Source organism: Exiguobacterium sp. EA-TM-5, from assembly GCF_053878415.1.
Genome location: NZ_CM132670.1, coordinates 1,769,211 through 1,993,286 on the forward strand (window position 1 = coordinate 1,769,211; position 224,076 = coordinate 1,993,286).

Genomic DNA, 224,076 nt, shown 5'->3' on the forward strand with positions numbered 1-224,076 from the left:
CCAAGTGAACTATCTGGGGGACAACAACAACGTGTCGGCGTCATGCGCGCACTCGCAGCAGAACAGGACGTCATCTTGATGGATGAACCATTTTCTGCACTTGATCCCATTTCACGGGAACAATTGCAGAATGATTTGTTGCATCTAAACGAAGAGCTTGGAAAAACCATTTTGTTCGTCACGCACGATATGAACGAAGCATTAAAACTGGGCAGTCGCATTTGTCTAATGAATGCTGGAGAGATTGCTTTCATTGGTACGAAAGAAGAAGTACTAGCCAGCAACGATCCATTCGTTCAAGAGTTCATGCGTCAAGTCAGGGGGAGTGTCGAATGAATGGATTGATCGAAACATATCAGGACCGAAAGACGGAATTGCTTCAAGCACTAATTGAGCATATTCAGTTATCCGTTATATCTCTGCTGATCGCATGTGTCATCGCTATTCCACTGGGGATTTACTTATCACGCAACAAACCTCTGAGTGAGTGGTCGATTGGTGTAACCTCTGTCATCCAGACGATTCCATCACTCGCCCTACTCGGTCTGATGATACCACTTGTCGGAATCGGTACAGTTCCGTCCATTATTGCACTTGTCCTATATTCTTTATTACCAATCGTTCGTAATACCTACACGGGTCTTGCCGAAGTCGACCCTTCGATCAAGGAAGCAGCACGAGCTTGTGGGATGACCCCGATGCAAAGTCTTTGGAAAGTCGAACTCCCGTTAGCTTTGCCTGTCATGATGGCGGGCATTCGAACAGCCATGGTATTGATCATTGGTACGGCAACAATTGCTGCCTTGATTGGTGCTGGGGGCTTAGGATCGATCATTCTTCTAGGAATCGATCGAAATGATAACTATCTACTGTTGCTGGGTGCGATTCCAGCAGCACTCCTCGCGCTATTATTTGATGGATTGTTACGTCAAACGGAAGTAGCGACCCGGAAACGGCAAACAGCACGCCTCGTGACGGCAGTCGTCTTGATGGTCGCAATCGTCGCAGCACCATTCGCGTTCGGACGTAGTGAACGACCGGATCTCGTTGTGGCCGGTAAACTTGGTGTAGAACCGGAAATTTTAATGAATATGTATAAGATTGTCATTGAAGATGAAACTGATTTAACCGTTCAAGTCAAACCAAACTTCGGTAAGACGACGTTTGTTTACAAGGCACTTGAGTCAGGAGACATCGATGCATACCCAGAGTTTACAGGAACTGTACTCGCTAGTTTGACGAACGAAAAACCGAAATCAAACGATGCAAAAGAAGTTTATGAACAAGCTAAAGCAGGACTAGAGAAACAACAATTGGCGCTTTTACCGCCAATGAACTATAACAATACGTATGCAGTGGCTGTTCCACGAAAATTAGCAGAACGATATGATTTGAAATCGATTTCTGACTTGAAGCAGGTCGCTAATCAGTTGACGGCTGGATTTACACTAGAGTTCAAAGATCGTCAAGATGGCTATAAAGGAATTCAAGATAAATATGATGTCAATTTCAAGAAAGTCGTCACGATGGAACCGAAATTACGCTATAAAGCAATCGAGTCGGGGGAAATTGATGTCATTGATGCCTACTCGACGGATCCTGAAATCGCTAAATACGATATGGTCGTTTTAAAGGACGATCAACAATTATTCCCGCCATACGAAGGAGCTCCCCTTCTGCGTCAAGAAACGATCGATGAGTATCCAGAAGTAGAACAAGCACTCGAGCAATTATCGGGTAAAATCTCTGATGAAGAAATGTCGAAGATGAATGAAGCTGTCGCATACGGTGGGAAGACGGCGAATGAAGTCGCTCGCGATTATCTGAAGAAAGAAGGCATCATCCAATGAAATTATTACTGATCAGTAATCCGACAGCCGGAACAAATGGTACGGGGTTACTCGGAGAAGTTATCGAACCGTTAAGTACGTTATTCGACGAGATTGTTATTAAAAATACGAGGCAAGCAGGAGATGCGATGCAATTTGCGGAAGAGTCATCCGCGTTTGATGCTGTTGTCGTTATCGGTGGAGATGGAACAGTTTTTGAGACGATTAACGGTGTCGCAAAACTAGACGATCGTCCGATTCTTGGTATCATTCCTGGAGGAACGTGTAACGATTTTGCGCGAACACTTGGCTTACCGATGGCTCCACGGCTTGCTGCAGAAGCGATTGCGATGCAACATGTCGTTCAAGTCGATCTCGGACAAGTCGAAGATAGCTATTTCTTGAACTTCCTTGGTGTTGGTCTTGTCGCAGAAGCATCGATAGGCATTGATACAGAAGAAAAAGCACGTCTTGGTAAGATGGGGTATTATTTATCGACTATCCGATCGAGTTTAGAAGCAAAACCATTCGAATATGAATTGATCTTAGATGAAGGTCGTCATATGACTGGCCAAGCGGTACTGATTCTTGCGGCAAATGGAGAATCACTTGGCGGAATTGAAACGAATTTATCAGATGGAGCGTATAATGACGGGAAGCTTGATTTAGTCATCGTTGATGAAGTAAATCTAACGACGATTCGCGATGTCATCCTTCAAAAAATTGGTCTTGCTAATGATCCGTCCTTTACGCACATTTTGACAAGCGGTTTTCAGTTAAAGACGAAAAATGCAAAAGTAATTGATACAGATGGTGAAAAAGCGATTCATACACCAATTACTGTTAAAGTGCTACCGGAATACCTTCGAATGTACGGAGGCATACAATAATAAAATATGAATGAAGAGAAGGTCGTTGTAAAAAATGATCTTCTTTTTATATGTTTTATTACATATATGCGGTTATGCTTTGACGCTTTAAAGAAAATATCCGATAAAGGATGACTTTCACAGATTCTTTCTGTACAATGAAAAAGTATTTTGAAAAGGAGGTGGAGCACCATGAAAGGAAACGCATGGGCTTCAAAAGTTGGATTTATTTTAGCAGCAGCGGGATCCGCCATTGGTCTGGGGGCCATCTGGAAATTTCCGTACACGACTGGGACAAACGGAGGCGGCGCCTTTTTACTCTTGTTCCTCGTGTTTACCTTACTACTTGGACTGCCTGTCTTGATTGCCGAATTTTTAATCGGTCGAACGAGCGGGAAAACGGCGCTTCGAGCATTCTCGGCGCTTGGTCATAAGAAATTCACGTTTATTGGTGTCCTTGGTGTCATCGCATGTTTCTTGTTGCTCTCTTTCTACAGCGTAATCGGTGGATGGGTCTTGATTTACACGATCCTTGGCTTTACTGGTCGCTTAACAACGATGGACAGTGGTGCGCTTGGTGAACTGTTTGGTACGATTTCAGCCTCGCCGATGTATGTCATTTCAGGACAATTGATTTTCCTCGCATTGACATGTTGGATCGTATTACGTGGGGTTCAATCTGGTATTGAAAAAATGAGTAAAATCATGATGCCCTTATTATTCGTTTGTTTCATTGTTCTCGTTGTCCGCTCTTTGACACTCGATGGGGCAATGGAAGGTGTTAAATTCTTCATACAGCCTGATTTCTCGGTCTTGAATCGAACATCAGTGCTTAGTGCGCTCGGTCAAGCATTCTTCTCACTATCGCTCGGTGTTTCAGCGATGCTAACGTATGCTTCCTATATGAAAGAACGTGGAGAGATCAATCGTTCTGCAGCTTGGATCGTTACAATGAACGTTGCTGTCTCGTTACTTGCAGGATTTGCGATTTTCCCAGCTGTTTTTGCTTCAGGTCTTGATCCAGCAGAAGGACCGGCGTTACTCTTTATCGTCTTACCAACCGTCTTCAGTCAAATTCAGTTTGGCTCGGTCTTCTTGACGTTGTTCTTCCTTTTATTCGCTTTCGCTTCGATTACTTCATCGATTGCGATGCTTGAAGTCGTTGTTGCTTCCTTAACGGATCGTAAAGAAAACGCGACGATGCGTGATAAAAAGCGGACAACATGGCTTGCAACGCTAGCTATCGCCATTGTCGGCATTCCGTCTGCACTCTCATTCGGAATCTTAGGTGATACTCAATTCATGGGAAAAACGTTCTTTGACAGCGTCGATTTCCTTGTCTCGAATATTTTGATGCCAATCGGTGCATTATTAATTTCTATTTTTGCCGGTTATAAGTTAGACCGTGCACTTGTCGAGCAAGAATTGGTGACTAGTCCAATGATGAAGAAAATGGTCCCAATCTGGCGAGTTAGTGTCTGTTACTTGAGTCCAATCGCGATTCTCATTATTCTTGTTTGGCCATTGTTTGGATAACAAATGTATTCTTCTCCATAAGGTAGTCGACCAATACAGTCGACTACCTTATTTGTTATGAAGTAATACAAAGAAGGAAAGAACGAATAGTTCATTCTTCGGTCGGATGTCATTCCTAAAAAAGTATGGTGAAATATAAATACATGAGGCATAACATTTCGCAAAAACGGGAAACTTTTTGTTAGACCGTACGTAATGTTAAAATAAAGACACGTAAACCTGATAGAAGAATCAGCAAGAAGGAAGAGGGGATGACATGAAGTCTTCATGGTGGATATTTGGTTCCATCGGTATGATGTTCGTATTTCTACAATTAGCCGATACGTTCAACTTCTCGGGAATCTTCATCGCTCTTGGTTTGTGGTTCATTTGGAGCGGTTACCGGACAAAACCAGGTCGACGATATCGGACAGAACGGAAGTCGACTGAAATCAAGCGAAAAAATGTGAAAAAGAAATTACTTCTTGACGATGAAGAGGAGTTCGTCGGAAGTGTCATTTTAAAACCAGAACGGGCGACGCGCCGATTTGAAGAGACGGATGATTTGGAGCTTCAAGTATTACAACGGACGATCGAAGAAGGTTTTGTGAAAATCCAGACGTACGATCAAATCGTTCCATCCATTCGAGATAGTGAAATTAGAAGTGAGATGCGAATCGTTTCGCGTGAAGCGCATGTGCTGTTCGAGGAGTTGTATGAGAGTCCACGCGATGTCAAAAAAGTTCGTGACTTCTTTACATTCTACCTAGATTCCTTATTGTCGATTTCAGAAAAATATGCCGATTTGGAACGCCGTGGTGCACAAGTTCAATTGGATACAAAAAATCAATTGATTTCGAACTTGAAAATGATTGGTCAAAAGTTGAAACAGCAACAAACCTTATTGCTTGAAGGAGATACCGTTGATTTAGAACGGGAACTTTTGACAATTGAAAAGGTGCTTACGCAAGAGAATGAACAACGAAAACAGGAGGAGAGTTACCGACATGACCCATTCTGATAAAGATACGTGGCAACAATGGCCTGATGAGCAAGACCAACCGACGATTTCTGATCCGTCGGTCGATCTGAATGTAGCAGAGGCACCACCGAAAATGCCGGTGCAACCTGTAGAAGAGATGATTCCTTCAGATGTTCCGTCAGAACAACGACAAAAGATTGAACGTCTACTGCAGGTGATTGATCTTCAAAAAACGGATGCCGTCATGCAATTTGGCGCGCCTGTCCAACGTGAGTTATCCCAATTTTCCGATCAAGTCTTAAGTGAAGTGAAGATGAAGGATGGTGGCGATGCGGGGAAATTGTTAAGTGATTTAATGCAACGTGTCCGCCAAATGGACCCAGATACACTCCAAGAAAAAAAGAGTTTCTGGTCGAACGTACCGGTCATTGGTCGGGCGAAGAAAAAAGCGGAGACGTACTTCTTACAATACGAGAAAATGAGTGCGTATCTGGAAGAAGTCGTACACAATCTAGATCGTTCGAAGTTCGGATTGATGAAGGACATCACATTACTTGATCAAATGTACCAAAAGAATAAGCGTTATTTCGAAGAATTGAACGTTTATATTGCTGCTGGGGAAACAAAAATTGCTCACGTTCGTCAACATGAGATCGAACCTTTACGAACGGAAGTTGAAGTATCGCGGGATCAGACAAAATTACAAGAATTGAATGACTTGATTCAATTAACCGATCGTTTTGAAAAGAAAATCCATGACCTAAAATTGTCACGCACGATCAGTCTTCAAATGGCGCCGCAAATTCGAGTCATTCAGCAAAATAATCAAATTTTAGCAGAAAAGATCGAATCAGCGGTCGTCAATACGATTCCACTGTGGAAGAACCAAGTGGTCCTATCCTTAAGCTTGTCACGTCAAAAGGCAGCTCTTGAAATGCAAAAGGATGTCACCAATACAACGAATCAATTACTTGAGCAAAATTCGAAGTTGCTAAAGGAATCGTCTATCGAGATTGCTGAAGAAAACGAAAAAGGCATCGTATCTGTTGAGTCATTAAAGGTTGCACATCAAAACTTGATCGAGACACTTGATGAGACATTACGTATCCAACAAGAAGGAAAACAGAAGCGTCGTGACGCAGAGCATGAACTTGAGCGAATGGAGAACGAATTGAAACAAAAAGTCATCGAAGTCGCTTCAAAAAGTAGAGAACTACCGAATCGACCATACTAAGGAACACGAGTTTTCGTGTTCCTTTCCTTCATGAAAGGAAGGATTAGGAATGAAAAGCGAAGAGAAGCAGTTGAAGTGGGATACGACGTGGTTATTATTTGCACGGATGATGGCAGATCGTCATTCTAAATGTGCATCCAAGTCTGTTGCTTGTGTCATCGTCAAAGATGAGAAACCGATTTCGATTGGGATAAACGGAACACCCAGTCAACATGTGAATTGTAATGAAATCTACTTAAAGCAAGATGGTATTCTCTATACATCACGACCTGATCACCCGATTAGTGAAGAGTCGATGGAACGAGATGGTGTTCAGTTTTATCGTTGTGAAAATCAAGAGGAACATCATGAATGGTCGAAACAGCATGAAATTCATGCCGAAATCAATGCACTCGGCAAACTAGCAGCCGACTCGACGAGTGCGCGACATGCGACAGCTTACGTCACACATAGTCCATGTCACGCGTGCAGTTTAGCGCTGATTGCCTCGAAAATCGATCGTGTCGTCTATTCAACAGGATATGAATATGGGGACGGATTGAACCTGATGCGTCAAAGTGGAATCGAAGTCATCCACTTGCCAATCGCAAACGAATATTTTCTTGAAAAAATTTAACGAAAAAGGGTTGTAAACGCTTCCATTGCATTGTATGATGAAATCAAGCATTGCCATGGTAATTATTCACTCTTCCATTCGGACTGATTTTCAATCGAAAATCGGTCCACTTTTTTTTTAGAAAAGAATTGACAGCGCTTGAATAGTTTGTCATGATGACTATAGAATATGACGAAGCGGAACGCCGCATTTTCATACAAAACCAATCAAGGAGCTGGAATGCCAGGTCGTTGAATAAAAAATCCTGACTCATGCGAGTCAGGATTTTTTTGTTATGGATGTACAAGTGTCGCTTCCTTAAGACGCTTAGCACGGATTGCACATTTTGTGGCGACCGCGCCTGCGAGAATCGTCAAGAACCGTTGACAGAGAATGTCTGGTTGCGACTGATGTAAAAACAATTGATGCAAAACTCGATTAAAAGCAGCATCAAGAGAAGACAAATGCCGTTTAATGGCAGTCGGCGACATATCTTGAATCTCTTCTGCCTGATAGCCCGCATCACTTTGAAACGCAGAGAGGATGAGTAATTCTGTTTGTACATCAGCCAGCGTTAGTCCTTGCTCTTGCACAAGGTGACAAGCTTCACGTAATTCATGGATCAACAATTGCTCGAGTGCATATGACGTTTGCATTTGATACGGATCGTACAATTGAACAGCTTGCCGAATTTGATCGCGTGTCACGATTTCTGTTGCATCCCATTGATCGAGTGTGGCGACAGCTTCACTGTATAAATGAGTAAGTGGTCGAATCATCTTTTCTCCTCCTTTAGGCAATAAAGTAGACTTCCAATTTCATCATAATTCATTTAGAAAACGCTTACAATATCTGTTTAATAGTAGTCGTGATGAAATCGTGTCTGCTATGATATGAATGAAGAAAAAGGAGTGAGACGATGTGATTCAATTATTTAAGGCACTTCCAGAAGTGACAATGCCTCCTTATGAAAATGATGCTTTTTCTATCCACCATTCGGATCAACCGATTGGGCTTTCGATGGATACACTTGCACCCGGTGAACGAGTTGAAGAGGTCTTACTTGTTGCCTCTGGTGAAATCCGTACTGGTCAAACTGGGCGAGAATGGTTACAATTCACGTTCAACTCACCAGCAGGATCTTGCAAGGGAAAACAATGGATCAATCAAGGAACAGCAGAAGAAGCACTCCGTCCGTATCTCGAGACACGAATCGTTCGAGTCGAGGCGAAGGTAGAGGAATATCCACCGCAATCGGGCAATAAATCGTTGACGGTTCAGCGCGTCACACCAATCCACGATGCATCACCGACACAGTTCTTGCCCCAGTTACCGGCAGATGAGTCGCTTGAAACATACCGCGATCAATTGCTTGGATTAGTCGGTCAGCTTGATTCTCCTTATCAAGAGATTGCGCTTTCGATATTGCGGCAGTACTGGACGGACTTCTCAACACGACCGGCTGCTCTTTTTCATCACCATGCCTATATTGGTGGACTACTCAAACATACAGCTTGTATGATGACGATCGGTCGAGGTATTTGCGACAGTGAACAACCCTACTTGACGCTTCTCAAATGTATCCAAGAAGCAGAAGCTGATCATAAAAATGAACTATTCCAAGCGGGCGAACGTGAGATACGCCAATTTTCTTGGGATGACAGTTTTGATGCGCTCTATCAAGCTGCAAAAGGTATTGCCCTGTTAGACCAACGTCCAAACCCAAATGAATTATTACTCGGTATTTTACTGCATGACATCGGAAAACTATGGGAGTATACACATGCAGGGGCTTCGGAAGATCGTTTTTCAAGACTATTGCAGGTGACGGAAGAAGAAGAAGAAGTGGCAGGCATTGCACTTGATCCAGATGGTGTATTGATCGGCCATATGCCATACGGATGCTTCGTGCTCGAGCAAACGCTTCGACTAGAAGATATTCGATTAACGCGTGCGGTCTATCATCGTCTCATGCATATGGTATTATCACATCATGGTAAACGCGAGTGGGGATCAAGTGTTACACCACAAACGACAGACGCTTGGTATCTCCATGCGATTGATCTGCTCGATGCACGAAAAGAAAAATGGCGTCAGCAACAAGGACGCTAAGGAGTGAAATCATGCAAGACAAAATACGTACGACCGTCATCACTGGTTTTTTAGGTGCCGGTAAAACCACGTTACTCAATCATCTCGTCTCTCAACCAACTGAAAAGTTTGCCTTACTCGTTAACGAAGTAGGTTCCGTTCATATTGATGAAGCGTTGATCGAGCGTAGTGATGAAGAGATGATTGAACTGACGAATGGTTGCATTTGTTGTTCGATTCGAGGCGATTTACGGGATGCTTTACTTCGGATTGCCAAACGCCGTCGAGATGGCGAACTATCGTTTGATCGCTTATTGATTGAGACGACAGGTGTTGCTGATCCAGGACCGATTCTGCAGACATTCTATTTTGAACCAGCCGTTGAACAGTTTTATCAAATTTCAAGTGTCGTTACGGTCATTGATGCGTACCATTTGGAACGTCAATTGAGGTTCCAGGAAAACGTGAAACAAATCGGATTTGCAGATGTCCTTCTTTTGAACAAAATCGATTTAGTCAATGCGTCGGATCGCGAAACATTGATTGCTTTGCTACGCGAACGCAATCCTTCAGCAGCTATTATCGAGACGGAACTAGGACAAGTTGAATCTAGTCAATTGTTTGAAACGTTCCACTTTCCAAAAGAAGAACAAGTACGGCTCAGTCAGCAAACGGATCAGCTCCATCAGTCAGTCGAAGATTTCACGGCACTGACGATTGTCGAAGAACGACCGTTGAATCGAAATCGATTTGGGATGGTCCTGCGTGAAGTTTTAGAAGCGTATGCAGAAGATCTCTATCGGTATAAAGGGATCATCCATTTTTCAGATACGGAACGAAAAGTTATTCTTCAAGGAACGGGAATGATTTACGGAACAGCCATCCGAGAACCGTTCAGCGAACAACCAAAGACGACGCTCGTCTTCATTGGTAAAGGACTGGATGAACAGGCGATACGAAAAGGAATCGAGGCGGCAATTGAACATGGTTGAACTTTATTTTGACGGCACGGTCCGTCCCTCAAACGACGAAGCGGCGGTGGGGCTCTTTAGTAAAAATTCCGAGGGCGAAGTCACGGAGAAAATGTATCAAATCCAAGCAATCAATAATCATGAAGCAGAATTCATCGCTTTTGCAAAAGCAGTTGAGTGGGCACATGAACTCATCACACAAGGAGAAAGCGTCATCTCGTTTCGGACCGATTCAGAAGCGGTTGCACTTGCAGTCGAACGCGAATTCGTCAAGAACAAACGAACACAGACGATCTTTGATCCTGCCTTTGAGCGCTATCAACTTTTACCGCTTGCATTCGTGAAGTGGATTCCGCGATCCGAGAATAAGGCAGATCGTGTAGCACGCGAGGCGTTACGCTTGTATGAAGTCTAATGCACACTGAAACACCCCTATCATCACGGTAGGGGTGTTTGTTCATGTTCAATTCGTTCAATAAGGATTTGATCGACGCGACGTCCATCTAAGTCAACAACTTCAAATCGATACGGACCAATCTCGACAGTGCTACCGCGAGAAGGTACATCGCCTAGCGTATACAAAATTAAGCCGGCAACCGTATGATAAGCATTCAACTGTTCACCTGGTAGATCCTCTGTATAACCAAGCGTTCGCTTTAAATCATCGATATGCAATAATCCATCCGCAAGAAAGGATCCATCCTTACGCATGACGAGTTCCGGTTCTTCTTCGACGCTCGAAATCTCACCGACGAATGCTTCGAGGATGTCGAATAAAGTGATCATACCGAGAAAACCACCGTACTCATCTAAAACGAAAGCAATCGATACCGTCTCTTTTCGCATCCGCTCAAGCAAAACCGTTGCTTTCAATTGACGCGGCACGATGAGTGGGGATTGAATCAGTCGTTCAAGTTCTTGAACAGGTTGTTCCGTCGATAGGACTTCTTTCGCATCGATGAAGCCGACGAAGTGATCCAAGTCGCTATGACCAACAGGTAAGTTACGATGTCGCGCTTCCTTTAGTTCGCGTAAAATCGTATCAGGATCATCGGCTAAATCAATCCATTCGGTAACCGTCCGTGGCTCCATCAGTTCGTAAGCGTATAAATCATGGAAATCAAAGACACGAGAGACTTGCTCGGCTTCCGAGCGATTAAACGTGCCTTCTTGAGTACCACGGATCAGTAATTGGCGGACTTCATCTTCTGTTTCGTCCTCCGTTTGCAATCGATCGAGACCAATCAAGCGGAAGATCGAGCTGGTTGATTTACTGAGGACCCAGATGAATGGCCGGAGAATGATTGAGAAAAAGCGCATCGGTGGGGCAAGCCACATCGTTACTCGTTCAGGACTGACGAGCGCAATCCGTTTTGGAACAAGTTCACCAATGACGAGGGATATATAAGTGATGACCGTCACAACAAGAATATAACCAATCGTACTAGCGTAAGGGGCAATCCAACCAAATTGGGCGAGCCAATTGATGACCGGACCTGAGAGAGCAGCACCACCAAAGGCACCGTTAATGATTCCGATCAATGTGATGCCGACTTGTACAGCCGATAGCAGATCAGTTGGTCGATCGAGTAGTTCTAACGCAACATGGGCTGACTTTTTACCATCATTCGCTGCTTTTTCTAATTTTGACCGTTTTGAAGACAGCAAAGCGAGTTCGGTCATCGCAAACACTCCGTTTGCTAGAATTAATAGTAAGACAATCATTAAATTGATCAACCACATGAAATCTTCACTCCTTTTTTCGATAATAAACTATTCCCCAAAACTGTCTCTCTCATTCCCATTCTATCTGCTTTTGCGGTAAACTATAGGAGAAGTAATCAAAAGGGGGAATTTGTTTATGGAATACCGTCTAGAACGTGACACGATGGGGGAAATTCGTGTACCGGAAGCGCAAGAATGGGGCGCTCAAACACAACGTAGTTTGGAAAACTTTAAAATCGGAACCGAAAAAATGCCGATTGAAGTCATTCGTGCCTTCGCAGTCCTGAAAAAGGGAGCAGCACTCGCGAATCGTGACTTAGGCGTACTCGAGGCGGAAAAGGCTGGTGTCATTGCTGAAGTTTGTGACGAAATCATCGCGGGGAAATTTGATGATGAGTTTCCACTTGTCGTTTGGCAAACAGGTTCAGGAACACAATCTAATATGAACGTCAATGAAGTGATCGCTCGGGTCGCGACACGAAAACTAAAAGAACAAGGTAGTGAAACGACGATCCATCCGAATGATGACGTTAACAAATCACAAAGTTCAAACGATACATATCCGACAGCGATGCATTTAGCAGCGAAGACGGTATTACTGGAATCATTGTTCCCAGCGATCGATGCGCTTCACGCGACACTGGATGAAAAAACAAAGGCCTTTGCTGATATTGTCAAGATTGGACGGACGCATTTACAAGATGCAACTCCAATTACACTCGGTCAAGAAATCAGTGGATGGGTACGGATGCTTGAGCTCTCAAAGCAGATGGTCGAACGGACGCTTGATCCCTTAACGGAACTCGCAATCGGTGGTACAGCAGTTGGAACTGGCATCAATGCTCATCCCGAGTTTGGTGATTTGGCAGCGAAAAAGATGAGCGAAGAAACTGGCTTTGCGTTTACGAGTGCGGAAAATAAATTCCACGCCTTAACGAGCCACGATCAACTCGTCTTTACGCACGGTGCCGTCAAAGCACTAGCAATGGATGCGATGAAGATTGCGAATGACGTTCGTTGGCTTGCGTCAGGTCCGCGAGCGGGAATTGGTGAGATCACGATTCCAGAAAACGAACCAGGTAGTTCAATCATGCCAGGGAAAGTCAACCCGACTCAAAGTGAAGCGTTGACAATGGTGGCAGCACAAGTTCTTGGTAATGATGCAACGATTGGTTTCGCTGCGAGCCAAGGAAACTTTGAACTAAACGTCTTCAAACCGGTAATTATGTATAACTTCATTCAGTCTGTTCGTTTACTGACAGATGCCTTGCATTCCTTTAATGACCATTGTGCGATCGGAATTGAGCCAGAGCAATCGGTCATCGCTGAGAACGTCGAACGTTCGCTTATGCTCGTGACAGCACTCAATCCGCACATCGGATATGAGAATGCAGCGAAAATTGCGAAAGCAGCGCATAAGTCGGGCTCTACATTAAAAGAGGCGGCACTTGCTACAGGTCTTTTAACAGAAGAACAATATGATCAATGGATCGTACCAGCAGATATGGTCCGTCCAAATCTAAAAGCGTGAGTTGAAAAAGCGGGGGAATGCCCTCGCTTTCTCTTTATCCGAGGAATGTTCTTCGGATGTATAGAAAGAGAGGGGATTTTCATGGAACGGGGTCGAAAGCGGACAGAAAAACAACTTCAACAAACCATTATCATGGTGGAGACGTTACTTCGGATGTCAACCGTACCGCGGACAGAATTACTAGCATTAGCAAGCTGGATGGAAGGACTCGGTAGAGACGAACTCTTCAAAGGACTTGCCGATCAAGTGAGTCGAGAAAAAGTTACTTGGGAGCAAATGAATGCGGTCATTTCGCAGCCGGTCGTCAAAGAATTACTACAACCCATCGTCGATCAGTTATCGGAACGCTCACGTGCGAATCGAATTCGGAAGGAATTAGTCGTCACCGTGACGAAACGATTCCTTGAGAATATCAAATGGAAAAAGTCGCTCGAACAGGCACGCTATATGTCACGGTTTTTCAGTTCGATCGAAGACACCTTATCGATTTCTCATGATATTGCGATGGATGCTGTCATTATCGACCATGCATGTATCGTGGATTCGTTAGAACTGTTCCAAAAGTTCATCAAGCAAATGGAATCTGCATTCGTTCCAGTCATCATCGTCGGTCCGAATCGGTCGGAAATTCGTCAGATCAGTTATGAGATGGGGGCAGATGACTACTGGGACGAAACAGTGACGAACGAAGAACGACATGTTCGCTTGGCAAGACTTTTACGAAAACTGCGAATTGTATCGTCGACGATCTTAGTGGATGAGTTGACGGGTGCTTATAACCGGAAATACCTTCAAAATGCTTTTGACCGTCGCCTAGCACGTCTAGAGCGTGAACAGCGGACATTTGGGCTAGCGATTTTTGACATCGATCATTTTAAGCGTATCAATGATTTACATGGACATCCGACGGGGGATGTGGTCCTTTCAGAACTAGCTACCGTCGTTCAACAAGCTGCTCGACTGGATGACGAATTCATTCGTTTTGGTGGTGAGGAGTTCATCTTGTTGTTTTCAGCAGAAACATTATCTCAAGCCGTTGCGAGTATGAATAAAATACGCGAGCGTGTCGAGCGCCATATCTTTGCGAATGGATTAAAAGTGACTGTTTCGATTGGTCTATCCTTTTCTTTTGATGTTCATACATCACTTGCTCAGTCAACTGCAGAGGCAGATGAAGCTTTATATCAAGCGAAACGTAACGGACGTAATCAGGTGATTTCCTATTCTACTGCAATATCTATCGAAAAATCATCGGTTTATATTCGAGTGGAGGAGAGGCTACTCAAACAGTTACATACACTTGATATGCCAAATCATCCGAAATACCACATTGAAGTGATTCCGTTAGCTGATCAACGGAAGACACCATTACAATTAGTGATTCTTTCGCTCGCTGAGTTAGCAACAGAGAACTTTTGTCGTTTAGAAGAGTGGAAACAGCAACGTGAGTCGATCATTGACGTTTTAGTCGTTACGGATCAAGAAGACGATTGTCTAGCAGATGCATTATCTCGCGGTGCTACAGACTATATTATGACTGCTAACTTAGAGTCCGATATGGAGGAATGGATTGTAGAATGGATCATGCAAATTCCGTAAAAAACCAGCCACGCAGTTCCGGTATTCGGAACAATGTGGCTGGTTTTTTAGTTACTGATCGTATCGACGAATGATGAACGGGTAATCGTTTCCCTCGACGGCGTCATAACGTGTTTCAGAAGTGATCTGAAAGGAAGACGGGATCTCAGGATAATGAACGTCTCCAGAAAGAACCGCATCAATTTCGGTTACGTACAGACGTCGAATAAGAGGAAGTGTTTGAGCGAACAATTCTCCTCCACCAATCAAAAAGACTTCTTCTTCTGAATCGACATACGGTTGTAAAGCGGATAGATCATGCCAAATCGTGACGCCTTCTGCTACAAACGTTTGATCGCGCGTTATGACAATGTTCTCTCGACCGGGCAACGGACGTCCAATTGATTCGAACGTCTTTCGTCCCATGATGATCGGTTTGCCAATCGTCGTACGCTTGAAGTGTGCCAAATCAGCTGGAAGATGCCAAGGCATCGCATTGTCACGACCGATGACACGGTTTTTTGTATACGCTACGATATGTGTAATCATACAGCTACCACACCTTTGATATGCGGATCTGGATCATAGCCTTCAATGATGATGTCTTCGAAGCGGAAGTCTTCGATTCGCTCGACTGTTCGAGCGAAACGTAAAGTCGGTAATTTTTTTGGTGTACGCGTCAACTGAAGATTGACTTGTTCAATATGATTTGAATAGATATGAGCATCACCAAGCGTATGAACGAAGTCACCGACTTCAAGACCGCAGACATGAGCAATCATATGTGTCAGTAAGGCATAAGATGCAATATTAAATGGTACACCAAGGAAAACGTCAGCTGAGCGTTGATACAGCTGGCACGATAGTTTTCCATCAGCTACATAAAACTGGAATAAGAGATGACATGGAGGTAAAGCCATCTCATCGACTTGACCAGGATTCCAAGCGCTGACAACCAAGCGACGGGAATCTGGGTTTGTTTTAATTTGTTCGATGACTTGTGCGAGTTGATCGACCGTCGTACCGTCAGGACGTGGGAAAGAGCGCCACTGTGCCCCGTAAACAGGACCCAAGTCTCCATTCTCATCCGCCCATTCGTTCCAAATACGCACACCATTTTCTTGTAAATAACGAATATTCGTATCGCCAGAGATGAACCAGATCAACTCATGGATGATCGACTTCATATGTAACTTTTTCGTCGTAATGAGCGGAAAGCCATCTTGAAGGGAGAAGCGCATTTGATGACCAAATACGCTGAGTGTTCCCGTTCCCGTCCGGTCTTCTTTTTTTGTTCCGTGTTCCAAAATGTGTTCGCAAAGTGCATGATATTGTTCCATCGGATGACAGCTCCTTTTAAAAAAATCCAAACTTCATTGTACCATAAATTAAGATTTCGAGGATGCCGGCAAATGTTTTGCAAATAGGTAACGGAATAAGCCGAAGAGAGGAATTACGTCCTGCCATTGCAACGTTTGTGCATTGCGCAGACGTATTCTTCTTAACAGATAGACTTGAAGAATATAGAACAATAATAGATCGACGGTCATCGTCCGGACGAATTGATTGGTTTTAAAATACGTAAGGAAAATACTCCAATCGGACCGAGCGAGGGCAATCCAAAGCAATAAAGTCGTCACGACACTGAGTAATGCTACGACGGTCGGAATCCAGCCTCGACGACGAAAAGGGAGAAATGTTTTTCTTGGAATAGCGAGTGCAACGTAAGGCATTAATACGAAAGCACCTAAAAAGAACGACCCGATGCTTGCAACGAGCGGGCCAGGACGCATGAATCGCTTTTCATCTAAGAATAATAAAAAGAAAGCGAATGGGTAGACACCGAGTAAGGAAAATAAACTTAAAACGGATGTATCAAACTGACTTTGGTCAAATCGTAAAAAAGAAATCAAAAACCCTTCCGGAAAAACACGGTTATTTCCAAATAACAAAATGAATACAATAGCAACTGCCCACACTAGGAAAAGTAAATACCGACGATACATTCGTCCACACTCCTTTCTCATACTTTTCTTTCCCGTCAACATGACGTTCATAAACACAGGTAGTTTATATTTCATGATACCAAATAAGTTTCAGTTCTCGCTTGAGCGCCTCTGAGGGACGTGTTAAGATGACGTTGTGAGAATTGAAAGCGCTTTTAAATTTTTGATGCAATCGTTTGCTCAAATTGTGGCACGATAAGGTACATAAAAAGGAGAGTGTGTAGAGGATGGAACGAAAATGGTGGCATGATAGTGTCGTTTATCAAATTTACCCACGTAGTTATAACGATTCGAATGGGGATGGGATCGGTGACTTAAACGGAATCATTGAAAAGTTGGATTATTTAAAAAAACTTGGTATCGACGTCATATGGTTGAGCCCTGTCTATGATTCACCGAATGACGATAATGGATACGATATCCGGGATTACGAAGCAATCATGAAGGAATTTGGAACGATGGATGATTTTGATCGTCTTTTAGATGAAGCACATGCACGAGACATCAAAATCGTCATGGATCTCGTCATTAATCACTCGTCGGATGAACACCAATGGTTCGCTGAATCACGTCAAAGTAAAGACAATCCATATCGAGATTATTACATGTGGCGCCCAGCCAACCCGGACGGTTCTCTGCCGAACAATTGGGGCTCGATTTTCTCAGGTCCAGCGTGGGAATATGATGAAGCAACGAATGAATATTACTTACATTTGTTCTCGAAGAAACAACCAGATTTGAACTGGGAAAATGAGCAGATGCGTCACGATGTATATGGCATGATTCGCCGTTGGTTGGATCGAGGGATTGATGGATTCCGAATGGATGTCATCAACTTGATTTCGAAGACACCAGGATTACCAGATGCAACCGTTCATCCAGGAGCATTGTATGGAGATGGTGGAGAACATTATATCAACGGACCACGTGTCCATGAGTTTTTACAGGAGATGAATGAAGCATCGTTCGGAAAGTATGATGTCCTGACAGTCGGTGAGATGCCAGGAGCAACAACGGATGATGCAATTCTTTATACGGACCCGGCACGTCAAGAGGTCAACATGGTCTTTACGTTCGAACATATGGATCTTGATTCAGGTCCGAATGGGAAATGGGATGTCATTCCGTTTGATTTGCTTAAACTAAAGCAAAACTTCACCAAATGGCAGACGGCGTTACATGAGACGGGCTGGAATTCACTTTATTGGAACAACCATGACCAACCACGTGTCGTCAGTCGATTTGGTAATGACTCGACGTATCGCGTCGAGTCAGCGAAAATGCTTGCTACACTGTTGCACTTATTAAAAGGGACACCATATATCTATCAAGGCGAAGAAATCGGGATGACGAACGTCGCTTTTGAGGATATCGCTGACTATGAAGATATCGAAATTCGAAACATGTGGAAAGAACGAACAGAACAAGGAGCTTCACCAGCTGAATTGTTACGATCGATCCACATTAAAGGACGTGACAACGCTCGGACACCGATGCAGTGGAATGCGTCGGAAAATGCTGGTTTCTCGACTGGAACACCATGGTTGAAGGTAAATCCGAATTATCCAGAAATCAACGTCGAACAAGCACTAGCAAATGAGCAATCCATTTTCTATTACTATCAACAGTTGATTCGTCTACGACACGATCATGAACTCGTCGTATACGGACGATATGAACTAATACTCGAAGAACATCGGGAAGTATACGCGTATTCGCGAACACTCGAAGGCGAAACATGGTACGTTTATTGCTCGTTTGCAGATCACGATGTAACCATTCCAGTTGCGCATGATACGTCAGACCGTGTCATCGGGAATTACGATGAGGTTGAGGTGTCAGGAGAACTCATACTTCGACCGTACGAAGCAGTCGTCTTCCGAACGTTTGAGGGGTAATTCTACTAACAAAAAAAGAGACACTGCTCATGAACGAGCAGTGTCTCTTTTGATCATTGTGTTATTATCGCTCCAGTTGAGCAACTTGTTTAACTTGAGCGATGATCGTCTCACGATCTGTCGTTGAAGGATTAAGGCGGATGCCGTACAAACTCTCGGGACCGACCGGTTTTTCGTGTAAGAGATACCCTTCAATGCAGAGTGGCTCTTGACCCTCGATCAATGAGAACTCCACGACGATTTTCATTGATTTTTGAAGTGGGAGTTTCAGTGCGGTACTAATAGCTAAACCATTTGGTGAGATGTTATGAATTTTCATTAGTCCGTTCGGTGTACGTTGTTCGTTTTTTAATAAATAAAATTCGCCTGTTATTGGCGTTTTTAACGTATAGCGAAACGGTTCATTTCGTTTGATTTTCATGCAGGCACCTCCACCTCTATTATCCGACAATTTCGTCAAGTCATCTAGTTCTTTTTTACGTTACGCTGCAGCATCTGTCGACTGTTTCGTCGGATGAATTCGTTTTGCCCAATACATGAATGGTGTTGCAAACCAAGCCACGACGAATTTTGCAAGATATGTCGTCAAGAAGATTTGCCACCAAATGGAGAAGGGCATATCGTGAAAGGCAATCGCACAAAACGTCAACGTATCGAGTAACTGGCTTAATACGGTTGAACCAGTTGTTCGTAACCAAAGTTTCCGTTCGCCTGTCTTCTGACGGATCTTCGAATAGATGAAGACATCAAATAGTTGCGAGACGAGATAAGCCGCAAGACTACCAACAGCAATCCATGGTAAGAGTCCGAACAATAAATGTAAGGAATCAGATGTTTCAAGTGCTGCCTTATCCGCAAGCGGTGTATAGAAGAGACTAAATTGCATGAGGACGGTCGTCGTGATCAGGGAGAAGAAACCCATATAGACCCCTTTACGAGCGACTTTCTTTCCGTATTTTTCATTTAGAATATCTGTCGCAAGATAACAACTACCATACACGACGTTTCCTAACGTAAAGACGAAGCCAAAAATATCGACGGTTTGAGTAACTTGGATGTTTGCGATGATTGTTGCGATGGCAATCCACATCAACAATCCGGTTTTTCCAAAAAGATAATAACTGAAGACCAATAATCCCATCGTCAAGAAGATAGAAGGGATCCATAACCATTCGTTCATGAGGTGTACTCCTTTCTGTTCATACAAATGAAAATTTTACGCTGAAAATGATCACCTGTCAAAGGCGATGGTATGTTAGAAGCCGACAAAAAAAAGACCATGAGCTCATGGTCTTTCAAACGTTCTTTATCCGAGTCGTTGCAAAGAATACCGACGACGTCTTCCTTTGACGTAATAGTTCTCTGTCCATGTAAAATCGTTCAATTCTAGAATCCGTTTCGCATAAAGAGCGTGTGGTGACTGATCGAGTACGCGTGCGCGTACTTCGTGGCGATCTAGTACCTGCGAATGTGATAAAGCTTCTGCGACGGCCTGCGTAGCTAGACCTCTATGAGTGTAAGAATCAAACACCATAAAATCAAGTTGGAAATAGTGACCCATTTTTAAAAGCAGAACCCGTCCAACGATCGTATCTGCTTCAACGATATCAAAGTAATAATCTTCAGGATAACTGTGCTCGACGGAATCAAAAGCCCGCTCTTCTCCAAGCTCATGGTCATACCCTTTGATTTCTTGCGGAGTCAGTCCATATGCTTGCTCGCCATACTTCAAGAAATGTTCATACTCAGCTTGATCGACATGACGTAATGCTCGACGTCTTAATTCCATCACAAAATCCTCCTTCAACGATTGATGCCTCGTTTACATTATAGCGATACCCTCCTTGCAATTGCAAAAATTAACTGGAACCAATCCGCAGGAAGAAATTTAAAAAAAGTCAATTTGTAATCATCTTGTGATTGTTTTAATTGCCTCGGAATATGGTAAAGTAATGATGTAGACAACTGCATACTGGAAGGGGCTGGAAAACGTGTTCACAGAACGTGACGGAATCAAATTGCGTCTAGAGCAAATCGAACGATTGTATTCGGACTTGAATCGTGAAGCGAAACAATTGACGGAACGCTTACGCCAATTAGATGAACAAGGGGACGAAGTTCAACATGATCTTTCCCTTAACAAAGAAGACCGCGATCATTTGAAATCAAGCATCGATGAGACACTTCAAGCACTCATGAAGCGGACGACGGTGGATGCAAAAGTCGAACAGGAAAAGCAAGAAGACCTGATTTCGAAAAAGGCATTGATTGAAGACATCGAAGGATTATTAAAGAAAAAGAAATGAGCTAGCTCCGGCTGGCTTATTTTTTATGGAGGAAAGAATTATGAAACCAACGATTGGACTGACGACGTGTCTTCGTCCGACCGAAGACGTCCGCCATCGTGTGAAGCAGCTATTAGCGGATGAGATGATTCATTTCGTTTACATCACGCGTAAGAAGAAAGGGATTGAACAATTACAGCAAGAAACAGGATTACCTGTACTTGTCGTCGATAAACAACGACTAGAGCTTTATCCACTCGGAGAGAAGATATCATTCTTTTTTCATCCATCAAGTGCCGTCTTTCGCATTAAACAAATCGACGCAGGTGGAGGAGATCCACTAGTTACGATCGGTCGTTTATCTGAAGGAATGCGTGTGCTTGACTGTACACTAGGTCTTGGTGCAGATGCGATCGTCATGAGTCATGCCGTTGGTGAGACGGGACAACTCATAGGACTCGAGAGTCGAACTGAGACCGCTTTCGTTGTCAAACAGGGGTTACAGCGCTGGGAAGAGTCCTATTCGCCAATCAATCAAGCGATGCGACGAATCGAGGTTCGAATGGAACATCATTTGGAGTTTTTAAAGCAATGTCCTGACGATAGTTTTGATGTCATCTATTTTGATCCGATGTTTGAACGGACGGTATCGGAATCGACGCATCTCGATCCGCTTCGAACGCTTGCAAACTATGAAACGTTATCAGTTGAAACGATCATGGAAGCAAAACGTGTGGCGAGCCAGCGTATCGTCCTTAAAGCGCATTATGAGAGTCCACTATTTGAACGCTATGGGTTTGGACGAACAAAGCGTAAGACGTCAAAGTTACATTATGGTGTCATCGAATTGTAAGACCAAAAAAGACCTCTGCCGTTTGAACGGCAGAGGTCTTACTAGTTGTTGCTAATTATTGAACTGCGTCTTTTAATTCGTCTTCCATCTCTTCGAACGTTTCCTGAACAGCATTGACTGGTTGTTTCGTCATTAAGCTGACGACAACTGTGAAGATCAAGCTTGTGAAGAATCCAGGAACCATTTCGTAAAGTGTCGTGCTAAGTCCGAGTTGGACCCAGATGATGACGGTCAAGGCACCTGAGATGATACCAGCTAACGCACCTTGTTTCGTCATGCGTTTCCAGTAAAGGGAAAGTAAGATGATCGGACCAAAGGCAGAACCGAATCCAGCCCATGCATAACCGACAAGTGCAAGAATCGTTGCTGACGGATTCCAAGCGAGTACACTTGCGATGATGGCAACGACAAGAACAGCAATTCGACCTGTTAGAACGAGTTCTTTATCTGATGCATCTTTTTTCAAGAACGTTTTATAAAAGTCTTCTGTCAACGCACTTGATGTGACAAGCAATTGTGACGAAATCGTCGACATGATTGCAGCGAGAATCGCAGCCATCAAGAATCCTGTGATATACGGATGGAACAGAACATCTGAGAAACGGATGAAGACTGTCTCTGGATCGCCGAGTCCATTGCCTTGTCCTTCAAAGTAAGCAATACCGACAAGTCCTGTCATCATCGCACCTATGATTGAGACGAACATCCAACCGATACCGATACGGCGGGCACTTTTTAAGTCCTTGACAGAGCGAATTGCCATAAAGCGGACAATGATGTGTGGTTGACCAAAGTAACCAAGTCCCCAGGCAAGGAATCCAATGATTCCGAGAATCGTTGTCCCTTTAAATGGATCAAACAGCGAAGGGTCTAGGTTTTCAGCGTAATTGTACGCACCATCAACTCCACCAACGTCTGTTAATGCGACGATCGGTACAAGAACGAGTGCGACAAACATGATACAGCCCTGGACGAAATCGGTCCAACTAACTGCGAGAAAACCGCCGAAAAGGGTGTAGGCGATTACGACCGCAATCGTCAAGAGCATACCATAGTGGTAATCAAATCCAAATGAGCTGACGAATAATTTTCCGCCAGATACGATTCCAGCTGATGTGTAGAACGTAAAGAAAATGATAATGACGAGTGCTGATACGGTACGAAGCACACGTGATTTGTCTTCAAAACGATTCTCTAAGAAATCAGGGATCGTAATGGAGTCGTTTGCCATTTCCGTATAGAGACGAAAACGTGGAGCGAGTACAATATAGTTCACGTAACATCCAATCAATAATCCGAGTGCTAGCCAAAGTGCTGAAACACCTGTTGCATACATGGCGCCGGGAAGTCCCATGAGCATCCATCCACTCATATCCGATGCACCAGCAGATAGTGCTGTAACACCAGGACCGAGATCGCGTCCGCCTAACATGTAATCTTCTGTATTCGTCGTTCGCTTGTAGGCAAAATAACCGATTGCCAACATGAGAACAAGATACAGGATGATCGAAATCCATTCTTGCGTCATAAAGTTAAATCCTCCAAATGCAATAGTTTTTTTAGCGAAAAAGCATGTAACACCTCGTTCGCCAAATGATATGTTCCCCACCTTACAGGGGATAAAACGACTTTGCAAGTCACGTCAAATTCATGAAAAGTGCCGCCACGCCTAGTGCCTTAAGGGGTCGGGACGCTTTTAGTCCCTATTAAAGTTCATCAATTTCGAAAATTATGAATACTTAAATAAAAAAGAATGACCCTAAGAAATTAGGATCATTCGTATCATGTTAATGGATCCAAAACCGTTGATATGCGGTGCTTAAACGGTCTAATGCTTGATCTAATTGCGCACGAGGGCATCCGATGTTTAAGCGCTCAAATGTTTCGCCACCTGATCCGAACGAAGAACCGTGTGTCAAAGCGAGTTTTGCTTCTTTGACAAGCCAGTCGGCGCGCGTTTTATTATCGAGTTCAAGAGCCTTGAAGTCGATCCATAAAAGGAAAGTCGCTTCTGGAACAACGACTTCTAATTTCGGCATTTCTTGACGAATACGTTGAACCGCATGGTCACGATTGCCTTCTAAATAAACAAGTAATTGTGAGAGCCACTGTTCACTCATAGCATCACCGTATGCTGCTGTGATAGCAGTTGAAGCCAATGCATTGGGATGAACGAAATGGCGTTGCTGGACTTTCTCGATTCGTTGACGAATCGAAAGATCGGGTACGATCAGATAAGAGGCATATAACCCAGGAATGTTAAACGTTTTAGAGGGAGCGCTGACTAAAATCAGTTTTTCATAATCAAAGGCAAGTATAGGTGTATGCGCGGAACCTTTATAAACAAGATCGGCATGGATTTCATCAGATACAAGATAGACATCGTGTTGCTTCGCTAACTCCACGATTTGAGATAACTCTTCTTTCGAAAAGACTTTACCACTTGGATTGTGAGGACTACAAAGAATCATCATCTGTGCTGATTGCATTTGTTGCGCAAGGAGAGCAAAGTCAGTTCGATATGTTTCGCCTTCTAGTTCGCCTTCTAGAAGGAGCGGGTTTTCAACAATCTGTCGTTGATTGGACTCGATGATCTGGTGAAATGGAGGATAGACAGGTGTCTGGATGATGATTTGATCATCTGGTTCAGTCAATGCAAGTAAAGTATGTGCAAGTCCAGGAACGACTCCGCTTGAGTAAAGAATCGATTCGGCTTTGACGGGAATATCATATCGTTTTTGAAACCAGTGAAGAATAGCTTGCTTTGCTTCATCTTCGAACATTGAATAGCCGAAATGACCAGTGGCAGCACGTCTAGTCAATCGTTCTGTCAGATGATGTGGCGGACGGACATCCATATCAGCGACCCACATTGGAATCAATTCATCTGATCCATAAAGCGAAGGGAGTCCGTCCCATTTAACGGATCCCGTATTTCGTTTCTCAATTTGTTCATCGAAATTGGTCTGTTCCATCAGACTTCACTTCCTGTTCTTTTTAAGTTTTTCTACTCTATTTCACCATAGCGGATGAAGAGAGTGTCGGGCAAGTCGGAAAAATAAAGGTTTAACTTTTATTCGATAAGGAAATTACTAACTTCGAACCTACCATAACGGAACGGAGTGATGATCATGTTGCATTCTAAAGTAGTCGTCGGGCGATCGCCTGAAGAATTAGAGGAAAGACTAAACGAATTTTTTGAGAATAATGGTGTTGGGTCAAACGCCATCATTACATTAAAGTTTTCAACATTCGTCGCGTCTAAAGCGGATGAACATTATTCAGTTTTAGTCGTCTATGATAACTCGTTAACGAAAACAACACTGTAAAAAAGTGACAAGAAGTTGAGCGGTAAACGTATCAACTTCTTGTTTTGTTTTTCTTTGTAAGTTATACTAGAATCAGATTTTCTAGGCTTCCGTAGGTTAATGGCAGACCTCAGCAATGGTAATGCTGCAGTGCGAGTTCGATTCTCGCCGGAAGCATACACGCGTCTTTCGTCTCAAGTGATATATACTTGAAACGGAAGACTTTTTTTGTGAGTTCGTTATTTTTGATTTGAGGAGTGACCCACATGCATCCAGTCATTCATTCCGTTGGCGATAAAATTAAGCAAGAAAGAAAAAAACAGAGAATGACACAAAAAGATCTTTGTGAAGGAATTTGTAGTCAAGCTGAGATCAGTAAAATTGAAAACGGTCGGAATTCTCCGACGATCGATTTGCTCCAGCAGATTTGTCGAAGACTACGTATACCGATGTCGTTATTTTTTGAAGATGAAATCGTCTCACAAAAATTGAATGAGATTGATCAAAAGATGATTCGTCATTTACGAGAAAAGACTTACTCAAATATGGCAAATGATTTAGAGTTATATAAAAAATCAAATAGCGCTATCGAAATTCAAATTTTAATTCGATATCATCAAGAATTACTAGAGTATGAGAGAGGGAATGTTGATTTTCGGACATGTATCGCCTCATTGTTGCAAGTGGTGAGACTGCAGGGAGTTGAAGAAAAGTCATTTCTTCTGTATACAAGAATTCAAATGGTAATTGCTGTTCTCTATACGAATCATGAAGAATACACACATGCTCATCAAATTTATAAAGAACTGCTAACGTTATCTTATCAAACACGAGAATATAAAAAGATTCGAATGAAAATCATGTATAATTTCATAAGAAATTTAGTTGATTCTGAACGCTTCGAAGAAGGATTACAGGAAGTTCAGCAAGTGATCGAAGAGACGAAACAACTACAAGATTTAACGTACCTCGGGCAGTTCTACTTTCAAAAAGGTATTCTTTTAGAAGCGTTAAACTTATCGGAAGTTTCTGTGAGAGAAGCTTATACGACTGCCTATTCTTTTTTTATTGCGACAAAGAACTATTCGTACCTAAAAATTCTTAATACGTATTTTTTTGAGAATATCTTATTCCCGATAGATGAAAGTGAGTGAACAAACGATGATAGATTTGACAACTTCATCGATTGGCAAAAAAATTAAGATGTTACGATTAGAAAAAGGGATGACTCAAAAGGAACTATGCAAAGGCATTTGTAGTCAAGCTGAAATTAGTAAAATCGAGAATGGAAGAAACACTCCAACAATTGATTTATTACAACAGATTTGTAGAAAACTACGAATATCCATTTCTTTATTTTTTTCGGATGAACAAGTTTCTCAAAAGTTGAACGAAATTGACCAGCAAATGTTACGTCATTTTCGAGAAAAAACATATGGAGAAATGTCAGCGGAGTTAACTCATTATTCCAAATCAACAACTATATTTGAAATTAAAATTTTTCTTCACTATTATCAAGTCCTGCTTGAATATGAAAGAGGAAATATTGATTTCCGTTCATGTATTACATCATTGCTTCAATTAGTCGCGCAGAAGGAAATCATGAAAAAGTCATTTCTGCTTTATATTCGAATTCAAATGGCAATTGCAGTTCTATATACGAATCACGAAGAATATACGCATTCTCATCAAATTTATGAAGGCATATTGAAAATGCCTTATCAGACTCGTGAATATAAAAAAATTAAAATGAAAATCATGTACAATTATTTAAGGAACTTATATAGACTAAAGCGATTCGAAGAAGGATTACGGGAAGTAGAGCAAGTGATTGAAGAGACAAAAAACTTGCAAGATCTCACGTATCTTGGTCACTTTTATTATCAAAAAGGTTTCTTTTTGGAATCCTTACATGCCGCTAAGAATGATATTAGAGAAGCATATACGATTGCCTATTCCTTTTTCATTGCAACAAACAATCATGCTTACCAAAAAATCCTTGAAGTACATTTATCAGAACTGTTGTTATTCCCAATAGATGAAAGCGAGTGAGAAATGATGAATATGAATTCACTAACTTCATCGATTGGTACAAAAATAAAACAGATACGTATCGAAAAACAGATAACACAAAGCGAACTGTGTAATGGCATTTGTAGCCAAGCTGAAATTAGTAAAATTGAGAATGGTTTAAATTCACCTACTGTAGATTTGATACAGCAAATTGCCATTCGACTAAAAGTTCCGATTGCACTTTTATTCGAAGAGCTTCAAGCGAACGAAGAAATGGAATACTTTGATCAGACTGTTTCAGAGTTACTTCGAGAAGAAGCGTATGAGCAAATCAAGCAATACATTTCTAAGTACGACGATAAGGAAAATATAGAAATCATCATACTAAGTGAATATTTTCAAATCATTGTCGGCTTAAAGCAAGATCTGTTTGATTTTAGAACTGCGGCTTCCTTATTAAGTAACCTTCTAATTGAATGGGATGTTCAAAGCGAATCAATTCCCCTATTTATTCGAATTAAGACAGCGATTGCCAATTTGTATGCAGAACATGATCTATTTCACTTAACGAAGAGTGCTTATTTAGATATTGAAGTTTTATTAGAGAACCTTAATAGTTCGTTATATGTTACTTCTTTAATCAAGATTTATTTTAATCATGCTCAAATTCTTTTGTATCAAGATCTGTTTGAAGAATCTAAAGTATATATTCAAAAAGGAATCGAATTATGTTTAAGCCATCAACAAACCTTTCTTTTAGGGCACTTGTATTTTCAATTAGGTAACTATCAAGAGGCGGTTGGAATAGATTCGTTTCAAAAAACCTATACAGTTGCCTACACCTTGCTGCACGCATTTGAGTTTAAATCGACCAAACAAAAGGTTGTTGAATTAAAAGAGGAACACTTATTATTCACTTTTGAGTCGACGTAATGCACTTCTTTACATGATTATCCGCTTAAATTCAATGTATAGAATACAATACTGTTATTCTCCAAATGAAGTACTCTACTCTATATATTGTCCTCTTTGTGAATGTAAAGAATGTGCTAACCTTCTTGCCTGTCAAGAAGGTTTTTTTCAAAAAATATAAAATTGATTTATTTCAGTTAGATGGCTGAATGAGTCGCATATGCTATAAAGATAGCTTAATTTTTTTCGTTAATCGAATGATTTATCACAGAAAAAATAGTACGAGCATCTGAAATCAATCTGGATTTTTCTAAAATGAGAATATTATTTTCACAATAAAGCAATTTCTAAATATTAACAAAAAGATATTAGAGCGGACTTATATTTTTAATGAAATATTAAGTACGTTGCTGATTGAACACAAAAATGGAGAAAAGGAGTAGAAAATGTGGAAATCGAAGCATTCGGTCAACATATCAAAAAACTACGTATTGATAGAAATTTAACGCAAACAGAATTAGCAAAGGATGTATGTAGCCAAGCAGAGTTGAGTAAAATTGAAAATGGAAAGATTATGCCGACGATAGATATTGTTCAACGGTTATCTCAAAATCTCCATATTTCAACGGCTCAGCTCTTCATTGATCTGAATGAGACAAGTCTATTTCAACAATATGATATACAATTGTCTGATTTTTCTAGAAGACACCGTTATGATGACATGCTTGATTTCATCAAACAAACACCGAATGATTTACCTTCATCTGTTCAATTATTGGTTCGTTATTTTGAGTGGATAGCTCGTGAAGGCAAAAAAGATATCGATTATCGAACTTGTATTTCTCAACTACTCTACTTATCAGATCAAAAACAAATGGAAATCGAATATCCTTCCATTTTCTTAAGAATCAAAATGTCTGTCGCAAACTATTATTATTTAAATCATCATTATCAATATGCAAGAAAAGTATACGAAGAATTATTAGAGTACGATTATTTGACATATGATTTGATGAAACTAAAATCTAAAATCATGTATAATTTTGCGCAGCAGCTATATTTTCAATCTGATTTTAAAAAGGGACTACAAATAACAGAAGAAGGTATCCAATCATCTCTTGAGAGAAAAGATACGTCATTGTTAGGTCATTTTTTTTATCAACGAGGTTGTTTTTATGAAGAGTTAGAATACTCACGTAAAGACATTCAAGAAGCATTTACTCACGCGTACACCATATTTCACGCATTAGACAATCATAATCACGCTGAAATAGTATTAAATGGTAAAGGCGATTTTTTATACTTTGAATTTTAAAAATAAGTGAAGGAGAAAAACAGATGAGTCATTTATCTTCATCAATCGGATATGAAATCAAACGGATTCGAAGAGAAAAAAACATGACTCAAGCAGAGTTATGTGAGGGGATATGTAGTCAAGCTGAAATTAGTAAGGTGGAAAATGGTAAAAATTCACCAACAATTGATTGGTTACAACAAGTTGCGAAACGTCTTAAGGTACCACTGTCCATGTTGTTTGAAGATCATCTTCGGAGTGATATGTATACATCTTATGATCAACAATTATTGAGATTGTTACAAGGTCATCAATTTGAAGAAGCCTGCATCATTATTGATGATATAAAAAACAAAATAGACTATGATGAGATAAAATTTTTAGCAATGTATTATGAAATTATCATTCATGAAAAACGAAATTTTAGAACTTATCTCGAAACCATTAGTGAATTTAAACAATTATTGATGAATACGTCATTACAATTCAAATCTCCAACGCTTTATTTAAGAATTAAAATGGCAATCGCGATTTCTTTTATTGAGCATGAGAAATTTGATTCAGCAGAAAAAAACTTTCAAGAATTGCTTCAATTTAATTTTGATACGATTGAACTGAAAAAGGTTCGAATTAAGATTCTCTACAATTATGCGAAGCAACTATCCGAACAAAATCGAAATCAAATTGGTTTAGAGGTTACTGAACAAGGTATTCAAGAGAGCTTGCAAATTGAGGATGGTCAACTGTTAGGTCAATTGTATTATCAAAGAGGTTACTTTAAAAAAAAATTGAATGGTAACCCCTTTGACATACAACGTGACTTTACAATGGCGTATTCATTATTCCGTACATTCAATCTATCTGTTCATGAGAAAATCTTACTTGAAAAAAATGGATCCTTTGTTTTATTTCGTGTTTAGAACTGTTCTCCCATTTTTTTACATGAGATAAGTGCCTGATCAATTAATTCAGATGCACGTTCCGGATATTGCTGATGTCCTTCTAAAATGACAGTCGATACATCATTAATTCCAAAGAATGCTAACAAGTCTAGCATATAGCGAACTGCATGTTCGCTTGGTGCTTTGTCTTGAGTCGAGTAATCGCCGCCGCGTGAATGAATCAATAATACTTGTTTATTTTCTACTAAACCAATCGATCCTTCCGCTGTATACCGGAATGTTTGCCCAGCTTGAGCGAGATAATCCATATAGTTGTGAAGCGGTGCCGGAACCGTTAAGTTCCACATCGGAAATGAAAAGACGACCTTATCGGCGTCTAAGAATCCATTTAGGTATTCTTGAAGTCGTTGCGCATGTGTGGCATACTCCCCGGTTAATTCTTCTCCTTTAAATAGTCGACTTGCCGCGTTCGCAAGTTTCAAGTCAAAAAAGGGAAGTCGTTCCTCGAATAAATTCAAAACCGTAATCTTGTCATCAGGATGAGTTTCACGATAAGCATTCAAGAAGGCAGCGTTCAATTCAGAACTAATGCCTTTTTTTTGATGCGTACTATCGTTTGCTTCGATGAATAGTAAGTGTGACATCTTAATCGCTCCTTTCTATGTCTTTCTATTCCCGTTCTACTCAAAATCATGACTTCCCATTATTTTATTATTTTTAGAAAATTCAGGTTTTAATTTGATTCCGATAAGGAAAATAAACGTCAGGAACTAGAAAGAGGGGATGGCGGTGAATACACAGCGACGTTCTTCCAACAGTCTGCAATATCATCGAGAAATTCGGGCAAACTATCAGTTGTTCGGGATGATCATTTTTGTATTGACGAGTTGTGGTGCCATTTTATACATTATCGCAAATGTCTTCAGTCGCTCTGGTTTAAATGGAGATGATTGGCTACGGGCAATCATTATAGCGAGCGCTGGACTAGTTCAATATTTTATCGGTAAAAGTACGTTGTCGGATCGATTAAAGCCACATATGATGTCGAGCGTTTTTTTATTGATTCCATACATTTATTATCCGTTTATTGATCGCGGTGTTCAAACAGTTTGGGCATGCGCGCTTCTTTTCATTTTAGCGTCTCTTGTCGTCATCAACCGAACGATGCTAATGTATGCAACGAGTATCACGACGGTTTCACTTCTTTATATTTGGTATCAAACTCCGTCACTTGAAAATACCACGATGTTTGCATCTGATCATATCGCGCGAATCGGACTCATCTTGATTGCAACGATCATTAGTTTATTGATCCATAATCAATACGTTACTCGCCTCGAAAGAAATATCGACTACTTAGCTCGTTTACAAGAACAAGCTTTCACTGATCCTGTGACAGGATTATCAAATCGCTCTTCTTTTGTCATCGAAGTGGAGAAGAAGAAACAAGAAGGCGACTTGATTTGCCTTGTTGATCTTGACGATTTTAAAACGGTTAATGATGCATTCGGTTATCGAACAGGTGACCGTACCTTACACATCATTGGTAGGAGATTGATGAATCGTTTTGCAGATTGCACGATTGCAAAAGCGAGTGGAAGTGCCTTTTTAATGCATGCACCAAAACATTACGATGCAAGAACTCTTTGTGACGAGATTTTATCGAGTGTATCAGAACGCGTTCAAATTGATTTTAAGCAAATTAATGTCACCGCGAGCATCGGTGTTTCGTATATGAATGAAGAAACAACGGACCATGTCATCAATGATGCTGAAATTGCCTTATTTACTGCTAAATCAAATCGGAAAAACACCTTTGCAATTACAGATTTAGCAACTCAGAACGAACGAAAACGAGCACTTCAGCTAACGCGCGACTTATATGATGCAGAGTTGGATCGTGACTTTTTTGTTTTATTTCAACCTCAAGTCAATGCAAAAACGAGACAAATTACTGGAGTAGAGGCTTTAATCCGTTGGAATCATCCAGAATACGGTCTTGTTCCACCTATTGAGTTCATCCCACTCGCCGAACGGACTCGTTTCATTGAGACACTAGGTAATTGGGTCATGCGTCAAGCGTGTTTCCAAGGAAAAGTATGGTTGGAAGAGGGGAAGGAACCTTTAACGATTTCAGTGAATGTTTCGCCATGGGAATTGCGTCAACCAGATTTTACGGATCGCGTATTAGCGATCTTAAAACAGTCAGGTTTTCCTCCATCATTACTCGAAATCGAGATGACGGAGCATATTTTTATTGAAGGAACGGATCAAATTACCGAGACGCTGAATGCATTACATTTGTATGGTATTCGGATTGCCTTGGATGATTTCGGGACGGGCTTCTCATCGATGCAACCGTTAGTTGAGCTACCGTTCGATCAGTTAAAGATTCCAAAAGAAATCGTCCAAGAAGCCATTCAGTCTGAGAAGAAGCGGGCGATGATCGAGACGATCATTCAGTTAGGAAAACGATTAGAGATGACAATCGTAGCCGAAGGTATTGAATTAGAAGAAGAGGCGGCATTGCTCGAACAATTAGGATGCCATACGTTGCAAGGGTATCTCTTTCATCGACCATTACAACCGCGCCAATTAGAAGATTATTTAGTGATGTACCGGGAAGGATAACGATGTCTTGAAAAAAATAAAATGTAAATAGGCGGTGGACGTGGTCCAGCGCCTATTTACATGAGACGTGTCATAAATACCGGGCGAAACGTCGTTCCAGTATCTCTTGGATGACGGCGATACAGGAACAAATGCCCCAGTAGATAAAAGCCACGACAAAGTAAACGGTCATGTAGTCGAATTCACGTCCACCGACAATTTTAGCCTTTTGAAAAATTTCAGGGACAGTGATCATAGCAGCAAGCGATGACGCTTTGACAAGATCAAGTAATACATTTGAAAGTGGCGGGATGGCAATTCGAATCGCTTGCGGCAAAATGATTCCAACAAACGTCCGATACTTGGATAAACCAAGTGATGCTGCGGCCTCTTCCTGTCCACTGTCAATCGATAGTAAGGAAGAACGAATAATCTCTGCCATGTACGCGGCACTATTCAAACTAAAACCAGTAATTGCAGCCGTTAACGCGTCCAGTTGAATGTTAATGACTGGCAGTCCGAAATATAACATGAACAGCAATACAAGAATCGGAACACCGCGCATAAATGAGATGTAGGCACTGGCTCCAATGCGTAATAGTCGAAGGTGAGATAGACGACAAAGAGCAAGAATTAAACCAATTCCGAGACCAATAGCCATGCTGAGCAAAGAAATCCATAGCGTCTGACCCAGTCCACTCAAAATATAAGGAAATGATTCGACCGCTAATTCCGGGTTAAAGACGGACCGCCAATCAATCGATGACATCGTCAGTTCACATCGACGATCGTCGTTTTGACGTCAGGCATTTGGGAGACATCTTTTCCGGCATAAAACTGCTTCGAAATGTCTTTTAAGGTACCGTCTTCCTTCATTTTATCAAGTTGCTCGTTAATGTTGGATTGGAGTTCCTTGTTATCCAAGTCCATGATCAACCCGACTTGACTCGGATTGTAAGCAATATCAGGATGGATCGTAATATCGAAGTCCTTGAAGAAATCGACAGCAAGTGTTTGCAAGTAATAGTCATTTAAGATAACATCTGTCCGCCCATTTGAGACATCACGTAGATATTGATCGTTCGTCGCATTATCGTATGTGACTTCTTTCGCACCATATTTTTTAGCGATTTGCATATACGTCGTAGTGGCTTCGCCAGCAGCTTTTTTACCTTTCAAGTCTTCCAGTGACTTGATTCCTGATAAATCACTTTTTCGAACGATTGCCGTTCCATACGTATATTTGTATGGTTTTGAGAAAGCGAATTTTTCTTTTCGATCATCAGTGATCGTAATATCGTTAGCAGCAAGATCCACTTGACCTGTATTCACGCTAGTTAACATGCCATCAAATGACATCTCTTTGAATTTCACTTTTAAATCCAAACGATTTGCTACTTCCTTGACGACTTCAACATCAAAGCCCGTCAATTTATTACTTTTTTCATCATGATAAGATGTCGGGTAAAGTGTACCAGCCGTCGCGACGACGATTGTCCCTTCTTTTTGGATCTTATCAAATGCGGTTGTCTTCTCTTCTTGCTGACCGCATGCACTTAATAGGATTGAGCTACCTGCGATCAAGAGCCCCGTCCATTGCATTGTTTTTTTCATCGTATTATTCCTCTCTTTTTTTCGTGATCAGTATCGCTGTTCCTACTTAAAAATACCACGGAATCACATGTTCGGGCAAAGTAATACGCGTGCAAAGTGTCGAATTCAAACAAAAAAAATAATGAATGAATATCCAATTGTATGTAAGCGTTATCAATGTTGATATATGCCAATTCTGTATCGAGATGATGAATCGGATGGTGATTATGCATAGTAGCGAATAAACATAAAAGAGTGTAAAGTATAATTTAACTGAATATACAGAAAATTAAGAAGGCAAGGAGAGTGCTACTATGACATTTCATCAATACCCTGAACAGCAGGGGTTATACGACCCTCGAATGGAACATGATGCGTGCGGGATTGGGGTTTACGCACATCAAACAGGACGAGCGAGTCATGAAATCGTTGAACATGCATTGGCCATGCTTTGTCAAATGGAGCACCGTGGTGGGCAAGGGAGCGATGCGAAGACCGGAGACGGGGCGGGTATCTTGACACAATTACCAGATCGACTGTTTCGTGAAACAGTTCGTCACATTTCATTCCCGAAAAAAGGAGATTATGGCGTATTCATGGTGTTCCTACCACGTGAAGAACGGGAACGGATGCGACTCGAACGAACTTTAGAGTCAATCATCTTGACGGAAGGGCAAGACGTTTTAGGATGGCGGACCGTACCTGTGCAGTCCGAAGTGCTAGGATCGGGTGCACGCCGGACAGAGCCAGTCATTCGTCAATGCTTCATTGGCGCACAGGCGATGGAAGGATTGACATTCGAACGAACACTCTTTTTAATTCGTCGAGCGTTTGAACGTGAATCAGAGCAACTTGGTCTTGAACAGTACGTCCTTAGTAGCTCGAGTGAGACGATCGTTTATAAGGGGCTCGTGACGACAGATCAACTGCGCGCATACTTCGATGATTTACGGGACGAACGCTATCAGTCAGGGTTTGGTATCGTACATTCGCGCTTTAGTACGAATACGTTCCCGAGTTGGAAACGTGCTCATCCGAACCGTTATTTGATTCACAATGGCGAGATCAATACGTTGCAAGGAAACATTCGAGCAATGCGAGGTCGAGAACGTCGATTAGCTGAGACGACTTACGGCAATCGGGCAGAGGAAGTGTTACCGATTCTAGATGAGACGGGTAGCGATTCATCGATGCTTGATAATGCCTTTGAATTTCTTCATCTGTCAGGTCTATCGCTCGCTGAGACAGCACTGATGCTCGTACCGGAACCATTTGAACACGCCGAAATTAGACCGGCAAAGCGCGCCTACTATGAGTACCACAGTAGCATGATCGAACCGTGGGATGGTCCTTCTGCCATCGTCTTTACGAACGGGAAACAAATTGGTGCGACGCTTGACCGAAATGGTCTACGTCCGGCGCGATATGTTCTGTTACGCGATGGACACTTCATGTTGTCGTCTGAAGCAGGGGTACTCCCTCTTCGTGAACAAGACATTTTATACAAAAAACGCTTAGCACCAGGTGAACTGCTTTTACTCGATTTTGCGTCTGGTCAGTTAATCGCAGACGAAGAAATTAAACGGGAGCTTGCGACACGGCATCCATATGCGGAGTGGCTCGCGCAAGAAGTCGTTTCCCTTTCAAGTAACGACTTCAAAGAAACGCTCGTCGAACTTGGTACGAAACAACGACACTTTGGATATACCCGTGAAGATATCGATCAATACTTGATTCCACTCGTCGAAGAACAAAAAGATCCGTTAGGTGCGATGGGGACGGACATCCCTTTAGCTGTCCTAAGCGAACGTCCTCAATCCTTATTCCGCTATTTTAAACAACTATTCGCACAAGTGACGAACCCACCAATCGATGCGTTACGAGAAGACATCGTCACCTCGACGCTGACATGGCTTGGTCGACAAGGGGAGCTACTGACGCCGAACCGCGCGAACTGTCGTCGTGTTCGGTTGGAGACGCCGATTCTAAGACCGGACGAAGCCCATGCACTTAAACAATGTGGATTTAAGCAAAAAACGATTTCGACGACGTTTACTGATTCGCTTGAGGAAGCGCTCGAGATGGTCGTTGATGAGGCTGTGACCGCTGCACGGAACGGGTATGAGTTATTGATGTTATCGGATCGTCTCGTCCGACCAGGAACATTGCCGATGCCGATTCTGCTTGCGACCAGCGCAATTCATCATGCGTTGATCCGAAAGGGATTACGCACAAACCTCAGCTTGATTGTCGAGGGAGGAGAAGTACGTGAAGTCCACCATATCGCCACGTTGATCGGATACGGCGCAGATGCAATCTATCCGTATCTTGCCTATGCGACGATTGATGACGCCATCGGGGATCGATTACCGGATGTAGAAAAACGTTATCAAAAAGCAGTCACGGAAGGCGTCGTTAAAGTCATGTCGAAAATGGGTATTTCGACGGTCTTTAGTTATCGAGGGGCACAAATTTTTGAAGCGGTCGGGATTGATCGAACGGTCATCGAGCAACACTTCACAGGTACGGTATCTCAACTGAGCGGGATGACGATCGAATTGATGGAAGAAGAAGTCCGACGGGCACAACGGATTGCTGACGAGCGGATTCATTTAGAATCCGGTAGTGTCTTCCGGTACCGTCAAGCAGGAGAACATCATGCGTTTAACCCAGCGACGATTCATTTGCTGCAACATGCGTGCCGCACAAATGATTACCGGCTCTATCAAAAGTATGTACAACGCATTCAGGAGGAACCGGCAACGGTGTTACGACACCTGTTGACGTTCAAAGAAACAACAGCGATCTCGATTGACGAAGTTGAGCCTGTCAGCGAAATCGTCAAGTATTTTAAAACGGGTGCGATGTCATACGGATCACTTTCAAAAGAAGCGCACGAGACGCTTGCAATCGCGATGAACCGCTTGGGCGGTAAGAGCAATAGCGGTGAAGGCGGCGAAGAAGAGGAACGATACGAACGCGACGAGAATGGTGACTTCCGGATGAGTCGGATCAAGCAGATTGCCTCTGGTCGTTTCGGAGTGACGAGTCATTACCTTGTTCATGCGGACGAATTACAAATAAAGGTGGCTCAAGGTGCAAAACCAGGAGAGGGAGGGCAATTGCCAGGTGAAAAAGTCTACCCGTGGATTGCGCGTGTGCGTGCATCGACACCTGGTGTTGGATTAATTTCTCCACCACCCCATCATGATATCTATTCGATTGAAGATTTAGCCCAGTTGATTCATGACTTGAAGCGCGCAAACGATCAAGCGCGGATTAGCGTCAAACTCGTCGCAAAAGGTGGCGTTGGAACGATTGCTGCCGGAGTAGCGAAAGGACTTGCGGATGTCATCGTAATCAGTGGGCATGATGGCGGCACGGGTGCTTCGCCAAAGACAAGCATTCAACATGCGGGTCTACCGTGGGAACTTGGACTTGCAGAGACGCATCAAACGTTGACATTAAACGGCTTACGAGAACGTGTCGTACTCGAGACAGACGGAAAACTGTTGACAGGACGGGATGTCATCTTAGCAGCGATGTTAGGTGCAAACGAATATGGTTTCGCGACAGCACCACTCATCGCTGTCGGATGTATCATGATGCGTGCTTGTCATCTTGATACGTGTCCGGTTGGTGTTGCGACACAAGACCCGGAGCTCCGAAAAAAATTTACGGGATCTGCTGATGACGTCGTCCACTTCATGACGTTCATAGCGGAGGAAGTACGCGAACATTTAGCGCAGCTTGGTGTGCGGCGTCTACAGGATCTTGTTGGTCGGACGGATTTACTCGAACCGTCAGAACGACAACGGACGCACTGGAAAGCGAAGAGTCTTGACTTCTCACGCCTCCTCGTTCATGTCTCGCATGGTCCGGCAGAACAACAGCATCATCATGTCGACCGTTCCTTCGACGCACGTGAAGTTGCACCTTATTTAGAAGCAGCAGATTTTACTCATCCACAGACGATTCGATTAGCTGTTCAAAATACGGATCGTGCAATCGGAACACAAACCGGTGCGATGCTAACCCGACGTTTTGGCGCACTCGGTCTGCCGACGGATCGTCTGAAGCTCGAATTGACTGGTTCTGCCGGTCAGAGTCTTGGGGCGTATGTACCGCGTGGAATGACGATTGATGTCACAGGAGAAGCGAACGATTACGTTGGAAAAGGATTGTCCGGCGGGATCGTAGCCGTTCATCCACCACGAACGATTCCATTCGTCTCGTCCGATCAGTCTATTATCGGGAACGTTGCCCTCTACGGGGCGACAAGTGGTGAGCTGTATGTCAATGGACAGGCGGGTGAGCGCTTTGCTGTTCGAAACAGTGGAGCCGTCGCCGTTGTTGAAGGAATCGGAAACCATGGACTTGAGTATATGACAGGTGGTTCGGTCGTCGTCCTTGGCGATGTCGGAAAAAACTTTGCAGCCGGGATGTCTGGTGGTGTCGCGTATGTGTTACCGCGCAATCCCGAACAATTTTTGCAACGCGTCAACCGTGAACTTGTCACGACAGGACCTGTTACGAATGTCGAAGAGATTACACGACTGAAGACGTTCATTGAGCGTCATGTCGCACGAACCGGAAGTGAACAAGGCGATGCGATTCTTGCGAACTGGGATCATGTCATTCATTCGTTCATCCGTGTCATCCCATCGACATATGAAAAAGTCACGACACTGATGGCTGATTTCGCAAAACAGGGACACAACACCGAAGAAGCAATGTTGCTCGCATTCGAGACACATCTTGGACGAAGAACAGGAGGGGTACGATGAAACGACGCGATCAATTCATGACAGTCGCTCGTTCGAGCGGTACGGAACGACATCCAAGCGAACGAGTGAGTGACTTTAACGAATACAAGACAGCTTTGACGGAAGCGGAAGCGAGTCAACAAGCCAGTCGGTGTATGGACTGCGGCACACCGTTTTGCCATGTAGGAGAAGTGTTTGATCAAGTGAAGATTGGTTGTCCAGTCTATAACCTGATTCCGGAATGGAACTTACTTGTAGAGGAAGGACGTTTTCAAGAAGCACTCGATCGATTGCTTGAGACAAACAATTTTCCTGAATTCACAGGTCGCGTCTGCCCGGCACCATGCGAAGGGTCGTGTACGTTATCGATTCATGAACCTGCAGTTGCAATCAAGGATATCGAACGGTCGATCATTGACATCGGGTTTGAAAAAGGATGGGTCGTGCCTCGAATCCCAACGATACGTTCGACACATTCCGTTGCCATTGTCGGCTCGGGTCCTGCTGGTCTTGCAGCTGCTGATCAGCTGAATCAAGCCGGGCACCAGGTCACTGTCTTTGAACGGGAAGACCGTGTCGGTGGATTATTAACGTATGGAATACCAGCGATGAAACTTGATAAAAAAGTCGTACAACGACGTGTTGATTTATTAGAAGCTGAAGGGATTCGCTTTCGGACGAATGTCACGATTGGCACAGACATTACGTTAGCGACACTTGAAGCAGAATATGACGCTGTCATCTTGTGTGTCGGTGCGACGGAACCTCGCAAATTAACAGAAGCACCAACGCGAGGAGTCGGTTATGCGATGGATTATCTGACTGGCGTGACGCGTCACGTGCTCTCGCAAGAACCGTTGTCTCCTGATCATGACGCAAGAGATAAAGATATTCTCGTCATTGGTGGGGGCGATACAGGAGCAGACTGTGTAGCAACAGCGCTTCGACAACGGTGTCGCTCCGTTGTCCAATTCGGTAAACATGAACAACCGGGCACGACACGTGCAACCGGAAACATGTGGCCGGACACACCGTTACTCTATTCGATTGATTATGGCTATGCGGAGGCATTGCAACAGTTCGGTCGGGATCCACGTGAATACTTGATCGCCATCAAGCGGTTTACGACGAGTGAATCTGGTCAAGTCACCGGTGTCTGGACGATTCAGACAACGAAAACAACAAATGAATCGGGTGAGGTGATTTTTGGGGAAGTCGAAGGGAGCGATCGTTACTTCCCAGTCGATCAAGTCTGGATTGCTATCGGGTTCAGTGGGGTGGAAGAAAACGTGCTCGAGCATTTAGCGGTTGCATCGGAGCGCGGGAAAATCAAGACGACGCGTTACGCGACGAACCGTCCAGGCGTATTTGCTGCAGGTGATGCAAGACGTGGGCAATCACTCATCGTTTGGGCGATTCGCGAGGGTCGTGAAGTCGCAGAAGCGGTCGGGCAATATTTAAGAACGATGCAACAAACTGGCTGAATTATATAGTCTGGATTTTCTGGTAACTTCAGAAATCCAGGCTTTTTTGTATTTGTCTAACTTAAATGTCAATTCAAAAATAACTATTGACGTCGTTTAGGGATGAAACACCGAAAATATTTCTGCTATTCTTATAAAATGAAGAGGAGGAGTGACAGATGGATTCAGAAATCATCTATTTCGTATGCGAGAGTGGTATGGCGAGTAGTATCATGGGGGCTGCAATTTTGAGAAAGCGTTTATGTGAGCGTGGTATCTCAGCGTACGTCAAAACATGTCGAATCAATGAACTCCCTGACCAGGCATGTTTTATTGTTGGAGAAACACAGCTCATTCATCGTCACGTCTGGAAAGTCCAATGTCACGTCCATCCAGTTGACCAGATTCTTGACCCGGTTGCATACGATGTCGTCCTCGAATCTTGGCAGAAAAGAGTGAGGCAAAATGACTGAGTTCACACCACGAGAACACGATATCTTATTTTTCCTCCTAACACGTGAGGAACCCGTTCAAATACAAGAAATTGCTGAAACGCTCGAGACCTCGGAACGAACGGTTCAGCGGGAACGAGATCGTCTTGCCCAGTCTTTGGAAGGGCACGACTTACGTCTGACATACGTCCGTGGCAGAGGATTATTGATTGAAGGAACGGATGAAGCCAAACATGAATTGCGGGAACAATTATTGTTGTCACATAAACAATTACCAACTGCAGAGGATCGCCAAGTCGAACTGGCATATCGGCTACTGCAAGAGAACGAAATGGTCAAATTACAAGCGATTGCACATGCGATGTATGTAGCACCGAGCACAGTCAGTCAGGATTTGGAACGAATCGATGATTGGTTCCTCCAATACAATCTTGAAATCAAGCGTAAAAAAGGTATTGGTGCCGAAGTTATCGGAGAAGAGATCAACAAACGCCGCTTATTAATCTCATTGATCTTTACACAATGGGATGTCCTCGCTTTCTATCGGTTGTTGCAGGGAGACGCTGGTCAGTTACCTCACTTGTTACGAATGAACCGAACTTCATGGCTCGAGATGATCAATCAAGCTTACGCAGTCATTGCACCGTTGACAAAAGAGGGACGATTGAATGACCGGCAAATCATGCGCGCGACACTCAGCCTGGCCTTACAAGCGTTGCGGAAAGATCAATTTCCGATGACTTACGAATTGAAGGCTTATCCGGTCGAGATTCTCAATTGGGTAGAACGGGTCGAACAGCGATTGCCTGATCCGTTATCAATTGCTGAACGCCAATGGTTATCGGAAGAGTTACGAACGTTCTTTCAATCAGATGAGGGAGATACAGAAGAACTCGTCACTCGACTGCGTGTCAAACGATTGATTGAGCAGGTATCTCTTTTGTATGGAACAAACTTTACGAAGGATCATGCGTTAGAGCGGGGACTTGTATCGCATATTCAATCCTATACACGTCAAAATAGCGTGAATCCGTCGTATGTCATCAAACAAATCGAACGAGAATATCCCCGTCTGTTTGATGCGGTCAAACAGGCAGCGCTCTCGATCTTCACCGATGCTACATTCGAAGACGTGGATTTAGCGTTTTGGGTCATGCACTTTGGTGCTGTTCTGAGTAAACCAACTCCTAAGTTACCTTATCGTGTCTTAGTTGTCTGTTCTGCTGGACTCGGTTCTTCAAAATTATTAATGAATCGCTTACGGCAAGAGTTCGCTGAACTTGAGCATATCGATAATTCATCCTTATTTGGGATTGAACGATTACCTATTGAATCGTATGATTTCGTCTTATCGACTGTACCGTTACCTGATATTCGTCCACCACATCTACTCGTCAATCCGTTACTTCCACAAGACGAGGTTGAACGGATTCGTAAGTTGATTCTCGCTTTACCAAAATCCTTTCAACCAGCACCACGGCAACATAAATCGGAATGGCTCGACCTTGAGCAATTGCAACGTCTCGTTACGTCAGCCATTCAAGTGACGAACGGATTCAAGATGGACCGTTTGGAACGCGTGGACGAAGGGATTGAATCCTTATTGTTTGAGATCAGTACGCGCATGGTCGAACAAGGGTTGGCGAAGTCTGCAGTAGCGCTATCCGCACAATTGTTACGCCGTCATGAGATGTCGGGTCTCGGTATTCCAGGTACGCGGCTTGCCTTATTCCATGGACGGGATACGACGATACAACAGGGCGGCTTCCTGATCTTTGAACTGCCTGAGCCGATCGATTTACTTGGGATGGATCAACAGTTGCAGTCCGTCGAACGGCTTCTCGTTCTCGTCGCACCAGAAGAGACATCAAACGAGTTACTCGAATTACTCAGTTCAATCAGTGCCGCGATCATCGAAAGTCCTGAGCAAATGGATCAATTCGAATTCGGTGAAGAACAAACGATTCGCTCGCTTCTGAATCAAACGTTTCGAACGGTCATCGACCAAGTTCTTGGTCATTCTTAACAGATATCCTTGTCACTCGATTGCTGAAGTGACAGGGATTTTTTTTAGGTGTAGCAAGCTTCTTTTCCATCTGTCCAACTTCTTGGACAAAGACTGAACTAGGAAAGATTGAGTAAGCGCTTGCAGTGCTCTTACAATAAGGGCATAGCAATGCAATCATCTTATCAACTCATACATGAAACGGAGGCTAACGCAATGGCGACAGCTCAAAATGGAGCACGGGGGATCCGTGTTCAAGTACAACGGTTCGGAAGCTTTTTAAGTGGTATGGTCATGCCGAACATCGGTGCATTCATCGCTTGGGGGATCATCACGGCACTCTTCATCCCAACCGGATGGGCACCAAATAAGGATCTCGGTGAACTCGTCGGTCCGACGATTACCTATCTATTACCGTTACTGATCGGGTACACAGGTGGGAAACTAATGCATGACGTCAGAGGCGGCGTCGTCGGTGCCCTCGCAACAATGGGGGTCATCGTTGGAACAGAGATTCCGATGTTCCTCGGTGCCATGATCATGGGACCACTTGGCGGATATGTCATTAAAAAGTTTGATCAACTGATTGAAGGAAAAATCAAACCAGGTCTTGAGATGCTCGTCAATAACTTCTCTGTCGGGATCATCGGTGGATTATTGATGCTCGGCGGTTTCAAAGTATTCGGTCCACTCATGACAAGTCTTGACGATATCATGGCAGCAGCAGTTGGTGCAATCGTCAGCGCGAACTTATTACCGCTTGCTAGTTTATTTATCGAACCCGCAAAAATTTTATTCTTAAATAACGCTATTAACCACGGTATCCTCAGCCCACTTGGTCTTGATCAGGCAAATGAAGTTGGTAAATCGGTGCTCTTCTTACTCGAAGCAAACCCGGGTCCAGGTCTTGGTCTATTGCTTGCTTATTCGTTCTTCGGATCGGGTGCAGCAAAGAAAACAGCACCAGGTGCAGCATTCATTCAATTCATCGGTGGAATTCACGAGATCTACTTCCCATATGTCTTGATGAAACCAGTCTTACTACTTGCAATGATTGCTGGTGGAATGAGCGGTATTCTCACATTCGTTCTATTTGATGTTGGATTAGTTGCACCGGCTTCTCCAGGTAGTATCATTGCTGTTTTCCTTATGGCATCACGTGGTTCTTACCTCGGATTGATTGCTGGAGTTCTTGTCTCTGCAACCGTGACATTCTTGGTCTCGACTATTCTTCTGAAAACGAGTAAAGCAAAAGAAACATCGCTTGAAGAAGCAAGCGCGAACGTCAGTGCGATGAAAGGAAAACAATCGATCGCTTCGACGCTCGTATCAGCTGAAGCGAAACCGCTCGCGGAAGTCGAACATATCATTTTCGCTTGTGACGCGGGTATGGGTTCGAGTGCGATGGGAGCATCCGTCCTTCGTAATAAAATCAATAAGGCGGGGTTACCCATCAAGGTGACGAATACGTCAATCAGTCAATTGCCAGAAAACGCGGAACTGATCATCACGCATCGTGATTTGACGGAGCGGGCGATGGAGCAAGTACCAACGGCAGAACATCGGTCAGTCGATAACTTCTTAAATGCCGGATATTATGATCAACTTGTGCATGAAATCGAAACAGCACGCAACAAAATTTCTTAAAAAAAGATAGAGATACTCAAGGAGGAATAAACATGACAACGACTATGAACCTTTCACCGGAACTTGTATTACTCGATCAACAATTTGCAGACGAGACAGCAGCCATTACGGCTGCCGGTCAACTTCTCGTCGATTACGGATATGTCGAAGCTGGATACATCGAATCGATGCATGAGCGTCATGCGTTATCAACGGTCTACATCGGCAACGATGTTGCGATTCCCCACGGAACAGAGGCGGCAAAATCACAAGTCAAAAAAACTGGTCTATCGATTTTGCAAGTACCGCAAGGCGTAACATTTGGAACGGAACAAGCACGACTTGTCATCGGGATAGCCGGTGTTGGTGATGAGCATCTTGAGTTACTATCAAATATCGCAGTCATCTGTTCTGACGAAGAAAACGTAAATCGCATTGTGGCAGCGACATCAAAAGAAGAAATCATCGCTTTGTTAACAGCGGAGGTGTAAGCATGAAAGCCATCCATTTTGGTGCCGGAAACATTGGACGCGGATTCATCGGCTTACAACTCGTCAAAACAGGCTACGAAGTCTGTTTCGTTGATGTCAATACGACGGTCGTAGATGCGTTAAAAGCAAGAAACACCTATGAGGTCGGATATGCCTCAGAGCAAGGTGGGCGTGAACATGTCAAGGGTGTCACAGCGCTTAATAGCATTACTGAACCTGAACAGGTCATCGCGGCGATTCGCGAGGCGGACGTGATTACGACAGCAGTTGGACCTAGCCTGTTATCAAAAGTAGCTCCTTTGATTGCGGAAGGGTTACGGCAACGTGATAATCAAACACCCGTCTATGTCATTGCTTGCGAGAACATGATTGGTGGATCAAAACATCTACAAGCAGAAGTCGCAAAACACCATCCGATTGCTGAGAATCGGTATTTCCCGAATGCAGCGGTGGACCGGATCGTACCACTTCAGCATCATGAAGATCCGTTGTACGTCGAAGTCGAAGAGTTCTTCGAATGGGTGATTGAGACGAGAGGACTTCCGGAAGGGTACCCACGGATTGAAGGCGTAACCTATGTCGAGAACATCGAACCGTTCATCGAGCGGAAGCTCTTCACTGTCAATACGGGACATGCAATTGCTTCGTATCTCGGGGCACTGTTCCAGAAAGAGACGATTGCCGAAAGTCTAACGGATCCCCGCATTCGTCGTGGTGTCCAGACAGCACTATACGAAACAGGTTGGTTGTTACTTGAAAAGTATGGTTTCAACCCAGTCGATCATAGCGCTTATATCCAAAAGAATATGAAACGCTTTGAGAATCCACGGATTCACGATGAAATCATTCGTGTTGCCCGCTCACCGATTCGTAAACTGAGCCCAAGTGACCGACTCGTCAAACCTGCGAAGGAATTGATGGAGCGAGGAATCGAAGCGGACGGATTAGCACGAGGAATTGCAGCTGCATTGACCTATTTCGATCCAAATGATTCAGAATCTTCAGAATTAAATGCGTATATCTCGAAAAATGGAATTGAAGACGCCTTAAACGCATATCTCCAATTATCAGCAACGGATCCACTTGGCTCTCGAATCGTCGAACATTATGAAGCAATGCAACAACAAGTTAATTCGATTGCGTAAGTCTCTCGTATAATTAACACCTTTCACGTCGTGTGGGAAGGTGTTTTTTTATTATTGAATAGAACGGAACAAAGACATCTATCACAAATTAAATGCTATGTGTATATTCAATTTGGAATATTCGTTTTCGAATATTTAATGATTGAAATACATTGTACGCTATATAAACGGAACATCTCTATTCCGATTTTTCAGGTAAGAGAAGGTGAGCATATGTTAAATTATAAAGTCAACGTATATAGATTAAATGGAGCACGACCGAAAGTAACAAAAGGAACAGGACCAAAACACTTGATTTATTCCAGTCAATTTTTATCTCAAACGCCAGTCCACTTATTACATCAACTTATATTGAATCGCTTATTAGTGGAACAGGAAAAAAATCTGGATTTGACGTATACGATTGAAGTAAATACGGTACTTGATCAATTTGTAATTGATGTTCGTGTCTTTTCGACAGGTACTGTTAGTATCCAAGTCGAACGTGACTTAATTGAAATCATTGAGCGCGAAGAAGTCCGTCATATCCCAGCGCTTGAGATCGGTAAACCGGATTTTGCAGAATTCGCACATATCGTATTGAAGGTTAAAGACGGTGGAACACGTCTTTCTCAAGAAGATACACAACGTATCTTTAATGAGTCAGGTGTTCGAGGACGGATTATCCTTCATAAGGAAAGGATCGATAGCCATGAACCGTCTCATTCGATTCAGTTACTAATCGGTGGGGCGGAGAAGTGCTTGTACAGTCTTTCTCAGTATCAACTTGATCCATTGTTTCGTAAACATGGATTGTCGATTCAGTCCTTAAATTTATTGCCGTTTGATTTATTTTTGATTCGCGACAAAATCGCCATGTTGTCTTCAGCAGATGCTTCACAACTATGGATTGACGATATCTCGACATCCAAAAACGGACGATCGCACCAGATTTGTTTTAATGACGGAAATGAATGTATGACGGTCATCTGTGATTTGCATGGGTCGATTCGTTCGTACAAATGTTCATAATGGTTTAACTCTTCTCTGAATAGGCTACATTCTTAACAGAGGTGCTAATAAAGGGGAGTCGAATAATCATGTTATCAAAACAACAGACGGAAGAATTCAAACAACGTTTATTAAAAGAAAAAGAGAAAACAACATCAAATATTGAACAACGCGATACGGATTACGATGAAGGCGAATTGTCGAGTTACGATAATCATCCTGCCGATTCAGGTGACGAGTTGTTCTTACGCGAACGCGATCAAGCGATTACGGAAATGCAAGAAGATATGCTGTCGGATGTCGATCGCGCTCTCAAAGCAATTGAAGATGGAACATACGGTACTTGTAAAATTTGTGGAAAAGAGATTGAAATCGAACGTCTTGATATCATTCCGGAAACGTTATTATGTATCGAGCATGCGAAAGAAGAAGCGGAACAAAACGAAAACGATCCCAATTCGCGACCAAGCGAAGAAGACGTGCTCGACCCATCTGTGACAGCACGTGGAAAAGACATCGATGGCGATACGGACGGTTTCTCGAAGGTAAGTGACTTTGGTAGTTCCGATACGCCATCTGACCAAGAAGATGGGATTGACCCAACGCGGTCTTGACCATAAGACATCTCCTGAAAACGGAGATGTTTTTTTTCGAAAAAAACATAAATAGTTACCGGAATTTTTTGACTTTTCATATAATTTTGGTACGATGGTATCGAGAGGGCTGTTTTAGCCTGTTTTAAAATGTAAGCGCATACAAACAACCGTCTCACTGCTTGACCATTTTAGTTAAGGGAGGAAATAACGCATGATTTACGACATTCCGAACAAGCAAGGGTCAAAAGTACAGTACAAGGAACGGTATGAAAACTACATTAATGGAAAGTGGACGGCACCTGTCGGGGGAGAATATTTTGATAATGTGACACCTGTTACCGGTAAGGTTTTGTGCCAAGTCGCTCGTTCTACTAAGGAAGACATCGAACTCGCTCTTGACGCAGCGCATGCTGCGAAAGAAGCATGGGGAAAAACATCTGTAACGGAACGTTCAAATATTTTAAATAAGATCGCCAATCGAATGGAAGAAAATCTCGAGATGCTCGCTTATGCGGAAACACTCGAAAACGGGAAAGCAGTCCGTGAGACACTCAACGCGGACTTACCACTCGCGATTGACCACTTCCGCTATTTCGCTGGAGTCATTCGTGCCCAAGAAGGTTCAGTCGGGGAACTCGACCAAGATACGGTGGCGTATCACTTCCACGAGCCACTTGGCGTCGTCGGTCAAATCATTCCGTGGAACTTCCCACTCTTGATGGCTGTCTGGAAACTAGCACCAGCACTCGCAGCAGGAAACTGCGTCGTCTTAAAACCGGCAGAACAAACACCAGCGAGCATCATGGTACTCGTTGAGCTCATTGAGGATTTACTACCAGCGGGTGTTCTTAACATCGTCAACGGCTTTGGTCTCGAAGCTGGGAAACCGCTCGCCTCGAGCAAACGAATCGCCAAAATCGCCTTTACGGGTGAGACGACAACAGGTCGCTTGATCATGCAGTATGCTTCGCAAAACTTGATTCCGGTCACACTCGAGCTCGGTGGAAAATCTCCGAATATCTTCTTTGAGGATATCATGCAGGCAGATGATGCCTTCTTCGATAAAGCAATCGAAGGATTACTGATGTTCGCATTAAACCAAGGCGAAGTTTGTACATGTCCTTCGCGTGCCTTGATTCAAGAATCAATCTATGAGCCGTTCATGGAACGTGTTCTTGAGCGCGTCAAAGCCATAAAAATCGGAAATCCACTTGATGCGGATGTCATGATGGGTGCTCAAGCATCGAACGAGCAGATGGAGAAAATTCTTTCGTATCTCGAAATCGGTAAGTCTGAAGGCGCCGAATGTCTCGTCGGTGGAGAACGCAACATGTTAGAAGGGGATCTTGCGGAAGGTTATTACATCCAACCAACGATCTTCAAAGGGCACAATAAAATGCGAATCTTCCAAGAAGAAATTTTCGGACCGGTCTTGTCGGTCACGACATTCAAGACGGAAGAAGAAGCGCTTGAGATTGCGAATGATACGCTGTACGGTCTTGGAGCCGGCGTTTGGACGCGTGATATGAACCGTGCTTACCGGTTTGGTCGTGCGATCGAAGCTGGGCGCGTCTGGACGAACTGTTATCACCAATACCCAGCTCACGCAGCATTTGGCGGTTACAAAATGTCAGGTATCGGACGTGAAAACCACAAAATGATGCTCAACCATTACCAACGGACGAAAAATCTACTCGTTAGCTACAACCCGAATAAACTCGGTTTCTTCTAAGTCAGAAAGGACGTGGATGCAAATGGTGGAACGTGTTCAGGCGACGGCAGCTTGTCTTGAATTGATCGACCAGTTGAGAGAAAAACACGGTCCGTTGATGTTTCATCAATCTGGTGGTTGTTGCGATGGCAGTTCCCCGATGTGTTTTGCGCAGGGCGATCTTTTCCTTGGAGATCAGGATAAAAAACTCGGAGAGATTGGTGGCTGTCCGTTTTACATTCACGAAGATCAGTATGAATACTGGAAACATACCCAGCTCATCATTGATGTCGTGAATGGTCGGGGTGGAATGTTCTCACTTGAAGGTGTCGAAGGAAAACGTTTTTTGACACGTTCCCGTGCGTTCACGAAAGAGGAATACGCTGAGCTGTCAGCTTCAAACTAATAAATAGATAAAGTACGGTTTCGTCTATGCGACATGCAAGATCTCGTCGCTCAGATAGAATCGTACTTTTTTGTTCGGGTCGCAATATGCTAGCGGGATAAAAGTTGGTAATGGAGAACAATAACGGTATAATAAACACATATTTGGACGGAAACATATATTAAAAATACGAACTATAGGAGGTCACCATGAAATATCCATTTTTAGGTTGGACAGGTCAAACGATCGGAGTGACGGCGCCCTCCTCTGGATTACGCGAACAACAACATAAATGGGTCGAACGAGCAGTAGAACAGGTACAAGCACGACAAATGACCGTCCGTTTAGGCGAAACGATTTGGTCGCATCAATACGCTGAAAGTGCGCCGGTCAAGCAAAGAGCTGAAGAATTAAATCGCATGATGACGGATAAGACGATTGATGCCGTCATCCCGCCATTTGGCGGAGAACGTGCGATTGACATTTTACCTGAATTGACGCCATCTGCTTATCAAGTGAAATGGCTGCTTGGTTATTCAGACATCAGTACATTATTACTCAGTCTGACGCTTCAGACAGGGATCGCGACAGCACATGGTCCGAATTTCATTGAACTTCGGAGTGAAGAATGGGATGAGACGACAAGTGCATGGCGACGGGTATTAGCAACGGTATCGGGAGGAAGCGTCACACAATGGGCTTCCGATCGTTATCAAGCTGATTGGGTAAGCGATGAACATGCGGAGCGTTCTATCTTTCAACTGACGGAACAGACAGAATGGAAAGCACTCGATGAGCGAACAGAAGTGACAGGACGATTGCTTGGCGGTTGTCTTGAGACGATTCGTCATTTGATTGGAACACCATATGGAGATGTTGATCGGTTCCAGCGAGACGAGTTAAACGGGGAAGCAATTCTTTGGTATTTCGAGGTGTCAGAAGCAAATTCAGCAGAGGTACATCGGACATTACGACAAATGGCATACGCCGGCTGGTTCAATCATGCGTCTGGCTTTTTATTTGGTCGCACGTCTGCGCAGATTGTTGAAGATCTGACATGGCTACACGTGTATCAAAATCTATCAGATGAAACGGGCTTACCGGTCTTATATGACCTTGATATCGGTCATCAACCACCGCAATTGACCTTAGTCAATGGGGCGACAGGTACAATACGCATTCAAGGAAAAGACTCACGAATTGATATTACGTTTAATTAAAAGGAGAGCACTCAATGGCACGTCGTAAGTTTCAAGCATTAGGCGTTTATAAACGAGTCCACATCAACCCGGAGACACGTCGGATGACGTTACCGGAACCTTTTTATGATGCACTACGATTAGAAGATGAGTTGTTGGTCGCGCAAGTAGGAGATGTTCTCGTCATGAGACGTCCCGGTGAGGTCGTCGAGACAGAGACCGAACTCTTAAGCGAACTCGTAGAAGACGGTTTTACAGGAGCAGAGCTCGTACAAGAGTTTGCTTACCGGCGCCAGCAACAGGAACAACGATTACGTCAACAAGTCTTGCAGGATGAAGAAGACGACCATACTGCTCAATTGAAAATCGAGTTATAACTGAAAGAGGGAGTGAAGCAGATGCGTCGGAGAACAAAAATTGGTTTAGGGGTCATCGGATCCGGACTAGTGGCAGCAAGTTATTATTTTTATGAAATGGCGATTGCTACGAATCCAAAACCCTTCTTATCGAATAATCGAGACTTAAGTGACGAGATGGTCCGATTGATGCAACCTGGTCAGACATGGATCAAGGAACAACCGCTTGAGCGAATCGAGATTCAAGCTAAGGATGGTTTAACATTACGTGGACATTTTCTTCCGGCAGTAGTGCCGTCTGATCGAATTGTCATCCTTGTGCATGGATATGGAGGCGTCGGTACGGATTTAGCTGGCTTCGCCTATTTATACCATCAAGCTGGTTTTCACGTTATGATGCCTGACAACCGCGGACACGGGATGAGCGACGGTCATTATATTGGATTCGGATGGCATGATCGTGAAGACTGCCTTAGCTGGTCGAACTATCTGATCGAACGAATCGGACAAGATGCGAAGTTGTTCTTACATGGCGTTTCGATGGGAGGCGCAACCGTCTTAATGACAAGCGGCGAACAACTTCCACCACAAATTAAAGGGATCATTTCGGATTGTGCCTATACGTCCGTCAATGCAGTCCTTGCATATCAGATGAAACGAATGTATCGATTGCCACATTTCCCGTTTTTAGGCATGACAAGTCTGTTGACGAAACTGAAAGCTGGTTACTCCTTCCGAGAAGCATCTGCTTTAAAACAAGTTAAAAAAGCACAGGTGCCAATCCTCTTCATTCATGGTGGAGCGGATACGTTCGTTCCAACGGAGATGGTGTATGAGTTATACGAAGCATGTCCGACGGAAAAAGAACTTGTCGTCATTCCGAACGCTGCGCATGCTATGGCCTATTTTGAAGACCCCGCATTATATGACGAGGTCGTTGAGAAGTTCGTGCGGAGCATCTTGCGAAATGATTGACAACTCAGTTCATTACCCGCTATATTAATATCATAAATCAACGTCGTCGTGGCGGAACTGGTAGACGCGCTAGACTCAGAATCTAGTGGTGGCAACACCGTGGAGGTTCAAGTCCTCTCGGCGGCATAAATGGTTGAAGTAGGCAATCCAATGATGGATTGCCTACTTTTTTTGTTTGAATAGAAAACGGCTGTATCGAATAAACATTCAGAAAAGTTTATCTTTTTAGAATTTTTCTGGTAAAATACGTTTTAAAGAGGGTACTCTTCAGGGAAAGTACTAAGTGGAGACAACATTCTTTAAGACATAGGAGAGGGGAAGCAAACATGAAAAAAGGGAGTATCTTGCTAGCGCTCTTGATGAGCTGTATTCTCGTGCTTGGTGCATGTAGTATCGGTTCAAAAGAAGAAGAGTCGTCAGAAGGAAAGACGTATAAGGTAGGTATCGACGTTACGTATCCACCGTTCGAGTATAAAGACGGAGATACGTACAAAGGAATTGATATTGATCTCATGAAAGCAATCGCCAAAGATCAGAACTTTAAGATTCAATTCGAAGCAATGGACTTTAGCGGTATCATTCCGGCTCTACAAGCGAATCAATTGGACGTTGCGATTGCTGGGATGAGTATTACACCAGAACGGAAAAAAGTCGTTACATTCTCAGATCCATACTTCAAAGCTGGTCTTATTCTAGTCGTCAAAGAAGATGAAAATGGTATCAAATCTGTCAACGATCTTAAAGGGAAAAAAGTAGCCGTCAAAAAAGGAACGACTGGCGCAAAATATGCTACGGATAACGCAGATAAACTTGGTTTCACAGTCACGCAGTTCAATGATAGTCCAGCAATGTTCCAAGAAGTGAAGAACGGTAACGCAGCAGCCTTGATTGAAGATTATCCAGTCATCTCGTATGCAAACAAACAACAAAATCTTGGATTAAAACTGGTCGGAGATCGTCTCAACGGAGATAATTATGGAATCGCTGTCTTAAAAGGTGAGAACGAAGATCTGATGAAGAAAATCAACAAAGGACTTGCGAACCTGAAAGAAAACGGTGAATACGACAAAATCGTCGACACGTATTTAAAATAAGTCGCAAGGCGATAAGGGAGTGGGATAGCCAATGGAAGTGGTCAAAACCGCATTTCCATTTTTCTTGGAAGGGCTTCAAGTCACGTTGTATATTTTCATCATTGCTGTCATCGTCGGTTTTCTGATCGGATTAGTCGTTGCCTTGATGCGTTTGTCTCCATCAAAGATTTTAAACGGAATTGCGATTATCTATATTGATGTCATTCGCGGAACACCGTTCATCGTCCAGTTATTCTTCATCTATTTTGGACTTAATTCGCTCGAATGGTTATCAATGGACCGAATGTATGCAGGGATACTGACGGTCGCAATCAATGCCGGCGCGTATTTTGCGGAAATCATTCGAGCAGGTATCCAGTCGATTGATAAAGGACAAACAGAAGCAGCCCGTTCACTCGGGATGACAGGGCGTCAAACGATGGTACAAATTATCCTGCCACAAGCATTTCGGCGGATGTTACCAACGATTACGAACCAATCGATCATTAGCTTAAAGGATACGTCGTTGCTGTCGATCATCGGAATTGCTGACTTGACACAACAAGGACAAGTCCAGCAGTCAACGACGTTTGAACCATTCATCGTCTGGTCCGTTGTCGGATTGATGTACTTCGTCATCATTTATCTGTTGTCCTTAGTGGCGAAGTTCTTGGAACGGAGGTTTACATTACGATGAGTATCATTGAAGTGAAGAATCTAAAGAAATCATTTGGTTCGAACGAGGTCCTAAAAGATATTAACGTTTCGATTGCCGAAAAAGAAGTCGTTTGTGTCATTGGTCCGTCTGGATCTGGTAAAAGCACGTTCCTTCGCTGCTTGAATCGTCTAGAGGAGATTACGGGTGGTACGGTCATCATCGATAATCATGATATTACGAGTTCAAAAGTTGATATTAACAAAGTCCGAGAAGAAGTCGGGATGGTTTTTCAACACTTTAATCTTTTCCCGCATAAAACTGTACTTGAGAACGTCACCCTTGCACCAATTAAAGTCCGTAAATCGGATAAAGAACAGGCGAAAAAACGAGCACTTGAACTCCTTGATAAAGTCGGATTACGTGAAAAAGCTGACAATTATCCGGGAGAGTTGTCTGGGGGTCAAAAGCAACGAGTTGCGATTGCTCGAGCGCTCGCGATGAATCCAAAAATCATGTTATTTGACGAGCCGACGTCTGCACTTGACCCAGAAATGGTCGGTGACGTGCTTGCCGTCATGAAACAACTCGCTCTTGAAGGGATGACGATGGTCGTCGTGACTCATGAGATGGGATTTGCTCGTGAAGTTGGCGATCGCGTTCTGTTCATGGATGGTGGATACATCGTCGAAGAGAATGTGCCACAAGCATTGTTTGATGCTCCGCAACATGAACGGACTCAATCGTTTCTCAGTAAGGTATTATGATCAAACCGACGTATCTCGGTGCAGATACGTCGGTTTTTACTTGTTCATAAATTACTGATCAAGGGGTCATAAGAAAAACTTATACATTTGAGCGCAAGAATTTGGGAATTCGAAATGCACACACAAGAAAAGAGTAGTAATATAGTAACGAAGGCACTTTCATGAAAGAATGACGCAAACATTCCGTATCATGACGTTCAGCGCTTCATCAATGCAAGTCCTTTTGAAAGCGCTAACAGGTAGAGGGCTGGAAACACATCTTACAACCATTAGGTGTGTGGGGAGAAATATAGAAACGGGGGGAACCGTACATGGCAGGCCACGAGCAAGATCAACAAGCATTCTATGGACCAAACCTTGGCTACATCATTGAATTGTACGAGCGTTTTTTAGAAGACAAAACATCTGTTGATGAGGAGACGCGTGCTTATTTCGAAGAGCACGGCGCACCAGTGACGGAACCAGTCACACCGATGCAAGTCGAGACAGGAGATTTCGAAAAATATCTTGCGGCGAATCGTTTAGCGGAACAAATTCGTGCAAAAGGACATCTTGCGGCGGATATCTATCCGCTGAAGGACCATCCGCGAGAAACAGGTTTATTCGAATTAAATCAATACGGTTTGACTGAAGCAGATCTTCGCAAAATGCCGGTCTCACTCGTTTGTCCAGAGCCACAACCTGGTATACAGGACGCGTTCGAAGGGATCGAGCATTTAAAAGCACAGTATACAGGTGCCGCAGCTGTTGAATTCCAACATGTCGATGATTTGGATGAAAAGAAATGGCTTCGTCAGAAAATCGAACAAGGGGCTTTGACAGCGACACTTGACGCTGAACAAAAGAAACAATTGTTCAAACGTTTGGCTGAGACAGATCTATTTGAAAAATACCTGCATAAAACATATGTCGGTCAAAAGCGATTCTCCATCGAAGGACTTGACGCGATGGTACCATTGCTTGATACGATCGTCGGACACCTTATTTCGAACGGGTCGGAGACGATCAATATTGGAATGGCACACCGTGGACGGTTGAACGTTTTGGCTCACGTCCTCGGCAAACCATATGAAATGATCTTTGCTGAGTTCCAACATGCACCGAACCACGACCTCGTGCCGTCTGAAGGCTCAATCGGCATCACGTACGGTTGGACGGGAGACGTCAAGTATCACCTCGGATTAAACCGTAAACTTGAGCAAAAGACACGCGACGTTCGGATGACACTTGCGAACAACCCATCGCACCTTGAGTTCGTCGACCCAGTCGTTGAAGGCTTCACGCGTGCAGCGCAAGATGATCGGACGCAAAAAGGTGCACCACGCCAAGAGCAAGCAGCCGCTGCTGCAATCCTGATTCACGGGGATGCTGCGTTCCCTGGACAGGGAATCGTTGCTGAGACACTGAACTTAGCGAACCTCAAAGGATACAACACGGGCGGAACGATTCACATCATTGCGAACAATACGATCGGCTTTACGACAGAACCAACGGATTCGCGTTCGACGCGCTACTCAAGTGACCTGGCTAAGGGTTACGAGATTCCAGTCTTCCATGTTAATGCGGATGAGCCGGAGAGCTGTCTCGCTGTTGCGTTACTCGCGAGTGAGTACCGGGCGACGTTTAAGAAGGATGTCATGATCGATTTGATTGGATACCGTCGTTTTGGTCATAACGAAATGGATGAACCAATGAACACAAATCCGGTCTTATACGATTTGATTCATAAACATGATCCGATTCGTGTCTTATATGGAAAAACGCTTGTTGCGAACGGGGATGCGACAGCTGAGGAAATCCAAACGATTGAGACATCGATCAATGATCATATGAAAGCGGCTCGTGAAAAAGTACCGAATGCGGAGAAAGAGTATGGTGGGGTCATGCCGGACGTCGTCTTTAAAGGCGTACCGACAATCGAGACAGGTGTCTCGATCGAAACACTAACAGCGTACAACGAAGAATTATTACAATGGCCGGATGGCTTCCAAGTGTTCCATAAACTTGAGAAGGTTCTGAAGCGCCGGACGGATGCGTTCTCAACGAAGAACGGGATTGACTGGGGTCACGCTGAAACCTTGGCGTTCGCTTCGATTCTCTCGGATGGAACACCAATTCGCTTGAGCGGGCAAGATTCTGAACGGGGAACGTTCGCACAACGGAATATCAATCTTCATGATGTGAAAACGGGAGAAGGATTCTCGCCACTTCATGCTTTATCAACGGCAACAGCTTCGTTCTCGGTCTATAACAGTCCACTCTCTGAGGCGGGTGTTCTTGGCTTTGAATACGGCTATAATGTCTTTGCACCAGAAACGCTTGTCTTATGGGAAGCACAGTATGGCGACTTTGCGAACTCAGGTCAAGTCATTTTCGACCAGTTCATCTCAGCAAGCCGCGCAAAATGGGGACAAACGTCAGGTCTTGTTATGTTGCTTCCTCACGGATATGAAGGACAAGGACCGGAACACTCGAGTGGTCGTCTCGAACGTTTCTTGACATTATCGGGTGAGAAGAACTGGACGGTCGCAAACGTATCGAGTGCGGCTCAGTACTTCCACTTGTTACGTCGACAAGCAGCGATTCTCGGAAAAGAGGAAGTTCGCCCGCTCGTCGTCATGACACCGAAGAGTCTCTTGCGCCATCCACTTGCAACATCTGACGTCTCTGAATTGACGGAAGGTAGCTTCCGCCGTGTCATCGAGCAAGCAGGTCTTGGTGAGGCACCAGAGCGTGTCAAGCGCCTTGTGTTCTGTTCTGGTAAGATGGCAATCGATTTGGCAGAAGCTGTTTCAAAATCAGACGAGAATCTGGATTGGCTACAGATCGTTCGTGTCGAGGAACTGTATCCATTCCCGGCTAAAGCTCTAAAAGAAGTCATCGCGCGATATGAATCCGTCGAAGAGATGGTCTGGGTGCAAGAAGAACCGAAAAATATGGGTGCGTGGTCATTTATAGAACCACGTCTTGAGACGGTTGCACCGAACGACATTCAAACGGTTCGTTACATCGGTCGTCGTCGTCGCTCAAGTACAGCTGAAGGTGACCCATCAGGTCATAAAGTAGAGCAGGCACGTATCATCAATGATGCGTTGACAGCTTCTACTGCTACACCAACAGCACCATCACACGTATCGAATCACACATCATAACTTAAGATAGAATCGAGTCATAGGGGGAGAATACGATGGAAATCAAAGTACCAGAACTTGCCGAATCAATTACAGAAGGAACGGTGGCGTCTTGGTTAAAACAACCAGGTGATCACGTTGAAAAAGGGGAAGCCATCGTTGAGCTTGAGACAGATAAGGTTAACATCGAAGTACCGTCAGATGAAGCGGGTACGTTGACGGAAGTGATGGCTGCTGAGGGAGATACAGTCCGCGTTGGGGAAACGATTGCTGTCATCTCTGCTGGAGGCGAAGCTCCAAAACCAGCAACGACGCAAACGTCACAAGAAGCGCCAAAAGAGACACCGAAAGCAGAAGAAAAAGCGGAGCAACCCGTTGCTGCTGCAGCGACGGAAAGTACATCTGTTGCGGATCGTCCGATTGCTTCACCAGCTGCTCGTAAATTGGCTCGTGAAAAAGGAATTGATTTAGCACAAGTCGCGACACAAGATCCACTCGGTCGGATTCGTGTCCAAGACGTTGCGACGTTTGAAGTAGCACCACGTGAGCAAGCAAAACCGGCGGCTGCGAAGCCAGCTGCACCGACACCAGCTCCAGCAGCCGCTCCTGGTAAACCAGAAGAGCGAATCAAGATGTCACGCCGACGGAAGACGATTGCGAATCGTCTTGTTGAAGTTCAACAAACGGCAGCGATGTTGACGACATTCAATGAAATCGATATGTCTGCTGTCATGGCACTCCGTAAACGTCGTCAAGAAAAGTTCGTTAAAGAAAATGAAGTTAAACTTGGCTTCATGTCATTCTTTACGAAAGCAGCAGTAGCAGCACTTAAAAAGATGCCATACTTAAATGCTGAGATTCAAGGTGATGAAATCGTCCTGAAAAAATTCTACGATATCGGCATTGCCGTTTCAGCACCAGATGGTCTTGTCGTTCCTGTTGTTCGTGATGCGGACAAGAAGAACTTCGCTGAGATTGAAAAAGACATCATTCAATTAGCTGTCAAAGCACGTGACAATAAACTCGGTCTATCTGATTTGACAGGTGGTACATTTACGATCACGAATGGTGGTACGTTCGGTTCACTCATGTCGACGCCAATCTTAAACGGTCCACAAGTAGCAATTCTCGGTATGCACGCGATCAACTTGCGCCCTGTTGCGATTGATGCAGAACGCATGGAAAACCGTCCGATGATGTATGTTGCACTCTCATATGATCACCGGATCGTTGATGGAAAAGAAGCTGTTACATTCCTGAAGCATATTAAAGACTTGCTCGAAGATCCAGAATCATTGATTTTTGAGGCGTAATCATAATCAATTAGAAAAGACCCGTTTTTTGGCGGGTCTTTTTCTATGGCGTGATAACACTTTGTCATCAAATTACGAAATGAAGTTTACATCTTCTCTATATCAGCTTCATACATACGATTTAGGATTAGTCTTGTAAGAATATTTCAAGGGGGAATCAATTATGTTGAAACAATTCGGACTGACGATGGTTGCAGGAGCTATATTAAGTACAGGTCTTGCAACAGAAGATGCAGGAGCACAATCAAAAGGAAAATCCTTGCTGGACCCAAATCGGATCATTAATGTTGCTCATCGTGGTGCTTCAGGATATGCACCAGAGCATACAATGCCGGCTTACGAAATGGGACATAAGAAATTCAAAGCGGATTACATCGAGATTGATCTACAGATGACGAAGGATGGTCAATTGATTGCGATGCATGACGAAACCGTCGATCGAACGACGAACGGAACAGGTGCCGTCAAAGAGATGACGTTATCAGAAATTAAACAACTAGACGCAGGAAGTTGGTTCAATGAAGCAAATCCATCACTGGCAAACAAATCATACGTTGGTTTGAAAGTCCCTACACTTGAAGAAATTTTCTCGATTTATGGTAAACATGCGAACTATTATATCGAAACGAAATCACCAGATGTTTATCCTGGTATGGAGCAGAAGCTACTCGATACCTTAAAAGCTTATGATTTATCGAGTGATCGTGTAAAACCAGGTCAAGTCTTAATTCAATCGTTTAGTGAAGAAAGTCTTCAAAAAGTCAGAGCTCTAGATTCGAATGTACCGCTTATTCAGTTGATGGAAGCAGGTGAAGTTAAAACATTAACGGATGAACGATTAAAAGCGATTCGACAATATGCTGTTGGTGTCGGTCCTTCATTTAAGGCTTTGACACGCGAAAATGTTACCGCGATCCGTAAACATGATTTATTACTACATCCATATACAGTGAATAAAAAAGCAGATATGGTTCGTATGCTTGACTACGGAGCTACAGGTGTCTTTACAAACTATGCGGATCGGTTTAATGCAGTTACTAAAGCATTTCAAAAAATCTGATAACGTTATTTAAGAAGTACTTTTCTGTTTCTATTTTGAAATGGAAAAGTATTTTTTTGAGTAAAAAATCTGGTATTTTAAATCTAATATTTCATCTCTTTCGTAAACTACATAGAGTATCATCATATATAAAAATTATGAGATAAAAGAATGTAGCGATTTTATTGTTTCATGATACGATAATAGTGCAGTTTTGGGAAAGAATGGAGTGAAAATCGTGAGAATTACACAGTATACGGATTATGGTTTACGTGTGTTGATGTATCTCGGAGTGCACCGGGATGTCATCACACCAATGCCGCAGATTGCACAGCATTATGGCATCTCATCCAACCATTTAATGAAAGTGACTCAACAGTTAGCGAAACTTGGATATGTTGAATCAACAAGAGGTCGCTCAGGAGGGCTTCGTTTAATACGTGACCCAAAAGACATTAACATTGGGAAAGTTGTTCGCGAGATGGAACCGATGGATATCGTCGAGTGTTTTGGGAGCAACGGCCATTGTATCATTGAGCCTGGATGTCGTTTAAAAGGTGTACTTGGGCGAGCACTGCGAGCATTTATCCGAGAACTGGAACAGCATACGCTAGAAGAGTTGCTTGATAATCGTGATGAGTTGGCGCTCTTATTTGATTCTTCACCCTTACAGCGTTCCTAATCAAAAACCCTCGTTTCCGTCAATGGAAGCGAGGGTTTTGTCATATCGATACACTCATACGTCATCTTGGCGTTTTTTTGGTTCTACATGTTCTTTATTCTTGGATAAGTCGTCTCGAACGGACGATTTCCACAAGGGGACATTGCTGTAATACGCAGCACGAGCGATTAAATGCCCCCCAATCGGTGCTGTGATGAGCACGAATAGAATACCGAGCACGACACGAGAGGAGAAAAATCCGTCTTCTGTGACGAAATAGATGATGACGCCGATCAAAATCGACATGACGCCTAATGTTGCACTTTTAGATGCTGCGTGAGCACGCGTATAAACATCGGGTAGGCGGATCAGCCCAAGCGCAGTGACGAGACTAAATCCCATACCGAGCAAGGCGAAGACCGCGACGATCAATTCATTGATTGCGATCACGTTCGATGATCTCTCCTTTCTCGATATATTTTGAAAAGGCAACCGTACCGATGAAGGCGAGTATACCAATCAAAAGAATGACTTCGAGGTAGTCGCTCGTCCGTAAGATGATCGAGACAAGACCAACGATTGAAATCAAGCTGATACCAATCGAATCTAAGGCGATAACACGATCCGCAACACTTGGACCTTTAATGACACGGTAAAACAGGCCAAGCATTGAAAGGAAGACGCCTCCGAGTGCGACATAGATTAAAATATCGAACATCACCGACTCACCTCCAGAATGGCTTTCTCAAAACTATCGCGAATCGATGCGACGGCTTCGTCGACTTCTGGCATATGAAGCGCATGAATATAAAGTGTCTTATTATCGTCCGAGATATCGACGACAAGTGTTCCAGGTGTCAAGGTAATCAGCATCGATAACAATGTGACTTGCCACGGTTGATCGAGTTCTGTCTCATAGGCGAAGATACCGGGCTGAATATCTAATTTCGGCTTTAAGATGATCTTTAGAACATCGATGTTCGCTACGACCAGTTCGTAGAGAAAGCGGAAAAACAACAAAACGAGCGCGACGACGGGTCCGAGATAAAAACGACCTTTAAAGCCGCGGCGGAAAGCGAACATCGCAATCAGACCTAGTGCATAGCCGATGACGAAACCGGAGGCCGAGAAATTATTCGCAAGAAACATCCATAAGAATGCAAGAAATAAGTTGAGCAAGACTTGAAATGCCATGAATTAACGACCTCCTTTTAATACGGCATCGATATAAAGCGTTGGATTCGTTAACGGTTCAACGGCTTGTTGAATGAGTGGACGCATCGCCTCAGCGCCTACGCCATAGAGGACGCTAAGCGCAACTAAGGCAATCGTAGGAGCCAGCAGTCGTGGAACAAGCGCTTGTTTTTCACCTGAGTATGTCTTTGGTGTTCCCCAAAAGGCACGCATGAACAATTGGACGACGGAATACAAGACAAGCAAACTCGATAGTAAAACGATGATTGGTCCAACCAACTCACCGGCTTCAATGCCGCCACGAACAATCAGGAATTTCCCGATGAATCCACTAAGTGGTGGAATTCCGGCAAGTGATAATGCTGCGATGAAGAATGTCCAACCGAGTACAGGATAGGCTTTGATCATACCACCCATATCCTTCAGCTTACTCGAACCAGCGATTCCGACCATGATACCGACGAGTAAGAACAATGCGGCCTTGATCACCATATCGTGAAGAAGGTAGAAAATCGCCCCTTCTAGGGCTTGTGGTGTCATGAGGGAAACCCCATACAAGATGACCCCAACAGCCACGATGATGTTGTAAATGATGATTTGTTTCGCATCCCGTGTCGCTAACGCACCAATGACACCGATGATGATTGTACTAAGGGCAAGGACGCTTAAGATTTGATGAATCGTTCCGATCTCGTTTGAGAAGAACAAACTATACGTCCGTAAAATCCCGTATACCCCAACCTTCGTCAATAAGGCACCGAATAGGGCAAGAACAGGGGTCGGTGGCACTTGATAAGAGCCTGGTAACCAGAAGTAGAGCGGGAAAATCGCACCTTTTAACCCGAAAACGACAAGGAATAACAAGGCGATGACGTTTAGGATCGCTGGCTGTTCGATCTCTGTGATTTTCTGACTGATATCCGCCATGCTGAGTGAACCAATGATGCCGTACAAGAAGGCAACCGTCATGACGAACAAGGCGGACGAGATGACGTTAATCAAGAGATACTTGAGTGATTCTCGTAATTGTGCCGGCTTTCCGCCGAGAACGATTAAGACATAAGACGAAATCAGGAAGACTTCGAAGAAGACAAACATGTTAAAGATATCGCCAGTCGTAAAGGCACCGTTGACACCAACAAGCAGGAACTGAACGGCAATGAAATAGTAATACCGTTGATAAGCATCGCTCAAATAAACGATCGCATACCAGATGATACTTAGGACAAGTATGCTCGTCGTTGTGACGAGTAAAGCAGACAACATGTCAGAGACGAGCGTGATACCAAAAGGCGCTGGCCAGCTACCTAGTGTGACAGTCAAAATGCCATTTGAGCGGACAGTCAAAACCAGGTAAATGGATGCACAGACAGTCAAAATCGTCGAAAAGATGGAAACGATTCGTTGTCCTTTGAGGTGTCGCGGGAAAAACATTAAGATGACACCAGTCAACAAAGGGATGATGATCGGTAATAGCGGTAAGTTAATCATTCGAATCGGTTCCTTTCATCTCTTCGATATTATCGGTTCCGAGCTCTTGGTAAGCGCGATACGCAAGCACCAAGAAAAAGGCGGTGACACCAAAGCTAATGACGATGGCAGTCAAAACGAGTGCTTGTGGTAGTGGATCCGTATAGGAAGTCACGCCATCCTTTAAAACGGGAGCTGCACCACGTTTTAATCCACCCATTGTCATGACGAGTAGATGAGCAGCGTGACTGAGTAATCCTGTTCCGATGATAATACGAAGAATGCTTTTCGAAAGAATGAGATAAATGGCACACATCGTTAGGATGCCTGCGGCGATCGCCATGATGATTTCCATATTAATCACTCTCCCCAATCGTTTGAATAATTGTCATCGTCACACCGACGACGACAAGGTATACACCGAGGTCGAACAACATCGCTGTGTGAAGCGATGTCTTGCCGAACAACGGCAGATTAAAATAATCATGCGCATGCGTGAAGAACGGCACGTTGAACACGAGCGCTCCTGAAGCCGTTAGTACGGCAATCAACATGCCAAGCGCTGTGATCCATTTATAATCAAATGGCAAAATCCGGCGCAATGTCTTGATATCATAAGCTAGTAAGATCAAGACGAGAGCAGAAGATGTTACGAGACCGCCAATGAAACCGCCACCTGGTGTATAGTGTCCGGCAAAGAACAAGTAGACAGCAAACAGGAAGATGATGAACGTAATGAAGGAAGTCGCGGACTCTAAGATGACATCATTCGTATGCTTTTTTGCCTGCTTTTTCATTTATCCATCCCTCCTGTTCGTCTGAATTTAATCATCGTGAAAATTCCGATTCCGGCAAGTGCGAGAACCGCAATCTCAAACAACGTATCAAATCCACGGAAGTCGACGAGAATGACGTTGACCATGTTCCCACCAGCAGCAAGATCAGCGACGTTGTCAATGTAATATTTAGCAATCGAAGCAAATGAACGCTGACTGAGCGAAGCAAGTGCGACAAGTGTCACCGTCAATCCGACGAGTGCTGAGATTAAAGCATTTCCGAGCTTAAACGGAATTCGTTCTTCTTTCCGACTGATTTCCGGCAAACGATAAAAGACGAGTAAGAACAAGGCGACCGATACCGTCTCGATGACGAGTTGCGTCAAAGCAAGGTCTGGTGCCCGGAACAAGACGAAGAACAGAGCGACCGTATAACCTGTTACACCAAGTAAGATGATTGATGTCAGACGCGAGCGTGCAAAGGTGATCGAGAGGGCACTCGAGACAAGGACGAGTGCTAAGATGATCTCGTAAGCATGAATCGAGCTAATTGGATCAACCGCGAAGCGGAAGGCGTCGAACCCGTATAATGCTGTTAAGATCAAGATGACGATGAAACCAAAGATATAGACAAGGTATGACCGCATATACCCGGTCATGACCGTATCATGGATCCGTGTCGATGTTTGCTCTCCACGACGTAGCAGAGCGTCATATTGATGGTTGAGTGAGATGGCACGTGGCATCCGGTTATAAAGCGATTGCCAACGTGGCAGTGTCTTGTACAAGATAAACCCGACTGTAAAAATGAGTAACGTCAGGAAAAATTCTAGTTTAAATCCGTGCCACATCGTAATGTGAACATCAATCTTGCCACCGGCATCAACGACTTGAGGTAATATCGCTTCGACTGCTGGTCGAATCAATGTATTCGACAAAAGATTCGGGAAGAGTCCGATGATGACGACGAGCGATACAAGGACGAGTGGTGGAATCAACATACCAATCGGTGCCTCGTGTGGTGTTTTCGGCAACTGGTCGTCTTGGCGTTTACCGAAGAACGTTTTCCGGACGATCAAGATGCTGTAGACGAATGTAAAGATGCTTCCGACGACGGCAAGGACAGGAATGATCCATCCGTAAGACGGCAAGTTAAACAAGTCTGATCCGGAGACTTCAAGAACTCCCGTCAAGAACATCTCTTTACTTAAGAAACCATTGAACGGTGGAATCCCTGCCATTGATAGTGTCCCGATCATCGCAATCGTCATCGAGATCGGCATCAATTGTGCAAGTCCACCGAGTTTACGGATATCGCGCGTGCCGGTCTCGTGATCGACGATTCCTGCCATCATGAACAGACTACCTTTGAATGTCGCGTGGTTGATCAAATGGAAGATTGCAGCGACTGTTGCAATTGTGTACAGTCCATCGTCTAACACGTCGACGTGCAGGGCGGCTGCTCCGAGTCCGAGTAAGGACATGATCAATCCAAGCTGAGAAATCGTTGAGTAGGCGAGAATACCTTTTAAATCATGTTGTTTCACTGCATTCAATGAACCCCAGAATAAGGTGAATATTCCGACAGATGAGACGAGATAAAACCAAAGTGACTCATCTGCGAAGATTGGGCTAAAACGAGCAACGAGATATAAGCCTGCTTTGACCATCGTTGCCGAGTGCAAGTAGGCACTGACAGGGGTCGGTGCTTCCATCGCATCCGGTAACCAGATATGGAACGGAAACTGTGCGGATTTCGTGAACGCTGCTAGCAGGAACAAGACAAGTGCAACCTTAAAGAATGGCTCGCCTTGAATCGATGCAAGCGATGCATACGTCTCCCGGATACTGAGTGAGCCGCTTAATGTGGAGAGGATCGCGATTCCACCAAGCATTGCCAGTCCACCGAAGACAGTGATCAGCATTGATTTTTGAGCGCCATAGCGAGAGCTTTCACGCTCGTACCAGTAGGCAATCAATAAGAAAGACGAGATTGATGTCAATTCCCAGAATAGATAGAGAACGACCATGTTGTCTGACAGCACGACACCAAGCATTGCAGTCATGAACATTAATAAATAGACATAAAACGTTCCGAGTGACTCTTTTTTCGCATCAAGATAAAAAATGGAATAAAGAACGACGAGTGAACCAATTCCGGTAATCAACAATGCGAATAACAAGCCAAGTCCGTCAAGATACGTAACGAAATCGATACCGAGCGATGGTAACCATGGCATGCGTGCCGTAAACGTCTCACCCGACATCGTACCAGGGAGAAAGCGGCTAAAATACGAAACGAGCAGTACAGGTACGACAAGTACAAACCAACCGGTATGAATAGTCGGAATTCGTTTCGCTAGAAGCGGAATGAAAAGACTGATCAATATGGGCAGTAAGATAGCCCCGTGCATCACGGACACGAAATTCCCTCCTTTGTGACATCGACGACCAAAAATGAAAAAGGGACGCGAACGCAAGCCATTGAAGCTCGGAACTGTCCAGTAGAAGACATGATTCATTTTGTTCGTCGAAGATGTTTCTGAATCAAGTATAGCGTACTTTTTTCCTTCTTGCATGACGTGAAGCGTTGAAGCATAAGGGATAGAGCCATTTTTCCTCGTAATTATTAAATATGTAGGAACACGGCAGAAAAGACTAAATTTTTTTTTTGATTTTTTTAAAAAAACGGTTGATAACTCATGGAAAGGATTCAAATTCAGTCAACACGGGTACAGTTATCAAGAGTCAATGTATCGATCATAGAGGGGGAAATCTCATGCGTGCCACATTTAAGACAGGTGTCATTTTAGGTGGATTAGCAGCGATTGGAACAATCGCATATCAACAATATCAACAACGGAAAACATCATCTGACGATATTGACCATCGACCAAGTGTTGATGCGAAGCGCGATCCGGCAGAAGTTGGTTTAACGCAACTGGACTCCATTCATCGCGCTGACTGGCAAGCGAATGGATTTCCACAAACACATGCGGAACTCGAACGTCTAGAGCAAGAAGAAGACTAAAAAACACGTCTCTCGAATGAGAGGCGTGTTTTTTGAATCAAGCACTCGTTGTGACAAGGGCATGTGTCCGTTCACTGTGTGCCGTAATTGTTCGTCCGTCTGTTGTCTGCATATAAATGTCGTAACCTCCGAAATCAACGCGCTTAAAGCGGGTTGCCTCGCTTACGATGTGTTTGAATGTTTCGATTAAAGAATATGTCATCGTTCGTTCCTCCCTTTATTTCTTCAAAACAAAATAAGTTATAATCAACTCCGAATATTACTATTCCCATTAACTTGAAGAAATAAACATTAGAAATGAATCTTTTTTTCTTCTTGTTATGAAACGCGTTTCATACATTATGATGAGTGCAGACGGTGCGTTACCGAGTTTGGGCGTTAACCGATATAGGGATTCTACAATAAAAAAGACAAGGAGCTGGTCGTGACCAGCTCCTTGTCTTTTTTAATTATAGCTCTACGTTATGATAAACCTGTTGAACATCTTCCAAGTCTTCAAGTGCATCAATCATTTTCTCGAATTGTGCAACGTCGTCTTCAGACAAAGCGACTTCATTTTGCGCCAGCATGACGAGTTCAGCAAGTGAGAACTCTGTAATACCTGCAGCTTTTAACGCTTCTTGAACAGCATGGAACTGTTCCGGCTCGGCATAGATGATGACAGACTCGTCTTCTTCGAGGATATCGCGGACATCAATATCCGCTTCCATCATCAATTCTAATACGTCATCTGCCGATTTTCCTTCAAACGCAAAGATAGCAGTCGCATCGAACATGTAAGCGACGGATCCACTAACGCCCATGTTTCCGCCATTTTTGCCAAACGCAGCGCGGACGTCTGAAGCTGTCCGGTTGACGTTGTTCGTCAATGTTTCAACAATTACCATTGAACCGCTTGGTCCGAATCCCTCATACCGAAGCACATCGTAGTTTTCTTCCGCTCCACCTTTTGCTTTTTCGATTGCGCGATCGACGATTGCACGGGGAACGTTATATGTCTTCGCTCGTTCTAAAACGACCTTCAATGCTTGGTTAGATTCAGGATCTGGTTCTCCTTGTTTTGCCGCTACGTAAATCTCACGACCGAACTTTGCGTAGATCCGACTCGTATTTTTGTCTTTTGATGCCTTTTTTTCTTTAATGTTATTCCATTTACGACCCATTTCGTATCCACTCTCTTTCCGTAATGTCAGAAATCCGTGATTTCCTATGCGTTATCAGTATACCTTAAACTACCTGACAGACTGAACTAAAATGTCGGTGGAACAGTTGAATTTCCTTTAAAAACGTTTAGGTGAAGCTGAAGAAAGGAACTTTACCGTTAGAGATATATCAATTTAAGGGAGAGTGGCAGAATTTGAATCAAGCTGGGGTAGTTCATCGCGCATTATCACCATTCGTTTATGCCTATGATCAAAGGACCGTCCATATTCGACTTATGACGGCTAAGGATGATGTTCGTGAAGTAAATTTAATTCATGGTGATCCCTATGAATGGGAAGCAGAGAAGGAAGAAGATCGCGATTGGAATTTTGATCCGGAGAAAGAGAAGTCATGGAAAGTACAGCGAACACCGATGCAATACAATGGAAGTGACGCAACGTATGACTACTGGTTCGTTGCAATCCGTCCAGTACGAAAACGTGTACGATATGGGTTTGAAGTGCATGGTGATACGACAGCTGTGTTAACGGAGCGTGGCTGGTATGGCGAAGCACCACTTGATCATCCGGGCTACTATTTTTCCGTCCCGTACGTTCATGCGACGGATGTCTTTGATACACCGGACTGGGTCAAAGACACGGTCTGGTATCAAATTTTCCCAGAACGATTCGCAAATGGAGATCCAACGAATGATCCTGCGGGAACGAAAAAATGGGGGAGTGAAGCGCCAGCTTTTCAAAATTTCTTTGGTGGAGACTTTCAAGGGGTCATCGATCATGTCGATCACTTAAAACGACTCGGTGTCACTGGTGTCTATTTCTGCCCTGTTTTTGAAGCGCCATCGAATCATAAGTACGACACACTCGATTATTTGAAGCTCGACCCGGCATTCGGAGACGAGGAAACGTTTCGTAAAATGATTGGGATGTTGCATGAGAACGGTATCCGTGTGTTACTTGATGCCGTCTTCAATCATATTAGTGAAGAGCATCCAGCATTCCAAGACGTCTTAAAAAATGGACAAGACTCGAAGTACGCCAATTGGTTCACTATTGATTCGTTCCCAGTCGATCCGTCGCTTCCGAATTACGAAGTGTTTGCCTTTGAACGGAACATGCCTAAGTTGAATACTGCTCATCCGGACGTAAAACAATACTTGCTCCATGTCGGACGCTACTGGGTTGAAGAATTCGGAATCGACGGTTGGCGTCTTGATGTTGCTAGTGAAGTCGATCATGCGTTTTGGCGTGAATTTCGTAAGGAAGTTCGGGCTGCGAACGGCACGTGCTATATCGTCGGCGAATGCTGGACGGATTCACAACCGTGGTTACTTGGCGATCAATTCGATGCTGTCATGAATTACGGATTAACAGAGAGTTTTCTCACTTGTTTTGCGACGGGCGAGACAACTGTCCGTGATTTCTCATACGCGGTCAGCCGGAATCTAAACTGGCACTCTCAAAACGTCAACGAAGTGATGTTTAACTTAATCGACTCACACGACACACCACGTGCATTAACACGGGCGAAAGGCAACGTCGACCGGATGAAATTACTTTTCGCTACATTATTGACGTTTCCTGGTACACCGGTCATTTATTACGGTGATGAGATTGGAATGACCGGAGGGCAAGATCCTTCCAATCGTGCCTGTATGGAGTGGGATGAGACGAAGCAGAATCATGAATTATTTGACTATGTGACACGATTAATTGCACTTCGAAAAGAGCACCCGATTTTAGCAAATGACGGAACGTATCATTTTCAGTTAGCTGACGAGTCCAAACAACTTATGGTGGTCGAACGACGTCAGGGCGACCATGTTTATTTGCTTGCAGTCAATGTAAGCGAAGAAGTACAGATTTTTTCGCTTGAAGGAACATTTAAGAATCTATTTGACGAGACAACGGCGTCAGAAGCTGTTCAAATACCGGCTTTGTCGGCCGTTATTTTGCGACAACTTTAAGGGGAAGTACATGCTTTAAAAAAGCAAGACATGGACAAGTTGTCCACGTCTTGCTTTTTTAAAGCATGATTTTTCAAGAACGAAACGGATGAATCAACAATCCACTTCGTAGTTTTGGTTCGAACCAAGTCGATTTTGGTGGCATGACTTCTCCCGCATCAGCTACTGTCATCAAGTCTTCAATCGAGGTCGGATGCAAGTGAAAGGCAACTGCCGCACGCCCGGCATCGACAAGCTGTTCGAGTCCGTCATAGCCTTTATGACCACCGACGAATTGAATACGCGCATCTGTCCGTGGATCTTCAATGCCAAGTAACGGTGTGAGGAGCTCTTCTTGAAGAATCGAGACGTCTAGGTTCGCCTTTGTCCCTGTTCGCTCAGAAACGTACGTGAGCGTATACCATTGTCGATTGAGGTACATTTCGATTTGATGTTGCTTTGTTTGTTCAGCACGTCCTTTTGCGATTGTAAACCGATGTGCTAAGCGTTCAAGGAAGTCAACGACAGATTGACCATATAGATCTTCAATGACACGATGGTACCCGAGGATTCGTAATTCATCTTGTGGGAACGAGACACCGAGAAAGCGCTGTGCCTCCTCTTGATTAGTTTGGCTAGCAGCGATGGCAGCAGCTGCAGCGCGATGGTGACCATCGGCGATGTAGAGAGCATCGTGTCGTGCAAACTGGCTACCAATTGTCAACAGATGATTTCGGTCGACCACTTTGAAAACCCGGTGCGTGATCCCGTCAACTGTAAAATCATATAGTGGATCACCGGCAGTAATCGTCGTGACGATCTCTTGCAGTTGGGTATCCGTTTGATGGGCGAGCAAAATTGGACCTGTGTGAGCCTCTAGATGTTCGACGTGACGGACACGATCGCGTTCTTTATCCGGACGCGTGAATTCATGTTTACGAATTTGATTCGTCTCGTAATCATCGACGGCAACACAACCGACGAAACCAGATTGCGTATGTGTCCCATCTGATAATTGATAAATATAATACGTCTCGTCCGGATCGAGTTGTAAGATACCATTCGTCTGACTCTCTTCAAAAGCAAGAGTTGCTTGTTGATAAACGCGTGGATCGTCTTCGGCAATGAGCGAAGGAAGTGTTGCTTCTGCTTTATCAATCCGTAAAAAAGACAGTGGACGTCGACGAATCTCAGCGCGTGCTTCCTCGCGGGAATAGACATCATAAGGTAAGGCAGAAAAGTCTGCTGCATACTTTGAATCCGGTCGTAACGCCGCAAAGGGTTCGAATGTTGGCATGGGATCACTCCTTTTAAAGTAGGCGTGTTTTCAAGACGCCAGGAATTTGATTTAGACGGTCGAGCGAGATCGTCTCTTCCGCATGATTATCGATATCGATGATTGTATAAGCAATCGCATCTTTACTTCCGTTGATCATATTCGCGATATTGATGGATTCTTGTGCTAATACGGATGCGATTTGACCGACCATGTTCGGAATATTGTGGTGAGCAATCGTGATCCGTCGTTTTCCAGTGTACGGTAACTCAACTGCAGGGAAGTTGACAGCATTACGAATGTTTCCTGTCTCAAGAAATAGCCGGAGCTGATCGACAGCCATGATGGCACAATTCTCTTCCGCCTCACTCGTTGATGCGCCGATATGCGGTAACGGAATCACCCGTGGAAGAGATAAAATAAAGGCATTTGGGAAATCGGTCACATAGTTGGCAAGGCGACCGGATCGAAGAACATCGGCTAACGCCTGTTCATCGACGAGTTCTCCACGCGAGAAATTGAGTAACGTCGCACCGTGCTTCATTTTCGAGAAGAGTGCAGCATCTAATAAACCAGTCGTTGCGTCAACGAGCGGGAGATGTAGCGTGATGTAGTCGCTTGTCGCGAGTAACTCTTCTAGTTGCGTCGCGCGGTGAATTTGATTCGAGACACGCCACGCCGATTCGACCGACATGTGTGGGTCGTAACCGGTAACCGTCATACCAAGCTCGTGAAGGGTGTTAGCTAAGCTCGCACCAATCGCTCCAAGTCCAACGATTCCGATTCGTTTCCCCAGTAATTCTGTTCCGACGAACTGCTTTTTGTTCGCTTCGATTCGTTCCGGAATATCCGGTCCGCGTAGATTATTCGTCCAAAGTAGACTCGGGACGAGTTTTCGTGCGGTCAGGAATAAGCTTCCGATAACAAGTTCCTTGACGGCATTGGCATTGGCGCCAGGTGTCGAAAAGACTGGAATTCCACGATTAGCGAGTTGATCGAGCGGAATCGTATTGACACCGACGCCAGCACGGGCGACAGCTTTTAGACTGTCGGGAAAACGCATATCATGCAAATCCTTACTGCGGACGAGAAAAGCATCTGGATTTTCTGACTCGCGCTGAACGTGATAGTCTTCTGTAAATCGTTTTAATCCTTTATCTGATACGTCGTTCCATAATTGCACTTGATACATTTAACGTTCCCCCTGTTCAAAACGGTGCATGATGTGAATAAGTGCTTCGACCCCTTCAGTCGGCATGGCGTTATAGAGACTCGCACGCATTCCGCCAATCGAGCGATGTCCAGCAAGGTTAATAAGATTGTGGCGTTCGGCGAAAGCTAAGAAGGTAGCGTCTTCCGTCTCGCTTCCGGTCGAGAATGGGAGGTTCATTCGACTTCGATCCTTTACGGCAACATGATTATGAAAGACAGTCGACTGATCGATTGCTTCATATAAGAGTTGTGCTTGTGAGGCATTTCGCGCTGTGATCGTCTCAAGTCCTGTCTCCTCAATCCACTCGAGCACCAATTTCGTCATATAAAGACTAAACGTTGGCGGCGTATTGTAAAGAGAACGCTGTTTCGCATGGATATCATACCGTAAGTAGGCACCGATCGTATCAGGGACACGATCAAGTAAGTCATTCTTAATGATGACAACTGTCAAGCCGGCGACACCTAAATTTTTTTGAGCACCCGCATATAAGACATCAAAGGCTTCGATTGGTATCGGTTCAGACAAAATAGAGGACGAGACGTCGGCAACGAGTGGTACATCGACTTTGGGTGGTGTCTGATATGTCGTTCCTTCTAAAGTGTTGTTCCAAGTAATATGCAGATAGTCGCTTGAAGACGTAAATGGTCCATCCGGAATAAAGCGATAACCATCATTTGCGGAAGAGGCGAGGACTTGGACCGTCGCATACTGTTTGGCATCCGCAATTGCTTTTGTCGACCAGCCGCCGGTATCAATAAAATCAATCCGTCCCGTCCTAGTCGCCAAATTTTGCGGTAACATTGAAAATTGAAGTGTCGCTCCACCTTGAATAAACAGCACGGAGTACGTATCGGGAATCGACATCAACCTTCGCAATGATTGTTCAGCTGCATCTCGAATCGATTCGAAAATTGGCGAACGATGACTCATTTCAAGAACGGATTGTCCTGAGTTTTCATAATTGAGTAGTTCAGATTGTGCCTTCAATAAGACCGGTGCAGGGAGGACTGCCGGACCGGCAGAGAAGTTATAAACCGTCATGATGGACACTCCTTCTTGAATTTTCAGAAAATATGTACCACTCAAGTGTAACGGAATGAAAAATGAGAAGCAATTCCAACTGTCGATGAATGGAAAAATGAAAATAAAAAGACACCTCTCAATCCGTTACGACGGATCAAGAGATGTCAGTTGACCAAAGTGCCATTTCCAGCCCTCAGTTGTCGCTCGATAGACCGAAACGACACGGAAACGACCGACGTACTGCGTCGTGCCGTATTCAAACCGATCCTCTGTCAAACTATATTGAATCGCTGTATCTTCGAAGTGGTCGATGTATGAAAAATCATCAGTTCGTGACAACCAGCGAATGTTTTCTGGATCGACATAATGATCGAGATACGTCTCAGCATCAAACGACCGACCTAAAGCATCGATAAATGTAAATTCAGGCGACAACAGGTGAGAGACTTGTGTCAAATCTCCTTTTAGCATCGATTCTTGCAACTGATGCATGGTATTCTCGAGCGTCATAAAAAAACTCCTCTCTTCTTGAATCGTCAGTGTAGCACATTTAGACACAAAAAAAGACCCTGCCAAAGCAGGGTCTAAAGGAAATTAAAGTTTTACAACGTTAGTTGCTTGTGGTCCACGTTGGCCTTCTTCAACTTCGAAAGAAACCTCTTGACCTTCGTCAAGTGATTTGAAACCTTCAGATTGGATTGCTGAGAAGTGTACGAATACGTCGTCTCCGCTTTCGCGCTCGATGAAGCCGAATCCTTTTTCTGCGTTAAACCATTTTACTTTACCTTGTTCCATGTGTATTGCCTCCTGCGTGTGACTGGCACACTGATTATTACTACCGTGATCAATTTCATCGAATATAAAGTGAAACACTTCGTATCTCCACCGAACAACAATAATTACTTAATAATATAGCATGCCTGTATCGAAAAAGAAAGGACAAAACAAAAAAAGAACAAACTAAGCTGTTCTTCTCTAAATAAATCATTGATTTAAAGGGTTCATTCTACCCGTGTCGAAAAAATATAACGTGTTCTTTCACCGTGTCGGAGTAGCTTCTCTTTTGTTACTTAGTTGCCGTAATGTATGCAAAATAAATCCTTGGAAATTTGGATATCGGGCTGGTTGTTCCCAAACGGTGCGGAATAATTCGGTCATTGCAGAATGGATGAGTGCTTCATCGACTTGTGTACGACGAAATAAAAGAAAGAGTGTTTTTTCATAACGATCATATAATCGTTCAAGCGCGACAGGATCACGCCGTTTGATTTGATGAAGCAAATCAGTGTCTGAATACATAGGTCACTCCTTCTTCGACAGTTTTCTCTATAGTATGCTGTCACTGTAATGTAATGAACTATTATGTAGATTCCCGCTAGAAAAATTATGAAACACCCAAACTTCTTGAACTAAAGATAATGACCTAAAGGAGGAATAATGATGTTACCGATTTACATTCGTCCGTATATTCTCGAGGACGCAGCAACTATTCTTGAAATGAACTTGCGAAACCGCGAACACTTCGAACACTGGATGCCGGTTAAACCGTTGCCTGAACAGTATACAGTCGAAGGACAGCGGGAACGGATACAGCGCCATCAAGAGTTGATGAAACAAGATGCGTATTATGCTTACGGTGTTTTTTTATCAGAAACGGATCAATTGATTGGGGATGTCTCAGCGATGTTCATCCAGCGGGGACCGGCAGAAACGTGCATGATCGGCTATCAGTTGGATGCTTCCTTCTCAAGACGAGGGTACATGGCTCAAGCGGTCGGATTGTTCGTGGATCACTTATTTGATGTTCATCAGTTCCACCGGATTCGTGCTGAAGTCATGCCAGCAAACATCGGATCGATCCGTGTTCTTGAAAAAGTCGGATTTCGTCAAGAAGGAATAGCAAAGCAAAATCTCTTCATCAATGAAGCATGGGAAGATTTTATTCTGTTTGCTCTATTAAAAGAAGACCGGGAGGAGTTACGTCATGCCAATCTCTGATTATTATGCTAATCTACGGCAACATGTCGGAACACAACGTCTGTTTACACCATGCGTCGCAGCAATCATCCGTAACGAAGCGGGTCACATCCTATTCCAAGATCCAGGTGGTCCATTTTGGAGTTTGCCTGCCGGGGCGATTGAACTAGGGGAATCTCATGCACAAGCCGTCATTCGCGAAGTTTATGAAGAAACGGGTCTATTCGTTCGACCCGTCCGCCTGATCGCGACATTCGGTGGGGAGTCGTTTCGCTTTACATATCCAGACGGAAACGAAGTTGAATATGTAGCAACGGTATTCGAGTGTGAAGTAGTCGGTGGAACGCTTGAAGCAATCGATGGGGAGTCCGAGCAACTGGCTTATTTTCCGAAAAATGAGCGTCCGCCACTTGCGTTGCCTTATCCCGATCAAGTGTTTGAGAAATCAGAGGCAACAAGTTATTTCGAGTGGGAAGAGCGCTGGTTGATTGATTTACAACAACAAAACCTTTAAAAACCGAACGTTATTTTATTTATGACTAAAAAAGTTCATGAAAAACCTTAAAAACACGAAAATTTCTTTGACAGCGTAATAGCAGTTCGATATAGTAGTCAAGGGGCGAATGATTATCGCCATTATTTAAAAAATATTCGTAATTAGAGGTGTTTTTCATGGATGTAGTATTCGATTATGAAGATATTCAATTAATTCCAGCGAAATCAATCGTTGGTAGCCGTTCGGAATGTGATACGTCAGTGGAATTCGGTGGCCGTCGTTTTAAGCTTCCGGTCGTACCGGCAAACATGCAAACGATCATTGATGAATCAATTGCGATATTCTTAGCAGAAGGCGATTATTTCTATATCATGCACCGGTTCGAACCGGCACGTCGTCTCGCATTCGTTCGCATGATGCAAGAGCGTGAACTGTTCGCTTCGATTAGTGTTGGCGTCAAAGAAGAAGAATATCAGCTGATTGAACAGCTCGCAGCAGAAGGATTGGTTCCTGAATACATTACAATCGATATCGCGCACGGTCATTCAGAAGCCGTCATTCAGATGATTCGTCACATCAAGTCACTTCTACCGGCAAGTTTTGTCATCGCTGGTAATGTCGGTACACCGGAAGCGGTTCGCGAATTAGAAAACGCGGGAGCAGACGCAACAAAAGTAGGCATCGGACCGGGGAAGGTCTGTATCACGAAGATTAAGACAGGATTCGGTACGGGCGGTTGGCAGCTAGCGGCACTTCGTTGGTGTGCGAAAGCGGCAAGTAAACCAATCATCGCTGATGGTGGTATTCGGACGCATGGGGATATCGCAAAGTCAGTTCGATTCGGTGCTTCGATGGTCATGATTGGTTCCCTCTTTGCAGGACATGAAGAATCACCAGGTGAGACACATGAAGTGGACGGAGTGCTCGTCAAGGAATACTTCGGCTCGGCGTCTGAGTTCCAAAAAGGGGAACGTAAGAACGTTGAAGGAAAGAAAATGTTCGTCGAACATAAAGGTAGTCTGACAGATACGTTGATCGAGATGGAGCAAGATCTGCAATCAGCGATTTCGTACGCTGGTGGGAACAAACTGCAAGCGATTCGTACGGTCGATTATGTCGTCGTCAAGAACTCAATCTTTAATGGTGATAAAGTATTTTAATAAAATGAGTCTGCTCTTAATGGAGCGGACTTTTTTTATTTCCTTAGCATAACTCTTCCATAGGAGGGGTATACATCATATGGACCTAAAGATTCGGAATATTTTGGATAGGGAGTGATTGACATGTTATTTGAAACGACATCGTACTTAATCGAAAAATTCGCCACCGTTCGGAATCAAACGATTGCCTTGATTGAACCGCTTGAAGCAGAAGATTTTGTCATTCAAGCCAGTTCGGACGTTAGTCCACCAAAGTGGCACATTGCACATACGACATGGTTTTTTGAACGGATGATTTTACAAGAATATAGTGAAGGTTATCAAGTCTACCATCCAAAATACAATTATTTATTTAACTCGTACTACAACTCAATCGGTCCTTATCAACCCCGACAGCAACGAGGGATGTTATCGCGTCCGACGGTCGAGGACATCATCGCTTACCGGGCATATGTCGATGAACAGATGGTCGAGTTCTTGAAGCAAGAACGGACACCGGAAGACCAACAGAAAGTGGAGGCGCTAGTTGAGATGGGGCTCCAACATGAACAACAGCATCAGGAACTGATTTTGATGGACGTGAAGTATAACTTTTTCACAAATCCTCTTTTACCTGCCTATCAGTCAAAGACGATGACAAAAGACGCACCTGCAACAGCGGTTAAAGAAACATCTTTTATTCCATTCGAGGAAGGACTCGTTGAGATTGGTCACACAGGAGACGGTTTTGCATTTGACAACGAAAGTCCGCGCCATAAAACATGGCTTCATCCGTTTGAATTAGCGACGCGTCCCGTCACAAACGGGGAATATTTGGCGTTCATTGAAGCAGGTGGTTATGAAAAATCGGAGTATTGGTTGTCGGATGGCTACGCGACTGTCCAAAAAGAAGGCTGGAAAGCACCTTTATATTGGATGAAGGATGAAGCGGGGGATTGGACGATCTTTACGATGAATGGCGTCGCACCACTTCGACTTGACGAACCGGTCTGTCATGTCAGCTTTTATGAAGCGGACGCTTATAGTCGTTACCAAGGGAAACGGTTGCCGACAGAAGCGGAGTGGGAATGGGCTTCTCGCCAAGTCGATTCCGTAACAAAACGAAATATGATGGGAAATGGAACGTTCCATCCCGTAGCAGTCGAAGAATCAGAGACGACGCTTGCGAGTATGTTCGGAAACGTCTGGGAATGGACGTCTAGTCCGTATAGTTCTTACCCTGGCAGCAAACCGCTTGAAGGGGCACTTGGCGAGTACAACGCGAAGTTCATGTGTAATCAGATGGTATTACGTGGTGGTGCTTGCGTGACGCCGGATGATCATATTCGCGAGACGTATCGTAACTTCTTCCCACCCGATAAACGCTGGTTATTTGGCGGCTTCCGATTGGCGGGTGACATGTGATGCGAGAGACAGTCATTGGCTACGATTTATATACGCCGCAACAAAACATGCGCTTAGAGGTCATCGACGGTCTGATGCGCGAGCAGAAGGTCTTACCAGCAAAATATTTTTATGATCACATCGGATCTCAGTTGTTTGAACAGATTACGCATCAACCGGAATATTATCCGACACGAACGGAAATCGCTATTTTAGAAAACTATCGAACAGAAATCGCTCGCAGTATTGGCGATGTGCATACGTTAATTGAGTACGGTAGTGGGAGTAGCCGTAAAATCCAGATGTTACTGGAGACATTCACACATCTCGATACCTATATGCCCATCGATATCTCAAAAGACTTTTTAATGGAGTCCGCGCGCCAACTCTCTGAACGATATCCTGCTTTACACATCAAGGCCGTTTGCGGTGATTACTCGCAATCAATTTCTTTACCAGTCGAGGAATCACAAAAACGTGTCATCTTTTTCCCAGGTTCGACGATCGGAAACTTTGAGCCAGAGGAAGCGATGCGCTTTTTACGTCATTCGTCGCGGATACTCGAAAGTGGCGATGGATTTTTGATTGGCGTCGATCTGAAAAAATCGACTGATGTCCTTGAACGTGCCTATAACGATGCAGCAGGTGTTACGGCAGCGTTTAACTTGAATATGTTGACGCATTTGAACCAGATGCTCGATGGAACGTTCGATATCACTCGTTTTGAACACCATGCGTTCTATAATGAGGAAAAAGGACGTATTGAGATGCACCTTCGGAGTCAGTTGGACCAGCTCGTACAAGTGGGCGACGTGACGGTTCCATTTAAACAAGGAGAAACGATCCATACGGAAAACTCCTACAAATATAGTAAAGAAGAGTTTGAGATACTTGCCCGTCAAAGTGGGTTCCATCCGGTCAACTGCTGGATGGATGCCGATGAACGATTCAGCGTACACTATCTAGAAAAAATGTAATAGACTGATGTTTTACTAAGTAAAACACTCCCATATGTAAGCTTCCATTTAGAAGTGACATAAGGGAGTGTTTTTTCAAAAATTGAATTGGCATTACTCGACACGAGCACCTTCCGGAATCGGGTGTTCTGGTACGACGAGAATCGGCATCCATTGTTCCGCTCGCCCGATCTCAAGTAACCGACCAGATTCTTCAGGGATACGACCAGGTATATTTAACACGGCGATTGCTTGTTTTCCAAGTAATTCATGGACATCTGGGCGAAGTGATTCCCAAGCAAGCGAAAAACGACGCGTGAATCCGTCGAATTGTAGTTCAAGCTGAACCATTCCGTCTGCGTAGTCTGAGATGGAAAGGATCGTCCCGACACGTAGATCTAAAGCATTGAATAAATCAAGAGAAACGACTGGTTTCATAGACAATGGTGTACTTCCTTTCAGAGACATGTAGTCAGGATTCGATTGGTACGTAAGTTGGTTCATAAGTCGACCATTCAATATCAGGCGTTTGGTGGCTCGCAAGCTTCGCTAGTTGGCTACCGAGATACGGTCCGATCGTCAAACCGGATGCCCCAAGACCGTTCGCTAAAAACACATTCGGATGGTCTTGAAGAGGACCGATCACGGGCAATGAATTTTTCGTATACGGGCGCAAGCCGATGCGAAGTTCGTCGATCGTTGTTTCTTCGAGACTCGGTAAGACGGGTAAAGCCCGATTCAATAAGGCGTACATCCCCTTGACGGTCGGTTTCAAGTCATAGTCGATCTGTTTTTCATGCGTTGAACCGACAATCAGTTTTCCTTCATGGATTGAGACGAGATACAAGCCGCGCTGACCCATGATGACGGGCCAAGTCGTAGATGTCGAATCGGTCAAGTCGAGCTGAAGGATCTGTCCCTTTTCCGGATGTAAATCAATTTTAAGATCAAGCGGACGAAGGAGGTCGTTTAACCAGACGCCGGCCGTTAATATGAATTGATCAGCTGTGTATTGCTTGTCGTCGATTTCAATCCCTGTAACGACCCCGTTGTCTATGACAAGAGACGCATCTCCGTTCATTATGGTTGCACCATGCTCAACAGCGCCACGGATCAAAGCAGCACATAAGGCACGACCGTCAACACGAGCGCCACCGGAAACGAACAAGGCATCTTCAATCTGTTCGACGAGCGGGAAGAGCGCTTTGACGCGGTCTTGGTCGAGTCGCTCGATGCGTTCGATGGCAGGAGCTTCTGGTAAACGATTATGTGCAATCGTCTCCATCTTCTCGATTTTTGATGTTTCATGCAGGGCAATCGTTCCAACTTGTTGATACCCTGTACTCGTTTCACCGAGTGCTTCGAGTTCCGGAATCAGTGTCTTATAAAAATGGGCACCGTTATTCGCTAATTTGTACCATGCCTTATTCCGTCGTTGTGTCATCCATGGACAGATGATGCCTGCTGCAGCATGAGAGGCACGACCGGGTTCCTTTCGATCGACGAGTAAGACGCGTTCACCAGCCTTCGATAAGTGATACGCTGTCGAGGCACCGAGAATTCCGGCACCGATGATAATATGGGTGTACATGAAAAATTCAACTCGATTCTGTTCAATTGGAATATCTTATATTGTAGCAGTAGAAGTTCAAGGCGACTAGCAAGAGCAGGCTTACAATTAGGAGCACATCGAATGATGGGAAATGATGGGGAAAGTGAACCATTTGACGGATCCTGACGTATACTAAACATACAGTTTTTTAAAACTGTGATTTAGATGATTAAAAACAGTTGAATTCGGAAACATACCCTTATAGGCATCATGTCCTGTCATCATCGACTTTGAAACGGTCCATCATGAAGGAGGGGAAGGCAATGAATATGAGTCAAGCCATCGTACGCAAACGCTACACGGATCATACTTTATTTTATTCCGCCATCCTAATCTGGAAATTGCTATTCTTCCTGCCACTGCTCATGTTCGTCAACAGCGGCACGGACCATGTGTTTCAAATGTATTTCGTACCGTACCTCACGATTATCTTCCTGTTTCGCGTGATGACTTACTTTGCGACCTATAAAGCATCTTTCATGGAGATGACGGAAATGGGTCTCTCGTTATCACTGATCATCGCAGATGTATATTTGATTGCTTTGTTCGATATTCCACTTCCTTTTGCTTTGATCATCTTAGCACTCGCCTTACTCCACTTCAGTGCAGCATTTAGTCGTTTTCGTTGGTTCCGCCGTCGCCTTTGGTTGAATCGGCATCTTGAGATTCTGAACTATTTGACGGACCATGGAGAAGTACCAATTAAAATCGCTGTCATGGCAGAAGATGAGATGCTTGTGACGACAAAAAGTGGGAAAGAGTTTACGTATCGTCAAGTCTATTGGAGTGGCTTTTATATTGAACATGGTTGATTGTCCATAAGAAAAAGGATTCCGTTTCTGGAATCCTTTTTTGTTGTATACGTAAAAATATAGTACGCTTACATAGCAAAAGGAGGAGGAAAAGTTGATTCGTTGTATTCTGATCAATGCCGACGATGAGCTTATTTTGACTGATGACGTCTTTTGGACACAAGAGCCGGGCATAAAAAGTTATTTCGTTGATTTCGACCAACCGACAGCTACTGAAAAACAAATGTTGATTGATGCTTTTGATTTCCATCCGCTGGCGATTGAAGATTGTTTCCACTACTTACAACGTCCGAAGCTCGAGTATTATACGGACCATAGTTTTTTTGTTCTCCATGCGCTCGATGAGGGAACCTTGACGAATCGCGAAATCAATTTGTTCGCAAGCGATCGACATCTCGTCAGCTACCATGAGCAACCTTCACCAGAAATCGATGTTGTATTTGAGCAATATAGTCAGCGTCTCGTCAAACAAGAGACGGTCGATCTCGTACATAAAATCATGGATAAGATCGTTGACGGTTATTTTCCGATTGTTCATGCGACAGAAGATGAACTGTTTACGCTCGAGGAACGTTACCGGACGCGAGGCAACGATCGTCGCTTGATGGAAGAAATCTTTGAGCTACGAGCCCGTTTACTGCGGATCTCGCGAACTGTCATGCCGATGCGGGACTTACTATATCGCGTCATCGAATCAAAACGACTATCGATTCATCCGAAGAAGCAGGCATTCTTTCGCGATTTATACGATCACTTACTGAAGTTATCGGAAATGATTGAATACAACCGATTGATGACGTCTGAATTTCGAGATAATTTCATTTCCCTTAACTCGTACCGAATGAATAGCATCATGAAGACGTTGACGATTTTTACGACGATTTTCATGCCACTGACGTTTATCGCCGGAATATACGGTATGAACTTCGAGCACATGCCAGAACTAACAACTCGGTATGGTTATTTTGTGACATTAGGGGCAATGGCGCTTCTCGCTTTAGGCATGATTCTATTTTTCAAAAAAAATCGCTGGTTCGATGAGTAAGGGGAGATGTAGATGGATATTCGACAGTTACTCTTTTTTACGACGATTGTCGAGCACGGGTATAACTTAACACGTGCCTCGAAGCACTTGTCGATTTCCCAACCGGCGCTGAGTCAGATGATACGCGATTTCGAACAGATCGAACAAGTTGAACTGTTCATTCGTAAACATGGACGGTTGACAGGATTATCCGAAACAGGACGTCAATTGTATGAGGATGCGAAAATCGTTCTAGCACGACATCAAGCGTTAATGGGACATCTACGTGAACGATCAAGCGTCGTTCGAGGAAAAGTCCGACTTGGGATCCCACCGGTTATCTTACCAGTCTTGTTTTCACAGTTGATTCCGAAGTTCATGGCGGAACATCCTGGAATTGAGCTTGAAATCATTGAAGAAGGAGCATTTGAACTGAAGCGACGGCTGTTGCTCGAAGAACTTGATTTAGCGGTATTAATCGAACCAGGTGAATCATACGGCATTGAACGTTTTCGATTGATTGAAGATGAGGTTGTCGTGGCGGTTCGTCCGAACCATCCTTTTCAAGCAAAAGCCGCTATTTCGTATCTCGACATCGGAGACGAACCACTCGTCATCTTGAACGACCGATTCATGTTGCATCATCAAATACTTTCAGAGTTTCGAAAGGTACAGCAAGAACCGAATATCTTCTTCATGTCAGGGGCGTGGGACTTATTGATCGGGATGGTTCAAGAACTCGATGTCATCTCGATCCTCCCGGAACCGATTCTCCGTTTCCATCATGCGGATGATGTTAGGATTATCCCGTTTGATCCGCCAATGTTATGGGATGTCTCATTAAATCGACTTGTTGGCACAGACTTGAGACCCGTCGTCCGACACGTCCACCAATACATCGTTCACTATTTTCAATCGTACTGGCCGACTCCCGCTCGATGATGAAAAATACAACAAAAAGACCGGAGCACATCGCGCTTCGGTCTTTATTGATTGAACTATTTAGGATGATGTGACGTGTTGAGTCTGACGACGGATCTGATCGGCTGCTTGTTTATAAGGCGTCAGCGTCTCTTGTTCCTGTAACGTCGCGCGTTCACTCTCGAGTTGTTCAAGTGCTTGGCGTAACAGATTCTCTGAAAGAGACGTCAAGGAAACATCTAGATGTGCCATTGCGACTGCAAGCAATCGTTCTTCTTGAACAGCGGTATACGTGAGTGCATCCTGTTTCGTTAACGTCGCAAGTTCCTCTTTAAGCTGTTCCTTCTCGTTTTTCTCGAAAAAGGCTTTTGCATTCCGGAAGTGGCGTTTTACGCTGACGTAAGGTGTCGCATCCTGGAAGGGACCATCGAAGGTCATCTCGCCCAATGGAGATACTGTAACTGGCGCGAGCTGGAACGATTCGTTCCATTGTTCAAGGAGTTGTTGCTCTTCTTGTTGTCGACGGATCAACGCTGCTTCAAGCCATTGATCGATACGGAAATGCGTGACCCGTAGCTCCTGTTCAAAATCAAACCGAAGAAACGTTAATAATTCTGTCAATGCATCTTGTAGTGCCGCCGCTTTAGCTGCTTGTGCGAAGCGGACTGGATTGTACGCTTCTTTGAAAAAGTCAGGGAAACGATAGTAAATGCGCTGTACGACATGGTGCAACAATTCGTGGATTTCCGCTTTCAGCGCAGGCTCGATCAAAGCGGCGCGATTCTCTTGGAACCGATCCGTCACTTGTTGTTCTAACGCAGACAGCTCAATCAATCGTTCTTCTTTTCGTAAGAGGTTCGCTTCTGTTGCAGCAATGAACCGTTCGAGTCGTTGGACGGTCTTTTCCGTCTGCTCCGATAAGGAAACTTTAGCGAGTCCGGTCAAGTCTTCTGCTAAGAAGTGATGGAATGCCTCCTCGAATACAGGTAAACCGGATGTCGCTTCGGTTAGTCCTTGTTGTTTTTCAGCGAGTCCTTGTAGACTCGAGACCCCGTAAAGCCGCGGCGACCGAATCCCGAAGCGTTGGAGTTCCGTTGCGACATAATTCAAGACATCTTGACGTTCACTGTCTGAGGAAGCGAGATCGATCGCATTAACGAGGAAGAACATCTTATCGAGTTCAAACGCGTCTTTAACACGACCGAGTTGAATCAAGAATTCACGATCTGCCCGAGCGAAGGCATGATTAAAATAGGTGACGAATAAAATCGCATCGGCATTTTTGATGTAATCAAAAGCAACATCCGTATGACGAGCATTGATTGAATCGGCTCCTGGTGTATCGACGAGCGTGACCCCGAGTCGTGTTAACGGACTATCGTAGTAGAAATCGATGACATCAACGAAACAGCTTCGCTCTTCTTTTGCGACATAGGATCTAAATGCTTCCTCGTCAACGGTCTGTACGGTTCCGATGAAGGCATGGACGTCAGGGAATCCCTTCAAGAAGGCGCGGAGGAATGGATCCGTCAACGTGGCAGCACGTGGCAAGAGCGTCTCGTATGCTTGTTTGGTTGACTCAAACGTCATCGTGTTCATCATCGCTTCATTTAAATCCTCAACCATTGCAGCTTCCGACTTGAACGTGACTTCTGCAGTACCATGAGCGTGTTTGTCATCAACGGGATGAATCCGGTTGATGGAAGCCGTCGTTGGATTCGGAGAGACTGGAAGTACCTTATTTCCGAGCAAGGCATTACAAAATGATGATTTCCCAGCACTAAAGGCACCAAATAAGGCGATCGTGAATGACTGATGTGTCAGTCGGTCTAGTTTGTCATTTAAATAAGCAACGGCTTCTTCAAACCCTTGTAGTTCATTCAAGTAGTGACGAATTTGAGCTACGTCTTCTGGCGCATAACGGACAGGCTGTTGTTCGGTCATCGTCGTTGCAAGTTCAAACGCAGTTGCCTCTGTCACCGACTCAAAACCTGTAAAGGAAACGATCGCTGCTTCCTGCTGCACCAATTGTTCTTTCCAAACAGAAACTTGAGTTCGTGCTTGTTCGAGTTGCGTTTCAGACGGATTGACAACACCACTCTCATAGCGCGCGAGAGCCGCAGTAGCCTGTTGCCAGGTCTGAACACTATCCCACTTTTGCTGCAGGAGCGTTTGTTGTTGCAATAGTTCGGCTTGTTCTTTCGGGAAAGCCACCGTTAACTCTTGGCGTACGCGTTCCCGCCACGCGTTCGTCTCTTTGACGAACCAAGCCTGCGTCTGCTCGGCAACACGATTCGTAAACTGAAGCACCGATTCCCCTGTAATCGTAATGCCGGTTGGTAATGCACTTTCGAGTACGGAAAGCGGTGGATCAAGTGATAACTGATCGATCGTCACGATGTGTGTATCCTGCAAGAGATCAAGTTCGCGTAATGATTGTTTCATCAAGTTACGAAGGTGGAGCGAAATTTCGGACGCCGTGACCGTCTGATAGGCACGCATGGCGTCTTGCGCAATCTCTGCTTGAGCCGCTTCCGTTTTTTTCGTACTACGGAATAGTCCGACCTTGAAATCACGCTGACGGGATTCGAGGAAACGACGCATCTTCTCACGTAACTCAAACGGCATCAACGTCGCGTTTTTCAAGAGCTGATCTCGGTGCAGAGAAAATGTCTGTACCCAGCGGTCTGGTTGACGCGCTTCTAATTGATGCGATACATGTGCTAACGCTGCTTGCACCGTTGTCGGATCGTTTCGTTCAGCATTATTTAACTGCTCTGCCATTGTCTCATCGGCTTCCGAGACGAGGCGAGTAAGAAAACTCATATGCTCCTGATGAAGACTTTCAAGTGTTAGGGTAGCGGAAGTCAATAATTTTGGTTGAGCATCGCGAATGCTTTTTTTGACCAGTTGTTCGACTTCTGTGAAGTCGTTGTGTGGATGACCTGGGTTCCGTAAGCTCGTAAAGAAGATGCCTTTTGGCACAACACCGTGCTCCGCGAATGAGGCATGGACCGAGCGACGGAACGCCTCAAAGGATAGTTCATCATCACGATGTTTATCGATTTGGTTGACGATTAAATACAATTCAGGTACTGCGGATTGTAATTCATCGGTCACCATGAAGTTCAATTCCGATTGGACATGGTTGTAGTCCATGACATAAAACAAGATGTCTGCTAAGTGTAATGCCGATTCCGTTGATACACGGTGGGCGTCGTCAACCGAGTCGACCCCTGGAGTATCCATCAAGACGAGACCAGATGGAAGCTCAGACGCGGCATGCGTCAAATCGATTTGCCGGACATCGCCACTTCTTCCAAGCGATTGAAGGTGTTCATGTTGTTCTTCGTTTGTTAAGCGTACAGAAGGTCGTTCATGAAAGTGAACGATCGCTTCATCGGCGTCACCTTGCTGAAGTGTCACGATGTTCGCACTTGTCGGAATCGGACTCGTTGGTAAGACGGACTCACCTGTTAAAGCATTGATCATGCTCGACTTTCCGGCCGAGAAATGTCCAGCAAACGCAATCGTGAACTCTCGTTTCAGTAACTTCATGGCGAATTTATCTAATTTATCTAAACGGAGTTGATCCGTTGAAGGTTGAATCAATGTGGCGAGTGAAGCGGTCGCCTCGAGCTGGTTCGTTAATCGTTCCTCAAATGAGCGCATGCGATGAAACCCCTTTCTTTCAGTCACCGTTCAGTGTATCACGATTTTTTCAGTTTCGTCATCCTTCTGGAAGCGACAAAAAAACGATCCGCCCGGCAAGGGGAGGATCGTTGATGCTGATTAAGTCGACGGAACGATTTCGTCCGCATGTGTCGATTCTTGTTCAGTCGAGTGAACCCGACGTAACAAGTGTAATTTAAAGAGGTACATGACGAGTAAATGAACATTTGCCTGAGTCGCCTTATAGAGTACCCATGGCAACGCAGGAACGAACTCATGGATGGCGATGATACATTCCTGTGTACCTGGGATTTGTCGGAATTCAATCCGTCCACGGCTATCTTGTGCAACTTTTGCGAACAGGCCACCGGTAATCCGGTACGTCGCCATTTGCCGATCGTGGACCGGCTCCTTCGTCAGTTCAAGAAGGGGTTGTTCGTAAAACGGAATATGGATTCCGACGACTTGATCCTTCACGGATGATGATAGGAAGGGGCGCGCAAATGATGACAACCAGTCCATATAATCGTCGGCAGCCCAGTCAGCATCGCGCTCCTTCGGGAGAAGGACACGTTGCACTGAACGAACGTCAAGGACGTCTGGTTTTGAAGAAGAGGAGGACGAAGAGCCTTGTTGTTCCTCTTCTTCTTTTAACGCATCTCGAACCGACTGTTCAAATGTGATTTTCCCATCACTGATGCCTGAAACCATTTTTTCTGGATCGGCGACCATCTCATGCACCATGCTTTCGACGAGTGGATAGACGGTTTCCTTCGGTTCGCCAGATACGAGTGTGACCCACAGACGAGACAATTTAACGGTCAGCAAAGGTATGTCGATCGTCGGTTGACGTTTCCCCATGATATCTGCTGTTTTAAGAATCATCTCTTTATAGGTCATCGCTTCCGGTCCACCGATATCGATTGCGCGATCTTTGACGTCATCACGGTCGACACTTTCACCGAGCGCATGAATGACGTCGGGTAAAGCAACAGGGTGCGTCTTATTGCGCGTCCATCGTGGCAATGCCATGATCGGTAGTCGTTTAACGAGTTTTGATAAGATCGGGAACGATGAGCCTTTTGGACCAACGATCAATGCGGCACGAATCGTCGTCACTGGTGTCCCGTAAGCACCGAGAACGCGTTCGACTTCGAGGCGACTTTTTAAGTGACGGGATAGATCTTCTGTCTCCTCGGGGATAATACCACTCAAATAGATGATTTGTCGGATACCATTTTCTTTTGCAGCACGAGCAAAGTTATCGGCTAACAGTAAGTCCATATTTTCAAACGATCCTTGCGTCAATTTAGCTGAAGGCATCATCGAATGTACGAGATAAACAGCGATGTCTGCACCTTTCATACCATCAATCGTATTGTCAAGGGAAAAAAGATCGCACGATCGCCACTCGACGCGTTCTTCATTGTCTTTATCATCACCATTTCGTGAAAGGGCAATGACGTCATATTTTTTCTTTAATTCATTCAGTAAATTGTGACCGATGTATCCAGTAGCTCCGGCTAAAGCTAAACGCGTTGACATGGGTGAAAACTCCTCTCTCATTATCTGTTGTAATGTACCCTCAATTAAGTTGATTCAATCGCGAGACCATGACGATTCAGTTGAATGGAATAGGGAATAGAGATATATGAAGACAAAATGAGGAAATGGATTAAAAAGAGGGGGCTTCAACCATGCAGACGATACAATTCATGCAAGATGGACATGAGCGACGATTCGATCTGTTGTGGAGACGCTTGAAACCAAGACAACGACAGGATTCGGCAATGCTTTCAATGCTGTATCTTGCCACTGCACATCCACAAATACTAGAGCGCTTCTCAGACTATTTTTTCCCGGACAGCGGTGAGTTTTTTGATCGTGAATTTCTAGCAGAACGATTTTTAGACGCGAGTAAAGACGTCATTGCTAACTTACTTGTTCAGCTCTATAACGGTCGGACAACGATTACGATCATCGAGCTGATTGAGCGATTGGATGAGCAACAGATGATGATCGTGCTTGAATCCATTAAATTGCGGACTTATGGAATGAGAGTGCTTGAAAGGCAAACATCTAGGTTATGAATTGTAATCACACAAAAAATCTGGACAACGAAGTAAGTAGACACTTCGTTGTCCAGATTTTTTGTGTGATTAATAAATAGAGATAAAGTTGTAATTTAGAATACGAATGAGAAGATGTTTGTGAATCGAAGTTCATAAAAATAAATCGCCATGAAAATAAAAGCTAAGTTTATTCACGAAGAACTAATTGAGATGGGCGACGACTGGAAATAAGATGAAAGTATCAGTAAAAGGTGGTCAAACTATGGAAGGAGTGACATCATGCAGCTCAAAGAATCAATCTACTTTCATTCACCGATCTTCATTCAAAACTTGTTGACAACGTTACAAGGACGTCGTCTGTTCCACGAACGTTACGGTGCAACGTACCAGCAACGGTTACAAGAGCTGAAGCAGAAGATTGGGCAGTCAAATGACGTACAAGCAGAACAGTTGCTGCGATTGAACGACTTCCTCTCCTTTTGCCAAACGTATAGTCCATATTATGAAGAATTATTTTCTTCAATCTCTTTGAATCTTCCCTTACGGTCAATCGACGAACTAAAACAGATTCCACCATTGACTAAGGAACTCTTACGACAGCAGAACGAAGCCGTCCATGCTCGAGTTCACGCGCCGATTCTCGGAAAAACAGGCGGGACGACAGGAAAGTCGATTCAAGTCCATTACACGAAAGAAGATATGCAAATCCGGATGGCACATCTCGACTTTTTCAAGTGGACCCATGGAGTCGATCAAGGGATGCGTCGTGCGAGTTTTACAGGTCAAACACTAGCGTCACCTCAGCAAAAGGCACCCGTTTATTGGCGGACGAACAAAGTCATCAATCAGATGTTGTTTTCGATTAAGAACATCAATCCGAAAACGGCTGCTGCATACATCGAACAACTCAATCGGTTTCAGCCAGAATCGATTGACGGATTGCCTTCAGGAATGATTGAAGTGGCGCGATATGCTAAAAAGTATGGCATGACCTGTACGTTTCGTCCGAAAGCGATTTTTCCAACGGCAGAGATGATGACGGCAGAAGAACGAGCACTCGTCGAGGACGTCTTTCATGCACCCATCTATGATCAGTATGCGTCGTCAGAAGGGGCACCGATTGTCGCAGAATGTCCGTATGGAAAAAAACATCTCCATTATGAGATGGGAATCATTGAACTCGATGAAGATGGGGAAATTCTCGTCACGAGTTTTGATACACATGGGACGCCGCTTGTCCGATACCGCGTCGGCGATCGTATGACAATGAGTCAAGAAACATGTCCGTGCGGTCACCAAGGACCAATTATTGCTTCAATCGACGGACGCGGGCGAAGCTTCATTCAGTTAAGAAACGGACATCGTGTTTTTGAAGGCGAACTCGCTGGCATCGTTCGGGCGTTCCCGAACTGTATCGAACGCGTACAATATATTCAAGAGACGCAAGATGAGGTCATTCTTTTATATGTACCGGATGAGCGGTGTTTTGAAACAGAACATGAGAAAAAACTATTTTTCATCTTAGATCGATTGTTTGACGGACAATTAAATGTCGTCATGCGAGCAGTATCCGAAATTCCGAAAGAAATCAGCGGAAAAACGTTATTGATCAAACAACAGTACGTCTGATGAATAACTTGATAAAGGCGAGGTCAGCGCTGACCTCGCCTTTTAGTGTTGGAAAGAACTTAGTCTCGTGGACGCACCGGAATCCAGATAGCCGATTGATAATCAGATGCAGACGGATTGCCTGACGAATAGACTTCGAGTTCGGCATGAGGAAGGGGATCATATCCATGTGAGGGGAGCCATTCTTGATAGATCCGATGCCACATCTCTTGAATGGCATGCGGCATCGGACCGACGACTGGGAACGTTGCCCAAAGACTCGCTGGAATCGTCATCGTTTCCTGACCAGATAGTACTTCCTTAGTTGTCGTCGCAATCCAATAATCCATCGATTCTTCCGTAAAGTTGGAGCAAACACCAATCACACCTTCAATCTGACCATCGTTTTGTTTGAATAAGGTAGCGTCTTGACCAGAATGGTTCACGTCATTCCAAAATAATGGAATCAACTGTTGTTGGGCACCATCTTTCGTTCGGGAAGTTTTTCCGCCAGCCGGAAATTTGTAAAGCAGGTCGTTCGATGAGTTGATAGTTCATTTGCTCCATTCCTTTCAATGTCACCTGAATACTCAGGCGGTTATAGGCGTGAATCGGACGGCGCTCGCTTCGCATCAACGTTGGAGAACAGCCATGTTGTCGTTTAAAGGCTTTTGAGAAAGCTTCAGGCGTCTCATAACCAAATCGTAGGGCGAGATCAATGATTTTTTCGTCCGTTTGAATCAACTGTTGTGCAGCAAGTGTTAGCCGTCGTCCCCGGATATATTCCGGCAACGTCATCATCGCAAGAAACGAAAATGTCCGTTGTAAAGGATAAGGCTGCATTTGAGCCACTTTCGTCAACACGTTGAGATCAAGCGGATCTTCTAAATGATTTTCGATATGATCAATGACACGTTGAATCGATTCGAGCCACATCTTCTCACCTCCTTGACTTCAGTATAGTGGTGTGATGTTCAATTAACCTGTCCGAGACGACCTCAATTTGTCAGATAGACAGTTTCCCTCTTTTTGTCATTTTCCTGTCAGGTACATACGCTATCGTAGAATCATCGAAACCGTTACCTCCCTTGTGAAAGGACGTGATGACATGGGTATCAAAGAGCAGATCTACAATCGCTCTCCTCTATTTCTCCAAGACCTCTTCACAACCCTCTATGGGTATCAATTGCATCGCGAACGTTATGGACCGGTCTATCAAGAACGACTTCAGACGCTCCTCAAGCGAGAGCATATGACGATTGACGTCGAAGCAGACCAACTTGATCGTTTGAATGACTTCCTTCGCTTCTGTGCTGAGCACAGCCCTTATTACAACCATCTTCTCATTTCAAATGACATTACCTTACCTTTAAAAGATTTATTAGAACTCAAAAATATCCCTGTGTTATCAAAAGAAATATTACGAACGCGGATGGAGGAAATTCGAACGGACATCCCTGCACCGATTATCGGAAAAACGGGTGGAACAACTGGCATGTCACTGCAAGTGCGCTACACCGTACCGGATATGCAAATTCGCATGGCACATCTCGATTATTTCAAGGCGACGCATGGAGTGCGACGCGGGATGCGTCGTGTAAGTTTTACAGCGCAAGATTTAGTACCAAAGCGGCAACAGACGGATGTGTATTGGCGAATGAATCGAGCATCGAATCAACTCTTATTTACGGTGAAAAGATTGTCTCCACGGACGATGGCAGCGTATTTAGAAGCGATTGAGCGTTTTCAACCAGAAACAATGGATGGTCTTCCATCTGCGATGATTGAACTTGCCCGGTTTGCGAAACGAGAAGGAATTCGCTTAACCTGTCAACCGATTGCGATTTTTCCGACGGCTGAACGAATCGAGACGGAGGAGCGTCAAGTCATCGAAGAAATGTTTCACGGACCAGTTTTTGATCAATATGCATCGTCTGAAGGTGCACCAATCGTCTCGGAATGTCGGTTTGGGCAAAAACATTTGCATCATGAGATGGGAATCATTGAACTGGATGTAGACGGGGAGATTCTCGTGACGAGTTTTGATACACATGGGACACCACTCATTCGATACCGGGTCGGGGATCGGATGACGCTCAGTCAGCGTACCTGCTCCTGTGGTCACCCGGGACCGATCATCGATTCGATTGATGGAAGGGGACGCGCGTTCGTCCAAAAACCGGATGGACAAAAGATTTTTGAAGCGCAATTGTCTAGTCTCGTTAAACATTTACCCAATAGCATTGAACGGATTCAGTACGTGCAGGAGACACCGGACAGTGTCTCGATCTACTATGTGCCTGACGCGGAGAGGTTCAATGATGCAGACGAACAACTTCTGATGGAGCGACTGTATTTGCTGTTCGGACGTGAAATTAAGTTGGATGTTAGAGCGGTCTCTTTTATCGATGCCGAGGAAAGCGGAAAAATTTTACTAGTCAAATCTAGCTTAACAGGATGACTCGAGTGGACAGACGTAATCTGTCCACTTTTTGTATGGTAGCGTTTATTTTAGAGTGCTAGTTAAAGCGATGAGAAAAAGGTTACAACTATACGCCTCATAAGCAAGTCGTTCCTGTGTTTTCTAGTTAAAAATACAAATTGTTTGATAATGACTCACAAATTTAAGTCAATTCAACTTTTTTCAATATCCCGTACCTTTTGTAAAAGCCACTTTTTATCATCGAGATCTTTTACAATAATAAAATCTTCTGTTCCTTTAACAGAATAGATGATGGATCCGACCGGAAAAGAATTCGATTGACTGTTCTCTTAGGGCATTTCAGACGCTTTTGTTTTCTTAAGTATTTTACTAATCTCTCCACCTTGTTGTTTTGATGCATCTAATTTTTCTTCTGTTCCACAATATTCTTTGTGATTAACGATGACAATCATGGCGTAGCTACCGTTTTCTTCTGTACTAGCCTGACTACACCCAATCAATACAAAGAAAAATCCGATTGAAAAGATGACAAGTATTTTTTTCATGAGAGCCTCCTTATATAAATTTGTATAATAATACCATATATTAAGCTGTTTACCTGTTAATTCGCATGTATACAGTAAATGGTGTTGATCCTTTAACGTAAGATCGTTTGATTAAATTCACGATAAGTAATTGTCGCAATAGCAGAAGTGGATAAGGTAAAATCAGGAAAAGGAGGGGTGTGAATGAAACCTCAGGTTTTACTGATTGGTCTATTCCATCTCGATCGACCAGCGAATGGAGATATGATTCGTCCGACGATTTTTGATGTTACGTCAAAACGACGGCAACGTGAAATCAAAGAAGTCGTTACTCGATTGAACACATTTCGACCAACATGCGTTGCGCTTGAAACGGCACCTGAACGGATGGATGACGTGCAACATACATATGAAACATATCAACACGAGAGCGATTTAACCAATAATGAACGGCAACAAATTGGTTTTCGCTTGGCACGAATGGCAGGACTAGCGCATCTACACGGAGTGGACTGGAATGAATCTGTCAAAGGCGTCCCGGATTTAGGGGAGATTAGTGCGCTTCATCCAGAAGAGTTCGAGACGATCGTTGCTACTGAGACGAAGCGGACGCATCAGTTGCAACAAGCGATGGAGCAGTTATCGTTTTCTGATTGGCTCGATCTATTACACGCTGAACAGACGATTACAGCGTCAGCTACAGTTTATGAAGAAATCGAACGACTCAAGAGTGGTCGAATCTGGATCGAACGCTATTGGCATGTTCGTAATCAAAAGATTGTCACTCGTCTACTAAAACTCGCTCAGACGACCGAACGGATCGTTTGTCTGTATGGTGCAGCACATCTCCCATTATTACGACAGTATTTGAACGAATCGAACCAAGTTGAAGTGATGACATGGAACGATTGGAATAATCGAAAGGAGTGTATGTAAATGCTATTTCATTATCATATTTGGACACCACATTTGGAGGAAACAGAAGCCTGGTATACGGCACGTGGATTTCACGTTTCCCAGCGCATCGGGAAAAAAGAAGGAGAATTTAATACATTTAATCCGCCACTGACATGGGACGACTTTCGAACGGATCACATCCTGTTTCGAATCATTGAAATGAAGCGGGGGGCGGTCAACGTAACGATTGGATTCGGAAAGACGGTACGTTTCGACCATATCGGGTTTTTGATTCAGTCGGATGACTTACAAACGATTCTCGACCGCGCAGAAACATTATCGTTTACAGTTCAAGCGAATGAACGACGTACGTTCTTGCAGACGCCGTACGGATTGCGAATTGAGTTGCAAACGCACGACGATGCGATTGCAGATGCTGACGGAACGGAACTCGTGCGACTCGTCCTATCGACGCCACGCGAAGGATTAGAAAAGGATCTAGTGAAGCTGTTTGACCGACCGATTCCGCACATTCAAACTGTTCGCGGGGAGAAGACCGTCTTGCAAGAAGCAGTCTTCTCTGACGCGTCATTAGTAGGGACGGATCCGAACGGTGTTCAACTCGTCTGCTCATAATCGACGAATACTTTGATCGGTAGTTCCGTTGATTGCATCAAGGAAGTGAAACAATTTGCGAGATTGCTAAACGTTGTCTCCTGTTCGAATAAATCGGGTAAGGTTGCGTGACGCTCGTCTGCAAAAAGCCAGTCTGCATGCTGACGGTAGTCCCAGCCGTCACTGGATGCAACGATTTGGAGTTCTTTCGCATGAAACGCAGGAGTCAACGTCAAGGCTTCCCGGTTGCCGTCCGATAAAACACAGATTTCACCATGAGGGCGGACAACAAACTGAAGCTCGGCAAAAGCGGCTTGACGTCCGGAACATTCGATGGCGACGTCATACATGTCTGAATCCGGTGTGACAAAACGTGCACCTAATTGACGCGCTAACTCAGCTCGGGAGGCGATCGGCTCGATGATATCAATCTGACGAACGTTAACGTAATGCCGTAAGTAGTGTACCGCGAGTAAACCAATCGTACCCATTCCGGAAACTAAGACACTGGAGTCGGGCGTCAATGTAAGTTTTCGGACGCCTTTTGCCGCGTCACAAGACAGAATTAGTAGCAAGGCTTCACGTGGCGAGACGTGAGCAGGAACGGGAATGACCTTCGATTCAGGTACGATTGCATGATCTTGATGTCCGTAAAAGCTAATGACACGATCACCGGGCTTGACGATTTGGACCGAGTCACCAATGGCTAGCACTTCGCCGTAACTCTCATAGCCAGTCTCGAGCGGATAGTGATAGTCGGTTATCGTCATGTCTTGTTCAAGCCATTGCGGGAGCTCGGCGCCAATACTGACGGCACCAGCAAGCGTGCGAATGTGAACGTCATGAATGCCGAGTGACGGGAGTTCCCGAGTGAGATAACCAGGTGTTTTAGACGCGACGAGACAACAAGTAGTTGCAGTCTTCAAAGTTAAAACCTCATTTCAATGTAAGATCGATTATGTATGGAACAATCATATACTACTTTACTTGTAAAATATAACAATTTAAGAACGGATATCATGTAAAATAAGAGAGAAAAGAGGGGATCAAATGGAACCATTAGTAATCGTAGCATTGCTCGTGTTCGCATTTTTGACGTTTCGGTATAGTAAAATCCTCGTCAGAAAAGATATCTCTGCCGCGAATAAGCGACTTGCAATCGTCTTTTATTTGGTTGCCGTCAGTGCACTCGGCGCAGTCGTTTATTTTAACGTATAAGGAGGGTCATTCATGCATTCAATGACAAAACGAAGAATTGGCGCATACATCATCAACCAAGCTGTTTATCTCGGACTTTCTGTCGTCATCGAAAAGACAGTCTTACGACGTGTGAAATCAGAAGTCGTCCATTCCGTCGTCACGCAACCGACTGTTAGTTTCTTGGCGGAAATCGCACAATTAAAACTGTTGAACGGAAAATCGATTGGTGGTCAGATCTGTGGCATTCAAGTCGAAAGTGAGGACGGATTACCGTTGACGACGAAACAGATTGTCCGACGAACGGTTTATCGTGATACGATCTCACTTTTTAAGATTCGTCCGTACTGGAAACCTTTCCTTAAGGACGGTCGACGATTACCGGAAGATGACTTCGCACAGACGATCGTCCGCATGAAAGAGGAGAAAAGAAATGAAGCTTGATTTTCGTGTCCATATCGTTCGAGCTTCTCAACCAACGGGAGCGATCCTACTCTATCATGGTTGGGGTGGGACAGCTGTTTCCTATCTGGCGTTTGCTGAGCAACTCGCTGAGGAAGGATACGATGTCTTCATTCCTGAACTCATTCGACACGACCAGCGAGAGCCACTCGACAATCCATTTGAGCCGGACGTTACAACGACCTATTTTTGGTCGGTCGTTGAGCAATCGATTACGGAAGCGGCAGAAATCATTAAGCAGTCAGGTTGGAATGCTTCAGATGTGATCGTCATCGGTGTGTCGATGGGTGGCTTCATTGCGCATGGAATCTTGGCACGTTACCCAATCAAAGCCCTCGTTGCAATCAATGGTGGCGGTGCTTATCTTGAAGCCGAACGTCAATTCCGAAAACGAGACGGCCGACCGCCACTTCAAGGAGTGGCGCCATGGATGCTTGATCCGATTGAAGTAATGGATAAACGTCCGCGGTTGCTCCTACACGGAGATGCTGATGAGATCATACCGTTACCCATTCAACAGACTTATTTTGAGTCAGCTATTCAAGCAGGTTTTCATCAAGCAATCGAATTACGTATTTTTTCTGCAATCAATCACACCGTGTCGGACATTATGATTGAGCAATTGATTGACTGGCTAAAACAATTCAAACAGTTGGAGGCGACAGATGGACTACATTCGTTTTCTCCGCAGTAAGGTCGGTCAGGAAAAAGTGATGTTAAACTTTTCCGGTGGGATCGTCTTAGATGATGAAGGACGCATTCTCCTGCAAAAACGACGTGAACAGAAAGCATGGGGATTTCCGGGTGGAGCGCTTGAACTTGGAGAATCACTCGTAGAAGCTGCGCAGCGTGAGATTTTTGAAGAGACCGGATTTCATGTCACAATTGAACGTCTGAGTGGGGTCTACTCGAAATATGAAGAGGTTTATCCGACGGGGGACGTCGCTCAACCGATCGTTCACTTTTTCGTTTGCCACATCAACGGTGGACAGCTGACGATTGATCCCGATGAATCACTAGACGTTGCTTTTTTTGAAAGAGAGCAGATGCCACAACTTTATAGTGACTTGCATCAAACGGCTTGGAACGACTTTTTGATAGAAACTGGACCCGTCTTTCGATAACGGAATGACCCCCGACCGAAGTAGTCAGGGGTCATTATTGTCTAAATCCTGATGTTTAGCGTTGAAAGCCACCTTCGGAATGAATGATCTGTCCAGTCACCCAGCTACCATCTGGACTGACGAGAAATTGAATCAATCGCGCGACATCTTCAGGAGCACCAATTCGTCCGAACGGAAAACTAGTTTTAAGCGCTGTCCGTGTTGCCTCATCCATCCACGTCGAGTCAGTCGGACCTGGATTGACGGCATTAACGGTGATACCAAGCGGTGCCACGGCTGCAGCGTATGTTTTCGTAAAGGTCGATAAGGCACCTTTTGTTGTAGCATAAGCAATTTCGTCTGGCATCGGACTGAGATCCTGACCAGACGTCAATTGAATGATGCGACCAGACGTGAGACTCGCCTCAACGAATCGGTTCGTAAACCGTGTTGCAAGCAATAGTGGCGCACGGAGGTTGACCGCATAGTGTTGGTCGAGGCTTTTCGCGTCAAGCGTCTGCCAATCCGTCATCGTTGAATGAGCAGCATTATTGATGAGAACACTTGGTGTTCCGAAGTCCTTTACTTGCGCGAATAATTCGTCAGCAGCATCTGCTTGACTTAAATCGAGCTCAATCGCAAGAACGCGTGCACCTTGGTCCTGAAGTTCAGTCGAAAAACTAGCTGGCCAATCCGCTGTTGCTTTAAAATAAGTAAAGACCAGATCATGACCAGCCGTAGCGAGCTGACGGCAAATAGCAGCACCGATATCACGCGTCTGACTGGCTCCGGTTACGATGGCAATCGGTCGTGTCGTCATCTGTATTCTCCTTTAAGTAAAGATGCATTTAATACGCTAGATGAGTTATTTTATCATCCAAATGTTTACAGAAACAGTATAGCGTAAGCGAGGTATGTAAAGAAAGCGTTATCAGTATTTAACATACTAATTAAATGCATGTTTTTGCCTAAAGTGTGGTAAAGAGAAAGTGTACGAAATGATTCGTTATACGGATTAGGAAGGATGAATCAATCATGAAAGCAATCGTCTTATTTGATGGAGAATGTAATCTCTGTGACGCAAGCGTCCAGTTCATCTTAAAACGAGACCAAGGATACCATGATTTTGCTTCGTTACAAGGGGAGACAGGACAAGAACTCATCCGGCGTCATCATCTCCCCGAATCCATCGACAGTGTCGTCGTGATTGACCGGGGTGTACCTTATATCAAATCGGACGCAGCGTTACGGATTGCCCGTCATTTACAAGGAGGATGGCGTCTGTTGAGTGTACTTCGCATTGTTCCACGTTCACTCCGCGATCGCGTCTATGATCTCGTTGCGAGCAATCGCCATCGCTGGTTTGGGCAAAAACAAGAGTGCGCACTCCCGTCTCCGGAGACACGTGCTCGATTTCATGACTAAATAGGAAAAGCCGCGACGAATTGGTCGCGGCTTCCTTTTTGTTCATTGATTCGTCATATGCAGCCAGTGACAACTGGGCAACGGGTCACCAAGGAAACTTAAGCCTAAATCATGGGCTTGGTGGATGGTTTCGAAACAATCATCTCCTTCATCTAAGTACACTTCATGATGTGGTGATTGAAGATGGATTCCGGCGATACGCCAAAGATTTGATTGATGTGATACGTTAATTTCATAGTCGATATTAGGTGAGACGACGAGTGGATTACCTACTGAGTGGTGGAGCGTATATCGAGTTGGTGATTGATCTGACAAGTAGACTTGCTGTGTCGAAGCGATATCCTCTCGATATAACTGATGACGTGCATCAAAAGACCGAGTCGGATTTGCCTGTTTTATTAGTTCATGAGAGGACCCCTCATTAAAGGTGATGACTTCTGTAAAGGTTCGATATTCGTTTGAAAAAGGCGAATACGGTCGCGCGTCTCCTTCGAAATAACGATGCGGAGAAAATGGATTCGGGTTCACGAGAATTGGAGGAGCAATGAACGTCAGCACACGTAACCGAAAAGTAGAAAATTTCAGATGCGGAGTAGGTGCCGGATACAAAGAGTAATAAAGCACGTATTGTTCATGCTCTCGTTCCCGGTCCGGTTCTAGTTTTACCAAATTCGTAACGCGGGCAAACGTCTCGATTATCCGTGCGAACGGTACCGATTTTCTTGAAATGGGACGGAGCACTCGGATTTCGAACCGTGTAAACTGTTCAGGATTAATCGTGCTGGTCCATTCGGAAGCCGTTGTGTCACCTAAGCGATGTCCATCTTGAAAGACAGTATAATGTGATACTTCTGGAATTTCGCCCCATAACAGCCGGACAGTATGATTTTGTTGAATCAGGACGGTCATTTTACGGTTCCAGAACAAATCATCCGTACTTGAAACGAGAGCAGTGACGATACGTGTTTTTGAATCGGAATCGATCAGTTCGAACGACTGAGGCTCAAATAAAGGTAGTGTGTCGGTTTGATAGGTATTCGTATCTTTGATGATGCAAGGTACACCATTTAAGAGTAAACGGACATGACTTGTCCCTTCCCAAGTGAGACAAAAGGTTTCGCCGATCTGTTTGATGTAAATGTGATTGATATCAATCATGAGGTTGATCGCTCCTTACATAAATTCTGAAAGAAAACCCCTTCCGCTCCATGATCAGAAGGGAAGGGGAAACATCATAGTAATCCTTTTGCGACTTCTAGTTTTTCTTGATCGTGTTTTAATTGCTTTTTAAGATCATGTGCGTGGTACATATCGTGATCAATCATGTATCCAGCGATCGCAGCGTGCGTCTGAATCGCTTTGTTCAGCTGTTCAGTCAAGACTTTCCGCACATCAGGAGAAGCCGTTTCTGTAATTGCGACAGCATAAGCGCGGACAAGTGATTTGCTGCTGATCAAGAAGTCCGTTGCAATCAACTCGTCGCGTTTTTTACTAGGACGGCTAATCGATTGGAGAGCTTCATTCATGTGAATCGCCTCCTTCATGATTTGCCAATAGTTTTTGTAAATCGCTTAATGCTTGTTCGCTATCTTTGATGTCTTGCGCAATCAATTTTTCTAGCGTCTCATCTTTGACGAATGAACGAACGGCGATGGCTTTAACGAGACAGGCTTGTTTCATTGTCATGATTTCATGAATTTCGAGTGTTTCATGGATTGCAAGTGGTGATTTAGCCATTAATCTCACTCCTTATCATGTAACATACGTTTGACCGTATCTTTGACGTTTTGCATTCCTGTTTTTTCTGCTAGATCGTGGTGAAGTTGGTGCGCAGGCACCTTCATGTTCGGAATGTTCCCTTGCGGTGCTGGATTTTCCAGATGAACAAATTCACCGGTTCCGTCTTGAGCTTCCCCTTGAGCCCAACGCCCTTCTTTTGAAGCTGTGCCTTCGGATAGATCCCAGAACTCATAAGCATGAGGTTGCGCTTCCATCTCATCTTCAGGTGCAAAAGTAGCCGGAACGACGACTCCATTTTTCGTCTCGAGTTCTTCGATTGCTGCCATCCATTGATACTGGTGATAGCGGTCACGGGCAAGCATCTTACGGAAGGTAGCACGAACGCCTTCATCCGTCGTCATATGATAGAGGCGGGCGACTTGGAGTCGACCTTGTGATTCCGCATATAGATTCGAGCGCATATCTGCTAACAAATTACCACTCGCAACGATATAAGAACCGTTCCATGGTATACCGTTTGCGTTCGATGGCAATCCACCGAGACCGCTGACAAGAAGGTGTTGCGGATTCATTCCCCCGAGAATGGCTGCCGTCGCCGGATCCTTAGCAGCTTCTGCCTGATCATCTGGTGATGCCCCGTCGAGCAATTGAGAAATGAGGGAACATAGCATTTCAACATGCCCAATTTCTTCTGTCCCGATATCCATCAGCATGTCCTTGTACTTTTCTTCCCCTCGACAATTAAAGCCTTGGAAAAGATACTGCATCATGACCGTCATCTCACCGAATTGTCCACCGAGTACTTCTTGTACGGCCCGAGCAAGTTTTGGATCGGGTCGATCAACCTTGACTTCGAATTGTAATTCCTTTTGATGGCGAAACATGAAAAGAACCCCCTTTAAGTTTTAAACATATACAAATCACACATGTTATATTCCTTAATCGGTCTCTTTCAAACCTGTTTCTTCTTCTTTATTGATATGTTGAAGTGAGTAGTTAACTCATGAATAATGGGAATGTTCACTACTTCATACTTTCCAAACCGTGAAGGACTTCGAACCGTTCACGAATTCATCGAGGGCTAACAGCTCAATTAAACTGTAAAAGACAGTAAGGTGTTACATACGTATCAGAAACGCAACCTTAATTATTCTTTTTGTATCAACTTGGAACTCTCAGAGCAATCCAAAGATAATGTCGTACTGAGAATTTCCAATGCGTGATCTTTGGCAATAGCGGTTTTTGCTGCCGTACAGTCTGCTGGGACATGAATAGAATATTCACGCATGTAGGCATCATTTGCGGTAAATAAAATACACATATCTGTCGTTAGTCCAGTGATGATGAGACGTGAAACTTCCAAATGCTTCAATAAAATATCAAGTTGGGTACCGAAAAATCCTGAGTGCTTTGGCTTGATAATGAAATAATCATTTTCTTCTGGATGTAAGGCATCGATGAGTATATCCCCAAGACCACCGCGACACTCATCTACGATTTGATTAACGTTCTCTTGCCAGAGACCAAAGTTATCGTTGACGTAAATTACTGGGATGTTTTGTCGTTTACAATGTTGTTTTAATTGTGAGAGTGGTGCAAGGACAGGGAGTGTCTGTTGCAATAATTGCTCAGCTCCTTCGAAATCCATCTTATTGATGACATCGATGATCAACAGTGCTGTATTTTCTTGAACAGTCATGGCGGACTCCTCTCATAAAAAGGTGACTAAATAATGATAAGGCGAATAGAGTTGTGCTTTAGAAATAAAAATTTCGGAAGGGGAAGCCGATTCACGGGCTCCCCGGACATCAATTAAACATCGGTAAATATGTGATTCCAGCTCTGCGATAAAATCTGGATATTGATACAAGGCATGGTCCATCCGTCTTCGACGATGATCTTCCATCAAGACGATACAGGGGTTGGTCTCTTTCAGCGCCATTGCACTGAAGACGGTTCTTTGCTGTTTAAAATCTTGATTTAAACAGCGGACGATTTGATTTAAATCAGCTTCCACGTTCTTCACTTCCTAGTTGTAGATTATTTATACTGTTCTTATACATGTTATTAATTTTTGTTCCACTCTTCATCACGAGGTAAACGGATAAAAAAGTCAGATCCTTTTCCGATTTCTGAATGTACGGTAATTCGTCCTCCATGCCCTTCAATGATTTCCTTACAGATCGGTAAACCGAGACCTGTTCCTTGAACTTGGACATGATCCGCATGTTCGACGCGGTAATACGGATCGAAGAGATAAGGAAGGTCTTGCTTTGGAATACCATATCCATCATCACTAATGGTAATGACAACTTCAGCTTCAAAGCACGCTAACGAGACGTGGATATTTGAATCAACGGGAGAATATTTTATCGCATTATTTAAGATGTTTAATAAAACTCTCCGAATTTTTTCTTGATCCGCTGTGATCAGACAAGGACCATCGGTTTGGATGTGCAAATGATGTGTCGCTGTCACAACGTTCAACCACTCCGTTAACTCGATGAGCATATGTTCGATACAAAACGATTCGAGCTGATATGTTTCTTTTTGATGACTTAAACGCTGGTAGTCAAGAAATTCTGTTAATAGTTGACTGAGACGTTGCGTCTCACTCCGCATGGTCTCTAAGTATTTCCGTTGTTTTTCAGGAGACAACGTTCGGTGTAACATCAGTTCACTAAAGCCTTCAATGGAGGCAAGTGGTGTTCGTAACTCATGAGATAAAACCGAAATGAAGTCTTGCTCTTTTTTTGCATAGTTGACTTCAACAGTCCGCTCTCGAAAAACAAGCAGAATACCTTGCCGCTCTGGCAAAAATTCTGTGTAGAGTCGTAAATGTCGGTCGTCTGGCATTGAAAAATCCTGAGCAGGAACGATTGATCCGTGCTCGAAGCCAGCTTTGATTTGTTCAACATATGCATATAGTGCTTCAGTTTCGAGAAGTAATGGCTCGAAGGTTTCGATAACAAATGATAGGCTTTCTGATTGTTTTTCAGAAGGTGACCAGTTCGAGAACAATTGATGAAACATTTGATTCGTAAAAATATTCATGTTCGAGACATCGACAAACAGGATCGCTTCTCGAAGACCATTTAAGATGCGCTGAATCAATTGATGGTGATCTTTTATACGGATATCATCGAGCAAGCGCATCAATCCGATATTCAGTAAATGTGTCGTTTTTTGAAGTGCGATTGTATCCGTGAACGGACGATGAAATTGTAAGGTTAATGTACCGATGAATTTTGATGAACTGTGTAATGGAAGAGCACACAGTGTTAACTGATCCATCTCAATCAAGTGAATGGAGGCATCCAGCTCGGTCTTCGCTTCTAACGCGAGTCGTTCTTGATCACATGTAGGTTCTTTTGTTAGTGCAATATGAACGTGTTCTAAATCATTCGACTGCGGTGAAAAATGGACATGGGTCGCTCTGAAATGCGTACCGATTGCTTGCAACCAAGTGTGAAGACCTGATGTTGATTGATAGCGTAAAATTTGAGTCGCTAACTGATTTTGGAATTGAAGTTGCCGCTCGAATATCTTTTGTTGCCCTATAGACTCTTGGAGTTTTGTATTGACAGCTTGCGTTTGTTGATGTTCAAAAGCAAGCAATGTCGTCATTTGCTGCATAGACTTTCCAAGTATACCGATCTCATCATGGCGAGTTTGATAATCGTTATGCTCCAATCGGTCAGGTTGTTTCGTTTGTTCGACAAGATCGAGTAAATCTGTTCGGAAAGACCGCACAAGTCTTAATATCAAGTAACTGAGAAGACAAAAAGCGATGATCATTACTCCAAAGGCGTATCCTAATACTTCAACGGTTCGTTGCTGTAGCAATTGTTGCACTTTTTTCTCTTCGTTATGAATCATTTGAAAGTAGTCGTTGACGATGGAGTCAGACTGTTGAACCAGCTTTTGGTTATCCGTGACTACTTGCAAAGTGAGCTCTTGTTCTAAAAATCCCGAAAATTGAACGAGTTGATGCACAAAACGTTCATCCGATAAATTCGAATAACGTTGATTAAATGATTGAACGTGTTGTCGTAAACGTTCCAATCGTTGATTCACCTGTTCAAGGTCGTCCTGATCATTAAAGTCGATTTGTTGGACTTGAAGATTGACTTGTTGGGCTTCATTCCAAAGTGTGCGAGCTTGCGTTTTCTGAAGTGTGATCATCTGTGATGAAGTTCGATGTTGCTCGAGTTCTTTTTGAGCAACGTAAAATGTTAGGACGCCAATGCTTGCGAAAATCAGGAAATTCGAAAGCAATAGAATATAAAATCGATGAAATATACTTGATGAGAGCCACTTCATGACGAGACCTCTTTCTAGAAAGATATAAACAAACTATAGATATACATGTTTTAAAGAAATCTTATCACAGACATTGAATAAGCCACATGATTTGCATCATCGATTGAAATATCATTTTGCCTCTTTCCGAAAAAATCCCTAGATTTTGACACTTCACATCCTTTAAGATAAACGATATACATATGTGCATAATCACTCTAAATGACACTTTAAGCCATACTATTGATTGTGAAAATGAGTGAGCTTCTGTACTATGTTTATATAAAGGAAAGAAAAAGAAGGTGAAATGGATGAAGATGACTCGCTCTACGGACTATGCCATTCGTGTGCTTATCTTCGCAGCGTCGCATCCGACTCGGCTCGTACAAATTCAAGAAGTGGCAACCCATTATGATATTTCTAAAAATCATTTGATGAAGATTGTCCATTCATTGAGCAAGTTTGGTCTCATCATTTCCGTACAAGGGCGTAATGGTGGATTCAAATTAGCAAAATCCCCAGAGACAATTACGTTAGGAGAAATCGTTCATTTATTTGAAGAAGTATCCTATCTTGAAAATGTGACAGTTCCAAATAAAAATGGTAGTTTGCAAAACACACGACAAGCGTTTGATCAAGCATTCATGTCCTTTACGGATGCGTTACAGGCATACACGTTACAAGATTTAATAGCGCCAACGACGGACGGTTGATGCGAAGAGTCAGAGAAGGAATGATATTCTCTGACTCTTTAATCGTGTACATAATAAAATAATACATATTTTTATCAGATGATGGTGTTAATTATGACTAAAACTAGTATCTTTTATGTTACTATAAACAAGATTCGGACACTAGACGAATCTTGTTTTTAGAACAAAAACATGTACACTTTGTACTTGTTTTTGTGGTATAACTTTACAGAGGGGAGGTTTTATTTCCATCTCACCGGGTTAACTTTTATACAGGGCTTTTTTTGGCCATTTAGATAAAGGATTAAAGGTATTTGTCCATTGATCCACGTAAAAGGGAGGGTTTCGGAATGTCCGAAATGACCATCGAAATGTTTATTCACTTCATTCAACACTTAGTACATTCTCCACGATTCATCGTCCAACGTCCGCAGGAACAAGAGGGCGTCTACACTTTTGAAATCCGTGAGTTGAATCTATCGAGCGTTTCAAAAGCTGTCATGCTTCACAAGACAGTTGATCTTCTTCATGAGAAGACATCTGAAGATACGCGCGAAACGTTGACGAATGAACTGGTCACTCTATCAAAAAAAACATTAATGAAATCAGATACAGTTGCTACTCTAGAGGTAAAGTCCGTCATTGAAGAATCGCTACACCTCACGTTTTCTAATGACAAGAAGACTTGGTTTTCTGGAGTACTGGATACAGAAGAGGCCATTAATCAGTTTACGAACCGCTTTCAAAGTGTCATCAATAATAATGGAACGTCATGTTAAATAAAATCAGGTCATGCCACAAGTGTGGTATGACCTGATTTATTTTTATCCTGTACAGAGCATCAAAACATTACCATCAGGATCAGCAAACGTAAAATAAGCAAAATCATCGAAACGTTCGATGTCGCGGATGATGGGTGCTTGAAATGACAATACGAACTGATAAGATGCATCAATGTCCGTCGTGTAAAAATTAAACAAGGGTTGTCAAGAAGGTTGATGTCGATACGTTGGGTCGTTCGCATGGTCATCAAGTGTCAAGCTGGTTGGACCTTGAAGTGGGACATTATAGACAGGAGAAGCGACGAGGAACGAATCAAATGGGAGCTGAAGTAACTGATGGTACCAGGCTGCTGACCGTTGCATATCCTGTACATGTAAAAAGACTGCGTTCAGTCGGGGAGCAATAAGATGAGTCGAGGTCGACATGGGAATTTCCTCCTTCGATTCTTTAGTACAGAGTCTTTATTCGTTTCATTCAAAATGATTCCTGTATGATATCCCTATAAATGGAATATGTTATGATATATCAGGAAAATCATTTTTGAATTGGAAAGGAATGATGATATGGAAACCATCATCTGTACGACGTGTGGCGTCGAACAAATCAATCCAGAACGCGAAATTTGTCCGATTTGTCTAGAGGAACGACAATACGTCAATCCGACAGGACAAACGTGGACGACGCTTACTGAAATGAAAGCCTCAGGAACATATCAAAATGTGATTACAGACGATGGAGCAGGCGTCTATGCAATTCAGACGACACCAGCATTCGGTATTGGGCAAACAGCATACCTCGTCCAAGGAACATCGTATAACCTGTTATGGGACTGCATTACATATCTTGATTCAACAACTATAGAACAGATCAACGAATTAGGCGGGATCCACGCGATTGCATTATCGCATCCGCATTATTACGCGACACAAGTCGAATGGGCAGAAACCTTTGATGTGCCAATCTATATTCATGAGGACGATGCATCATTCGTAACACGACCAAGTGAGCGAATCACTTTCTGGAGCGGTGAACGCTTGGAATTATCAGACGACCTGATCTTACATCGCGTGGGTGGTCACTTTAAAGGAGCAGTCATCTGTGAACGGAAAGATGTATCAGCTGGGTTGTTGTTAACAGGAGACATCATTCGGATCGTTGCCGATCGAGCGTGGGTCAGTTTCATGTACAGCTATCCGAATGTGATTCCACTTCCGGCAAAGACGGTCGAACGGATGGCAGAGTCGCTACGTCCGCTTGCATTTGAGAAATTATACGATGCCTTTCATCGAAAAATTGAAACGGGTGCGTCTGAAGTCGTCGCTCGCTCAGCAGAACGGTATATCGCTGCCTTGAACGGGGACTGGTTCACGACATGAAGTCACGCTTGATCGTCATCCGCGGAAACTCCGGTAGCGGGAAAACGACACTTGCGAAAGCGTTACAATCAGCTTTACCGGATACAATTCTCTTTTCTCAAGATGTTATTCGAAGAGAGATGTTGAACGTCAAGGATGTAGCTGGGAATCCCGCAATTCACTGGATAGAAGATCTAATCATGCTTGCAAACGGACGCCATGCGACGATTCTGCTGGAAGGAATTCTCGCCCAAGATCGGTACGGTGAGATGCTCGATCGGTTAGAACGTCGCTTTGGATCATGCTACGCTGCTTATTATTTTGATGTCTCATTTGAAGAAACAGTTCTTCGCCACGCTTTGCGTCAGCCGACAGAGTTTTCTGAAGTGGACATGAAACATTGGTGGTTGGATCAGGATCAACGAGCATCGGATCGTCTATTTGTCGAAGACTTGTCGTTAGAAGCAATGGTGCAGCAGATAAAGCGAGAGCAGGAAGGGGAACATGAATGACTCACTATATTTTTGATATGGATGGTACGCTGTTTCAAACGAATGCCGTACTGGCTCGTGCGTTAGAAGACGTCTTTCATGATTTACGACAGGAGGGGCGCTGGGAAGGCGAGACACCTCTCGCCCTCTATCAGCAAATCATGGGTGTATCGTTACCAGAAGTCTGGAAGACGTTGCTGCCGGATTTTTCAGCCGCAGACCAACAGGCTGCAGATCTCAAGTTTCGGCGCAGCTTAGAGCAGGCAGTCGAAGCGGGGCATGGTCAGCTTTATCCGGGAACAGTGGAGTTACTGGCTCGCCTAAAACAAGTTGGTCACCGAGTCTTTATCGCTAGTAACGGTTGGCCATCCTACTTATCAGCAATCGTGAGCACATATGGACTTGAAGCGTATATTGATCATGTCTATAGCATTGAAGATATCGCTTCAGGTGATAAATCCGCACTAGTCCGTGAAATTTGTCAGACGCATGATATTACATCAGGCTATGTTGTCGGTGACCGGTTGTCTGATTTCAAAGCGGCACATGCGAACGGATTGGTTGCGATCGGTTGTCAGTTCGATTTTGCGCAAGAGCAGGAACTGGCTGTCGCTGATCGTGTCGTCCAAGAGTTAAGGGCTGTCTACTAAAAAGAGCCGTCTTCATGAAGAAGACGGCTCTTTACTATAGGAATTACTCTGCCCACCAGAGGGCATCTTCCGGTTTTTTCGCAATTGTTGAAACTTCTTTTTCACTGGATACAGTTGGATGCGACCCTTTGAGTGCTTTACCGGCTGTATTTTTAAAGAAGAAGAAGAACGTGACGAATCCGATGACACTGACTGCCGTTAAATAAAAGGCAGGAGCAAGCGGATTTTGAGTCGTATGGACGAGCCATGTTGACACAAGTGGCGTCGTACCACCAAAGATTGAAACCGAGACGTTGAATGTGACGGAAAGCGTCCGGTAACGAACATCTGTATAAAAGATACTTGGCAGTAGACTTGGCATCGTACCTTCAAAGATCGCCAGGAAGAAACCGAGGATGAAGATACCGATTCCGACGAACAAGAGTGGTTTTAGTCCAATCAAGAAGAACGATACGATGGATAGTAATGATAGACCTGCTAGTGCGAACAAGACGATTTTACGATTCCCTTTTTTATCACTTAGTTTCCCGAAGAAATAAGCGAGTGGAATCATGATCACCATAACACCGGTAATTAAGATCGTACTTGTCGAGCTTGACATGCCGATGACTTCATTGAGGTACGATGGCATGTACGATAAGAGCATATAGTTCGTAATATTGAAGAAGGCGACAGCGATGAAGCAAACGATAATATCACGTTTATGATCACGAAGGATTTCGCGGAATGTCGCAGGTTCTTCCGTATTCTCATTAATTTCGTTTTCGAAGATCGGTGATTCATCCAAGTGGCGACGTAAGTAGAGGCCAAACAAACCGAGTGGTGCTCCAAGAATGAATGGGATACGCCATCCCCACGATGCCATTTGATCATCTGATAATGTGACGAAAAGCGTTGTTGCGAGTAACGACGCTAAGATATACCCACCGAGTGTCCCGATTTCAAGTCCGCTTCCGAGAGCGCTTCGTTTATTGTCGGGTGACGATTCGGCGATATAGACCATTGCGCCGGCGTATTCACCACCTGTTGAAAAACCTTGCAGGATACGGGCTAACAATAATAGAATCGGTGCCCAAATCCCGATTTGGTCATAGGTTGGTAATAACCCGATGATGAGTGTCGATCCAGCCATCATGACAATCGTTGTCGTCAAGACGACCTTTCGTCCGAGTCGATCTCCAATTCGTCCAAAGACGATTCCGCCGATTGGTCGCATTAAAAAAGCGATCGCAAACGTAGCAAATGTAAAGACAAGCTTCAGTTCATCATTTTCAACAGCACTAAAGAAGTTTTGACTGATGATGATTGCGAGATAGGAATAAAGACCAAAATCGAACCATTCCATCGCATTCCCAATTCCGGTCGCGTAGACACTTTTTTTGGTTTGCTTCATGTCGACGACATTGACTTTTTCTTTTCTGAATTTCATAAGTTCTGTTCACTCCCTTTGATAAGTTCGTATCGTACCATAGCAGAAAATGAAGTCAAGTTGCTAATCTGCTTAATCAGTTGAAAACGACTGAAAATGGCTCTGTGCCGGGAGTTGTCAAACCGTTGCTACTGTAAGGACGAACACGGGTGTGCATTTTTCATGAAAAAAATTGAAAAAAATTTAATTGTTTTCATAAATCAAAAACAAATTTCAGATGTTTTCATAACTAAAAAATCAGTAATCCGTCTGTAGAATGAGGAAATGAAGACCATTTATTGGTAAGTTGAAAATGGAGATGGAAAAGTGAAGGAGAGTGCGTATGAAAAAGAAATGGATAGCGATTGTGTCGATTACTTTTATAGTCATTGCTGGCGGTTGGTATATCGGTTTTCAGGAGTCAACAGTATCAGGATTTCCTGTCCCTCGCTTTGCAACGGTAGTCGAAAAGCAAGGGGAGTTGAAAATCGAAACCCATCTCGTTTCAGAAACAGATGGTCCAGGTGTATTGTATGGAACGTGGATTCGCCAAGCAGGGTGGGAAGAACTTGATCGTGAAGGGGCAACGGCTTGGTATGAAAGAGACGGAAAAGTGATTGCCTTGACGACGTTTGACGGGGAACTCTATCTAGAGGCTTCTAGTAAAGAAGAAATTGGTATATAGAAGGTGCGATTATTTGTGAAATGGAATGGTTGGAGTCTGTTTTTTGCCATAATTTTATTCATCCCAACTGAAATGACAGTAAATATTGAACGAATCATTCGGATAACTGGCTTATCTTACCGGATGTTTTACATATTGGACATTCTGTTGGTTATTTTGTGCATCATCTTATTCTTTAAATCAATCTGCCTTATGCAGGAGGCGATGGTTCGAAGTCGACTCACATGGGCGCTATGTCTCAGTTGGGCACTGTATTTCGTCTTGATGGTGTATGCAATGAGTCGATGGTTTCCCGTCACGCGTCCAGCCGATTTTCCGAGCCCGGTACTTGGTTTATTACTGATTGGCGTATTAATAATCTATCCATTCTGTATAATAGCATTAATTAGTTTCTTAAAAGAAAAAGCGAAATCCGATGAAATGTCTTCACTAAAATGAGGACGATCATCAGATTTCGTTTTTTTTTCGTTTCATTAAAGGAATAATCCGTTTGCTTGGACGACAAACTGCGAGTGTTCGTAATGATACGTAATGACGGAATAGTCGAACGGACGACCATTCGTTAAGTGAAAAACCGTCTCGATTGTTAATCCAGGATCACCTTCTTGAAGTTCGAGGTGTGCTGCAGATATAGCGTTGAGTTTTCCTACATGCATGTACATATCAGAAAATCCGATGTTCAATTGCAATGCCGTCTCTAAGTATTCGAAAATCGACTGCTCGACGATTTCGCGATTTAAATACGGGACGATCGATTGGCGATAATAGGATTCCTCAAGGCACAGGATCTTGCCGTCGATATAGCGAATCCGCTTGACGTAATATACCGTCTCACCCGAATCGATACCAAGATTTTTGGCGATGCTCTCCGTTGCAGCGAGTTGATCGAGTGCTAGTACGGACGATTCAATCGTATGGTCGACAAGGTTCTGCTTAAAGCCTTGTGTAGAAAACAGACGAATGTAGCCAGCGCGGTTCGTCTTCCGGACAAAAATGCCGCTTCCTCTGACTTGAAAGATGATCCCTTTTCGTTCGAGTAATTCGAGTGATTTTGTCATCGTCGTCTTACTGACAGCGAACTGGCGAATTAATTCTTCGAGAATGGGGAGTTTATCGCCTTGCTTTAACTCATGTTGTTCTATGTATTGCTCGATTTCATCAGCAGTCTGTTGATATTTCAGCATAGGACACCTTCTTTTCTTACGAACTTTTTCTTCGTTCAGTATAGCATAAGCTATCTTTTGATTAATATAATGTTCAATTAAATTATTTATGTATTGATTAATTGTTCATGTACAATTAAAATGAAAGGGTATTCAACGCGTCATATTCAGGGGAGGTCACAATATGGGTAAGGTTCGCGATTATCAACGACTGGCGCACTCGATTTTAGAAGCCGTCGGTGGAGAAGAGAACGTCATCAGTGCTGTTCGATGCGCTACACGGCTTCGTCTTGTCTTAAAACGATCGGACCCGGCAGCGAAAGAAACGGTCAGTACATTACCTGGCGTCATTACAGTCGTCGAGTCAGGAGGACAGTTTCAAATCGTCATTGGTCAACACGTAGGTGAAGTCCATCAAGAATTTCTGAAGCTCGTCAATCTTGATCAGCCAGAAGCGGAAGAGGCACCGAAAGGGACGGTCCTCAACCGAATCATTGCAACGATGTCAGCCGTTTTTGCACCATTCGTCTATATCTTGGCTGCAGCGGGGATTCTGCAGGGAACTTTGATTTTGACGACACTTGCTTTTCCGGCATTCGCAAAGACGGGTACCTATGAAGTCTTCAGTTTTATCTCATGGGCACCATTCACGTTCTTACCGATCTTCATTGCCATTACGGCAGCGAATCATTTTAAGGTCAACGCCTTCATCGCTGTTGCCTGTAGTGCGGCACTGGTCAGTCCGACGTGGGCGGACATCGCGACGCGTATCACTGCTGGTGAATCCATCACGTTTCTAGGAATTGCTTTATCCGGAACAACCTATACGTCATCCGTGTTACCGCCATTATTCCTCGTCTGGATTCTGTCTTATGTCGAAAAATTCCTGAACAAGACGATCCATGAAGTCATTCGTCCATTGTTCGTTCCGTTCTTCAGCATGGTGTTAATGGTTCCACTTACGATTCTATTGATTGGACCGATTACGACACTTGGTGCAGAAGGGATTGCAAACGGGTATAACTACTTAGCAGAGAATGCTCCTGCGGTCGCTGGTCTGATCATTGGTGGCTTCTGGCAAGTCATCGTCATCTTCGGTGTTCACTGGGGTGTCACGCCGATGGTTCTCGCGAACTTCGAGCAATACGGTCGCGATTCGTTCCAAGCGTATCAAACGATTGCTGTCATCGCTCAAATTGGTGCCGTCATCGGCGTTATCTTAAAAGCACGAAATAAAGAAACGAAAAAAGTTGGTGTCTCAGCCGGATTGACGGGTATTTTCGGGATCACAGAACCAGCCATTTATGGCGTGACGCTTCGCTTTAAGAAGCCCTTCATCTATGGTTGTATCTCTGGTGCAATCGGTGCTGTCACGGCGAGTTTCTTTAAACCGTATTACTTTGCCTATGCCGGATTACCGGGACCATTGACACTCGTCAACGGAATTGATTCTGACTACCCGTCGTCCATCATCGGTTTATTGATTGGAACAGCGATTGCCTTGATTCTGCCGATTGTTTTGATTCAAGTATTCGGTTTTGGTGAACAAGCAGCACCTGTCGTCGCGACTGAAACGACAGCGACACCTGTAGCTGAACAAGAAGTCAGTGCGACACTGACGAACGAAGAGACGTTGCGTGCACCGCTTGAAGGAACAATCGTTGCCTTATCGGATGTACCAGATCCCGTCTTTGCTTCGGGGGCAATGGGTCAGGGAGTAGCGATTCGTCCAACAGGCAATGAGGTGACGGCACCATTTGAAGGAACCGTCGTCATGATTGCCCCATCTGGTCACGCAATCGGGCTACGGTCAACGAGCGGCGTCGAAGTTTTGATCCATGTCGGTCTCGAGACGGTGACGCTTGACGGGAAGCCATTTACGCTCCACGTGAAAGAAGGTGAAGCGGTGAAGACCGGTGATCGATTGGTGACGTTTGATGCTACAGCAATTGAAGCGCATGGACTCGAGACGATTACGCCGATCATCATCACGAACACCCAAAGTTATGCGCAAATCTTGCCGACGGACGAGACCGTCACGACGGCAAATACACGGATTTTAACAATCATCAAGTAAGAGAAATAGAAGGAGGACATGAAGATGAAGACATTACCAAACGATTTTCTATGGGGTGGTGCGCTAGCAGCGCATCAATTCGAGGGTGGCTGGAACGCTGGTGGCAAAGGACCGAGCGTCGTTGATGTATTGACGGCAGGAGCACACGGCGTCGCACGACGTATCACGGATCAGGTAGAGGAGAATGAATTCTATCCGAACCACGAGGCGATTGATTTTTATCACCGTTATAAAGAAGATATCGCGCTATTCGCTGAAATGGGACTGAAGTGCCTTCGGACATCGATCGGTTGGAGTCGGATTTTCCCGAACGGAGACGAAGCGGAACCGAACGAAGAAGGGCTCCAGTTCTATGATGACGTCTTCGATGAATTACTGAAATATGGCATTGAGCCAATCATTACATTGTCGCATTTTGAGATGCCACTTCACCTTGCGCGTGAATATGGCGGTTTCCGTAATCGGAAAGTGGCGCTGTTCTTCGAGAAATTCGCAGAAGTCTGTTTCACGCGCTATAAAGACAAAGTTAAGTACTGGATGACGTTCAACGAAATCAACAACAAGATGGACGTTAGCAATCCATTATTCCTCTGGACGAATTCTGGTGTCTTACTCGATCCGGAAGAAAACGCGATGGAAGTCATGTATCAAACGGGACATCATGAGTTGCTCGCGAGTGCGCTTGCCGTTGCCAAAGGAAAAGCGATCAATCCGGACTTTAAGATTGGAGCAATGGTTTCACACGTACCAATCTATCCGTACTCATCGCACCCGGAAGATATTCTGCTTGCTGAAACATCGATGCGTCAGCGTTACTTCTTCCCGGACGTCCAAGTCCGTGGTTATTATCCGTCTTACGCATTGAATGAGTTCAAGCGGGAAGGGTATAATATTCCGATTTTAGACGGTGATGCGGAAATCTTACGCAACGGAACTGTTGACTATCTCGGATTCAGTTACTACATGTCGACGACCGTCAAACATGATGCTGTCGTCAATAACACGGGTAACATCGTCAACGGTGGTCTCGCAAACGGTGTTGAGAATCCATACATCCAGTCGAGTGACTGGGGCTGGGCGATTGATCCGGTCGGTCTTCGTTACGCGATGAACCGTCTGTATGACCGGTACCAGATTCCGTTGTTCATCGTCGAGAATGGTTTTGGTGCGATTGATACAATCGAGGATGGTCAGATTCATGATACGGCGCGAATTGATTACTTGCGTGCACACATCGAAGCGTTCAAAACAGCCGTCCTTGAAGATGGCGTTGAGCTAATCGGGTATACGCCGTGGGGCGTCATTGATATAGTCTCCTTTACGACAGGGGAGATGAAAAAACGCTACGGTATGATTTACGTCGATCGAGATAACGAAGGGAACGGAACGATGGAACGAATGAAAAAGGATTCGTTTGACTGGTATCGTCACGTTATTGAGACGAATGGTGCTGCGTTACACGGTTCAGAGACAGCAAAATGATGAAGCGAGGCGACGGAAAAATCCGTTGCCTCGTTTTTTAAAGAATTGGAATGAAAAGAGACGAGGTATGGCACACTTAAGAAAATGGAGGGCGGATAAATGATCAAAAAGCGCTATGCCGATCGGCATGACTGGCGTCGCATCATACAGCGGCACTATGTTCAAGAACAGGTCGAGAATGAAGTGTTTCAAGGGCACGTGACGCTTCTTCAGATTATTAGAGTCGCTTCACCATTAGATGTCCGCTATGGTGACGAAACGATTCGAATCGCTGACGATGATTACGTCTGGGTACAGCAATTTCCAAAGGATGCTCATCATGCGGTGACCTCGATGTTTGATACTTCTGGCCAGTTAGTGCAGACCTATGTCGATATCTGTCTTCGTACTGGAGTGGAGAACGGACGCGTCTACTGGGACGATCTGTTTCTCGATTTGATCGCATTGCCGTCGGGACAAGTCTTATTAGTCGACGCGGATGAACTAGAAGCAGCATGGGAGCAAGGGGATGTCTCACAAGCAGACTACGCGCTCGCTTGGGCGGAAGCAAAACGGCTCCAGAAACAACTAGAAGATGGATCTTTTCATCTCGTCGCACATGCCGAAGTTATGAAAAAACGGTTAGAACAGCAACTCAAACAGGGAACCTCGCGATGACGGGGTTCCCTGTTTTTTAGGCACGTCGTTCTTCGTTAATCTCATTCGTTTCGAAATACCGTTGTTTTCTTGGGAGGAGAACCATTCCGATAAAACAAATCGTCACGATCACGAAAAGAACAGCAAATAGAATCGTACTAAAGCGAATCGACCAGATATCACCAAGCAGACCGATACTAACGATTGCGATAATCTGTAACAGACTGACACCGACACCGTATAAACTCGTAAATCGTCCCATCAAGTGAAGCGGAATGTTCGTCTGTTGGAAGGTCAGAAAACCGGTACCTGCGAATGCGTGGAAACAACCGAGCAATAAAAAACCAGTGCAGACGATTGAAAATGAATTCGCACTTGCGTATAGCAAATAACCGATAGCGACAAACGCATAGCCGATCGTCAGCATCGTCCGAACGGAGAGCATTTTGGCATAACGGGCGACGAACCAGCTACCGACGACGGAACCGATCCCTGTCAGGCTCATCAGTAAACCGTAGTCGGTTTCCGATAAGCCGATGCTTCGTTGTAAAAAGACGACTTCTTGTGTATCGAGCGCGAGTGTCGCAATCATCATCAGCATCGCGAGGATATACAGTCCGGTCACGTAACGCGCTTCTTTACTGAACTGATAGACGAGCCGCCAATCGGACAGGATGTCTTGTAGCTTCATCCCTCGTTCGACCGACGCAGAAAAACGTGGCAAGCGCATCAGTAGAACCGCTGATCCGAGAAACGAGACAGCATTGAGCCGAATGGCAAGGTCGGCAGAAGCAATATACAAGAGTCCACCAGCAAGAGCCGGACCAATCAAAAAGGCACCTGACGTGATCAGACTACGATAGGCATTAAAAGATATCCGGTCTGTTTGCGGAACAAGCGTCGTGATGTACGTTAAGGTAGCGGGTTCAACGACTGCTTTGATGACGGCTAAGGCAATCAAGTCGATGTAAAGCATCGATAACGGTAGAAATGGCAAGATACCAATCAAAAAGGCACGTAACAAATCAGTCTGAATCAACAGGCGACGTAAGTCGGATCGGTCGACCCAACTACCAGCGAACGACTTGATAACGAGGGAGACGACAGGGCTGATGATCCAAAGCACAGCGACAGCGGATGCGGAGCCAGTCAAGCGATAAATATAGACGTTGATCGCAACGAGATAAATGAAGTCGCCGAACTGCGAAATACCAAGCGCACTTAAGAGAGTCCGTTCCCGAGAAGTCATGACAGCATCCTTTCTTACATCATTTTCCAATAGTATACCAGAAAATTCTGATAACGTTTTCGTATATCTCTATACTTTTTATCAAAGAGTGGGTATACTTGGAAAAAATCAAGGGAAGAAGGGTTCAATCATGTTATCAACGGTTGATTTATATCAGGCATTACCTGTACTCGAAACAGAGCGGCTTCGTTTACGTTCGGTTCGCGCTGGAGATGCAGCAGATATCTATGCCTATACAAAAGATGAAGAGACAGCGCGGTATGTCAGTTGGCATGCCCACGAAACCCTCACAGATTCCGAGAAATTCGTCGAATATATTCTTCGACAATATGAACAAGGAAATCCAGCCCCTTGGGCAATCGAAGACAAAGCAAGCGGTCGAGTTATCGGCACGATTGACTTCATTAAAGTCTCGTTTGAGCAACAGCAAGCAGAACTCGGTTATGCGTTGTCGCGCGACTACTGGGGGAAGGGTTTGATGCCGGAAGCAGCAGCGCGTCTCGTGCAGTATGGTTTTGAGACACTCGGACTCGAGCGTATTCAAGCTCGCTGTTTTGTTGCGAACGATGGATCAGCGCGTGTCATGGAAAAGATCGGTATGACGTTTGAAGGTGTCTCTCGGAGTGCTTTATACGTTAAAGATCGTTTCTGGGATTTAAAGATTTATGCGATCACGCGCAGTGATTACGAAGGGAATTAAGTAAGATGGGTTCACGGCTAATGCATGCTTACATCGGACAACGATTGATTACGTTACTTCCGGAACTAGAACCTGCTCGATTCCTTCTCGGAACAGTCGCGCCGGATGCCCGTTACGGCGACAAGGAGCAAGCCCACTATTATACGGGTGAATTAGAGAGTGGAACACGAGCAATTGATTACGAGACATTTTGGGGAGAATCAACTTCATGGAATCAATCATTTCGGTGTGGATATTACGTTCATCTGATAGCAGATGATATTTGGTTACGCGGTTTTTATATGAGTTGGTTACGGCAAGCGATCGTAACAGACTCCTCAATCGGTTCAAGATATCATAATGATTTCCGCAGGTTTAATACGCGAACTGCTTCGTTCGTAAGTTGGGATGAGCAGGCACTATTCGGAGTGCTTAATGAGGTACGTATGCAGTCGAGATGGAAAGCACTTCCGCATTTCATTAGAGAGGTAGAGGAGGATCGACGAACCGTTCTGCAACAAGAATATGAGATTTTGTTACCGCATCAATTGGACGGCTATATCGAAACAGCGATTGAACGGTCCATTCATCACTTACGTAAAAAAGGTGTAAGGGTCGATATATCAAAAGCATCATCGCCGAACGATTGATATGATCCATCTTATGGTTCCAAATACTATGTAGCAAAATCCGTTCAATAGACTAAACCACATCAGGTTAATCAGACTTTCTAAACCATCAAACCAATCCGAAGATGGTGTGACGAATAAAACAAATAGTAAAGATACCATATGACGATATGACGAATGAACGCATCTGTTAAGAATAGGATGCGTTTTTTCTATATTTATCATTCATTTTAATTTGTTATGAACAGATTTATCTGGCAAAGGTTAAACAATAAGAGAATCAATTTTTTTATTTTAATTCAAAGCAAAACACTCGGAATAAGATTGGGTCTATGTTATACTAAAAATAAGAAAAGTAAGGAAGTAAGGAATACAAGAAAAATACAGAAAGAAGGAAGTTCGTGATGGAGCTATCAAAGTTAACGTCAAAAGGACAGATCACCATCCCTAAAAAAATTCGGCAAGCCTTGCAAGTAGAGGAAGGAGATCGCGTGGCATTCATTGAGGAGGATGGATTTGTCATCATGGCGAAAGCGGATTTGAAACAGCTGCATGACCTTCAAGATATATTGAGTGATGAGACATTCAAAGCACTCATCCACAAAGCGAATCATCATTTGTAAAATCAAAAAAGGAGGAAATAACAGATGGATATGCGCGAAGTAGACTTACCAGGAATCGGACGGAAGTTTGAAGGCATCACAACACGAGGAGATAAGGTGGTCGTCATCGTCCACGACGACGGACGCCGAGAGATGCATCATTATGATGATGATGATTTTGATGAGAGCATCTCGAGTGTGACATTTAATGATGCAGAAGCACGTCAGATGGCAGGAATTCTCGGAGGATTATCCTATAAGCCGAAGGACCTTGAAAAGATTGAACTAGCGTTTGATGATCTCGTCATCGAGTGGTTCAAAGTCGGTCAAGATTCAAAAGTCAACAATCGGACGATTGGTGAACTCGATGTCCGTAACCATTACGATATTTCAATCATTGCGGTGCTTAAGCATGACCGTTCGAAGTCACTCAACCCGGGACCAGATACACGACTTGAAGCCGGTGATACGATCGTTCTGTCAGGAGAACGTCAAAACATCCGTCACATCACGAAAGCATTATTCTCAATCGAAGGAGGCGGATAATATATGGATCATCTCATATTTGAAGTCGGTACCGCGCTTATCTTAGTGGCGATCGCGGCATTGCTCGCGAACAAACTTAACTTCTCGATCATTCCATTTTTAATCATTTTAGGAATGATTGTTGGACCGCACGCTCCGACAATCGGGATACTAGACTTCAAGTTCATTGAAAGTGCTGAGTTTATCAGTTTCCTCGGACGAATCGGCGTTCTGTTCCTCTTGTTCTATCTTGGACTCGAGTTCTCGATTGGTAAATTGATCCGATCTGGAAAATCAATCGTCACGAGTGGAACGATTTATCTATCAATTAACTTTACCGGGGGTCTCTTATACGGATTCATCGCCGGATTCCCACTGTATGAAGTGCTCGTCATCGCCGGAATTATCACGATCTCCTCGAGTGCGATTGTCGCAAAAGTCCTGGTCGACTTACGCCGGACTGGTAATACCGAGACCGAGCTGATTCTTGGGATCATCATGTTCGAGGACATCTTCCTCGCGGTCTACTTGTCGGTTTTATCCGGACTCCTTCTCGGTGGTGGGACAACATTGCTCGCGTCACTTACCTCAATTTTAATCGCCCTCGGCTATATGTTGCTGTTCTTCATCGTTGCTCGGAAAGCGACACCACTTTTAAACAAAATGCTGAAAATTGCTTCGGATGAAGTCTTCATCATCGTTGTTTTTGCATCTCTGTTCTTCATCGCTGGTTTTTCAGAAACGATCCATGTCGCAGAAGCAATTGGTGCCTTGTTACTCGGTCTCGTTTTCTCAGAAACCGATCAAGGCGAACGGATCGAACATCTCGTCGTACCGTTCCGTGATTTCTTCGGTGCCATCTTCTTCTTCAGTTTCGGATTAAGTATCGATCCGACGATGCTCCTTGACGCCGTCTGGCTCGCTCTCGGTGCCGTCGTCATCACGATCATCGGAAACTATGTTGCCGGTATGATTGCGGGCCGTAAAGCCGGATTATCGCATAAAGCATCTTCAAACATTGGCTTGACGATCGTCTCGCGTGGTGAGTTCTCGATCATCGTCGCGAATCTCGGAATCGCCGGTGGATTGATGGATATCTTGTCACCATTCTCGGCTCTGTATGTCTTAATTCTCGCAATCCTCGGACCATTGATGACGAAGGAATCAAAACGGATTTACAACGTCATGAATAAAATCTTCAAATGGACGGAACCGAAAGAGAAAAAGGCAAAGAAAAATGCATAATACGATGTAAACGGACAGCCAGTTCGGATTTCACGAACTGGCTGTTGTTTTGTTTAATTCAAGACATCATATGTCGCCATCAGGAATTGTCCCGATTGACGACTGTCCTTCAAGCGAAGTTTCGTCTCAACAGTTCCTTCTGGAAATAACGGGATACCCGTTCCGAGAATGACAGGGGCAATCGCGAGTTCGATTGAACTGACGCACTGTAATCGTAGCGCTTCTTGAATCAATTCGCCGCCACCGACGAGCCAGACTTTTCCTTCAATTGTCGGTGTGATTCGCTTGAGTAATTGATCAAGCGGTTCATCGGTGAAGGTCACAGACTCGGACGTTCGTGGAGTTCGACTGTATACATAACTCGGGATATCTGCATATGGATACGTCTCGCTGAGTTTCAAGACGTCATCATACGTTTTCCGACCCATGATGACGGCGCCAATCTGTTCATAAAAATTTTGATAGCCATTGTCCCCGTCTCCAGCAACAGCAAATAACCAGTCAAGGGAACCATCATGTCTGGCAATTTTCCCATCAAGACTGCAAGCGATATAGAGTACGGTCGTAGAGTGAGACATTATTATTCCTCCTTAAGAATTGTATAAAGTTATCTTAGCGTATAATGACGACAAAAGATGTCGTCATTCAAGGAGGAAAGTTATGAATATAAGACAATGGCGGTTAGTCCGTTATTTAAATCGTGGAGAACGCGTCTCTGCCCGAATACTGGCAGAAGAGTTCGACGTGTCGATCCGGACGATCCAACGAGACATGACGGTGCTTGAAGCGAATGGTTATCCGATCTATAGTGAACCGGGTGTGGCGGGCGGGTACCGGATGCTACCGCACCGAAATATGCCACCGCTTGTCTTAACGAATGAAGAAACAATCGTCTTGTTCATTTTACTCGAATGGGTCGGGCAGATTCCTGATTTTCCATTTGGGGAAATCAGGCAGGAAGTCGCAGAACGCTATGCGAATGAGTTACCAACAATGACGGAACAACAGACTGTAAGGTGGCAAAAGCGTTTTCGCTTTCAAGCAGTGGATACACCACCGTCACCGCAAAATCCAGCGTTACTGGACCTGTTAGAGAGCGGACAGATGGGGAATATTCTCTATGAGACGATAAAAGGTCAAAAATCGATCGTAGTGGATCCAATCGGCTTATCGTTTGAACATAATCGTTGGTATTTTTATGGACGGACAGACCGTGGATTGCGTCAATTCCGTGTCGATCGAGTTCTAGACGTATCGCTTCATGACTTGCCAGCGAATGATTTGAACTTTTCTGACCTAGAACTGAACATGACGCACGTACCGATGACGACCATAAAACTAGAAATATCACCTTTAGGCGAGCGATTGCTAGAAGGAGTATTGCCTTCTCAAAGGGAACATACATGGCAAATTCCTACTGAGGAGCTCGCTTTTTTAGGACGACAATTGATGCGGCTCGGTCCGGAAGTTCGAGTCCTAGAACCACAGGAACTCCGAGAACAATTGATTCGTCAAGCAGAAGAAATGATTGCTGTGCAACGATCCGATAAGACGTTCGGACAGGATCGTTAAAAAAACTATGTTAGGATATAGGTAGAAAGAAACACTAGAGGAAGGGGTCTTCCATGGAAACACTATCACTTATTTTATTGATGCTTGCGCTCATCCTACTGACGCAAGTCATCGGACATTACATTCGTTTCATCCCAACGGCTTTGATTCAAATTATTGCCGGAACCGTTGCCGCTCTTCTAATGAGTGGCTTTACAATCGAGGTCGAATCCGAGTGGTTCCTCCTATTATTCATTGCGCCATTGCTTTATAACGATAGCTCTCATTTTCCGCGTGAAGATTTATGGCGGATGCGAACAGCAATCTTCGGTAATGCGATCATCCTCGTCTTGTTGACGACAATCGTCGGAGGATACTTCATCAATTGGTTGATTCCGGTCATTCCAGTAGCTGCTGCGTTTGCCTTAGCAGCGATTTTATCACCGACGGATCCGATTGCCGTCAATGGGATTGCAAAACGCGTCCAGATTCCAGAACAGATTTTAACACTCGTTCGCGGAGAATCGCTGATCAATGATGCATCGGGATTAGTTGCGTTCAGTTACGCCGTTGCTGCTGTCGTCACAGGTTATTTCTCGATTCAGAGTGCGACGACAGAGTTCTTTTATATGTTCTTCGTTGGAGCGTTGATCGGATTGTTAATTTCGCTCGCGATGAACTTTCTCAAGGTTCGCTTGCGTCGAGCGGGTATTGAAGATGTCGTCTTCTACGCTTTACTGCAAATCTTGACACCATTTATCATCTTCTTCGTTGCTGAAGAAGGATTTCATGCGTCAGGCGTCATTGCCGTCGTCACAGGTGGTATCTTACACGCCTTGATCAAAGAGCGAACCGAAACGTTCTTTGCACAAGAGCAAACATTGACGGATAACATTTGGACGATGATCGCCTATACCTTAAACGGGATCATCTTCTTGTTACTTGGTTTGACATTGCCTGAAGCAACTCGGGAAATTTTTGCAGATGATGCCATCAACAATTGGCGTCTGATGTTATACGTCATCGAGATTGGTTCGTTTATCCTCGCGATCCGCCTTGTTTGGACGATGTTCTTCAACTGGTTTGATCATCGCTTCTTCAAAAAAGAAGATCGTGATCACCGTCGACCATCGTTTAAACAAGATTTGATCACAACACTTGTCGGAGTACGTGGAACGATCACGATGGTCGGTGTCCTGTCGTTGCCATTTTTGACAGAGTCCGGCGAAGCCTTCCCGGAACGTTCGCTAATCATCTTCCTTGCGGCGGGCGTCATCATCTACACGCTCGTTCTTGCAACGATTCTCTTACCAGTCTTGAACCGTGGTGAGGCGGCAACACCGATCGCACTCGACTTGAATGCTCAAAAACAGCGGATGATTCGTCGTGCGATTTCGGAAATCAAACAAGTAACAGACGAAGAGAACGCAGTCGTTGCGTTCGATCTCCTCAATGAGTATCATGTAATGCTCCGGTTACTTCGTGCCCAAGAAAAAAGTCAGGAAGAGCTCGATCAATTCAATGACCAATTGAAAGCACTTCGTCTTGAAGCTGTCCAGTGGGAAAAAGAAGAATCAAAGCGTTTTGTCGCTGAACACAAGGTGCCTGATTTGCTGAAGAAGGATGTCTTCCGCTCAATCGAAAATCGTCGTAAGGCAATCGGCAAGGATTCGCGCTTCCAGATCGTTCAGCCGATTCGTAAATTGTGGTGGAAACGCAAACGATCAAACATGTCGTCTGATGCGTTGATTCAAATGACACAAGTCGAGCATGAACTGTATGAAAAGGTAATGGGCACAGTGATCGAACGCCTCGAGAATTGCCGCACGTCTTATCCACCAGACGTCGTTCAAAGTGTGCTCGAGTTCTATAAACGACTTCGCTTCAAACATACGCGTTGGTCGTCACCAATTGGTGGTAAGGATGTCGATCAGCAGAAGGAAGAGCTCTGCTTGAAAGCCATCGAAGTCCAGCGTCTTGAAATCGCCAATATGTCGAAAGAAGGGGATCTCTCGAACGAAGAGGAGAAGGAATTACGCCGCTTCATTCATTATATCGAGAGCGTTGTTCTCTACGAATACGTGGAATAACTATTAGGTAATTTGTTTTCAAAAAGGTTAGTTGCAATAAAATTAGGTGCACGTTTTCTCTGAAGAGAATCGTGCACCTTTTGTTTGTCTCGAATTAAATCAACTGTAGCGTTTTTTGGACTGCCCAGCGTTGATGTGCGTGGAATAAGCCTTCTATCGCAGAAACGGGGTCAATCCATATTAATTGGTGATCGTCTTCGATGGGGTCATGTATGCTTTGTCCAGCATGGCAATGATAGAAATACCCTTCATTCAAGTAATACGTCGTTTCATTTTGTGAATAGAAATATTGACTTGCCTGTCCGATGAAATTACTGATTTCGATCTCCATTCCGGTTTCTTCTAGTACCTCTCTTGTAAGACATTCTTCATGTGTTTCATGTGCCTCGATTCCGCCACCTGGAAGAAAGAGTTTGCCGTCACTTTTTTGAATGATGGCGATTTTATTGATTTGAGTGTCGATCACGATAGCATAAACAGCTGGTCTTGTTATGTAGCGTTGATTCTTATCTTTTTGACCAAAGGTGATGACGTTCATTCTTTAATCACTCCTTTTCGTAAAAACATTTGAATCCAATCATACCTTATAAAATAGTATGCAAGTATGAGTCATACAAAAAACCCTCATTTCACTCAAGAAATGAGGGGTGACCTAGGATAGGAGTGAAGAGCATTCGTTTCAAACGTATCGCTAAATCGATTAACCGAGTGACAAGTATTTAACTTCGAGATAATCTTCGATGCCGTAGACGCCACCTTCACGGCCAAGACCACTCTCTTTATAGCCACCAAATGGAGCTTGTGCAGCAGATGGCGCGCCATCGTTTAGACCAACGATTCCGTATTCGAGTCGTTTTCCGAGCAGTAACGCTTCATCGATGCGTTCTGAGAACGCGTAAGCTGCAAGTCCGTATGGTGTGTTGTTCGCCCGTTCGATGACTTCATCGAGTGTCTCAAAGACAGAGATTGGTGCGAGTGGACCAAACGTTTCTTCCTGCATGCAGAGCATGTCTTCTGTGACATTCGCAAGAACGGTTGGTGTGACGAAATGACCAACTGATTCGTCAATCGTACCACCTGTCAGGATTGTTGCACCTTTTGCGACAGCATCATCGATATGTGCTTTGACTTTCGCGACAGCTTTCGCATTGATCAATGGACCAACTGTCGAATCAGCGTCCATGCCGTTACCGACTTGCAGTTGTTTGACGGCAGCTGTGAATTTTTCCGTAAACTCGTCAAGAACAGACGCTTGCACGTAGAAACGGTTCGTTGCGACACAGGCTTGACCACCGTTGCGGAATTTCGAGCGCATCGCACCTTCGACGGCTTTGTCGAGATCCGCGTTTTCAGTGACGATGAATGGAGCATGACCGCCGAGTTCAAGTGATAGTTTTTTCATCGTATCGGCTGCTTGACGCATGATCAATTTCCCAACGGCTGTTGAACCTGTGAACGTGATTTTACGAACACGGGAATCGGCTTGCCACACACCACTGATTGTTGCCGCGTCACCTGTTAGGACGTTGATGACACCTTTAGGGATACCTGCTTCTTCTGCTAGTTCAACAAGGCGAAGTGCCGTGAACGGTGTCTCTTCCGACGGTTTAAGGACGATCGTACAACCCGCTGCAAGAGCCGGTGCAAGTTTACGTGTGATCATCGCTGCTGGGAAGTTCCATGGTGTGATTGCTGCGACGACACCGACTGGTTCTTTCTCGACGAAGAGTCGTTTCCCCGGAACAGAAGCAGGAATCGTTTCACCGTAAATCCGGCGTGCTTCTTCTGCGTACCAACGCACGTATTGATTACCGTAATCAACTTCGCCGAGTGCTTCGATGTACGGTTTCCCTTGTTCCGTCGTCATGATCCGTGCGAGTTCCTCACGATGTTCGTTGATCAAGCGATACCACGCGTCAACCAAGTTCGCTCGTGTATCTGCTGTTTCGTTTGACCACTTCACAAATGCCTCGCTCGCTGCGTCAACAGAACGCTGTGCGTCTTCCGCTGAGCTGGCCGGAACATGTCCAAGCAACGTTTTTGTTGCTGGGTCATAGACCGGAATCGTTTCTGTTGTGTCGTACCATTCACCATTAATTAAGTTCTTTTCAATCATGTTATTGCACCTCCGTGAATTTCATTACGTCCTTTATTAAACACCTCATCCGTAATGAACGGAAGTTCCGCTTTGGATGGACAGTCATAACGAAACGGAATGACTCAGAAAAGTAGTTAATCGACTGAACAATCGGGAATAGTTAAAATAAATGGAAATGAAAACGTCGAAATTGATAAAGGGGTCGAAAGTCATGAAACGGAAATGGATCATTGGCGGTGTGGCGCTGAGTCTACTACTAAGTGGATGTGGAGAGAAAGAAGTCGTCGAGAAGAAGTCTGTAAAACCACGCGAGACACAGCAAAAAAGACAAATCTCACAACAGTCATACATAGAAAAGACAATACAGCGTGCTGAGCGTTACGCTTCTCAATACGATTATGCGCGAGCGATTAAGGTGTTAAAGCCTCTTCGGACAAAAGAGACAATTCAGAAGTCGGAAGAATATGAACAGGCGAAACAGTCGCTTGTCACTATAACAAAACCAGTGCCACACCTCTTTTTCCATTCTTTGATTGCAGATCCAAAACAAGCATTCGACGGCGACCGGAAGGAAGCAGGATACGACGATTATATGGTGACGCAACAGGAATTCGAACGGATATTAGACGCTTTATACAAAAAAGGCTATGTACTTTTACGACCGACGGATTTAGCAAAAGACGTGCAAGGCAAAATCGTTGAGACGCCGATTCGTTTACCGAAAGGAAAACAGCCACTCGTACTGTCGCAGGATGACGTCAATTATTACGAATACATGGAAGGGGATGGATTTGCGAAGAATTTAAAAGTGAAGGACGGCAAAATTGTCAATACGATGGTCGGAAAGCCCGATGGTGCCTATGATCTCGTACCAATCGTTGACGCGTTCGTCCAGTCCCATCCTGACTTTTCGTATAAAGGCGCGAAAGGGTTGCTCGGAATCACAGGCTATAACGGAGTGCTCGGGTATCGTTCTTCTTACAACCAATACGGGCACAATGAAAAGGTCGAAACGACACGAAAACAAGCGAAGCAGACAGCCGTCGCATTAAACAAGGACGGCTGGCAGTTCGCGAGTCATACGTACGGACATATCTGGGTCGGAAAAGAGTCAGTTTCTACGATCCGTGCGGATTTAAAACGCTATAAACAGGACGTAGAACCATTGATCGGAAAAACAACGCAACTGATTTATCCATATGGCAGTGATGTCGGGGATTGGCATGATTATTCGGGTGAGAAATATCGTTTACTCATCGATAGTGGTTTCCGTTATTTCTTCAATGTTGATGCGAGTCAACATGCGTGGAAACAAGTTAGTCCCGACTACTTCCGCCAAGCTCGGATCAATGTTGACGGGATTCGTTTACGTCAAGCCGTTGCTGGAAAGACGAACGTACTCGATCCGTTCTTTGATGCGAAAGAAATTTTTGATTCAGCACGGCCAGAACGGAAGTGAATGTTTGAAAACTAGTAGAATCCATCGAGTAAAGCAATTAAAACGATAGTGGCTGCGTCCCGTTCTGATCCGTAAATTGATAGAACTTCGCGAGATCTGCAACGAAGACGGCTTGCCCAGAATAACGGCTCACGTCGTCATCTGCGATTAGCGCTGCAACAGCTCGTCCGATATAAGCAGTCGATTCGGTCGCAGCACTCGCGAATCCGGCATCGACGACTCGTTCCGTCCGAATGAAACCGGGACAAAGTGCGATGACGGAGATAGTCGTTTGATCTAACTCACTTGCCATGACGTGCGTCATTCGATTGATCGTTTGCATTGCTAGATCATAATAGAGATTCCCGGCTACTTGATCTGGAGTGAATGACGTCAGATTGACGATAAGCGCAGCTGGACTCTGTTGAAGTAATGGCATTGCAGCGCGAATCGTCCACACGTACGCTTTTGGTCCGGCGGACATCATCGCGTCCCAGTGTTCTAGTGGTCGCTCCCAAAACCGTCGACCGGTTCCGGAAGGCAAGTGGCTTTCGGAACCACCAAACACACAATTGACGAGGAGGTCGATTCGACCATGTTGACGTCGAATCTGTTGAACTAAACGATCGATGTCTGTTTGATTCGTGTGGTCACATACGACTGAGATACCAAGTCCGCCACGTGCCGTGACTCCAGCAGCCGTCTCCTCGATCGTCTCGCTTCGGTTGTCCGTCGTCTGTTCGACCGTACTCCGTCCCGTGACGTAAACGATCATCCCGACGTCACCTAAAGCATAGGCGATTCCACGTCCGGCACCACGGGAGGCTCCTGCGACAAGTGCGATTTGTTTGAGTGTAGTAGGCATGATGGAGCTCCTTTCAAATACGAGAAGACGGATGGGCAGGTGCGCATCCGTCTTCTTCTGATTTAAAAACCCTTAATCGTCATCCCGCCATCGACATAAAGTGTTTGTCCGGTCACGTAACGGGCAGCGGCAGATGATAAGAAAACAGCTGGACCAACGAGCTCTTCTAATTCACCAACCCGACCGAGCGGTGTCACGTCAACGATTTCCTGCAGATATGTAGGATCTTTTAGTAAGGGTTCCGTCAGCGGTGTTTTAAAATACCACGGTCCGATTGCGTTGACACGAATGTTTTGTGGTCCCCACTCGAGGGCTAACACTTTCGTCATCTGAATCATCGCCGCTTTCGTCGTCGCATATACGACACCGGTCCGTAAGGCGACGTGGCCCGCGACGGAGGCGATATTGAGAATACTTCCACCTGTCTCTTGCATCCGTTTCCCGACTTCCTGAGCAAAGAAGAAGGCAGATTTCAGGTTAGTCTGATGAATCGTTTCCCACTCGTCTTCCGTTACGTCAAGTGCCTTCGAGCGAATGTTCATTCCGGCGTTATTGACGAGCCCGTCAATCTACGGCACTTGTTCATAAGCACGAGCAACCGTCTCGACGACTTGTTTCCGGTCAGTGATGTCGCATGGGAGTATGTAAGCCGTTCGACCGAGGCGTTCGATTTCTTGTGCCGTCTCCTTCAAATCTCGTTCCGTCCGGGCGACGAGAATGATGTCAGCACCAGCTTCTGCCATCCCGATAGCGAGCGCCCGTCCAATACCTCGCCCAGCCCCTGTGATGAGAAATGTCTGATCGGTTAACGAAAAACTTGGAAGATACATGATGTCACGTCCTTTTAATGAGAGTCACCACTTACTCTAATGAAAAATTGACTGAAAAGAAAGAAAAATCACTCCGAGGTAGAATGGAGATGGTAAAATATTGAAAAGGAGGGATAGGATGAAACGTGGGTTAGTTGTGACATTATGTATAGCACTCGTAAGCCTTGCTGCGATTCAATTGGTCGGTACGGAAGTTTACCGTTATTTCTTTTATGAACCGGCATCTTATGAAATGCGCTTTATGACGAACGATGGTGAAGAAACGAACATTAAACCAAAAGTAGAGAAAAAACCGAAAAATGAGATACAGAGCAGCGGGGAGGATGGGGATACTTTAGGTATTACTACCTTCTACGTCATTGTCGGTCTTGTCATACTACTGATCGTCTTCTTCAGTGTACGTTACTTCATGAAGCGATGGCGAAAGCGACGGAAACGAGAGAACGTAGCCGACGATTTAATGGATCCACCGCCGCTGTTTACTCCAAAGCGTTCGATGAAACAAACGTTTATCGGTGAAGAATCAGAGTCAGAAATTCGTCGCCTGTTGCAAACGTTCGATCGGCAACTGACACGACAAAAACGCCGCCGCTCCGAAGAGACGGTCGGCGAATGGTTACAGCGGATTGATGTCACGCTCGATCCATCGATCTATCATCTTGTCCGGTACGGTGAGACACCGGACTCGGCGATTTCACAAGATCAGGTCGATGATTTGAGACATGAACTACAAGTGCACCTTCAGCGCGACTGACCGAGTAAATCAAGCAGGATCGCATGATGGGAGGCGTCTCGTGAGACGAGTGACAATTCGCGGACGACATCAAACCCGTCGACCGGTAACGTCTTGATTTCAGGTGACAGTCCATCTTGGAAAATCTCCGGCAATAGAGCGATACCAAGTCCTGCACGGATGAAACCGAGGACGCTTGATCCGAATTCCATCTCATTTTCTGATTGATAGACAGCACCTCGCTCGATGAACGCGTCCTTTAAGATGTTCGTCGAATCGCAATCAATCGGAAGCGATAAGAAAGAGGCATCTCGAATTTGATCAAACGCTACAGACGTACAACTCGTGAATCGTTCATCGTCTCGATGCACGTAAAGTAAAAAGTTCTCCGTATACAAATGCGTCGTATGATACGGATGGACATGGTGACGATCGTCGAGTAAGACAGCATCGTATCGGCGTTCTTCAAGACCTTGCATCAAATCGATCGTCGTATGCGCCGTCTTCAACTTGAGATCCGGAGCCGTCGCTTGACGCGAGACGTGACGCGGGAGATACGTCATCGCGACGCTTGGCCATGATCCGAGCGTTAAGGTCGTCCGTTCGTTGATCGTACCGATCCGTCGTTTCATCTGATCGATCCGGTCAAGCAGTTCACGGCTCTCTTCAAAGACGATTTCGCCAGCTGTCGTCAACGTGACACCATGTGCCGAACGGTGTAACAACGAGACGTCGAGTGCACTCTCAAGACTTTTGATTTGTTTACTTAACGCCGGTTGCGTCATATGCAGTACTTCGCTTGCTTTCGTCAGGCTACCGGTCTCCGCGGTGACGAGGAATGCTTCCATCCATTCGGTCTTCATTGGTTCACGCTCTTTTCATACAGGTTGTTTAGAACGTACGCCATTTGAACGCATCTGACAATCATTTTGCATTTTCTATATTCTTAGTTTGGAATATTCTAAATTGGGAATATATAAAATAAAGAGGTGAACGGATATGAATGATCGGATACCAATACGATTCTCAGCTCTCGGAGACGCGACACGGCTCCAACTCATTGAAGCGTTACGAAACGGTCCTCGCTCCGTCAATGAGTTAGCTGAACAACTACACTTACGCCAACCGCAAACCTCGAAGCATTTGAAGCTGTTGCTTGACGCGGAACTAATCACTGTCGAACGGCAGGCGAATCGTCGCTTGTATAGCCTTCGCCCAGAAGCGTTTCGAGAGCTCGTCATGTGGAGCAACTCGCTTGTACAAATGGAAGCCCGCATGCATCGTCTAGACGCACATTTGAAGCAGATTCAGCCGAACGTGAAGGGAGACGGGACGAATGAAAAAGGAATTGAAGACTTCGATTGAGGGAAAGACGCTACGAATGGAATGGACGTGCGAGGCGCCACGAGATAGCGTCTTTGCCGCATTCACGGAAAAAGAGCAGCTCGAAGCGTGGTGGGGACCGGAAGGCTGGGAGACGATGATCAAGACGTTTGAGTTCCAACCGGGTGGTGTATGGCATTATTGCATGCGCTGTGTTGATCCGGCGCAAGGTGACTTTTACGGAATGGAGTCGTGGGGAAAAGCGATTTTCAGACATATCGATGCTCCGAACACGTATAGTCATGCCGATTATTTCTCGGACGCGTCAGGAGCGATCTCTGAACATTTGCCAGGAAGCGAGAATGTCACGACATTCCTCGACCACGGGGAGACGACGTTGATCGTCTTCGAGTCGACCTATGAGACAGAAGCAGCCGTGCAAGAAGTACTCGGTATGGGGATGAAGGAAGGCTTTACGTCGCAACTGTATCGCCTTGAACGATTATTAGCGAAACGTTGAGAAGGAGTCGGTGAGGGATGCGGAAGCTCGGTCTTATAGTATGTCTGCTTTGTTTAGCCGGTTGTGGAAAATATACGATGGAAGAGGCGAAAGAGAATGGCGACATCATCGTCCAGAATGATGTTACGAACAGCGACCGATTCGAGTCCTTTTTAAAGAAGTCAACGCAAGGCAAATCAGATCAGATCCGCATCACGGCATTTACGACTGAAGGAGACCCGGTATTGTATGACGTCAAGTATGATGGCAAGTCGTATCAATACACGTCTGATTCATCGCGTGATCAATTCGGTACGACAGACGATGATCGTAAAAACGAAGTCTGTAAGAGACTCGTCAAGACAACTGAGAAGGAACAGTCGGTCTATACGTTACGCCAATGTGCTGAAGGAGCGGATCATGAGCTCTTACGATTGCCAAAACAATAATCAAAAAGGATCGTGTCCCGTCGAATCAATCAGCGGGCACGATCCTTTTTATTCGATGTCGAGACGACGTAAAGCTTCGCGCCAACTGGAGAAGCGCTCAATCAACAACGTCAGTGAAGGTGCTTGGTGCGCTCGTGCCCACTTGGCATATTGTTGACTCGTTAGAAGCGGTCCATGTGTGGCTGCAGCTTGTTGAAGAGCGTCTAAGCAGTCTTGATTGGTGAAGAAGCCGTTCGAGGTGAGATCGAAGTGTGCCAAGGCCTTTTTCCAGGTTCCGAACCGACGAATGATCGTATTCGCACTCAGCATCTCGGGGTGTAGATCTCGCAATTCCGTGTAGGAGCGAATCGTCATGTTCGTTCCTTTTTGAGCGACATAAAAGGCGACGCTCTCTTCGATCGACCACCGCTTCGTTCGCTTGACCGCAGCCGGACGGTTCAACGTCATGCGTTCTTTCGTCGATAAATGGGAAGCCTTGACGATTCCGGCTCGTTCTAATAGGTGTGCCCACGAACCGAATCTGGCGTTGATTTCTTCAAGCGAAGGGTAAGGAAGTTGAGCTGCTAACTTTTGATAATGGGTAGCTTTCATAGGTGAATGGTGCATTTGATGAAGACCTTGAATCAAGCGGATGATCTTCTCATCCGTTGCTAAGGCGGAAGTGGAAGTCGGATGTTGACGCATGCAAGATATCTCCCTTTTGAATGGTTGTTTCAATTACAGGCTAGTGTAGCATGAGGGATTGCGAGAACATACTAACAATATCGTAAGGTAAGAAAAATAGCGCATTTTTATCCAGGAAATACAGGAAAATCAGAGCTAAAACACGAATATAATATTATAGAAGAAAAGAGGGGGAATTGATCAATGACAGAAACACAGACGATTGATACGATGGAGGATATTTTAAAGATGCTCGACGCACGATTGCGTGAACCAGAACCGTTTTGGGACAAGTTCTATGAAGATCGGTCGAAACCGGTCCCGTTTTTTAAGAACATTCCGGATGAGAACTTAGTTCGCTACGTCGAAGAGGGCTGGCTCTCGCCTGGTGACGCATTAGATCTCGGAACAGGACCGGGTCGAAATGCGATTTATCTCGCAACACACGGTTTCTCGGTGACGGGACTGGATCTTTCAGCAACCGCGTTAGACTGGGCAACAGAACAAGCGCAACAGACTGGAGCGCACGTTGCGTTTCGAAAGCAAGATTTTCTAGAGACGACCGAACAGAATACATATGATTTCATTTACGATTCCGGCTGTTTTCATCATATGGCGCCACATCGACGTGTGACTTATGTGACGCGACTGAAGGAGATGTTGCGCCCCGGAGGATATTTCGGATTGACGTGTTTTGTTGCGGGCGGTCCGCTTGGCGGGGCGACGTTGACGGACTGGGAGGTCTATCAAGAAAATAGTCTCCAAGGTGGACTCGGATACACGAAAGAGCGATTACTCTCCATATTCGATGCATTTGACGTCATCGAACTAACGGAAATGAAACCCGTTGACAATCCGGAGGCATTATTTGGTCATGCTGGACTGTGGACTGGTCTGTTTCAATTAAAGGATTGATTCGTCCGACATCCGAGACGCGAACCAGTCTACAAAGTAGTGGACATCCTCTAGCGAAACGATTTGGTGTGTATCGTAAGCGGCGAACAGTGACAAAAAGCGCGGTTCGTCAGGAAAATAATGAAGCAGGAGCGGACGGAGTGTCTCTAGGTCATGCACGAAGCTTTGATCTTCTTCTAAGATGAGGTGATAGGTGCTCCGAATAATCCGTTTCACGATCGAATCGGAATAAAGCAAAGCGACCTGACCGGTTTCTAGGAGAAATAAATCCGTTTTCAACTGCTCACATACTTCACTGTTTAACGCGAAGCCAAGAGCACGTGTCGGGCGAAGGGATGGAAATCGGCTTTGGAGATTTTCGCCTGCCAAAAACAAGTTGACGGATTTCAACCAGACGCCCCAACGAAGTGCTTCGTCATCCCGTATGACGTCCCCAAGCAGACCGATGTCATAATCGATTTTGGTGACGAATGGATAGTCCTTCAACCAGTCTTCTGTCCGTTCATCTAACTGCATGTGTTCTTCTTCCGTCAACGGTTCTGTCAAAATCAGTGTAAAATCGAGGTCGGATTCAAAGGGACGCGCCGTTCCTTTGGCGACGCTGCCATACAAGTACACGCCATGAAACGCGGATAAGGTTTGTACATAGGCGACGACGTCCTGAATTACGGCACGATAACGGACAGGAATCGCTTCAGCGGAAGTTGGATTGTGGATGTAGCCATTTTTCGTGCCCAATGTCGTTGGATACTGCATCTGTCTTCCTCCTCATCCTTCAGGGATGGATTGATAGCGATACCACTTCTTGTTTCGCTGCACATATAAAAACATCGTATCATCTTTTTCTTGATAGATGACCGTACCGCTCTTAAGACGAGTTGCCATGCCGTCCTTTAGCGTCTTTTCGGATGCTATTTCTTGAACACGTGGACCAGGAGTCAAGGAGAGATCGGAGACGGTTACGACCTGATCTAGTCGATACACGCGATCGTTCAAGCGGATGACGTCTTGAGCTTGTTTAATGGCTTCCGCCGCGATGAGGTCCGTCGTTGTCATCGTCGTCTCCGCTAAGCATCCGCTGAGACAAAGCGCAACTAATCCTATAGTCGCTGACATCTTTTTCATGAAATACACCTCTTTCTCTATTAATATATCGTAATTTACGATATATTCGTTTTATACGATATAAGGGGGAGCATCATGATTTCAGCTGATTTTGCAAAAATATATTATCAACTACATCCACGATTCGAGGAAAACCTATCTCACCAAAGTGTGCGTATTTTGCAATATATTCAATTTGCAGTGAATCCGACGATCAAGCAGATTGCCGAGGCATTTCGCCTCTCACATAATACGACGTCCGAGCATGTCAAAAAGTTGGAGAAATTAGATTATATCGAAAAAAAACGGAATCCAAAAGACCAACGCCAAGTGACGATTGGTTTGACAGACATAGGGGATACAATCGTTCGTCGTCATACAGAACTCGATCCCGAGCGGTTAAATCAAGTCCTTGCTACGATGTCAAAAACAGACCAACAGGCGATTGAACAGGCGTTTCGATTGTTGCGGGAGGCGGCAGATGACTGCTTTTCTCGTTAAGGTGCTGTCGAGCGCACTGATCATCGGTCTCGTCACGGAAGTCGCCCGGCGTTCACCGTCACTGGGTGGTGTGTTGTCTGCATTGCCCGTCGTCAGTCTGATAAGCTTTGCCTGGCTCGTTAAACAAGGAAGTGAACGGGCAGAACTAAGTACATTCTTAAAGTGTGTGTTGCTCGGATTACCGGCGACGTTTTTATTACTTGCCGTTTTATACGGATTGATCCGCTTAGGTATTCCTATTTTTTACAGTATACTCGGTGCAACAAGTCTTTTTATCGTTTGTTGGTATATCCAACGTTACCTACAACAGTGGTGGCAAACGTAATCAAAAAGGAGACAAAGTAATGGTAATCCTTCAAACAGAACGATTGACGATTCATCCGTGTACGGCGAATGATGTGACACGTTTACAACAACAGCAGTATGACAATGGTCCAGAAGTTCAGCATCATTTGATGTCGATAGCGTCAGATCCCTCGCTACTATACTGGGGTAGCTGGCTCGTTATGACAAAGGATGGTCAAGTAATCGGGGATATCGGATTCAAGGGTAAGCCGGACATACGACAAGCGGTCGAAATCGGTTATGGTCTGTTACCAGCGTATCACAATCAAGGGTTTGCGACGGAAGCAGTTCAAGCATTGATTGAATGGGCGTTTGAACAAACGGAAGTGACAGTGGTACTTGCGAAGACGGAGTCGACGAATCAAGCATCAATCCGAGTACTCGAAAAAGCGGGATTGATTCAGGTCGGGAGAGACGATCGGTATATCATGTGGGAGCGTATGGAGAGGATGTAAAGGAAACTTGACAGTTAGTGTGTTATTTACATATAGTGGGACTACGAGGTGAAATCATGAAAAATAAGGTCAAGGAGATGCGCGAAGAACGAGGCTGGTCGCAAGGCGAACTGGCAAAACGATTGACCGTGTCGCGTCAGACGGTCATTTCCATCGAAAAAGAGCGGTATAATCCGTCACTCGACCTCGCGTTTACACTAGCTGATCTGTTTGAGCGGCGAATCGAAGACATCTTTATACCGAATCGAACGAACGAGGAGTGAATAAAATGAAGCGAGTCAATGTGTTCTTAGACATCATTTTAATTGGAGTAGGTCTGTACTTAACAATGACAGATCCGGCGGCTAAAACTCTCGGGATCATCCTCGTTTTAGCTGGCGTCACGTCACGTATCTCAGGAACGGTATTCTCACCGAACGAACCGTATGATGAGCGCCAAGGAGCGGTTAAAATCCGTAGTGGACATATGGCTTATCTCGTAAGTATCGGATATCTTTTTTTAATCTTGATTCTCGTCAATCTGTCGATCATTCAAGACATTCAATTTGCTCTGTTGCTAGCATTAGGAGGGCAAATCCTGTTATTTCCAATCGTATTAATATTTGTCAATCGACGGATTTGATGAATACAAAAAAGGAATGTGTCTGACACATCCCTTTACTCCATACGTCATCATGAATTCTGACGAATGGTTTCATTCAATTTATGACGGTACGATGTTTGCCAAGACTGCTCGTCCTTCACTAACTCATCACAAAACGCAGCAACATCCTCTCCAGTGAAATCTGTCACTGGTTTTTGCTCGAAGGCGGCTTGTTCCATCAACTCGAGGACGACGGTCAGTACACGATGACTACTTTGCCAACTCGTTAGTCCACCCGTGACATTTAAATAGCGTTGAATCGCTTGATAAGCCTCATAGTAGCGAGGAGGAAGAGATTTAGCCCGCTTCTCCATCGACCGCCATTCTCGTTTAGCTTCCATACTACCGGTGATCCGCTCGAATATTCTCATCATCTCGTACTCCCTTCTTGTTTTAACTGCTGCAGTTCTTGCATTTTGTCAGATACGAACGCCCATTTTTCCCAAAAGATACGTAAACGATCGTGTCCTGCTTCGTTTAGCGTATAAAATTTTCGAGGAGGTCCCATTGTTGATGCTTTTTTTTCGATATGAACGAGCTGCTGCTTTTCTAAGCGCATCGTGATTGTATAGACTGTCCCTTCCACGACATCTGAGAATCCGAGTTGACGTAACTGTTGAGTGATTTCATAACCATAAGTTTCACCGCGGCTAATGATCTCAAGTACACATCCTTCAAGTATACCTTTGAGCAATTCTGTGATATTTTCCAAATTATTCACCTCGATACTTAATAAATCAGCTACTTAGTATTAATGATTACCGCTATATAGTAACACAAAATACTGGTTTGGACAATATAAAAACCGCCTTATTATGGGCGGTTGAATCGAAATTAAGAGATCGCAAACGTATCCCGTAACTCGATGATTGTTCCTTCGGGTGCTTTTAATTTGCTGAGGTGACCATCAACGACGAAGTAGATGTTTCCGCCGTGTTTCGGTAGGAAAGGCATCCCGAGTCGTTCCAAGCGTGCTACTTCTTCTTGCAAGTCGTCAACGTAAAGTGCGAAATGGACGGGACCCGCTGCTTGTTTCGTATAATCGGTGAATGGCTGACCCGATTTGGGTGTTTGCAATTCGATATAGAAATCACCGAGTCGTAACCAGCTGTTAAAGGCGCGGTCGTGAAAACCAGGTGACTCTTGAACGAGAGAGAACCCAAGCTGTTCATAAAATTGTTTAGACGCAGCGTAGTCCGTCGTCTGAATACAGATGTGATGAATTTGTTTCATGCTAAAACCTTCCTTCGTGTTCAATGAAATCATGCAAAACTAGTGTAGCATTTCACGGTTCGGTTGGAACGAATGAAATGGAGAATATGATGCAACAAACGATGAATTTGATTTGTGAACGTTTTTTATTAGGGCAAATGATTAGCGAACCTGTACGATTGACAGGGGGACTCCTGCATGAGACATGGCGACTACAGACGACGACTGGATCTTACGTTTTAAAACGATTGAATCCCGACATCATGCGACGCCCTGAAGCACGAAATAATTTTAAGATGTCTGAAGAGGTCGCCATGCAAGCGTCATTTCACTTAGCAGCATTACCAGCACGTCGCGTCAACAATCAAGCAGTGCAGACGATTGACGGCTCGGATTACCTTTTGTTTGATTGGATTGATGGCAAGACGTTATCAGCCGATCAGCTTCGATCGGCACATGCACGACAAATTGGAGTTCAATTAGGACGGTTGCATGGACTTACGGTAGCGACAACTGGGTTTTTAAAGCCGGATACCTCGAGTACTTCAATCGATTGGGACGGTCATTTAAAAGAAGGAAAACGGCAGCAAGCAAAGTGGTTGCATCTATTCATGGAAGAGCAGGAACATCTGCAACGAATAGAAAGACTAGCACAGGAAGCACAGAGACAACTGCCAGTAGACTGGATTGTCAGTCATCGTGATCTCGATCCAAAGAACGTCCTCTGGACACTCAAGGGTCCAGTCCTGATTGACTGGGAGTCTGCGGGTCTGATTCATCGAGCTGTTGACGTGTTCGAGACAGCCTGTTATTGGTCAAAGAAAGAAGACAATACGTTCGATCGTAATCGATTTAACGTATTTCTTGATGGTTACGCGACAAACCAACGTTTGCCTGGTGTCGACTGGACGCACGTCATTGATAGCAGTGTCCAAGGAAAGCTCGACTGGCTGAAATTTAATCTCGATCGCTCGCTTGGGAAAAGTGGTATCTCTGAAGCGGAACGAGTACTTGGAACGGAACAAGTCGTTCTAACAATAAAAGAATTACGAGCGCATGACCGGAATCTCTGGATGAAGTGGATGTCGGTAAGATAAGCATAAAAAGAGGCACCGAATCACTCGATTCGATGCCTCTCTTGTTATTAAAACGATTTCACCAACTGTTCAACCGTTGATTCAGGAGTACGAATCGGAATATAACCGAGTTGCTTGATCCGGTCATTCGCAAATGTCGCGTGTTCCGCTGCACGGTCTGGCACTTTGAACGCCGTGCCACTTGCTGTGATCAACTTCATCCGGAAATCCGTCTCAGGTAGATTCGCATCGATCGCATTGAAGATGTCCCCATTATGCGCATTTGTTGCGGCAAGGACAATCATCTCGACTAGATTATCCGTATGGACCCACGGGACGACATCGTCCGGGTGCACCCAAGTAATCATATCCGCTTCTTTCATCCGCTCGACTTGTCGATCTCCCCAGTAGGATTGTTCTTCCGCACAAATTGATCCTGGGCGTAAGATGATTAAATCGGAATCGGGTGTGTTTTCCTGTAACAGGCGTTCGGATGCCTGCTTTGTATGGATGTAGACGTGCTCTGACGATAGGAGTGGTGACGTTTCCGTAAAATGTCCACTCACTACTTCTCCGTACACGGAAGTCGTCGAGATGTGAATGATGCGCTTGACACGAGCTGTTGTCGCAGCATCTGCGAGATGTTGTACACCTGTGACATTTGCTTCCTGAGCTAAGTCAGCATCGTCCCCGAGATAGGCAGCACAGTGAATCAACAGATCAACGCCTTGGAGTGCTGCAAGAAGCGAAGCTGGATGACCAAGCTCACCGATGACTGCGTGGACACCATTGAAAGCGTATTGGTCCGCTTGTTCCTTGGAGCGATACAAACCGCGCACTTCGCGCGCTTCTTTTAGGACGCGACGCGCGACACGTGAGCCAAGCGTCCCGGTCATCCCTGTAATCAAAATCGTACTCTCGTTTAAGTTCATGGGTGCTTACTCCTTTGACTCCGTTTTTTCAGCGAAACATTTCTCACAAATGAAACGACCTTCGCTTTTTAAGTAAGCTTTTACTTCCGTCATCCCACGATGTTTTGGATAACGCATCTGAATGTAAACCTTTTCGTTTCCTTCGATCGTTTTGCCACAATGAATGCATGTCGGTTCTTTACCAAACATCCTAACGCCTCCTTGATATTTTTATCTTCTACCTCATCGTAAAGGATAATCAAGAGTGTTGGAAGAATAAAGTAAAAAAGGAATCTAAAGGAGGGTGTCTATGATTTTCATTGCTATTTTTCTTGCCGTCGGTGGAGTCGTCTGGTTCATTTCAGCGCGCAGTCAGTCGAAACATCGTTCGCTCGACGATCAGGAGTATACGCTGAACCAGCACGACGTCCATCAGCAACAAAATCATCGTGATTTTTGAAGGAATGTCAAGGAGCATCCGGTCAATCGACCGGATGCTCCTTTTTAGCGGTTACGTACATAAAGGAAATATTTCGCGTTGCTCCAAATCAAGGCGATAATCAATAAACTGATTGCGAAGATCTGAGACTGTCCGGTTTCATACGAATAAATGACCAATACGACGATGACACCCATCAATAGGAGTTGCAACGAAGATTGTGAACGAATGAGACCTTCTAACATGACGTGTCGTTCTCCGTCATCTGAGGCGGCAAATAGCTTTTTGACATAGTTTGTTTCCGAGTACTTTGGGAAATCTCTGTTTGGGTAGATATGACGCATAAGATTAAGATAATAATAGGATGCAAAACTACTGATAACAAAAAAGAAACTGCTCAGTATCAAATGAAGTCCGAAATGATTTTCGATGATGCTAAAAGATGCGAGACCGATGCTGAGAAGAGTAGAGATTTGAACTATCATCATGCCATCCGCATAGTATCGATTCACTTGACCGTCAATCGCATCCTCGTCGTCTGAAGAAACAGGGCGTCGAGTCAATTGACGAATTTGCAAATAGCGCACGATATAACTGAGGGTAAGAACCGTCAAGATAACGAAAAGACCAGTGAATATGTAATTAAGATAGAGTGATAGTTCAAACTGTGACAAACTAGTATGTTTGAAGACAGACATAACGATATAGCTACTAATGAAACCGAGCAATGCTGCGATGATGACTTTGATCGCTTCTTTTTTCATAGTAATTCCTCCTCATCGAAATAAAAAATTTCTTCTAACGGTGTGTCAAACACACGAGAAATTTTGACAGCAATCAGTAGCGAAGGCATGAATTCTTCACGCTCGATTAAGCTGATCGTCTGGCGCGAAATGTTTGCACGCCGCGCCAGTTCAGACTGATTCCACCCGTGACGAGCACGTAATTCTTTTAAACGGGATTTCATATAGGGATTCACCTCCTATATAATGTAACTTATCATAGTCTTTTTGACAACGATAATAGTCAAAAAGATAATATAATAGTCATCGATATAGAAATCAATCATACTGATGGGATAAATTGTATACTAGAATAAGTCGAAAGGAGATGTGAAACACGTCGATGAAATCTCAGTCATCTGTAAACGATGTTTTTTATCATGATGAGGATGTTACGTGCCAAATCGCATTGGTTCTACAAATCGAAGAGACACTGCTCAAACAAAAAATCACGTATCTCCAAGACGTGACAGACTCGGTCGCAACTAATACATACGAACAAGGACGTCAGCAGCTATCAGACAAACTCGATACGTTAAGACGTTCGGTAAAAATCGATCTTATCTCGCGCGACGACGTCAAGCTCCGAACGCGAGCACTCTGGAAACAGTCACTCAGAGCGACGCGTGTGACGGAAGAGGAAGCGCGTCTCATCCAAGAGTATCTTCGGATTGAGGCAACAATGCTGACACGAACGGGAGAAGCGGTTTCTGATCTCTATGCCGCATTATTTGATGCGGATGAGTCGACACGGAAACAAGCATTCTTATCGATTGAAGAAGGGTTCCAGACGAATGAATCTGTCATTCAACGATTATTTTCGCAACTCGTCGACTTGCGACAAGTGCGTGCTTCTGCAAGCCATCAGGCGGGATACGAAGAATTGGCTTTTGCGGAGCTCGGACGTATCGATTATACAAGCAAGGATGTCGATCATTACGCCAGCATCATTCAAACTTATTTTCTGCCGGTTAAACAGCTATTTCAGCTCGAGCAACAATCGTTTCTTGGCAAACAGACTCTCCATCCGTGGGACGTTCGGCAATCAGCCTATACGCAGATTGATCATCACGTAACCGGTTCTGACGCTTCATTCTTAGGCAAGGCACAAGCGATTCTTGAGAGCGTTCATCCGACTTTTGCTGACATCCTAAAAGAGATGCGCCAAGCGGAACATCTCGATATCGGGGCCAGGTCGAATAAAGCTGGTGGTGGATTCTGCGAGTATTTACCCGTCGAACGACAATCGTTCTTGTTCATGAATCGCATGCAGACATTCGATGATCTCGTCATTTTCATGCACGAGATGGGGCATGCCGTCCATCATGATGCGATGAAAGAGACGTATGATGGACTTCAACCGATTCCGCTCGAAGTCGGGGAATTCGCCGCCATGTCGCTTGAACTGTTGACGATGAACGAGTGGTACCAAGTGATTCCAGATAAAAGAGACGTTGCCCGAGCGAAACTCGAACAAATTCGTTCTATAGTGGAGTTCTTGCCGCAAACAATCATCGTTGATCGTTTCCAGTCATGGCTTTATGCTCACTCGGACCATCTGCCGGAAGAACGGCAAGCTTCTTTTGCACGTCTCCGGGATACGTATGATACGGACGTCCTCGATTGGTCGGAGACGCCTGATTGGAAAGGACTCGAATGGATGAGTGTCATTCATCTCTTTGAGACGCCGTTCTATTACATTGAATATGCGATCGCCCAAATTGCTGCTCTTAAGTTGTATCACCGTTTTACGAAAGATCCTGACCAAATGATGAAAGACTTTCTTGCAGCTTTAGCGCTTAGTCAAACCCATTCGGTTCAAGAAGTTTATGCGAGAGCGGGTGTGTCATTCTTACCAAGTGATGTGGAAATGAGAGAGTTGCTGACATTCCTAGAAGGTCAAATCGAAGCTTGGATAAATGAGTTGGATCAATCAGACGACGAAGATGTGAAGAAGAGAAAGTCTTAATCCGGAGCGACAGATGTACAAAACGATAGGAGGACGAACATGAATATACGTAAAAACATCGTCTATGCGACGTTATTCAATACGACAGGCAGTCAGCTATTGATGGTCGAGAACCGTGGCGAATACGGTGACTACTATACACTGCCCGGTGGAACCGTCGAATATGACGAAACGCTACATACTGCAATCACACGCGAAGTGTTGGAGGAGACGGGCTTCTCTATCATTTCAGGGGATATCGTTCATGTGGCGGAAGCATTCTTCCCGCAAGCGGAAGAACACTGTCTGTTTTTCTTCTTCGCGGGTGAGATTACGACAGGGCAGTTGAAAACGAATGTCCCTGAAGAAATTTCTGGACTTGTCTGGATGGACCGCGAGGAAGCGTTCAAACATCTCAATCTTCCAGAAACATCAAAAGAATCGCTTTTTGCTGGTCGAACGGTACCATATGATTTTGCCGGAGAAATCGTTCATACGTAAGGAAGTGTCCCCTGACGTACTAAAGCGACTCAATTTCGGGTACAACAATACAGGAGCATTACCCGAAATTCTTAGAAAGTCAGGTGAACGAGTAGTATGTCGATTCTTACGTTTCACGAAGTCAGTTATCAAAATATTTTACACGAACTAACTGGTGAGTTCCGGGAAGGTGTCATCACGACACTTGTCGGACCGAGTGGTGCCGGAAAATCCACGACATTGAAACACATCAATGGACTTATCTCACCGGATACCGGCGAAATTTGTTTTCGAGGCGAACCACTCGAGCAAATGAATCTGCTCGATGTCCGCAAACGAATTGGAATGGCGTTTCAAAGTGCGCCGATGATTCCCGGTACCGTCTATGACAATATTAATTTACCGAAATCAATCTTTGGAGAATCGTTACCTCGCGAAGAAGCGGAAAAGTTACTGCAACAAGTCGAACTATCTGTCGAACTCGATCGATCGGTCAAAGACTTATCGGGTGGTGAACGAAGTCGACTCGGGATTGCGCGGACACTCGTCAATCGACCGGACGTCCTGCTGCTCGACGAAATCACGGCAAGTCTCGATTACCGGATGGTCCAGGAGATTGAGAAATTAATCCTCGATCTACAGCAGGAGTTGCAGACGACGATCATTTGGATCACCCATGACTTGGAGCAAGCGAAGCGGGTCAGCGACGACGTCTGGTTTTTAAAGGACGGGCGATTGATTGAGTATGGTCCTTTTAAAGAGCTTGTTTCAAGTGGTCAAGCAGAGACACAAGCGTTCTTGAAGGGGGAATCAGTATGAGTTATCTTCAACTGGCGACATCGCTGATCTTTATTCTGATTCCTCTCGTTTTAGCGCGGACGTTACGGCTTGGTTTAGAGAAGGATATCATCATCGCAACCGTTCGATCGATCGTACAACTCTTGATCATCGGTTACATTTTGACGTTCGTCTTCGATAGTGGCAGTCCGATCTTCATGTTACTGATGATTCTGTTGATGATTGGTGCAGCGACACTGAACGTCATCCGTAAAGGTGACGGAATTCCCGGTATCCAGTGGATTATTCTACTGACGTTGATCGCGGTTGAAGCATTGACGATGGGCATTTTGCTCGGATTACAGATCATTCCGTTCGAAGCGCAGCAAGTCATTCCAATCAGTGGGATGGTCATCGGGAACTGTATGATTCTCTCCTTACTGTTTCTCAATAAGTTCAAGGACGAGGTCGAACGGAGCGACGAGGTCATCGAACTAATTCTCTCGCTTGGTGGGGATGCGAAGACCGCAATCGATACGAGCTTAAAAGGCGCGATCCGGACGAGTATGATTCCGACGATCGAAGCGCAAAAGACGATGGGACTCGTCCAACTACCCGGGATGATGAGCGGTTTGATTATCGGTGGCGCCGATCCGATGGAAGCAGTCCTCTACCAACTGTTGATTTTGTTCCTGATTTTGACGACAGCAGCGATGGCATCCGTCCTCGTCGGTTTTTTATCCTACCGCCGACTCTTCAATGAAAAAGCACAATTCATCGGTTTAACCTATAAGAAAAAAGACACATAAGGAGTATGACATGCAAACATATCCCATTACAGAAGCCGACCTGCAACTGGTCGAACTAGCAACCGAAACGATTCAAAGCCGCTATGCTGACGACAAACATCATGTCGCTGCCGCTTTACGGACAAAAGATGGCGCAACAAAAACCGGTGTTCATGTCGAAGCCTATATCGGACGTGTGACGGTCTGTGCGGAAGCCATCACGATCGGTTCCGCCATCACGGATGGATTAACGGATTTTGAGACGATTGTTGCCGTGCGACATCCCTATTCGGACGAGACAGACCGAACGATTCGTGTCGTCAGTCCATGCGGCATGTGTCGCGAACTGATTTCTGATTATGCACCAGATGCTTTCGTCCTCTTGAATCTGGACGAACAATTGACGAAAGTCCGGATTGCGGACTTGATTCCACTTAAATATGTTCGACAGTAAACAGGACCTCCTTATCACTTGGTAAGGAGGTCCTTTCGTATTTACGAGGTAAAGGTCGACCGGCTTAGATAGGGCCCGATTCGATTCCCAGTTGATCAAACTCCCAACTGCCTTGGACGATCAAGATATTGCGGTATTCGTTCTCCCTTATTTCGAGTAATCCCTGTTCTTCCGTAAAGAAAAACGGACCAAATAAGGGATGACAGGCATATTCTTGATCTTCATCTAGCAGGAAAAGTTGATTGTTGACGACTTTAAGTCCAAAGGAAATCGAACCATTGGAATAGGTTCCTGCGACCGCAGACCAATCGATTGTTGGTTGAGTAACCTGTTCCTGTTCAATCCGTTTGCAGGTTTGTCCATTTAGAACGATATAATGGAAGTCCTCGTTTTCATCCTCGACAAAACCGATTGTCACAATTGGATTTTCATCCGTATCCTGAACGAAGTAGAGATTGTCCTGATGCGCATGCAGCATCATCTCGGTTCCGTTCAGATGTATCTTGAGTTGTTGACCGTCGTTAATGATTTGTACCAGCCCACTTTGATTTCCTAGATAATAACCTGTATATCGCTCCCAATCAGCGGGCTTCGGTATCATTACTTCCGGTTCTGTGTGGTCGGGTGTGGTCTTTAGTAGCTGATCAAAAATCTCATAAGCGAGATCGATTCCATAATCTTGGCTTGCGAGCGTCACAATAGCGAGTTGTTGCTCTGGAGCAGCTAACATGAAACTCGTGTATGTTCCGATCGCTCCACCATGACGAATGGTCGGTGTTCCCTTGTAGTCTTCCGTAATGAACGATAATCCACATCCGAGTTGCTGCAGATTATATCGACTTACTTGTAGTGTCTGCATCTCGCGAATAGCCGTTGCTGACAGGAGCGTTGTAGCGTTCAGATGCATCAGGAGAAACTTGGCATAATCGGCTGCAGTCGACATCGCAAACCAGGATGGATAGTTCGCCGCATTTTCATAAAACGGTCTGACGACGGTGTGACCGGTCTCTGTTTTTTCATGACCTAACGCGAGTGGGAAGGTCATCGCCATGAGAGGATCGTATAGTGTACGTGACATCCCTAACGGCTTGAACAAAAAATCTTGCATGAGCACTGGAAAATAGGTTTGAGTCACGTATTCCGCAACGTACCCTGCGATATTAAATCCGTGATTACTGTACGAAAAGAGGAGTCCGGGTGGAGCGATCAATGATAACTCTGGTACGTCACGTCGAACGTATTGTTCGAGCGCGTCGACGTTACGACTTCCGACGATGTCCGTCCCGTCAGGAAGCCCGGACGTATGACTTAGTAGCATACGAAGAGTGATTTTACGCGCAGCATCGAAGTCCTTTAAAGTAAAGAACGGCACGTATTCGATAATAGGAACATCTAAATCTAACTTACCTTGATCGACAAGAATCATAATCGCAGTTGCGGTCAACGGCTTGCTTAATGAACCAATTCGAAAAAGTGTGTTCGCTGTGATAGGAACCCCGCCATCCTCGAGATGTGTTACCCCAAAGCCATTGCAGTAGACAACTTCTTGACCTTTGACGATCGCTAACGAAAATCCGGGGACCGCCTGAGAAACGACTTGTTCTTGAATGTAGTGTTCTAACGTAGAAAACATCTGTTTACTCGCTCTCTATTGTATTTGCTCTGCTTTTTCCATTTTAGGACTATTTCGATTCAAATAGTACAATTCCTTTTATTCCCTTAGAAACACCTTCGAATTAGCTATTTTTATATATTTACTTCTAAATAAACCTTATATTGGTTATTATAATGACATCATGTTGCAGGAGGGGTCTTGGTGGAAAGTTTATTAGAAGTCGAACGATTAACAAAAACTTATACACGGGGAACAGAGACGATTGAAGCGCTAAAACAAGTTTCTTTCACGTTAGAAGAAGGTGGCTTCATCGCCATCATGGGTACGAGTGGCTCTGGAAAAAGTACCTTATTGAATATTTTAGGGGCGCTTGACGCACCAACCGGTGGAACGTTGACGCTAAAGGGAAAACGACAACGGGACATTTTCACTGAACCCGCAGCCACGCTATACCGACAACAGCATATCGGTTTCATCTTTCAGTCGTTTCATTTACTCGATGACTTGACGGTCCATGAAAATATCGCTTTACCGTTGATGCTGAAAGGAATGGATGATCAAACGATCAATCAAGAGGTCGAAACTTGGCTCAATCGTGTCGGACTGACCAAGTGGAAAGGTCATCGACCGCAAGAGTTATCGGGTGGACAACAACAGCGGGTAGCGATCGCCCGTGCCTTGATCAGTCGACCGCCGATCATCTTAGCTGATGAACCGACGGGAAACCTCGATTTTAAGACATCCGCTGAAATCATGCAGTTGTTGCAAGAACTCAATCGGGAACAACAGACGAGTATCCTGCTCGTGACGCATGATGCGACTGTAGCCGCTCATGCGAAGCGGGTACTTTACTTCCATGACGGTCAAATCGTCGCCGATCAGCTGTCGACAGGAGACGTGGCACCGATTTTAGCAACGTATGAGCAGTTCGTGGGGGTCATATGAAGCGACAACATCTCTTTCGACTCGCGCATCGACTGTATCGTAAAAGTCCGATGATTTTATTGACGTCAATCGGAAGTGTCATGATTTCAATCGGTCTTGTCTTAACGATGGTGATCTTTTTGTTACATAATCAAGCAACAATCGAAACGGATCGACAGCTAACATACGGTCAAGTCGATCTGACAATCAAATATTCACCTGAAGACGAGCGGACGGAACAGACCTTGCTTGAGCAACTCAAGAAGGATAAAGGTATCTTACGCACAGAGCCAATCTTACAGTCAACAGCACGAATTTCTGGTCAAACGATGGCCGACGTCGAAACGATTGGTGTTCAATCGGATGCGTTAACGAAAAGTCGGTACCACTTCACGACCGATTTGCAACGAGGAGAAGCGATCCTGTCAGCTAAACTTGCGACGTCGCTTGACCGTACTGTCGGGCAAGCGCTACGTGTCGGGGAAGAAACGTATCAGATTCGCGAGATTCTACCGGACACCAAAACATCAAAGAACGCGCAAGATCAAGTCCTGCTTTCATATGCTGATCTGCAGAAGCATCACACAAGCGAAACTAAAGCGATTTTGCTCGATATGAAAGAAGGGACGGATGTCGTACGCTATGCCGATACGCTCGTCCAATCGAATCCGAAGCTCCGTGTTGAGCTTTCGGAAGGACAAGCACTCTCACCGGCACTGAACGGTTACATCGGGATCTTGTCATTGCTGATTCTGGTCGTCTCTGGCTTGATCTTAATCGCAAACTTCGATTTATACTTGCGCAAACATACTGTCCAATTTGCGATCATGCGGACGCTTGGGGCGACGACCCGACAGCTGTTTCAGTTGTTCCTCGTTCAATCCGGCTTGATCGTCTTAGCAGGAACGGTGCTCGCGATTCTAGGTGGGATTTGCTTACCGTTACTCGGTCAATTTGTATGGCCTGCTGAAGGTAAGATGATCGTCTCACTCTTACTCGAACATCGTGCTTTCTTAGGACTCATCACGTTCGGCAGTTCCTTGTTGATTCTGATGTTGCTCGCGAGTACAGCGTACCGAAAACGGGATGTGTTGCCGCTTCACGTCCTACGAGACAATCTGAAAACGGCGTCACGATCGACGCGACGAAAACGCCTTGTTCTCGCTAGTAGTGGGTTGACTGCCAGCTTGATCTTATTTGCTGAAGTGATTGCGAGCACGGAGGGAGCACGAGCGATTGCTTGGCTCGGTGCGACCGTTGCTTTTTTACTGTCGATGTATCTTGCAACACCCCTTCTCTTGAAGGAGATTCTTCATCGAACGGAACCAATCGTTCGACGGTTAGCGGGACCGACGAGTTTCGTCGCATTCCGGGGTGTGTTGCCACAACTACGAAAAAATGCCTGGTTGATGATGATCGTTCAAGTATTGATCATCATCGTCGTCATCGGATCGACGTTCCTTGAGACAGTACAACAAAACGAACGGAAGTACATCATCAGCCAATACCCGACAGAAGTCGTCTTAAAGAGTCGCTTGGATGAGGGAACACAAGGGAACCCGCTACAATTGATTCGACACATTGAAACTGACCTACCTGGCGCAAAAGCGACTTTCCTGTCGTCTCGAAATTCCTTCGAATACCAATCACCGCAAAAAGATGTCTCGATCGAATACGAAGTGACGGACTATCGTCGCCTCGACGTCTTAGAGGGAGAACAGACGAGTGACACAGAAGGGATCATCGTCTCACATGCCTTCGCTAAAAAATATAGTCTCCAAATAGGCGATACGTTGCCGCTCGGGCGATGGGACGGGGAGCAAGAAAAAAGCGTTTCGGTCGGTCAATTCCGAATCGTTGGAATCGAAAAGAAGATAGCACCAGACGTCTTCGTCGATTGGCGGAACGAGCAGCTGCGACAACCGAACGATCAAATCTTGAATGTCTACATCGACGTTCCGTCCGAGTTAAAGAAGGCGCAAGTGACCAAAAAATTATCAGAGATCACGCAAAGTTATCCGACATTGCAAGTTAATCGACTATCTGACGCGCTTCGCGATGCGGAGCAACAAACGACGGAGCGCTGGTTCGTCTTCTTGATTGCGCTCGTCGTCATGAGTGGTTCCGTCTGGTTCGGACTTGCTAATGCCTTACTTAGTTTCGTAAGTGGGAAACGAGGCGAGTATGCCTTGTTACGAACGATTGCATTGAAACGAAACGAGCTCCGTCAGTTGACACTCGTTCAAATGCTTTTGTTCGTTGGGAGCGGCGTCATCTTCGGACTAATCAGTGGATTTGGCGCAACATTGTTCGTGACACGGATTGATGATACAGGATCATTCTATTTCAACGTACCGACGATTGCTGGAACCATTGCCGGTTTGGTAGTACTAGTCGTCGGCATCGCTTGGTTCGTCACCCGACGGAAGCAGGAAAACCTCGTTCACGAATTGAAACAGTAAGTAAGGGCAAGTGAACCGGGGGGATCGGGATGCGAAAAACGATGGGAGCGATTCTATTACTACTGTTGATCAGCGGTGTCGGGTGGTGGATGATCGCGGATGAACGGGATGCGACCTATGAGCAAATCGTTGAAGTGCAAGTCGTTCGACATGTAACGAAGCAGTTTGGACGTGATAACATCACGTCGGTCAAACCGTACTTCGTAGCGTCAGAATCGTCAAAATCACGGCGTCATCAAATTGCTGTTCAGCTGAAGTCCGCACCGACGGGGGAATACCGGATGTATCGTGTACTTCGGAATAAAGTCGAGTATATCGGACGATCACGGACCGTTCGACCGAATTGAAAGAAGAATTAAAGTCAGTTGGGGGAATATCGGTGAAAACGAAAGCAGAACGAATCTCTTATATCCAGGAAGAAAAACGTCAACTCGCAAAACCACGATTTTATAGTTCGTTGTTCTATGGCATCAGTATATTTTTAGTCGTCACGTTTCATGAAGCATATTGGCCGTTCGTGATGCTTATTGCAGCATTGATTTGGATTGCGCGGATTCACATGATAGAAGCGGAACGAGATATAGAATTGACGGAAAAACGACGAATGAAAAAGAATATTCAGTTACAGTACATGACGAATTTTGTGTTCATCATTTTGATCGGATTGTTCTATCCCGTACTATTTATGTTTGATTTACCACTTTTCCCGAATATTTTTGTCTATGCTTTATTTGTTGTCGTCTTTCTCACGTTGGATACTAGTTTTGAGAGAAACGGACGGCGTCTCGACGCTGAGCATCCAACGAAGAAAGAACTGCGTACGTATCCAAAGTCGTGGAAAAAGATTTGAATTGGAGAGCCGGTCATTGAACCGGCTCTTTTTGAGCATTCCTGTCGCTTCAGCACGAGAGGCTACCGTATGATGGAGAAGCACATGAAAAAGGAGGTCCTCGTATGCTTGCGATCATCATTGGATTCATCATCGGGTTACTCGTTCCGGTTCAAACGAGTGTCAATACACGACTGCGAGACGTCGTCGGTTCACCGTTCCTTGCTTCGCTGATTTCTTTTTCGATTGGCTCACTATTTTTACTACTTCTCGTGTTGCTTGTCGATGGTAATCTCACAGGTCTCACGGCTACTGCTGACGAACCGTTCTGGATTTGGGGTGGTGGACTGCTTGGCGTCATCTATTTGACTGGGAACATCTTGCTGTTTCCTCGTCTCGGAGGTGTTCAAACGGTCATCATGCCGATTTTCGGTCAAGTCGTCATGGGGCTGTTGATTGATCATTTCGGGTTATTTGAGGCGAACATTACAACACTCTCGCTAACACGAATCATCGGAGCAATTCTTGTTTTGCTCGGCGTCGTTGGGACGGTCGCGCTCGGTGACTATTTGGCACGGCGACAGAAGCAACATGTGGAGTCACGAGAGAACTCGTTACTCGTTTGGCGTATTCTCGGAGTTCTGACCGGAATGATGAGCGCAGCCCAAACAGCCATCAATGGCCATCTCGGAAGTGTTCTCGGGTCAGCTGTGAAAGGGGCATTAATCTCGTTCGTCATCGGAACGGTCACCTTACTGCTCTTGAATCTGATCCTACGAACGAAGTGGCAAATGGATCGTACGCAACCACTTCCCGCGTGGATTTGGATCGGGGGATTGATTGGTGCATTGTTCGTTGCCGGTAATGCGTTCATCGTTCCGCTCGTTGGTACGGGACTCGCTGTCGTCATCGTCACGATTGGCTTACTGACTGGAAGCTTATTAATTGACCGTTTCGGCTGGTTCGGTGCAAAAAAACAACCGGTCACGGGTGTACAGATTGTCAGTCTACTCGTCATGCTAGGTGGCATCATTCTAATTCGAATTTAAAAAGCAGCTCGTTCAAACGTATGATGGAATACGTTGAGAACGAGCTGTTTTCGGTCATTTCCTTAAATCAATCTTAATGGCAATCGTTTTTGCAAAGTTATCTCCGGAAACGAACATGACGAATTCTGTCTCATCCGCAGGTACTTGATAGACAAGATTCACATGTGATTTTCCCGGTGCTACATATTTTATTCCTTGTTTCCATGTCTTTTCGTTTTTATTTTCATAATCAATCGGTTCATAGACACCACTGACTCCTGTCATCTGGAAACGATTCGGGAAATAGTAACTCTCTTCACCAGCTTCTAGATAGTTGAGATCTTGATAAAAGGTCGGAACCGTAATATATCGATACCCGGCTTTTTCTTTCAATTTCAAGGAGCTAGGTGGTTGTTTCAATAACTTACCTACCCAGAAACTTGTGTCTTTAACGGCAGGGTCTCCGGGGAAAGTCTTAATCGTTCCTTTTGCCATCGTTTCTTCGATCACTCCGGAAGATTCTTTTGGTGTCGCATCGAGTTGTCGTTTTGCACCCGTCAAGCCATCGGAAATCTTACTGCCGGTCGTGATAACTTTTGGTGCTTTCGCAGTCGATGTTTGTTCGACTGGTCCTTCATTCGTGGCGAATAAGAAGAGCGATAGGACTCCGATGAATAACACAGCACCGATGGATGAAAGTGCTAGCTTGAAACGACGTTCTGTTTCTTTAGAATTGGCACTTATGTTACTGATCGCCGCGTTTGGAACGATACGGACAGCGCGCTGTGCTGGTAAAATCGCTCCGATGACACCTGTCAGGAGCGGAATTAGAATCGTTGCAGATAAGAAACCGAGTTCCGTTGTCGGGAATTGACGATACACTTGCCAAATCATCGCAAGAGCAAAGAGAAGACCGATGATCCCGGCTAGTAATCCTGTTAGTAAACCTTCAAGTAAGACGAGACGACGAATCAATCCGTCTTGCCAACCCGTCGCTTTTAAGACTGCGAGTTGACTCCGACGTTCATTGACGTTTTGCCAAAGAATCTCTGTCGTCGTCAAGATGGCAATCAATAAGGCAACTCCCATCGCAACATAATGCATCGTACCGACTTCTAAGGCGACATATTCACCTAGCCATGTCGCATAGAGAACGCCTTTTAAGCGGAATGTCACGAAGAGGAAGAAGATAAACAAACTTGTCGGTAAGGCAATTGCAATGATTGAAAGAATCGTACGTTGCCAGTATGTGACAAGTTGATTTATGCCCATTCCAAGAATCGATTGTGAGCGTACGAATCTGCGAGAGCGAGATACTTCACCAGAGCGAATACTTTCGTACGGTTTGATTCTACGAATTAATGCCATTGGTACGAGCGTACCACCCCAGTAAATGAGTAGGCCGGCAAGTCCAATTAAAAGAATTCGTCCTAGGGCGATTGGATGATCAGTCGTTAACCAAAACGTACCGAGGATTGACCAGGCAATTAACGCTACGAGAGACCCGAGTAAAGTCGCTTCAAGAAACAGTAACTTAGAGAGTTGACGCGGGCGCCAGCCGAGAGACAACAGAATTGCGAATTCTTTTTTTCGTGCATAGAGCAGAATGATATTCGAACTAAAGACATAGACGAGCGCAACCGCAATGACACTAGCGATGACACCAGACATGCCGACTTTCGCTTCTTGGAAAATCGTCATTGAAGAACCAAGCTTGATCCACGGTTGTTGGACCCATCCGAGGGCTGATTGTTTTTCAAGTCCAGGCAAGTACGTCAAAGCGAGCTGGGGAGAGGAACCAAGCGTGATATCCGTAATCAGACCGGTCTTTTCCTCAATTTCTTTCGCGACGTCTTGGAGTTTTTGCTCACTCGCTGCATTCATCTGATCGACGCCTTTTACATTGACGCGTATGACAGAGATCGCTTTTTCGCCGCGAATCTTGAAGGCGGCATCAAGCGTCGTCAACATCGAAGGGGGTTTCGTCAGGAAATCATATGAATCGTTTGTTGGTTTGACATCCTTGACGGGGTTAACCGGACGATCATTCTTATCCATGACCCATTGTGCCTTTGCAGGGAAATACGTCTCCATCGGTAGTTCCGTCAATGGATCCTTCGATAAATTCAGTTTCTTCGGATTGAAGACTCCGATGTAGTTTAAGCGAATCCGTGGCCAATCATCACTCGTCTTTCCGAACATTCGTGCTTCCCGGTACATCGTTCGTTTCGCAAGTAATGAATCCGGATCGACTTTCTTCGGTTCAACTTGATAACTGAACGGCCAGCGCGACTTAAAAGGGCTAGAAATCGAATGGTAACTAATCGGCGACGGCTTTAGGATCAGCCATTCGGAATTTCCTGACGGTAGCTCAGGAAACGAGGCCGTCATGATCTGTTTTAGCAATGTTTTTTGAACGTCCTGCGTTGTGACTGAATACGTCTTTGCAGGGTCGTCAGTCGTCTGTAGCGTATTTAGAAACTTTTCACCGCCACGCTTTGTGACATCTTGAATTGTCTCTTGAATCGAGTCATTAATAAGCGGGAGGTCTAATTTCTCATACGTATACGTCCGTGACGCATCGACATATTCCCGTTCGCTCATCAAAATGGGCATCTCAACCGTTCCGAGTTCAGGATCAACGACGTTTGCTGTGTCTTGTTTGTCAAAGTAACGACTATGTTTTCCGCTGATTGTCGCGCTATCTAGTCCGATTAAGCGGGCTTCTGCTTTGGGATCAATTCCGGCAATCATCGTATCGCTTCCGAATTCTAATAACGGATCTTCACCAAGAACAGCAGGTGCGACGCCGGAACGTGTTGCATTTTCATCCAGTGTCCATCCGGCAGCGAGATAACTAACGGAAGAGTACTTTTCGACATTCAAGCCGGTATTCTGTTTATCGGTGATCGTCAGCTTATAGACACCGTAATCGTCAAACCGGTGCGTACCAACAGGTGCTCCCGTAGAGTGGTTTCCGATCATCGCAATTGGAGCTGCGACTTCGACATCAGCAAGCGCTTGAATCGTTTTATATTGTTTCATCGTGATTCCACCATCAAGACTACTCATATAGTTCGGCTCAAGTAGTTTAAGGTCTTCCGTCACACTTCGGCTATTCGGTGGACGCACGACAATATCGTAGGAAGATTTCCAACGTTTTTGCAGTTCATCGACGACTGTACCGTTATTTGCTTGTGTCGTTCCAATTAAGTAACTCAGACCCGTACTGACAACAAGAACTCCGACGAGTAAGAGGATAAATCGCTCTTTATTGCGCCACCACGAATTCCAAATAAATCGCAACATATTTGCACATCCTTTCTATTTCAACTTCTTATGTAAAAAGCTTCAACTTCTTATGTAAAAAGCGCTTGCACATGATGCAAGCGCAATGGATCACAGTTCGATTTTAATCGTATGTGTTTTCGGAAACGCATCGGAAGCCGCAAACAAAACAAATGTCTTCGTTTCTTCAGGTACTTGATAGACCAAATCGATTTGAGCGCGATATGGAGAATAATATTGATGACTGTTCTTCCACGCCTTTGGATTATGATTGACGTAATCGACGACATCGTACTCGTGCCCTTTACCATCATTAAGAACAAACAAATTCGGTTTATAGACACTGTATGCACCAAAATTATCAGATGTGTCGTGCATAACGAGTGGGATGGTGACATAGCGATAACCTGTTTTGTCTTTCAGCTTCAACTCTTTTGGTGGAGAAGAAAGAAGAGCCTCGGCACGGAAGGTCTTCGCTTTTAATTTGGGATCACCGGGATAGGTCTTGACGAGTCCTTGTTTCATCAATTCGTCAATGTTTAAGATGCGATCCTCCTTCTTCTCGTTCACACCTGCCAGTTTCGTTTGGGAAGAGACGTTGACCGGTTTTTCCTGATGTGATGACCAGTACCAACCGCCGCCACCAATTAGAGCAAAAGAAGTAATCAATACGGGAATCGTTTTACGAGTATGTGACATAAAAACACTCCTTTTTTGATAGAATAGTCAGAATATTTATATAAAATATACTATTTACAAGGAATGGAAACAAGTCAATTGGTGAAAATAGTGTAAAAATAAGGAAACAATTACCCCGTTGATAAAATAAGGTAGAATTGAATAATAAGGAAACGGAAGGAATGAAATGATGAATCGCATTGAAATAGAATATCGTCTACAAAACGATTTAGAATTGCAACAATTACTGACTATCGTAGCACGACTTAATCTACCCGATTGGTGGATTTGTGCGGGTGTCTTACGCTCAAAAATTTGGAACGTTAAACGTCACGGTACATCGGATATTGATATCGTCTATTTTGATTCATTGGATATTTCAGAAGAAACGGAAAAGCAGTATGAACAATGCTTGAATACACAAATTGATTTACCATGGTCGGTTAAGAATCAGGCACGTATGCATACAGTCAATGATTTGCCACCGTATGCATCGGCGCAAGATGCAATCGCGCAGTTTCCGGAGACGGTCACGGCAATCGGTGTGACGAGACGACCAGATTTTGAACTGTATCTTCCTTACGGCGCAGATGACTTTACTGATCGGATCATTCGTCCAACCCCATCTTTTCAGGTTAGTGGGGATCGTCATTCGATCTTTCAGCGTCGTGTGAGTGAGAAAGGATGGAGAGACGATCCGAGTCTACATATACAGACATGAATAAGAAAGGAGCTTACGCCATGAAGCGAGTCAATTATAAAAAAACGATCCCTCTTTTAATGGTAGGACTCCTCTGTATCAGTGGATGTACGACTTGGTGACTTTAACCTACTGCTAGCAAGGGTGTTCAAAGGACGATACGATACGCTCATGATTTATGAAAAAAAGTCGAACTGGATGTTAAGCAGTTCAATGGATTTCATTCGGGATCAATCAACGAAAGGTGAGACGATCGAAGGAAGTCTAGCGTGGGAAGGAAACAAGAAACAAATGAAGACGACACTCGTAACGAATCGTCATTATACGATGATTGAGACACGGTTGAAAAATGAGGATGTTCCAGCACAATTCGGAAAACGGACGCGCACTATCAACGGGCTACAAGTCCATGTTCAAAAACAAGGGAAACAGCTGAGTCTTGCCTATCAAAAGGGAGCAGACGTGATGTGGATCGTCAATGATCGACCGGAAGAGACGATTATGCGATTGATTCAGCAATCACCGGATAGTCCGATTGAATCGCTTCTCACAGAGTAAACAGTTGAACTGAACAAACATACAAAAGAGATATCTTTGCTCAGACGTCTCTTTTTTGATTACGAACGATAGACCGATTCAAGGTAATATGCCATACGTTGCCAAGCCTTCAGCGCGAAATCTGCATCACCGTGGTGTGTAAAGGCATGAGCTTGACCCGCGAACTCTTGGTGTTCGACAGAGACGCCTGCTGTTTGAAGCCGTTTTGCGTATTGTCGTGCTTCCTGTGCCAGGGAGTCATGCTCAGCTGTCAGGACAAGCGTCTGTGGTAACGATTCGAGTTGAGCTGCATAGAGTGGCGAAGCGAGGTGGTGATAGGCGTCTTCCGAACGAGCGATATACATCGCATTGAACTGCCGTGCTTGTTCGACTGGAATCGCCTCCTCAAAAAACGGTTTATCCGCTGGATCCGTCGCGAGATCAAGCGGAGGATAATCAAGGAGTTGAGCGATAAGCGGTAGGGGACTTGCCTGTTCGGCATTCCATAAAGAGATCGCAGTCGCGAGATTGCCACCAGCACTATGACCGCCGATCGCGATTCGTGAAGAATCGAGATGAAGCGTCTCGCACTGCTTAAAAATCCACTGAACTACTTCATAAGCGATGTGGACCGGAACAGGAAACGGATGCTCTGGGGCTAGCGGATAATCGATATTGAGAACATGACAGTTGGCGGTCTCAGCGAGAAACAGATTCCACGGTTCATCCATCTCGGGCGTTCCGGTGATGAAACCGCCACCATGGAAACTTATGAATCCAGGTAACGTTTCAGTTGCATCGATCGGCGAATGAAGTAAAACTCGCACGTTGCCGATTGACGTCGGTACCTGTAGCGTAGTCGTTTTAGCTTGCGGTGGATGAGGAGGCGTGACTTTAGGACGATCCTCATTTGAACGGATTTGTTTGGAAAGTTCAAGCATCTCTTGGCGATTCATCGAATTCCTCCTTTATATCTAACTTGATCATACCGAACGGATCACTCGATTTCACGTTTTGGTTCGTTTTCCGCTAGTTACAGGAAAAAGCAGTAAGAGTTTGATACACTTTTGAAAGAAACTAGAAATCGAAAGGATGGAACAGATGCCAACACTTTACATTACGCGTCATGGCGAGACGGAATGGAACTTAGAAAAACGGATGCAAGGCTGGGAAGACTCCCCCTTAACAGCAAAAGGCAGACAAAATGCGCGGGACCTCGGTCACCGCTTACGTGAAATTCCACTGGACCACCTGTACGTTAGTCCGATTGGGCGCGTCCAAGAAACAGTTCGGATGATGAACCTTGATCCGTCGATTCCAGTTACCGTCGACGAACGTTTGCGAGAAATGCATATGGGAACCTGGGAAGGGCGAACGGCAGCGGAAATTGAAGTGGCGCATCCTCTAGCCCATGCTGCGTTTTGGCAAACACCACACGAATACATACCGGAATCAGGGGAATCGTTTGACGAGGTCCGCGAGCGGATCTTATCGTTTTTGAAACGACTTGCTGATCATGAGGAAGACGAGAACATCTTGATCGTGACGCATGGCATCTTCCTGAATATTTTGCTGACGCACCTTCAACGTAAACCGTTCGCGACATTATGGGATCCGCCGTTTATTCATGGAACGAGTTTGACGATCGTCGAATACAGGGATGGGGAAGCATTGATTCGATTAGAGGCCGACATGTCGCACGTCTTGACGAACTAAAAAACGGCGGACTTTTTCTCGTTCCGCCGTTCTCTTTATCATAATTTCGTCAAATAGATTAATATCGCGCCTTCTTTTTTTCTGACCTTTAGGTGAGGAGAGGATAACGTGTCGATCGAACGACCGATGATTGATTCTCCGATCGTGTAGCGTTTCAGGAGTAAGGGATAAAAGGAGACATTCGTCTGTTTCTGATCATTGAATTGACCGCTGTCAGTCTGGATATTTTGAGGTAAGGTGTACGCCGTTTTCGTCTCAGGAATACCATTTTTCGCATCCAGCGAATAGGTGAAGGCATGAGAATCGTTGAGCAGGTTCAAATCATACGTCAACTGGAACGGCGTGCGATCGTATGTACCGGCAGGAATCCATTTGTCGATCAGCACCTCAGGTGGTTCTGTATCGTCAAATTGGACCGCTTTGAGCTGAAGTGGGCGATCGAGTGTACCGGAAAAGAAAAAGGTCTGTTGTTGAGACGACTCTTCCTTTGCGGTAGAGGGTGTGATTGAAAACGAAGATTTCTTGATCGAAACGGTTTCTTTAGAAATAACAGTGGCTTCTGTAGCACAACCAGCGAGTAGAAATGGGAGAGTGAACCAAAGCGCATGTTTCATGACGTGTCCTCTTTTCCGATATGATGATTCAATCATTCATGAATAATTGAAAATATTTCAATTAGTATCTATATTATACCAGAAGAAAGTTCTTCAAATAAAGGAGGAAATCATGAAAGTGAAATGGCTAATAGCAACCGTTCTGCTCGTCGGTTGTACATCGACGAGTGAAGAGGCCGAATCGACGGCGAAATCGTTGTATGTCGCACCGAGCGGGAATGACGACAATGCGGGAACGCTGAAGCATCCGCTTAAAACGGTACGACAGGCGACAAAAAAAGCAACTGCCGGAACAACCGTCTATCTGCGAAAAGGAACGTATCCTGAAGCGATGATCGTTAGATCTAGTGGAACAAAACAGCAACCGATCACCTTCCGAAATTATCAAGACGAACGGGTCGTCTTAAGTGGGGAAAAAATCAAAGATCGGGATGACGTCTTACCGATCATAAAAATCAAGGATCGGCAATACGTGACCGTTCAAGGTCTGACGATTGAAGCCGTTCAAACAAAACGAACGGACGCCACACCAATCGGTATTTTAGTCACGGGATCAGGATCACATATCACGTTGAAGAACAATACGGTCCGCCAGATCAAGACACTCGCGAAAGAAGGGAATGCACACGGAATCGCCGCCTACGGAACGGGAGCGATTCGTCACCTGACGATCTCCGGCAACCGAGTTGAGCAGAATCGTCTCGGTTTCAGCGAAGCCCTCGTCTTAAACGGAAACGTCAAACATTTCCGAGTGACGAAGAACGTCTTACGGGATAACGACAACATCGGGATTGATTTGATCGGGTATGAAGGAATCGCGCGATCGAAGAAAGACGACTACGTCCGGGAGGGAATCGTATCAGAAAATCGAGTTTACCGGACGTCGAGCTACGGGAATCCTGCTTACGGTAAGGAATACAACGCGGCTGGCATTTATATCGATGGTGGAAAAGACTTGACGATCGAGAAGAATCTCGTTGAAGCGAGTGATATCGGGATTGAAGTAACGAGTGAACATGCCGGACGTTACGCAGAAGATATTATCGTTCGTCAAAACGATTTGCGACGCAATGTTTACACCGGTATCGCGATTGGCGGCTATGATACGAAACGCGGCGGAACAAAACAGGTCCGGATCGAGAAAAATCAGTTAATCGGTAATGATACGAAAGGACTCAAAGGTGGTCAATTGCTTGTCCAGCACGATGTGCGTGACAACAAAATCATCGGGAACACGTTCAGCGGTCCGTTAAGTGTCGCCCATTACTTCAAGACGAGTTCTGGGAACCAGTTTGAACAAAATACGTTCAAGCATACGAAACGCTTCATGTGGCGCGACACCTCATATAAGACGCAACAAAGCTTCCTGAGAGCCGTTCGAAAGGTGGAATGAGGATGAAGAAATTGGAGCGACTCCTCGCTTACTGGATCCGTATTCCGAGACGATGGCGGCTCACAGCGTTGACAGCTTTCTTATTAACGGTTTGGACGATCGAAGGGGTTCGTTTGTTAACAAGTCGAGCGTTACATCTACCGACCATTCAAGACGTGATCATTTGTTTTATTCCAGCGATTCTTTTGTTTACAGTATGGAAAACAAAAAGTCCGAAGTCTCCACCGAATTAATGAATCGAAACAAGGAATTTGGATAGGTATCCTCGAAAAAGGGAGGGTAGTTCAATTAAAAGGAGGAAGAAAGATGACGAAACTGACGATTCAAGCCGTAATTGACCGTCCAGTCGAGACGGTGTGGGAAATGTGGAATGAACCAGAAGATATCAAACGCTGGAATGCAGCATCAGATGATTGGCATACGACGGCGTCAAAGAATGATTTGACGATCGGCGGTCAATTCACGAATCGCATGGAAGCAAAAGATGGCAGCATGGGATTTGATTTCACCGGTACGTACGAGACGATCGTACCGCATGAGCGAATCGTCTATGTCCTCGAGGATGGACGTCAGGTGTCGATTGACTTCTCAAAAAATGGAGAACAAACAGAAGTAGTCGAGACGTTTGATGCGGAAACGATGAACCCGCCTGAGATGCAACAAGCGGGTTGGCAGGCGATCCTTGATCGTTTCAAGGCATATGCGGAGTCGAAGTAAGTCGTTCGCTACGTAATTTCCGACCACGACGATCCATCAAGGCGGAAATAACGCCAGATTCATAACGACGGAACCAATTATATAATTGTTGATACGATACATCATGCCGTCCGGCGATGTGTTGGTAATCCTTAGCGGCTGCCAAACAATCGAGGACGGCATTCATGCGTTGTTCTAAAGTGCTAGTTGGCATAGGCGTCTTCCTCCTTGTTGCAGCGTTCTATAGACTACGGTTCAAAGCTAGACGTTACATGTTCGATCGAAGCAAAAGGATCGAAGAAAAATTGATGCGTTTCTTGTTCGTTCCTTTTGATGACTACTCGTTTTTCAAGTGTAGGCAAATGAACGAGAAACGAGATGTGCAGTTCTGTAGAAGTGGACGAAATCGAACTGTCAGTGGCATACCGCTTTTTCAATTGTACGACTGCTGAATTTGCAGTGATGTACAGGATGTGCCGATTCCAGATCTCTGTGCGAAAGAGTGAGTCAATCATGCGAACAAATGCGTGACCAGAAATGAACTGCATAAGATGAACCTCCTTACATATATTATGTATATCCTACACATGTTTAAATAAAACCTATATTTCATATATTACAAAAAACCACCTCCAGAAAAAGAGGTGGTTTGCATCATCCGGCTAATTCTAACATTTGGACAAAGGCAACGTCCGGATCTGTCGTCTCGAATCGGTTTAGCCAATCCTTAAAGTCACCTTCGTAAAGGATACGACCTTGATGAAGAAAGATGACGTGGGCATCGGTATGCAATAAATCATGCAGTTGATGCGTCGAAAAGAGACAGGTTTGTCCATTTGCCGTCATCTGGTCGAAGCGTCGCATGATATGGAGTCGTGTTGCCGGATCAACGCCACTTGTCGGCTCGTCAAAGATGTAGAGTGAACGTGGCACCGTCGTCAAGAGTGTCACGAACAACCATTTCTTTTCACCAGCAGACATCTTGCCGATTTTCATCTGCCAGAGGTGTGCGAACAAGTCAAGTTCGCGTGGCTGTTTCAAATGTCGCGTATACGTTTCTTGCTTACGATACTCCTTCAGTCGGGCGAGCCGACCGACGAAGACGGCAACATCTTTTCCTTTCAATTCATCCGAGTAATAAATGAATTGTGTCAAATAGAGAATGTCTGACATATCAGGTAAGTCAAGCTCCCCGGAAGTGATTGGTAAGGCACCAGTCATGCAATCGAACAGCGTCGTTTTTCCGGCACCGTTCATGCCGATCAAGACGTTCAGTTTTCCGGGAACGAGTGAAAAAGAAACGTCATGTAACAGGTCGGGCGATTTCGGATAACTGAAGCGTAGATGTTGAACATGCATATGAATCCTCCTATCGGGTCAGCAATGACATGAGATTAAAGCGTTTGACAGAGAACAGACCAAGTAACAAATAAACAACGAGTACGATCGTTAATAAAAGTAACGATGCTCCTGAAACATTCTCAGAGACAGCGAGACCGAGTGATTTCATGACGTAAAATGGGTTCAAATAACTAAACCAGCGATCCGGTTGGCTATTTGCGAACAAGAACAGTGGATACATGACGATGTTGATTAATGTTGACATGCTCGAAATCTTTGCCGGTAACATCGTTAACGCAATGCTCGCAAAGGCAAACGGAATACTCAGTAATAAGACGAGGTATGCGAGTAATAAGGTTGAGATCGAGAAGAAACCAAATACGAGCATCAAAACCGTCGTGAACACCGTCAAGCTGACCGCTGCAAACACGAGCTGAACGAGTACGAGTGCTAAAATACAGCCGATCTTACTGCCTGAAATCATGATATAGGTCTTCATCAAGCCATGCTCCCGCATCCGGGCAAGTTGGAGACCAATGCCGTTCACGTAAATCGAAAGTAAGATATAGCCCCAAAAGAGAGCGAGGAATGGTAGGAAACTGCTCTCAGTGAAGTCGAGACGTGACCCGAAGACAAAGGCGAGAATCAATGGGAAAATCAACGACCAAAAGACCGGAATCTTATCCGTCAGCATGATTTTTAAGTAGAGTGTGAAATAGCTAGGAATTGAATACATATGGACCTCCAGTTCGTGAGAGTTCTATTGAATACTATTGTCTAACTAAACTTACGAAATAAATTGGAGAAAAGTTCCTTATGGTATAAGGAGTTAATAAAAGTAAGAATACCAGAAACACACAAATATTGTAAACTGAAGCAATGAAAAGGAGGCTTTAAGATGAAATACCTATTAACATCCGGTGGAGTACAAAATGCATCGATTCATCAAGAGTTACTCGATATGCTTGGAAAGCCGATTGAAGCATGTCACGCCGTTGCAATTACAACGGCGTCCTACGCGTTACCGAACGGAGTAGAACTTGCTACCAACTTTATTCAAGGCAAGGATGAGGCACCGATGGTCGGTTTAGGTTGGAAGTCGGTTGGACTATTGGAACTGTCAGTCATACCAGCGCTTGCGGCAGAAACATGGCGACCTGCTGTTGAAAAAGCGGATGTTATCCTCGTCAATGGTGGTGACCCCTTATTTTTGCATCACTGGTTCGTTGAATCGGGCTTTGATCGATTGTTACCGGAACTGACCAGTGTCTATGTCGGGATGAGTGCCGGTAGTATGGTGCTTACGCCACGAATCGGAACGTATTTCGTCGGATGGCAGAAGACACCGGAGCAATCAGACGCAACACTCGGCCTCGTCGATTTTTCAATCTTCCCGCATCTCAATCACCCGCAGTTACCAGATAATCATTTGCAAGCAGCAAAAGAATGGGCAAAGACGCTCACGAATCCGGCGTACGCAATCGATGACGCGACGGCGATCCGTGTCATCGGTTCGAACGTCGATGTGATATCTGAAGGAAATTGGGTCAAGTTGCGATGACAACCATCTATTTCGTCCGACATTGTGAATCGGTCAAGACGGGGAGCGATCGTGAACGAGGCTTGACCGATGTTGGTCAACTGCAAGCGCAGAAACTAGTAATGTTCTTTGAAGCGATCCCGATTGATGCCATTTTCTCGAGTCCGATGCGACGGGCGATTGATTCTGTCCGACTGCTTGCGAATCAGAGAAACATGCAGGTCATGACGCTTCCGTTTCAAGAACGACTTTTTCAACTAATCGATAAACGATTAACGTCTGAGAGACTCGAGGAAGTATTGAGGCAGTCATTTCTAGACGTCGATTACGCAGAAGTTGGTGGAGAGTCGAATTGCATGGTACTTGATCGTGCTGTAGCAACCATCGAAAAGCTCCGTGACATGCATCCAAATCAACAAATGCTTATCGCGACGCACGGCCTCATACTGTCGTTAGTTCTTGAAAGATATACTGGGCGAGCGGCGAACGAATGGTTAGATGCCATGTCGAGTCCAGCGATTCACCGGTTGACATTCGATGCCGTCGGGAACGCGTCTCATGAACAGCTACTCTAAGGCGATTAAATCTGCCCACTGAAGATGAATCCGAGGAAAACGAGGAGCAACACGCCAAGTGGAACGGCACAGGCGAGACTGACATATTTAAGGATCCCGGACTCGCGCCGTCTGAAGGCGACGATCCCTAGGCCGATTCCGAATAGGTAAATGGCAAGTCCGATTGGAATCGTGATCATCGAGTTTGGTCCAAATGACCAGTTAATCGGCGGGAAAATCATATAAGCGATGAACAAGCCAAGTAGACTGAAAAAGATAGAGGCTTTAGCATATGTCATGTGAGAACTCCTTTTGATTAAGTCTGTAAATAATAAATTCGAACTACAGACGCGAAATCCTGCTCTCACCAGTAAATTTCCAGTTTGTGTTTTGCATAAGCGGGAACTATATCTAAAAGATACTATCTTTTAGATATAGGAGGGACCGATGCCAAAAGAAAACATGACCCGTTATGCAATTCTCGGACTCCTGGCGAGCGGTTGTACGTCCGGTTATGAGATGAAGCATACGATTGACACGAGCTTAAATCATTTTTGGAAAATCAGTTTCGGACAAGTCTACCCGACACTGAAACGGTTAGAAGCAGAAGGATTGATCGTGGAAGAGGTCACAGATGGGGAGCGAAAACAATTTGGACTGACGGAAAACGGGCATGCAGAACTCGCGCGGTGGGTTGCTGAACCGTCCGTTGAATTGCCGGTGCAACGAAACGACTTATTGTTGAAGCTTTATTTTGCTCGCCATGCTTCAAAAGACGTCACAATGCAGAAGATTCAGGAGCATGCGCGCTTGCTCGAAGAACGGCTCGAGACATATCAAGCAATTGATACGATGATTCGTTCCTATCCTGAATCAAACGACGCCGTTTATTGGTTGCTGACGCTTGATTATGGCATTCGAAAGACACGTGCGTTACTCGACTGGTGTGACGCTTCTCTTGAAACCCTTGAAGGAGGAAATTGACATGAAACGGATCATTGCGACTCCGAACAAAGACGTCGTCGTGTTCATCATCGGGTTACGGATCAATCGCCTGCGCTCCGTCCGGCAGTGGTTGCCGACGGTCCAAGCGATGGGACCGATGCTGCAAGAGTGTTATACGAACGATGTCGGACTAATTTCGCATGAGTCGCTTGTCGGTTGGCGTTCCGTGACGTTGATCCAGTATTGGCGTTCAACAGAAGAGTTGATGGCATATGCCCATGGTTCCCGCCATTTAACTGCGTGGAAACGATTCAATCAGAAAGCACGGACATCAGAAGCAGTCGGGATCTTTCACGAGACGTTCGAAGTCAGCAATTATGAGTCGATGTATGTCAATCTTCCGACACGAGGGCTTGCAAAAGCACTTGGGGAGTCGGTAATCAAACCGCATCAAGAACAAGCTAAAGGACGATTAGCCGAACGGCAGTCGTAAGAGACGATCTGAACAGACAAAAGACGGATGCTGCTGCATCCGTCTTTTTATGTCGCGACTGAATTGACGGGTTCGAGTATCTCCCCACAGTTTTGACAAATATGATCAAGTGTTTTCGTACATGGTTCGCAAAATGTACAAGCGTGCGAGCACTGATAGATCGTCGTTTCAATCGTTTCTTGGCAACGGACACAGGTTGGTTCCATAAGTATCACCTCCTGTTACAAGTATAAGAAAAGCATTTTGATGAGCACAGTAGAAGAGCATAGGGAAAGGCTATATTTTCCTTTGATTCCATGTTAATTTGAAGAAAGTGGTTTTAATTCGAAGGAGAGATGAAAAATGGATCAAATTGACCAACAAATTGTCCGGATTCTGCAAGACGATGCAAGAATCCCATGGTCGGAACTAGGACGACAGATCGGGTTATCGGCACCTGCCGTCATCGAACGCGTCCGAAAAATGGAGGACGCAGGGATCATCGAAGGATTCCGCGCTGTCATTAATCCAGAGGCACTTGCGCAAGGGTTACTCGCGATCGTCATGTTCGAAGAGACGCGGTGTGCGGGATTGATTGAATTTTGTAAAGGGCATCCAGAAGTCGTCGAGTGCCACCGCCTGACCGGTAGCTATAACTTCATGGTCAAGCTGCAAACGGCGTCCGTTGCAACACTGGAACGTTTTCTCGATGACGCATCGGTCTACGGGAAACCATCGACCTGGATTCGACTGTCGACGCCAGTGCCATTTACGGGGTATACGGTATGACGGAAGAGATACGTTTATGGATCAAACAACTGACGGGGGATATCGAGCATGTCGAAAAACTCAGTGAACAAGGCGGAACATCGACGGTCTACCGAGTTGAAACGAAAACAGAAAAATACTTACTGAAAACTGCTACGAAAGCGAGATACCAAGAATGGCTCACAGAAGAAGCGATCGTCTTAGAAGAATGGATGCAACGAGAACCAGGGTTCCTACCTGAGTACGTTGGCTTTTTAAAGGCAGAGCAGCATACTCATCTCTTGATGGGGTGGCGAGAGGGAATCACGTTGACGAGAGCATTAAGACAGGCGACAAACACGCAACGAATCCGACTTTGGAAAGATTTCGGGGAGTACCTGTTTCAATTTCATCAACGAATGACAGTGGGAACCTCAAGCGATTGGTTAACGGAACGAATCATGACAGCAGAACGTTATGTCGCATCTGATTGGACGTCCGGTACGATGGATTTACTGAATCGATTGAAGTCTTCCTGTCCGAATCCGATTGCTGCTAGTTGGATTCATGGCGACTGTACGACGGACAACCTATTGGTCGCAACAAACGGTACGATGTCATTCATCGATGTCGGAGCAATGAGACTAGGCGATCGACGATATGACATCGCTCTTGCGATTAGTCCAATTATCGATGATCAAGCAGCGTTGGATTCCTTCTATCGAGGATATCGGTTTGCTCGACTAAACAAATTAGAATTTGATTACTTCGAACATGGTCTCTACACCTTTTTCTAAAAAGTTATTTTAGAGGAGAGAAGAAATGAACCTTATGTTAATCGGTGGCGGCCAACTGATTGCGCCGTCCCATCAAGTCATCAATCGTCATGTCTTTCGACTGACGACACACGCACCGCATATCGTTTTTCTCCCGACGGCAAGTCGGGATGAATCGCTATACCAAAACCAATTTCGGAATACATATGAAGCACTTGGGGCAACTGTCTCAATCGTCACATTGTTTGACGATAACCAAACGATCGATACACAACGACAACTATTACAGCACGCCGACATCATCTATGTCGGAGGTGGTCATTATCCGTTACTCGCTAAGACTCTTAAGGACACTGGAGTGGGTGTACTTCTCAAGCAAGCGGTCGAGCGTGGAACGTGGTACGTCGGTGTCAGTGCAGGCGCAATCTATCCGATGGAATACGGGATCCGAACGACGGAAAATGGTAACGATTACTGTCTTGATACAGGACAAAGCTGGCTCAGTGGCTGTCTCTGTCCGCATTTAAATCAAGAAAGAAGGGCAGCTCGTTTTCAGGACTACCTTCCTCAAATGGAAAGTGCAATCGGATTACCTGACGATACGGCGTATGTTCAATCTGAGACGGATCAGTATATGTTAGGTGAAGGATACGAGCTGTATAAATGAAAATGAACACCTCTAACTTTCGAAGAGTCATACTAAGTAGTTTAAAAAATCAAAACGGTTGACGAATAAAATTAGAGGTGTTATATTTATCTCGAATTAAAGATATATGAATTGAAGATACAAAAGAGGTGAACGAAATGACACGACCGAATCCGAACTTGAAAGCATTGACAGTCATGGTGCGGGCAGTCGACGCGCTACATGAAGTGATTAAGAAGGACGTTGCGCAGTGGGGACTGAACCCGACCGATTTTTCAGTTCTTGAGTTGTTGTACCATAGAGGGAGGCAACCGATCCAACTGATTGGGAAAAAAGTCTTGATAACGAGTAGTAGCATCACGTATGTCATCGATAAGCTTGAAAAAAAGAACTACGTTTTCCGTAAAGCGTGTCCGGAGGATCGGCGCGTGACATTTGCGGAACTGACCTCTGAAGGGCAACAATTGATGGAAACGATTTTTCCGGAGCACGAGCAAGCGATCAACCAGGTATTTCAAGGGATAGACCCGTCCGATCTCGAAGTTTTCATTCAGACAGCAAAAACGATCGGTTATCAAGCAAAAGGTAATTAAATTTTTTTAGACTGATATCTCGAATTCGAGATAATAACGATTAGAGGAGCGATTTTTCATGAATGAACTAAAAGGTATCCACCACGTTACAGCGATTACAAGCAGTGCCGAGAAAAACTATGACTTCTTTACGAATGTCTTAGGGATGCGATTAGTCAAAAAGACCGTCAATCAGGATGACATTCAGACGTATCACTTATTCTTCGCTGATGATAAAGGATCTGCCGGCACGGATATGACATTCTTTGATTTCCCTGGTATTCAAAAAGGCTCACACGGGACAAATGAAATCTTCAAGACGGCGTTCCGTGTCCCGACGGATGCCGCACTCGAGTACTGGATCAAACGGTTTGACAAATATGACATCAAGCACCGTGGCATCAAAGAACAGTTTGGTAAACAGACGCTCTCGTTCGTCGACTTTGATGAGCAACAATATATGCTGATTTCTGACGAGCACAATCAAGGTGTCGCGTCCGGCACACCGTGGCAAAATGGTCCAGTGCCACTCGAGTTCGCGATCACAGGACTCGGTCCGATCCACATCCGAATTGCGGAATTCGATAATTTAAAAGCCGTGCTCGAACAAGCAATGCTGATGCGTGAAGTTGATCAAGCTGGTTCACTGCACTTGTTCGAGATGGGTGAAGGCGGAAACGGTGCCCAAGTCATCGTCGAGCATAATGTTGTCCTACCAAGTGGACGGCAAGGGTTTGGAACGGTCCATCACGTCGCCTTCCGCGTCGAAGATACGGCTGCTTTACAGGAATGGATCGAGCGGATGCAACAGTTACGCTTTAACACATCCGGCTACGTCGATCGGTTCTTCTTTGAATCACTTTATGCCCGTGTTGCGCGAGGTGTCTTGTTCGAATGGGCAACGGATGGTCCTGGTTTCATGGGTGACGAACCTTACGAAACGGTCGGAGAGAAATTGTCATTACCACCATTCCTCGAGCCGCAACGAGCACAGATCGAACAAATGGTTCGTCCAATCGATACGGTCCGGAGCACACGGACGATCGAAAAAGAATATCTTTAAAAGAAAAGAAAGCTGACAGCATCTAAATAAGAGGAGGAAACGAAAATGGAGAAATTAAACATTGGCATCATCTTAGGGTCAACACGTGAAGGACGTCTTAGCCCACAAGTCGGGAACTGGGTCAAACAACTTGCCGATCAACGTGATGATGCAAACTATACGATTCTTGACATCGCTGACTACAAATTACCACTGCTTGGTGAAAAAGACGGGGATGCTTCGGGGGCTGCTGCTTGGTCGAAGGATGTCGCAGCACAAGACGGATTCGTCTTCATCGTGCAAGAATACAACCACTCGATCGCAGCGTCACTCAAGAACGCGCTCGATTATCTCCGCGTCGAATGGAACAATAAAGCGGCAGGGATCGTCTCTTACGGTTCAGTCGGTGGAGCACGGGCGGCAGAACATTTGCGCGGCATCTTAGGGGAGTTATTGATCGCCGACGTCCGGGTACATCCAGCGTTATCCTTGTTCACTGATTTTGAGAACGGATCGGTTCTCAAAGCCGCAGCCGTTCAAGAAACATCAGTCAACCAAATGCTCGATCAAGTCATCCCGTGGGCAACGGCGTTGAAAACGATCCGCTAAATCTTTTCATACAAACCCCCTCATTTTGAGCTGAAATGAGGGGGTTTCACGTTATCATGTACAACACGACGTGACGCGGCGCAGATCCTTTTCTTGAATGTAAAGCGTGTGATGGCGGACTTTATAAGGAATGTCAGCCGCTTGAAGCCGTTCGAGGTAGTGACCAGTCGGAGCGACCGTCCACTTCACATAGGATGTTGCGGCATTTGGTGAGACGAGACAGATGAGTAGTAAAAGCGGAAGGAACCATTTTCGAATCTTCAACCGTATACCTCCTTTATTATTTCAAATACTGTATTAATGTTTTTATTGTTTGAAAACAAAACTGAAAAAAAGGACTCACGTCAACAAAAAATAACTGACCATTAAACCGACTAACAGACCACTAAAGGCGAGTCGGTAAACAGGTGATCGATGGGTTCCTTTGTTTCGTTTCACTTGATAGACGATGAAATAAGCCACACTGGTCACCATAATGAGGATGGCCAGTGTACTAAGTATCGTAGACATCAGCATTCCTCCTTATCGTAAAATCTTAGATAATGCTTTTCCTTTTGCCAGTTCGTCAACGAGTTTATCGAGAATGCGGATGTTACGGATATGCGGATCCGTTAGGTTTTCCACTCGAATCCCGCAGATAACACCAGTGACTAAAAATCGACGTTCGTTCAATTCGGGTGCTTGTTCGAAAAAGGCTGCGACGGATTGCGCTTGTTTTGCTTGTTCAAACGATGCTTGCGTGTGTCCGGTTAACCAAAGCATGATTTCATCCAGCTCATCTTGCGTCCGTTGCTTGCGCTCTACTTTTTGAAGGTATACGTTGTACAGCTGCTGCATCGGCATTTGAAATACTTTTTCATAACTCATCTGAATCGCCTCCTTTCATGGTAACATATGGGAAAAGATCTTGTGTTAAGGATTTCAATTTCGTTTTGGAGGTGCAGGATGAAATGAGACGTCGAATGATTGGGATGACTTTCATGACATGCTTAGTACTATTTTTAGGCGTCGTGGGTGTAAAACTGTCGTATCAAGCCTTAGTCGATCCTCCGATCGATCAGTCGACGGGAAACTGGGTACATGTCCCGAGCACGATCTTACCGACTAAAAAAGTCATCTATGCGAAAAAAGATTTGATCACAAAGGCACTGGACTCTTCAAAAAATGGGCACAAAGGATATCGGAAAGAGCCGGATAAGAAACCTGTTGTTGAAGTGGGAAAGGGATCATGGACGGATACGATCAATCAAATCACTCGCGTTGCTCCTTGGATTGTCGCTCTAGTCATCATCATCTATCTGTATCGTCGACAACGATTCAACCGCATGCAGTGGTCATTCCCATCAAAGCATCAACCAAAACGAACCGCTCTATCGCTTCCGCTAACATCTGAAGTCCAGTTCTCCTTAGAAGACAGTATCCTTGATTCAAAAATTCGTGAAGCGGTGCGCGCGTTCAATCGGTCACTTGCTCCAGCGCAGCAACGGCGGACACATGAGACGCTGACGGAGTGGTTAACACGCCTAGAGGTCACGGTTCCGCATGAGGTCTATCAGCTCGTTCGGTATGCCGACGTGGCAGAGCAGACACTTGATTCTTCTCGACGGACTGCTTTCCTCGAACAACTTAAGCAAAATCAGACACGGCTCGTATAATCAGCCGTGTCTTTTTTGATGTCCACGATACTTGTTGAGGGCGAGCATATTTAAGAGGAACAGTGCTGCACCATAAAGGAATAGTCCGAGCCAGAACGGCCAGATGCTCGACCAACCGTTGCCGTAGACAAGCACTTCCTTGATTGCACTCGCCCCGTAGAAGATCGGGGTGATATATCCGATGTTACCGAGTCCGTACGGGATCAAATCAAGCGGAATCAAACCCGAGAAGAAGATTTGCGGAATGATTGTAAAGGGAATCAATTGGACAACTTGTAATTCAGACTGGGCAAAGATCGAAATCGTTGCCCCGAACAAGACCGCGACGACGGCAAGTCCGAGCATCGTCAGAAAGACCCAGATGATCGAGCCTTCAGATGGTAGATCAAGAACCGTCGTCGCGTACAGGACGACAAGAATTGCCTGGATGGAAGCGAAGACGCTATAACCGAGCGTATAGCCGAAGATGACATCCGTTTGGCGAATCGGTGTCATCATCAATCGCTCGAGCGTACCGCCACTACGTTCCTTGACGAGTGCCATCGCCGATAAGATAAAGACAAAAAAGAACGAGAACAGCGATAAAAAGACGAATCCGAGCGCGTCAAACGTCGATTGATCAACATCTCCGTAAAGATAGTTCGTCTCAAGTTGCATCGTTGGTTGAAGCGACGCCAGTCCAGCTTGAATCTCGCGTAGTGCTTTGGAACTTTTCGTCGAAGGTTCGCGGAGACTTAAGGACAGCTGATTGTCGCTCATCTCTAAGACGACGTCGACCGTTTCTTGATCTTTCAGATAGGCGTCCGCATCACTACCGCTATACGCTTTGATCGACAAATCCTGCTTTTCAATCGCTTGTGAGACCGGAGCTGGTACATCCTGGTCAATGGCGACGACTGGCGTGTAGTCATCGTTTCCAAGCAAGAAATAGATCAAGGTGAAGATTAATAACGGAGCAAGTAAAATCAGTCCAACGCTTCGTTTATCGTTCAACGTTTGACGGATGACCCGTCGTGCGAGTTGCCACATCACGTCACGTCCTTTCCGGCGAGCAGGAATAGTTCTTCAACTTTTCCGTTTTCCGTCTGGGCAAGCAAACGATCGAGGGGATCGTAGGCGATGATTCGACCGTTATAAATCAATGCCGCCCGGTCACATTCGTTGATTTCATCCATGACGTGAGTCGAGACGACGATCGTTGTGCCTTGCGCACGAATTGTTTGGAATTGATTCCAAATCTGTCGGCGTAACACGGGATCAATCCCGACCGTCGGCTCATCAAGGAATAGGACGCTCGGACGATGCAAAATCGAGATGGCAAGGGACAACCGTTTCTTCATCCCACCGGAATAATGACGGACGAGCTTTTTTTGATCATTCGTTAAATCGACGAGCGTCAAGACCTCTTCGATTCGTTTTGCTAAGTCCTGACGAGACATGTGGTATAAGGAACCGAAAAACTGTAGGTTTGCAAGCCCTGATAAATCCTCATATAGGGCATCATTTTGTGGCATGAAACCAATCTCTGATAACATCTTAAAGTTTGGCATTGAAGTGTCACCGATTTGAATCGAACCCGTATCTGCCTGGATCGCGCCGATCATTAAGCGAATCAACGTCGTCTTGCCAGACCCTGACGGACCAAGCAATCCACAAATCTCACCAGACGGAATCAAAAGATCAATTTGTTGGAGGACGTCCTGTTGATGAAACGATTTCGATACACCGTGTAGTCGTAAATCCATCGTGTTTCCCTCCTTTTATAAAATAATTATTGAACAACGTGTTGATTAATTTCATTATAAAAGGGAGAGAAAATGGGAGCAATGACCAGTTCACGTCCATCTGTTGCTTAAGCGACACATCCCGACAAACTGTTGAAGAAAGAGGCGATTTCGATGAAAAAACAAGATTTACGCATCATTCGAACCGACCGCAGAATTCGCGAGACGTTCCTCGTACTGATCGACGAGGTCGGCTTTGACGCCGTGACGATCAAGTTATTGACGGAACGCGCTGAAGTCAACCGCGGAACGTTCTACCATCATTACGCGGATAAATATGAACTGCTCGAACGGATGACGAATGAGATTTTTGAAAAGATCGAAGCAACGTTCGAACGGGAGATTCCGTTCGTCCTAATCAATAAATCGGAAGCATCTCCGTACCGACGGATCATTCCGTTTCTAACGTTTCTTTACGAGCACCGGACCTTGATGCGGATTTTACTTAGCCCGGCGAGCGACGGAATGTTTCGGAACCGGGTCCGCGATTACATGCAACAGATTCTGTTCTCGGGGTTACCTGAACAAGGAGAACGACTCGTTCCGGAAGACTATCTCGTCGCTTATCTCTCAGCTGCCCATCTCGGAGTGATTGAATCGTGGTTGAGTCATCCGAACGAAACGACACCGGAAGAGATTGCTCGGATCGTCTTTACGATTTCAATGGAAGGACCGTTTCGAGCGGCGGGGTTCCGGCGATGAACTTACAGGAAGTAGTAGCCTATATCGTCGAGCCGTTGCAACAAGATCAAATTCGCTTCGGCATCGGTGGTTCATTGTTGCTAGCACATCATGGACTGCCTGTCACACCGCGTGACATTGATGTCGTCGTTGCGCTAGAAGACGCTGAACGAGCCATTCAATTGTTAGCGGAGATGGGAACTGTCGTCGAACAAGACGAGATGTCACTGTACGCGACACAAGTGTTTCAGGAATTCATCATCAAAGGAATCGATGTCGATCTGATGAGCGGACTACAGATTCGCCATGACGAGGGGATCTTTGTCTATCCGTTTGCTGAACAAACGATTAATGAGACAGGACTTCCATTTATGTCACTCGTCGATTGGTACGTCATCTATCAATTGATTCCAGGACGAGAACAAAAAGTCAAAATGATTGAATACTATCTTGCTCAGCAGGAAGTGGATCAAGAGCGACTGAAACAGCTGAGACGACTTAATCTCCCGCAAGTCGTCAGGAATCGGATAGATCAATGGCTGAACTGACTCATAAGTCGCGCATTAAAACGACTTCGTTCGTTGCCGGTAAGTAAGCATGATCGGAGTCGAGTAGTCCGCAGGCGACGTACTGATCGAGCGTCTGGTCGAAGACATAATAGGGCTTTAATGTCAGATAAGGCATGAGTACGTCACGTATGACTTCTTTTGGCACGCTATTAGGCAACGGTTGCGTCGAGTCATGGTAGAGCGCGATAATCGACTCGTTATCAACGATTAGGCTGACTTCGTAAGTTTCTTCAATCAGGAGAATCGTTAAACGACGCTTGTAAGCGAGCGTTAGGTCGTCATGTGTCCGGTGTACTTTCACGTTAATGAATGGAAAATCCCGATTAATTTCCTGAATTGTCCACGCTCCTGACTCTTCAGGATACTCCGCAGCGATGAGGTCTACAGCAATCGATTGACAAGTCGTCAATGTCTCATCGGTCAACGGTCGGTAATCCGGGTGTGGTGTTCGAGCTTCGGCATCGAGTGCCGTGACGGCGTCTCTCCGCTTAATCAATTTGCGTGTGTAGGAGAACGTAGATGGCTTGTCCCATGTCACGATCTCGTTCAGCGCAACAGACGAAGTGTCTGGATCACTAAAGGGATACGTGCGCGAGCCGTCTTGAGAAACAAAGATTTCTTCGATTGCATGCGCCTGTATTCGTTGTTGCTCACCAGGAGCTGAAAAGAACCGTAACTGTTGCGAAATGATTGGAGCTATTTGCTCGAGTGATAACGTGAACGATTCAGTCGGATAATTCTTGCTCAGCGGGGGAGTTCCATACACACTGAAAAAATCAAGCGCTCCGTCGTCCGTCAATTCAAGCGAAATGAAAAGACCAGGGAAGAGGCGAATTCCGTTTTGGCAGCTGACATACTGATACAGCGAATCTTGGTGCTTCAGTAACATGAACTCCTGGTCGAACGTCATTCCTAACTCTTGCTCAAGCCAGGCAGTCTGTGTGTCTGAATCACGTAAATCATCTGGAAGAGAATGAATCGTGACATCACCATGTTTGTTGATTAATGTCGTTCGTCGTGTAGCTGTATCGACTTGGATCTCAATCGTACCGTCTGGATAACTCTCGTCTTCAGACCATGGATCGTGATTGATGGGGAACCAACATGTCTCAAACGAATACTGCGTTTCACCATGGATTTTTTCGCGGTGATAGAAGGATTCATGTAGGACATAATCATTCAGTTGATATTGATCTTGGATATGGGAGAGTAATTCTTTCGTTAATGGATGCAACACGTTCACTCCTTCGTATATGAATTCATTTTAAAGATTGCGTAATAAGACGACCTCATTTGTTGCCGGTAAATAAGCGTGATTTGAGTCGAGAAAGCCACAAAGAACATAGTGACCTTTTGAAGCGTCAAACACATAACGCTGTGTGAGAAACAGATACGGACGTAATGCGTTGAAGATGATGTCTTGCTGATGACCTTCGAGCCCTGGTGCAGTAACAGAAGCAAATGCGGTATGGAGTTCCTGATTGTCGACCAAGTCAATCCAGTGAAGCGTCTTTGCGTCAAGGAGAATCGTGACGCGTCGATACTGATCGACATAGGACGTCGGATGCGCAGGTGACAACGTGACAGCAAGGTAGGGATGTTGCCGGTGAATGTGCTGAATCATCCATTGTCCGGAATCGGCAGGGTACTCGTTTTGCATGATGTCTTTGATCACGGTGCGACAAGCGTTCACAGTCTCCTGCGGAATCGGACGAAAGTCCGGATGTTCGGTCTGCGTGATCACGTCATTTGCGGTCACGGTTTCTCCTGATTGAAACGGATGCCGTTCATGCTTCTTAGACGGTAAACTTGTCCAGGACAACACATCATTCACTTCGATGGAGGACGTGAAATCTAGTTTACTTGGAACAAGGATAGTTCCTTCTTGCGTAATGAACGTCTCGGCGATAGTATGCGCATATTGATGTCCTGGTTTTGTATAGGAAAACCACTTTAGTTGTTGTTTAGTTAGCGATTCAATTTCTTCGAGCGTTAAGGCGAAAGGTTCCTGATTCACATGATGATCAATCGGATGAGGACCGTACATGAACAGTTCATCGAGTTGACCATTTTCTGTTAATGTCAGATGGATGAAGCAACCGGGAGACAGCCGGACTCCGTCGTGACAACTCGCGTAATTGAAAAACGTTTCGTCTTCTTCTTCGAGCATGAAATGTGTACCATGGATCATGCCGGTTTCTGACTCGAGCCAAGCGATCCGAGTGCTGATATCACGTAAGTCGTTCGGTACAGAGTGAATCCGGATCGGACCGTGTAAGGATAACGTCGTCGTTCGTTTCGTGACAGGATTTATCGCGATCTGCACCGTTCCTTCAGGAAGCATCGTACCATCGTCTTCCTCGATGATTGATGTACCATAGGGAATCCAGAACGTCTCAAACGAGTAGACGGTTTGATCGTTCATTTTATTTTGCGTGTAGGACGATTCGTGAAGCACATAGTCAGTTAATTGATATTTCTCGAGCATGTACTCAGTCAGCTGTTTCGTTAAAGCATGCAAGGAAATCACTCCTTTTTTTGTACGTCTTCCGTATCGTCATTTAAAGTCGGGATGACGAAGTCAGGTAAGGTCTTGAATAAGCGATCGGCTGTCTCGAAAAACGATTGATTGGAGATAACATTCACGATATCTGCATCGTGGCTAAACGCAAAGACGGACATGTTTTCCTGCATGGAGACGATGACCGTTTTTTCTGGTCTTTCGGAGTAGTAGTGCGTTCGGTATTCAATCCGAAAGGCATTCGGTTTGGTCGACCAGATGACGAGATCATTCCAACTTGCGTGGGGATGGATGTAAGAATATAATCGGTGAAAGTCTTCGGCATGCTTTAGCTCAGCGACGATAAAGCGTTTTTCGGCAAGTGGTGTTAAATCATTATATGTAATCGAGCAAGACTGACATAACGCTTCAAATTCCACTTCGTCATAGCGGTTCACTTCTATACAGACAAATAACGGGAAAGCTTGTAATCGATGAAACCACTGTTCAAGAAAGGAACGCTCGAATGAAGACGACGCATCGTCTGGATTCGTAAAGATGCTAAAGGCAGATGTATAGTCTTGTTCGATGACGAATCGTAAATTGTCAGGGTCTGAAAAATCATTTGGAATCAATTGAAGATCATCATCGTAAGAATAAGGCATGTACTCAAATGTTAATTGCAACGTATTCACCTCTATTTCGTACGTTCAGTGTAACGTGAATCTCTTCATAATGAAGCGGAATTGAAAATTATTACATAATTGTAAGGCTTAAATTATAGACTAATGCATTATTATAGTAAAATAAATATAAGAATCTTTGAAACGTAGGAGGAAACAAAAGTGTCAGATTTTAGTCTAGCAATGAATCTTTTATTTGGGAGTGTCCATCTTATTCTCATGGCGATGGCGATCCCCTCGATCATCTATGCACTCTATCTATTACGGAAAATCGCTAACAAATGATTGCAGGAACTTTTTGGTAAGAACAAGAAGACAGTTTAAGTACCCACGCATCATCAAAAGGAGGCGGTGGCATGTCATTTTGGACATGGTTTGCAATCTTATTCGTGTTAGCGGTTAGTGTTTACGCATCTTCTCAACCGAAACATTCCAAGAAATAACAAAAGGCGCAACTTCCGTTTACGGAATCGCGCCTTTTCGTTTGTTCAGTTTTGCGTATCTAGCCAAGCGATCGCATCCGTCAAGTCGTCAGCGATATAGTCAACGTTTGCTTGTTTCACCCGGTCAGCGTAATCGCGAATCGAGCTCTCTCCGGCACCTGTTCGGACTAAGATTTTTATACATCCAGCACGCGCGGCTGCCACCATGTCACTCCAGCGGTCCCCGATGACGACACATTGTTCGAGTCGGAGATCGTGTTTTGCTTGTGCTTGCAGTAATAAGTCTGATGACGGTTTGCGACAAGAGCAGCGATCTTCCGCTGCATGCGGACAAATCAGCATATCATCAAAGCCGAAGTCCTGTAATTCTGTCCGGAACTCCTGTTCACGCGCGAATCCTTTTGAGATACCAGGCTGATTCGTAAACGCAATCAGTAAAACACCTTGATCGCGTAAGCGTTGTATTAGTGAAGCGACGTGAGGGAATAAGGTAAACGTTCCGGGATAGTGGACGGTGGCATCTCCACCAATCGTCCCGTCCCGATCAAGAAATATTGCTTGAATAGAATTCATGTGTACAACTCCTTAGTTTACGAAGCATCTTTTAATTCTTGGTACGGTTGAACACGTGCTGCCAGTTGCGCTGGGATGAAGGCAGCGATGACACCGAACAGAATCGGTAAGGCAAGCGATACGCCAATCAATAATGGTTCATTCCACGGAACGAGATCATACAGGAAGTAAATCGTCGTATAAGCGACAATCAGTCCGACGATGCCGGAAATCAGACCGACGAAGAAACCTTCGAGGACGATCAATTGTCGGATCGCTCCGTTCGTCCAGCCGAGCGCTTTTAAGACGGCGAGTGAGGCGCGACGATCGGTGACGTTTTGCCACATGATTTCTCCAGTCGTCAAAATGGCGATCGTGATCGCAACACCCATCGTCACGTAATGCATCGGACCGACTTGGAGGGCAACAAATTGACCGAGCCAAGACGTGTAAAGAACACCCTGTAAGTGGAACGTCACGAATAAGAAGAAGGTCAGCAGTGCCGTCGGTAGAGCGATCGAGAGAACGGACAGACTATTACGCTTCCACTTCCCGATCAGTTCCTTCAATGCGAGCGTCACCGTCGAACGAAGCTTCAGTCCGACGCGAGCTGCTTTTGCGTATTCACCGGTCTTGATCGCTTCGTACGGTGAGATGCGGCGAATCGTCCACGCTGACCAAACAGCACCTGCAAGGTAAATGACGAGACTGAATAGCGCGATCCAAACAAGACTCCAGCCGTTCATCGCTTCGTTCCGAACGAGTGAGAAAATCCCTTCGACGATCAAGGCAATCGTCGAGACAAATCCGGCTAGAATCGCTGCCTCGATCAAGACGATTTTGTAGAGATCCTTCGTCCGCCAACCGAGTGCGAGCAAGACAGCGAACTCTTTCCGGCGGGCGAGCATCGAGACGTAGCTCGTTGCAAGGACATATACAATCGCGACGGCGAGCATCGCGAAGATGACGCCTGAGAACCCGACGCTCGTCTCACGGAAAATCGTCATCGCGGCACCGATGTGGATCCATGGCTGTTCAATCCAACCGAGCGTCTTGCCGTCATCGATGACTTTCGTGACGACCGGTTGAGGGGAGGAACCTTTGGTGATCGTAGCGACGAGACCAGTCTCTCGTTCGATTTCCGACTTGATGCGTTGTAAGGTTTTATCCGACTGTTCACCGACAGAAGAAGCACCCTTTACTTTTAATCGAATCGATGAAATCGATTGATCGCCCATCACCTTTTTGACACTATCGACTGTCGTGAGAACGTTTGGAGAGTTCGTCAACAGACCAACTGGATTCCCGGTCGTGTTGATTGGTTGGGCAGGATTGACCGGTTCGTTTTTTGAGTCAAGTACGAGACTCGCAGCAGATGGTCGATAGGTCTCCATCGGTAATTCGTTCAATGGATCCTTGGACACATTGATCTTGTTCGGATCATACAAACCGACGACATTGAACGTCAGATAAGGATTCATTGATTTAAAAGCAGATTGATCCGATTTTTTCATTTTTATTTCATAAGAATCTACGGTCCGGAAGCCGCGCTTCGGAAGATAAGAGGATGGTAATATAGCGTTTTTGAATGCAGTAGGTGCTGTATGCACTTCATAAGCATCCTTCCATCGTGTAGGGAACGGACTCTTCACCGTTTGATATGTCAAAGAGCCTGTCTGGGCGGCGAGTTGAGCGTTAGTATATGCTTCTGCTTGCGGAAGTACCTTAGTTTTTTGACCGAGTAGAGAATCGAAATAAGCGCTCTCGACTTTAGAGGCATCGACTTTAATGTCTTGGATGATCTTGCGTTTTTCTTGATCGAGAGGTTGAGGATTGTTCGATTTAGCTAGTCGTTGATAGAATGTATCACGTGCTTGTTTTGTTTTCAGATCGACGTTAACTTGTTCTAACTTAAATTGACTATAGCCCGTATTGAAGGATTTTGGATTGATCAATACCGGAATATTGAATGCGTTAGAACTCTCCTTGCTGGCTGAGGGAACATCCTCTTGATTAAAGTAACGAAACTTCTTCTGATTCAGGATACTCTTATCCAAACCGACAAGTTGCGCCTCTGCTTCCGGATCGATTCCGACGATGAGACTATAGGTAAAGGGTTGTACGGATGAAAAATCTTGCGGATTTTGAAGATTGAACAATCGCGTGTTCGGAGGGACGAGTGGTTCTTCCATAGTTGAAAAGTAAGCGCTCTCCTGTGCAATGAGTTCTTTCGAAAATCCACCAGCACCATAATGTGAATTACTCAGTCGATAAATACCAGGCTTGTCCGGAAAGTGGATTTGATTTGGAATCGAGATGCCGATATTAGCGTACCCCATGACAGCAACAGGAGCTGCGATATCAATCGCATTCATTTGTTTGATTTGTTGGTACTGTTTAAATGAAATCCCACCGTTGATTCCATTGAGATAATTCGGTTCGAGTAACTTACTCGACTCCGTCGACATCTGACTGCCTTTCGGTCGGACGACAATATCATACGCAGACGACCATTTCTTTTGTAACGTCTGTTCAACCGTTCCTTGACTCGAGTCCGTCAAGTTGAACATCAGGCTTAGTCCGGCACTGATGATGAGGGCACCGACGAGCGTTAGGATGAATTTCCCGCGCTGCCGCCGCCATTGATTTAAGACAAAACGCAACATCGTCATTCCTCCTTTTATGGGGTGAAAGCCACGAAAAATGGATGAGACTGTTCATCTAAGATATGTAAAATTCGTTCGCTGAAGTTCGACCGCGTCACGCGTCGTAACACTTCTTCGAGCGGGAAAAAACCGACTGCTAAACTTTCGCTGCTCGTTTGCGGTTGACCACCAATCGCTTTTGCGAGCCAACAGGTCGCACAGACATTCGCCTCGAGGTTTTGATAGATGCCGCAAAACTTCACGATTTCAATCTCAATTCCAGACTCTTCTTTGACTTCGCGAATGATACCGTCAGCTGCACTTTCACCCGGCTCGACGATGCCACCCGGAAACTCCCAGCCGCGATCCGGTCCTTGAATCAAAAGAATCTCGTTTTGGTCATTCAAGACGACCGCTCCTGCTGATAACGAATAAATCGATGTCGGTAACATAAGTTCCTCCTGTTAAGAGAGGGACAACGCCTGTTGCCCCTCCGCAAAATATTAAGATGCATTTTTAGAAGGTGACATAATACAGTCTTCAATTATTTCGCAAAGATGATTAGAGAGATATCTTCTCATTCGTTAGTATCGATAATGTTTCTTTATGTTGCTCTGTTGAAGACCTTTTTCTTTCGTCCAAACAAAAACTCTCCAATAATGACAAATAGAAGAGAACACACACTTCCAAGAATCATCATATTATTCGAATTAGGTGTTTCTGTACCATTCTCAAAATTAAAGATTTCTAATCCGAAGATAGTTATTGCACTATTGCGTGCGGAGGCTTCTGTATATCCGAAATAGATAACGAAAGAAAATAGTACTGTAGAAGCTAATATACCGATAATAACCTCTGTAGCGATTCTTAATAACCTCTTTTTCATATAGTTCCTCCTATTGTTTAACTTGTTAGCTATAAATATTTATAAGAATTAATCATCAACAGTAATTAATTATCCTGCATCCTTTAGTTCTTGATACGGTTGAACACGCGCTGCCAGTTGCGCTGGGATGAACGCTGCGATGACACCGAATAGAATCGGTAAAGCGAGCGATACACCAATCAACAACGGTTCATTCCACGGAGCAAGATCGTACAGGACGTAAATCGTTGTATAAGCGACAATCAGTCCGACAATGCCGGAAATCAGACCGACGAAGAATCCTTCGAGAACGATCAATTGACGGATTGCACCGTTCGTCCAGCCGAGAGCTTTTAAGACGGCGAGTGACGCGCGACGATCGGTGACGTTTTGCCACATGATCTCTCCAGTCGTCAAAATGGCGATCGTGATTGCGACAGCCATCGTCACGTAATGCATCGGTCCGACTTGCAGTGCGACGAATTGACCGAGCCACGATGTATAAAGAACACCCTGTAAATGGAATGTCACGAATAAGAAGAAGGTCAGCAGTGCCGTCGGTAGAGCAATCGAGAGAACGGACAGGCTATTGCGCTTCCACTTCCCGATCAGTTCCTTCAATGCGAGCGTCATCGTCGAACGAAGCTTGAGTCCGACGCGAGCCGCTTTCGCGTATTCACCGGTCTTGATTGCCTCGTACGGTGAGATGCGACGAATCGTCCACGCTGACCAGGTTGCGCCAGCAAGGTAAATGACGAGACTGAATAGCGCGATCCAGAGAAGACTCCAGCCGTTCATCGCTTCATTACGGACATATGAGAAACTTCCTTCGACGATTAAGGCGATTGTTGAGACGAATCCGGCGAGGATCGCCGCTTCGATCAAGACAATTTTGTAGAGATCCTTCGTCCGCCAACCGAGTGCGAGCAAAACAGCAAACTCTTTGCGACGGGCGAGCATCGAAACGTAACTCGTCGCAAGAACATAGACGATGGCGACGGCGAGCATCGCGAAGATGACACCGGAGAAACCGACACTCGTCTCACGGAAGATCGTCATCGCGGCGCCGATGTGGATCCACGGTTGTTCGATCCAACCGAGCGTCTTACCTTGTTCGACAACCTTCGTGACGACGGGTTGAGGAGAGGAACCTTTTGTAATGGTTGCGATCAGACCAGTTTCTTGTTCGATGGTAGTTTTGACACGTTGGAGTACTTGTTCGGACTTCTCACCCATCTGTTTGGCACCATTCACTTTTAAACGGATGGAAGAAATGGATTGTTCACCGTTGATGAGTTGTGCGGCGTTTAAAGTCGTTAAAATGTTCGGTGAACCCGTCAATAGGTCAACTGGATTATTCGATGAATTGATGGTAGGTGACGGATTGATTGGTTTTCCTTCAGCATCGAGGACCAGATTAGCGGTCGCCGGGCGATAGGTTTCTAACGGTAATTCATTTAAAGGATCTTTGGATACTGTGATTTTGTTCGGGTCAAACAATCCGATGACTTCAAAGGTGACGGATGGAGTAAGTTCAGATACTTCTTTTGTGTCGACATCTTTGACTTTCATCTTGCTGAACTGGACGGGACGGTATCCTTTAGAGGGTAGGATGGGAATATCAAAAAGCGATTGATCAGTTTGAAGCGTCTTACTATTCAACGAGTAGGCTTGACTCCATCGTTGCGGAAACGGACTATCGGTTGCGGTATAGTTCAAAGCTCCTGTCCGGTAGAGTAGCTGTCCAGATGAGGTGACTTCAAGTTCTTTTCGTTTCACGGAATCTGGTTTTGCTAAAGCATTGAACAACAGTGAATCTAAACGTTTTGCGGAAATACGTTTCTTTTCAAGTGTCTTACTTTTAACCGTAGCTAAATAATCCTGTAGTTCTGATTGTTGTTGGAGGCGGTCGATTGTCTCATTTTGTTGTTGTTCCGTTTTAAATGGTAAATCAAGCCGTTCGATTTTAAAGTCGGTATATCCCGCATCCGAAGTATTCGGATTGATGAGGATCGGTAACGTAAAGCCGTTATTGACATTAGATGTCGGGTTTGCCTGGTCCGTCTCTTCGAAATAACGTGATGTGGGACTTTTCTTGACGCTTTTATCGAGACCGACGAGGCGTGATTCTTGTTCCGGGTCGATTGCGACAATCATCGCCATCTTCGAAGGGGTGATATCCTCGACGAAGAAGGTATCGAGGTTTGGGATGCGTAATTCAGAAGAGACGTCACTCTTGATGGCATGGATGTTAGTTGTGAAGAGCTTCTCCTTCTTCAATCCGGAATCACTGTACTCCGTGCGAGAAATGCGATAGAACCCAGGGGCTTTCGGAGCTGTCATCTGGTCTTTGATGGTTAGACCGATATTGGCATATCCTATCACCGCTACTGGCGCGGCAATGTCCACATCCTCGATCTGTTTGATTTTTTCATACTGTGCGAAAGAAATACCTCCTGTAATACTGTTTAAGTAGTTGGGCTCCAGCAAATTATTCGACTCGGTCGTCATCTGACTGCCTTTCGGTCGGACGACGATATCATACGCAGACGACCATTTCTTTTGTAACGTCTGTTCGACCGTTCCTTGACTGGAGTCCGTCAAGTTGAACATCAGACTGAGTCCGGCACTGATGACGAGCGCACCGACGAGCGTCAGGATGAATTTCCCACGTTGGCGCCGCCACTGATTCAAGACAAAACGAAACATTGTCATTCCTCCTGTGAAGAGAGGGACAACATCTGTTGCCCCTCTGCAAAATATTAAGATGCGTCCTTTAGTTCTTGGTACGGTTGAACACGTGCTGCCAGTTGCGCTGGAATGAAGGCGGCGATGACACCGAATAGAATCGGTAAAGCGAGCGATACGCCAATCAGCAACGGTTCATTCCACGGAACAAGATCGTACAGGACGTAAATCGTTGTATAAGCGACAATCAGTCCGACAATGCCGGAAATCAGACCGACGAAGAATCCTTCGAGAACGATCAATTGACGGATTGCACCGTTCGTCCAACCGAGCGCTTTTAAGACAGCGAGTGACGCTCTGCGATCGGTGACGTTCTGCCACATAATCTCCCCGGTCGTTAAAATGGCAATCGTAATCGCGACACCCATCGTCACGTAATGCATCGGACCGACTTGGAGGGCAACGAATTGACCGAGCCACGATGTATAAAGAACACCCTGTAAATGGAATGTCACGAATAAGAAGAAGGTCAGCAGTGCCGTTGGAAGAGCGATTGAGAGAACGGATAGACTATTCCGTTTCCATTTTCCAATTAGCTCTTTTAGCGCCAATGTCATCGTCGAGCGGAGCTTCAAACCGACACGAGCGGCTTTTGTGTACTCACCCGTCTTAATCGCTTCGTACGGTGAGATGCGACGAATCGTCCACGCTGACCAGGTTGCGCCAGCGAGGTAGATGACGAGACTAAATAGCGCGATCCAGAGAAGACTCCAGCCGTTCATCGCTTCGTTACGGACATATGAGAAAATTCCTTCGACGATCAAGGCAATCGTTGAGACGAAACCGGCGAGGATTGCCGCTTCGATTAAGACGATGTTGTAGAGATCCTTCGTCCGCCAACCGAGTGCGAGCAAAACAGCGAACTCTTTTCGGCGGGCGAGCATCGAAACGTAGCTCGTTGCGAGGACATAGACAATCGCGACGGCAAGCATCGCGAAGATGACACCGGAGAAACCGACACTCGTCTCACGGAAGATCGTCATCGCGGCACCGATATGAACCCATGGTTGCTCGATCCAACCGAGTGTCTTGCCTTGTTCGACGACTTTCGTGACGACGGGTTGTGGGGAAGAACCTTTCGTAATCGTAGCGACGAGACCGGTATCTTTCTCAATGTTTGCTTTGATTTGTTGTAAGAGTTGATCTGATTCTTCGCTGAGTGTTTCGCCACCTTTAATTTTTAGGCGAATCGACGAAATCGATTTGTTGCCTCGATGTTGCTGTGCACTGTCTAAAGTCGTCAGTATATTCGGTGAGTTAGTAAGTAATCCGACCGGATCACCCGAGGTATTAATAGATTTAGCTGGATTGATTGGTTTTCCGTTTGCATCTAAGACCAGATCTGCAGAAGAAGGACGATATGTCTCCATCGGTAACTCATTAAGTGGATCTTTTGAAACACGAATTTTGTTAGAGTCATAAAGTCCGATGACATTCATCGAAAAGCCGGGAGAATAATAAATATCATTCCCGCTACCCATAGTATCCTTAATTTTTTTTTCTAACGAATGTGTCGAACGATATCCGGTCTTAGGTAAAGCGTTCGTATCCTTTAAAAATGGATTCGTGACTTGAATTTTCTGACTCTCAACTTGATAGGCATTTGACCAACGCGCGGTATAGGGACTTTTTTCGGGGCGATATGTAAGCGGTCCAGTTGTGATCTCGAGTTGTAAGTAATCAGAAATCGTTGCATCATCTAATCGTGATGATTGAGTATTTTTTGTTGGTGTATTCGTTAAAGTGCTAAAAAATTTTTGCTCAACATCTTTTGAAGAAATCGTAAATTTTTTGATCGTTTTACCTGGAATCTTATTCAGCATCTCAAACGCAGGTGTAAAATCGTTTGGAATCTTTGAATAAAATGTATTTTGTTGTTTTTGTGTATCAAATGGAACATCTAGTCGTTCGATTGAATACTGAAAAGTCCCTTGATTGAATGAATTTGGATTTAATAGAATGGGAATCGAATTTGGATCTGCTTTTTCGATAGCTTTATCATTTTCAGTAAAATAGCGACTATTTCCTTTTGAAGGAATGATGCTACGATCAAGACCCACTAACTCGGCTTCAGCTTCAGGATCAATTGCTACAAGCAAGCTGAATGTTCGAGGATGGATGATTCGCGACGTAGACTTAGTTGGAAAGACTCCTGGCATATTAGCAATACGTGCGTTTTTATTGCCATTGAAACTATAAATGGCTTCATCGCTTAGAATTTTTTCCCCGAAACCGTTCGGAGATGTCAGCGTCTCTCTTAAACGGTAAAAGCCAGGTTTATCGGGGAGATCCCATTGTCCTGTGACACGTAATCCGAGTTTGACATAGCCCATCACGGCGACGGGTGCCGCAATTTCAATGTCCTTCATTTTCTTGATGGTTTCGTATTGTTTGAAGGAAATTCCTCCGTCGATCCCATTTAAATAGTTCGGTTCGAGTAAATCATTCGACTCACTCGCAAGCTGACTTCCCTTCGGTCGCACGACGATGTCATACGCAGACGACCATTTCTTTTGTAATGTTTGTTCGACCGTCCCTTGACTCGAGTCGGTAAGATTGAACATCAAACTGAGTCCGGCACTTATGATGAGGGCACCGACGAGCGTCAGGATGAATTTCCCGCGCTGCCGGCGCCACTGATTGATGACAAAACGAAGCATATGTAGTCTCCTTTATAGTTTAGTGGGAGAGCTGAGTTTTTAAATAACGGGCAAGATCTTGTTCGAAATGCTGAATTTCTTGTGCATCCAGTGCTTCTACTTCTGTTTGCGTCGCGTAGCGGGTAACAAAATAAGGAGAGAGCGGTGTCAGTAAATGAATACGCTCCGTCCAGTCCGTTAGTGATTCATGGCTTCGCCGTTGAAGGGCACGTGGTAAGCGTTGATTAAAATCAAATAGCATCAAGCGTACTGTTTCTTCAGGCGGAGTGAGCACCGACTGAAGATTTGTTTGCCGAATGGACGTTTCAGTCGATGGTTGGATCCAATGGTTTGACTCACTTTCAAATTCTCGTGATGGTGATGAACGTCGCCGACGTTGAAGAATCCGGTATCCTACGAAAGCAACCAGTACAAGTACAGCAGTGACGAAGAGAATTTTGTTGGAGGAGGATGTGCCTTCTACAACATTCAAAATAGAAAATGGAGGAAGATCCTCTTCTTTTCGACCGCGTGGCGTTCCTCCCGTATTTTTACTTTTTTCATCGGACGTCCCCAGATAGACGCCGTCTTCTTTTTCATCAATTTTGTCATCGGAATTACAACTGTTTTTTGTGAAGAATAAATTGGATAAGTCGTTATGATTACATCCCCTGACGATTGTCGTCTCTTGTTCCGAGAAGTCCGCATTCCGAAACGCCTTGTACGCGGACTGCGTCGATACCGACAGCAACAGAAAAACGACAATTGAGCCAATGAAGCTCACAATCAGTTTGCTGCGAAACGTTTGCAACGCGAACACCTCCTAAGAGAATGAAACTTAGACACTCTGCACCGTCCGCTTCCGACGATCTTCAACAATCCGCCCATCCTGCATGAAGAGAATGCGGTCAGCGCGTTCGGCGAGTTCCAAGTCGTGCGTGACAAACAAGACACCACACTTGGCTTCACGATGCAGCTCTAGTAACAACTCGAAAATCGCGTCGCCAGTCACGGAATCAAGATTACCGGTCGGCTCATCTGCAAGAATCCATTGCGGGTGATGCAACAGAGCACGGGCGATTGCGACTCGTTGCTGTTGACCACCGGATAGCTGAGCCGGTAAAGCATTTCGTTTGTCGTCGAGTCCGACCCGTTCGAGCAACTCGAGGATTCGCTCGTCTTGATTAAACGACGTTTTTTGTTTTAATAAGGCGACTTTTAAGTTCTCTGCGACCGTCAGTGCGGGTAACAGGTGAAACTGCTGGAAGATGAAGCCGATCTCCTGCGAGCGGAACTGCGATAAGCGCTTGTTCTTCCAGGACGTGATATCCTGCCCGTCATAGAGGATCTGACCTGACGTCGGACGATCGAGTGAACCCAGAAGACTGAGGAACGTTGATTTTCCGGATCCAGAAGGACCGACGAGTGCTGTCACCTCAGCTTGTGAAAATTGCCCGTTTAGTTGATGCAAGACATCTGTCCGAACACCACTTCGCTCGAATGTGTGTGAAATATCTTGAAAGGTAATATCCATATGACCACTCCTTTTACATAATTTGGTTAAATACAGTGTATTATTTTTAGAAAATTTTGTCTATTGCGTTTTTGATTCCGAAATTGCTACTTTTTTGAATTTGTTCATAGTTGGTTCATAACTTCTTTCTATGCTGATGACATCATCAAATAAGGAGGAAGATTAAAATGAAACGAACACGTAAGAAATGGTTATGGATCAGTGGAGGAGTCATACTGGTCCTTCTGTTAATCGGATCAACTGTCTTTTTAGGACGAGGAGAGGCGCAAGGGACGAAGGAAGTCGTCGAATCGAAGACATTACAAACATTCTTCTACTTCTCAGGAACGCTTGAAGCAAAAGATCGACAGACAGTCACTAGCAACCGTGATGTCCGTGTCACTGACGTGCGATTTGAAGAAGGCGATACCGTCAAGTCGGGTCAAACGATCGTGAGCGTCGAAGGAGGAGAAGATTTCGAGGCACCACGCTCCGGACAACTCGTCCGTCTTGACGTCACGGAAGGCGAAGCGTATGCACCAAACACTGTCTTGTTCGTCGTTGCAGACAACAAAGAGTTGATTGCCCGCCTCAAAATTGATGAACGAGATATCGAGCGTGTGCAAGTCGGCGATACGATGGATCTAAAGACCGATGCATCCGAAACAACCATCAACGGAAAGATTGAATCGATTAGTCCGGAAGCTGTGACTGAAAATGGCAGTACGTACTTCAATGCGAAGGTCGCAGTACCGAACTCGTCAAACTGGTTATCCGGTATGACGGTCGAGGGACGCTTACCGTATCAGCTCGCTAAGGATGTTCCGGTCTTATCACTCGATGTCATCTCCTATTCGAAATCGGATCGTCCGTATGTGAATGTGAAAAAAGACGGGGAAACGACACGTCAATACATCGAGACGGGTGTGACAGACGGGCAGGATATTGAAATCAAGGAAGGATTGTCCGCTGGGGACGAAGTCTTCCTGCCAAGTGAAGATGGCGGTTCTGGTCTGATACCGACCCCACCAGGAGGTGCATCCTGATGCCGGTCGTTGACTTGCATGAAATTCAAAAAGCATATGGTGAAGGAATCAATCGTCACATCGTTCTCGATCGTGTGTCGCTGACAATCGATGCTGGTGAATACGTGACGATCCTCGGACCATCGGGGTCAGGAAAATCAACGTTGATGAATATCATCGGATGCCTCGATGTCGCTTCAAGTGGTATCTATCGCTTGCAGGAGCAGCTCGTTCACGATCTATCAGAGGACCAACTGGCGATGATTCGCAATGAAGAGATTGGGTTCATCTTTCAACAATTTCAGTTGCTCCCGCGCATGAGTGTCTTACAAAACGTTGAATTGCCATTGATTTATGCTGGTGTCTCTCGCAAAGAACGTCGTACGCGCTCGCTTGAACTATTGGAACGTGTCGGGTTAACTGATAAAGCTGATGCCTTACCGAGTCAACTATCCGGTGGTCAACAGCAACGGGTTGCAATTGCCCGAGCGCTCGTGACTCGTCCGACGATCTTACTCGCTGATGAACCGACCGGAGCGCTTGATCAAAAGACAGGGAAACAAATCATGGAGTTATTCGAGAGCCTCTCGGCAGAAGGGAAGACGATCATCATGATCACGCATGATGTCAACATTGCAAGGCAAGCCCGCCGAATCATCCAGATTGAGGACGGTCAGGTAACGGAGGTGACGACATGATTCGTGAAACGTTACGGATGGCATGGTCGAATATCTGGCACCATAAGATGCGGTCGTTCTTGACGACGCTCGGTGTCATCATCGGTGTCGCTTCGATCATCGCTTTGATTTCGATCGTCAACGGGGCGACGGCCTCAATCAATGCGGAAGTTGCGTCGTTCGGTGCCAATAAATTAACGGTCCAGACGACAGAGACGCCGTTGAAAGAAGGATTATCACCTGCTCAACTGGAAGAGTTAAACACGATTAAAGGGACACGCGGCGTGTCGCCGACCGTTTCGACGGTTCGTGACGTCCGTGTCGAAAATCACACGCTCGATCAGGTGACGATCGAAGGACGAAACCATATCTATTACCGGGAATCAGAAGACGTTCCACAAGGACGCGGCATCGTCATCAGTGATGTTGAACAACAGACGCATGTCGCTGTCGTCAGCCCGTCAGTCGCCCGGACACTCTACCCGGGGCAGGTCGCGATCGGTGAAACGATCCAGCTCGATGGACTCGATTACCGGATCGTCGGTGTCAGTGACGCGGATGGCGATCAAATCGTTATTCCCTATACGACGGCGCTGCGGACGCTAGGTGTGACAGCTGTCAAACAAGTCGATGTCTTCAAGACGGACGCAGCAGACGTCGCGACCGTCAAACGGGATGTTTCGGCCAAGCTGTACCAGTTCTATAACGGACGCGACGATACGTACGACATCGTCAGCTTGGATGAAGCACTCGATTCGATTGACCAAATCAATACGATGCTTTCACTCCTGTTGACAGGCATTGCATCGATTTCCTTGATCGTCGGCGGGATTGGAATCATGAACATGATGCTTGTTTCAGTCACGGAACGGACGACGGAAATCGGCTTACGAAAAGCGCTCGGTGCGAAACCACGTACGATTCGTCTTCAGTTCCTCTTGGAGTCGATCTTACTGTCGTTGATGGGCGGAGTGATTGGAATTCTCGTCGGTGCGTTACTCGCCTTCGGTGTCAGTTTGATGATCAGCACACCGTTCACACTCTCCGTCGGAACGATTCTTCTTGCCGCTGGATTCTCAATCGGTGTCGGTGTCTTGTTCGGTTACATGCCAGCCCGGAAGGCATCCCGCCTGAATCCGATTGAAGCTTTACGAAATGTGTAACAAAGGAGGAGGACGATGGTAACAATCTTGATTGCCGAAGATGACCGGAATGTCCGTCTGTTACTAGGCGAGACACTCCGGTCCGCCGGCTTTACGGTGATTGAAGCAAGAGATGGAAAAGTCGCACTCGACGAGCTCGATCAGCAACACGTCGATCTCATCGTGACGGATGTGATGATGCCGCACGTCTCAGGGATCGAACTGGTTCAGCTCTTGCGTGAATCGGGGTACGAACAACCTGTCTTGATGTTGACGGTGCTGGATTCCTTTCAAGATAAAGAAGCTGGTTTTACGACGGGAGCCGATGATTATATGGTCAAACCAGTTGATTTAGATGAACTTTTACTCCGAATCCGAGCTTTGCTACGTCGGTCAAAGATCGTAGCGACGCAAGAATTAATCATTGGTTCCCTGCAACTACGGATAACGGACGCAACGGTCGTGACGCCTCGTGGAGAGATACCGTTACCACAGAAAGAATTCCAACTGCTCTATCGCTTATTAGCACATCCGAAGCAAATTTTTACACGACAGCAATTGATGGATGAGATTTGGGGATATGATGCCGAGAGCGACAGTCGGACGGTTGATGTTCATATCAAACGGTTGCGTGACAAGTTCAGTGACTATGATGATTTTGCGATTGAGACGGTCTGGGGACTCGGTTATAAAGGAGTGATCAAATGAAGCGATTCATTCGATCGATCTCTGGTCGTTTTTTCATCATCCTATTCGGTTTGTTATTACTACCCCTTCTTTTACCATTCGTCATGACGATCTGGTTCCAGTTTCAAGAAATCGATCAAGACTTGAGCGATCAATTGCGAAAACGAACAGACCAGATCGAACGCTTGATGCAAGACCAAAACCTGTCATTCGCTGAAGCCAGTCAGTACATGGATCAATCTTTGATACAGACGACACAGCTCAATCAATTGCCATCATTATCGTCATCAGAACGCGACCAGCTCGAGCAAGATAGTGAAATCACGATCAACGGAACATGGATCGAACCTGCGCAATACATCCGTCAGACGGAGACAGGATATCTCGTCTCGACACCAATCGCCGGGCAACGAATCCTTGACGGATTACGAACGTCAGCTGGGATCGGCATCGTAATCACGATCGGCGTTGCTTTCATCCTGACATGGCTCGCCGTCACGCTCGTGACACGACGGATTCGTCGCATTAGTGAAGCGGCGATCGAAGTGACGAACGGGAACTATGATGTCTCGATCAAGGAAGGTGGGAACGATGAGGTCGCACTACTCGTTGAAAACTTTAACCACATGACCGAAGCGTTACGGCGAAACGACCATCTCGCGAAGGATCTCGTCGCCTCGATTTCGCATGAGCTGAAGACACCGATTGCTTCGATTCAAGGATTTTCTAGGTTATTACAGACAGAAGAAAACCCGGATAAACGGCAGCAGTACTTGTCGATCATGGAACAAGAAAGTACCCGTCTATCACGTTTGACGTCAAATCTCGTCCGTTTGTCACGGCTTGATCATCAGACAATCATCGAACGAAAACGATATCGGCTCGATGAACAACTTCGGACGTGTCTTTTGTTGCTGGAACGACAGTGGACCGAGAAATCACTTCGACTGGAGCTTGATTTGCCGGAAGTGTTCGTTGAGTGGGAAGAGGAACTGATGCAGCATGTCTGGCTGAATCTGCTCGAAAACGCGATTCGTTTTTCGCCGGAATCGGGAGTGTTGGAAGTGATCTTAAATGAAGGGAAGCAGATTCGTGTCACGATTCGCGACGAAGGACCAGGAATCGCAGAACAGGATTTACCGTATGTTTTTGATCGCTTCTATCAAGGAGAACAGTCACGAGCGAATGAAGGACATGGTCTTGGCTTATCAATCGTTAAACGGATCATCGATTTACATGACGGTGAATTGACGATTGAAAATCATCCGAATCAAGGAGCTATCGTGACCGTTACATTGATGGTCCACGAGACGCGTGAATGATGACAGACAAAAAGAGCACAGACTTACACGATGTCACCGTGAAAATCAGCGCTCTTTTCATTTGTTTTTAGCATGTAGTCGTGAAGGGGTCGATTTCGAGTTATGGGTTACTTTTTTTGGCGGACTGTTTCTTATAGAAGTGAATAACGATTATCACGAATGCTAAAAGCGTCAAAAAGCCAAACGAATTAAAAAATGCTTCTGCAATCGATTGTTGTGTCGTTAAAATACGTGCGGCGAAAATGATTATAGAACTTGCGAACAAAACGATAATGACTCTTTTTAATGGTTGGTTTGTAAAAATTAAACCAAGTATAAAAATGATTGAAAAGATACCGATTATTTGAATCAACATCAAATATCCCTCTTAACTACAATAATTTTTGTGTTTCATTCTTTCGTTATGACTTGGAGGTTTTGTAATTGTTTTTCCAAGACTGTTTTCGCTAAAGGTTCACCCTTTGCTTGACCACCCTTAAAGGCATAAGGACTAAAGACTTTAGCGCCTTCTTCAATCCAGTTTGAGCGATACAAGTCGTGTGCTTCACTTCTTGATAAGAAGATACCGTCCTCGATTTCGACATCATCGTCTACTCCGAACTGAAAGCCGCAGCAAAGACAAAGTTCGAACGAAGCATCATTGTTCGCGTAATAAGCGACATCGTCCATTTGATCATATCCGCAGACGGGACATGTGTGTTTCAAAAAACCACCTCATTGTTCAAGAATCTTTTGGTACTTGTATCCTTTTAAGATATCTGTTTGATTCGCGTAGGTCCAGTCAGCGATGGACTGGTCGGGATGCGACTCAAAATAATGATTGAGAATATCATGCCCTAACATGTAGTTACTCCAGCGAGGAAGCTTTTTTTGTTCGTTACCTAGGACGAAATCGAGTTGCGATACTTCATAGTTGTTGACTAGATGCACGACATGTTTCTTCGTCGCTTCATCCATCTCGACATTCCAAGGAATGGAAACGCCTTTGACGATTCGGTCGGCAAAGGCATCTGCCTTTCCTTCGACGATGACGGAATTAAGAGTCGTATATAAACTAAAATCGGGTGTATCCATGAGGACTAAGTGATGATATTCATGTGCCGTCGTATATGCTAAGACGTCTTGATCGTAGTTTGGATCCAGGTAGAGAATGAAAGCATCTTTATAGGCTGCTCCTGTAACACCTTTCATCGGCTGGATATCGAGAGAGGATTCAGGATTAATGGGGGCGACAATAATGGTACTTTTCTTTTTGGGAAGTATCTTATGTGAAGCGATGTAATTTTTTTGGATGATTTTTTTAATGTTGTCCTGCTGTTTCATCAAGTTCTCGATTTTATCGAGGAGCTCTTGTTCGTATACGGTTGATTGCAGCATCAGAGAACCTTTTAAGTCGGCTGTCGCGAACTGCTCCTTTTCCCCGATTTTGTCGATATAGCTTAAGACATACTTCGCATAATTCTTTTTATCTACTTCAGGATCATTTGTTTTTAAGGACGCTTGTAGATATTTTTTATATGGTTCATAGAGAAAAACAATGTTCAATTTACTTTCGTCATCAATTTTTACAGATTCGGATTGTACTTTTGTACTCTTTGACATCATTTTAGTAGGAGGCTGTGTTGTCTTTTGCTCTTCTGTACAAGCGGATAAAAGCAGAAGGGGAGCAGTTAAAAGTACTATCAGTGATTTTTTCAAGATACGTTCATCCTCCTCTTTTTATAATGTAAAACCATCTGCTGTTCAATCAATCCTCTTTCGCCATATGATCAATGATGATTGGATCGCTGTAGGACAAGATGTAAAAATCCTGTTCATGCGTTCTGATGGCAAATAAGTGCAAGTCTCCCCGTTCAGTATAAATTTCCTTCGTTTTCATAAACTTCGCAGCGAACTCTCCAAATATCGATTCTTTTGACTTCACGACCGGATACGGGTTCCGGAGTTTTTCGTCGATGATGCCGTGCTCTTGCAAGGTACCTAAGAAAACGGCGTACTTTTCGAAACGCATCAAAAAATAGTCACGCGAAGGATCGTCAATCAAAAGCTTGAATGTTTCGTCAGCTCCATAAAAATAGAAATCAATCGCATAATGGTCGTTTGCCTTTAACGACATCGTATCCAGTTCGAGATCATATTCTTCAGTCGTCAGTAAAAAATCAAGATCAATCGTTTTCACGGGAAATCACTCCTCTATGAAGATCACGGACATTTAACGTAAAGGATAAACTGTTATTTTTCTAATGAATCTTTATCGATGAACCATTTTGGACCATGCTCGGCAACGAAACGATATTCGGCACGATAATGTGTATCGTGACCTTCTTCTTTCATCTTGATGAAGGCAGCATCGCCGTCGGCAGCTCGTTGATCAATCAACAGATAGAGCGCTTCGACACGCAACAATAACATCGGTAGCAAGTCGGAACGCAGACTTTCATACCCATAAGCATCTAGGAATCGACTCACCCGCTCGGCGAAGCGTGCGTCATCCTGCTCTGCTACATAATCGATAACGGATCCGTCAGGTGCTTGTCGTCTGCTGCTGAGCGGAACGAACGTATAGAGCGCATAGACGATGTCCCAAGCACGCGGACCGGGTGCCGCGAGGTCAAAGTCAATTACGCCACTCAGACGTTGATCCTGAAAAATCGTATTGTAGACAGCAAAATCATTGTGACAGATGACTTCGTATGGGGTAGGGGTATTAAGCAATGGCTCCCAGTCACCGGTTTCGAAGTCGACTGTTGCGTCATGATATTTGCGCATCAAACGCGCGACGTCTTTTATGACATCGTCTTGCCACATGTACGCTTTTAGCGGATAGTCAGCCGTCTCACCGGGGAGAAAGGTCAGGATTTCTCGATTTTGATCGTCGTTCCCGATAAAACGGGGAACACCGGATAGATGTTTCGCTACTAAATGGCGTAATAGACGGTGAACATTTGGACTGTTCTCATTTTGTGTACGATAGACATAGTTGCCTTTTTGATAGACAGCGGAGACATTTCCGCCAGTCAGCCGTTGTTCTTCAGACATAATAGTCACTTCTTTCATCGTTAAAGTTAGAATCGGTTACATACTATTGAGTACGCATGGTCTCCATATCGAAAAATGAATCAAACGCTTGATTCGTGACATGCTCGAGGAATGTGTCAACGTCTTTCGTCGAACGAAAACGAACGATGTTGTCCGCTTCACCAGGAACAGGTGGCTCGATTCGTTGCCGTTGATAGATCTCATCGTACGACGAGTCGCCACGAATCTCGCTTCCATCGCGTGTCGAATGAGTCAGTCGGTCAACAAGCGTCGCTTCAGGTAAATCAAACCAGACGAGGATCGAGCGGAACGTCGAACGGGGAAAGTGTTGCAACAATTGTTTCCGACCGGTCCGTGTGAGGTTCGCGTTACAGAGGATGATGGTCTCGATGGACGAAGAGATTGCCCGATCCATCAGCCATTTCGTCAAGTCATATTTGATGTGGTTCGCCCCTTCTGTCGGAACAAGTTCCGGATAGTGCTCAAGCAAAAAACGCGCCTGAAGATCCTGATCGATGATAAGGCTTGATGATAGAAGTTGTGCAAGCTTTTTGGCGAACGTTGTTTTCCCGGTGTGTGTCGGACCAATTGTTAGCAGGACTGTCCTCATGACGTCAGTTGTTCCTCTGGTAAGCGATCGGCAATGATTTGCGCAAGCCACTCTTCCTTCGTACCGAAGCAAGGAGTCGTTTGTCCGATATGATAAAACGTACTTGCTAATGGTCCGGTGAAGTAGGTCGCATCCGGCATACATAAATAAATCGGGCGATTCGTTGCGAGCGCAATCCCGAGTTCGACGTGGCTACTTTTTCCTGCCGGTAACACGAGGACGAAGGCGTCCGCTTGCTTGACGGCTTCGAATTCAGAAAGACCAATGTTTCGTAATGCTTCGGGATTTTCTGCCCGATCATTCATCGTCCAGTCGTATGTTAAATCGTGTCCACGCAAGCGAAGTTCATCGCGGAGCCAGCGGACGGTCAACGTGTGGTCGAAGCGAGAAGCGATATAGAGTTTCATGTATGAATTCCTTTCTCAAGTAAAAGTTGTTCGATAGTTTGAACGAGCGCGTAGGATCCGTCAGACGTATTCGATAAGACGGTGACGACCGTATTGGATTGCGGATAATAAGCGGAATGGAAGCTGACACCCGGGTCGTAGCCCATGATGTGCCATTTCTCGTGGGTGACGTCGAGTTGTTTCAACCAGACACCATAACCGTAAGACGCTACATCATTGACACCGACGTGGGGATGGAAGAGTTGCTTAGTCATCGTTTCAGACAATAGTTGATGTGTTAAGAGACTGCGCCAAAATCGTTCCATATCTGCTGCCGTAAGGAAAGCGCCACCATCCGGTCCGCCGATGATCGGTAACGCATAATGATTCGTTCGCCACGATCCATCCGACTCCTCGATGTGTCCAATCGCTGTATCCGCTGGTAAGGCGTCAAGTCGGAAGTAACCAGATTGCGTCATTTCGGTGCGAGCGAATAATTCGTTCGAGATATAGTCCGTAAAGGTTTGATGAGTAAGTTGTTCAATTACGAGACCAAGCAAAATGTACCCCGCATTGTTGTAGTGAAAGCGTTCGCCCGCAGCGAACTGTCTCTTTTGGTCACGAAACAACGGTAAAAAATCAAGTGGTCGTCGCAAGCGATACATCGGGGTATCTTGAAAAACATCCTCAAAGTCGGTCATCGTGGCCTCATCAAAATAATCACCGATCCCTGACGTATGGGTTAACAAGTGATGTACGGTCACGCCTTCTAAGTCGATTCCTGTGTTCGGTAAAATCGCCGCAACGTGTTGATCGAGCGTTAGTTGACCAGCCTCGACTAGCCGTAAGATGGCAACCGCTGTGAAGAGTTTCGCGCCAGAAGCAATTCCGAACCGCGTCGTCTCTGCATTCAATACACCATATCCACGATGCGCCATTCCGCCAGCGTGGCTAAAAATCAGTTCTCCGTCTTGGTGAACGGAAACCGCGCCTTCAAAATGTGTAAGCTCCGGTAAATCAGTAAGCTTTTTAATCACGTTCATCATCCTCTCTGCTTCCCATCCTATCGAATTCAATCATGCAAGAAAAGGGAATTATAAGAAAAATTTGAAAAAAATGAAACTTTTTAAACGTGTTGCGTATCTAATAAGGGAGTGATTGCAGAAAGGGGGAGAGTGATGTGTTTCGCAAGTCAGGTGCGGCATTCTCGGATGCTGCTTTTGAAGCGGCATTGTTCGCAGAAGAAGACTATGTGTACCGGATCTCCTTCATCTACTTGAAAGAAGAGGCAGCGGCGCTTGAAAATGTCCAAGAGGTCGCGTATCGAGCGTGGCGTGCGCGAAAGAGTCTACGTGATGCCTCGTATTTTAAAACGTGGTTGACGCGGATCACGATGAATTGTGCGTTTAAGCAACAGCGTGCGTCGTTTCAACTGTTGACAGTTGAACCCAATCAAACCACGTCGTTTGAAGAGCGACTCGTTGATCGTTTGTATCTAGAGGATTTACTTGAAATTCTTGAGCCGACTGAGCGCTCAATCGTCTATTTGCGGTATGAAGAGGATTTGTCCTTGCAGGAGATCGCGAGTACATTTGACGTTCCACTGAGTACAGTCAAAAGCACACTGTACCGCGCTCTCGAGAAAGTACGTCGACGACAGAAAGGGATGAGTCTATGAATCATGAGCCAAAAATCTTGATAGACATACCGTCATCCGTCAGACAACGGACGGTCCAAGGCATTCGGAAAGCAAAACGGCGCCGGCGTTCCCTACAAGCCGCTTTTCTCGCAGTCGGTCTTACGATCATCGGTCTTAGTTCCGTACAAGAGACCATTCCCGAACAATCATCGCAATCGATGGTGATCGGTATGTATTATGATGAACAGTTATACACGGTCGCAAAAGTGGTCACGAATCCAGACTGGCAACAGCTGAAAGGGAAACGGATTGGTGTTACTAATGGTGTCTTGAATGATACGGAACTGGAACAAGACACATCTGATTTTTCGTCGAACCTCGAAGCGTTTACCGTCTATCAAGTCAAAAAGGATCCAGTGTCTAAGCACGTACTGGTCGTTGGTCAGGAAGAGGGACGAGAACGGGTGATGATTCTGTCACCAGAACAGTAAAAGGGGGAAAAAGAGATGAATGTTCGGTCCTGGACAACTAGCGATTTGCCGCAATTAGTCGATTTAATGACGCAGCTCGGATATCCGGCAAGCGAGGATGAGTTACGCGAACGGTTTACACGGGTCACGCGTCATCCTGATTATGATTTGCTTGTGTTAGAAGAAGACGGGATCCTTCTCGGCTGCGTCGGTCTATTTCAGGCGCAAGCGTTCGAGCATGATACGACATATGTCCGGATCGTTACTTTCGTCGTCAATGCGACGCATCGTCGGCGGGGAATCGGTCGCCGCTTGATCCAAGAAGCGGAAGACTGGGCACAAGCGAGAGGGGCGACTGCTGTATTGTTGAACAGTGGCAATCGCCCGGAACGCGAAGCAGCCCATCACTTTTATCAGGCGATGGGTTACGGGGTGACGAGTACGAGTTACTCGAAGTCATTACCGTCATCGTGATTGACGGAAACCATGGAAAGCACGAAATCCTTGCTCTTCATAGAAAGGAGCAGACTGACGGGTTGCCAGTAGATCAATGCGAGTCGGATAGGTGTGCTTCAGGTGATCGAGCAACTGTTGTCCGTATCCTTGCTTGCGCGCCTTGCGACTGACGAGAAGCTCACAGACGTATGTCGTCACGAAACCATCCGTCAAAGCGCGGACATAAGCAAGTACTTGTCCGTCGCATTCGAGGACGTATGCGGCATTCGCATTGATCCATGCATGGCGCGTCCGCTCTTTCTCAGTGACGAGATATCGCCAGCCTTCTTGTTCATTCAAGCGATGAATCTGATCAAAATCTTCAGGTTGGAAACGGCGAATCTGTTCAGTCATGGATGAGTCTCCTTCGGAATGAGATTTTGTAACGGAAGAGGCAACTGACGCCAGTCCGAAAAGTGTGTGTCGGTCAACACAATATCACCTGTGCGCTTCCAAATGGTCTGCATACCGAGCGCTTGTGCTGGTAGGATGTCGTGATCGTAATTATCGCCGACATAAAGCACTTCGTCCGGACGAACACCTAAACGGTCCGTTAAGCGCAAGAAAAATGCCGGATCCGGTTTACGTAAGCCTTCTTGCTCCGAGATTCCAATCTGCGTAAAGGCAGAAGTGAGTCCAATCGCGTCAAGGACGGCACGTTGAAGCGTCGTCCGACCGTTCGAGAGCAAACCGATTGGTAGCTCAGGCGGTAATTGCGCAAAAAAGGCCGTAACGCCAGAGAAGCTGCGAGCGAAATTCGGGAAATGCGTCACGTAGTCGTGTAGCAGTACTTCAACAGAAAGCGACAATTGGAAACGACGAATCATTTCAGCATAGACGACGTCCTTCCAGACCCGGCCGCCTTGATCAAGCTCTAAGAAGACGCTGACGTATTCGTCTAGCGGAATAGTCGAGATTTGAGTTGAAAAACGCTCATATTGGTTCTCAAGAAAGTCCGGGAGAGAACCTCTCCGGTCATGTAATGTCTCGTCTAAATCAAACAATAGCGCACGAATCAAGATCAACAACACCTTTCACACTATAGAGGAGTGATTTTAATGGAACGATATATTCAGCAACAGGGAAAACAAGTGACGTATTATGATGACGGTTCGACAGGTCGACCGTTGTTGTTATTACCCTCGCTCGGTGGGACGTATCAGGACTGATCGGACATTCTGACGAAACTAACACCGGACTACCGGGTCGTCAGCTTCCATCCGCATGAGTGGTCGGATGATTATATGGACGGGACGACAGGTATCTTACAGCAAATCGAACAGTTCCTTAACGTGGCGGACATCACGACTCCGGTCACACTCGTCGGACATTCTTACGGTGGACTCGTCGCGCAAGCCTTCGCCTTGCAACATCCGGAGCATGTAGCTGGACTCGTCCTCGTTGATGCAACATCCGTTGACTTAGCAGAACTCGATCAGCTCGATACACCGACACTCGATCAAGAAGGGGACGACGCCGTCTGGATCGAACGATTCGCGGAGCTAGCGACAGCAACCGACCTCCGCGATCGATTCCCGGATGGTGACGACCGCACGGACTGGAACCCAGCGTACTACCAGGCGATGCATGCCATCATTTCAAAGTGGAAGAGTGATGCGAAGGCGCTTCAGCCACTCATGCGCGACCTTGGGTTCCCGATGACCGTTCTCGGTCGGGATAAAACAAAATCGATCCAGACCATGATGGCGGCCGGTTTTCCGGAAGATGAACTCGAACGAATGGAAAATAAATGGCAGGAATTAATACGGCGACAGGCGAATCTATCCTATAAGGCGAACGTGACATTCGTTCCAGGTACATCACACATGATGCATCATGATCGTCCGGACGTCGTCGCAAACGCGATTTTGGCACTACATCAACCGAAGGAGTTTACCGTATGACACGCTTGTATGTACTACATGGCCTAATGGGCACAGCAGACACACATTTTGCACCACAACTATCCGCTCTCGCGGATGATTTTACGTTCGTTCCGATTGATCTACCGGGGCACGGATTCACGACGGAACCAGCATCGGACGATTACTTACAACAAGCAACAGATGCCATCCGCGAACGAATGGCACAGGAAGGTCCAGGATGGATTCTCGGCTTGTCGCTCGGAGCGACACTTGCGATGCAACTAGCACTCGATCCACCTAACGAACTCGAAGGTGTGATCGTGACGGGTTATTCACCGTTCATTCCGGAAGCGATGGAACCGTTGATGCACGAGCAACGTGACTATTTCCTCAACATCGACCAGCATGCACCGGACATTGCGCTTCAGTTCGAACAACTGCATGGTCCGGCTTGGAAAACGACGGCACGAGCAGTCCTCGACTTGATGACGTTCCGTTTCCCGGCAATGACGGAGACGATGCTGCAGTCGATCACGCTTCCAGTCGTCATCATGAACGGAACGAATGAAGACTATGAAGTTGACGCAGCCGCTTTCGTTGTAGCGCACGTGCCGAACGTCACCGCTTTACCGATTGATGGAGCAGGGCATACAGCGAATCTCGATCAACCGGAACGATTTAATGAGTTGTTACGCAATATGCGTCGATCAGTACTGACGACTTAAGCGTTTCTTCATCTTCTCTTGATACATCCGCGCATCTGCCTCATGCAGGACGTCGGCGATCCGGCGTCCTGTTGTCGTATGGACGGCACCGATTGCGAGTCCGATCTCATGCGTCGCGAACGTCGAGCGGACATGTTCGACGAATGCTTCAAAGGTGGAGATGGATGGACTATAGTCAATCAAGACGAATTCATCGCCACCAATCCGGTAACCATGATCCGTTAAGCGGCGGATACAGAGTCCTGTCTGTTCTAGTAACGCATCCCCGACAGCGTGACCGAATCGGTCGTTTAATTCTTTTAGTTCATTCAAGTCAAGCAGAATCAGACCATATGTCGTTTCCGCTTGGTCCAATTTGTAAACCGCTTCATTAAAGGCGTGTCGATTACCGAGTCGCGTTAAGGAATCGATCCGGTATTGATCAAGCATCGCTTGTTGTGATTTTAATTGATCATCAATGTTGCGAATCACACCTTGGATGGCAACGATCTGTCCATTTTCGCGAATCGGTGTCGCATATTCTTCGAACCAGACATACTGATTGTCATTCGTACGCCAGCGCTGGCGAAACGGCTGATCGTAATCGCAGTCACCTGAAATTTTTGACATCAGGACCTCGATGTCTTCCGGATGAATCCGAGCAAAACACTCGTCCGGATCGAGATAACTCGCGGCTGCGACTCCTTTACCGATATGATCATCAAGGGACGGACTAATGTAGCGGAATCGATATTCCGGCTGGACTTCAAACACATAGAAAATATCTTTACATAACGCGATTGTATCCGGCTGCTGCCGACGAAATAACCGAAAACTGAGCAACATCACGAGACTACCAATAATCAAACCCAATACAAATATGACGTCCACCTCCCGTACTCTTGCCTTATCATATCATAAATGGGTATTATTCCCTATAATTGTCAAAAAACATTCCGCTACTTTGAGCGGAATGTTTTCATTTATTCGAGTTCAAGGAAGACACGAAATCCACGACTTGCATAATAGGAATCTGCCCCATTGTGATAGATAAAGGTCGTTTCGTAACGACGATCTCCGAACAAGGCGCCACCTTTTTGACGAATCATGTCTGATGTCGCAAGCCAACTGGAAGTCTTTTCGTCAAACGAAAACTGTGTCTGCAGTTCTTGATACTGTTCTGGTGTCAATAGGTGTAAGTCGAGCGTTTCGATCAACGATTCGATGCTAGCAACAGGGGCATTTTTCTTTCGACCAAGACGAGCGGCTTCGTCAAAGCAGACGCTCCGTCGACCAGTTGGACTCTCTTTGACAGTGTCGCTGATGACGAACCGTCCCTCTAGCTTTATGACGTTCGGCTCGCCACCTGTTTGTTCCATCCATACGAGTGCTGCTCGTTTTGAAGATGTCAGACGTGACGCGACCTCATCATACGAGAGTCCATCATGGCGATCAGGAGTAGCCTCAAAGCGGTCACGAAACATCGTTAATTGTTCATCCATCGGTAAAACCTCACTTTCCTAGTCCGTTTTTTCCATTATTCAATGAATCCGTTTCCAACGCAATCATTCATTGAGTGAATAAGTCAATCTAAAGACAATTGACAAATGAAATCGGACTGCCTACACTAATTGTACATATCCGGTTTCTGTCGCGATCGCGCGGACAGGAACGACATTCAGGAGAGGAGCCAACCGTATGCGCTGGATCAGTTATGCGGCTGTCGTGACGATTCTTTCGTTCTTAGCGTTCACGGCGTATTCGTTCCTGACGACGATTGACTTTGAAATCGTCTATCAGTTCGGGACGTTTGCGATGACGTTATCCTATTTTATCTTTGGTTTACCAATGTTATGGATTGTTCGCCACTATCCGTTAACCCTTCGTCTACTCATCTATGTGACGACGAGTGCCGTCGTCTTGTTTCTATTCATCGGACTATATGAAGCGTGGCACGACGCCTCACTGTCTCCGTTACCACCAATCGGTAGCATGATCCAATTCACAAGTCTCGCTTGCCTATTGTTCGTCTTACCGTATGAGATTGTCTATCGCAAAAACTTCGTCTCCATTCAACCGCGTGTTTCTTGACAGTATTCTTGTTCCTCAAGAATACTGTTTTTTATTTCCTTTCATTTAGAAGGAATTCCCAATCTATTCTTGAATAGTACGTTATCACGAATATATGGAGGGCTTACATATGGAAGGAACGTTTCAATGCAAACAGATGGGAAAATCATTTTCGGGAGACGGTGTCGAGACACATGCGTTACAAGATATCGATGTGACACTTGAAGCGGGTGACTTCATCTCGATTATCGGACCATCGGGTTCTGGAAAGTCGACGTTACTCAGTTTGATCGGTACGCTCGATCGTCCGACGAGTGGGGAGTTGCATTATGACGGGAAACCGATCAACAAATTGAACAGTAAGGAACTATCCGACTTCCGCTTCGAGAACATCGGCTTCATCTTCCAACAGTTTCATTTGATTCCGACGCTTACGGCGCTTGAAAATGTCATGGCGCCTCTGTTCGGTCGGAAAGTACCATATGATAAAAAAGAACGTGCAGAGCAGTTGCTCGCGCAAGTTGGTCTCGCCGATAAAGCAGGCAGTTTGCCGTCGCAACTCTCTGGTGGGCAACAACAACGTGTCGCCGTTGCGCGAGCACTCGTCCACGAACCAAAATGGCTACTTGCCGATGAGCCGACGGGGAACCTCGATACGGATACGGGAGAAATCATTTTCAATCTCTTACGGTCATTAAACGAAGAAAAGGGCTGCGGCGTCTTGTTCGTCACCCACGATCCGGCTCTTGCGGAACGGGCAAACCGAACAATCGAGATGCGAGATGGTGTCATCATTGAAGACCGTCTCGTTCATGTCTGAGCCTCGTTTTTGAACTCCCTTCCTCCACCCCTTACACTAAAAGGGTAGAGGAGGAATGCGTGATGCGATTAGGAATACTGGACCAAGTACCGTTACATGAGGGCGATACGGTCGAAGCGACAATGGAAGCGACGGAACGACTCGTCTTAGAAGCCGAACGACTCGGTTATGAGCGGTATTGGTTCGCAGAACATCATAATACGAACGGGTTGCTCAGTGCGGCACCGGAGTTGTTCATCGCCCGAATGGGTGCACGAACATCAACGATCAAACTTGGTTCTGGTGGTGTGTTGTTACCGCAATATCATCCGCTAAAAGTGGCCGAGAGTTTTGCGACACTCGACGCCTTTTATCCAGGACGAATCGAACTCGGGATCGGCAATTCGCCAGGTGGAAGCGAGCGGACACGACTTGCTTTAACAGATGGAGAAGAAAACCGAGCAGCTGAGTTTAGTCGACTTGTTAATGAAACGGCGGGGTTCTTGACAGATAGTCTATCGAATCGACACCCGTACCGAATCGTCAAGACGACACCGCGTGACCGGCAAGCGTCGCCGATTTCAATCCTTGGTCTGTCGCCACGTAGTGCGCGGATTGCAGCAGAACAAGACCGTGGTCTTGTTTTCGGTCACTTCATCAATCCGGATCGTTGGGAAGAGACGCTTTCTACGTATCGTGAGGCAGGAGGAACAGACGTCATCGTCTGCGTTTTCGTCATCTGTGCACCGACGCAAGAAGAAGCCGAGCGTCTCGCTCGAACACAAGATGCCTGGATTCAAGGTGTCCGACTCGGGAATTCAATCGTTCCGTCGTTTGCCTCGACTGAAGCAAAGGTCTGGAATGACGTTCATGCGGAACGGATCCGTAAAGATCGCCGGCGGGCGATCGTCGGGACACCAGACGTTGTTGCACAGGAGCTTGAAACATTAGCAATGCGTTATCAAACAGATCAGTTTTTACTGATCAATAATGCCTTTGATCAAGAAAAGCGATTGCAGTCGTACCAGCTCATTGCGGAGCGACTTCTCTAAACATAACAGGACCCCTCGTTAGCTGTTTTGCTAATGAGGGGTCCTGTCTACAACTCTACACTCAATTAACGTTGCGCTGTCGGACGAATCAAGATCTCATTGATTGCAACATCCTCTGGTTCGTTAACAGCATAGGCGATGGCACGCGCGATTGCGCTTGCATCGATGGCTTTCAAGTCACCGATTCCTTGTTTAATCTCTTCATCCGAGATATGGTCCTTCAGTTCCGTATCGACCGCTCCCGGTGAGATGATTGTTGCACGGATGTGATTGTCGACCGATTCTTCCTTACGAAGACCTTCCGTGATAGCGCGAACGGCGAATTTCGTACCGCTATAGACAGCACTTGACGGCATGACTTCATGACCTGCGACGGACGAGATATTGATGACGTGTCCGCTTTTTTGATCGCGCATGTACGGTAGGACTGCTCCGATTCCATGGAGGACACCTTTAATGTTGACGTCGACCATCGTGTTCCATTCGTCCTGTTGATTCTTATGGAGGTGTGATAGTGGCATCAATCCAGCGTTGTTGATAATGACATCAACAGAGCCGAACTTGTCTTTCGCAAGTTTAGCGAGTGAATCAACTTGCTCACGGTCGGTGACGTCCGTCACTTGATAAACGGCTTGACCACCTTCCGCCTCAACCGCTTTGACGAGTTCTTGCAAACGATCTTCCCGGCGTGCAGCAAGAACAAGTTTTGCACCTTGTTTCGCAAGTTCTTTCGCTGTTGCTTCCCCAATACCGCTTGATGCCCCTGTAATGATGACAACTTTATCTTGAATCATCTGAACTCCTCCTTCTGAATAACGTACTCCTTGAGAGGTATTGCCGCTTTTATTGATTTAAAAACATCGTATAGGAGGTTTGTTCATGAAACGGTATCTCTTTATTGGATTGATCGTGGTTGCAATCGGATGGTTTTTATCACTTGATCCATTTCGGCATCAACCACCTGAACCTACCGCGACCATCGAAGATCGGGAGGTGAAAGTGTATACCGGCACCTATAGTTGGTCAGGGATGTTTCGTGGAGAAACAGCCGACGCGAAGGCCGAAGCAATCGATTTAGTAAAAGGCGATCCGAGTACGCAAGCAAATCCTGAAGATCGATTGACGATTCGTTTTGAGGAGGGACCAGCTCCGAAGTCTGTCAAGATCGTCTTATGGTCGGTCGAAGATCATAAAGAGATGAAAACATATAAGAAGACTGGGCATATGACACTCCCTTCGACTCCCGGAAAGTACGTCTATCAGATTACAGCCGATTGGAAAGAAGGGGGTGGCGATTTTGCCTTTCCGATTGAAGTGAAATGAATAACAAAAAACATATTGACAGGATATATGTTTAATGATAAATAAGTCGAGTACTGACCTCTTTTTAAATTGAAAGAGGTCTATTATCGTGAAAAATAGTAAATAAAGCACTAGTTTCGACTTATTTAGTCTGAATAATCAGAATGTATGAACATTTTAACAAAAGTGTATTTAAATGTTTCGGGTTCGAATGAACGGGAATAAACACACCATACACATAATATTTCATGTGTTGAATCACCTAGGTGAAAGAAGATAACAATTGTAAAGGAGAGGTGCAGATGAATGGGTTTAATCGATTCTTACTCGTCATCATAGGCATACTCGGACTAATCAGTGTCGGGCTGCTTGTGCTCGGTGTGTATGACGTTCCACGGCTCAGTTCTTTAATCGAGCAGTGGCAGGATCAGCAATGGTATAGCTATACCGTTCTATCTATTGGAGGATTTTTAGCATTCGTATTCGTCATTCTATTATTCACTGGATTGTTTAGCCGATCGAAAGGTCAACGTCTGTTGATTCAAACGGGTGACGGAACGATCACGATTTCGAAGGAGACAATCGAACGAACGGCTTTAGAGTCGATTCGTGGAATTGGTGGCGTACGGACACCGCGTGTCCATGCCGACATCCATTCGAAAAAAGAGACGGTCGCCTTAAAAGTTGACTGCTCGGTCTTTGGACAAGAGGGTTTACCGACAATTGCGAAAGATATCCAAGAACGTGCTAAACAAGCTGTCGAATCCTTACTTGAGTTGCCAGTAACGAGTACGAAAGTCACAATCAGTGACACAAAAACGAAAACAGCGGAACGTGTCGTCTAAAGGAGGAGAGGGAACATGAAGACAAGAGAAGCACTCTATCCGTATCGGTTTCGACTGATCGGGGGACTTGCCGGTCTGATCCTCGCCATTTTATTCTTGACGATTGGCTTTGGTCCGACAATCCTTATCGTTGCCTTCGCAGCGATCGGATTTTTAATTGGAAAGTGGCGCGATGGTGCGCTCGATATTGAAGGGTGGATTCAGTTCTTTCAACGGGACTGATTCATATATAACTTACTAAACATTCAAAAGGAGAGATTTCAAATGGCAAACGAAGTAAACACAACAACTCAAAACGAAGTGGTACGCGAGAATAAATTGACGTTCGAAGATCAAGTCATCAAAAAAATCGCAGGGATCGCGTCGAACGAAGTGACAGGCATCTTGTCAATGAGTGGTGGATTTATGAGTGGACTGACGGATCGTCTCCGTAGTTCTGAAGACATCACGAAAGGAATCGGTGCTGAAGTCGGAGAACGCCAAGTCGCACTCGATTTGAAAGTCATTGTCGAATACGGCAAAAACATTCCGTCGATCTTCCAAGAGACAGTCGCGAAAATCAAAAAATCAATCAGTGACATGACAGGTCTTGAAGTCGTCGAAGTCAATATGCACGTCGAGGACGTTATGACACGTGCTGAGTTTGAAGCAAAAAATAAATCGAACAACGAACAAGAAGAAAAAAGCCGCGAACTGCAATAAGCAAGGTGAAAGACCCGACGGAAATCGTTGGGTCTTTTTTCATGTATGTAAAAATGACGTAATTTTCAAAAGTGGTGGATAAATGAGGTACGATAGCCATAGGAATAATCATTGTTTGAAGAGGAGCCGTGCTATTGAAACAAAACAATTCGTATCATGTTTGTCCCGTATGTGGATTTGATAAACTCGAGTGTCCGCCATATTATGAACACTTTGCTGGGAGTAACGAAATTTGTCCATGTTGTGGTTTCGAGTTTGGTGTGGATGATTTCGACTGTGCTGAAATAAACATGGAGCAGTTGTCAGATGAAGAAATCGTAAAACAAGCACACGAAATCTATCGACAAGACTGGATCAATAGTCACTTTAGATTATTTGATCCGAGTATGTTCCAAGCATCGGTGAAACTCAGACGGCGACTACGTGCTGAAGTCGCTATGAACCAACTGAAACGTACTTGTTATAGGACCTGACGAAATCGTCGGGTCTTTTTCATCGAATCGACATGACGTTTGATACGTTTGATGATGAGAACGGGAATAGGATAGTATCACGATAAACGAAAGGATGATTCACGATGCGACTAACAGGAAAAACGATCATCGTCACGGGTGCTGGTTCTGGAATGGGTGAAGCAATGGCAAAATTGTTTGCACAAGAAGGCGCACGAATCGTTGCAGCAGACATTCGGTTAGAAACGGTCGAACGCGTCGCTACCGAAATCAAGGAAGCGGGCGGAGAGGCGATGGCTGCCGCACGTGACATCGCAAAGCTCGGTGCAGCAGGAGAGCTCGTCAAACAGACAATCGATGCTTACGGCAAACTGGACGTTCTCGTCAATAACGCCGGGATCATGGACGGGATGGAAGGCGTGGCAGACATTTCGGATGAACGCTGGGATCATGTCCTTGCAGTCAATACGACGGGAACGATGCGTCTGATGCGTGAAGCGGTCAAACACTTTAAAGAAGTCGGAGGTGGCGTGATTCTGAATAATATCTCAATCGGTGGTCTGAACGGTGCCCGAGCAGGAGCGGCATATACGGCATCCAAACATGCCGTCATCGGTCTGACGAAGAATACTGCTTTCTTTTACGCCGGAGAGGGAATCCGCTGTAACGGGATCGCACCTGGTGCTGTCGAGACGAATATTGGGCAATCGATGACCAATCTGAATGAATTTGGAATGGGACGAGCGATGCTCGGAATGGGACTCAATCCCCGTGCCGGTCATCCGGATGAGATCGCAAAATTGGCATTGTTCCTTGTGTCCGATGAAGCAAGCTTTATCAACGGGGCGATTGTCGTTGCCGACGGGGGATGGAGTGCATATTGAATAAAATATATTATTTACTAGATTGCAGTTTAAAATAGCAGGAACTTGTCGATATAAGGGATAATATGACAATAGGGGCATCATAACCTTGAGTTTGAATCCAGGGAGGAATCGGCATGTCGATGCATGAGCAAGCAACACAGGTCACCGACACACAAGTCATCCGGGCAATCGAACAAAATCTAGCGATCATTCGTTTTGATGAACGACGGAAGGTCGCGTACGTGAATGAACTCTTTGCAAGAACAATGGGATATAAGGTAAAAGAACTAATTGGTAAATATCACCGTGATCTTTGTTTTCCAGAGTATGTGAATAGTCCAGATTACGAGTTGTTTTGGCGAAAATTGATGCAAGGCATCACGTATCAGGATAAAATTGAACGCCGTGCTGCTGACGGACAACAGAAGTGGCTCGAAGCGACGTATATGCCGATTTATTCCGATGACGGACGACGGGTCGTTGGGGTCTCGAAAATTGCATCGGACATCACGATTCGCCAGCAGGACGTTTTGCGAATGGCGGCTGAACTTAATGAGACATCAGCCTTCTTGACGGTCAAATCAGAAAGTGGTCGACAAGATGGTTTGAACGTCCTTGCGACCGTCCAACAAGTCGAAGCGGAATCCGTCGAGAACTTATCGAGTCTTGTTGCCTTGCGTAAAGATGCAAACTCGATCACTGACATCGTCAAGACAATTCGGGATATTGCAGCGCAGACAAATCTGCTTGCCTTAAATGCGGCAATTGAGGCAGCACGCGCTGGTGAACACGGACGTGGATTCGATGTTGTCGCGACCGAAGTCCGGAACCTATCGAACAAAGTGTCGCACTCGATCGGGGAAATCAAGAACAATATCGAAGGGATCGTTGAGCGAATCGAGGACGTCTCGCACAGTATCGAGCGGATTTCAAGCAAGGTCAAGGACAGTACCGGTCAACTCGAGCATACAGTCAGTGAGTTCGATCAGTTAGCTGATTCTGCGAAACAACTGGAGCACCAGGCGAAACAGTTCGTTGACGTCTTATAAATAAATTCAATATACCGGAACGTTCAAGCAAATGACTTGTACATTCCGGTATATTTTTTTGTGTCATTTAAAAATATAGAGAAATAGAAAAGATTCTTGTTAAATCGGAATCGTTACGATATGATGTAAAACGTAATTATTCCGAATTAAAGGTGGAGAACAATGTCTACATATAAAACAACAAGCCTCATCGGTAGTGTCTTCCTCGGTTTGGCACTTGCCGGTTGTGTTGCTTCTGATACATCACAAGAGAAAAATCATTTGACGTTCGTTTATAACTTCGCGACCCAATCACTCGACCCACATCGGGACAGTAGTTATGTTCCGCTCCGCGCGGGAGTAACAGAGACGCTCGTCCGTCTTGATGACGAACGATTGACGGTCGAGCCGTGGCTCGCAAAAAAATGGTCCTATGAGGGAAAACGAACATGGCGGATCGTCTTACAAGACGACGTGACGTTCCATAACGGAAAACGACTTGATGCGGCTGCCGTCAAATCGTCTCTTGAACGCTCGATTCAGGAAAATCCGGGTGTCAAAAATGCCTTGAACATCGAGACGATCAAAACAGACGGACCGGATCTGCTTATCCAAACAAAAACGACTTATCCAGAGTTCATCTCGGAACTCGTCAATCCGAACACAGCGATCATCGATACGAAGGCAAGCGGTGTGACGAAGGAACCGATGGGAACAGGTCCATTTCAAGTCGACCGGTTCGCTCCAGGAACAAAAGTTGAATTAAAACGCTTTAAATCGTACTGGCAAGCACAAGCAAAACTCGATTCCGTCGATTTCGTCTTCAATGAAGACGCTGGCGCACGAACAAATGCCTTACGTGCCGGTCAAGCAGATATCGTCTATCGTCCGGAGATCGAGAGTGTCAAACAGTTGAAGTCTGAAGGGTTGACGGTTCAAGCGACGGATACGTTCCGCGTTCATCAGTTGACGATGAATGTCGCGAACGGACCGATGCAATCGCTTGAAGTTCGACAAGCAATGGACGCCTTGATTAACCGACAACAACTCGTCGACCATGTTCTGCAGGGGTATGCTGTTACAGCGCGCGGTCCGTTCCTTTCGTCATTCCCGTTTGCTCCAGATTATCCAAAGCAAGAGCAGAAGACACCAGAAGAATGGCTGAAGCAAGCTGGTTACACAAAACAAGATGGCTTCATGCAAAAAGACGGTCGTCCCTTAACGTTAACGTTACTAACGTATGCCGCTCGACCTGACTTACCGATGATTGCCCAAGTTATCCAAGACGAGGCGAAAAAAATCGGTGTGACGATCAAGATTAAACAAATCGATGTCCCAGAAGAATACATGGCGAGCAATCGGGACTGGGACATTGCAACATACAGTAACCTGACAGCTCCACGTGGCGATGCCGGGTATTACCTGAATGCGACCTATCACCCAAACGGAGGACTGAACTTCAGTGGCGTTTCGGATCCTGCTTTGACGAAACAGATTGAGACGTTGAACCGGACGATTAAGATCGATGAGCGTTCACGCCTTGCTGAGCAGATCGCACGATATGTCGATCAAAATCGCTACAATAGCTTCTTGCTCCATCCTTCAACGCTTGTTGCGTATGACGGCAAACGTGTCAAAGGGTGGAAAACGGAAAAAAGTGAGTACTACATGATCACGAATACGCTACAGGTGAACGAATAATGCATCCGATCGTCAAGCGATTGTTATCGCTCGGTCTATTTACGCTCATTATGACGTTCGGTTGCTTTAGTTTATTGCGCTTATTACCGGGTGATCCGGTATTGACGTTATTAAATATCGATGAATTATCAGCGACACCCGAACAAATCGAGGCCGCACGCCGTGAATTAGGATACGATCAGCCGTTGCTCGTCCAGTACGTCCGATGGCTCCAAGATATCCTCACCTTACAGCTTGGAGATTCATTGCAAACCGGACGACCGGTCATCGAGATGCTGCGCGAGAGTTATCTCGTGACGGCAGAACTGGCGTTAGGAGGGGTTATGATCGCGTTATTGATTGCGTTACCACTTGGAATCGGCAGTGCATTGACGACGCGTCACTATGTCGTACGACTTGCAAACGTCGTCAGCATCGCGTGTGCAGCGATACCTGGCTTTTGGATTGGTCTTTTACTCGTTGATCTGTTTGCCGTCCGCCTGGGCTGGCTTCCCGTGATGGGACGAGAGGGAATGACTTCACTCGTTCTCCCGGCACTTTCACTTGGTTTTCCGCTTGCGAGCGTCTATATCCCATTGATTCGACTGAATTTACGGCGTGAACTGGACCAACCGTATATTGAATTGGCACGGATTCGCGGGGTAGCTGAGCGAACGATTCTTTGGCGTTATGCGTTACGTGGAAGTTTGCCACCGGTTCTGTCCGTGTTCGGTCTGACGCTTGGTAATCTTGCCGGAGGCGTCGTTGTCATTGAAGTCCTGTTCGCGTATCCGGGTGTCGGAAAGTTGATGGTCGATGCGATCTTACAACGTGATTATCCGCTAATCCAAGGATATATCTTGCTGACGACAGGCGTCATTCTCGTCTTGCATCAAGGAATCCGGTCGCTGAACCGGGCATTACGACCAGATTGGAAAAGGGGCACAGATCGATGAAAAAAAGAATGATGGTTTTTGGGGGATGTCTACTGCTATTTATTTCATATACCGTATTTAATAATCCTTTTACAACAAAAGTAACGAAGAGACTTGAACCCTCTTCTCTTGAACATTGGCTTGGAACAGACAGTTTAGGACGAGATTTCGCAGCTCGTCTTTTTTTAGCTGGTTTGATATCCTTAGGTTTCAGCTTACTTACTGTTTTACTCACTGCAATCATCGGTACTTTCCTTGGTTGTATTGCTGGATTTTATGGTGGACGTCTCAATCGGTTGATTCACCGATTAGCAGATAGTCTCGTCATTTTTCCGGATACCGTTCTAGCACTCGTCATCGCTGGATTAGTTGGGGCAAGTCCACAAAGCTTAATCTTTGCGATTTTACTCATCAAATGGATTTCTTACGCGCGATTAAGTGAGACACTCGTGACTGAAACGATTCAAAAACCATACATCAGCATGGCACGAATCAATGGTCTAACGGATAAGATGATTTTGCGACGCCACATCCTTCCATCGATCATCCGTCAAGTTGTCGTCCTGATGAGTTTGGATGTCGGTAAAGTCATCTTATTCTTGTCGGCGTTCTCTTATATCGGTCTTGGTGTCCAGGCGCCATTTCCAGAATGGGGAGCAATGTTAAATGAAGGGCGTCCTTATTTCAGTTCGGCTCCTCGACTCATGCTCTTACCAGGTGCGTGTATCGTCCTCACCGTCGTTGCAACGATGGGGTGGACCCGGTGGATGAAGAGAAAAGGAGGACCATCATATGATTCAGATTCGAAACTTACGCGTTCGGGCGAAACACGTCCTTCTACATGATGTGAATTTATCGCTACCGGCTCATCAATTCGTCTGTCTCGTTGGATCGAGCGGAAGCGGCAAAACACTCTTACTCAAACGGTTGCTAAATCGATTGCCGGACGGGATGTCGTCTAGTGGGGAAGTCATCTCGGAAGTACCACTTCGACGAGGACTAGATATCGGTTACATTCCTCAACAATACACAGATGCGTTTCTTCCGTTTTTAACGATGCGTCAGATGTTACGGGATACGTATCGTGCGCATAAACGAAAGGTCGATCATCCATACATCGATCACGTCTTGCGAACGCTCGAGTTGGACCCTGCTTGGTTGGACCGGTTTCCATCTGAATTAAGTGGTGGACAATTGCAACGGTTCGCAATCCTGTTTGCCGTCGCCTTAAAACCGCGGTTGATCTTAGCGGATGAGTTAACGACAGCACTTGATCCCGTGTTGACACGTCGTTTACTCGACTGGTTGACCGAATACCAACACCAGTATGGTGCAACAATCTTGTTCGTCACCCATGAATTAGGACCTGCTTTACATTATGGCGACCAGCTCGTCTTGATGCAGGAAGGGTGGATCGTCGAGACGGGAACACCGCAGATGATGGAACAAAGTCGTCATCCGTTCACGCTTGCCTTGATGCAAGCACATAATATATCAATGAAAGAAAGGAAGAGTTCATGCCATCTGTCTTATCCGTAACAGGTCTTACTTATCAGATGAAGGAGCAGTCCATCCTCTCGAATATCTCGTTTCAAGTGATGGAAAAGTCGTCATTTGGCATCATTGGTGAAAGTGGGAGTGGGAAGACGACACTCGGACGATTGATCCTTGGTCTACTCAATCCCTCTCATGGTTTGATTTTCTTAAAGGGAAAACCGTTTCCGAGTGGGCAACAAAACGAACGACGAGCTATTCAGGCTGTCTTTCAACATCCGCTCGCTTCCTTTAATCCAGAATGGACGGTTCGCGAATCGATTCTTGAACCGTTTCGTTGTCATCGGCCAATCTTGCGGCATTTTCCAGCGACGTCTGAAGAGCATCTTATTACAGCATTAGCTCTTGCTGTCGGGCTAGAGGCACGACTATTCGACCGACTTCCCCACCAATTGAGTGGGGGACAAATTCAGCGTGCTGCGATTGCCCGCGCGATCTCGATTGAACCCGACGTGATTGTGATGGATGAACCAACGACAGGTCTTGATGTCGTATCCCGGGCGCGTATCATCGAACTACTGGAACACTTACAGCAGACACTCGGTGTCAGTTTTGTATTGATTTCGCACGATATCGACTTCATTCGGCGGCTCTGTTCAGAAATCCTCGTCTTACGTGACGGTCATGCTGTTGATATGATTGATCGACTAGAATCTGGTGGTTCCTATACGCAACGATTCGTGGAGGCCGGGACATGGTAAACACGCAACCGACGCACAAAACGTTTTGGTTACTTGCCTATCCGCTGATTCTCTCAAGTATTGCGACACCGTTGCTTGGTGTGACCGATACTGTTGTCATCGGACAATCCGGTGATCCGCAAGCGATCGGCGGCATTGCGGTCGGAGCTGTCTTCTTTAATACGATCTACTGGTTGTTCGGCTTCTTGAAAGTCAGTACGACAGGATTCAGTGCACAAGCAAGCGGAGCAAATGACGTTCATGCCTTACGGACTTCGCTTTATCGACCGCTATTCCTAGCAGCCTTTATCGGATTACTCATTCTATTGTTCCGCCAGCCGCTCGAACAGATGGGACTCTATTTACTTGCGCCACCCGCTGATTTGCTCGATTCGGTCAAAACGTATATCTCCTATCGAATGATCGGTGCACCGTTTGTCTTGATGGGCTATGCGTTACTTGGCTGGTTAATCGGGACGGGACAAGTCAAACATGCTTTGTTCGTCCAATTATTCAGTATCGGAGTCAACGTCGTGCTCGATATTGGATTCGTCTACGGACTGAACGCTGGTGTTGCCGGAATCGCGATGGCGACCGTCATCGCGGAAATCAGTATTGTCGTCTGCAGTCTCTATCTGATTCGGAGTCATTTGTCGATGACGCGCGACGAACTGCGTGCCTTGACGGATTGGCAAGCCTACCGACAATTCTTTCGCGTCAATCGTGATTTATTCATTCGAACGATTTTCTTGTTACTTGTTACTGGATGGTTCACGCGAGCGGGAGGACAATTCGGACCGGATATCCTTGCAGCCAATGCGATTCTCCTGCAGATTCAGTATCTGATTTCTTATTGGTTCGGTGGACTGGGTCATGCATCCACCGTTCTCGTCGGTCGTGCACGAGGGGATCAGGATCAGAACGGATACCGGACGAGTGTCCGCTTGGCACGGACGTTCGGATTCTACTCGGTCGTCTTCTGGTCACTAGTACTCCTATTCCTTGAGACACCGCTGCTTCAGTTGTTTACTTCAGAAGAGGCGATACTTGACGCGGCACGCGATTATTACCTCTGGATCATCATCCTACCGCTGATTGCCGGGTGGGCGATGATTTACGAAGGAATCTTTGCTGGACGTGTCGAGGCAACTCCAGTCCGGAACTCGATGATTCAAGCAGGGATCGGTTTTGCGATTGTGCTGCTGGCGACATCAAGTTTTGACAATCAAGGGGTCTGGGCGGCGTTTCTGACGTTCTTTTTGATTCGTTCCGTATCGTTGATCCTCGTCGAAGCGAAACAATGAATAAACCCGATATTCCTTCATGTAGACGAAGGAATATCGGGTTATTTGTCGTCGATCGCTAAAGGACGAACGAATAAGGCGTTCAAGTGATGGACAAGGACGTGACGCAATCGTTCTTTCGGGAGACGTTCCGGGCGAAACAGTGCATGAAAGGCTAACCCATCAACGAGTGCTGCGAGTCGTTCACTCTCAAGCTCGATGTCGATACCTGCTCGGAGCGTACCGTCCGGAATCCGTGTCAGTAATACGTGACACATGTGGTAAATATCGTCCGGATTCTCCGTCGCTTGCGACGCATACGCAGACATCATGAATTGGAACCAGACCTGCATCTCCAGCTGATGCTCAGGTGCGTATGGCAAGACTTCGAGTAAGACGTCGCATAACGTCTCTTCTGGTGTTCCTCCTTTCTCGAATATGAGTGTAATGCGTGCTTGGACCCGTTCTTGGACGAGTTGCATCGAGAAACGGAGCAATTCTTCTTGGGTCGTGAAATAATACCGTAGTGCTCCAAGCGACAGACCGGCTTCCTTGGCAATCGTCCGGACACTGGCTTGTTCAATACCGACATGAGAAATCGTACGCCACGTTGCTTCCGCGATAAGGCGTTTTCGTTCTTCGTGGTTGACTTGTTTTGGCATACATTCAGTATATCAGCTTTTTTAGCACGAATGTATTAAAAAGACTGGTCAATTGAGACGGGTGATGTTATCTTTATGATACAGTCGTATTAAAAAAGGAGATGATCACAATGCAACTCGTCGCGTGGGCAATCGTTTGTTGTGAAATTCTATTTTGGGTATTCATCGTTGCAGGATTAATCGTTCGTTATGGATTCAGGCGAGAGAAACTCGGCTTTCGTCTTATGGCAATGTCACCCGTCATTGATATCGTTTTACTTGTCTTAACGGTGTTTGACTTAAGTCGCGGTAGTACAGCGACGCTTGCCCACGGACTTGCTGCAATTTACATCGGCGTCTCACTCGCATTCGGGAAGCAGATGATTGCCTGGGCGGACGGGGTGTACCGTCGGGTGATCCTGAAGGAACAAGTAGCAAAAGAACGCATATCGCGTGCGCGACGGGAACGCAATGGATTCTATCGGCACATCCTGGCATTCTTGATTGGTGGTGCCT

252 protein-coding genes, 2 tRNA genes and 1 pseudogene (2 of these 255 running past the window's edge) are annotated in these 224,076 nt (G+C 45.3%); 151 read left to right on the forward strand and 104 right to left on the reverse strand.

The features are described from left to right. From ACV3PA_RS09055 to ACV3PA_RS09085, 7 genes are all read left to right on the forward strand, one after another. Window positions 1-336, forward strand: the 3' end of a protein-coding gene (locus ACV3PA_RS09055; protein ID WP_456124475.1) for an ABC transporter ATP-binding protein. It extends 396 nt beyond the left edge of the window; only the last 336 of its 732 coding nucleotides appear in the window; its start codon lies beyond the left edge, outside the window; its stop codon occupies window positions 334-336. After that, on the forward strand, window positions 333-1,850 hold the full coding sequence (locus ACV3PA_RS09060) for an ABC transporter permease/substrate-binding protein (protein WP_456124476.1): 1,518 nt from the start codon (window positions 333-335) through the stop codon (window positions 1,848-1,850). The genes ACV3PA_RS09055 and ACV3PA_RS09060 overlap by 4 nt, the downstream gene beginning before the upstream one ends. Beyond that, a complete protein-coding gene (locus ACV3PA_RS09065) occupies window positions 1,847-2,719 on the forward strand; it encodes a diacylglycerol/lipid kinase family protein (protein ID WP_456124477.1) in 873 nt (290 codons plus the stop codon). The genes ACV3PA_RS09060 and ACV3PA_RS09065 overlap by 4 nt, the downstream gene beginning before the upstream one ends. Window positions 2,720-2,890: 171 nt before the next feature. Further along, window positions 2,891-4,234, forward strand: a complete 1,344-nt coding sequence (locus ACV3PA_RS09070) for a sodium-dependent transporter (protein ID WP_053453695.1) — start codon at window positions 2,891-2,893, stop codon at window positions 4,232-4,234. 256 nt (window positions 4,235-4,490) lie between these two features. Then, window positions 4,491-5,234: a 5-bromo-4-chloroindolyl phosphate hydrolysis family protein gene (locus ACV3PA_RS09075; RefSeq protein WP_456124478.1), complete on the forward strand. Its 744-nt coding sequence runs from the start codon at window positions 4,491-4,493 to the stop codon at window positions 5,232-5,234. Continuing rightward, a complete protein-coding gene (locus ACV3PA_RS09080) occupies window positions 5,221-6,429 on the forward strand; it encodes a toxic anion resistance protein (protein WP_456124479.1) in 1,209 nt (402 codons plus the stop codon). The genes ACV3PA_RS09075 and ACV3PA_RS09080 overlap by 14 nt, the downstream gene beginning before the upstream one ends. Window positions 6,430-6,478: 49 nt before the next feature. Next, the gene (locus ACV3PA_RS09085) at window positions 6,479-7,045 is read left to right on the forward strand and encodes a deoxycytidylate deaminase (protein ID WP_053453692.1); all 567 of its coding nucleotides are present in this window, start codon (window positions 6,479-6,481) and stop codon (window positions 7,043-7,045) included. 272 nt (window positions 7,046-7,317) lie between these two features. Here ACV3PA_RS09085 and ACV3PA_RS09090 read toward each other — a convergent pair whose 3' ends face one another. Beyond that, entirely contained in the window at window positions 7,318-7,803 is a 486-nt protein-coding gene (locus tag ACV3PA_RS09090; RefSeq protein WP_053453690.1) for a hypothetical protein, read from the reverse strand. Window positions 7,804-7,945: 142 nt separating this feature from the next. Between ACV3PA_RS09090 and ACV3PA_RS09095 the strand changes: the two genes are divergently transcribed. From ACV3PA_RS09095 to ACV3PA_RS09105, 3 genes are read left to right on the forward strand one after another with little or no spacing between them, the layout of a single operon-like run. Beyond that, entirely contained in the window at window positions 7,946-9,136 is a 1,191-nt protein-coding gene (locus tag ACV3PA_RS09095; RefSeq protein WP_053453689.1) for an HD domain-containing protein, read from the forward strand. Window positions 9,137-9,147: 11 nt separating this feature from the next. Further along, entirely contained in the window at window positions 9,148-10,107 is a 960-nt protein-coding gene (locus ACV3PA_RS09100) for a CobW family GTP-binding protein (protein ID WP_053453688.1), read from the forward strand. Next, window positions 10,100-10,501: a reverse transcriptase-like protein gene (locus ACV3PA_RS09105; RefSeq protein ID WP_053453687.1), complete on the forward strand. Its 402-nt coding sequence runs from the start codon at window positions 10,100-10,102 to the stop codon at window positions 10,499-10,501. Before ACV3PA_RS09100 ends, ACV3PA_RS09105 begins: the two co-directional genes overlap by 8 nt. 23 nt (window positions 10,502-10,524) lie before the next feature. Here ACV3PA_RS09105 and ACV3PA_RS09110 read toward each other — a convergent pair whose 3' ends face one another. Then, window positions 10,525-11,829: a hemolysin family protein gene (locus tag ACV3PA_RS09110; RefSeq protein ID WP_456124480.1), complete on the reverse strand. Its 1,305-nt coding sequence runs from the start codon at window positions 11,827-11,829 to the stop codon at window positions 10,525-10,527. A gap of 118 nt (window positions 11,830-11,947) precedes the next feature. Between ACV3PA_RS09110 and fumC the strand changes: the two genes are divergently transcribed. Next, window positions 11,948-13,342: a class II fumarate hydratase gene (gene fumC / locus ACV3PA_RS09115; protein ID WP_456124481.1), complete on the forward strand. Its 1,395-nt coding sequence runs from the start codon at window positions 11,948-11,950 to the stop codon at window positions 13,340-13,342. An 81-nt stretch (window positions 13,343-13,423) separates the two neighbouring features. Next, window positions 13,424-14,941, forward strand: coding sequence for a GGDEF domain-containing protein (locus tag ACV3PA_RS09120; protein ID WP_053453684.1), 1,518 nt, complete (start codon window positions 13,424-13,426; stop codon window positions 14,939-14,941). Between the two features lie 51 nt (window positions 14,942-14,992). Here ACV3PA_RS09120 and ACV3PA_RS09125 read toward each other — a convergent pair whose 3' ends face one another. The 3 genes from ACV3PA_RS09125 to ACV3PA_RS09135 are packed head-to-tail and all read right to left on the reverse strand — an operon-like array spanning window position 14,993 to window position 16,926. Then, complete coding sequence (locus ACV3PA_RS09125; RefSeq protein ID WP_053453683.1) at window positions 14,993-15,469, reverse strand: dihydrofolate reductase; 477 nt, start codon at window positions 15,467-15,469, stop codon at window positions 14,993-14,995. Continuing rightward, on the reverse strand, window positions 15,466-16,260 hold the full coding sequence (locus ACV3PA_RS09130) for a thymidylate synthase (RefSeq protein ID WP_456124482.1): 795 nt from the start codon (window positions 16,258-16,260) through the stop codon (window positions 15,466-15,468). Before ACV3PA_RS09130 ends, ACV3PA_RS09125 begins: the two co-directional genes overlap by 4 nt. A gap of 48 nt (window positions 16,261-16,308) precedes the next feature. Next, the gene (locus ACV3PA_RS09135) at window positions 16,309-16,926 is read right to left on the reverse strand and encodes a hypothetical protein (RefSeq protein WP_053453681.1); all 618 of its coding nucleotides are present in this window, start codon (window positions 16,924-16,926) and stop codon (window positions 16,309-16,311) included. A 227-nt stretch (window positions 16,927-17,153) separates the two neighbouring features. Here ACV3PA_RS09135 and ACV3PA_RS09140 point away from each other — a divergent pair, with 227 nt between their 5' ends. Continuing rightward, complete coding sequence (locus ACV3PA_RS09140) at window positions 17,154-18,824, forward strand: glycoside hydrolase family 13 protein (RefSeq protein ID WP_456124483.1); 1,671 nt, start codon at window positions 17,154-17,156, stop codon at window positions 18,822-18,824. A 64-nt stretch (window positions 18,825-18,888) separates the two neighbouring features. Here the strand turns inward: ACV3PA_RS09140 and ACV3PA_RS09145 are convergent, their stop codons facing one another. The 3 genes from ACV3PA_RS09145 to ACV3PA_RS09155 form a co-directional block, all read right to left on the reverse strand. After that, the gene (locus ACV3PA_RS09145; RefSeq protein WP_053453679.1) at window positions 18,889-19,245 is read right to left on the reverse strand and encodes a PilZ domain-containing protein; all 357 of its coding nucleotides are present in this window, start codon (window positions 19,243-19,245) and stop codon (window positions 18,889-18,891) included. A gap of 60 nt (window positions 19,246-19,305) precedes the next feature. Then, window positions 19,306-20,004 (reverse strand): queuosine precursor transporter, encoded by a 699-nt coding sequence (locus ACV3PA_RS09150; RefSeq protein ID WP_053453678.1) that lies wholly within the window; start codon window positions 20,002-20,004, stop codon window positions 19,306-19,308. 126 nt (window positions 20,005-20,130) lie between these two features. Next, complete coding sequence (locus tag ACV3PA_RS09155) at window positions 20,131-20,613, reverse strand: GNAT family N-acetyltransferase (protein WP_053453677.1); 483 nt, start codon at window positions 20,611-20,613, stop codon at window positions 20,131-20,133. Window positions 20,614-20,815: 202 nt separating this feature from the next. Between ACV3PA_RS09155 and ACV3PA_RS09160 the strand changes: the two genes are divergently transcribed. Together ACV3PA_RS09160 and ACV3PA_RS09165 are read left to right on the forward strand one after the other, a co-directional pair. Next, a complete protein-coding gene (locus ACV3PA_RS09160) occupies window positions 20,816-21,130 on the forward strand; it encodes a hypothetical protein (RefSeq protein ID WP_023468579.1) in 315 nt (104 codons plus the stop codon). Between the two features lie 40 nt (window positions 21,131-21,170). Then, window positions 21,171-21,962, forward strand: coding sequence for a class I SAM-dependent methyltransferase (locus ACV3PA_RS09165; RefSeq protein WP_456124484.1), 792 nt, complete (start codon window positions 21,171-21,173; stop codon window positions 21,960-21,962). A 55-nt stretch (window positions 21,963-22,017) separates the two neighbouring features. Here ACV3PA_RS09165 and putP read toward each other — a convergent pair whose 3' ends face one another. Both putP and ACV3PA_RS09175 read right to left on the reverse strand, forming a co-directional pair. After that, window positions 22,018-23,490 (reverse strand): sodium/proline symporter PutP, encoded by a 1,473-nt coding sequence (gene putP, locus ACV3PA_RS09170; protein ID WP_053453675.1) that lies wholly within the window; start codon window positions 23,488-23,490, stop codon window positions 22,018-22,020. A 259-nt stretch (window positions 23,491-23,749) separates the two neighbouring features. Beyond that, entirely contained in the window at window positions 23,750-24,937 is a 1,188-nt protein-coding gene (locus tag ACV3PA_RS09175) for a MalY/PatB family protein (protein WP_456124485.1), read from the reverse strand. Between the two features lie 156 nt (window positions 24,938-25,093). Between ACV3PA_RS09175 and ACV3PA_RS09180 the strand changes: the two genes are divergently transcribed. From ACV3PA_RS09180 to ACV3PA_RS09210, 7 genes are all read left to right on the forward strand, one after another. After that, window positions 25,094-25,291, forward strand: coding sequence for a hypothetical protein (locus ACV3PA_RS09180; RefSeq protein WP_023468575.1), 198 nt, complete (start codon window positions 25,094-25,096; stop codon window positions 25,289-25,291). An 85-nt stretch (window positions 25,292-25,376) separates the two neighbouring features. After that, window positions 25,377-25,447: transfer RNA gene (locus ACV3PA_RS09185), tRNA-Thr, on the forward strand. 89 nt (window positions 25,448-25,536) lie between these two features. Then, window positions 25,537-26,424 carry a helix-turn-helix domain-containing protein gene (locus ACV3PA_RS09190; protein ID WP_053453608.1) on the forward strand — a complete coding sequence of 296 codons (888 nt, stop codon included), beginning with the start codon at window positions 25,537-25,539 and terminating at the stop codon, window positions 26,422-26,424. A 7-nt stretch (window positions 26,425-26,431) separates the two neighbouring features. After that, a complete protein-coding gene (locus tag ACV3PA_RS09195; protein ID WP_053453607.1) occupies window positions 26,432-27,322 on the forward strand; it encodes a helix-turn-helix domain-containing protein in 891 nt (296 codons plus the stop codon). 12 nt (window positions 27,323-27,334) lie between these two features. After that, on the forward strand, window positions 27,335-28,216 hold the full coding sequence (locus tag ACV3PA_RS09200) for a helix-turn-helix domain-containing protein (RefSeq protein WP_053453606.1): 882 nt from the start codon (window positions 27,335-27,337) through the stop codon (window positions 28,214-28,216). A 427-nt stretch (window positions 28,217-28,643) separates the two neighbouring features. After that, a complete protein-coding gene (locus ACV3PA_RS09205; RefSeq protein WP_456124486.1) occupies window positions 28,644-29,510 on the forward strand; it encodes a helix-turn-helix domain-containing protein in 867 nt (288 codons plus the stop codon). 23 nt (window positions 29,511-29,533) lie between these two features. Continuing rightward, window positions 29,534-30,409: a helix-turn-helix domain-containing protein gene (locus tag ACV3PA_RS09210; protein ID WP_456124487.1), complete on the forward strand. Its 876-nt coding sequence runs from the start codon at window positions 29,534-29,536 to the stop codon at window positions 30,407-30,409. Here ACV3PA_RS09210 and ACV3PA_RS09215 read toward each other — a convergent pair. After that, the gene (locus tag ACV3PA_RS09215) at window positions 30,406-31,035 is read right to left on the reverse strand and encodes an FMN-dependent NADH-azoreductase (protein WP_053453603.1); all 630 of its coding nucleotides are present in this window, start codon (window positions 31,033-31,035) and stop codon (window positions 30,406-30,408) included. The genes ACV3PA_RS09210 and ACV3PA_RS09215 overlap by 4 nt on opposite strands. 145 nt (window positions 31,036-31,180) lie before the next feature. Here ACV3PA_RS09215 and ACV3PA_RS09220 point away from each other — a divergent pair, with 145 nt between their 5' ends. Continuing rightward, a complete protein-coding gene (locus ACV3PA_RS09220) occupies window positions 31,181-33,022 on the forward strand; it encodes a putative bifunctional diguanylate cyclase/phosphodiesterase (RefSeq protein WP_442855415.1) in 1,842 nt (613 codons plus the stop codon). Between the two features lie 70 nt (window positions 33,023-33,092). Here ACV3PA_RS09220 and ACV3PA_RS09225 read toward each other — a convergent pair whose 3' ends face one another. Together ACV3PA_RS09225 and ACV3PA_RS09230 are read right to left on the reverse strand one after the other, a co-directional pair. Next, window positions 33,093-33,770, reverse strand: a complete 678-nt coding sequence (locus ACV3PA_RS09225) for an amino acid ABC transporter permease (RefSeq protein ID WP_053453601.1) — start codon at window positions 33,768-33,770, stop codon at window positions 33,093-33,095. A 2-nt stretch (window positions 33,771-33,772) separates the two neighbouring features. Next, window positions 33,773-34,615: a transporter substrate-binding domain-containing protein gene (locus tag ACV3PA_RS09230; RefSeq protein ID WP_053453600.1), complete on the reverse strand. Its 843-nt coding sequence runs from the start codon at window positions 34,613-34,615 to the stop codon at window positions 33,773-33,775. A 293-nt stretch (window positions 34,616-34,908) separates the two neighbouring features. On the opposite strand from ACV3PA_RS09230, the gene gltB reads away from it, so the two are divergent. From gltB to ACV3PA_RS09340, 22 genes are all read left to right on the forward strand, one after another. Beyond that, window positions 34,909-39,381, forward strand: coding sequence for a glutamate synthase large subunit (gene gltB, locus ACV3PA_RS09235; protein WP_053453599.1), 4,473 nt, complete (start codon window positions 34,909-34,911; stop codon window positions 39,379-39,381). Next, a complete protein-coding gene (locus tag ACV3PA_RS09240) occupies window positions 39,378-40,844 on the forward strand; it encodes a glutamate synthase subunit beta (RefSeq protein ID WP_053453598.1) in 1,467 nt (488 codons plus the stop codon). The genes gltB and ACV3PA_RS09240 overlap by 4 nt, the downstream gene beginning before the upstream one ends. Before the next feature lie 158 nt (window positions 40,845-41,002). Beyond that, window positions 41,003-41,296 carry a PTS sugar transporter subunit IIB gene (locus tag ACV3PA_RS09245; protein WP_456124488.1) on the forward strand — a complete coding sequence of 98 codons (294 nt, stop codon included), beginning with the start codon at window positions 41,003-41,005 and terminating at the stop codon, window positions 41,294-41,296. After that, window positions 41,289-43,301 carry a BglG family transcription antiterminator gene (locus ACV3PA_RS09250; RefSeq protein ID WP_053453596.1) on the forward strand — a complete coding sequence of 671 codons (2,013 nt, stop codon included), beginning with the start codon at window positions 41,289-41,291 and terminating at the stop codon, window positions 43,299-43,301. Before ACV3PA_RS09245 ends, ACV3PA_RS09250 begins: the two co-directional genes overlap by 8 nt. Window positions 43,302-43,496: 195 nt before the next feature. Then, window positions 43,497-44,927 carry a PTS mannitol transporter subunit IIBC gene (locus ACV3PA_RS09255; protein ID WP_053453595.1) on the forward strand — a complete coding sequence of 477 codons (1,431 nt, stop codon included), beginning with the start codon at window positions 43,497-43,499 and terminating at the stop codon, window positions 44,925-44,927. 32 nt (window positions 44,928-44,959) lie between these two features. Further along, window positions 44,960-45,397, forward strand: a complete 438-nt coding sequence (locus ACV3PA_RS09260; protein WP_200904897.1) for a PTS mannitol transporter subunit IIA — start codon at window positions 44,960-44,962, stop codon at window positions 45,395-45,397. 2 nt (window positions 45,398-45,399) lie between these two features. Beyond that, window positions 45,400-46,542: a mannitol-1-phosphate 5-dehydrogenase gene (locus ACV3PA_RS09265; RefSeq protein WP_053453594.1), complete on the forward strand. Its 1,143-nt coding sequence runs from the start codon at window positions 45,400-45,402 to the stop codon at window positions 46,540-46,542. Window positions 46,543-46,755: 213 nt separating this feature from the next. Next, window positions 46,756-47,553: a hypothetical protein gene (locus tag ACV3PA_RS09270; RefSeq protein ID WP_053453593.1), complete on the forward strand. Its 798-nt coding sequence runs from the start codon at window positions 46,756-46,758 to the stop codon at window positions 47,551-47,553. A gap of 68 nt (window positions 47,554-47,621) precedes the next feature. Beyond that, on the forward strand, window positions 47,622-48,146 hold the full coding sequence (locus ACV3PA_RS09275) for a TraR/DksA C4-type zinc finger protein (RefSeq protein ID WP_053453592.1): 525 nt from the start codon (window positions 47,622-47,624) through the stop codon (window positions 48,144-48,146). A gap of 193 nt (window positions 48,147-48,339) precedes the next feature. Next, complete coding sequence (adh, locus tag ACV3PA_RS09280; protein ID WP_053453591.1) at window positions 48,340-49,860, forward strand: aldehyde dehydrogenase; 1,521 nt, start codon at window positions 48,340-48,342, stop codon at window positions 49,858-49,860. A 22-nt stretch (window positions 49,861-49,882) separates the two neighbouring features. After that, entirely contained in the window at window positions 49,883-50,245 is a 363-nt protein-coding gene (locus tag ACV3PA_RS09285; protein ID WP_053453590.1) for a DUF779 domain-containing protein, read from the forward strand. 188 nt (window positions 50,246-50,433) lie between these two features. Beyond that, window positions 50,434-51,444 (forward strand): S66 family peptidase, encoded by a 1,011-nt coding sequence (locus ACV3PA_RS09290; protein ID WP_456124489.1) that lies wholly within the window; start codon window positions 50,434-50,436, stop codon window positions 51,442-51,444. A gap of 14 nt (window positions 51,445-51,458) precedes the next feature. Then, a complete protein-coding gene (locus ACV3PA_RS09295; protein ID WP_053453588.1) occupies window positions 51,459-51,800 on the forward strand; it encodes a hypothetical protein in 342 nt (113 codons plus the stop codon). 21 nt (window positions 51,801-51,821) lie between these two features. After that, window positions 51,822-52,754 carry an alpha/beta hydrolase gene (locus ACV3PA_RS09300; protein WP_053453587.1) on the forward strand — a complete coding sequence of 311 codons (933 nt, stop codon included), beginning with the start codon at window positions 51,822-51,824 and terminating at the stop codon, window positions 52,752-52,754. Window positions 52,755-52,796: 42 nt separating this feature from the next. Then, window positions 52,797-52,880 (forward strand) — tRNA-Leu (locus ACV3PA_RS09305). A gap of 200 nt (window positions 52,881-53,080) precedes the next feature. Next, window positions 53,081-53,848 carry a transporter substrate-binding domain-containing protein gene (locus ACV3PA_RS09310; protein ID WP_053453586.1) on the forward strand — a complete coding sequence of 256 codons (768 nt, stop codon included), beginning with the start codon at window positions 53,081-53,083 and terminating at the stop codon, window positions 53,846-53,848. Between the two features lie 31 nt (window positions 53,849-53,879). Further along, window positions 53,880-54,524 carry an amino acid ABC transporter permease gene (locus tag ACV3PA_RS09315; RefSeq protein WP_053453585.1) on the forward strand — a complete coding sequence of 215 codons (645 nt, stop codon included), beginning with the start codon at window positions 53,880-53,882 and terminating at the stop codon, window positions 54,522-54,524. Next, complete coding sequence (locus ACV3PA_RS09320; protein ID WP_053453584.1) at window positions 54,521-55,249, forward strand: amino acid ABC transporter ATP-binding protein; 729 nt, start codon at window positions 54,521-54,523, stop codon at window positions 55,247-55,249. Before ACV3PA_RS09315 ends, ACV3PA_RS09320 begins: the two co-directional genes overlap by 4 nt. Before the next feature lie 311 nt (window positions 55,250-55,560). Next, a complete protein-coding gene (locus ACV3PA_RS09325) occupies window positions 55,561-58,401 on the forward strand; it encodes a 2-oxoglutarate dehydrogenase E1 component (protein WP_053453583.1) in 2,841 nt (946 codons plus the stop codon). A gap of 35 nt (window positions 58,402-58,436) precedes the next feature. Then, complete coding sequence (gene odhB / locus ACV3PA_RS09330) at window positions 58,437-59,693, forward strand: 2-oxoglutarate dehydrogenase complex dihydrolipoyllysine-residue succinyltransferase (protein ID WP_053453582.1); 1,257 nt, start codon at window positions 58,437-58,439, stop codon at window positions 59,691-59,693. Between the two features lie 163 nt (window positions 59,694-59,856). Next, window positions 59,857-60,753 carry a glycerophosphodiester phosphodiesterase gene (locus ACV3PA_RS09335; protein ID WP_456124490.1) on the forward strand — a complete coding sequence of 299 codons (897 nt, stop codon included), beginning with the start codon at window positions 59,857-59,859 and terminating at the stop codon, window positions 60,751-60,753. A 217-nt stretch (window positions 60,754-60,970) separates the two neighbouring features. Then, window positions 60,971-61,414 (forward strand): Rrf2 family transcriptional regulator, encoded by a 444-nt coding sequence (locus ACV3PA_RS09340; protein WP_053453580.1) that lies wholly within the window; start codon window positions 60,971-60,973, stop codon window positions 61,412-61,414. Between the two features lie 54 nt (window positions 61,415-61,468). Here ACV3PA_RS09340 and mnhG read toward each other — a convergent pair whose 3' ends face one another. From mnhG to ACV3PA_RS09375, 7 genes are read right to left on the reverse strand one after another with little or no spacing between them, the layout of a single operon-like run. Beyond that, window positions 61,469-61,843: a monovalent cation/H(+) antiporter subunit G gene (gene mnhG / locus ACV3PA_RS09345; protein ID WP_082318548.1), complete on the reverse strand. Its 375-nt coding sequence runs from the start codon at window positions 61,841-61,843 to the stop codon at window positions 61,469-61,471. Further along, on the reverse strand, window positions 61,827-62,063 hold the full coding sequence (locus tag ACV3PA_RS09350) for a Na(+)/H(+) antiporter subunit F1 (protein ID WP_369792030.1): 237 nt from the start codon (window positions 62,061-62,063) through the stop codon (window positions 61,827-61,829). Before ACV3PA_RS09350 ends, mnhG begins: the two co-directional genes overlap by 17 nt. 47 nt (window positions 62,064-62,110) lie before the next feature. Further along, complete coding sequence (locus ACV3PA_RS09355) at window positions 62,111-62,587, reverse strand: Na+/H+ antiporter subunit E (RefSeq protein ID WP_053453578.1); 477 nt, start codon at window positions 62,585-62,587, stop codon at window positions 62,111-62,113. Between the two features lie 3 nt (window positions 62,588-62,590). Continuing rightward, on the reverse strand, window positions 62,591-64,078 hold the full coding sequence (locus ACV3PA_RS09360; protein ID WP_456124491.1) for a Na+/H+ antiporter subunit D: 1,488 nt from the start codon (window positions 64,076-64,078) through the stop codon (window positions 62,591-62,593). Continuing rightward, a complete protein-coding gene (locus tag ACV3PA_RS09365) occupies window positions 64,071-64,412 on the reverse strand; it encodes a Na(+)/H(+) antiporter subunit C (protein WP_023468540.1) in 342 nt (113 codons plus the stop codon). Before ACV3PA_RS09365 ends, ACV3PA_RS09360 begins: the two co-directional genes overlap by 8 nt. Before the next feature lies 1 nt (window position 64,413). After that, complete coding sequence (locus ACV3PA_RS09370; RefSeq protein ID WP_053453576.1) at window positions 64,414-64,854, reverse strand: Na(+)/H(+) antiporter subunit B; 441 nt, start codon at window positions 64,852-64,854, stop codon at window positions 64,414-64,416. Continuing rightward, complete coding sequence (locus ACV3PA_RS09375) at window positions 64,851-67,256, reverse strand: Na+/H+ antiporter subunit A (RefSeq protein WP_456124492.1); 2,406 nt, start codon at window positions 67,254-67,256, stop codon at window positions 64,851-64,853. Before ACV3PA_RS09375 ends, ACV3PA_RS09370 begins: the two co-directional genes overlap by 4 nt. Window positions 67,257-67,612: 356 nt before the next feature. Between ACV3PA_RS09375 and ACV3PA_RS09380 the strand changes: the two genes are divergently transcribed. After that, complete coding sequence (locus ACV3PA_RS09380) at window positions 67,613-67,864, forward strand: hypothetical protein (protein WP_053453574.1); 252 nt, start codon at window positions 67,613-67,615, stop codon at window positions 67,862-67,864. 37 nt (window positions 67,865-67,901) lie between these two features. On the opposite strand, the gene ACV3PA_RS09385 is transcribed toward ACV3PA_RS09380, so the two are convergent. Both ACV3PA_RS09385 and ACV3PA_RS09390 read right to left on the reverse strand, forming a co-directional pair. Beyond that, window positions 67,902-68,066: a hypothetical protein gene (locus ACV3PA_RS09385; protein ID WP_456124493.1), complete on the reverse strand. Its 165-nt coding sequence runs from the start codon at window positions 68,064-68,066 to the stop codon at window positions 67,902-67,904. Between the two features lie 247 nt (window positions 68,067-68,313). Continuing rightward, complete coding sequence (locus tag ACV3PA_RS09390) at window positions 68,314-69,027, reverse strand: YebC/PmpR family DNA-binding transcriptional regulator (RefSeq protein ID WP_053453572.1); 714 nt, start codon at window positions 69,025-69,027, stop codon at window positions 68,314-68,316. A 194-nt stretch (window positions 69,028-69,221) separates the two neighbouring features. Here ACV3PA_RS09390 and ACV3PA_RS09395 point away from each other — a divergent pair, with 194 nt between their 5' ends. Further along, window positions 69,222-70,994, forward strand: a complete 1,773-nt coding sequence (locus ACV3PA_RS09395; RefSeq protein ID WP_456124494.1) for a glycoside hydrolase family 13 protein — start codon at window positions 69,222-69,224, stop codon at window positions 70,992-70,994. Between the two features lie 73 nt (window positions 70,995-71,067). On the opposite strand, the gene ACV3PA_RS09400 is transcribed toward ACV3PA_RS09395, so the two are convergent. The 6 genes from ACV3PA_RS09400 to ACV3PA_RS09425 form a co-directional block, all read right to left on the reverse strand. Continuing rightward, a complete protein-coding gene (locus tag ACV3PA_RS09400; RefSeq protein ID WP_053453570.1) occupies window positions 71,068-72,270 on the reverse strand; it encodes a DUF1015 domain-containing protein in 1,203 nt (400 codons plus the stop codon). 13 nt (window positions 72,271-72,283) lie between these two features. Further along, on the reverse strand, window positions 72,284-73,441 hold the full coding sequence (locus tag ACV3PA_RS09405) for a phosphoglycerate dehydrogenase (RefSeq protein ID WP_053453569.1): 1,158 nt from the start codon (window positions 73,439-73,441) through the stop codon (window positions 72,284-72,286). After that, window positions 73,442-74,506 (reverse strand): 3-phosphoserine/phosphohydroxythreonine transaminase, encoded by a 1,065-nt coding sequence (serC, locus tag ACV3PA_RS09410; protein WP_456124495.1) that lies wholly within the window; start codon window positions 74,504-74,506, stop codon window positions 73,442-73,444. It abuts the gene before it with no gap. A 126-nt stretch (window positions 74,507-74,632) separates the two neighbouring features. Beyond that, a complete protein-coding gene (locus ACV3PA_RS09415) occupies window positions 74,633-74,998 on the reverse strand; it encodes a nuclear transport factor 2 family protein (RefSeq protein WP_053453567.1) in 366 nt (121 codons plus the stop codon). An 84-nt stretch (window positions 74,999-75,082) separates the two neighbouring features. Continuing rightward, complete coding sequence (locus ACV3PA_RS09420; RefSeq protein WP_023468529.1) at window positions 75,083-75,283, reverse strand: cold-shock protein; 201 nt, start codon at window positions 75,281-75,283, stop codon at window positions 75,083-75,085. A gap of 243 nt (window positions 75,284-75,526) precedes the next feature. Next, window positions 75,527-75,787 carry an RNA polymerase sigma factor gene (locus ACV3PA_RS09425; RefSeq protein ID WP_053453566.1) on the reverse strand — a complete coding sequence of 87 codons (261 nt, stop codon included), beginning with the start codon at window positions 75,785-75,787 and terminating at the stop codon, window positions 75,527-75,529. Window positions 75,788-75,928: 141 nt separating this feature from the next. Here ACV3PA_RS09425 and ACV3PA_RS09430 point away from each other — a divergent pair, with 141 nt between their 5' ends. The 5 genes from ACV3PA_RS09430 (at window position 75,929) to egtD (ending at window position 80,481) form a co-directional block, all read left to right on the forward strand. Further along, a complete protein-coding gene (locus ACV3PA_RS09430; RefSeq protein ID WP_053453565.1) occupies window positions 75,929-76,486 on the forward strand; it encodes a GNAT family N-acetyltransferase in 558 nt (185 codons plus the stop codon). Then, a complete protein-coding gene (locus ACV3PA_RS09435; protein WP_456124496.1) occupies window positions 76,473-76,979 on the forward strand; it encodes an NUDIX domain-containing protein in 507 nt (168 codons plus the stop codon). The genes ACV3PA_RS09430 and ACV3PA_RS09435 overlap by 14 nt, the downstream gene beginning before the upstream one ends. A 158-nt stretch (window positions 76,980-77,137) precedes the next feature. Next, a complete protein-coding gene (guaC, locus tag ACV3PA_RS09440; RefSeq protein WP_053453563.1) occupies window positions 77,138-78,121 on the forward strand; it encodes a GMP reductase in 984 nt (327 codons plus the stop codon). Window positions 78,122-78,244: 123 nt separating this feature from the next. Next, window positions 78,245-79,525, forward strand: coding sequence for an ergothioneine biosynthesis protein EgtB (gene egtB / locus ACV3PA_RS09445; protein ID WP_456124497.1), 1,281 nt, complete (start codon window positions 78,245-78,247; stop codon window positions 79,523-79,525). Further along, on the forward strand, window positions 79,525-80,481 hold the full coding sequence (egtD, locus tag ACV3PA_RS09450; protein ID WP_053453561.1) for an L-histidine N(alpha)-methyltransferase: 957 nt from the start codon (window positions 79,525-79,527) through the stop codon (window positions 80,479-80,481). Before egtB ends, egtD begins: the two co-directional genes overlap by 1 nt. 93 nt (window positions 80,482-80,574) lie before the next feature. Here the strand turns inward: egtD and ACV3PA_RS09455 are convergent, their stop codons facing one another. Together ACV3PA_RS09455 and ACV3PA_RS09460 are read right to left on the reverse strand one after the other, a co-directional pair. Next, window positions 80,575-80,904 carry a hypothetical protein gene (locus ACV3PA_RS09455; protein ID WP_456124498.1) on the reverse strand — a complete coding sequence of 110 codons (330 nt, stop codon included), beginning with the start codon at window positions 80,902-80,904 and terminating at the stop codon, window positions 80,575-80,577. A gap of 28 nt (window positions 80,905-80,932) precedes the next feature. Then, window positions 80,933-82,051: an NAD(P)/FAD-dependent oxidoreductase gene (locus ACV3PA_RS09460; RefSeq protein ID WP_053453559.1), complete on the reverse strand. Its 1,119-nt coding sequence runs from the start codon at window positions 82,049-82,051 to the stop codon at window positions 80,933-80,935. A gap of 284 nt (window positions 82,052-82,335) precedes the next feature. Between ACV3PA_RS09460 and ACV3PA_RS09465 the strand changes: the two genes are divergently transcribed. The 3 genes from ACV3PA_RS09465 (at window position 82,336) to ACV3PA_RS09475 (ending at window position 84,850) form a co-directional block, all read left to right on the forward strand. Further along, window positions 82,336-82,884 (forward strand): hypothetical protein, encoded by a 549-nt coding sequence (locus ACV3PA_RS09465; protein WP_053453558.1) that lies wholly within the window; start codon window positions 82,336-82,338, stop codon window positions 82,882-82,884. Between the two features lie 94 nt (window positions 82,885-82,978). Continuing rightward, window positions 82,979-83,929: a magnesium/cobalt transporter CorA gene (gene corA, locus ACV3PA_RS09470; RefSeq protein ID WP_456124499.1), complete on the forward strand. Its 951-nt coding sequence runs from the start codon at window positions 82,979-82,981 to the stop codon at window positions 83,927-83,929. Between the two features lie 12 nt (window positions 83,930-83,941). After that, entirely contained in the window at window positions 83,942-84,850 is a 909-nt protein-coding gene (locus tag ACV3PA_RS09475) for a LysR family transcriptional regulator (RefSeq protein WP_053453556.1), read from the forward strand. Between the two features lie 60 nt (window positions 84,851-84,910). On the opposite strand, the gene ACV3PA_RS09480 is transcribed toward ACV3PA_RS09475, so the two are convergent. Both ACV3PA_RS09480 and ACV3PA_RS09485 read right to left on the reverse strand, forming a co-directional pair. After that, window positions 84,911-88,501, reverse strand: coding sequence for a dynamin family protein (locus ACV3PA_RS09480; RefSeq protein ID WP_456124500.1), 3,591 nt, complete (start codon window positions 88,499-88,501; stop codon window positions 84,911-84,913). Between the two features lie 120 nt (window positions 88,502-88,621). Then, window positions 88,622-90,046, reverse strand: a complete 1,425-nt coding sequence (locus ACV3PA_RS09485) for an NAD(P)H-binding protein (RefSeq protein WP_456124501.1) — start codon at window positions 90,044-90,046, stop codon at window positions 88,622-88,624. A gap of 152 nt (window positions 90,047-90,198) precedes the next feature. Between ACV3PA_RS09485 and ACV3PA_RS09490 the strand changes: the two genes are divergently transcribed. Continuing rightward, complete coding sequence (locus tag ACV3PA_RS09490; RefSeq protein WP_053453553.1) at window positions 90,199-90,591, forward strand: hypothetical protein; 393 nt, start codon at window positions 90,199-90,201, stop codon at window positions 90,589-90,591. A 261-nt stretch (window positions 90,592-90,852) separates the two neighbouring features. Continuing rightward, window positions 90,853-92,202: a phenylacetate--CoA ligase family protein gene (locus ACV3PA_RS09495; RefSeq protein ID WP_456124502.1), complete on the forward strand. Its 1,350-nt coding sequence runs from the start codon at window positions 90,853-90,855 to the stop codon at window positions 92,200-92,202. Window positions 92,203-92,261: 59 nt separating this feature from the next. Here the strand turns inward: ACV3PA_RS09495 and ACV3PA_RS09500 are convergent, their stop codons facing one another. Together ACV3PA_RS09500 and ACV3PA_RS09505 are read right to left on the reverse strand one after the other, a co-directional pair. Continuing rightward, window positions 92,262-92,651: a GyrI-like domain-containing protein gene (locus ACV3PA_RS09500; RefSeq protein ID WP_456124503.1), complete on the reverse strand. Its 390-nt coding sequence runs from the start codon at window positions 92,649-92,651 to the stop codon at window positions 92,262-92,264. Further along, window positions 92,629-93,117: a helix-turn-helix domain-containing protein gene (locus tag ACV3PA_RS09505; protein ID WP_456124504.1), complete on the reverse strand. Its 489-nt coding sequence runs from the start codon at window positions 93,115-93,117 to the stop codon at window positions 92,629-92,631. The genes ACV3PA_RS09500 and ACV3PA_RS09505 overlap by 23 nt, the downstream gene beginning before the upstream one ends. Before the next feature lie 172 nt (window positions 93,118-93,289). Here ACV3PA_RS09505 and ACV3PA_RS09510 point away from each other — a divergent pair, with 172 nt between their 5' ends. Further along, window positions 93,290-94,642 carry a phenylacetate--CoA ligase family protein gene (locus ACV3PA_RS09510; RefSeq protein WP_053453550.1) on the forward strand — a complete coding sequence of 451 codons (1,353 nt, stop codon included), beginning with the start codon at window positions 93,290-93,292 and terminating at the stop codon, window positions 94,640-94,642. Window positions 94,643-94,953: 311 nt separating this feature from the next. Here the strand turns inward: ACV3PA_RS09510 and ACV3PA_RS09515 are convergent, their stop codons facing one another. Continuing rightward, complete coding sequence (locus tag ACV3PA_RS09515) at window positions 94,954-95,169, reverse strand: hypothetical protein (protein ID WP_053453549.1); 216 nt, start codon at window positions 95,167-95,169, stop codon at window positions 94,954-94,956. Window positions 95,170-95,352: 183 nt separating this feature from the next. Between ACV3PA_RS09515 and ACV3PA_RS09520 the strand changes: the two genes are divergently transcribed. After that, a complete protein-coding gene (locus tag ACV3PA_RS09520) occupies window positions 95,353-96,084 on the forward strand; it encodes a DUF5694 domain-containing protein (protein WP_053453548.1) in 732 nt (243 codons plus the stop codon). Continuing rightward, window positions 96,085-96,681 (forward strand): glyoxalase/bleomycin resistance/dioxygenase family protein, encoded by a 597-nt coding sequence (locus ACV3PA_RS09525; protein WP_053453547.1) that lies wholly within the window; start codon window positions 96,085-96,087, stop codon window positions 96,679-96,681. It begins immediately after the preceding gene. Here the strand turns inward: ACV3PA_RS09525 and ACV3PA_RS09530 are convergent. Next, on the reverse strand, window positions 96,663-97,586 hold the full coding sequence (locus ACV3PA_RS09530; RefSeq protein ID WP_456124505.1) for a zinc-dependent alcohol dehydrogenase: 924 nt from the start codon (window positions 97,584-97,586) through the stop codon (window positions 96,663-96,665). The two genes, ACV3PA_RS09525 and ACV3PA_RS09530, sit on opposite strands and share 19 nt — an antisense overlap. A gap of 124 nt (window positions 97,587-97,710) precedes the next feature. Here ACV3PA_RS09530 and ACV3PA_RS09535 point away from each other — a divergent pair, with 124 nt between their 5' ends. The 4 genes from ACV3PA_RS09535 to ACV3PA_RS09550 are packed head-to-tail and all read left to right on the forward strand — an operon-like array spanning window position 97,711 to window position 99,443. Further along, window positions 97,711-97,878, forward strand: a complete 168-nt coding sequence (locus tag ACV3PA_RS09535; RefSeq protein ID WP_160315943.1) for a hypothetical protein — start codon at window positions 97,711-97,713, stop codon at window positions 97,876-97,878. Window positions 97,879-97,890: 12 nt separating this feature from the next. Next, window positions 97,891-98,301 carry an RDD family protein gene (locus ACV3PA_RS09540; protein WP_053453545.1) on the forward strand — a complete coding sequence of 137 codons (411 nt, stop codon included), beginning with the start codon at window positions 97,891-97,893 and terminating at the stop codon, window positions 98,299-98,301. Continuing rightward, entirely contained in the window at window positions 98,291-99,013 is a 723-nt protein-coding gene (locus ACV3PA_RS09545) for an alpha/beta hydrolase (protein ID WP_456124506.1), read from the forward strand. Before ACV3PA_RS09540 ends, ACV3PA_RS09545 begins: the two co-directional genes overlap by 11 nt. Next, the gene (locus ACV3PA_RS09550) at window positions 98,985-99,443 is read left to right on the forward strand and encodes an NUDIX hydrolase (protein ID WP_456124507.1); all 459 of its coding nucleotides are present in this window, start codon (window positions 98,985-98,987) and stop codon (window positions 99,441-99,443) included. Before ACV3PA_RS09545 ends, ACV3PA_RS09550 begins: the two co-directional genes overlap by 29 nt. 55 nt (window positions 99,444-99,498) lie before the next feature. Here the strand turns inward: ACV3PA_RS09550 and ACV3PA_RS09555 are convergent, their stop codons facing one another. Further along, a complete protein-coding gene (locus tag ACV3PA_RS09555; protein WP_456125961.1) occupies window positions 99,499-100,248 on the reverse strand; it encodes an SDR family oxidoreductase in 750 nt (249 codons plus the stop codon). A 209-nt stretch (window positions 100,249-100,457) separates the two neighbouring features. Here ACV3PA_RS09555 and ACV3PA_RS09560 point away from each other — a divergent pair, with 209 nt between their 5' ends. Continuing rightward, entirely contained in the window at window positions 100,458-100,847 is a 390-nt protein-coding gene (locus ACV3PA_RS09560) for a thiol-disulfide oxidoreductase DCC family protein (RefSeq protein WP_456124508.1), read from the forward strand. A 42-nt stretch (window positions 100,848-100,889) separates the two neighbouring features. Here the strand turns inward: ACV3PA_RS09560 and ACV3PA_RS09565 are convergent, their stop codons facing one another. The 7 genes from ACV3PA_RS09565 to ACV3PA_RS09595 form a co-directional block, all read right to left on the reverse strand. Then, on the reverse strand, window positions 100,890-102,005 hold the full coding sequence (locus tag ACV3PA_RS09565) for a hypothetical protein (protein ID WP_456124509.1): 1,116 nt from the start codon (window positions 102,003-102,005) through the stop codon (window positions 100,890-100,892). Window positions 102,006-102,079: 74 nt separating this feature from the next. Continuing rightward, window positions 102,080-102,373, reverse strand: a complete 294-nt coding sequence (locus tag ACV3PA_RS09570; protein WP_456124510.1) for a spore coat protein — start codon at window positions 102,371-102,373, stop codon at window positions 102,080-102,082. Then, complete coding sequence (locus ACV3PA_RS09575; RefSeq protein ID WP_456124511.1) at window positions 102,366-102,584, reverse strand: spore coat protein; 219 nt, start codon at window positions 102,582-102,584, stop codon at window positions 102,366-102,368. Before ACV3PA_RS09575 ends, ACV3PA_RS09570 begins: the two co-directional genes overlap by 8 nt. Window positions 102,585-102,589: 5 nt before the next feature. Then, window positions 102,590-103,471, reverse strand: a complete 882-nt coding sequence (locus ACV3PA_RS09580; protein ID WP_456124512.1) for a manganese catalase — start codon at window positions 103,469-103,471, stop codon at window positions 102,590-102,592. Window positions 103,472-103,734: 263 nt separating this feature from the next. Further along, the gene (locus ACV3PA_RS09585; RefSeq protein WP_053453536.1) at window positions 103,735-104,286 is read right to left on the reverse strand and encodes a cysteine hydrolase family protein; all 552 of its coding nucleotides are present in this window, start codon (window positions 104,284-104,286) and stop codon (window positions 103,735-103,737) included. 12 nt (window positions 104,287-104,298) lie between these two features. Continuing rightward, window positions 104,299-104,604, reverse strand: coding sequence for a hypothetical protein (locus ACV3PA_RS09590; protein ID WP_053453535.1), 306 nt, complete (start codon window positions 104,602-104,604; stop codon window positions 104,299-104,301). Between the two features lie 50 nt (window positions 104,605-104,654). Further along, complete coding sequence (locus ACV3PA_RS09595; protein WP_456124513.1) at window positions 104,655-106,910, reverse strand: sensor histidine kinase; 2,256 nt, start codon at window positions 106,908-106,910, stop codon at window positions 104,655-104,657. Window positions 106,911-107,200: 290 nt separating this feature from the next. Between ACV3PA_RS09595 and ACV3PA_RS09600 the strand changes: the two genes are divergently transcribed. Together ACV3PA_RS09600 and ACV3PA_RS09605 are read left to right on the forward strand one after the other, a co-directional pair. Next, complete coding sequence (locus ACV3PA_RS09600) at window positions 107,201-107,602, forward strand: RrF2 family transcriptional regulator (RefSeq protein WP_053453533.1); 402 nt, start codon at window positions 107,201-107,203, stop codon at window positions 107,600-107,602. Between the two features lie 329 nt (window positions 107,603-107,931). Continuing rightward, a complete protein-coding gene (locus ACV3PA_RS09605; RefSeq protein ID WP_456124514.1) occupies window positions 107,932-108,360 on the forward strand; it encodes a hypothetical protein in 429 nt (142 codons plus the stop codon). 207 nt (window positions 108,361-108,567) lie between these two features. Here ACV3PA_RS09605 and ACV3PA_RS09610 read toward each other — a convergent pair whose 3' ends face one another. Continuing rightward, the gene (locus tag ACV3PA_RS09610; protein ID WP_235504883.1) at window positions 108,568-108,789 is read right to left on the reverse strand and encodes a VOC family protein; all 222 of its coding nucleotides are present in this window, start codon (window positions 108,787-108,789) and stop codon (window positions 108,568-108,570) included. Window positions 108,790-108,927: 138 nt separating this feature from the next. Between ACV3PA_RS09610 and ACV3PA_RS09615 the strand changes: the two genes are divergently transcribed. From ACV3PA_RS09615 to ACV3PA_RS09625, 3 genes are read left to right on the forward strand one after another with little or no spacing between them, the layout of a single operon-like run. Beyond that, entirely contained in the window at window positions 108,928-109,740 is an 813-nt protein-coding gene (locus tag ACV3PA_RS09615) for an MBL fold metallo-hydrolase (RefSeq protein ID WP_456124515.1), read from the forward strand. Then, window positions 109,737-110,231 (forward strand): AAA family ATPase, encoded by a 495-nt coding sequence (locus tag ACV3PA_RS09620; RefSeq protein WP_053453530.1) that lies wholly within the window; start codon window positions 109,737-109,739, stop codon window positions 110,229-110,231. Before ACV3PA_RS09615 ends, ACV3PA_RS09620 begins: the two co-directional genes overlap by 4 nt. Further along, on the forward strand, window positions 110,228-110,860 hold the full coding sequence (locus tag ACV3PA_RS09625) for an HAD family hydrolase (RefSeq protein WP_053453529.1): 633 nt from the start codon (window positions 110,228-110,230) through the stop codon (window positions 110,858-110,860). The genes ACV3PA_RS09620 and ACV3PA_RS09625 overlap by 4 nt, the downstream gene beginning before the upstream one ends. A 43-nt stretch (window positions 110,861-110,903) precedes the next feature. Here ACV3PA_RS09625 and ACV3PA_RS09630 read toward each other — a convergent pair whose 3' ends face one another. Beyond that, a complete protein-coding gene (locus ACV3PA_RS09630) occupies window positions 110,904-112,289 on the reverse strand; it encodes an MFS transporter (RefSeq protein WP_053453528.1) in 1,386 nt (461 codons plus the stop codon). Window positions 112,290-112,611: 322 nt separating this feature from the next. On the opposite strand from ACV3PA_RS09630, the gene ACV3PA_RS09635 reads away from it, so the two are divergent. Both ACV3PA_RS09635 and ACV3PA_RS09640 read left to right on the forward strand, forming a co-directional pair. After that, entirely contained in the window at window positions 112,612-112,953 is a 342-nt protein-coding gene (locus ACV3PA_RS09635; protein ID WP_053453527.1) for a hypothetical protein, read from the forward strand. Window positions 112,954-113,157: 204 nt separating this feature from the next. Further along, the gene (locus ACV3PA_RS09640; protein ID WP_152910972.1) at window positions 113,158-113,391 is read left to right on the forward strand and encodes a hypothetical protein; all 234 of its coding nucleotides are present in this window, start codon (window positions 113,158-113,160) and stop codon (window positions 113,389-113,391) included. 35 nt (window positions 113,392-113,426) lie between these two features. Here ACV3PA_RS09640 and ACV3PA_RS09645 read toward each other — a convergent pair whose 3' ends face one another. Continuing rightward, window positions 113,427-114,137, reverse strand: a complete 711-nt coding sequence (locus ACV3PA_RS09645) for a GntR family transcriptional regulator (RefSeq protein ID WP_053453525.1) — start codon at window positions 114,135-114,137, stop codon at window positions 113,427-113,429. Between the two features lie 163 nt (window positions 114,138-114,300). On the opposite strand from ACV3PA_RS09645, the gene ACV3PA_RS09650 reads away from it, so the two are divergent. From ACV3PA_RS09650 to ACV3PA_RS09660, 3 genes are all read left to right on the forward strand, one after another. Continuing rightward, the gene (locus tag ACV3PA_RS09650; protein ID WP_053453524.1) at window positions 114,301-116,193 is read left to right on the forward strand and encodes a beta-glucoside-specific PTS transporter subunit IIABC; all 1,893 of its coding nucleotides are present in this window, start codon (window positions 114,301-114,303) and stop codon (window positions 116,191-116,193) included. Window positions 116,194-116,217: 24 nt separating this feature from the next. Further along, window positions 116,218-117,675, forward strand: a complete 1,458-nt coding sequence (bglA, locus tag ACV3PA_RS09655; RefSeq protein ID WP_456124516.1) for a 6-phospho-beta-glucosidase BglA — start codon at window positions 116,218-116,220, stop codon at window positions 117,673-117,675. Between the two features lie 99 nt (window positions 117,676-117,774). Then, window positions 117,775-118,332, forward strand: a complete 558-nt coding sequence (locus tag ACV3PA_RS09660; protein WP_456124517.1) for a ribonuclease FAU-1 family protein — start codon at window positions 117,775-117,777, stop codon at window positions 118,330-118,332. Window positions 118,333-118,348: 16 nt separating this feature from the next. Here the strand turns inward: ACV3PA_RS09660 and ACV3PA_RS09665 are convergent, their stop codons facing one another. After that, entirely contained in the window at window positions 118,349-119,560 is a 1,212-nt protein-coding gene (locus ACV3PA_RS09665; RefSeq protein WP_456124518.1) for an MFS transporter, read from the reverse strand. Window positions 119,561-119,690: 130 nt separating this feature from the next. On the opposite strand from ACV3PA_RS09665, the gene ACV3PA_RS09670 reads away from it, so the two are divergent. From ACV3PA_RS09670 to ACV3PA_RS09690, 5 genes are all read left to right on the forward strand, one after another. Then, window positions 119,691-120,260 carry a GNAT family N-acetyltransferase gene (locus tag ACV3PA_RS09670; RefSeq protein ID WP_456124519.1) on the forward strand — a complete coding sequence of 190 codons (570 nt, stop codon included), beginning with the start codon at window positions 119,691-119,693 and terminating at the stop codon, window positions 120,258-120,260. A 5-nt stretch (window positions 120,261-120,265) separates the two neighbouring features. Further along, complete coding sequence (locus ACV3PA_RS09675) at window positions 120,266-120,889, forward strand: zinc dependent phospholipase C family protein (protein ID WP_456124520.1); 624 nt, start codon at window positions 120,266-120,268, stop codon at window positions 120,887-120,889. A gap of 383 nt (window positions 120,890-121,272) precedes the next feature. Beyond that, the gene (locus ACV3PA_RS09680) at window positions 121,273-121,491 is read left to right on the forward strand and encodes an AbrB/MazE/SpoVT family DNA-binding domain-containing protein (protein ID WP_035407592.1); all 219 of its coding nucleotides are present in this window, start codon (window positions 121,273-121,275) and stop codon (window positions 121,489-121,491) included. A 24-nt stretch (window positions 121,492-121,515) separates the two neighbouring features. Then, window positions 121,516-122,016 (forward strand): cation:proton antiporter regulatory subunit, encoded by a 501-nt coding sequence (locus ACV3PA_RS09685; protein WP_029341865.1) that lies wholly within the window; start codon window positions 121,516-121,518, stop codon window positions 122,014-122,016. 3 nt (window positions 122,017-122,019) lie between these two features. Then, window positions 122,020-123,240: a cation:proton antiporter gene (locus tag ACV3PA_RS09690; protein WP_053453517.1), complete on the forward strand. Its 1,221-nt coding sequence runs from the start codon at window positions 122,020-122,022 to the stop codon at window positions 123,238-123,240. A 53-nt stretch (window positions 123,241-123,293) separates the two neighbouring features. Here ACV3PA_RS09690 and ACV3PA_RS09695 read toward each other — a convergent pair whose 3' ends face one another. Then, entirely contained in the window at window positions 123,294-123,818 is a 525-nt protein-coding gene (locus tag ACV3PA_RS09695; RefSeq protein WP_053453516.1) for a dihydrofolate reductase family protein, read from the reverse strand. A gap of 82 nt (window positions 123,819-123,900) precedes the next feature. Here ACV3PA_RS09695 and ACV3PA_RS09700 point away from each other — a divergent pair, with 82 nt between their 5' ends. After that, on the forward strand, window positions 123,901-124,812 hold the full coding sequence (locus tag ACV3PA_RS09700) for a helix-turn-helix transcriptional regulator (protein ID WP_456124521.1): 912 nt from the start codon (window positions 123,901-123,903) through the stop codon (window positions 124,810-124,812). A gap of 53 nt (window positions 124,813-124,865) precedes the next feature. Continuing rightward, window positions 124,866-126,881: a Na+/H+ antiporter gene (locus ACV3PA_RS09705; protein ID WP_456124522.1), complete on the forward strand. Its 2,016-nt coding sequence runs from the start codon at window positions 124,866-124,868 to the stop codon at window positions 126,879-126,881. Between the two features lie 94 nt (window positions 126,882-126,975). Here ACV3PA_RS09705 and ACV3PA_RS09710 read toward each other — a convergent pair whose 3' ends face one another. Further along, window positions 126,976-127,419, reverse strand: a complete 444-nt coding sequence (locus ACV3PA_RS09710) for an NUDIX hydrolase (RefSeq protein WP_053453513.1) — start codon at window positions 127,417-127,419, stop codon at window positions 126,976-126,978. A 162-nt stretch (window positions 127,420-127,581) separates the two neighbouring features. Next, window positions 127,582-128,997: an NAD-dependent succinate-semialdehyde dehydrogenase gene (locus ACV3PA_RS09715; RefSeq protein ID WP_053453512.1), complete on the reverse strand. Its 1,416-nt coding sequence runs from the start codon at window positions 128,995-128,997 to the stop codon at window positions 127,582-127,584. Window positions 128,998-129,190: 193 nt separating this feature from the next. Here ACV3PA_RS09715 and ACV3PA_RS09720 point away from each other — a divergent pair, with 193 nt between their 5' ends. Further along, complete coding sequence (locus tag ACV3PA_RS09720; protein ID WP_456124523.1) at window positions 129,191-130,438, forward strand: polysaccharide deacetylase family protein; 1,248 nt, start codon at window positions 129,191-129,193, stop codon at window positions 130,436-130,438. A 37-nt stretch (window positions 130,439-130,475) separates the two neighbouring features. Here the strand turns inward: ACV3PA_RS09720 and ACV3PA_RS09725 are convergent, their stop codons facing one another. After that, window positions 130,476-131,282 (reverse strand): SDR family NAD(P)-dependent oxidoreductase, encoded by an 807-nt coding sequence (locus ACV3PA_RS09725; RefSeq protein WP_456124524.1) that lies wholly within the window; start codon window positions 131,280-131,282, stop codon window positions 130,476-130,478. A 62-nt stretch (window positions 131,283-131,344) separates the two neighbouring features. Then, window positions 131,345-132,112, reverse strand: a pseudogene (locus ACV3PA_RS09730) (SDR family NAD(P)-dependent oxidoreductase). Window positions 132,113-132,230: 118 nt separating this feature from the next. On the opposite strand from ACV3PA_RS09730, the gene ACV3PA_RS09735 reads away from it, so the two are divergent. Continuing rightward, window positions 132,231-132,866, forward strand: a complete 636-nt coding sequence (locus ACV3PA_RS09735; protein WP_456124525.1) for a hypothetical protein — start codon at window positions 132,231-132,233, stop codon at window positions 132,864-132,866. Here the strand turns inward: ACV3PA_RS09735 and ACV3PA_RS09740 are convergent. Further along, on the reverse strand, window positions 132,854-133,708 hold the full coding sequence (locus tag ACV3PA_RS09740) for a LysR family transcriptional regulator (protein ID WP_053453508.1): 855 nt from the start codon (window positions 133,706-133,708) through the stop codon (window positions 132,854-132,856). The two genes, ACV3PA_RS09735 and ACV3PA_RS09740, sit on opposite strands and share 13 nt — an antisense overlap. Window positions 133,709-133,844: 136 nt before the next feature. On the opposite strand from ACV3PA_RS09740, the gene ACV3PA_RS09745 reads away from it, so the two are divergent. Genes ACV3PA_RS09745 through ACV3PA_RS09755 form a run of 3 tightly spaced genes read left to right on the forward strand, consistent with a single transcriptional unit; the run spans window position 133,845 to window position 135,116 of the window. Continuing rightward, window positions 133,845-134,210 carry an ArsR/SmtB family transcription factor gene (locus tag ACV3PA_RS09745; RefSeq protein WP_053453507.1) on the forward strand — a complete coding sequence of 122 codons (366 nt, stop codon included), beginning with the start codon at window positions 133,845-133,847 and terminating at the stop codon, window positions 134,208-134,210. After that, window positions 134,182-134,688, forward strand: coding sequence for an SRPBCC family protein (locus tag ACV3PA_RS09750; protein ID WP_456124526.1), 507 nt, complete (start codon window positions 134,182-134,184; stop codon window positions 134,686-134,688). Before ACV3PA_RS09745 ends, ACV3PA_RS09750 begins: the two co-directional genes overlap by 29 nt. 17 nt (window positions 134,689-134,705) lie before the next feature. Then, entirely contained in the window at window positions 134,706-135,116 is a 411-nt protein-coding gene (locus ACV3PA_RS09755; protein ID WP_456124527.1) for a DUF4362 domain-containing protein, read from the forward strand. Window positions 135,117-135,164: 48 nt separating this feature from the next. On the opposite strand, the gene ACV3PA_RS09760 is transcribed toward ACV3PA_RS09755, so the two are convergent. Then, a complete protein-coding gene (locus ACV3PA_RS09760; RefSeq protein ID WP_053453504.1) occupies window positions 135,165-135,800 on the reverse strand; it encodes a homing endonuclease associated repeat-containing protein in 636 nt (211 codons plus the stop codon). A gap of 183 nt (window positions 135,801-135,983) precedes the next feature. On the opposite strand from ACV3PA_RS09760, the gene ACV3PA_RS09765 reads away from it, so the two are divergent. After that, window positions 135,984-136,694 carry an SAM-dependent methyltransferase gene (locus ACV3PA_RS09765; protein WP_053453503.1) on the forward strand — a complete coding sequence of 237 codons (711 nt, stop codon included), beginning with the start codon at window positions 135,984-135,986 and terminating at the stop codon, window positions 136,692-136,694. Here the strand turns inward: ACV3PA_RS09765 and ACV3PA_RS09770 are convergent. After that, the gene (locus ACV3PA_RS09770; protein ID WP_053453502.1) at window positions 136,683-137,450 is read right to left on the reverse strand and encodes a nucleotidyltransferase domain-containing protein; all 768 of its coding nucleotides are present in this window, start codon (window positions 137,448-137,450) and stop codon (window positions 136,683-136,685) included. The genes ACV3PA_RS09765 and ACV3PA_RS09770 overlap by 12 nt on opposite strands. A gap of 12 nt (window positions 137,451-137,462) precedes the next feature. Beyond that, window positions 137,463-137,819, reverse strand: a complete 357-nt coding sequence (locus ACV3PA_RS09775) for a hypothetical protein (RefSeq protein ID WP_053453501.1) — start codon at window positions 137,817-137,819, stop codon at window positions 137,463-137,465. 75 nt (window positions 137,820-137,894) lie between these two features. On the opposite strand from ACV3PA_RS09775, the gene ACV3PA_RS09780 reads away from it, so the two are divergent. From ACV3PA_RS09780 to ACV3PA_RS09800, 5 genes are read left to right on the forward strand one after another with little or no spacing between them, the layout of a single operon-like run. Then, entirely contained in the window at window positions 137,895-138,299 is a 405-nt protein-coding gene (locus tag ACV3PA_RS09780) for a MarR family winged helix-turn-helix transcriptional regulator (RefSeq protein ID WP_053453500.1), read from the forward strand. Then, complete coding sequence (locus ACV3PA_RS09785; RefSeq protein ID WP_235504882.1) at window positions 138,280-138,624, forward strand: DUF3147 family protein; 345 nt, start codon at window positions 138,280-138,282, stop codon at window positions 138,622-138,624. Before ACV3PA_RS09780 ends, ACV3PA_RS09785 begins: the two co-directional genes overlap by 20 nt. Before the next feature lie 19 nt (window positions 138,625-138,643). Then, entirely contained in the window at window positions 138,644-139,099 is a 456-nt protein-coding gene (locus ACV3PA_RS09790; protein ID WP_053453499.1) for a GNAT family N-acetyltransferase, read from the forward strand. Window positions 139,100-139,155: 56 nt separating this feature from the next. Next, a complete protein-coding gene (locus ACV3PA_RS09795) occupies window positions 139,156-139,362 on the forward strand; it encodes a helix-turn-helix transcriptional regulator (RefSeq protein ID WP_053454538.1) in 207 nt (68 codons plus the stop codon). 5 nt (window positions 139,363-139,367) lie between these two features. Further along, window positions 139,368-139,721, forward strand: coding sequence for a DUF2178 domain-containing protein (locus tag ACV3PA_RS09800; protein ID WP_053453498.1), 354 nt, complete (start codon window positions 139,368-139,370; stop codon window positions 139,719-139,721). 50 nt (window positions 139,722-139,771) lie between these two features. On the opposite strand, the gene ACV3PA_RS09805 is transcribed toward ACV3PA_RS09800, so the two are convergent. From ACV3PA_RS09805 to ACV3PA_RS09815, 3 genes are all read right to left on the reverse strand, one after another. Beyond that, window positions 139,772-140,116, reverse strand: coding sequence for a DUF1048 domain-containing protein (locus tag ACV3PA_RS09805; protein WP_326933877.1), 345 nt, complete (start codon window positions 140,114-140,116; stop codon window positions 139,772-139,774). Then, the gene (locus ACV3PA_RS09810; RefSeq protein ID WP_023468462.1) at window positions 140,113-140,454 is read right to left on the reverse strand and encodes a PadR family transcriptional regulator; all 342 of its coding nucleotides are present in this window, start codon (window positions 140,452-140,454) and stop codon (window positions 140,113-140,115) included. The genes ACV3PA_RS09805 and ACV3PA_RS09810 overlap by 4 nt, the downstream gene beginning before the upstream one ends. Before the next feature lie 122 nt (window positions 140,455-140,576). Next, window positions 140,577-140,975: a VOC family protein gene (locus ACV3PA_RS09815; protein ID WP_075642435.1), complete on the reverse strand. Its 399-nt coding sequence runs from the start codon at window positions 140,973-140,975 to the stop codon at window positions 140,577-140,579. A gap of 77 nt (window positions 140,976-141,052) precedes the next feature. Here ACV3PA_RS09815 and ACV3PA_RS09820 point away from each other — a divergent pair, with 77 nt between their 5' ends. Further along, window positions 141,053-142,051, forward strand: coding sequence for a phosphotransferase (locus ACV3PA_RS09820; RefSeq protein ID WP_456124528.1), 999 nt, complete (start codon window positions 141,053-141,055; stop codon window positions 142,049-142,051). Between the two features lie 47 nt (window positions 142,052-142,098). Here the strand turns inward: ACV3PA_RS09820 and ACV3PA_RS09825 are convergent, their stop codons facing one another. Then, complete coding sequence (locus tag ACV3PA_RS09825) at window positions 142,099-142,962, reverse strand: NAD-dependent epimerase/dehydratase family protein (RefSeq protein WP_053453495.1); 864 nt, start codon at window positions 142,960-142,962, stop codon at window positions 142,099-142,101. Between the two features lie 6 nt (window positions 142,963-142,968). Continuing rightward, window positions 142,969-143,151 carry a hypothetical protein gene (locus tag ACV3PA_RS09830; RefSeq protein WP_035407678.1) on the reverse strand — a complete coding sequence of 61 codons (183 nt, stop codon included), beginning with the start codon at window positions 143,149-143,151 and terminating at the stop codon, window positions 142,969-142,971. Window positions 143,152-143,251: 100 nt separating this feature from the next. On the opposite strand from ACV3PA_RS09830, the gene ACV3PA_RS09835 reads away from it, so the two are divergent. Beyond that, the gene (locus ACV3PA_RS09835) at window positions 143,252-143,401 is read left to right on the forward strand and encodes a hypothetical protein (RefSeq protein WP_023468457.1); all 150 of its coding nucleotides are present in this window, start codon (window positions 143,252-143,254) and stop codon (window positions 143,399-143,401) included. Window positions 143,402-143,445: 44 nt separating this feature from the next. Here ACV3PA_RS09835 and ACV3PA_RS09840 read toward each other — a convergent pair whose 3' ends face one another. Further along, the gene (locus ACV3PA_RS09840; RefSeq protein WP_456124529.1) at window positions 143,446-144,144 is read right to left on the reverse strand and encodes a DUF3169 family protein; all 699 of its coding nucleotides are present in this window, start codon (window positions 144,142-144,144) and stop codon (window positions 143,446-143,448) included. Then, window positions 144,141-144,347, reverse strand: coding sequence for a helix-turn-helix transcriptional regulator (locus ACV3PA_RS09845; RefSeq protein WP_456124530.1), 207 nt, complete (start codon window positions 144,345-144,347; stop codon window positions 144,141-144,143). The genes ACV3PA_RS09840 and ACV3PA_RS09845 overlap by 4 nt, the downstream gene beginning before the upstream one ends. Window positions 144,348-144,505: 158 nt before the next feature. On the opposite strand from ACV3PA_RS09845, the gene ACV3PA_RS09850 reads away from it, so the two are divergent. The 5 genes from ACV3PA_RS09850 to ACV3PA_RS09870 all read left to right on the forward strand — a co-directional run bounded on the left by ACV3PA_RS09850 (window position 144,506) and on the right by ACV3PA_RS09870 (window position 148,609). Next, window positions 144,506-146,131, forward strand: a complete 1,626-nt coding sequence (locus ACV3PA_RS09850; protein ID WP_456124531.1) for a M3 family metallopeptidase — start codon at window positions 144,506-144,508, stop codon at window positions 146,129-146,131. Between the two features lie 39 nt (window positions 146,132-146,170). Next, window positions 146,171-146,611 carry an NUDIX domain-containing protein gene (locus tag ACV3PA_RS09855; protein ID WP_456124532.1) on the forward strand — a complete coding sequence of 147 codons (441 nt, stop codon included), beginning with the start codon at window positions 146,171-146,173 and terminating at the stop codon, window positions 146,609-146,611. Window positions 146,612-146,707: 96 nt separating this feature from the next. Beyond that, on the forward strand, window positions 146,708-147,409 hold the full coding sequence (locus ACV3PA_RS09860) for an ABC transporter ATP-binding protein (RefSeq protein WP_456124533.1): 702 nt from the start codon (window positions 146,708-146,710) through the stop codon (window positions 147,407-147,409). Next, window positions 147,406-148,176 (forward strand): ABC transporter permease, encoded by a 771-nt coding sequence (locus ACV3PA_RS09865; RefSeq protein WP_456124534.1) that lies wholly within the window; start codon window positions 147,406-147,408, stop codon window positions 148,174-148,176. The genes ACV3PA_RS09860 and ACV3PA_RS09865 overlap by 4 nt, the downstream gene beginning before the upstream one ends. A 10-nt stretch (window positions 148,177-148,186) precedes the next feature. Continuing rightward, window positions 148,187-148,609: a cytidine deaminase gene (locus ACV3PA_RS09870; protein WP_456124535.1), complete on the forward strand. Its 423-nt coding sequence runs from the start codon at window positions 148,187-148,189 to the stop codon at window positions 148,607-148,609. A 64-nt stretch (window positions 148,610-148,673) separates the two neighbouring features. Here the strand turns inward: ACV3PA_RS09870 and ACV3PA_RS09875 are convergent, their stop codons facing one another. Further along, window positions 148,674-150,242 carry a serine hydrolase domain-containing protein gene (locus ACV3PA_RS09875; protein ID WP_456124536.1) on the reverse strand — a complete coding sequence of 523 codons (1,569 nt, stop codon included), beginning with the start codon at window positions 150,240-150,242 and terminating at the stop codon, window positions 148,674-148,676. A 180-nt stretch (window positions 150,243-150,422) separates the two neighbouring features. On the opposite strand from ACV3PA_RS09875, the gene ACV3PA_RS09880 reads away from it, so the two are divergent. The 5 genes from ACV3PA_RS09880 (at window position 150,423) to ACV3PA_RS09900 (ending at window position 155,488) form a co-directional block, all read left to right on the forward strand. Further along, on the forward strand, window positions 150,423-151,169 hold the full coding sequence (locus ACV3PA_RS09880; protein WP_456124537.1) for an ABC transporter ATP-binding protein: 747 nt from the start codon (window positions 150,423-150,425) through the stop codon (window positions 151,167-151,169). Beyond that, the gene (locus ACV3PA_RS09885; RefSeq protein ID WP_456124538.1) at window positions 151,166-153,610 is read left to right on the forward strand and encodes an ABC transporter permease; all 2,445 of its coding nucleotides are present in this window, start codon (window positions 151,166-151,168) and stop codon (window positions 153,608-153,610) included. Before ACV3PA_RS09880 ends, ACV3PA_RS09885 begins: the two co-directional genes overlap by 4 nt. A 29-nt stretch (window positions 153,611-153,639) precedes the next feature. Further along, entirely contained in the window at window positions 153,640-153,957 is a 318-nt protein-coding gene (locus ACV3PA_RS09890; RefSeq protein ID WP_053453486.1) for a hypothetical protein, read from the forward strand. A 32-nt stretch (window positions 153,958-153,989) separates the two neighbouring features. Next, on the forward strand, window positions 153,990-154,460 hold the full coding sequence (locus ACV3PA_RS09895) for a hypothetical protein (RefSeq protein ID WP_053453485.1): 471 nt from the start codon (window positions 153,990-153,992) through the stop codon (window positions 154,458-154,460). A gap of 104 nt (window positions 154,461-154,564) precedes the next feature. Continuing rightward, complete coding sequence (locus ACV3PA_RS09900; RefSeq protein ID WP_053453484.1) at window positions 154,565-155,488, forward strand: DMT family transporter; 924 nt, start codon at window positions 154,565-154,567, stop codon at window positions 155,486-155,488. A 54-nt stretch (window positions 155,489-155,542) separates the two neighbouring features. On the opposite strand, the gene ACV3PA_RS09905 is transcribed toward ACV3PA_RS09900, so the two are convergent. Both ACV3PA_RS09905 and ACV3PA_RS09910 read right to left on the reverse strand, forming a co-directional pair. Then, on the reverse strand, window positions 155,543-158,776 hold the full coding sequence (locus tag ACV3PA_RS09905) for an FtsX-like permease family protein (protein WP_456124539.1): 3,234 nt from the start codon (window positions 158,774-158,776) through the stop codon (window positions 155,543-155,545). 90 nt (window positions 158,777-158,866) lie between these two features. Beyond that, a complete protein-coding gene (locus ACV3PA_RS09910) occupies window positions 158,867-159,454 on the reverse strand; it encodes a hypothetical protein (protein ID WP_456124540.1) in 588 nt (195 codons plus the stop codon). A gap of 166 nt (window positions 159,455-159,620) precedes the next feature. On the opposite strand from ACV3PA_RS09910, the gene ACV3PA_RS09915 reads away from it, so the two are divergent. Both ACV3PA_RS09915 and ACV3PA_RS09920 read left to right on the forward strand, forming a co-directional pair. Next, window positions 159,621-160,154, forward strand: a complete 534-nt coding sequence (locus tag ACV3PA_RS09915; protein ID WP_053453481.1) for a nucleotidyltransferase family protein — start codon at window positions 159,621-159,623, stop codon at window positions 160,152-160,154. Window positions 160,155-160,304: 150 nt separating this feature from the next. Then, complete coding sequence (locus ACV3PA_RS09920; RefSeq protein WP_456124541.1) at window positions 160,305-160,691, forward strand: hypothetical protein; 387 nt, start codon at window positions 160,305-160,307, stop codon at window positions 160,689-160,691. Window positions 160,692-160,750: 59 nt separating this feature from the next. On the opposite strand, the gene ACV3PA_RS09925 is transcribed toward ACV3PA_RS09920, so the two are convergent. Further along, window positions 160,751-161,626 (reverse strand): alpha/beta hydrolase, encoded by an 876-nt coding sequence (locus ACV3PA_RS09925; protein ID WP_456124542.1) that lies wholly within the window; start codon window positions 161,624-161,626, stop codon window positions 160,751-160,753. 145 nt (window positions 161,627-161,771) lie between these two features. Here ACV3PA_RS09925 and ACV3PA_RS09930 point away from each other — a divergent pair, with 145 nt between their 5' ends. Next, window positions 161,772-162,386, forward strand: coding sequence for a histidine phosphatase family protein (locus tag ACV3PA_RS09930; RefSeq protein ID WP_456124543.1), 615 nt, complete (start codon window positions 161,772-161,774; stop codon window positions 162,384-162,386). 38 nt (window positions 162,387-162,424) lie between these two features. On the opposite strand, the gene ACV3PA_RS09935 is transcribed toward ACV3PA_RS09930, so the two are convergent. Next, window positions 162,425-163,000 carry a hypothetical protein gene (locus ACV3PA_RS09935; RefSeq protein ID WP_456124544.1) on the reverse strand — a complete coding sequence of 192 codons (576 nt, stop codon included), beginning with the start codon at window positions 162,998-163,000 and terminating at the stop codon, window positions 162,425-162,427. Between the two features lie 112 nt (window positions 163,001-163,112). Here ACV3PA_RS09935 and ACV3PA_RS09940 point away from each other — a divergent pair, with 112 nt between their 5' ends. The 3 genes from ACV3PA_RS09940 to ACV3PA_RS09950 all read left to right on the forward strand — a co-directional run bounded on the left by ACV3PA_RS09940 (window position 163,113) and on the right by ACV3PA_RS09950 (window position 165,110). Continuing rightward, window positions 163,113-164,393 (forward strand): right-handed parallel beta-helix repeat-containing protein, encoded by a 1,281-nt coding sequence (locus ACV3PA_RS09940; RefSeq protein WP_456124545.1) that lies wholly within the window; start codon window positions 163,113-163,115, stop codon window positions 164,391-164,393. A 2-nt stretch (window positions 164,394-164,395) separates the two neighbouring features. After that, window positions 164,396-164,626: a hypothetical protein gene (locus tag ACV3PA_RS09945; protein ID WP_456124546.1), complete on the forward strand. Its 231-nt coding sequence runs from the start codon at window positions 164,396-164,398 to the stop codon at window positions 164,624-164,626. Window positions 164,627-164,699: 73 nt separating this feature from the next. After that, window positions 164,700-165,110, forward strand: coding sequence for an SRPBCC family protein (locus ACV3PA_RS09950; protein ID WP_456124547.1), 411 nt, complete (start codon window positions 164,700-164,702; stop codon window positions 165,108-165,110). Here the strand turns inward: ACV3PA_RS09950 and ACV3PA_RS09955 are convergent. From ACV3PA_RS09955 to ACV3PA_RS09970, 4 genes are all read right to left on the reverse strand, one after another. Then, window positions 165,085-165,303, reverse strand: coding sequence for a helix-turn-helix domain-containing protein (locus ACV3PA_RS09955; RefSeq protein ID WP_456124548.1), 219 nt, complete (start codon window positions 165,301-165,303; stop codon window positions 165,085-165,087). The genes ACV3PA_RS09950 and ACV3PA_RS09955 overlap by 26 nt on opposite strands. 34 nt (window positions 165,304-165,337) lie before the next feature. Beyond that, window positions 165,338-165,637 carry a hypothetical protein gene (locus tag ACV3PA_RS09960; RefSeq protein ID WP_456124549.1) on the reverse strand — a complete coding sequence of 100 codons (300 nt, stop codon included), beginning with the start codon at window positions 165,635-165,637 and terminating at the stop codon, window positions 165,338-165,340. Between the two features lie 106 nt (window positions 165,638-165,743). Continuing rightward, window positions 165,744-166,448: an ATP-binding cassette domain-containing protein gene (locus ACV3PA_RS09965; RefSeq protein ID WP_053453471.1), complete on the reverse strand. Its 705-nt coding sequence runs from the start codon at window positions 166,446-166,448 to the stop codon at window positions 165,744-165,746. A gap of 10 nt (window positions 166,449-166,458) precedes the next feature. After that, complete coding sequence (locus tag ACV3PA_RS09970; RefSeq protein ID WP_456124550.1) at window positions 166,459-167,166, reverse strand: hypothetical protein; 708 nt, start codon at window positions 167,164-167,166, stop codon at window positions 166,459-166,461. 162 nt (window positions 167,167-167,328) lie between these two features. Here ACV3PA_RS09970 and ACV3PA_RS09975 point away from each other — a divergent pair, with 162 nt between their 5' ends. After that, window positions 167,329-167,991 carry a Type 1 glutamine amidotransferase-like domain-containing protein gene (locus ACV3PA_RS09975; protein ID WP_456124551.1) on the forward strand — a complete coding sequence of 221 codons (663 nt, stop codon included), beginning with the start codon at window positions 167,329-167,331 and terminating at the stop codon, window positions 167,989-167,991. Further along, window positions 167,988-168,545 (forward strand): histidine phosphatase family protein, encoded by a 558-nt coding sequence (locus ACV3PA_RS09980; protein WP_456124552.1) that lies wholly within the window; start codon window positions 167,988-167,990, stop codon window positions 168,543-168,545. Before ACV3PA_RS09975 ends, ACV3PA_RS09980 begins: the two co-directional genes overlap by 4 nt. A 5-nt stretch (window positions 168,546-168,550) precedes the next feature. On the opposite strand, the gene ACV3PA_RS09985 is transcribed toward ACV3PA_RS09980, so the two are convergent. Then, window positions 168,551-168,823 (reverse strand): hypothetical protein, encoded by a 273-nt coding sequence (locus ACV3PA_RS09985; RefSeq protein ID WP_456124553.1) that lies wholly within the window; start codon window positions 168,821-168,823, stop codon window positions 168,551-168,553. Window positions 168,824-168,971: 148 nt separating this feature from the next. Here ACV3PA_RS09985 and ACV3PA_RS09990 point away from each other — a divergent pair, with 148 nt between their 5' ends. Beyond that, window positions 168,972-169,508 carry a PadR family transcriptional regulator gene (locus ACV3PA_RS09990; protein ID WP_456124554.1) on the forward strand — a complete coding sequence of 179 codons (537 nt, stop codon included), beginning with the start codon at window positions 168,972-168,974 and terminating at the stop codon, window positions 169,506-169,508. A gap of 1 nt (window position 169,509) precedes the next feature. Next, window positions 169,510-169,962, forward strand: coding sequence for a DUF4188 domain-containing protein (locus tag ACV3PA_RS09995; protein ID WP_456124555.1), 453 nt, complete (start codon window positions 169,510-169,512; stop codon window positions 169,960-169,962). A gap of 47 nt (window positions 169,963-170,009) precedes the next feature. On the opposite strand, the gene ACV3PA_RS10000 is transcribed toward ACV3PA_RS09995, so the two are convergent. Beyond that, window positions 170,010-170,168: a DUF1272 domain-containing protein gene (locus ACV3PA_RS10000; protein WP_456124556.1), complete on the reverse strand. Its 159-nt coding sequence runs from the start codon at window positions 170,166-170,168 to the stop codon at window positions 170,010-170,012. 136 nt (window positions 170,169-170,304) lie between these two features. Here ACV3PA_RS10000 and ACV3PA_RS10005 point away from each other — a divergent pair, with 136 nt between their 5' ends. From ACV3PA_RS10005 to ACV3PA_RS10030, 6 genes are all read left to right on the forward strand, one after another. Beyond that, the gene (locus ACV3PA_RS10005; RefSeq protein ID WP_050678021.1) at window positions 170,305-170,730 is read left to right on the forward strand and encodes an Lrp/AsnC family transcriptional regulator; all 426 of its coding nucleotides are present in this window, start codon (window positions 170,305-170,307) and stop codon (window positions 170,728-170,730) included. Then, on the forward strand, window positions 170,727-171,485 hold the full coding sequence (locus ACV3PA_RS10010) for an aminoglycoside phosphotransferase family protein (RefSeq protein ID WP_456124557.1): 759 nt from the start codon (window positions 170,727-170,729) through the stop codon (window positions 171,483-171,485). Before ACV3PA_RS10005 ends, ACV3PA_RS10010 begins: the two co-directional genes overlap by 4 nt. Window positions 171,486-171,510: 25 nt before the next feature. Further along, window positions 171,511-172,131, forward strand: coding sequence for a Type 1 glutamine amidotransferase-like domain-containing protein (locus ACV3PA_RS10015; protein ID WP_456124558.1), 621 nt, complete (start codon window positions 171,511-171,513; stop codon window positions 172,129-172,131). A gap of 137 nt (window positions 172,132-172,268) precedes the next feature. Continuing rightward, window positions 172,269-172,703: a MarR family winged helix-turn-helix transcriptional regulator gene (locus tag ACV3PA_RS10020; protein ID WP_456124559.1), complete on the forward strand. Its 435-nt coding sequence runs from the start codon at window positions 172,269-172,271 to the stop codon at window positions 172,701-172,703. A gap of 58 nt (window positions 172,704-172,761) precedes the next feature. Further along, entirely contained in the window at window positions 172,762-173,745 is a 984-nt protein-coding gene (locus tag ACV3PA_RS10025) for a ring-cleaving dioxygenase (protein WP_456124560.1), read from the forward strand. Between the two features lie 45 nt (window positions 173,746-173,790). Further along, a complete protein-coding gene (locus ACV3PA_RS10030) occupies window positions 173,791-174,333 on the forward strand; it encodes an NADPH-dependent FMN reductase (protein WP_410501300.1) in 543 nt (180 codons plus the stop codon). A 54-nt stretch (window positions 174,334-174,387) separates the two neighbouring features. Here ACV3PA_RS10030 and ACV3PA_RS10035 read toward each other — a convergent pair whose 3' ends face one another. The 3 genes from ACV3PA_RS10035 to ACV3PA_RS10045 all read right to left on the reverse strand — a co-directional run bounded on the left by ACV3PA_RS10035 (window position 174,388) and on the right by ACV3PA_RS10045 (window position 175,200). Then, window positions 174,388-174,597 (reverse strand): hypothetical protein, encoded by a 210-nt coding sequence (locus ACV3PA_RS10035; protein ID WP_456124561.1) that lies wholly within the window; start codon window positions 174,595-174,597, stop codon window positions 174,388-174,390. 75 nt (window positions 174,598-174,672) lie between these two features. After that, on the reverse strand, window positions 174,673-174,843 hold the full coding sequence (locus ACV3PA_RS10040; protein ID WP_268024764.1) for a hypothetical protein: 171 nt from the start codon (window positions 174,841-174,843) through the stop codon (window positions 174,673-174,675). A 12-nt stretch (window positions 174,844-174,855) separates the two neighbouring features. Beyond that, window positions 174,856-175,200: a DUF2200 family protein gene (locus ACV3PA_RS10045; protein WP_238236304.1), complete on the reverse strand. Its 345-nt coding sequence runs from the start codon at window positions 175,198-175,200 to the stop codon at window positions 174,856-174,858. 113 nt (window positions 175,201-175,313) lie between these two features. Between ACV3PA_RS10045 and ACV3PA_RS10050 the strand changes: the two genes are divergently transcribed. Next, window positions 175,314-175,988: a hypothetical protein gene (locus ACV3PA_RS10050; protein WP_456124562.1), complete on the forward strand. Its 675-nt coding sequence runs from the start codon at window positions 175,314-175,316 to the stop codon at window positions 175,986-175,988. Here ACV3PA_RS10050 and ACV3PA_RS10055 read toward each other — a convergent pair whose 3' ends face one another. Together ACV3PA_RS10055 and ACV3PA_RS10060 are read right to left on the reverse strand one after the other, a co-directional pair. Then, the gene (locus ACV3PA_RS10055; protein ID WP_410501298.1) at window positions 175,989-177,017 is read right to left on the reverse strand and encodes an ABC transporter permease; all 1,029 of its coding nucleotides are present in this window, start codon (window positions 177,015-177,017) and stop codon (window positions 175,989-175,991) included. After that, window positions 177,017-177,733, reverse strand: a complete 717-nt coding sequence (locus ACV3PA_RS10060) for an ABC transporter ATP-binding protein (RefSeq protein ID WP_456124563.1) — start codon at window positions 177,731-177,733, stop codon at window positions 177,017-177,019. The genes ACV3PA_RS10055 and ACV3PA_RS10060 overlap by 1 nt, the downstream gene beginning before the upstream one ends. 153 nt (window positions 177,734-177,886) lie before the next feature. On the opposite strand from ACV3PA_RS10060, the gene ACV3PA_RS10065 reads away from it, so the two are divergent. Together ACV3PA_RS10065 and ACV3PA_RS10070 are read left to right on the forward strand one after the other, a co-directional pair. Further along, window positions 177,887-178,474 carry a TetR/AcrR family transcriptional regulator gene (locus ACV3PA_RS10065; protein ID WP_410501296.1) on the forward strand — a complete coding sequence of 196 codons (588 nt, stop codon included), beginning with the start codon at window positions 177,887-177,889 and terminating at the stop codon, window positions 178,472-178,474. Then, a complete protein-coding gene (locus ACV3PA_RS10070) occupies window positions 178,471-179,001 on the forward strand; it encodes a nucleotidyltransferase domain-containing protein (RefSeq protein ID WP_456124564.1) in 531 nt (176 codons plus the stop codon). Before ACV3PA_RS10065 ends, ACV3PA_RS10070 begins: the two co-directional genes overlap by 4 nt. A gap of 1 nt (window position 179,002) precedes the next feature. On the opposite strand, the gene ACV3PA_RS10075 is transcribed toward ACV3PA_RS10070, so the two are convergent. The 3 genes from ACV3PA_RS10075 to ACV3PA_RS10085 are packed head-to-tail and all read right to left on the reverse strand — an operon-like array spanning window position 179,003 to window position 182,208. Next, window positions 179,003-180,256: a hypothetical protein gene (locus ACV3PA_RS10075; RefSeq protein ID WP_456124565.1), complete on the reverse strand. Its 1,254-nt coding sequence runs from the start codon at window positions 180,254-180,256 to the stop codon at window positions 179,003-179,005. Between the two features lie 30 nt (window positions 180,257-180,286). Further along, window positions 180,287-181,543 carry a hypothetical protein gene (locus tag ACV3PA_RS10080; RefSeq protein WP_456124566.1) on the reverse strand — a complete coding sequence of 419 codons (1,257 nt, stop codon included), beginning with the start codon at window positions 181,541-181,543 and terminating at the stop codon, window positions 180,287-180,289. Window positions 181,544-181,548: 5 nt separating this feature from the next. After that, on the reverse strand, window positions 181,549-182,208 hold the full coding sequence (locus ACV3PA_RS10085) for a hypothetical protein (protein WP_456124567.1): 660 nt from the start codon (window positions 182,206-182,208) through the stop codon (window positions 181,549-181,551). Between the two features lie 159 nt (window positions 182,209-182,367). Here ACV3PA_RS10085 and ACV3PA_RS10090 point away from each other — a divergent pair, with 159 nt between their 5' ends. Next, on the forward strand, window positions 182,368-182,490 hold the full coding sequence (locus ACV3PA_RS10090; protein ID WP_255344362.1) for a hypothetical protein: 123 nt from the start codon (window positions 182,368-182,370) through the stop codon (window positions 182,488-182,490). A 203-nt stretch (window positions 182,491-182,693) separates the two neighbouring features. On the opposite strand, the gene ACV3PA_RS10095 is transcribed toward ACV3PA_RS10090, so the two are convergent. The 8 genes from ACV3PA_RS10095 to ACV3PA_RS10130 all read right to left on the reverse strand — a co-directional run bounded on the left by ACV3PA_RS10095 (window position 182,694) and on the right by ACV3PA_RS10130 (window position 193,631). Continuing rightward, window positions 182,694-183,221: an HAD-IIIA family hydrolase gene (locus tag ACV3PA_RS10095; RefSeq protein WP_456124568.1), complete on the reverse strand. Its 528-nt coding sequence runs from the start codon at window positions 183,219-183,221 to the stop codon at window positions 182,694-182,696. Window positions 183,222-183,238: 17 nt separating this feature from the next. Further along, window positions 183,239-185,866, reverse strand: a complete 2,628-nt coding sequence (locus ACV3PA_RS10100; protein WP_456124569.1) for an ABC transporter permease — start codon at window positions 185,864-185,866, stop codon at window positions 183,239-183,241. A 14-nt stretch (window positions 185,867-185,880) separates the two neighbouring features. Then, complete coding sequence (locus ACV3PA_RS10105) at window positions 185,881-186,297, reverse strand: NUDIX hydrolase (RefSeq protein ID WP_456124570.1); 417 nt, start codon at window positions 186,295-186,297, stop codon at window positions 185,881-185,883. Window positions 186,298-186,449: 152 nt separating this feature from the next. Further along, window positions 186,450-186,731: an LlsX family protein gene (locus tag ACV3PA_RS10110; protein WP_456124571.1), complete on the reverse strand. Its 282-nt coding sequence runs from the start codon at window positions 186,729-186,731 to the stop codon at window positions 186,450-186,452. A 69-nt stretch (window positions 186,732-186,800) separates the two neighbouring features. Further along, the gene (locus tag ACV3PA_RS10115) at window positions 186,801-189,419 is read right to left on the reverse strand and encodes an ABC transporter permease (protein WP_456124572.1); all 2,619 of its coding nucleotides are present in this window, start codon (window positions 189,417-189,419) and stop codon (window positions 186,801-186,803) included. A 53-nt stretch (window positions 189,420-189,472) separates the two neighbouring features. Next, the gene (locus ACV3PA_RS10120; protein WP_456124573.1) at window positions 189,473-192,118 is read right to left on the reverse strand and encodes an ABC transporter permease; all 2,646 of its coding nucleotides are present in this window, start codon (window positions 192,116-192,118) and stop codon (window positions 189,473-189,475) included. A 19-nt stretch (window positions 192,119-192,137) separates the two neighbouring features. Next, complete coding sequence (locus ACV3PA_RS10125) at window positions 192,138-192,908, reverse strand: hypothetical protein (protein ID WP_456124574.1); 771 nt, start codon at window positions 192,906-192,908, stop codon at window positions 192,138-192,140. A gap of 27 nt (window positions 192,909-192,935) precedes the next feature. Further along, window positions 192,936-193,631 carry an ABC transporter ATP-binding protein gene (locus tag ACV3PA_RS10130; protein ID WP_456124575.1) on the reverse strand — a complete coding sequence of 232 codons (696 nt, stop codon included), beginning with the start codon at window positions 193,629-193,631 and terminating at the stop codon, window positions 192,936-192,938. A gap of 167 nt (window positions 193,632-193,798) precedes the next feature. Between ACV3PA_RS10130 and ACV3PA_RS10135 the strand changes: the two genes are divergently transcribed. From ACV3PA_RS10135 to ACV3PA_RS10155, 5 genes are read left to right on the forward strand one after another with little or no spacing between them, the layout of a single operon-like run. Beyond that, window positions 193,799-194,656: an efflux RND transporter periplasmic adaptor subunit gene (locus tag ACV3PA_RS10135; protein WP_456124576.1), complete on the forward strand. Its 858-nt coding sequence runs from the start codon at window positions 193,799-193,801 to the stop codon at window positions 194,654-194,656. Then, window positions 194,656-195,333 carry an ABC transporter ATP-binding protein gene (locus tag ACV3PA_RS10140; RefSeq protein WP_456124577.1) on the forward strand — a complete coding sequence of 226 codons (678 nt, stop codon included), beginning with the start codon at window positions 194,656-194,658 and terminating at the stop codon, window positions 195,331-195,333. Before ACV3PA_RS10135 ends, ACV3PA_RS10140 begins: the two co-directional genes overlap by 1 nt. Continuing rightward, a complete protein-coding gene (locus ACV3PA_RS10145; RefSeq protein ID WP_238236253.1) occupies window positions 195,330-196,475 on the forward strand; it encodes an ABC transporter permease in 1,146 nt (381 codons plus the stop codon). Before ACV3PA_RS10140 ends, ACV3PA_RS10145 begins: the two co-directional genes overlap by 4 nt. A 15-nt stretch (window positions 196,476-196,490) precedes the next feature. Next, window positions 196,491-197,162, forward strand: a complete 672-nt coding sequence (locus ACV3PA_RS10150; protein ID WP_410501282.1) for a response regulator transcription factor — start codon at window positions 196,491-196,493, stop codon at window positions 197,160-197,162. Continuing rightward, window positions 197,159-198,463, forward strand: a complete 1,305-nt coding sequence (locus ACV3PA_RS10155; RefSeq protein WP_456124578.1) for a HAMP domain-containing sensor histidine kinase — start codon at window positions 197,159-197,161, stop codon at window positions 198,461-198,463. Before ACV3PA_RS10150 ends, ACV3PA_RS10155 begins: the two co-directional genes overlap by 4 nt. 390 nt (window positions 198,464-198,853) lie before the next feature. Here the strand turns inward: ACV3PA_RS10155 and ACV3PA_RS10160 are convergent, their stop codons facing one another. From ACV3PA_RS10160 to ACV3PA_RS10190, 7 genes are all read right to left on the reverse strand, one after another. Continuing rightward, the gene (locus ACV3PA_RS10160; RefSeq protein ID WP_456124579.1) at window positions 198,854-199,168 is read right to left on the reverse strand and encodes a hypothetical protein; all 315 of its coding nucleotides are present in this window, start codon (window positions 199,166-199,168) and stop codon (window positions 198,854-198,856) included. 9 nt (window positions 199,169-199,177) lie between these two features. Next, window positions 199,178-200,008, reverse strand: a complete 831-nt coding sequence (locus tag ACV3PA_RS10165) for a DUF2268 domain-containing putative Zn-dependent protease (RefSeq protein WP_456124580.1) — start codon at window positions 200,006-200,008, stop codon at window positions 199,178-199,180. 202 nt (window positions 200,009-200,210) lie between these two features. Continuing rightward, complete coding sequence (locus ACV3PA_RS10170; RefSeq protein ID WP_456124581.1) at window positions 200,211-200,642, reverse strand: hypothetical protein; 432 nt, start codon at window positions 200,640-200,642, stop codon at window positions 200,211-200,213. A 53-nt stretch (window positions 200,643-200,695) separates the two neighbouring features. Further along, window positions 200,696-201,502 carry a phosphotransferase gene (locus ACV3PA_RS10175; RefSeq protein ID WP_456124582.1) on the reverse strand — a complete coding sequence of 269 codons (807 nt, stop codon included), beginning with the start codon at window positions 201,500-201,502 and terminating at the stop codon, window positions 200,696-200,698. Window positions 201,503-201,545: 43 nt separating this feature from the next. Beyond that, window positions 201,546-202,112 (reverse strand): AAA family ATPase, encoded by a 567-nt coding sequence (locus ACV3PA_RS10180; RefSeq protein ID WP_456124583.1) that lies wholly within the window; start codon window positions 202,110-202,112, stop codon window positions 201,546-201,548. Continuing rightward, a complete protein-coding gene (locus ACV3PA_RS10185) occupies window positions 202,109-202,519 on the reverse strand; it encodes a group-specific protein (RefSeq protein ID WP_456124584.1) in 411 nt (136 codons plus the stop codon). The genes ACV3PA_RS10180 and ACV3PA_RS10185 overlap by 4 nt, the downstream gene beginning before the upstream one ends. Then, window positions 202,516-203,544, reverse strand: coding sequence for a serine hydrolase domain-containing protein (locus ACV3PA_RS10190; RefSeq protein WP_456124585.1), 1,029 nt, complete (start codon window positions 203,542-203,544; stop codon window positions 202,516-202,518). Before ACV3PA_RS10190 ends, ACV3PA_RS10185 begins: the two co-directional genes overlap by 4 nt. Before the next feature lie 134 nt (window positions 203,545-203,678). Here ACV3PA_RS10190 and ACV3PA_RS10195 point away from each other — a divergent pair, with 134 nt between their 5' ends. Genes ACV3PA_RS10195 through ACV3PA_RS10205 form a run of 3 tightly spaced genes read left to right on the forward strand, consistent with a single transcriptional unit; the run spans window position 203,679 to window position 205,081 of the window. Continuing rightward, window positions 203,679-204,176 (forward strand): sigma-70 family RNA polymerase sigma factor, encoded by a 498-nt coding sequence (locus ACV3PA_RS10195; RefSeq protein WP_456124586.1) that lies wholly within the window; start codon window positions 203,679-203,681, stop codon window positions 204,174-204,176. Then, entirely contained in the window at window positions 204,173-204,628 is a 456-nt protein-coding gene (locus tag ACV3PA_RS10200; RefSeq protein ID WP_456124587.1) for a hypothetical protein, read from the forward strand. Before ACV3PA_RS10195 ends, ACV3PA_RS10200 begins: the two co-directional genes overlap by 4 nt. Window positions 204,629-204,643: 15 nt before the next feature. Further along, window positions 204,644-205,081, forward strand: coding sequence for a GNAT family N-acetyltransferase (locus ACV3PA_RS10205; RefSeq protein ID WP_456124588.1), 438 nt, complete (start codon window positions 204,644-204,646; stop codon window positions 205,079-205,081). Here the strand turns inward: ACV3PA_RS10205 and ACV3PA_RS10210 are convergent. Continuing rightward, the gene (locus ACV3PA_RS10210; protein ID WP_456124589.1) at window positions 205,073-205,456 is read right to left on the reverse strand and encodes a GNAT family N-acetyltransferase; all 384 of its coding nucleotides are present in this window, start codon (window positions 205,454-205,456) and stop codon (window positions 205,073-205,075) included. The genes ACV3PA_RS10205 and ACV3PA_RS10210 overlap by 9 nt on opposite strands. Next, window positions 205,453-206,121, reverse strand: coding sequence for an HAD family hydrolase (locus tag ACV3PA_RS10215; RefSeq protein WP_456124590.1), 669 nt, complete (start codon window positions 206,119-206,121; stop codon window positions 205,453-205,455). Before ACV3PA_RS10215 ends, ACV3PA_RS10210 begins: the two co-directional genes overlap by 4 nt. 159 nt (window positions 206,122-206,280) lie before the next feature. On the opposite strand from ACV3PA_RS10215, the gene ACV3PA_RS10220 reads away from it, so the two are divergent. Continuing rightward, entirely contained in the window at window positions 206,281-207,006 is a 726-nt protein-coding gene (locus tag ACV3PA_RS10220) for an alpha/beta fold hydrolase (protein WP_456125962.1), read from the forward strand. Further along, window positions 207,003-207,692 carry an alpha/beta fold hydrolase gene (locus ACV3PA_RS10225; RefSeq protein ID WP_456124591.1) on the forward strand — a complete coding sequence of 230 codons (690 nt, stop codon included), beginning with the start codon at window positions 207,003-207,005 and terminating at the stop codon, window positions 207,690-207,692. The genes ACV3PA_RS10220 and ACV3PA_RS10225 overlap by 4 nt, the downstream gene beginning before the upstream one ends. Here ACV3PA_RS10225 and ACV3PA_RS10230 read toward each other — a convergent pair. Both ACV3PA_RS10230 and ACV3PA_RS10235 read right to left on the reverse strand, forming a co-directional pair. Then, entirely contained in the window at window positions 207,675-208,562 is an 888-nt protein-coding gene (locus tag ACV3PA_RS10230) for a GGDEF domain-containing protein (RefSeq protein WP_456124592.1), read from the reverse strand. The genes ACV3PA_RS10225 and ACV3PA_RS10230 overlap by 18 nt on opposite strands. A gap of 92 nt (window positions 208,563-208,654) precedes the next feature. After that, the gene (locus tag ACV3PA_RS10235; RefSeq protein ID WP_456124593.1) at window positions 208,655-209,173 is read right to left on the reverse strand and encodes a DUF4256 domain-containing protein; all 519 of its coding nucleotides are present in this window, start codon (window positions 209,171-209,173) and stop codon (window positions 208,655-208,657) included. A gap of 196 nt (window positions 209,174-209,369) precedes the next feature. Here ACV3PA_RS10235 and ACV3PA_RS10240 point away from each other — a divergent pair, with 196 nt between their 5' ends. The 3 genes from ACV3PA_RS10240 (at window position 209,370) to ACV3PA_RS10250 (ending at window position 211,592) form a co-directional block, all read left to right on the forward strand. Then, complete coding sequence (locus ACV3PA_RS10240; RefSeq protein WP_456124594.1) at window positions 209,370-209,762, forward strand: hypothetical protein; 393 nt, start codon at window positions 209,370-209,372, stop codon at window positions 209,760-209,762. 109 nt (window positions 209,763-209,871) lie between these two features. Continuing rightward, window positions 209,872-210,561, forward strand: coding sequence for an ABC transporter ATP-binding protein (locus ACV3PA_RS10245; RefSeq protein ID WP_456124595.1), 690 nt, complete (start codon window positions 209,872-209,874; stop codon window positions 210,559-210,561). 62 nt (window positions 210,562-210,623) lie between these two features. Further along, window positions 210,624-211,592, forward strand: coding sequence for an LLM class flavin-dependent oxidoreductase (locus tag ACV3PA_RS10250; protein WP_456124596.1), 969 nt, complete (start codon window positions 210,624-210,626; stop codon window positions 211,590-211,592). A gap of 65 nt (window positions 211,593-211,657) precedes the next feature. On the opposite strand, the gene ACV3PA_RS10255 is transcribed toward ACV3PA_RS10250, so the two are convergent. Beyond that, window positions 211,658-212,386: an SDR family oxidoreductase gene (locus ACV3PA_RS10255; protein ID WP_456124597.1), complete on the reverse strand. Its 729-nt coding sequence runs from the start codon at window positions 212,384-212,386 to the stop codon at window positions 211,658-211,660. A gap of 85 nt (window positions 212,387-212,471) precedes the next feature. On the opposite strand from ACV3PA_RS10255, the gene ACV3PA_RS10260 reads away from it, so the two are divergent. From ACV3PA_RS10260 to ACV3PA_RS10315, 12 genes are all read left to right on the forward strand, one after another. Continuing rightward, a complete protein-coding gene (locus tag ACV3PA_RS10260) occupies window positions 212,472-212,915 on the forward strand; it encodes a hypothetical protein (protein ID WP_456124598.1) in 444 nt (147 codons plus the stop codon). Between the two features lie 281 nt (window positions 212,916-213,196). Further along, window positions 213,197-213,739, forward strand: a complete 543-nt coding sequence (gene amaP / locus ACV3PA_RS10265) for an alkaline shock response membrane anchor protein AmaP (protein ID WP_456124599.1) — start codon at window positions 213,197-213,199, stop codon at window positions 213,737-213,739. Window positions 213,740-213,754: 15 nt separating this feature from the next. Beyond that, window positions 213,755-213,961 (forward strand): DUF2273 domain-containing protein, encoded by a 207-nt coding sequence (locus tag ACV3PA_RS10270; RefSeq protein ID WP_035407857.1) that lies wholly within the window; start codon window positions 213,755-213,757, stop codon window positions 213,959-213,961. A gap of 42 nt (window positions 213,962-214,003) precedes the next feature. Beyond that, a complete protein-coding gene (locus tag ACV3PA_RS10275) occupies window positions 214,004-214,441 on the forward strand; it encodes an Asp23/Gls24 family envelope stress response protein (protein ID WP_456124600.1) in 438 nt (145 codons plus the stop codon). A gap of 577 nt (window positions 214,442-215,018) precedes the next feature. Beyond that, window positions 215,019-215,777 carry a glucose 1-dehydrogenase gene (locus ACV3PA_RS10280; protein ID WP_456124601.1) on the forward strand — a complete coding sequence of 253 codons (759 nt, stop codon included), beginning with the start codon at window positions 215,019-215,021 and terminating at the stop codon, window positions 215,775-215,777. A gap of 116 nt (window positions 215,778-215,893) precedes the next feature. Further along, window positions 215,894-216,808 (forward strand): methyl-accepting chemotaxis protein, encoded by a 915-nt coding sequence (locus ACV3PA_RS10285; protein ID WP_456124602.1) that lies wholly within the window; start codon window positions 215,894-215,896, stop codon window positions 216,806-216,808. Between the two features lie 162 nt (window positions 216,809-216,970). Further along, a complete protein-coding gene (gene nikA / locus ACV3PA_RS10290; RefSeq protein WP_456124603.1) occupies window positions 216,971-218,488 on the forward strand; it encodes a nickel ABC transporter substrate-binding protein in 1,518 nt (505 codons plus the stop codon). After that, the gene (locus ACV3PA_RS10295; protein ID WP_456124604.1) at window positions 218,488-219,423 is read left to right on the forward strand and encodes an ABC transporter permease; all 936 of its coding nucleotides are present in this window, start codon (window positions 218,488-218,490) and stop codon (window positions 219,421-219,423) included. Before nikA ends, ACV3PA_RS10295 begins: the two co-directional genes overlap by 1 nt. Then, window positions 219,420-220,247, forward strand: coding sequence for an ABC transporter permease (locus tag ACV3PA_RS10300; RefSeq protein ID WP_456124605.1), 828 nt, complete (start codon window positions 219,420-219,422; stop codon window positions 220,245-220,247). The genes ACV3PA_RS10295 and ACV3PA_RS10300 overlap by 4 nt, the downstream gene beginning before the upstream one ends. Then, window positions 220,195-220,941 (forward strand): ATP-binding cassette domain-containing protein, encoded by a 747-nt coding sequence (locus ACV3PA_RS10305; protein WP_456124606.1) that lies wholly within the window; start codon window positions 220,195-220,197, stop codon window positions 220,939-220,941. The genes ACV3PA_RS10300 and ACV3PA_RS10305 overlap by 53 nt, the downstream gene beginning before the upstream one ends. Further along, window positions 220,920-221,657 (forward strand): ABC transporter ATP-binding protein, encoded by a 738-nt coding sequence (locus tag ACV3PA_RS10310; RefSeq protein WP_456124607.1) that lies wholly within the window; start codon window positions 220,920-220,922, stop codon window positions 221,655-221,657. The genes ACV3PA_RS10305 and ACV3PA_RS10310 overlap by 22 nt, the downstream gene beginning before the upstream one ends. Then, window positions 221,651-222,940, forward strand: a complete 1,290-nt coding sequence (locus ACV3PA_RS10315; RefSeq protein ID WP_456124608.1) for an MATE family efflux transporter — start codon at window positions 221,651-221,653, stop codon at window positions 222,938-222,940. Before ACV3PA_RS10310 ends, ACV3PA_RS10315 begins: the two co-directional genes overlap by 7 nt. Window positions 222,941-222,981: 41 nt before the next feature. Here the strand turns inward: ACV3PA_RS10315 and ACV3PA_RS10320 are convergent, their stop codons facing one another. Continuing rightward, window positions 222,982-223,581: a TetR/AcrR family transcriptional regulator gene (locus ACV3PA_RS10320; RefSeq protein ID WP_456124609.1), complete on the reverse strand. Its 600-nt coding sequence runs from the start codon at window positions 223,579-223,581 to the stop codon at window positions 222,982-222,984. A 110-nt stretch (window positions 223,582-223,691) separates the two neighbouring features. On the opposite strand from ACV3PA_RS10320, the gene ACV3PA_RS10325 reads away from it, so the two are divergent. Beyond that, on the forward strand, window positions 223,692-224,076 hold the 5' portion of the coding sequence (locus ACV3PA_RS10325) for a hypothetical protein (RefSeq protein ID WP_290786835.1). 143 nt of this gene lie beyond the right edge of the window; the window shows 385 of its 528 coding nt (coding positions 1-385); its start codon is at window positions 223,692-223,694; its stop codon lies off the right edge, out of view.

Bases quoted from the DNA above. Each gene is read 5' to 3' on its own strand.
- ACV3PA_RS09060 (WP_456124476.1), top strand. From the start codon at position 333: ATGAATGGATTGATCGAAACATATCAGGACCGAAAGACGGAATTGCTT.
- ACV3PA_RS09065 (WP_456124477.1), top strand. From the start codon at position 1,847: ATGAAATTATTACTGATCAGTAATCCGACAGCCGGAACAAATGGTACG.
- ACV3PA_RS09070 (WP_053453695.1), top strand. From the start codon at position 2,891: ATGAAAGGAAACGCATGGGCTTCAAAAGTTGGATTTATTTTAGCAGCA.
- ACV3PA_RS09075 (WP_456124478.1), top strand. From the start codon at position 4,491: ATGAAGTCTTCATGGTGGATATTTGGTTCCATCGGTATGATGTTCGTA.
- ACV3PA_RS09080 (WP_456124479.1), top strand. From the start codon at position 5,221: ATGACCCATTCTGATAAAGATACGTGGCAACAATGGCCTGATGAGCAA.
- ACV3PA_RS09085 (WP_053453692.1), top strand. From the start codon at position 6,479: ATGAAAAGCGAAGAGAAGCAGTTGAAGTGGGATACGACGTGGTTATTA.
- ACV3PA_RS09090 (WP_053453690.1), bottom strand. From the start codon at position 7,803: ATGATTCGACCACTTACTCATTTATACAGTGAAGCTGTCGCCACACTC.
- ACV3PA_RS09100 (WP_053453688.1), top strand. From the start codon at position 9,148: ATGCAAGACAAAATACGTACGACCGTCATCACTGGTTTTTTAGGTGCC.
- ACV3PA_RS09105 (WP_053453687.1), top strand. From the start codon at position 10,100: ATGGTTGAACTTTATTTTGACGGCACGGTCCGTCCCTCAAACGACGAA.
- ACV3PA_RS09110 (WP_456124480.1), bottom strand. From the start codon at position 11,829: ATGTGGTTGATCAATTTAATGATTGTCTTACTATTAATTCTAGCAAAC.
- fumC (WP_456124481.1), top strand. From the start codon at position 11,948: ATGGAATACCGTCTAGAACGTGACACGATGGGGGAAATTCGTGTACCG.
- ACV3PA_RS09120 (WP_053453684.1), top strand. From the start codon at position 13,424: ATGGAACGGGGTCGAAAGCGGACAGAAAAACAACTTCAACAAACCATT.
- ACV3PA_RS09125 (WP_053453683.1), bottom strand. From the start codon at position 15,469: ATGATTACACATATCGTAGCGTATACAAAAAACCGTGTCATCGGTCGT.
- ACV3PA_RS09130 (WP_456124482.1), bottom strand. From the start codon at position 16,260: ATGGAACAATATCATGCACTTTGCGAACACATTTTGGAACACGGAACA.
- ACV3PA_RS09135 (WP_053453681.1), bottom strand. From the start codon at position 16,926: ATGTATCGTCGGTATTTACTTTTCCTAGTGTGGGCAGTTGCTATTGTA.
- ACV3PA_RS09140 (WP_456124483.1), top strand. From the start codon at position 17,154: ATGGAACGAAAATGGTGGCATGATAGTGTCGTTTATCAAATTTACCCA.
- ACV3PA_RS09145 (WP_053453679.1), bottom strand. From the start codon at position 19,245: ATGAAAATCAAACGAAATGAACCGTTTCGCTATACGTTAAAAACGCCA.
- ACV3PA_RS09150 (WP_053453678.1), bottom strand. From the start codon at position 20,004: ATGAACGAATGGTTATGGATCCCTTCTATCTTCTTGACGATGGGATTA.
- ACV3PA_RS09155 (WP_053453677.1), bottom strand. From the start codon at position 20,613: ATGGAATTAAGACGTCGAGCATTACGTCATGTCGATCAAGCTGAGTAT.
- ACV3PA_RS09165 (WP_456124484.1), top strand. From the start codon at position 21,171: ATGAAACCAACGATTGGACTGACGACGTGTCTTCGTCCGACCGAAGAC.
- putP (WP_053453675.1), bottom strand. From the start codon at position 23,490: ATGACGCAAGAATGGATTTCGATCATCCTGTATCTTGTTCTCATGTTG.
- ACV3PA_RS09175 (WP_456124485.1), bottom strand. From the start codon at position 24,937: ATGGAACAGACCAATTTCGATGAACAAATTGAGAAACGAAATACGGGA.
- ACV3PA_RS09180 (WP_023468575.1), top strand. From the start codon at position 25,094: ATGTTGCATTCTAAAGTAGTCGTCGGGCGATCGCCTGAAGAATTAGAG.
- ACV3PA_RS09190 (WP_053453608.1), top strand. From the start codon at position 25,537: ATGCATCCAGTCATTCATTCCGTTGGCGATAAAATTAAGCAAGAAAGA.
- ACV3PA_RS09195 (WP_053453607.1), top strand. From the start codon at position 26,432: ATGATAGATTTGACAACTTCATCGATTGGCAAAAAAATTAAGATGTTA.
- ACV3PA_RS09200 (WP_053453606.1), top strand. From the start codon at position 27,335: ATGAATTCACTAACTTCATCGATTGGTACAAAAATAAAACAGATACGT.
- ACV3PA_RS09210 (WP_456124487.1), top strand. From the start codon at position 29,534: ATGAGTCATTTATCTTCATCAATCGGATATGAAATCAAACGGATTCGA.
- ACV3PA_RS09215 (WP_053453603.1), bottom strand. From the start codon at position 31,035: ATGTCACACTTACTATTCATCGAAGCAAACGATAGTACGCATCAAAAA.
- ACV3PA_RS09225 (WP_053453601.1), bottom strand. From the start codon at position 33,770: ATGTCATCGATTGATTGGCGGTCCGTCTTTAACCCGGAATTAGCGGTC.
- ACV3PA_RS09230 (WP_053453600.1), bottom strand. From the start codon at position 34,615: ATGAAAAAAACAATGCAATGGACGGGGCTCTTGATCGCAGGTAGCTCA.
- gltB (WP_053453599.1), top strand. From the start codon at position 34,909: ATGACATTTCATCAATACCCTGAACAGCAGGGGTTATACGACCCTCGA.
- ACV3PA_RS09240 (WP_053453598.1), top strand. From the start codon at position 39,378: ATGAAACGACGCGATCAATTCATGACAGTCGCTCGTTCGAGCGGTACG.
- ACV3PA_RS09245 (WP_456124488.1), top strand. From the start codon at position 41,003: ATGGATTCAGAAATCATCTATTTCGTATGCGAGAGTGGTATGGCGAGT.
- ACV3PA_RS09250 (WP_053453596.1), top strand. From the start codon at position 41,289: ATGACTGAGTTCACACCACGAGAACACGATATCTTATTTTTCCTCCTA.
- ACV3PA_RS09255 (WP_053453595.1), top strand. From the start codon at position 43,497: ATGGCGACAGCTCAAAATGGAGCACGGGGGATCCGTGTTCAAGTACAA.
- ACV3PA_RS09260 (WP_200904897.1), top strand. From the start codon at position 44,960: ATGACAACGACTATGAACCTTTCACCGGAACTTGTATTACTCGATCAA.
- ACV3PA_RS09265 (WP_053453594.1), top strand. From the start codon at position 45,400: ATGAAAGCCATCCATTTTGGTGCCGGAAACATTGGACGCGGATTCATC.
- ACV3PA_RS09270 (WP_053453593.1), top strand. From the start codon at position 46,756: ATGTTAAATTATAAAGTCAACGTATATAGATTAAATGGAGCACGACCG.
- ACV3PA_RS09275 (WP_053453592.1), top strand. From the start codon at position 47,622: ATGTTATCAAAACAACAGACGGAAGAATTCAAACAACGTTTATTAAAA.
- adh (WP_053453591.1), top strand. From the start codon at position 48,340: ATGATTTACGACATTCCGAACAAGCAAGGGTCAAAAGTACAGTACAAG.
- ACV3PA_RS09285 (WP_053453590.1), top strand. From the start codon at position 49,883: ATGGTGGAACGTGTTCAGGCGACGGCAGCTTGTCTTGAATTGATCGAC.
- ACV3PA_RS09290 (WP_456124489.1), top strand. From the start codon at position 50,434: ATGAAATATCCATTTTTAGGTTGGACAGGTCAAACGATCGGAGTGACG.
- ACV3PA_RS09295 (WP_053453588.1), top strand. From the start codon at position 51,459: ATGGCACGTCGTAAGTTTCAAGCATTAGGCGTTTATAAACGAGTCCAC.
- ACV3PA_RS09300 (WP_053453587.1), top strand. From the start codon at position 51,822: ATGCGTCGGAGAACAAAAATTGGTTTAGGGGTCATCGGATCCGGACTA.
- ACV3PA_RS09310 (WP_053453586.1), top strand. From the start codon at position 53,081: ATGAAAAAAGGGAGTATCTTGCTAGCGCTCTTGATGAGCTGTATTCTC.
- ACV3PA_RS09315 (WP_053453585.1), top strand. From the start codon at position 53,880: ATGGAAGTGGTCAAAACCGCATTTCCATTTTTCTTGGAAGGGCTTCAA.
- ACV3PA_RS09320 (WP_053453584.1), top strand. From the start codon at position 54,521: ATGAGTATCATTGAAGTGAAGAATCTAAAGAAATCATTTGGTTCGAAC.
- ACV3PA_RS09325 (WP_053453583.1), top strand. From the start codon at position 55,561: ATGGCAGGCCACGAGCAAGATCAACAAGCATTCTATGGACCAAACCTT.
- odhB (WP_053453582.1), top strand. From the start codon at position 58,437: ATGGAAATCAAAGTACCAGAACTTGCCGAATCAATTACAGAAGGAACG.
- ACV3PA_RS09335 (WP_456124490.1), top strand. From the start codon at position 59,857: ATGTTGAAACAATTCGGACTGACGATGGTTGCAGGAGCTATATTAAGT.
- ACV3PA_RS09350 (WP_369792030.1), bottom strand. From the start codon at position 62,063: ATGCTTGGCCTGTTTTACCGTGTCATTAAAGGTCCAAGTGTTGCGGAT.
- ACV3PA_RS09355 (WP_053453578.1), bottom strand. From the start codon at position 62,587: ATGGCATTTCAAGTCTTGCTCAACTTATTTCTTGCATTCTTATGGATG.
- ACV3PA_RS09360 (WP_456124491.1), bottom strand. From the start codon at position 64,078: ATGATTAACTTACCGCTATTACCGATCATCATCCCTTTGTTGACTGGT.
- ACV3PA_RS09365 (WP_023468540.1), bottom strand. From the start codon at position 64,412: ATGGAAATCATCATGGCGATCGCCGCAGGCATCCTAACGATGTGTGCC.
- ACV3PA_RS09370 (WP_053453576.1), bottom strand. From the start codon at position 64,854: ATGAAAAAGCAGGCAAAAAAGCATACGAATGATGTCATCTTAGAGTCC.
- ACV3PA_RS09380 (WP_053453574.1), top strand. From the start codon at position 67,613: ATGCGTGCCACATTTAAGACAGGTGTCATTTTAGGTGGATTAGCAGCG.
- ACV3PA_RS09385 (WP_456124493.1), bottom strand. From the start codon at position 68,066: ATGACATATTCTTTAATCGAAACATTCAAACACATCGTAAGCGAGGCA.
- ACV3PA_RS09390 (WP_053453572.1), bottom strand. From the start codon at position 69,027: ATGGGTCGTAAATGGAATAACATTAAAGAAAAAAAGGCATCAAAAGAC.
- ACV3PA_RS09400 (WP_053453570.1), bottom strand. From the start codon at position 72,270: ATGCCAACATTCGAACCCTTTGCGGCGTTACGACCGGATTCAAAGTAT.
- ACV3PA_RS09405 (WP_053453569.1), bottom strand. From the start codon at position 73,441: ATGTATCAAGTGCAATTATGGAACGACGTATCAGATAAAGGATTAAAA.
- serC (WP_456124495.1), bottom strand. From the start codon at position 74,506: ATGACGGTTTATAACTTCTCTGCCGGTCCGGCAGTCCTCCCTGCACCG.
- ACV3PA_RS09415 (WP_053453567.1), bottom strand. From the start codon at position 74,998: ATGACGCTCGAGAATACCATGCATCAGTTGCAAGAATCGATGCTAAAA.
- ACV3PA_RS09420 (WP_023468529.1), bottom strand. From the start codon at position 75,283: ATGGAACAAGGTAAAGTAAAATGGTTTAACGCAGAAAAAGGATTCGGC.
- ACV3PA_RS09425 (WP_053453566.1), bottom strand. From the start codon at position 75,787: ATGTATTCAGACACTGATTTGCTTCATCAAATCAAACGGCGTGATCCT.
- ACV3PA_RS09430 (WP_053453565.1), top strand. From the start codon at position 75,929: ATGTTACCGATTTACATTCGTCCGTATATTCTCGAGGACGCAGCAACT.
- ACV3PA_RS09435 (WP_456124496.1), top strand. From the start codon at position 76,473: ATGCCAATCTCTGATTATTATGCTAATCTACGGCAACATGTCGGAACA.
- guaC (WP_053453563.1), top strand. From the start codon at position 77,138: ATGGATGTAGTATTCGATTATGAAGATATTCAATTAATTCCAGCGAAA.
- egtB (WP_456124497.1), top strand. From the start codon at position 78,245: ATGTTATTTGAAACGACATCGTACTTAATCGAAAAATTCGCCACCGTT.
- egtD (WP_053453561.1), top strand. From the start codon at position 79,525: ATGCGAGAGACAGTCATTGGCTACGATTTATATACGCCGCAACAAAAC.
- ACV3PA_RS09460 (WP_053453559.1), bottom strand. From the start codon at position 82,051: ATGTACACCCATATTATCATCGGTGCCGGAATTCTCGGTGCCTCGACA.
- ACV3PA_RS09465 (WP_053453558.1), top strand. From the start codon at position 82,336: ATGAATATGAGTCAAGCCATCGTACGCAAACGCTACACGGATCATACT.
- ACV3PA_RS09475 (WP_053453556.1), top strand. From the start codon at position 83,942: ATGGATATTCGACAGTTACTCTTTTTTACGACGATTGTCGAGCACGGG.
- ACV3PA_RS09480 (WP_456124500.1), bottom strand. From the start codon at position 88,501: ATGCGCTCATTTGAGGAACGATTAACGAACCAGCTCGAGGCGACCGCT.
- ACV3PA_RS09485 (WP_456124501.1), bottom strand. From the start codon at position 90,046: ATGTCAACGCGTTTAGCTTTAGCCGGAGCTACTGGATACATCGGTCAC.
- ACV3PA_RS09490 (WP_053453553.1), top strand. From the start codon at position 90,199: ATGCAGACGATACAATTCATGCAAGATGGACATGAGCGACGATTCGAT.
- ACV3PA_RS09495 (WP_456124502.1), top strand. From the start codon at position 90,853: ATGCAGCTCAAAGAATCAATCTACTTTCATTCACCGATCTTCATTCAA.
- ACV3PA_RS09505 (WP_456124504.1), bottom strand. From the start codon at position 93,117: ATGTGGCTCGAATCGATTCAACGTGTCATTGATCATATCGAAAATCAT.
- ACV3PA_RS09510 (WP_053453550.1), top strand. From the start codon at position 93,290: ATGGGTATCAAAGAGCAGATCTACAATCGCTCTCCTCTATTTCTCCAA.
- ACV3PA_RS09515 (WP_053453549.1), bottom strand. From the start codon at position 95,169: ATGAAAAAAATACTTGTCATCTTTTCAATCGGATTTTTCTTTGTATTG.
- ACV3PA_RS09520 (WP_053453548.1), top strand. From the start codon at position 95,353: ATGAAACCTCAGGTTTTACTGATTGGTCTATTCCATCTCGATCGACCA.
- ACV3PA_RS09525 (WP_053453547.1), top strand. From the start codon at position 96,085: ATGCTATTTCATTATCATATTTGGACACCACATTTGGAGGAAACAGAA.
- ACV3PA_RS09535 (WP_160315943.1), top strand. From the start codon at position 97,711: ATGGAACCATTAGTAATCGTAGCATTGCTCGTGTTCGCATTTTTGACG.
- ACV3PA_RS09540 (WP_053453545.1), top strand. From the start codon at position 97,891: ATGCATTCAATGACAAAACGAAGAATTGGCGCATACATCATCAACCAA.
- ACV3PA_RS09545 (WP_456124506.1), top strand. From the start codon at position 98,291: ATGAAGCTTGATTTTCGTGTCCATATCGTTCGAGCTTCTCAACCAACG.
- ACV3PA_RS09550 (WP_456124507.1), top strand. From the start codon at position 98,985: ATGGACTACATTCGTTTTCTCCGCAGTAAGGTCGGTCAGGAAAAAGTG.
- ACV3PA_RS09560 (WP_456124508.1), top strand. From the start codon at position 100,458: ATGAAAGCAATCGTCTTATTTGATGGAGAATGTAATCTCTGTGACGCA.
- ACV3PA_RS09565 (WP_456124509.1), bottom strand. From the start codon at position 102,005: ATGATTGATATCAATCACATTTACATCAAACAGATCGGCGAAACCTTT.
- ACV3PA_RS09570 (WP_456124510.1), bottom strand. From the start codon at position 102,373: ATGAATGAAGCTCTCCAATCGATTAGCCGTCCTAGTAAAAAACGCGAC.
- ACV3PA_RS09575 (WP_456124511.1), bottom strand. From the start codon at position 102,584: ATGGCTAAATCACCACTTGCAATCCATGAAACACTCGAAATTCATGAA.
- ACV3PA_RS09580 (WP_456124512.1), bottom strand. From the start codon at position 103,471: ATGTTTCGCCATCAAAAGGAATTACAATTCGAAGTCAAGGTTGATCGA.
- ACV3PA_RS09585 (WP_053453536.1), bottom strand. From the start codon at position 104,286: ATGACTGTTCAAGAAAATACAGCACTGTTGATCATCGATGTCATCAAT.
- ACV3PA_RS09595 (WP_456124513.1), bottom strand. From the start codon at position 106,910: ATGAAGTGGCTCTCATCAAGTATATTTCATCGATTTTATATTCTATTG.
- ACV3PA_RS09600 (WP_053453533.1), top strand. From the start codon at position 107,201: ATGAAGATGACTCGCTCTACGGACTATGCCATTCGTGTGCTTATCTTC.
- ACV3PA_RS09605 (WP_456124514.1), top strand. From the start codon at position 107,932: ATGTCCGAAATGACCATCGAAATGTTTATTCACTTCATTCAACACTTA.
- ACV3PA_RS09610 (WP_235504883.1), bottom strand. From the start codon at position 108,789: ATGTCGACCTCGACTCATCTTATTGCTCCCCGACTGAACGCAGTCTTT.
- ACV3PA_RS09615 (WP_456124515.1), top strand. From the start codon at position 108,928: ATGGAAACCATCATCTGTACGACGTGTGGCGTCGAACAAATCAATCCA.
- ACV3PA_RS09620 (WP_053453530.1), top strand. From the start codon at position 109,737: ATGAAGTCACGCTTGATCGTCATCCGCGGAAACTCCGGTAGCGGGAAA.
- ACV3PA_RS09625 (WP_053453529.1), top strand. From the start codon at position 110,228: ATGACTCACTATATTTTTGATATGGATGGTACGCTGTTTCAAACGAAT.
- ACV3PA_RS09630 (WP_053453528.1), bottom strand. From the start codon at position 112,289: ATGAAATTCAGAAAAGAAAAAGTCAATGTCGTCGACATGAAGCAAACC.
- ACV3PA_RS09635 (WP_053453527.1), top strand. From the start codon at position 112,612: ATGAAAAAGAAATGGATAGCGATTGTGTCGATTACTTTTATAGTCATT.
- ACV3PA_RS09640 (WP_152910972.1), top strand. From the start codon at position 113,158: ATGGTTCGAAGTCGACTCACATGGGCGCTATGTCTCAGTTGGGCACTG.
- ACV3PA_RS09645 (WP_053453525.1), bottom strand. From the start codon at position 114,137: ATGCTGAAATATCAACAGACTGCTGATGAAATCGAGCAATACATAGAA.
- ACV3PA_RS09650 (WP_053453524.1), top strand. From the start codon at position 114,301: ATGGGTAAGGTTCGCGATTATCAACGACTGGCGCACTCGATTTTAGAA.
- bglA (WP_456124516.1), top strand. From the start codon at position 116,218: ATGAAGACATTACCAAACGATTTTCTATGGGGTGGTGCGCTAGCAGCG.
- ACV3PA_RS09660 (WP_456124517.1), top strand. From the start codon at position 117,775: ATGATCAAAAAGCGCTATGCCGATCGGCATGACTGGCGTCGCATCATA.
- ACV3PA_RS09665 (WP_456124518.1), bottom strand. From the start codon at position 119,560: ATGACTTCTCGGGAACGGACTCTCTTAAGTGCGCTTGGTATTTCGCAG.
- ACV3PA_RS09670 (WP_456124519.1), top strand. From the start codon at position 119,691: ATGTTATCAACGGTTGATTTATATCAGGCATTACCTGTACTCGAAACA.
- ACV3PA_RS09675 (WP_456124520.1), top strand. From the start codon at position 120,266: ATGGGTTCACGGCTAATGCATGCTTACATCGGACAACGATTGATTACG.
- ACV3PA_RS09680 (WP_035407592.1), top strand. From the start codon at position 121,273: ATGGAGCTATCAAAGTTAACGTCAAAAGGACAGATCACCATCCCTAAA.
- ACV3PA_RS09685 (WP_029341865.1), top strand. From the start codon at position 121,516: ATGGATATGCGCGAAGTAGACTTACCAGGAATCGGACGGAAGTTTGAA.
- ACV3PA_RS09690 (WP_053453517.1), top strand. From the start codon at position 122,020: ATGGATCATCTCATATTTGAAGTCGGTACCGCGCTTATCTTAGTGGCG.
- ACV3PA_RS09695 (WP_053453516.1), bottom strand. From the start codon at position 123,818: ATGTCTCACTCTACGACCGTACTCTATATCGCTTGCAGTCTTGATGGG.
- ACV3PA_RS09700 (WP_456124521.1), top strand. From the start codon at position 123,901: ATGAATATAAGACAATGGCGGTTAGTCCGTTATTTAAATCGTGGAGAA.
- ACV3PA_RS09705 (WP_456124522.1), top strand. From the start codon at position 124,866: ATGGAAACACTATCACTTATTTTATTGATGCTTGCGCTCATCCTACTG.
- ACV3PA_RS09710 (WP_053453513.1), bottom strand. From the start codon at position 127,419: ATGAACGTCATCACCTTTGGTCAAAAAGATAAGAATCAACGCTACATA.
- ACV3PA_RS09715 (WP_053453512.1), bottom strand. From the start codon at position 128,997: ATGATTGAAAAGAACTTAATTAATGGTGAATGGTACGACACAACAGAA.
- ACV3PA_RS09720 (WP_456124523.1), top strand. From the start codon at position 129,191: ATGAAACGGAAATGGATCATTGGCGGTGTGGCGCTGAGTCTACTACTA.
- ACV3PA_RS09725 (WP_456124524.1), bottom strand. From the start codon at position 131,282: ATGCCTACTACACTCAAACAAATCGCACTTGTCGCAGGAGCCTCCCGT.
- ACV3PA_RS09735 (WP_456124525.1), top strand. From the start codon at position 132,231: ATGAAACGTGGGTTAGTTGTGACATTATGTATAGCACTCGTAAGCCTT.
- ACV3PA_RS09740 (WP_053453508.1), bottom strand. From the start codon at position 133,708: ATGAAGACCGAATGGATGGAAGCATTCCTCGTCACCGCGGAGACCGGT.
- ACV3PA_RS09745 (WP_053453507.1), top strand. From the start codon at position 133,845: ATGAATGATCGGATACCAATACGATTCTCAGCTCTCGGAGACGCGACA.
- ACV3PA_RS09750 (WP_456124526.1), top strand. From the start codon at position 134,182: ATGAAAAAGGAATTGAAGACTTCGATTGAGGGAAAGACGCTACGAATG.
- ACV3PA_RS09755 (WP_456124527.1), top strand. From the start codon at position 134,706: ATGCGGAAGCTCGGTCTTATAGTATGTCTGCTTTGTTTAGCCGGTTGT.
- ACV3PA_RS09760 (WP_053453504.1), bottom strand. From the start codon at position 135,800: ATGCGTCAACATCCGACTTCCACTTCCGCCTTAGCAACGGATGAGAAG.
- ACV3PA_RS09765 (WP_053453503.1), top strand. From the start codon at position 135,984: ATGACAGAAACACAGACGATTGATACGATGGAGGATATTTTAAAGATG.
- ACV3PA_RS09770 (WP_053453502.1), bottom strand. From the start codon at position 137,450: ATGCAGTATCCAACGACATTGGGCACGAAAAATGGCTACATCCACAAT.
- ACV3PA_RS09775 (WP_053453501.1), bottom strand. From the start codon at position 137,819: ATGAAAAAGATGTCAGCGACTATAGGATTAGTTGCGCTTTGTCTCAGC.
- ACV3PA_RS09780 (WP_053453500.1), top strand. From the start codon at position 137,895: ATGATTTCAGCTGATTTTGCAAAAATATATTATCAACTACATCCACGA.
- ACV3PA_RS09785 (WP_235504882.1), top strand. From the start codon at position 138,280: ATGACTGCTTTTCTCGTTAAGGTGCTGTCGAGCGCACTGATCATCGGT.
- ACV3PA_RS09790 (WP_053453499.1), top strand. From the start codon at position 138,644: ATGGTAATCCTTCAAACAGAACGATTGACGATTCATCCGTGTACGGCG.
- ACV3PA_RS09795 (WP_053454538.1), top strand. From the start codon at position 139,156: ATGAAAAATAAGGTCAAGGAGATGCGCGAAGAACGAGGCTGGTCGCAA.
- ACV3PA_RS09800 (WP_053453498.1), top strand. From the start codon at position 139,368: ATGAAGCGAGTCAATGTGTTCTTAGACATCATTTTAATTGGAGTAGGT.
- ACV3PA_RS09805 (WP_326933877.1), bottom strand. From the start codon at position 140,116: ATGATGAGAATATTCGAGCGGATCACCGGTAGTATGGAAGCTAAACGA.
- ACV3PA_RS09815 (WP_075642435.1), bottom strand. From the start codon at position 140,975: ATGAAACAAATTCATCACATCTGTATTCAGACGACGGACTACGCTGCG.
- ACV3PA_RS09820 (WP_456124528.1), top strand. From the start codon at position 141,053: ATGGAGAATATGATGCAACAAACGATGAATTTGATTTGTGAACGTTTT.
- ACV3PA_RS09825 (WP_053453495.1), bottom strand. From the start codon at position 142,962: ATGAACTTAAACGAGAGTACGATTTTGATTACAGGGATGACCGGGACG.
- ACV3PA_RS09830 (WP_035407678.1), bottom strand. From the start codon at position 143,151: ATGTTTGGTAAAGAACCGACATGCATTCATTGTGGCAAAACGATCGAA.
- ACV3PA_RS09835 (WP_023468457.1), top strand. From the start codon at position 143,252: ATGATTTTCATTGCTATTTTTCTTGCCGTCGGTGGAGTCGTCTGGTTC.
- ACV3PA_RS09840 (WP_456124529.1), bottom strand. From the start codon at position 144,144: ATGAAAAAAGAAGCGATCAAAGTCATCATCGCAGCATTGCTCGGTTTC.
- ACV3PA_RS09845 (WP_456124530.1), bottom strand. From the start codon at position 144,347: ATGAAATCCCGTTTAAAAGAATTACGTGCTCGTCACGGGTGGAATCAG.
- ACV3PA_RS09850 (WP_456124531.1), top strand. From the start codon at position 144,506: ATGAAATCTCAGTCATCTGTAAACGATGTTTTTTATCATGATGAGGAT.
- ACV3PA_RS09855 (WP_456124532.1), top strand. From the start codon at position 146,171: ATGAATATACGTAAAAACATCGTCTATGCGACGTTATTCAATACGACA.
- ACV3PA_RS09860 (WP_456124533.1), top strand. From the start codon at position 146,708: ATGTCGATTCTTACGTTTCACGAAGTCAGTTATCAAAATATTTTACAC.
- ACV3PA_RS09865 (WP_456124534.1), top strand. From the start codon at position 147,406: ATGAGTTATCTTCAACTGGCGACATCGCTGATCTTTATTCTGATTCCT.
- ACV3PA_RS09870 (WP_456124535.1), top strand. From the start codon at position 148,187: ATGCAAACATATCCCATTACAGAAGCCGACCTGCAACTGGTCGAACTA.
- ACV3PA_RS09875 (WP_456124536.1), bottom strand. From the start codon at position 150,242: ATGTTTTCTACGTTAGAACACTACATTCAAGAACAAGTCGTTTCTCAG.
- ACV3PA_RS09885 (WP_456124538.1), top strand. From the start codon at position 151,166: ATGAAGCGACAACATCTCTTTCGACTCGCGCATCGACTGTATCGTAAA.
- ACV3PA_RS09890 (WP_053453486.1), top strand. From the start codon at position 153,640: ATGCGAAAAACGATGGGAGCGATTCTATTACTACTGTTGATCAGCGGT.
- ACV3PA_RS09900 (WP_053453484.1), top strand. From the start codon at position 154,565: ATGCTTGCGATCATCATTGGATTCATCATCGGGTTACTCGTTCCGGTT.
- ACV3PA_RS09905 (WP_456124539.1), bottom strand. From the start codon at position 158,776: ATGTTGCGATTTATTTGGAATTCGTGGTGGCGCAATAAAGAGCGATTT.
- ACV3PA_RS09910 (WP_456124540.1), bottom strand. From the start codon at position 159,454: ATGTCACATACTCGTAAAACGATTCCCGTATTGATTACTTCTTTTGCT.
- ACV3PA_RS09915 (WP_053453481.1), top strand. From the start codon at position 159,621: ATGATGAATCGCATTGAAATAGAATATCGTCTACAAAACGATTTAGAA.
- ACV3PA_RS09920 (WP_456124541.1), top strand. From the start codon at position 160,305: ATGATTTATGAAAAAAAGTCGAACTGGATGTTAAGCAGTTCAATGGAT.
- ACV3PA_RS09925 (WP_456124542.1), bottom strand. From the start codon at position 161,626: ATGAATCGCCAAGAGATGCTTGAACTTTCCAAACAAATCCGTTCAAAT.
- ACV3PA_RS09930 (WP_456124543.1), top strand. From the start codon at position 161,772: ATGCCAACACTTTACATTACGCGTCATGGCGAGACGGAATGGAACTTA.
- ACV3PA_RS09935 (WP_456124544.1), bottom strand. From the start codon at position 163,000: ATGAAACATGCGCTTTGGTTCACTCTCCCATTTCTACTCGCTGGTTGT.
- ACV3PA_RS09940 (WP_456124545.1), top strand. From the start codon at position 163,113: ATGAAAGTGAAATGGCTAATAGCAACCGTTCTGCTCGTCGGTTGTACA.
- ACV3PA_RS09945 (WP_456124546.1), top strand. From the start codon at position 164,396: ATGAAGAAATTGGAGCGACTCCTCGCTTACTGGATCCGTATTCCGAGA.
- ACV3PA_RS09950 (WP_456124547.1), top strand. From the start codon at position 164,700: ATGACGAAACTGACGATTCAAGCCGTAATTGACCGTCCAGTCGAGACG.
- ACV3PA_RS09955 (WP_456124548.1), bottom strand. From the start codon at position 165,303: ATGCCAACTAGCACTTTAGAACAACGCATGAATGCCGTCCTCGATTGT.
- ACV3PA_RS09960 (WP_456124549.1), bottom strand. From the start codon at position 165,637: ATGCAGTTCATTTCTGGTCACGCATTTGTTCGCATGATTGACTCACTC.
- ACV3PA_RS09965 (WP_053453471.1), bottom strand. From the start codon at position 166,448: ATGCATGTTCAACATCTACGCTTCAGTTATCCGAAATCGCCCGACCTG.
- ACV3PA_RS09970 (WP_456124550.1), bottom strand. From the start codon at position 167,166: ATGTATTCAATTCCTAGCTATTTCACACTCTACTTAAAAATCATGCTG.
- ACV3PA_RS09975 (WP_456124551.1), top strand. From the start codon at position 167,329: ATGAAATACCTATTAACATCCGGTGGAGTACAAAATGCATCGATTCAT.
- ACV3PA_RS09980 (WP_456124552.1), top strand. From the start codon at position 167,988: ATGACAACCATCTATTTCGTCCGACATTGTGAATCGGTCAAGACGGGG.
- ACV3PA_RS09985 (WP_456124553.1), bottom strand. From the start codon at position 168,823: ATGACATATGCTAAAGCCTCTATCTTTTTCAGTCTACTTGGCTTGTTC.
- ACV3PA_RS09990 (WP_456124554.1), top strand. From the start codon at position 168,972: ATGCCAAAAGAAAACATGACCCGTTATGCAATTCTCGGACTCCTGGCG.
- ACV3PA_RS09995 (WP_456124555.1), top strand. From the start codon at position 169,510: ATGAAACGGATCATTGCGACTCCGAACAAAGACGTCGTCGTGTTCATC.
- ACV3PA_RS10000 (WP_456124556.1), bottom strand. From the start codon at position 170,168: ATGGAACCAACCTGTGTCCGTTGCCAAGAAACGATTGAAACGACGATC.
- ACV3PA_RS10005 (WP_050678021.1), top strand. From the start codon at position 170,305: ATGGATCAAATTGACCAACAAATTGTCCGGATTCTGCAAGACGATGCA.
- ACV3PA_RS10010 (WP_456124557.1), top strand. From the start codon at position 170,727: ATGACGGAAGAGATACGTTTATGGATCAAACAACTGACGGGGGATATC.
- ACV3PA_RS10015 (WP_456124558.1), top strand. From the start codon at position 171,511: ATGAACCTTATGTTAATCGGTGGCGGCCAACTGATTGCGCCGTCCCAT.
- ACV3PA_RS10020 (WP_456124559.1), top strand. From the start codon at position 172,269: ATGACACGACCGAATCCGAACTTGAAAGCATTGACAGTCATGGTGCGG.
- ACV3PA_RS10025 (WP_456124560.1), top strand. From the start codon at position 172,762: ATGAATGAACTAAAAGGTATCCACCACGTTACAGCGATTACAAGCAGT.
- ACV3PA_RS10030 (WP_410501300.1), top strand. From the start codon at position 173,791: ATGGAGAAATTAAACATTGGCATCATCTTAGGGTCAACACGTGAAGGA.
- ACV3PA_RS10040 (WP_268024764.1), bottom strand. From the start codon at position 174,843: ATGTCTACGATACTTAGTACACTGGCCATCCTCATTATGGTGACCAGT.
- ACV3PA_RS10045 (WP_238236304.1), bottom strand. From the start codon at position 175,200: ATGAGTTATGAAAAAGTATTTCAAATGCCGATGCAGCAGCTGTACAAC.
- ACV3PA_RS10050 (WP_456124562.1), top strand. From the start codon at position 175,314: ATGACATGCTTAGTACTATTTTTAGGCGTCGTGGGTGTAAAACTGTCG.
- ACV3PA_RS10055 (WP_410501298.1), bottom strand. From the start codon at position 177,017: ATGTGGCAACTCGCACGACGGGTCATCCGTCAAACGTTGAACGATAAA.
- ACV3PA_RS10060 (WP_456124563.1), bottom strand. From the start codon at position 177,733: ATGGATTTACGACTACACGGTGTATCGAAATCGTTTCATCAACAGGAC.
- ACV3PA_RS10065 (WP_410501296.1), top strand. From the start codon at position 177,887: ATGAAAAAACAAGATTTACGCATCATTCGAACCGACCGCAGAATTCGC.
- ACV3PA_RS10070 (WP_456124564.1), top strand. From the start codon at position 178,471: ATGAACTTACAGGAAGTAGTAGCCTATATCGTCGAGCCGTTGCAACAA.
- ACV3PA_RS10095 (WP_456124568.1), bottom strand. From the start codon at position 183,221: ATGAATTCTATTCAAGCAATATTTCTTGATCGGGACGGGACGATTGGT.
- ACV3PA_RS10100 (WP_456124569.1), bottom strand. From the start codon at position 185,866: ATGTTGCGTTTTGTCTTAAATCAATGGCGGCGGCAGCGCGGGAAATTC.
- ACV3PA_RS10105 (WP_456124570.1), bottom strand. From the start codon at position 186,297: ATGTTACCGACATCGATTTATTCGTTATCAGCAGGAGCGGTCGTCTTG.
- ACV3PA_RS10110 (WP_456124571.1), bottom strand. From the start codon at position 186,731: ATGAAAAAGAGGTTATTAAGAATCGCTACAGAGGTTATTATCGGTATA.
- ACV3PA_RS10115 (WP_456124572.1), bottom strand. From the start codon at position 189,419: ATGTTTCGTTTTGTCTTGAATCAGTGGCGGCGCCAACGTGGGAAATTC.
- ACV3PA_RS10120 (WP_456124573.1), bottom strand. From the start codon at position 192,118: ATGCTTCGTTTTGTCATCAATCAGTGGCGCCGGCAGCGCGGGAAATTC.
- ACV3PA_RS10130 (WP_456124575.1), bottom strand. From the start codon at position 193,631: ATGGATATTACCTTTCAAGATATTTCACACACATTCGAGCGAAGTGGT.
- ACV3PA_RS10135 (WP_456124576.1), top strand. From the start codon at position 193,799: ATGAAACGAACACGTAAGAAATGGTTATGGATCAGTGGAGGAGTCATA.
- ACV3PA_RS10140 (WP_456124577.1), top strand. From the start codon at position 194,656: ATGCCGGTCGTTGACTTGCATGAAATTCAAAAAGCATATGGTGAAGGA.
- ACV3PA_RS10145 (WP_238236253.1), top strand. From the start codon at position 195,330: ATGATTCGTGAAACGTTACGGATGGCATGGTCGAATATCTGGCACCAT.
- ACV3PA_RS10150 (WP_410501282.1), top strand. From the start codon at position 196,491: ATGGTAACAATCTTGATTGCCGAAGATGACCGGAATGTCCGTCTGTTA.
- ACV3PA_RS10155 (WP_456124578.1), top strand. From the start codon at position 197,159: ATGAAGCGATTCATTCGATCGATCTCTGGTCGTTTTTTCATCATCCTA.
- ACV3PA_RS10175 (WP_456124582.1), bottom strand. From the start codon at position 201,502: ATGTCTGAAGAACAACGGCTGACTGGCGGAAATGTCTCCGCTGTCTAT.
- ACV3PA_RS10180 (WP_456124583.1), bottom strand. From the start codon at position 202,112: ATGAGGACAGTCCTGCTAACAATTGGTCCGACACACACCGGGAAAACA.
- ACV3PA_RS10185 (WP_456124584.1), bottom strand. From the start codon at position 202,519: ATGAAACTCTATATCGCTTCTCGCTTCGACCACACGTTGACCGTCCGC.
- ACV3PA_RS10190 (WP_456124585.1), bottom strand. From the start codon at position 203,544: ATGATGAACGTGATTAAAAAGCTTACTGATTTACCGGAGCTTACACAT.
- ACV3PA_RS10200 (WP_456124587.1), top strand. From the start codon at position 204,173: ATGAATCATGAGCCAAAAATCTTGATAGACATACCGTCATCCGTCAGA.
- ACV3PA_RS10205 (WP_456124588.1), top strand. From the start codon at position 204,644: ATGAATGTTCGGTCCTGGACAACTAGCGATTTGCCGCAATTAGTCGAT.
- ACV3PA_RS10210 (WP_456124589.1), bottom strand. From the start codon at position 205,456: ATGACTGAACAGATTCGCCGTTTCCAACCTGAAGATTTTGATCAGATT.
- ACV3PA_RS10225 (WP_456124591.1), top strand. From the start codon at position 207,003: ATGACACGCTTGTATGTACTACATGGCCTAATGGGCACAGCAGACACA.
- ACV3PA_RS10235 (WP_456124593.1), bottom strand. From the start codon at position 209,173: ATGGATGAACAATTAACGATGTTTCGTGACCGCTTTGAGGCTACTCCT.
- ACV3PA_RS10240 (WP_456124594.1), top strand. From the start codon at position 209,370: ATGCGCTGGATCAGTTATGCGGCTGTCGTGACGATTCTTTCGTTCTTA.
- ACV3PA_RS10245 (WP_456124595.1), top strand. From the start codon at position 209,872: ATGGAAGGAACGTTTCAATGCAAACAGATGGGAAAATCATTTTCGGGA.
- ACV3PA_RS10250 (WP_456124596.1), top strand. From the start codon at position 210,624: ATGCGATTAGGAATACTGGACCAAGTACCGTTACATGAGGGCGATACG.
- ACV3PA_RS10255 (WP_456124597.1), bottom strand. From the start codon at position 212,386: ATGATTCAAGATAAAGTTGTCATCATTACAGGGGCATCAAGCGGTATT.
- ACV3PA_RS10260 (WP_456124598.1), top strand. From the start codon at position 212,472: ATGAAACGGTATCTCTTTATTGGATTGATCGTGGTTGCAATCGGATGG.
- amaP (WP_456124599.1), top strand. From the start codon at position 213,197: ATGAATGGGTTTAATCGATTCTTACTCGTCATCATAGGCATACTCGGA.
- ACV3PA_RS10270 (WP_035407857.1), top strand. From the start codon at position 213,755: ATGAAGACAAGAGAAGCACTCTATCCGTATCGGTTTCGACTGATCGGG.
- ACV3PA_RS10275 (WP_456124600.1), top strand. From the start codon at position 214,004: ATGGCAAACGAAGTAAACACAACAACTCAAAACGAAGTGGTACGCGAG.
- ACV3PA_RS10280 (WP_456124601.1), top strand. From the start codon at position 215,019: ATGCGACTAACAGGAAAAACGATCATCGTCACGGGTGCTGGTTCTGGA.
- ACV3PA_RS10285 (WP_456124602.1), top strand. From the start codon at position 215,894: ATGTCGATGCATGAGCAAGCAACACAGGTCACCGACACACAAGTCATC.
- nikA (WP_456124603.1), top strand. From the start codon at position 216,971: ATGTCTACATATAAAACAACAAGCCTCATCGGTAGTGTCTTCCTCGGT.
- ACV3PA_RS10295 (WP_456124604.1), top strand. From the start codon at position 218,488: ATGCATCCGATCGTCAAGCGATTGTTATCGCTCGGTCTATTTACGCTC.
- ACV3PA_RS10300 (WP_456124605.1), top strand. From the start codon at position 219,420: ATGAAAAAAAGAATGATGGTTTTTGGGGGATGTCTACTGCTATTTATT.
- ACV3PA_RS10305 (WP_456124606.1), top strand. From the start codon at position 220,195: ATGATTCAGATTCGAAACTTACGCGTTCGGGCGAAACACGTCCTTCTA.
- ACV3PA_RS10310 (WP_456124607.1), top strand. From the start codon at position 220,920: ATGCCATCTGTCTTATCCGTAACAGGTCTTACTTATCAGATGAAGGAG.
- ACV3PA_RS10315 (WP_456124608.1), top strand. From the start codon at position 221,651: ATGGTAAACACGCAACCGACGCACAAAACGTTTTGGTTACTTGCCTAT.
- ACV3PA_RS10320 (WP_456124609.1), bottom strand. From the start codon at position 223,581: ATGCCAAAACAAGTCAACCACGAAGAACGAAAACGCCTTATCGCGGAA.